The following is a 215,159-nucleotide window of genomic DNA, read 5'->3' as shown; positions in this document are numbered from 1 at the left end:
CCGGGTGTTCAGGCCGCTAGCGCGGCCTGAACATGCGAAAGAGGTTGTCGGGAGTGACGGCGAAATAATCGGCCGGCCCGCCGCCGCGAAGAATGGGCTGGGCGGCCGCCGTGTCGTAAATGCCGTCCTTGAGCAGATGCCTTGCAATGTACACCCCGACGACTTCGCCCAGGACCAGCCAGGTGGGCACAGGTACGCCGTCGGCACCCTGCAGCTGCAGGATCTGGGTCAGCTTGCACTCGAAGGACACCGGGCTTTCCAGCACGCGCGGCGCGGCAATGCGTTGTGAGGCTGTGGGCGTGAGGCCGGCCAACTCGAACTCATTGACTTCGGGCGGCACCATCGCGCAGGATTGGTTCATGGCCTCGGCCAGTGGCCGGGTCGCCAGGTTCCAGCCGAACTCGCCGGTTTCGCGGATGTTGCGCAGGCTGTCCTTGGCGCCAATGCTGGCAAAGCCGATGATGGGCGGCGTGTAGTTGAAGGCGTTGAAAAAACTGTAGGGCGCCAGGTTGAGCCGGCCCTTTGCGTCCCGCGAGGAAATCCAGCCTATGGGTCTAGGCCCCACCATGGCGTTAAAGGGATCGTGCGGCAGGCCGTGGCCTGTGGCCGGTTCATAGAAATGAAAATCTTCAGAGCGGCTCCGTGCGGCCATCATGCGACCATCCGCTGTCGTTCGGCATCCTGTAGCACGCTGCGCGCCACGGCCTCGGCGACCTTGATGCCGTCCACGCCGGCCGACAGGATGCCGCCGGCGTAGCTGGCGCCTTCACCGGCCGGGTAGAGGCCGCGTACATTGAGGCTTTGCAAGTCCTCGCCGCGGCTGATGCGGATCGGCGAGGAGGTGCGCGTTTCCACGCCCGTCAGCACCGCGTCATGGGTGTCAAAGCCCTTGATCTTTTTGCCGAACACTGGAAAAGCCTCGCGCATGGCGGCAATCGCATAGTCGGGCAGTGCCGACGACAGGTCGCCCAGGGTCACACCTGGCTTGTAAGACGGCGTGATGCTGCCCAGCGCGGTCGAGGGGCGGCCGGCCAGGAAGTCGCCGACCAACTGCCCCGGGGCGCGGTAGTCGCCGCCGCCCAGCACAAAGGCGTGGGATTCGAGCTGGCGCTGCAGCGCGATGCCGGCCAGCGCGTCGCCCGCCTCAAAGCCGGGGTAGTCGCGTGGGTCTATGCCGACCACGATGCCGGCGTTGGCGTTGCGCTCGTTGCGCGAGTACTGGCTCATGCCGTTGGTCACCACGCGGCCGGGCTCCGAGGTCGCGGCCACCACAGTGCCGCCCGGGCACATGCAAAAGCTGTAGACCGAGCGGCCGTTGCTCGCATGGTGCACCAGCTTGTATTCCGCCGCGCCCAGCGAGGGGTGGCCGGCATGGCGGCCCCAGCGCGCTCGGTCGATGATGCCCTGCGGGTGTTCCACCCGAAAGCCGATGGAAAACGGCTTGGCCTCGATGTACACGCCGCGCGCATACAGCATGGCGAAGGTGTCGCGCGAGCTGTGGCCCAGCGCCATCACCACCTGGTCGGCGCGCATCTCGTGGCTTTGGCCCGTGGCCTGGTCCAGCACCGTGAGGCCGCGCAGTTGCCGGCCCTGGGGGCCGTCCTCGATCAGCACGTCGGTCACGCGCTGCTCGAAACGGATCTCGCCGCCCAGCGCGACGATTTGCGCGCGCATGTTCTCGACCACCTTCACCAGCTTGAAGGTGCCTATGTGCGGATGCGCTTCGAACAGGATGTCGGCCGGCGCGCCGGCTTTCACGAACTCGTTCATCACCTTGCGGCCCAGGTGGCGCGGGTCCTTGATCTGGCTGTAAAGCTTGCCGTCGGAAAAAGTGCCGGCACCGCCTTCGCCGAACTGCACGTTGGACTCCGGGTTGAGCACGTTCTTGCGCCACAGGCCCCAGGTGTCGCGGGTGCGCTGGCGCACTGTCTTGCCGCGCTCCAGCACGATGGGCTTGAAACCCATTTGCGCCAGCAGCAGCGCCGCGAACATGCCGCAGGGGCCGAAGCCGACGACAATGGGACGCAGCGGCAGGCCGGCGGGCGCCTGGCCCACGGTGCGGTAGGCCATGTCGGGCGTGGGCAGGATGTGCGGGTTGCCGGCAAACTTCGCCAGCAGCGCGTTTTCCTGACCGGCGTCGGCCAGCGTGACGTCGACGATGTAGACCTTGAGCAGGTCTGCCTTGCGCGCGTCGAAGCTGCGCTTGTGGATGTGGACGTTCTGCAGGGCGGCCGCAGGGATGCCCAGGGTCTGGGCCACCAGGGCGGGCAGGGCATCTTCCGCGTGGTCCAGCGGAAGTTTGAGTTCGGTCAGGCGAATCATGGCAAGGGGCTCGTGTTGATCAAGCAGCCCGTATTTTAAGGTGCGGCTCGCAGCGGCGAGGCACTGGCGGATAATAGACCCCGTGAAGCACGCCAGACCGCCGCTGGTGCAATCTGGGAAACCAGGCACTGGAGGAACGTCCGGACTGCACAGGACAGCGTAGGAGGTAACACCTCTCCACCGTGAGGTGAGGATCAGAGCAACAGAGACGAGTCGGCCTTGGGGTAACCCCGGGCCGGGTGAAACGGGCAATCTCTACGCGCAGCAATACCAAGTAGGCCAGCGTTGATGTGGTTCCGCAGAGCTGGCGGGTAGGTAGCATTGAGCCGCGGGGGCGACCCTCGGCCCAGATTAATGGCGGTCACGCCGGGCTTTCTCCAAGGGGGCCCGGTGCACAGAATCCGGCTTATCGGCGGGCTTCACACTTTATTCGCGGGTTTGCCCCGGCGGGCCCATAGCTGGAATGCCAGGAAACCCACCACCCCCAGGTTGAGCAGCAACACGCCGGCATTGATGGCGCCGGGCCGGTGCGCCAGGTGGGCTACCTCGAGCGGGATGTAAAGCGCGCCCGACAGCGCGCCCAGCCATTCGGCCCAGGTCTTTTCCTTCCACAGTCCCCAGGCTTCCAGGAAGCGCACGGCGATGTAAGCCAGCGCCACCGGCGCGAGCGTGCGCAGGTCGATGGCGCCCAGCAGGTCGGCATAGTGCAGCAGGAGTGTGGGGTAAGGCAGGGCCGGGTCGAGATGAAAGCGCCACAGCAGCGCCACGGCCAGCCGGTGGATGTCGTGGTGCAGCAGCTGTAGCAGGCCTATGCCGGCCGCCAGCGCGGCCAGGCCCTTGGCGGCCTCAAAAACGGCAATGGCGCGCAGGGCGCGCCTGCGGCCGCCGGGTGTGGCGACGGCAGGCGGGATCGTCTCGTCGGGAGTCATGCAGGCGCCGCGCAGGGGTGAGACCGGCGGCGCCTGGGGCGAATGGCCTTATTTCGAGGCGGCGGACGCGGGTGCCTTGGCGGCTGCGGCGGCAGGTGCGCCGAAGTATTGGGTATAGATCTTGTCGTAGGTGCCGTCGGTCTTGATGTCGGCAAGGCCCTTGTTGAGTTTTTCCAGCAGTTCGGTATTGCCCTTCTTGACGGCCAGGCCGTACTGTTCGGCGGCGAAGCTGGCGTCGCTGATGGTCTTGAAGTTCGCGCCACTGTTGTTGTTGACGTAGTGCACCACCACGCCGTTGTCGGCCACCACGGCATCCACGCCGCCGGCTTCGAGTTCTTTCAGTGCCAGCGGTGTCGACTCAAAACGCTTGATGTTGGCGCTGTCCTTGCCTTGCAGCTTGGACACCACTTCGTCGCCCGTCGTACCGTTCTGCACGCCGACCTTGAGTTTTTTCAGGTCGTTGAACTTGGCGATCTTCGAATCCTTCTTCACGGCGATCAGCTGCTGCGCGTCGAAGTAGGGCGTCGAAAAATCCATGGTCTGCTTGCGCTCGGCCGTGATCGTGATGGACGACACCAGCAGGTCGCGGTCGCCCTGGGCGAGGGTGTTGAAGATGCCTTCCCACGGCGTGTTCACGAATTTCACTTCGATGCCGGCTTTTTGCGCCACGGCCTTCACGACCTCGATGTCGAAGCCGACGATCTCGCCTTTTTCATTCTGCGATTCAAAGGGCGCGTAGGCGGCGTCGGTGCCCACCAGGTAGACCTTGGCGGCCGGCGCGGGTGCGGAGGCTGCGGGCGCCGGTGCGCTGGCGGCGGGGGCCGGGGGCTCCTGCTTGCCGCAGGCTGCCAGGACCAGTCCGGCCAGCAGAATGCCGGCGCTTTGAAGGAAATGTCGGGTCGAGATGGAAGACATGAAAACCTCGCTGAATGTTGAAATATGTGAGTTCAGAATCCCGCGGAAAGGGGGGCTGGTGGCCCGGTTCCCGGCAGGTATGAGAAAAAAAGTATAAACCGTGACCGCCAAAAGCCAAGCAATTGGTGTGCCTGAGGCGACTGGCAGGCTTGCGGGAGCGGGGCGCGCAGCCCTACAGATTGGCAAAGCCCTTAGAACCTGTTCACGGCCTAAACGGGGCCGCGCAAGCGCCTTCTCGGGATGGGATGCAACGCGCGGTGCGACGCCCATAGTTCATCTATGGGCTAGCGCCGCAACGCCGCAGACCGCCCGAGAAGGCACTTGCCCTTCGGGTTGGGGTGACGCAAACGCGGTCGCGTTTGCATCCCCGTTGGGGCAGCCGCACGACGCCCAGCCGGCCGGCTGGGCGGTCGGGCGATTGAGCCACCCAGGCCCTTGCATGGGCATTAGCCCATGCGGCGTGCCCGGTTGGCCCACTCATCCCGATTGCACCCCAACGCGGCCCCGTTTAGGCCGTGAACAGGTTCTGAGACTCGATGCGCTCCACATGCGCAAGCAGCGAGCGTTTGGCCACCGGCCAGATGCGCGGGTCCACGTCGTCGTAGGCGGCCGCAACCCAGTCATCCATGGTGCCGTCCGGCCGGGCCCGCATCACGCCGATGATCTTGGCCTCGCGTTTGAGGCGGTGCGCCTTGAGTTGGGCAATCGCGGTTTTGGCCTCGCCGATCACATAGCCGTGCGCCGGGGCAATGAATTCGACCTGGTGTTCGTCGCAGGCCGCGCTGAGCGCATCCAGCGACTCGAGGTAGGCGCTCATGTCGCCGTCCGGCGGGTCTATGACGGTGGTGCTGCCGTTGAGGATATGGTCGCCGCTGAACAGCAGGCCGTCTTCCTCCAGCACCAGGCAGACATGGTTGGCCGCATGGCCGGGCGTATGCAGCGCCAGCAGAGTGTGGCTGGTGGTTTCACCGTCCGGCCCTTTTCCCGAGAGCGTGAGGCGTTCCCGGTTTCGCAGTGCCCGGTCCGGCGTGAAGGCGCTGGCGCTACGCGCCGTGGGCGCCGAAGGCAGGCCCAGGATGGGCGGGGCCGTGCGGCACAGGGCCTGCAGCGGTTTGGCCCCGGGGGAATGGTCGGGGTGCGAATGCGTGCAGACAATCATGCGGATATCGCCGCCGGCCGCCTGCCAGAGGCGCTGCAGGTGTTGGTGGTCGGCCGGGCCCGGGTCGATTGCGATGTAGCCGCTGCCCGGGTCGCCTACAAGGTAGCTGTTGGTGCCCGGCCCGGTCATCACGCCCGGGTTGGGGGCGGTCAGGCGGCTCACATTGCGCAGCAGCGCCACCGGCCGCGCGCTTTGCCAGTCCAGCGTGTGCACGATCTGCCCGTCGGGACAGGTCAGCGCAAGTTCGCCGTAGGGCGCTTCATGTTCCATGTAGCGCGCTTCCTTGCCGCCCAGCAGGCCGGCGCGCGGGCAGGAGGTCCAGAGCGGGATTTCAGACGCGCAGGCGGCCAGCACCGCGTCGACATCCGCATAGTGCTGCAGCTTTTCCAGCGTGCGTATGGTGGGGAAGATGATGAAAAAATCGCCCGCCGCGTGCCGCGCCAGCGCATCGGCCGGCCGCACCCAGACCGGCTCGAACTGCTCGGCTTCGTCGGCCACCGGGCTCTGGCCTTCGGGCATGCGCGCCACCAGGAAGGGCACGTCGAAGCGCCGCGGCAGGTCGCGGTCGGTGATCCAGTGCGCCAGCACAAACACCTCGTCGCCCGCCAGCGTGAGGCCGCGCTCGCGGCATTGCGCGGCAAAGGGCGCCTTGCGGTCCAGGGCTGCGATGTCCGCCGTGCTGGCATGGCTGCCATCCGCATGGCGTGCCAGCAGCACGCCCAGCTCCTCAAAACTTTCCCGTATCGCCGCGATGGCCTGCGTCAGGTGCAGGTCGCTTTGCGTGGCCCGCCGCGTGGACTGGGCGTGCGCCTGCGCGTCCGCCGCATCAATGCCGCCGCCGGGGAAGACATAGGCGCCGGGCGCGAAGCTGGCCGTCATCGAGCGGCGCGTCATCAGCACCTCGATGCCCTGGGGCGTGTCGCGCAGCAGCAGGACGGTGGCGGCAGGGCGCAGCGGGGCGGGCTCGCGGTGGGGGTGGAGTTGTTGTGAGAGGCGGGGCATTTTTGGATTATGGCTTTTGGGGTGGGTTCTTGCTGTGGCGGGGAGCCCCCGGCGGAGAACCACAGATAATCCGGAGATGCGAATCCGATTCACCAAAATGCAGGGCGCGGGCAATGACTTCGTCATGCTCGACGAAACCCGGGGCCCGCTGGGCCTGAGCACCGCGCAGTACCGCTTCCTGGCCGACCGCCACTTCGGCGTCGGCGCCGACCAGATCCTCACGGTGCGGCCGTCGCCGGGGGAGGGCATCGACTTCGAGTACGTGATCCACAACGCCGACGGCGGCGAGGTGGAGCAGTGCGGCAACGGCGCGCGCTGCTTTGTGCGTTTTGTGCGCGAGCAGGGGCTGACAGCCAAAGACGTGGTGAGGGTCAAGACCCTGAGCGGCATCATCGAGCCGCGCATGCAGGCCGATGGACGTGTCACGGTCGACATGGGGGCGCCGGTGTTTGAGCCGGTGCGCGTCCCGTTTGACGCTGCCGGCCTGGCGCCCGTGGCGCAAGGTTCATGGGAGAAATGGCCGCTGGCACTGCCAGGGCAGGCGCAGGCGGCGCCGCTTTTCATAGGCGCGCTGTCCATGGGCAATCCGCACGCGGTGCAGCTGGTGGATGAGGTCGATACCGCGCCGGTGCTGCAAACCGGCCCGCTGATTGAAAACCACGCGCGCTTTCCGCGCCGCGTGAACGCCGGCTTCATGCAGGTGGTTTCGCGCGGGCAGATTCGCCTTCGGGTGTTTGAGCGCGGCGTGGGTGAGACGCTGGCCTGCGGCACGGGCGCCTGTGCGGCCGTGGTGGCGGGTATACGCTGGGGTCTGCTGGACGCGAGAGTGGATGTCATGACGCGGGGCGGCCAGCTGACCATCGAATGGCCGGGCAAGCTCGATGCGCCTGTCATGATGACGGGGCCGGCGACTACGGTGTTTGAGTCCGAGATCGAAATTCCGGAGTTATAGACCACCCCCGTCCGGGCTCACTTCGTGTAGCCCGTTCCCCCCTCAAGGGGGCGGCGCCTGCGGTCTGGCAAAGCCAGTCCCGCGGCCCCAACTGGTTGCGCCCCTTTTCAAGTCGGCAGGAGCCGCGGAGCCGGCTTTGCCGGGCCGCAGGCGGGCGGCCCCCTCGGGAGGCAAGGAGTTACACGAAGTGAACGACTGTGGGGGCCTATTTACGGCTCATTTCCCTACAATGCGGACATGAATCCAACCGAACATCCCATCACCGAAGACGACATCGCCAATTTCCTGGCCAACACGCCCGACTTCTTCGAGCGCCACGCCGAGCTGCTGGCTTCGGTGCAGCTGTCCAGCGGCCACGGCAACCGGGCCGTCAGTCTGCAGGAGCGCCAGGCGCTCATGCTGCGCGAAAAGATCAAGGGCCTGGAAACACGCATGGTCGAGATGATTCGCCACGGCCAGGACAACGTCGGCATCGCCGACAAGATGCAGCGCTGGACGCGCAAGCTGCTGCAGGCCGCGCAGGCGCGTGACCTGCCGGGCGCGGTGGTTGAGGGCATCACCACCGAATTCCTGATCCCGCAGGCCGCGATCAAGGTCTGGGACGTGAACGGTATTTTTTCGGACGAAAGTTTCGCCACCGGCGTGAGCGAGGACGCCAAGGCCTTTGCCTCCTCGCTGGGCGCGCCCTATTGCGGCGTCAATTCGGGCTTTGAAGCCGCCGGCTGGCTACCCGAGCCCGCGGTGGCGCTGTCGATGGCGATGATCCCGCTGCGCGCCGCCCCGGGCGCTGACGCGTCCGGCCTGCTGGTGCTTGCCTCGCCCGACCCGGAACGCTTTCACAGCGGCATGGGCACCGACTTCCTCGAGCGCCTGGGCGAGCTCGCCAGCGCGGCGCTGACGCGCCTGCGGCCCCAGCCGGTGGCCGCCGAATAAATACTACGGCCATGGCGCAGGCGTCCTCTCCCGCGCCGGACATCGCGCCCGAAGCCGGCGGCCCGGTGCCGCCCTCGCATCCGCTGGTCGAGCGCTACCTTGAGCATGTGCGCGTGGAAAAGCGGCTGGCTTCACGCACCGTGGAGCTGTATGCGCTGGACCTGCAAAAACTCGAGGCCAACGCCGGCCAGGCCGGCGTGGCGCTGACCGAGGTGCAAAACATCCATATGCGGCGCTGGGTCGCGCAAATGCATGGCGCCGGGCGCAGCGGCCGCGGCATCGCGCTCATCCTCTCGGGCTGGCGCGGGTTTTACACCTGGCTGGGCCGCGAGGGCCTGATCAAGGGCAACCCGGTGCAGGATGTGCGCGCCCCCAAGGCCGCCAAGCCCCTGCCCAAGGCGCTGAGCGTAGACGAGGCCGTGCAGCTGGCGGCCTATAACGCCGACGCCGCCGAAGGCGATCCGATGCTGGCGCTGCGCGACCAGTGCATCACCGAGCTGCTGTACGGTTGCGGGCTGCGTATCGCCGAACTCGTGGGGCTGGACGTGCGGGCCAGTGCCCAGGCGCGCGGCTGGATAGACCTGGATGCGGCCGAGGCTCATGTGCTCGGCAAGGGTTCCAAGCGGCGCAGCGTGCCGGTGGGCAATGCGGCTTTGCAGGTGCTGCGGCAGTGGCTGGCGGCGCGTAACGGCTGGGCGCGTGAGGACCACGCCCTGTTCATCAACCAGCGCGGCACGCGCCTGACGCCGCAGCACATACGCGTGCGCCTGAAGCAGCGCTCGCTGAAGGCCGGGCTGGCCACGCCGGTGCATCCGCACATGCTGCGCCATTCCTTTGCCAGCCACGTTCTGCAGTCCAGCGGCGACCTGCGCGCGGTGCAGGAATTGCTGGGCCACGCCAACATCACGACCACACAGGTCTACACGCGGCTGGATTTCCAGCACCTGGCCAAGGTGTACGACGCGGCGCATCCGCGGGCGGTGTCCAAGGCCGGCACGGGCATGCCGGCGCCGGCGCTGCCCGTTGACACAGGTCAGGCCCCGAAAGCGGCCCAAAAAGCCGGGGGGCCGGCCAAAGGCAAAGCCTGAGCGGGCCGCTCAGGCCGGCTTGGGCCGGTCGCGCCGCACCGGCCGCAGGGGCTGCGGCTCCCCGAGCATGAACACCGCGCGCTTGCCCTCGGCGGGCGCGGCGGCCAGGCGTTCTTCGAGCTGAGTCAGCAGGCCTTGCGCATTGGTGCCCTGGTAGGGCACCAGCGCGTAGGCCACGTGCACCTGCGCCACGCAGTCCACATGCAGGCCTTTGTAGGGCATCAGGCAGCGCGCCACGATGCGCGGGCCCAGTGTGCCGGCGTCTTCGGCATTGAACGGGCCTTCCACCAGCATGCCGAAGCGCCGCTGCGACAGCCGCGCGGCGCTGTCGATTTCGCGCGCGGTGGACAGCAGGCGCTCGGCCACGCGCAGCGGCAGCTCCTCGGCCGCCTTGCGCCCGAAGTCGCGCTGGATTTGCTCGGTGTTGACCAGGTCGATGATCATCACCGCGCTCTGGTGGCGCAGCCGCTCGGAGCGCGCGATCATGCGGATCAGGCGTTCGGCGAACACATGGCCGTTGATCAGGCCGGTGGCCGGGTCCACCCGGTCCAGGCCCTGGATGCGGCGTATGTTTTCGCGGCGCTGCTGGCTGCGCAGCATCAGCACCAGCATGACGATGGGCAGGTGCAGCGCCACGCCCAGCTGCATGCCGTGCTGGGTCAAAAAGCCTATGGGTACCAGCTCGGCGTTGCGCGCCATGGTCCAGCCGGCGGCGACCAGCACGGGCACATAGGCCAGCATCAGCCAGGGCGCGAAGCGGTCGCCGCGCCGCCAGGCCCAGCCCATGACCAGCATGCCGCTGAATTGCAGGATCAGCATGATGGGGATGAACACGTCCATGCGGGAGGCGGCGGGCAGCAGCGCCAGCAGCACCGCCACCAGCGCGCCCAGCGCGGCCTGGCCGACCATCAGCCAGTGCAGGCGCGGCGAGCGTTCGGGCAGGGCCACGGCCGCGGAAATGAAGAGCAGCGTGGCAGAGACCGTCAGCATGGGCAGGACCGAAGTCGCGACGTCGCTCCAGCCGGGCCAGGCCGGCCACAGGTGCAGGCCGGCGATGCCGGTGACGGTGGCCTGGGTCAGCGCCAGCAAGGTCACGCACAAGGCATAAAAGCCGTAGGCGGTGTCGCGCAGCGACACGGCGCCCAGCGCCGAGATCAGCGCGGCCAGGCCGGCCAAGCCGAAGAAAATGCCCAGAATCAGCGAGACGCGCTGCTCGGAGTAGCTGAGCCGGCCTTCGCTGATGAACTGCAGCGGGGCGCTGAAGGCGTGGCCGTTTTCCAGGCGCAGCAGGTAATTGGAGGGGGTTTCGGCCGACAGCGCGATGGGCAGCAGCGGGTGGCGATGCGGCACCGGCCATTTGTTGACCGCCACGAGGTCGCCGGCACGCTGTTCGTTCCACTGGCCGGCACCGTCCAGTGTGTACAGCGACGCGCGGTCTATGGAGGGGTAGGGGACCTCGAGGTACCAGCGCTCGGTGTCGGGCGCGGGCGGCACGTTAAAGCGCACCCACATCGAGGAACCGCTGGTGACCGGGTAGATCGCGTCGGCGCGTGTCGGCTTCCAGGGGATGTCGGGCGTGGCGGCGACCTGCTCGGGCGTGAACTTGCCCGTGGTGTCTATCCAGTAGTCGCCCCAGTCCTGCAGGGCCACCGGCTGTATCTGGGCATCCAGGTCCAGCACCGTGCGCGAGCGGGCGTCCAGGCTGGTGAGCGCCAGCAGCGAACCCATCAGCATGCTCATCGCCAGGCTTAGCAACACGGTGCGTACAGCCGTGGGTTTGCGAACCACAAAGCCGGCAAATGGCTTGAGTTGCGTTAACTTGGCGAAAAAGTAATCAAAAATCATTAACTCATGATTGTCGCAAACTTTCAGGAAAATGGCAGCTCCGTGTTTAGGGAGCTGTTTCGGCAAGCGTTTTGCGGCGCGGGCCGGGCGGGGCTCTTGCAGCCTGCCGCGACAATAGCGCCATGAAAACAATTCGATTGCGTGATGGCAAGGAGCGCTCCCTGCTGCGGCGCCACCCCTGGATTTTTGACGGTGCCATCGCCAAGGGCGGCGGCGATGCCGGCGAAACGGTGCGGGTGGAAAGCCACGCCGGCCAGTTCCTGGGCTGGGCGGCCTTCAGCCCGGCCTCCAAGATCCGCGCGCGGGTCTGGAGTTTTGACGAGGCCCAGCGCATAGACGCGGCTTTTTTCGCGGCCCGCATCGCTCAGGCCATGAAGGCCAGGGAGCTGTTCGATATCCAGAGCGACGGCCGGCGCCTGGTCCACGGCGAATCCGACGGCCTGCCGGGCCTGGTGGTGGACCGCTACGGCGACACCCTGGTCGCCCAGTTTTCCAGCTGCGGCGCGGAAAAGTGGAAAAGCGTGATCGTCGACGCCTTGCTGGCGCAGACCGGGCTGACCCGCCTCTATGAGCGTTCCGACGCGAGTTCCCGCGCGCTGGAGGGCCTGCCGGAAGTCACGGGCTGGTTGAAGGGCTCGGGCGAGACCGGCATCACCATCAGCGAGCATGACTGGAAGCTCAGCCTGGACATCGCTGAGGGCCACAAAACCGGTTTTTACCTGGACCAGCGCGACAGCCGGCAGAAATTCGCCGCGTACGCGCGCCGGCTCCGGTTCGGCCAGGTGCTCAACTGCTATTGCTATACCGGCGGCTTCACCGTGGCCGCGCTGGCCGGCGGCGCCGGGCACGTCACCTCCATCGATTCGTCGGCCCCTGCGATTGAGCGGGCCCGGGCCAATGTGGCGCTCAACGGCTTTGATGCCAGCCGCACCACCATGCTTGACGCCGATGTGAACGCCTCGCTGCGCCAGTACCAGAAGGAGGGCCGGACCTTCGACGCCATCGTGCTGGACCCGCCCAAATTCGCGCCCACCGTGACGCACGCCGAACGCGCCGCCCGCGCCTACAAGGACATCAACCGCCTGGCGCTGTCCATCCTGTCGCCGGGCGGCGTGCTGTTCACCTATTCGTGCTCGGGCGGCATCAGCGCCGACCTGTTCCACAAAATCGTGGCCTCGGCCGGCACGGACGCCGGCGTGGACGCCTTTATTTCGGAGCGCATGGGCGGCGCGCCCGACCATCCCATGACGGTGGCCTTCCCGGAGGGCGAATACCTCAAGGGGCTGGTGCTGGTGAAGCGGGTCGGCGGCTGAGGCGGCGGGCCATAGGGGCTTGACACGGTCTGTAAAGTAACTGTTGGCCGAGGTGGTATTCGCCGTGCTCCTGTGAAGGGCTTGAAGCCACCGCTAAACTCCCCAGCTTGGGTTTTCGCGGCCCGCCCGCGTTCCCGCAACCTTCCGTTTTTAGGTAGACACCATGAGCTTGATCCCCGTCACCATCCTCACCGGCTTTCTGGGCTCCGGCAAGACCACGCTGCTCAAGCGCGTGCTGACCGAGGCACACGGCCAGAAGATCGCCGTCATCGAGAATGAATTCGGCGAGGAAAACATCGACAACGACATTCTGGTCAACGACACCACGGAAAACATCATCCAGATGAACAACGGCTGCATCTGCTGCTCGATCCGCGAAGACCTGCGGGAGACGCTGCAACTGCTGGCCGCCAAGAAGCGCAAGGGGCTGCTCGACTTCGACCGCGTGGTGATAGAAACCACCGGCCTGGCCGACCCCGGCCCGGTGGCGCAGACCTTTTTCATGGATGAGGAAGTCGCCGAGCAATACCTGCTGGATTCCATCCTGACCCTGGTGGACGCCAAGCACGCCGCCGGCCAGCTCAACGACCGCCAGGAGGCACGCCGCCAGGTCGGTTTCGCCGACCAGATATTCATCAGCAAATCGGACTTGGTCGCCAAGGAGGAAGTCGACGCGTTGATGCACCGGCTCAAGCACATGAACCCGCGCGCCCCGCAGACCGCCGTGCATTTCGGCGAAGTGGCGATCAAGGACGTGTTCGACCTGCGCGGCTTCAACCTCAACGCCAAGCTGGACATAGACCCCGATTTCCTCAAGGAGGACGAGCACGCCGGCCACGATCACGATCATGAACACGGCGAGCATTGTGACCACCCCTCCCATGCCCATGACGGGCATGAGGGCCACGGCCACCATCACCACCATGACGACGACGTCAAGAGTTTTGTCTTTCGCTCCGACAAGGCCTTCAGCCCGGCCAAGCTCGAGGACTTCCTGGGCGCGGTGGTCAATATCTACGGCCCGCGCATGCTGCGCTACAAGGGCGTGCTGAACATGGAAGGCACCGACCGCAAGGTGATTTTCCAGGGCGTGCACCAGCTCATGGGCAGCGACCTGGGCCCCGCCTGGGCCGACGGCGAGAAGAAAAACAGCAAGATGGTGTTCATCGGCATCGACCTGCCCAAAGATATTTTTGTGCAGGGCCTGGAGCAGTGCCTGGTTTGAGGTAGGCTGTCCGCCTGTAGCCTAATAAAAGGCGGAGGGCTTCATGTTTGTCTCGATTCTCCAACGATTTGTTTTTTGGGTGTCACAGGGCGCTGGCGAGCCGCTACAATCGCGCGCCGACCAAAATACCCGAAAAATCGAATCGGGAGGCCAGTCAGGTGCAAAACCGGTTAAAAAGCGGGTTGAGGGCCGCGTTTTAGCGGTTTTCGGGACTGGCAAACAACGGATAAGGCAGACATACCAGGAAATCTGGCTACAGCTAGGGTTGGACTGCCGCACAGCGGCAGTCTGGCCAGGAAGCCGCCCTAGAGGCCTCAGGGCCGTTCCAAGGCTGCTTTCCAGAGGAGACACATTGTGAAAGCCCCAGCGAAGAAGACCAAGACACCCGCCAAGGCTGCAGCCAAACCGGCCGCCAAGACAGCCGTGAAAGCCAAGCCAGCGCCCAAAGCAGCCGCCAAGGCCGTGAAAAAAATTGCCAAGCCGGCGCCCAAACCCGCCGCGAAAAAAGCCGTCAAGCCGGCACCCAAGACTGCACCCCAGAAAAAACCTGCCGCAGCCGTCAAGAAAACCGCTGCCAAGCCTGTGCCTTCCAAGGCCAAGGCCGTCGCCAAACCCGCAAAGCCAGTGCCCAAAACCATACCGAAACCCGCCGCAAAACCGGCTGCCAAACCCCCTGTGCTGAAAGCCGACGCAAAACCCGCGGCCAAGCCAGCCGTGGCGGCCGTCGCGCCGGCACCGGTTCCCGCTCCCGTGGTGATGTCCGGGCTCATGGCTCCGCCTCCCCTGAAACCCGGGCGGCGCAGCTCGGCCCGGGTTGCCACCCAATCACCCCCTCCCGCACCCATGGTGCCAACCCATGCGCCCGACGCAGCCAAAGCCAGTTACTCCACAATGACCGAACGCGTGATCGCGCCGCCACCCCAGGCGGCGGCCAAAAAAGACCCCAAGCTTGCCAACAACTGGAAGACCAAATCCGCCGAGCAGCTGACGGACGACGAAGTCAAGGCCATGCCCGACTCCGAGTACATGAACGAAAAGCAGCTGGCCTTCTTCCGCCACAAGCTGTCGGTGCTCAAGCAGGACATCCACAACAGCGCCGGCGAAACCACCGAACACCTGCGTGAAGACACCGTCGTGGTGCCCGATCCGGCAGACCGCGCCACCATCGAGGAAGAGCACGCCCTTGAACTGCGCACCCGCGACCGCGAGCGCAAGCTGCTCAAGAAAATCGAGCAATCGATTGCCCGCATCGATTCCGGCGACTACGGCTATTGCGACGAGACCGGCGAGCCCATCGGTGTGGGCCGGCTGATCGCCCGCCCCACGGCGAATCTGTCCCTGGAAGCCCAGCAGCGCCGGGAACTCAAGCAAAAGATGTTTGGCGATTGACGCCAGGCTACCGAAAGAAGTATTTTTAGTCCTCCGACCATGTCCAAAGAAGATACCGCTTCAGGCCTGTTGTCCAAGATGGTGAAGTTCGTCCGGAATCCGGCCACGAACTGGGCCGACCTGGACGCGGCGGCAACGGACCGGGACGAAGCCATGAGCAAGCAGTTGCTCAAGGAAATGATAGAGCGCAAGCGGCAGAACGACTTCGTGCGCAAACGCGAATTCGACATGCTGCGCAAGATGCGCAAGCGCGAGGCCATGGTGGGCGTGGGCCAGGATCCGACCGGGCGGCCTTCTTTCTTCCAGAGCAGCATGCCGTCCAAGCCGGACGACAGGGCCACCACGCTCAAGAAGATCGACGAGATCGAAGCGCAGATGTCCATGCAGTGGTGGAAAACCAAGAATGGCGCGATTCCCGACAGCACCCCTCCGCATGCCTCGCCCACGGGCGCCAGGAACCCCTCGGTGCAGGCGCCGCTGCTGGACAACGCCTTGCCGACCGCCTATCGCGCCACGGCCCCGGCGGGCCTGCAAACTCCGAGCTATAAAAAACCCGAACCGACGGAAGCCGCGCCGCTGGACGCTTCGCCCACCGCGCCCGATTCCTTGTCCATCGCCCTCGCGGAAGCGCGTGCCGGCGGCGCGCCGCCGGCCAGGCCGCCCGCCCCTGCTCCAGCCCCCGCTCCTGTTGGCTTGCCGGGTGGATTGGCGGGTATCAGCGCTCGCACCGACGACGGCAGCTCCGGTTTTTCGCATTCCAAATTCAGCGCCGTCGATGTGGATGAAGGGGTCGAGCATGACGCCGAGCTCGAAGAGGCGGCCATCCGCTTTGCCAACGGTGACGACGCCGGGGCCGAAGCCGGCCTGCTCGAAATCCTGGCCCCTAACGGTTCGCGCGCCGGCCATGCCGATACCTGGCTGACGCTGTTCGACCTGTACCGCGCCACGGCCCAGCAAGACAAATTCGAAACGGCCGCCATCCAGTTTGTCGAGCGTTTTGACCGGTCGGCACCGCAGTGGTTTTCCATGCCCGACATGGTGAAAAAACTCACCGAACCGGCAGGCGGCAAGGCCAGCAATGGACCTGCCGCCGATTGGGTATGCCCTTCCACATTGGGCATACAGACGGTGGCCACGCTCAAGGCCGCCATGGCCAAGGCGCCCATGCCATGGCGACTGGACTGGAAAAACCTCAAGACCATCGAGGCCGCCGCAGTGGAGCCGCTGTACAAGGTTTTCAGCAGCTGGGCGGCCCAGCCCGTCCAGTTGCGCTTCATGGGCGATGCGCAACTGCAGAAGGTGCTGCAGGACGCCACACCCTCGGGCAGCCGCGACACGGTCCAGACCTGGTGGCTTTTGCGCATGGAGGCACTGCGTGTCACGCACCGGCCCGACGACTTCGAACTCGCGGCGCTCGACTTCTGCGTCACCTATGAAGTCTCCCCGCCGGCCTGGGACAGCGCGCGCTGCGAATACAAGCCCATAGACGCCCAGGGCGGCGTTTTGAGCGGCCAGGCCATCATCGGTGACGTCTATCGCGACTCGGTGTCTTCCAGCCTCAGCGCTATCGAAGGCGACACCCAGATGGATGCGCCGAGTTCGCAGATGAGCAACCTGCTGTCGGTGGAGCTGTCCGGCCAGGTGCAGGGCGACGCGATCGCGGTGCTCGACAAGCTCGAGGCCAAGCTGATGGGCGCGGACATGATGCTGATCTCCTGTTCCAAGCTGATCCGGGTGGATTTTTCCGCGGCGGGGACGCTGCTGAACTGGGTGTCGGCCCGCGAAGCCGAGAACCGCGCCGTGCAGTTTTCCGACGTCAACCGTCTCGTAGCCGCTTTCTTCAATGTGATCGGCATCACCGAGCACGCCAGGGTTATGGTCCGCGTCGACTGACGCAGTTCACCCTGTCCGAGGCCTCTGCGCAGGGGCTGTTCAACCGGCTTTGACAGCCTCAGCCACCGACAGGGGGCGTGCCGTTGCCCGGGCCCCCCTTACCCCTTCATGACCGCCTTGCGCCGTGTTTGTTCGCGCTTGCTTATGGTCGTCATGCCTGATACGGCCGCGAAAAGGGAAATAGTCCAGGTTTGTGCACGATTGCTTCCGCCTGGAGACTCTTGCCTTAAAGCAATACTTTCATTGCATCAGCTAAGTACTTAATTTAGAACGATTTTTGATTTTCGCTTCTCATCCAGAGAAGCTTCTAAGTCCTTGATTTCATTGAAAAAATTTGTTTCAAATCCCTTGTTTGCAAATGGTTTCCTGCTAAAGTGGGAAGAAGTGCAATTTAGTGGTGAAAAGTGTTTTCCAAAGGTTTTTAACAGTGTTTCAAGGCGCCTCATCGTTAGCTCTCGATACCAAGGGTCGGCTCTCCGTGCCGACCCGGCATCGTGACGTGCTGAGCGCCACCGCTTCCGGCCAGCTCACCATTACCAAGCATCCGCACGGCTGCCTCATGATTTTCCCTCGCAACGAGTGGGAAAAATTTCGCGAGCGCATCGCCTCGCTGCCGATGCAGGCACAGTGGTGGAAGCGCATCTTTCTCGGCAACGCCATGGACGTGGACATGGACGCCACCGGCCGCGTGCTGGTGTCGCCCGAACTGCGCGCGGCAGCGGGCATCAGCAAGGACACGGTGCTGCTGGGCATGGGCAGCTATTTCGAGCTCTGGGATGCCGCCACCTACGCGGCCCAGGAAGCCGAGCAGATGAAGGGCGAGATGCCCGATGTCTTCAGAGACTTTTCGTTCTGAAAGAAGACGGTGAACGGCACATGGATACACCGTACCGTCCTGTTGAACGAAGCCATAGCGGCGCTTCTTGTCAACCCGGACGGCCATTACGTCGACGCGACCTTCGGGCGCGGCGGCCACTCACGGCTGTTGCTGTCAAAACTCTCGCCCCAAGGGCGGCTCACCGCCTTCGACAAGGACCTCGACGCCATCGCCGAGGCGCAGACCATCACCGACCCGCGCTTTTCCATCCGCCACGAGGGTTTTATGCAACTGGGCCAACTGCCCGCTGCCAGCGCGGCCGGTGTGCTGATGGACTTGGGCGTGAGCTCGCCGCAGATCGACAACCCGGTGCGCGGCTTTTCTTTTCGGCAAGAGGGACCGCTCGACATGCGCATGGACACCACGCGTGGCCAGAGCGTGGCCGAGTGGCTGGTGGATGCATCCATAGAAACCATGGCGGAGGTGATTCGTGAATATGGCGAAGAACGGTTTGCTCAACAGATTGCAAAGGCGATTGATCGTCGCCGACAGGAACGGGGCCCTCTTCGAACCACCGCTGAGCTGGCCGAAGTCGTGGCTGGCGCGGTCAAAACCCGCGAGCCGGGCAAGGACCCTGCAACGCGCACATTTCAGGCTCTTCGGATTTTCATCAACGCCGAGCTTGAAGAGCTGCAACAGGCGCTAGCCGCGTCGCTGAAAGTTCTCCGACCGGGAGGCCGTCTGGTGGTGATCAGTTTTCATTCGCTCGAAGACCGCATCGTCAAACAGTTCATCGCCACGCATTCGCGCGAGGTGTTCGACCGCCGCGCGCCTTTCGCCGAACCCAAGGCCATGCAGCTCAAGGCGCTTGGCCGCACCAAGCCCAGCGATGAAGAGGTGGAAGGCAACCCGCGCTCACGCAGCGCCGTGATGCGCGTCGCCGAACGCACCGAGGTGGCCGCATGAAAGCCGGAGCACAGTCATGGCCAGGCTAAACCTCGTGCTGCTATTGGCCGTGCTGGCCAGCGCGCTTTACCTCGTGCGCACCCAGTACGAGTCGCGCCGCCTGTATGTCGAGCTTGAGAAAGCAACGGCTGAGGCGCGGAAAATCGAAATGGATAACGAGCGCCTGCAGGTGGAAAAGCGCGCCCAGGCCACGCCCCTGAAGGTGGAGAAGCTGGCCAAGGAGCGCCTGCAGATGCGCACGGTGACGCCGGCCATCACCCAGTACGTGACCTACAAGGACGCCCCGGCCACTGCGGCCTCGGCACCGGAAGGCGCCAAGCCATGAGCCGCAGCGTGCTTTATTCATCCAGCCCCCTGCTGGCCAGCAAGACACCGGTCTGGCGCAGCAAGTTCATCGTGGCCGGCATCGCGCTGGCCTTTGCCGGGCTGGCTGGCCGGGCGGCCTACATCCAGATTTTCGGCAATGAGTTCTTCCAGAAGCAGGGCGAGGTGCGCTTTGCCCGCACGCTGGAGCTGCCCGCCAACCGCGGACGCATCCTGGACCGCAACGGCCTGATCCTCGCGTCCAGCGTGCCGGCCTCCAGCATCTGGGCCATACCCGAAGATATCCAGGCCAGCAAGGCGCAGCTTGCTGAGCTCGCCACGCTGCTGGAAATGCCGCTGGCCGACCTCAACAAGAAGCTGGGCGATGAGGACAAGACCTTTGTCTGGCTCAAGCGCCAGGTCGACGAACCGGTGGCGCAAAAAATCCATGCGATCGGCATCAAGGGCATTTACCAGCGCAAGGAATACAAGCGCCAGTATCCCGAAGGTGAAACCACGGCCCACGTGGTGGGCTTCACCAACGTCGAGGACCGCGGCCAGGAAGGCATCGAGTTGGCCTTCAACAAGGACCTGGCGGGCAAGGCCGGTTCGCGCCGCGTGATCAAGGACCGCCTGGGCCGTGTCGTCGAGGACGTCGGCGAGCAGATGCCGCCCGTTGAAGGCAAGGACATCCAGCTGAGCATAGACAGCAAGGTGCAGTTCTTTGCCTACCAGAAGCTGCGCGACGCGGTCATCGCGCGCAAGGCCAAGGCCGGCAGCGTCGTTGTGCTGGACTCCACCACCGGCGAAGTGCTGGCGCTGGTGAACTATCCGAGCTACGTGCCCGACAAACGGAAAAACCTGACCGGCGAGCAACTGCGCAACCGGGCCCTCACCGACACCTTCGAACCCGGCTCCACGATGAAGCCGATCACGGTGGCCATGGCGCTGGAGGCCGGTCGCATCAAGCCGCAAACCATCATCGAAACCGGTCCCGGCCGCTACAACCTGGGTGGCTTCACCATCAGCGACACCCACAACTACGGCACGCTGACGGTGGAAGGCGTCATCCAGAAATCCAGCAACGTCGGGGCACTGAAGATTGCCCAGAAGATGAGCCCGCAGGAAATGTGGGAAACCTATATGGCGCTGGGCTATGGGCAAAAACCGCAGATCCAGTTTCCCGGCGCGGTCACGGGGCGTGTGCGACCCTGGAAGACCTGGCGTCCTGTCGAGCAGGCGACCATGGCCTACGGCTACGGTCTGTCGGCCTCGCTGTTCCAGATGGCGCACTCCTACACCGCGTTCGCGCACGACGGCCAGATCATTCCCGTCACCATGCTCAAGAGCAGCGAGCCCGCGGTGGGCGTGCAGGTTTTTTCCGCGGCGAACGCGCACGCCGTTCGCCGCATGCTGCAGATGGCCGCAGCCCCCGGCGGCACCGGTCCGCTGGCGCAAACCGTGGGCTATTCGGTGGGCGGCAAGTCGGGAACGGCGCACAAGCAGGTCGGCAAAGGTTATGCCACCAACAAATACCGCGCCTGGTTCACCGGCATGGCGCCCATAGAGGCCCCGCGCATCATCGTCGGCGTGATGATCGACGAGCCCAGCGACGGCAACTACTTCGGCGGCGTGGCCGCCGCGCCCGTTTTCAGCGAGGTCGTGCAGCAGACCTTGCGCATGATGGGCGTGCAGCCCGACATGAGCGTCAAGCCGCAAATCACCACCCAGGCCGTGGAGGAGTCGTTTTGAGCACGCAGCTCCACACCCCCGAGCAGGCCGCCGACTGGCTGCGCGAACGCGTGAGCGGCAGCCTGCGCACGGACAGCCGCAAGCTCACCCGGGGCGACGGTTTCATCGCCTGGCCCGGCGCCGCCACCGATGGGCGCAAATTCGTGGGCGCCGCGCTGGACGCGGGCGCCAGTGCCTGCCTGGTCGAGCAGGAGGGCGCGGCGGTCTACGGCTTTCAGGACGCCAAGGTCGCGGAATATGCCGGCCTCAAGGCCGCCACCGGCCCCATCGCCGCGGCCTATTTCAACCAGCCTAGCCGGCAGCTGCGCATTTCCGCCGTTACCGGCACCAACGGCAAAACCTCCACCGCCTGGTGGCTGGCGCAGGCCCAGGGCCGCCTGGGGCGCAAATGCGGCCTCATCGGCACGCTGGGCACGGGCGAGCCCGGCGCCATGGTTTCCAATGGCCTCACCACGCCCGACCCGGTGCTGCTGCAGCAGGAATTGCGGCGTTTCGCCGACCAGGGTTTTGTCGCCTGCGCGCTGGAGGCTTCCTCCATAGGCGTGGTCGAGCACCGCCTGGATGCGACCGCCATCGAGGTCGCCATCTTCACCAATTTCACGCAGGACCACCTCGACTACCACGCCTCCATGGAAGCCTACTGGGAGGCCAAGGCCGCGTTGTTCTGCTGGCCCGGCTTGAAGGCTGCGGTCATCAACATCGACGATGCCAAGGGCGATGAACTCAAGGATTCCCTGGTCAGCAGCGGCCTGGATATCTGGACCGTCTCCTGCACGGGCCCAGCCCGCCTGCAGGCGCGCAAGATAACGCACGGCAGCGACGGCCTGAGCTTTGAAGTGGCCGAGGGCGCCGAAAGCCATAGGCTGGCCACGCGGCTGGTGGGTCAGTACAACGTGTCCAACCTGCTGGGCGTGCTGGGAGCCCTGCGTGCCATGGGGGTGCCGCTGGCCGATGCGGTGAAGGCCTGCACTGACCTGCTGCCCGTGCCCGGCCGCACCGAGACCCTGGCCGTGCCGGGCCGGCCGCTGGTGGTCATCGATTACGCCCATACACCCGATGCGCTCGAGAAAGTGCTGCTCGCGCTACGGCCCGCTGCGGCGCGCCGCGGCGGCCAGCTCTGGTGCGTGTTCGGCTGCGGCGGCGACCGCGATGCCACCAAGCGCCCCTTGATGGCGGCCGTGGCCGAAAAAAACGCCGACCAGGTGGTGGTCACCAGCGACAACCCGCGCAGCGAGAACCCGTTGGCCATCATTTGCCAGGTGCTGCTGGGCCTGAGCCACCGCGACGCCGTGCATGTGCAGGCCGACCGGGCGGCAGCCATTACGCACGCCTTGAGCCTGGCCGGTCCCGACGACGTGGTGCTGCTGGCGGGCAAGGGCCACGAAAGTTTTCAGGAGGTCGGTGGTGTCAAACTGCCTTTCTCCGACCGCGAACATGCGCAGGCGGCGCTCGATGCCCTGACCGCGGCGCCGCAAGGAGGCCGGCCATGATGCGCCTGCAGCAAGCCCTGGACTGGCTGCCCGGCGCCCGGCTGGTGGGCGATGGCGGCGTGCAGGCCTTGCGCGTCAACACCGACACGCGCAGCCTGCAGGCCGGCGACCTGTTTGTGGCGCTCAAGGGCGAGCGTTTCGACGCGCATGACTTCCTCGCCCAGGCCAAGGCGCAAGGCGCTGTCGCGGCGATTGCCCACCACGGCCTGGCAGAGGCTGGCTTGCCGGGGCTTGAAGTGGCCGACACGCGTCTGGCGCTGGGGAAACTGGCGGCCGGCTGGCGCTCGCAGTTCAACTTGCCGCTGATGGCCGTCACCGGCAGCAACGGCAAGACCACCGTCACGCAGATGATCGCCTCGATACTGCGCGCCTGGAAAGCCGACAAGGCCTTCGCCACCGAAGGCAATCTCAACAACGACATCGGCGTGCCGCTCACGTTGCTGCGCCTGTCGGCCGCGCACGAGGCCGGCGTGGTCGAGCTCGGCATGAACCACCCCGGTGAGATCGCCTACCTGGCCGAACTGAGCAAGCCCACCGTTGCGCTGGTCAACAACGCGCAGCGTGAACACCTGGAATTCATGGCCACGGTGGAGGCGGTGGCGCGCGAAAACGGCTCGGTGTTCCAGTCGCTGGATGCGGCCGGCACGGCGGTCTTTCCGGCGGACGACGATTACACCCCGCTGTGGCGCGAACTCGTGGGCAAACGCAAGGTGCTGACCTTCGCGCTCTCGGGTCCGGCCGACGTCACCGGCAGCGCGCAATGGGAGAACGGCTGCTGGAAGGTGGCCGCCGCCACGCCGGCCGGTGCAGCGGAATTTTCCCTGCACATCGCCGGCCGGCACAACGTCAAGAACGCGCTGGCCGCCACGGCCTGCGCGCTGGCCGCAGGTGTGCCGCTGGCCGCCATCCGCGCGGGCCTCTCGGTCTTTGTACCGGTCAAGGGCCGTTCACGCGCCATTGCCGTGGCCTTGCCTGGCCGGGTGCTCACGCTGGTCGACGACAGCTACAACGCCAATCCCGATTCCATGCACGCCGCGCTGGAGGTCCTGGCCGAACTGCCCGGCCCGCGCCTGATGGTGATGGGCGATATGGGCGAGGTCGGCGACCAGGGGCCGCAGTTCCACGACGAGGCCGGGCGCCACGCGCGCGCGCTGGGCATTGAAAAACTTTTCACCCTGGGCGAGCAGTCAAAACAGGCGGCGGCCGCTTTCGGCGATGCGCGGATTTTTCTTGGCATGGACGAACTCGCCGCCGCCGTGCTGGCAGCACTTCCGAACACCGGCAGCGTACTGGTCAAGGGCTCGCGCTTCATGAAGATGGAGCGTGTGGTCCAGGCCATCACGGCCCACGCAGATCAAACACATTATCAAAACAAGGGAGGGCCCCATGCTGCTTAGCCTGGCCCAGTGGCTCCAGTCGATTTCGCCCGAGTTCGGGTTCTTCCGGGTGTTCCAGTACCTGACTTTCCGCGCCGTCATGGCCGCGCTCACGGCGCTGCTGATCGGCTTGCTGGCCGGGCCTTTTGTGATCCGGCGGCTGATCTCGCTCAAGATCGGCCAGCCCATACGCCAGTACGCGATGCAGACGCATTTGAGTAAGAGCGGCACGCCCACCATGGGCGGTGTGCTGATCCTGCTGGCCATAGGCATCTCCACGCTGCTGTGGTTCGACCTGTCCAACCGTTTTGTCTGGATCGTTCTCATCGTCACCTTGGGCTTCGGCGCTATAGGCTGGGCGGACGACTGGCGCAAAGTCGTGCTCAAGGACCCGGAAGGCATGCGCTCGCGCGAGAAATACCTCTGGCAGTCCCTGATCGGACTGGTCGCGGCGCTGTACCTGGTATTCAGCATTTCCGAGAGCTCCAACCTGCGCGTGCTCGAGCTGTTCTTCAGCTGGGTGCAGTCGGGCTTTGACGTGAACCTGCCGCCCAAGGCCGGCCTGCTGGTGCCCTTCGTCAAGGAAATCAGCTACCCGCTGGGCGTTTTCGGCTTTGTGATCCTGACCTACCTGGTGATCGTGGGTTCCAGCAATGCCGTCAACCTGACCGACGGCCTGGACGGCCTGGCCATCATGCCTGTGGTCATGGTGGGCTCGGCGCTGGGCGTGTTCGCCTATGTCACCGGCAGCGCCGTCTATTCCAAATACCTGTTCTTCCCGCACATCCCCGGCTCGGGCGAACTGCTGATCTTCTGCTCGGCCATGGCGGGTGCCGGCCTGGCATTCCTGTGGTTCAACACGCACCCCGCCCAGGTCTTCATGGGCGACGTGGGCGCGCTGGCCCTGGGCGCCGCGCTGGGCACCATCGCCGTCATCGTGCGCCAGGAAATCGTGCTGGCCATCATGGGCGGCATCTTCGTCGTGGAGGCGCTCTCCGTGATGATGCAGGTGACCTGGTTCAAGTACACCAAGAAGCGCTACGGCGAAGGCCGGCGCATCCTCAAGATGGCGCCGCTGCACCATCACTTCGAGAAAAGCGGCTGGAAAGAAACCCAGGTGGTGGTTCGTTTCTGGATCATCACCATGCTGCTGTGCCTCATCGGCCTTTCCACCTTGAAGCTCAGGTAACAGGCATGCGGCATTTACAAGACCAAACCGTATTGATCCTGGGGCTGGGTGCGTCCGGCCTGGCCATGGCACGCTGGTGCGCACGCCATGGGGCGCATGTGACGGTCGCCGACACGCGCGAAGCGCCACCTCTGCTGGCCACGCTGCGTGAGGAACTGCCCGGCGTCGCGTTTATCGGCGGCGCTTTCACGCCGGAGCTTGTGCAGGGCACGGCCGTGCGCGCCGTTTACCGCTCCCCCGGCCTGACGCCCGCGACCATCGCCCCGGTGGCCGATGCCGCGCGCGCCATGGGCCTGCCAGTGGGCGGCGAGCTGGATTTGTTCGCGCGGGCTTTGGCGGATCTGCGTGAGCCGCCGGCCGCCGAAGTTGCCGAAGCGGCGGAGGCATCCGCCGAATCGCCTGCAGCCCCTGAGGTGCCAGCCGAGGCGCCCCCGCCTGATGCCGCCGATGTGCCCGCCATGCCCGAAGCGGCCGAAGCGTTTGATGAAAGCGCACCGCTTGTTGAGGCTGTCGAGGTAGCGGATGCGCATGAGGGCGAGGTCGCCCCGGTAGCCGAGGTTTCGGGCGACACGCATGAAGCCAGCGTGGCGCTTGGCGCGGACGCCGTGCCGGCCCCCGATGAAGCCGGCGAAGAATCGGCGCTGCCCGCCTTGCTGGCATTGGCTCAGGCCGAACCCGAGCCGGGTTACCGGCCGGCGGTGCTGGCCATCACCGGTACCAACGGCAAGACCACAGTGACCTCGCTGCTGGGCCAGTTGGTGCAGCGCGCCGGCAAGACCGTGGCCGTGGCGGGCAATATAGGCCCGACGCTGCTGGACACGCTGTCGGCTCACATGGATGCGCAAACCCTGCCGCAGGTCTGGGTGCTGGAGCTCTCCAGCTTCCAACTGGCCGACGTGCAGGGCTTCGAGCCCACGGCCGCCGTGGTGCTCAACATCACGCAGGACCACCTCGACTGGCATGGCGACATGGACGCCTACATCGCGGCCAAGGCCAAGGTGTTCGGCAACAGCACCTTCATGCTGCTCAACCGCGACGACGCGCGCGTGATGGCCATGCTGCCGCCGCCCGTCAAGGTGCGTCTGAAAGCGCCGCAGCTGCGCCCCCATGCCACTTTCGGCGCCGGCGAGCCGCAGCGCCCCGGCGACTACGGCATTGAAACCGTCAACGGCATGACCTGGCTGGTGCGCGCGGCCGAGGCCGACGAAACCATCAAGCGCCGCAAGGACGAAGAGGTGGAGCTGCACGTGCAGCGCCTGATGCCCATCGAGGCCCTGCGTATACGCGGGCGGCACAACGCCACCAACGCGCTGGCGGCGCTGGGCCTGGCGGTGGCCGCAGGCTGCACCCTGGCACCCATGCTGCACGGTCTGCGCGAATACCGCGGCGAGCCGCATCGCGTGGAATCGGTAGCCGTGGTCAAGGACGTCGAGTATTTCGACGACAGCAAGGGCACCAATGTGGGCGCCACCGTGGCGGCGCTCACGGGGCTGGGCCTGGAACGCAAGCTGGTGCTCATCCTGGGCGGCGAAGGCAAGGGGCAGGATTTCTCGCCGCTGGCCGACCCGGTGCAGCGCCATGTGCGTGCCGTGGTGCTGATAGGGCGCGACGCGCCCCTGATCAAGGAAGTCCTGCCGCGCAATATCCCGACGTTCGACGCGGCGTCGATGGAAGAGGCCGTCACCCTGGCGGCGCAGCAGGCCCAGACCGGCGACGCCGTGCTGATGTCGCCGGCCTGCGCCAGCTTCGACATGTTTGACAACTACGAGCACCGCGCGCGCGTCTTTTGCGATGCGGTGCAGGCACTGGCGCGCGACCAGGGGGAGGTGCTGTGACGGCTGCCGCGCGCCTTTCCGGCCGGTTTTCGGGCTGGTTCTCCGGCTTCGGCAAGGCCGCGGCCGACGTGCTGCCGGTGCGGCTGGGCGGGCAGAGCCTGTCGCGCACGCTGGCGGCGCCGCCCGTGCGCATGGCCGGCTTTGACCAGGCGCTGCTCTGGGTCACGGTGGCGCTGCTGATGTGGGGCCTGGTCATGGTGTATTCGGCCTCTGTGGCCATGCCTGACAACCCCAAGTTCGCGCGTTATGCCCACACCCATTTTGTGGTGCGCCACATGCTGTCGCTGGTCGTTGCCTTCATCGCCGCCGTGCTGGCTTTCCAGGTGCCGCTCGCGACCTGGGAGAAGCTCGCGCCCTGGCTGTTCGTGGTCTCCCTGCTGCTGCTGATCCTGGTGCTGGTGCCTTTCATCGGCAAGGGTGTCAACGGCGCCCGCCGCTGGATATCGCTGGGCATCATGAACTTCCAGCCCTCGGAACTCGCGAAGTTCGCGGTGCTGCTTTATGCGGCCGACTACATGGTACGCAAGATGGAAGTCAAGGAGCGCTTCTTCCGCGCCGTCATGCCCATGGCGATTGCCATCGCCATCGTCGGCCTGCTGCTGCTGGCCGAGCCCGACATGGGCGCCTTCATGGTGATCTCCGTCATCGCCATGGGCATCCTGTTCCTCGGCGGCGTCAATGCGCGCATGTTTTTTGTCATCGCGGCCGTGGTGGTGGTGGCCTTCAGCCTGATGGTGATGCTCAGCGAATGGCGGCGCGAGCGGATTTTTGCCTACCTCGATCCCTGGAGTGACAAATATTCCATGGGCAAGGGCTACCAGCTCTCCCACTCGCTGATCGCCTTCGGCCGCGGCGAGATCTTCGGCGTGGGCCTGGGCGGCAGCATTGAAAAGCTGCACTGGCTGCCCGAGGCGCACACCGACTTCCTGATGGCCGTGATCGGCGAGGAATTCGGCCTGCTGGGCGTGCTGACGGTGATAGGCCTTTTCATGTGGATGACGCGCCGCATCATGCACATAGGCCGCCAGTCGATCGCGCTGGACCGCCTGTTCGCCGGCCTGGTCGCACAGGGCGTGGGCATCTGGATGGGTTTCCAGACCTTCATCAACATCGGCGTGAACCTGGGCGCCTTGCCGACCAAGGGCTTGACGCTGCCCTTGATGAGTTACGGCGGCTCGGCCATTTTGATGAACCTGGTGGCGTTGGCGGTGGTGCTGAGGATTGATTTTGAAAACAGGCTATTGATGCGCGGAGGCCGCGCATGAATAGCCTGTTTCGTCAAAATTGGTTCAGCGCGAAGCGCTGCGGCGCGTCAGCGCCGTTGATGCGAGGAGGGCGCGCATGAACAAGCAGCACTGCGCCTTGGTCATGGCCGGCGGGACGGGCGGCCACATCTTCCCGGGCCTGGCTGTGGCCGAAGCCCTGCGCGAGCGCGGCTGGCGCGTGCACTGGCTGGGCGGGCTGGGAACCGCCAGTCGGCCCAGCATGGAAAGCCAGCTGGTGCCGCCGCGCGGCTTCGCGTTCGAGCACATCGATTTTTCCGGCGTGCGCGGCAAAGGGCCGGCAACGCTGGTGTTGCTGCCGCTGCGCCTGCTCAAGGCCTTCTGGCAAAGCATACAGGTGGTGCGACGCGTCAAGCCCGACGTGGTGGTCGGCCTGGGCGGCTACATCAGCTTCCCCGCCGGCATGATGAGCGTGCTGCTGGGCAAGCCGCTGGTGTTGCATGAGCAGAACTCGGTCGCCGGCATGGTCAACAAGGTGCTGGCCGGCGTGGCCGACCGCGTCTTCACGGCTTTCCCCAATGTGTTCCGCAAGGCCGAATGGATAGGCAACCCGCTGCGGCCGGCCTTTACGCGCCAGCCCGGCCCGGTCGAGCGTTTTGCCGACCGTGGCGGTCCGCTCAAGCTGCTGGTGGTGGGCGGCAGCCTGGGCGCGCGCGGCCTCAATGAACTCGTGCCCAAGGCGTTGGCCTTGATACCCGCCGGCGAGCGTCCGCAGGTCACGCACCAAAGCGGCGCCCAGCAGATCGACGAGTTGCGCGCCAATTACGCGGCCGTCGGCGTGCAGGCCGAACTCACGCCCTTTATCGAAGACACGGCACAGGCCTTTGCCGATGCCGACCTCATCATCTGCCGCGCCGGCGCCAGCACGGTGACCGAGATCGCCGCCGTGGGCGCTGCCGCGCTGTTTGTGCCCTTCCCGGCCGCAGTGGACGACCACCAGACCGCCAACGCGAAGTTCCTGGTGGACCAGGGCGGCGGCTGGCTGATCCAGCAGCGTGACCTCACGCCGGAGAAGCTGGCCAACATCCTCAAAACCACGGGACGCTACACCCTCCTGGAGCGCGCCCTACAGGCGAAAACCATGCAAAAAACTGATGCCACTGCTCGCGTGGTGGCCGCCTGCGAGGAACTGGCGAAATGAAACACGCAATCAAGAACATCCACTTCATCGGCCTGGGCGGCGCCGGCATGTCCGGCATCGCCGAGGTGCTGCACAACCTCGGTTACGCCATCTCCGGCTCCGACCTGTCGGACAGCGCCACCTTGCAGCGCCTGGCAAAACTCGGCATCAAGACTTTTGTCGGCCATGCGGCGGGCAACCTTGCCATGGTCGATGCGGTGGTGACTTCCACCGCGGTGCAGTCCGACAACCCCGAGGTGCTGGCGGCACGTGAAAAGCGCATTCCCGTGGTGCCGCGCGCGCTGATGCTGGCCGAGCTGATGCGCCTCAAGCAGGGCATCGCCATCGCCGGGACGCACGGCAAAACCACCACCACCAGCCTGGTGGCCAGCGTGCTGGCCGAAGGCGGCCTGGACCCGACCTTTGTGATTGGCGGGCGCCTGAACAGTGCGGGCGCCAACGCCAAGCTCGGCTCGGGCGATTACATCGTGGTCGAGGCCGATGAATCCGACGCTTCCTTCCTGAACCTGCTGCCCGTGATGGCCGTCGTCACCAACATCGACGCCGACCACATGGAGACCTACGGCCACGACTTCGGTAACCTCAAAAAGGCCTTTGTCGACTTCCTGCACCGCATGCCTTTTTACGGCACGGCCATCCTGTGCACCGACGACCCGGCTGTGCGCGACATCGTTCCCCAGGTTTCCTGCCCCATCACCAGCTACGGTTTCGGCGAGGACGCGCAGGTGCGCGCCGTCAACGTTCGGCCGGTGGGCGCGCAGATGCATTTCACGGCGCAGCGGCGCAATGGCGTCACCCTGCCCGACCTGGAAGTGGTGCTCAACCTCGCGGGCGAACACAATGTGCTCAATGCGCTGTCGGCGATCGCCGTCGCGGTCGAACTTAACGTGCCCGACGCGGCGGTGCAAAAAGCACTGGCCGAATTCCGCGGCGTGGGCCGGCGCTTCCAGAGCTACGGCGACATGCCGGCCAAGGGCGGTGGTCATTTCACCGTGATCGAAGACTACGGCCATCACCCGGTCGAGATGGCCGCGACGCTGGCCGCCGCGCGCGGCGCCTTTCCGGGCCGCCGCCTGGTGCTGGCCTTCCAGCCGCACCGCTACACGCGCACGCGCGACTGCTTTGAGGATTTCGTCAAGGTCATAGGCCAGGCCGACGCCGTGCTGTTGTCCGAAGTCTATGCCGCGGGCGAGGCGCCCATCGTCGCGGCCGACGGCCGCTCGCTGGCGCGCGCGCTGCGCGTGTCCGGCAAGGTCGAGCCTGTTTTTGTGGACGAAATCGACGCCATGCCGCAGGCGATTGTGGACAACGCCCTGGGTGGCGACGTGGTGATGTGCATGGGCGCCGGCTCCATAGGCCAGGTGCCCGCCAGGGTGGCCGAGATGCTGGAAGGACCGCGGGCATGAAACAGAACTCTCCCAATTTCGGCAAGGTCGCCGTTCTCATGGGCGGCCAGTCGGCCGAACGCGAAGTCTCGCTGATGTCGGGCGGCGGCGTGCTCAAGGCGCTGCGTTCGCGCGGCGTGGACGCCCATGCCTTCGACCCGGCGGAACGCGACCTCTCCGAGCTCAAAAAAGAAGGCTTTGAGCGCTGCTTCATTGCCCTGCACGGCCGCTTCGGCGAAGACGGCACGGTACAGGGCGCGCTGGAGCTGCTGGGCATTCCCTACACCGGCTCGGGCGTCATGGCCTCCAGCATGGCCATCGACAAGGTCATGACCAAGCGCGTGATGATTTCCGAAGGTCTGCCGACCCCCCAGTACCGTTTGCTGCGCCGCGGCGCCTACGGCGCGGCCGACATCGCCGCCGTGCCCGATGCGCTCGGGCTGCCGCTCATCGTGAAACCCGCGCGCGAGGGTTCTTCCATAGGCCTGACCAAGGTCACCAGCCGGGACGGCATGGCCGAAGCCGTGGCACAGGCCGAAAAGCTCGATGCAGACGTGCTGTGCGAACAGTTCATCAGCGGCGACGAAGTGACCTGCCCGGTGCTGGGCACGGGCGCCGGCGCGCATGCGCTGCCGGTGATACGCATTGTCGCGCCGGACGGCAACTACGACTACCAGAACAAGTATTTCACAGACACCACGCAATACCTGGTGCCCTGCGGGCTGCCCGAGGGCGAAGAGTCCGTCATCCAGCAGCTGGTGCTGGACGCTTTCCGCATCCTCAACTGTCGCGGCTGGGCCCGCGCCGACGTGATGATAGACAAGGCCACGCGCAAGCCCTACCTGCTGGAGATCAACACCTCGCCCGGCATGACCGGCCACTCGCTGGTGCCCATGTCCGCGCGCGCGGCCGGCATCTCGTACGAAGACCTTTGCGTCGAGGTGCTCAAGACCGCCACGCTGGACCACCAGAAACAGGGGGGAGGCGCCATTTGAAGCGCAGAACGCCTATGCCCATCGCCATGCCGCTGGACGTCAAGCTCATGAACACCTTCTCGGTGGTCCTGGGGCTGGCGTTTGCCGCCATGGTCGTGGCCCTGGGCGTCGCCTGGGTGTTGCGCCAGTCGCTGTTCAGCCTGAGCGCGATCCGCGTGCAGGGCGATTTGATACACAACAACGCGGTCACATTGCGCGCGAACGTGGCGCCTCGCCTGGCCGGCAATTTTTTCACGGTGGATCTGGCCGCCACGCGCGCGGTGTTCGAGTCCGTACCCTGGGTACGGCGGGCCTTGGTGCAGCGCGAATTCCCGAACCGCCTCAAGGTGGTGCTGCAGGAACACAAGCCGGTGGCCTTCTGGGGCGCCGAAGGCGACGCGCGGCTGGTCAACAATTTCGGCGAGGTATTCGAAGCCAACCAGGGCGATGTGGAGACGGAAGATCTGCCGCTGCTCAACGGCCCGCCGGGGCAGGCACCCTTGGTGCTGCAGGCCTATCAGACGCTGGGACCCCTGTTCGACGAGACGGACGCCACGCTGCAGCAGTTGCAGCTCAGCGGCCAGGGCGGCTGGCGCGCGCAGCTCGACAGCGGCGCCGTGATCGAACTCGGCCACGGTTCGCTGCCGGAAATCGAGGCGCGCACGCGCCGCTTTATCGCCACGGCGACGCAGGTGTCGTCGCGCTACGGGAGGGACCTGGAGTCCGCCGACCTGCGTTACGCCAACGGTTATGCGATCAGGCTCAGGGGGGTGACCACGGGCACCCCCGCCGACAAAGAAGACGGAAAGAAAAAAAGGTAAACATATGGCCAAGGAATACAAGGATCTGGTGGTTGGGCTGGACATCGGCACCAGCAAGGTCATGGCCGTGGTGGCCGAGGTCATGCCGGGCGGCGAGCTCAAGCTCGCGGGCCTGGGCATCGCGTCCAGCAATGGCTTGAAGCGCGGCGTGGTGGTCAACATCGACGCCACGGTGCAGAGCATCCAGCAAGCCTTGAAGGAGGCCGAGCTGATGGCCGACTGCAAGATCGCCCGTGTTTATACCGGCATCACCGGCAGCCACATACGCGGCATCAACTCCAGCGGCATGGTGGCGGTCAAGGACAAGGAAGTCACCCAGGCCGACGTGGCGCGCGTGATAGAGACGGCCAAGGCCATCAATATCTCGACCGACCAGCGCCTGCTGCTGGTCGAGCCGCAGGAGTTCGTCATCGACGGTCAGGACGTGCGCGAGCCCATAGGCATGAGCGGCATACGCCTGGAGGCCAAGGTGCACATCGTGACCGGTGCGCAGAGCGCGGCCGAGAACATCATCAAGTGCGTGCGGCGCTGCGGCCTGGAGGTGGACCAGCTGATGCTCAACCCGCTGGCCTCCAGCCTGGCGGTACTCACGCAGGACGAGCAGGAACTCGGCGTCGCGCTGGTCGACATAGGCGCGGGCACCACCGACGTCGCGATTTTCACCGGCGGCGCCATCCGGCACACCGCGGTGATCCCGATTGCCGGCGACCTGATCACCAGCGACATCGCGATGGCGCTGCGCACCCCCACCAAGGACGCCGAGGACATCAAGGTGGAAAGCGGCTACGCCAAGCAGCTGCTGGCCGACCCTGACACCCAGGTGGAAGTCCCGGGCCTGGGCGACCGCGGCCCGCGCATGCTGAGCAAGCAGGCGCTGGCTGGCGTGATCGAGCCGCGCATCGAGGAAATCTTCTCGCTGGTACAGCAGGTGATACGCGAGTCGGGCTACGAAGAGGTGCTGTCTTCCGGCATCGTCATCACCGGCGGCAGCGCCGTCATGCCCGGCATGGTGGAGCTCGGCGAGGACATTTTCCTCAAGCCGGTGCGTCGCGGCATACCGCGCTACTCCAGCGCGCTGTCGGACATGGTGGCGCAGGCGCGGGCCTCCACCGTCATGGGCCTGCTCGAAGAGGCCCGGCTGGCCCGCATGCGGGGCTACAAGGTGTCGCAGAAGGCGGGCAGCGTGCACAACGCCTTCGGCCGCGTCAAAGACTGGTTTGTGGGGAACTTCTGACCATGAAAACCTATTCCACTTTTATCGGCAGGCCCTCGCGTTGCATGCATTCTGGCGGGGCGGATCCCCCTGCGTGAGACAGCCGTGTCAACCATAAATACAAATTTCCAATTATTGGCAACTGCAGTTTATTGATTAGGAGGCTCCCAATGAGCATCGAAATGATTGAAATCGAAGAATTCAACCAAGGCACACAGATCAAGGTGATCGGTGTCGGCGGCGGCGGCGGCAATGCCGTCGGGCACATGATCGAATGCGGCGTGCAAGGCGTCGAATTCATCTGCGCCAACACGGACGCGCAGGCGCTCAGCCGCGGCAGCGCGCACAAGACCATCCAGCTGGGCAGCAGCGGCCTGGGCGCGGGCAGCAAGCCCGACAAGGGCCGCGACGCGGCCGAAGTGGCGGCGGACGACATCCGCAGCGCAATCGACGGCGCGCACATGCTGTTCATCACCGCCGGCATGGGTGGCGGCACGGGCACCGGCGCCGCGCCGGTGATCGCGCGCATCGCCAAGGAGATGGGCATCCTGACGGTCGGCGTGGTGACCAAGCCCTTCGAGTTCGAAGGCGGCCGCCGCATGACGAATGCCGACCTGGGCCTGGCCGAGCTCGAAGCGAACGTCGACTCGCTGATCGTGGTGCTCAACGAGAAGCTGCTCGAAGTGCTGGGCGACGACGTGACGCAGGACGAGGCTTTCGCGCATGCCAACGACGTGCTGAAAAACGCCGTGGGCGGCATTGCCGAAATCATCAATGTGCCCGGCCATGTGAACGTCGACTTCGAGGACGTGCGCACCGTGATGGGCGAGCCCGGCAAGGCCATGATGGGTACGGCCAAGGCCAACGGCCCGGACCGTGCGCGCATCGCCGCCGAGCAGGCCGTGGCCTGCCCGCTGCTTGAAGGCATCGACCTGTCGGGCGCCAAAGGCGTGCTGGTGCTGATCTCGGCGGCTAAGGGCTCGCTCAAACTGAGTGAATCCAAGCTCGCGATGAACACCATCCGCGCTTACGCCTCGCCCGACGCGCACGTGATCTACGGCACGGCTTATGACGACGAGCTAGGCGACGAGATCCGTGTGACCGTGGTCGCGACAGGTTTGTCGCGCCAGGGCGTGCGCCGCCACGCGCCGCCGCTGCAGGTGCTGCGCACCGGCACCGACAACGTGCCTTTCAATGTGCCTACGCTGAACACCACGGCCGGCACCGGCGGCACGACGCAGATGACGACGGGTGCTGCCCAGCCGGATTACGGGAATATGGCGGTGCCCAGCGTATGGCGTACCAATCGGACGCAGGCGGCGGCGAAGGTGGATGCGTTGGCTTCTGGCGGGATGGACGACTTCGAGATCCCGGCCTTCCTCCGCAAACAAGCCGATTAATGGGTGTAAAGCTACTGCGCAACCCGATCTTGAGGCTGTGGTGCTCACCGTACCTGAGTACGGTTCCGCTCCTCGCCTCAACCTCGGGCTGCTCGCTACGCTTTCCATCCCATTAATCGCCGTTGGGAGGGACGCTTCGCTCCCTCTGCTCCCGCTGTCCTCAAGCGCCGTGGTGGACGCAATGCACTGTGCCTATGCCCGGTATTGCTATCCCCTACGCCCGAAATGGCCTTGCGCAATTTAAAATAGAGCCCATGCTTGCCCAAAGAACCCTTAAATCACTGACCAAAGCCGTGGGCGTGGGCCTGCACAGCGGGCAGCGGGTGGAACTGACCTTGCGCCCCGCTGCACCGGATACGGGCATTGTGTTTCGCCGGGTCGATCTGCCGCAGCCGGTGGACATCGCGATCTCGGCGCAGGCGGTGACGGACACGCGGCTGGCGTCGACCATTTCCAGCGGCAGCGCCAAGGTGCACACGGTGGAGCATTTGATGTCGGCCTGCGCGGGCCTGGGCATTGACAACCTCTACGTCGACATCACGGCTGAGGAAGTGCCCATCCTGGACGGCTCGGCCTCTTCGTTTGTGTTTTTGCTGCAGTCGGCCGGCATCGAGTTGCAGGCCGCGCCCAAGCGCTTTATTCGTGTGATCAAGCCGGTGGAAGTGCGTGAAGGCGAGGGCGCCAGCACCAAGTGGGCGCGCCTGTCGCCTTATGAAGGCTACAAGCTCAGTTTTGAAATTGATTTCGACCACCCGGCGGTGGACTCCACCGGCCAGCGCGTGGAGTTCGACATGGGCTCGGGCGCCTACACGCGCGACATCGCGCGAGCCCGCACCTTCGGCTTCACCAAGGACGTGGAGATGATGCGCGCCAACGGCCTGGCCCTGGGCGGCGGGCTGGACAACGCCATTGTGATGGACGACTACAAGGTGCTCAACAGCGACGGCCTGCGCTACAACGACGAGTTCGTGAAGCACAAGATCCTCGACGCCATGGGCGACCTGTACCTGCTGGGCAAGCCGCTGCTGGCTGCCTACAGCGCGTTTCGCTCCGGCCATGCGATGAACAACAAGCTGCTGCGTGAGCTGCTGGCGCACAAGGACGCTTACGAAGTCGTCACCTTTGAAGACGAAAAAAAAGCACCCCGGGGTTTCGCCACATTGGCGCGGGCCTGGTAGGCACAGCACAGTCCGGGGCTGCCCATGCTGCTGTTCCGCTGGCTCATCCTGCTGTTCTTGCTGGCGGCCGTGGTGGCCTTCATGTTTTACGCGGGTACCGGGCAGGCGCGCTACAAGCGCTTCGGGCTCATCATCCTCAAGTGGACGCTGATTGCCGCTTTCGGTTTTTTCGCGGTGCTGGTGCTTGAGCGCATCGCGTAACTTGATCCGTTGGGGATATCGGGAAGCCTTCCCGCTATAGTTTGGGCGTGGTGGACCACCTCAGACCCGACCACCGGAGATTGACCCATGAGCTTTATCAAAGTCCTTATCGTGCTGGGCCTTGCCGGTTTTGGATACCAATACTGGGCCAAACACCGTGAAGGCCAGCCGATGCTGGCTTCCGCCGGTGCCAAGGCAGGTTCGAGCTCAAGTTCAAATGGCTTTGTTTTGTTGCCCGGAACAAGTGCTGCCGCCTCCAATGCGGTTCAGGTGATTGCCGCTGAGGATTGCCCGGAGGAGGCGGCCCAGCGCGCGAATAGCCTGGCCGAGCAACTGTCGGACAAGGGCATTCCGGTTGCTCGCATCCACAGCATCAGCTTCACCGTGGCCAGCGGCGATCCCGCCGACGCCCAGCGCATTTCATCCATCATGAGTGGCGAACTGCCGATTGTGCTGGTCCGCGGAAAAGCCAAGTCGAATCCCTCATTGGATGAGGTGGTGGCTGAGTACCGCGGCCCTTAGGACGGACGTCGCGACCTAACGGCTTCGTCCGTCCCTGTAATTTCCTGCAGGCTTCGCGCCTTTGCCTGCCGCCACAGCCAGCCTTTGCATGGCAGTACCGGCATGGGCGTGGGTGATCGCCAGCCCCAGCGCATCGGCCGCATCCTTGCCGGGCAGCGAAGGCAGCTTGAGCAGGCGCATGACCATTTCCTGCACCTCGGCCTTGCCGGCCTTGCCGTAGCCGGCCACGGCCTTCTTGAGCTGCAAGGCGGTGTATTCGGCCACCGACAACTCGCGCGAGACCAGCGCGGTGATGCAGGCGCCGCGCGCCTGGCCCAGCAGCAGGGTAGCCTGCGGGTTGACGTTGACAAAAATGATTTCGACCGAGGCCGCGTCGGGCTGGTAGCGCTCCACCACCTCGCACACACCCTCGAACAGCACCTTGAGCCGCCCGGGCAGGTCGGCGCGCTCCAGGTGCGTGGTCTTGATGGTGCCGCTGGCCACATAACGAAGGTGGGGGCCGTCCACGTCAACCACGCCGAAGCCGGAAGTCTGCAGGCCGGGGTCTATGCCTAGGATGCGCATGGCCGGGCCGCCTAGAGGCCGAAATACCAGCGAACCGAATGGAAGAAGATGGGCGCGCCGAAGCAGAGCGCATCGACCCGGTCCAGCAGGCCGCTGGCGCCGGTCACGCCCACACCTCGTTTGCCCCAGTTGGGAATGCCGCGATCGCGCTTGAGGGCCTTCATCACCAGGTGACCCAGCGAACCCGATACGCAGGCGATAAACGCCATGGCCACGGCCTGCGCGGGCTTGAAGGGCGTGAGGCCCGCGAGCAGGCCGCCCAGCAGGCTGGCCGCCACAACGGCGATCAGCCAACTGGTCCAGTTGAAGCTCTTGCTCACATTGGGCGCGCTGGGCGGGCGCTGCAGCCTGCGACCGACCAGGTACTCCACGATCATGCAGCTTTGCACCACGAACACCAGGAAGAACACCAGGAAGGCGTTCTTGCCTTCATAGTTGGGAAACTTCAGCAGCATCAGGGCCGGCACGTGGCTGATGCCGTAGACGCAGACCATGATGCCCCATTGCAGCTTGGCGTTGCGTTCCAGGAAGCGCTGCGGGTCGTCGGCCAGCGCGCTGACCACCGGAATCGCCAGGAAGACGTAGACGGGTATGAACACGGTGACCAGGTCGAAGCGCCGCGTGATCACGAGTGCAAACTGCATCGGCAACACCACGAAGAAGGCCAGCACCAGGCTGCGGTGGTCGCCCTGGCGCGTGGGCGAGAGCGTGATGAACTCGCGCAGCGCGAAAAAAGCGACCAGCCCGAACAGCACGGTGGCCACGGTTTCGCCCAGCGTCCAGCCTACCCAGAACACCGTGGACATCAGCCAGGAAGTGCGCAAGACGCCGTTGAATTCCTTGAGTTTCTGGGTGTGCAGGTCGTCTTCGTGCGTGTCCTTGAGCGACATCACGAAGGCGGCCACGCTGATGGCAGTCAGGATGCCGAAGACCAGCACGAACAGCAGGCCGACCTGCTGCGAGGGCGAGAGGTTGCGCAAAAAAGTGTTCATCAGGATTCCAGGCCTTGCGTCAGGTTTCCCTGAGGTCCATCACGGCCTGGCGCGCGCGGGCCAGGAATTCGCCGCGGTCTTCACCGGCGCCCAGGGCAATCGGCGCGCCGAAGGTGACCGAGCACAGGATGGGCACAGGCACGACCTCGCCCTTGGGCATGACGCGCTGCACGTTGTTGATCCAGGCCGGCACCAGCACCACGCCGGGGAACTTGAGCGCCAGGTTGTAGAGGCCGGCCTTGAATTTTTGCGGCTCCTCGTGGTTGCCGCGCGTGCCTTCCGGGAACAGGATGATGGAGTCGCCGTGGGCCAGCGCCTCGACCAGCGGCTCCAGCGGGTCCTGGTCGCCGGTCTTGGCGCGGTCCACATAAATCGCGTTGAACACCGCCGTGGTGATCCACTTCTTGAACGGGGTTTTGGTCCAGTAGTCCTTGGCCGCGATCGGCCGCGTGATGCTGCGCAACTCTTCGGGGAGGGCGGCCCACATCAGCACCAGGTCGGCGTGGCTTTGGTGATTGGCGAAGTAGATGCGTTGCTCGGCCTTGGGCGGGCAACCCTGCCAGCGCGCCTGCGCGCCGGTCAGCGTGCGGATCAGGCCCAGCAGGAAAAGGCTCATTATTTTGGCAAGCATGGTGCCGATGATACGTTCCCGCCATGACCGTTTAGACTATTCCGGCGGGCAGCAGCCTGCGGCCCCATCCCCAACCTTTCTGTCTGTAGCCGATGCCGAAACTTCCTGCACCCCGGTTCTTCGCCTCCCCTCCACGCGCTGCCCGCATGCCACGCTGGCTTGCCGGCGGTGCATGCCTGGCGCTTTCATGCGCCGCCTGGGGCCAGTTCCAGGTCCATGGGCGTTTCTCCGCGTCCACGCCCGACGTGGGCTGGAGCCTGGCCGGCACGGCCGCGCTGACGGCGCCCGCCGCCGACGCCGAAGGTGCCGGCTGGCTCCGGCTTACCGGGAACGCCACCGGTGCGCAAGGCAATGCGCGGCACACTGGCGCCAGCTTCAGCGCGCAGAACGGCGTGACGTTGGCTTTCAGCTATGCCTCATGGGGCGGCGGCGCGCCGGGTGCGGACGGCATCACGGTGTACCTGTACGACGCCGCGCAGAATATGGCGGGCGCCTTGCCCGGCGGCGGCCTGGGCTATTGCAAGGGCGCGGGCGGCTACCTTGCTTTGGCGCTGGACGAGTACGGCAATTTCTCCAGTCCGGCCGACAACTGCTCCGGCGGCGGTGGGCCCGGCGGCGCGCCGCAGGCGCTGGTGCTGCGCGGCCCCGTCGCGGCCGGGAATCCCTTCATCGCCCATGCGGCCATGCCCGGCAATGTGGACCAGCCAACGGCCGCGGCGCGCCCGGTGCCGCGCCAGGTGGTGATGACGCTTTCGCCCAAGGCGGCGGGCGTGGGTTACACCATCAATGTCGACGTGCGCGACGGGTCCGCCGGCTCCTTCCGGCGACTGCTGTCCAACACGGACTTCCCTTATGCGGCGCCCGCCGCGCTGAGCGTGGGTGTGGCCGGCAGCACAGGCGCGGCCAAGAACGTGCACGAGGTGCGCGACCTGATGGTGACCGGCAACGCGGCCAACCCGCCCGTGGTCAACCAGATCTTCACGCCGCCGGTCATTGCACCCGGTGCCACCAGCACACTGGAGCTGCATTTCAACAGCCCCGGCCCGCGCCGCGCCGTGCTCAGCGCACCCTTCACGCAGGCCTTGCCCGCGGGCCTGGTGGTGGCCACGCCGTCAGGCCTGGGCGGCGACTGCCTGGGCACGGTCAATGCCGCTCCGGGCGGCAGCACGGTGTCCATAGAGGCCGGCATGAACATCCGCAACGGCGGATGCGCTGTCTCGGTCAAGGTGCGCGCCGCGGCGGCCGGCACCTACACCAGCACTGCGGCCGTTGGCAGCCTGCAGACCGACCTGGGCCGCAATACGGAGGCCGGCTCGGCTTCTTTGGTGGTCAAGCGCTGATACGGCGCTTCAGGCTGAGTGGGGGCTCAGGGCAGCTCCACGCCGCCCATGCGGGCCGCGATGGTGCCGGCGCGTGAGGCCAGGTAGCCCGAGTTGGGCCGAGTCTCAAAGTACTTGGGCCGCGGCAGCATCACGGCCAGGCGCGCGGATTCGTAGGCGCTCAGCTTTGCCGCGGGCTTGCGGTAGTAGTGCTGGGCGGCCGCTTCGGCGCCGAAAACGCCTTCACCCCATTCCACGCTGTTGAGATAGATCTCCAGGATGCGCTCCTTACCCAGCAGGGCCTCCAGCAGCAAGGTCAGCACCAGTTCCTGGCCCTTGCGCAGCAGCGTGCGCTCGCCCGACAAAAACAGGTTTTTGGCCAGCTGCTGCGTGATGGTGGAGCCGCCCACGATCTTCACGGGTCTGGCTGGCGCGGCCGCTGCTTTGGCGGGCGCCAGCCGGCTGGCCGACTGCGCGGCGCGCTGTTCGGCCTTGGCATTTTTGTCCCAGGCTTTTTCGAGCGCCTCCATGTCGACACCATCGTGCTCGGCAAAGCTGGCGTCTTCGGAGGCGATGACCGCACGCTTGAGGTTGTCGGGCAGTTCGCTATAGGGCACCCATTGCTGCCGCCATTTCAGGGTACCGGTATTGCGCGCGACCAGGTAGGCTTCGGAGCGCTGGAAGGCGGTGGACTCCGGGTCCACCACGGCCATCACGGCGATGCGCGCCACAAAAAAAAGCTGCAAGGCCAGGCCGGCCAGCAGGCCCAGGCCGACCAGCCTGAGGAGTGCCTTCATGCCAGCAGTGCCCGCATTTCCCGCAGCACCTGGGCCGAGGGCGGGCGCACCTTGCGCCACAGCTCGAAGGCCTCGGCGGCCTGCTCGACCAGCATGCCCAGGCCGTCGCGCGGCACGGCGCCGTTGTCGCGGGCCCAGGCCATGAAGTCGGCGGCGGCAGGGCCGTACATCATGTCGCAGGCCAGCGCGCCGGGCTTGAGCACAGCGGCAGAGACCGGCACACCGGCACCCGCCAGGCTGCTGGCGCTGGCGTTGATGACCACGTCAAACGCGCCTTGGAGGCCGTCCAGGCCTTCAGCCAGCAGTTCGGTGGCTTGCAGCAGGGGCTGCAAAGACGCATGCGCCTTGTGGCGCTCGACCAGCGCATCGGCCTTGGCCCGTGTGCGGTTGACCAGCACCAGCCGGCGTGGCGCGGCCGCCAGCAGTGGCGCCAGCGCTCCGGCGCCTGCGCCGCCCGCGCCTATCAGCAGCACGTCGCGCCCGGCCAGCGAAACGCCGGCGTTGTTCTGGATATCGTTGACCAGGCCCACGCCGTCGGTGTTGTCGGCATGGACGGCGCCGCCTTGCAGCTGCAAGGTGTTGGCCGCCTGCGCGAGCTGCGCCCTGTCGCTGCGCGTGGTGGCGGCCTCGAAGGCGTTGAGCTTGAAGGGCACGGTGACGTTGCAGCCTTTGACGCCGTTCCGCTGCAGCTGCGCCAGCGTGGCTGCGAAGGATTCCAGCGGCACCAGCAGGCGCTCGTAGCGCAGGGACTGCCCGGTCAGCTCGGCAAAGCGGGCATGGATCAGCGGCGACTTGCTGTGAGCGATCGGGTTGCCCAGGACGTAGTACTGATCCATGGGACCCTAGCGGCTTGTAAGTTTGGTTTCCAGCGTGTCGTCGCGCGTGAACTTGAAGCGCGACACCACGACGATCTGGTCGGCTTTGCGGCGCATGGCGTCGTTGAAGCGGCCGAAAGGCCCGGTGCCGCGCACAATGCTTTGGGCGCGCCGGTCCAGCGTCAGGTTGCCCGAGGTCTGCACCACTTCCGTGTCCAGCACGGTGCCGTCGAAGTTTACGGTGACGATCATGGTGAGCTCGCCGTACAGTTTTTTGCCTGCCTGCTCGGGGAAGTTGACGGTGCCCTTGTCCTCAATCTTGCGGCGCAGCTCGTCGTAATAGACGGCGTAGACCTCTTCGCGCGTGGCCGGGCTGATGTAGCGCTTTTTGGGACGCGCGTTTTCTTCGTTGATGCGGCGTTCGATTTCAGCCAGGATCTTGACCAGCGCCTTGCGTTTTTCCTCGCGTTCGGCCTGGGCCGGGCTGTTGGCGGGCTGGGTCAGGTCGGGTGGAGGCATGGAGGCCAGCTGTTTTTTGATTTGCGCCAGCAGCTGGGTTTGCTGCTCCTGCAGCGACTCGACCTTGCGCTGCGCGTCTTCGGTGGCGTCGCCAAGCTCCATCAGGGCCGAAGGCGGCAAGGGCGAGGTGGCCCGGCCTTTGTCGGCCTCACCGCCGCCGGCCAGCGAGGCCTGCGCGATCGCCTTGGCGAAGTCGGGCTTCTCATTGGATTTCGCGTTGACCAGGACCACCTCCAGCGGGGTGTCCTGGAACACGCGGTTAAAGCGCTCGGGGTCGACAAACCGCACCGTCAGCAGCACCGCGTGCACGGCGATGGACGCGCCTAAAGCGATTTGCAGTGTGCTGGGTGATTTCACAGAAAGAGATTATCGGGGTTTATGCGCGAAATCCGGTGTCAACCGGCCACCGGAGCCGCCGCGGCGGCGTCGGTTTGTGGCTCATTGACATCGACCGCGATGGAGATCGGGCCGGCGGCCATCTCGGTCTCGCCGTCGTCCTCACCGAGCGGGTCCGGCGATTCGTCCAGTTCCACGTCCAGCCGCTCGATGACCGTGCCCGACACGTCCAGCGTGATCTCGTCGATCTCGCCCAATCGCACGCGTACTTTCGCGCCGCGCGGCAGGCCCTGCGCGCCCACGGCCGCAAGCACCAGCGGCAGCTCGTCGGCACGCACCAGGTTGTCCTTGAAGGCGGTGGCGGTCAGCTCGGTGACGCCGTTTTGCTGCAGGTACTTGAGTGTCCAGTAGCGTTCTATGCCGGCCTGGAAGCCGTTGTAGGCGCTGTAGGCGGCGTCAAAGCCCGAGATGATGGAAAACAACTCGGCATCCTTGGGCTTGAAGGGCGCGGCCAGCGCGGCCGTGCGGCCGTGACGCGCGCAGGCGATGATCTGCCACTGGTTGACCAGGTCGGTGTAGCGGCGCAGCGGCGAGGTGCTCCAGGCATAACTTTTGACGCCTATGCCCGCATGCGGCAAGGCCTTGGTGCCCATGCGCACCTTCACGCCGGGCGCCAGGCTGGCCTGGCTGCGGTAGATGCCGGGCACGCCGTGCTCGGCCAGCCACTGGCCCCAGGTGCTGTTGGCCAGGATCATGGCCTCGGCCACGATCAGGTCCAGCGGCGCGCCGCGCTGGCGCGTGCTGATGCTGACAGTTTCGTCGCCTTTGGGCTCGCCGCCCGTGGGGTTGTCCAGGCGGAAGTTGTAGTCGGGGCGGTTGAAGTTCTCGGGCTTGCCGCGCACGATTTCCCGCTGCGCCTTCAGGTGCTTGGCCAGCCGGTGCAGGAATGTGAGTTCCACGCCCCACTGCATGCCGGTGGGCGGGCTGGTTTGCGCGGCTTCAAAAAAGGCTTCGGTAAAAGTGCTGTCCAGCATGTCGTGGCGCAGGTTGCTCACGATGGGCACCTGTTCCAGCCTTGTGACACTTTCTTTGATCTCCAGTGTGGCTTCGTCAAGCGTGAGGTAGAGCGACAGCGCAGGGCAGTTGCGGCCCTCCTGCAGCGTGTAGCTTTGGACGATCTCGTCGGGCAGCATGGTCAGCTTGTAGCCCGGCATGTAGACGGTGGACAGACGCGTGCGGCCCACCGCGTCGATGGGGCTGCCGGGCAGCACGGCCAGGCCGGGCGCGGCGATGTGTATGCCCAGCGTGACGGTGCCGCTGCCAAGGCCCTGCACCGACAGCGCATCGTCGATCTCGGTGGTGGCCGAGTCGTCGATGGAAAAGGCCTTCACGTCCGCCAGGGGCAGCTCGTCCTTGACTTCGGGCGCCTGCAGGACCGGAAAGCCGGTGCCCTTGGGAAAGTTCTCGAACAGGAAACGCTTCCAGTGGAACTGGTAGGGCGAGGCGATGGCGCCGGCTTTTTGCAGCAGGTCCAGCGGCGCGGTGTGCGTGGCGCGCGAGGCCTCGACCACCGCCTTGTACTCGGCGCTGTTCTTGTCGGGCTTGAACAGGATTTTGTAGAGCTGCTCGCGCACCGGCGGCGGGCATTCGCCGCGGCCCAGTTCCTCGGCCCAGGCGGTGATTTGCGCCGCCACCTGTTTTTTCTTTTCGATGGCGGCCAGCGCCTGCTGCAGGATGTCGGCGGGCGCCTTCTTGAAGCGGCCCTTGCCGGCGCGGCGGAAGTAGTGCGGGGCGTCGTAGAGGCGGAACAGCGCGGCGGCCTGCTGCTCCAGCGTGGCGGGCTTGCCGTCGGCGCTGAAGTAGTCGCGGGCCAGGTCGGCAAAGCCGAACTCGCCTTCACCGGCGAACTCCCAGGCCAGGTCCAGCTCGATGTCGGTGCTCAGTTTCTGCCCGGCGGCCATCAGCTCGGCAGGCGAGGGTTTCTCGAATTTCAGCAGGGCATTGACGCCCTTGACCTTCACGCGCTTGCCCGAGTCGAGCTCCACCTGCAGCGAGGCATCGCTCTCGGACAAAATGCGGCCGGCCAGAAACTTGCCGGCTTCTTCAAACAATACAAACAAAACGGGATCCCTTTGGTGTCTTTGATGACTTGGGGCTAGTGTAATCAGCCACCGTTCGGGGCGACTTTCAGGCCAGCGCCAGGAAATCCAGGATCTCGGGCACATGCGTGTCGAAGTCGCTCAGCGCGTGGTCGCCGCCTTCGAGGATGCGCAGCCGACTGCCCGCATAGCGGGCCGCCATTTCGCGCCAATCCAGCACCTCGTCGCCCTTGGCGATGATGGCCAGGTAATCTTCAGGCGTTTTGAGCGGCCCGGCATGCTGGGCTTTCAGCTCATCGACAAAGCGCGGTTCAAAGAAAAAATGCTGGTCCGGGTCATGCCAGGCGGTTTGCTCGCCGATATAGCGGGCCAGGTCGCGGGCCGGCTCCACGGCCGGATTGAGCAGCACGGCCTTGCAGCCCATGCGTTCGGCCACGGCGGTGGCGTAAAAACCACCCAGCGATGAGCCGACCACGGCCAGGCTTTGGTAACCGGCTTGCCGTGGCCAGCCGGCGATTTCATCCATGACCCCGCGCAGCGCAGCCTCGGGCGAAGGCGGCAGCTGCGGGCACCACCAGTGCACGGCGGGATGGCGCTGCCGCACGATGGCCGCCATTTTTTGGGCCTTCATGGAGTGCGGCGAAGAGCGAAAGCCGTGCAGGTAGAGCAGGTGGGTGGTGCGCATGCTGCCATGGTAGACGGGAGACCACGGTCTTTGGCCTCCGGCCGCGGGCCGTGGCGGATAATCCCCGGCATGGCTGCCGTTTTCGACAAACCCTCTCTTTACCAGCGAACTTTGCCCCTGCTGCAGGGCTTTGACGGCCTGCTGGCATTTGCCGTCTTCCTGCTGGCCTGCGCGGGCCTGCTGATCATGTATTCCTCGGGTTATGACCACGGCACCCGTTTTGTCGACCACGGCCGCAATATGCTGATCGCCGGGGCCATCATGTTCGTGGTGGCGCAGGTGCCGCCGCAGCGCCTGATGGCCTTTGCCGTGCCGCTCTACGTTGTGGGCGTGACCCTGCTGGTGGCCGTCGCGGTGTTCGGCGTGACAAAAAAGGGCGCAAAACGCTGGCTCAATGTGGGAGTGGTGATACAGCCCAGCGAAATCCTCAAGATCGCCATGCCGCTGATGCTGGCCTGGTGGTTTCAGAAGCGCGAGGGCCAGCTGCGGCCCCTCGATTTTGTGGCCGCCGTGCTGCTGCTGGCCATGCCGGTGGGCCTGATCATGAAGCAACCCGACCTGGGCACCTCGCTGCTGGTGCTGGCGGCCGGCCTGGCGGTGATTTTTTTCGCGGGCCTGAGCTGGAAGCTGATCCTGCCGCCGGTGCTGCTGGGCCTGGTCGGCGTGTTCCTGGTGGTCTGGTTTGAGCCGCAGATCTGCGCCGACGGCGTGCGCTGGCCCATATTGCACGACTACCAGCAGCAGCGCATCTGCACTTTGCTGGACCCATCGCGCGACCCGCTGGGCAAGGGCTTTCACATCATCCAGGGCATGATCGCCATCGGCTCGGGCGGCATCACCGGCAAGGGCTTCATGGCCGGCACGCAGACCCACCTGGAGTTCATTCCCGAGCGCACCACCGACTTCATCTTTGCCGCCTATTCCGAGGAGTTCGGCCTGCTGGGCAATTTGCTGTTGATCGCCGGTTTCATCTTCCTGATCCTGCGCGGGCTGGCCATCGCGATGGAGGCCTCGACCCTGTTCGCGCGCCTGCTGGCGGGGGCGCTGACCATGATTTTTTTCACCTACGCCTTCGTCAACATGGGCATGGTCAGCGGCATCCTGCCGGTGGTGGGCGTGCCCTTGCCCTTTATCAGCTACGGCGGCACCGCCATGGTCACCTTGGGCCTGGCCATAGGCATGCTGATGTCCATCGCCAAGGCCAAGCGCCTGGTGCAGACCTGAGGCCGCCTGCGTGAACGCCCGCAGGGTGACCGTGATCGGGGTGGGCAATATGGGCGGCGGCTTGGCGGCCAACCTGCTGGCCAGGGGCTGGGAGGTCCAGGTTTGCGACATCGATGCGGTCAAGACCGCGGCCATGGTGCAAGGGGGCGCGACGGCCATTGCCGGTCCCGCAGATGCCTCGGCGAACTCCCAGGCTTTTATTGTCTGCGTGGTCGATGCGGCGCAAACCGAAGAGGTGCTGTTTGGCGGGAACGGCCTGGACCGCATGCTGCTGCCCGGCCATGCCGTGATGCTGTGCCCGACCATCGCGCCGCAGGATGTCGAATCCTTCGCTGCCCGGCTGGCCGAACGCGGCGTGCATACGCTGGACGCGCCCATGTCGGGCGGCCCGGCGCGGGCGCGCGACGGTTCCATGAGCCTGATGCTGGCCTGCTCGCAAGCGGTGTATGACCAGCAGGCTGGCTTGCTGCGGGATTTGTCCGCCAAGGTGTTCCGCATCAGCGAAAAGCCCGGTGACGGCGCCCGCACCAAGCTGGTCAACAACCTGCTGGCGGGGATCAACCTGGTGGGCGCGGCCGAGGCGCTGGCGCTGGCCGGGCGCCTGGGACTGGACCTGGCGAAAACCCTGGACGTGATCGAGCAGTCCAGCGGGCAGAGCTGGATAGGCTCGGACCGCATGCGCCGCGCGATTGCCGGCGACTACGCGCCGCGCGCGCATGTGACGCTGCTTGAAAAAGACACGCGGCTGGCCGTGGCGGCAGCCCGCGCTGCCGGCTTCGAGGGCCCGCTGGGTGAGCACGCCAGCCGGGTCTTTGCCGAGGCCCACCAGGCCGGGCTGGCGGCCGAGGACGATGCCGCGCTGTTCAAGCACCTGGGCAAGCACCTGGGCAAGCACCTGGACAGTGAGGGCGGCTGAGCGGGTTTTTGTCCCGCTTTCCCCTGCCTGCGGGCAAAACCCTGCCGCCCCCGGCCCACAGGCAGACTGCCTACAATGGCCGCATGACCTCACTTCGCTCCACCACCGCCTCCGCCCCCAACAAGTCCACGGTCTCCTCGGCCGCCCGGCCTACGGTGGAGTCGACCACGGGGCGGCTGGAGATCGCGCAGAAACTGCTGCTGGCGCCCTTCGGCCTCACGCAGGCGCACCTGGGTCGCGCCCTTGGTGAGATCACCTCCCATGGCGCGGACGACGCCGACCTGTATTTCCAGTACACCCGCAGCGAAGGCTGGAGCCTGGAAGAGGGCATCGTGAAAACCGGCTCCTTCAGCATCGATCAGGGCGTGGGCGTGCGCGCCGTCAGCGGCGAAAAAACCGCGTTCGCCTATTCCGACGACATTTCCGAAGCTTCGCTGCTCGACGCGGCGCGTACCGTGCGCAGCATTGCCGCCGGCGGCAAAAGCGCCCGCGTGAAGACGCCGGCCGGTCGCATCGCCGGCAGCCGCTCGCTTTACCAGGGGTTGGACCCCATCGCCACGCTGGACAGCACGGCCAAGGTCCAGTTGCTGGAAAAAGTGGAAAAACTCGCCAAGGCCAAGGACCCGCGCATCGTGCAGGTCATGGCCGGCCTGGCCAGCGAATACGACGTGGTGATGGTGGCGCGCGCCGACGGCACGCTGGCCGCCGACGTGCGCCCGCTGGTGCGCCTGAGCGTGACGGTGATCGCCGAGCAAAAAGGCCGGCGCGAAGTCGGCTCGGGCGGCGGCGGCGGCCGTTTCGGCCTGGCCTATTTTGACGACGCGCAGATCGCCGAGTACGTGAATGACGCGGTAAAAGCCGCCCTGACCAACCTCGATGCGCGCCCCGCGCCGGCCGGCGAGATGACGGTGGTGCTGGGTTCGGGCTGGCCCGGCATTCTGTTGCACGAAGCCATAGGCCACGGCCTGGAGGGCGACTTCAACCGCAAGGGTTCCAGTGCGTTTTCCGGGCGCATAGGCCAGCGCGTGGCGGCCAAAGGCGTCACGGTGCTGGACGACGGCACGATTGCCGACCGCCGCGGCTCGCTCAATGTCGACGACGAGGGCAACGCCAGCCAGCGCAATGTGCTGATCGAGGACGGCATTCTGAAGGGCTATATCCAGGATTCGCTGAATGCCCGCCTGATGAAGGTCAAACCCACCGGCAACGGCCGGCGCGAGAGCTACGCCCACGTGCCCATGCCGCGCATGACCAACACCTATATGCTGGGCGGCGACAAGCAGCCCGAGGAAATCGTGGCGAGCATCAAGAAGGGCCTGTACGCCACCAACTTCGGCGGCGGCCAGGTCGACATCACCTCGGGCAAGTTTGTGTTCTCGGCCAGCGAGGCCTTCTGGGTCGAAAACGGCAAGATTTTGTACCCCGTCAAGGGCGCGACGATTGTCGGCAACGGCCCCGACGCGCTGACCCGCGTCACCATGATGGGCAACGACATGGCTCTCGACAGCGGCGTCGGCACCTGCGGCAAAGAAGGCCAGAGCGTTCCGGTCGGCGTCGGCCAGCCGACCCTGCGCATCGACGGCCTGACGGTGGGCGGAACGGCCTGAGCGGGCCATTTTCGGGGCTTTCGCGGACCTGTGCTACATTCCAGCTTATGAATTTCGGCAAGTTTTATTTTGCTTACTTTTGGTTCTCCAGCGCTTTCGGCGGTAGAGAGATCAAGGCGTGACCCGATAAAACGCACCGAATCTCCAAAAACCGCCGGCTCCCGGCGGTTTTTTTTTGCCCCTTTGTTTGCTGAATGCTTGTACCGAAACCTGAATCACCCGACTGACACCTGACACCCTAGAAAAGGAAGATTGCGATGAATGCCAAAGCCACCTCCGCCAGCGACAACTGGTATGCGACCGTCGAAAAGACCAGCCAGACCGACGACGAACGCATCAAGGACATCACCGTGCTACCCCCTCCCGAGCATCTCATCCGCTTCTTCCCCATCCGCGGCACCGCCGTCGAGACACTGATCAGCAAGACCCGCAAGGGCATCCACAACATCATCCAGGGCAAGGATGACCGCCTGCTGGTGGTCATCGGCCCCTGTTCCATCCACGATCCCGCGGCGGCGCTGGAGTACGCCCGCAAGCTACTCGAGCAGCGCAAGAAGTACGAAGGCACGCTGGAAATCGTGATGCGCGTCTACTTCGAAAAGCCGCGCACCACCGTGGGCTGGAAAGGCCTGATCAACGACCCTTACCTCGATGAAACCTTCCGCATCGACGAAGGCCTGCGCATCGCTCGCCAGCTGCTGATCGACATCAACCGCCTGGGTCTGCCGGCCGGCAGTGAATTCCTGGACGTGATCTCGCCCCAGTACATCGGCGACCTGATCTCCTGGGGCGCCATCGGCGCGCGCACTACCGAAAGCCAGGTGCACCGCGAACTGGCCTCTGGCTTGTCGGCTCCCATAGGCTTCAAGAACGGCACCGACGGCAACATCCGCATCGCCACCGATGCTATCCAGGCGGCGGCGCGCGGCCACCATTTCCTGTCGGTCCACAAAAACGGCCAGGTCGCCATCGTGCAGACCAACGGCAACAAGGACTGCCATGTGATCCTGCGCGGCGGCAAGACGCCCAATTACGACGCGGCCAGCGTCGCGGCGGCCTGCAAGGAGCTGGAAGCCTCCAAACTGCCGGCTACGCTGATGGTGGACTGCAGCCACGCCAACAGCTCCAAGCAGCACGAAAAGCAGGTCGAGGTGGCGCGCGACATCGCGGGCCAGGTGGCCGGCGGTTCTCGCCATGTGTTCGGCCTGATGGTGGAAAGCCACCTCAACGCCGGGGCGCAGAAATTCACTCCCGGCAAGGACGATGCGAAAACGCTGGACTATGGCAAGAGCATCACCGACGCCTGCCTGGGCTGGAACGATTCGATGGACGTGCTGGAAATCCTGTCGGCCGCCGTGCTCAAGCGCCGCGCCAGTAAATAGGCTAGGCGAATAAGCGCTATCGGCCGCTTGCGGGTTTGTGCGAATAGCCGCGCTACCCGCAAGTCGCCGACCATGGGCGCCTGACCAGGAGCACATCATGCGCAGCGAAGTCACCGTGAGCTTCAAGGACGGCCCACCCGTGCGGCTGGACCTCAACGAAGTGCAGCCCATGCCGCACGACGTGGCGCGTTGGTGGCTGGACGACCAGTTCACGCAAATGGGCTGCGAGCCGCTGCGGCCCACAGGCAAGCTGCTGACCGCCGACAAGGTCGTGGTGGTGGCCCAGGCCGCCGGGCCGGCGAAATTCGCGGAGGCCAAATGGGCGCAGGAGTTTGCCCGGGCGGCCAGCGCGGCGCTGGCCAAGCCGGTGATTCACATCGACGTGGCGACGCTGAGCATCACCTATTAATTAGCAGAGCCCCAGGCGTTCTGAGCAAAGTCAGGCCTTGAGGGCCTCCAGCAATTTGGCGTGAATCCCGCCAAAGCCTCCATTGCTCATGCACAGCAGGTGGTCGCCAGGCCGGGCCGCCGCCTTGACCTGGTCCAGCAGCTGGTCAATGGTGCCGGCAACCTGGGCGCGTTCGCCCATGGGGGCCAGCGCGGCGCGCGCGTCCCAGTCCAGCCCGCCCGCATGGCAGAAGGCCAGGTCGGCCTGCTCCAGGCTCCAGGGCAACTGGGCCGTCATGGCGCCCAGTTTCATGGTGTTGCTGCGCGGCTCGAAGATGGCAAGTATGCGTTCGCCGCCCCGGCCGGCGCTTTGCAGCTGGCGGCGCAGGCCGTCCACCGTGGTGTGAATGGCCGTGGGGTGGTGGGCGAAATCGTCATACACCGTGATGTCGCCGCCCTTGCGCGGGATCACGCCGCGCACTTCCATGCGTCGCTTGACGTTCTGGAATTCCGCCAGCGCCCGCGCCGCGGCCTCGGGCGCCACGCCCACGTGCTCGGCCGCCGCGATGGCGGCCAGGGCATTGAGCTGGTTGTGCACGCCGCTGATACCCCACTTCACATGCGCCACGGCCTCGCCGGCCTTGAGTACGTGAAAGTCATGCGGCTCGCCATGGGCCATGAAGCCGGCTTTGTTCAGCAGGCCGTTGCCAAAGAGTAGCTGCTCACTCCAGCAGCCCTGGGCCAGCACGCGCTGCAGGCTGGCCTCGGCCGCGTTGACGACCACCCGGCCCTGCGAGGGCACGGTGCGCACCAGGTGGTGGAACTGCCGTTCTATGGCCGCCAGGTCGTCGAAGATGTCGGCGTGGTCGAATTCGAGGTTGTTCAGCACGGCCGTGCGTGGCCGGTAGTGCACAAACTTGCTGCGCTTGTCGAAAAACGCGGTGTCGTATTCGTCGGCCTCGATCACAAAGGTATTGCCCTCGCCCAGGCGGGCCGAGACGCCGAAATTAAGCGGCACGCCGCCGACCAGGAAACCCGGCTTCAGCCCGGCATGCTCCAGGATCCAGGCCAGCATGGCCGTGGTGGTGGTCTTGCCGTGCGTGCCGGCTACGGCCAGCACGTGGCGCGGGCCGGTCGCATGGTGGGTGGGATGGTGCAGCACATGGCCCGACAGCCACTGCGGGCCGCTGGTATAGGGCTTGCCGCTGTTCAGGATGGCTTCCATGAGCGGGTATTTGGGCGTCCCGTCGGCCAGCCGGGCGCGGGAGATCACGTTGCCGACCACGAACACATCGGGCTCGAAGGCCATCTGATCGGCGCCGTAGCCCTCGATCAGCTCTATGCCCAGTCCGCGCAGCTGGTCGCTCATGGGCGGGTAGACGCCCGTGTCGCAGCCCGTGACCTTGTGCCCCGCCTCCCGCGCCAGGGCGGCCAGGCCACCCATAAAAGTGCCGCAGATTCCCAGAATATGTATGTGCATGGGGCTGTATTCTAGGAGGCCGGGTTTCATGGGCCGGCCCCCAGCCGGGATGGCTGGCCGGGCAGGCGCTGAACTTTAAGGGCCGGCGCAAACCTAACCGGGGCACAATCGCCTTGCTCCCCATTCTTTCTGGCTCCCCGGGCCTGCCGACCTTGATCCCACACACCCTCAAATCTGAAATTGCCGCCACCGCCGCCGCCCTGGTGGTGGAAGAAGGGCTGGAATACGGCCCCGCCAAGCGCCGCGCCGTCAAGCAGCTGGCGTTGCCGGAGCGCACCGAGCTGCCCGGCAACGACGAACTGGAAGACGCGGTGCGCGAATACATCGCAGTGTTCTGCGCCGACACTCAGCCGGCGGAGCTGGCCGCCCTGCGTGAACTGGCCCTGGTCTGGATGGAGCGGCTGGCACAGTTCCGGCCCCATTTGGGCGGCGCCGTCTGGCACGGCACGGCCACGCGGCTGTCCGATATCTATATCCAGCTTTTCTGCGATGACCCCAAATCGGCCGAGATCGCATTGATTGAGCACAATGTCGACTACGAGCCGCGCACCGTGACCGGCTTTACCGGCGACAGCGTGGAAGCGCTCAGCCTGCGAAGTGTGTGCAAACCTTTGAATGAAACGGTGGGCGTGCACCTGATGGTTTACGACCATGACGACCTGCGCGGCGCCTTGAGGCCTGATACCAAGGGCCGCACGCCCCGGGGCGACCTCGCCGCCGTGCAAAAATTGTTGATACCCCAAGCCGGAGCTTCAGACACGTGAATCGCAGAAACATGCTTTATGGCGCGGCCGCCGCAGTGGCCGGGCTGGCCGGCGCCAGCGTCGCCTGGTGGCAATTCCAGCCGCACCAGGAGGCACCCGGCCCGGCTGAAACAGGGGTGGTCGGCGCGGCAGGCAATGCCTCCGACGCCTTCTGGCGCCTGAGTTTTGACACGCCGGACGGCAAGAACCTTTCCATGAGCAGCTTTCGCGGCAAGCTCCTGCTGGTCAATTTCTGGGCCACCTGGTGCCCGCCCTGCGTCGAGGAATTGCCTTTATTAGATTATTTCTACCAGGAAAATCGCGATAAAAACCTGCAAATAGTAGGTTTGGCCGTTGACCAGCCCAGTGCGGTACAGACCTGGCTGCAAACCAAACCCCTGCATTTCCCGGTGGGCATGGCCGGCCTGGGCGGGACCGAGCTCAGCAAATCGCTGGGCAATCTCGCCGGCAGCCTGCCCTTTACGGTGGTGTTCAGTGCCTCGGGAGAGCTGCTGCACCGCAAGATCGGCAAGGTCCTGCCTGAGGACCTCGCACAGTGGGCCAAGCTGGTCTAGAGGGTCAGCACGGGTTTTTGCGCGAAAACCCGGCCAACCTGCGGCAATACGCTTCTAACAGCATTGTCTGAAGGGGATTTAGGGAAATCGAGGCCAACCGCCAGACGGTTTGGAATGGCCTCCGGCTTGATGTACACTCTGCGCTTTCCCGGGGAAAGCCGTCTGGCTCCTCCCCGCAGTAGTTAACTGATAAGCGCTTTAAAGCGTAAAAGCAGAAAGTAAGTGAAAAAAGAAGGAAGATCGGTGGTGGCGCTCCCTGCGCCCTGTTTCCGGTCTTTCAGTCAAAAGCTGCGCCGAGATCCCGCGCCAGCATCTACCGTCGTTGGAGAGAACCCATGGATTTAAGAAAACTCAAAACCCTGATCGACCTCGTTTCGGAGTCCAACGTCTCCGAGCTGGAAATCACCGAAGCCGAGGGCAAGGTACGCATCGTCAAATCCAGCGGCGCTCCCGTCGTGATGCAGCAGCCGGTTGCCATGGTAGCAGCTCCCGCGGCGGCCCCAGCCGCCGGAGCCCCGGCCGCTGCGGCCCCCGAGGCGGCGCCCGCCGCCCCGGCCGGCCATGCCGTCAAGTCGCCCATGGTGGGCACTTTCTACCGCTCGGCCAGCCCCGGCGCCAAACCTTTTGTGGAAATCGGCAGCGTGGTCAAGGAAGGCGAGACCATCTGCATCATCGAGGCCATGAAGATCCTCAACGAGATCGAAGCCGACAAGTCGGGCACGGTTACCAAGATTCTTTCGGAAAACGGCCAGGCTGTCGAATACGGCCAACCCCTCTTCATCATTGAATAAGCGGGGCCCAGCGCCTCCTTTTCAAACCAGGCTTACCGACGCATGTTCAAAAAAATTCTGATCGCCAACCGCGGGGAGATCGCTTTGCGCATCCAGCGCGCCTGCCGCGAACTCGGCGTGAAGGCCGTGATGGTCTATTCCGAGGCCGACCGCGAAGCGAAATACATCAAGCTGGCGGACGAGTCGGTCTGCATAGGCCCTGCGCCCTCCAAGGACAGCTACCTCAACATGCCGGCCATCATCTCGGCGGCCGAGGTGACGGATGCCGAAGCCATACACCCCGGCTATGGCTTCCTGAGCGAAAACGCCGATTTTGCCGAGCGAGTCGAGAAAAGCGGCTTCAAGTTCATAGGCCCTTCGCCCGAATCCATCCGCATCATGGGCGACAAGGTTTCGGCCAAGCAGACCATGATCAAGGCCGGTGTGCCTTGCGTGCCCGGTTCGGAAGGCGCCCTGCCTGACGACCCGGTCCTCATCAAGCGCACCGCCAAGCAGATCGGCTATCCCGTCATCATCAAGGCGGCCGGCGGCGGCGGCGGGCGCGGCATGCGCGTGGTGCACACCGAAGCGGCCCTGCTGCATGCGGTGCAGACCACCAAAGCCGAGGCCGGCGCGGCTTTCGGCAATCCCGAGGTCTACATGGAGAAATTCCTGCAGAACCCTCGGCACATTGAAATCCAGATCCTGGCCGATCAGCACAAGAACGCGGTCTGGCTGGGCGAGCGCGACTGCTCCATGCAGCGCCGTCACCAGAAAGTCATGGAAGAGGCGCCGGCGCCCGGCATTCCTCGCAAGCTGATCGAGCGCATCGGCGAGCGCTGCGTCGCGGCCGTCAAGAAGATAGGCTACCGCGGCGCGGGCACTTTCGAGTTTCTCTACGAAAACGGCGAGTTCTATTTCATCGAAATGAACACCCGCGTGCAGGTGGAGCACCCCGTCACCGAATGGATCACCGGCGTGGACATCGTGCGCACCCAGATCATGGTGGCGGCCGGTGAAAAACTGCCTTTCGCCCAGCGCGACATCGAACTCAAGGGCCATTCCATCGAATGCCGCATCAACGCGGAAGACCCTTACAAGTTCATTCCCTCGCCGGGCCGCATCACGACCTGGCACACGCCGGGCGGGCCGGGCGTGCGGGTGGATTCCCACATTTATGCCAACTACTTCGTGCCGCCCAACTACGACTCCATGATCGGCAAGATCATCGTGCACGGCGACACGCGCGAGCAGGCCCTGGCCCGCATGAGCACGGCGCTGGCCGAGACCGTGGTCGAAGGCATTAACACCAACATCCCGCTGCACCGCGAACTCATGGTGGATGCCAAGTTCATGGATGGCGGCACCAACATCCACTACCTGGAAGAGTGGCTGTCGAAACGAGAACGCTAGCCCCCCACGGTCGCTCACTTCGTGTAGCTCTCTGTCCCCGAGGGGGTCGCTGCGCCTGCGGCCCGGCAAAGCCGGTTCCGCGGCCCCTGCTTGATTAATACCTGTGCGCCTCGGCGTACAGCTCGCGCGAGGCAATAACCGATGTTTGAACTGATCCTGCTGGCCCCTGTCGACGAGGTGGAAACGCTCAGCGAAGCGTTGGACGCGCTCGATGCGCTCAGCGTGTCGGTGGAAGACGCCGACGCGCAGACCCCGGCGGAGCAGGCCCTGTTCGGCGAGCCCGACATGCCGCCGCCCAAGGCGGGTTGGGAGCGCTCCCGCATCGTGTCGCTGTTTGCCACCGAGGCCCTGGCGCGCGATGCGGCCAAGGTGCTGGCGGTGCAGGACTTCTTTGCGGGTTGCCGCGTCGTCGCCATCCAGCCCGTGCCCGAGCAGGACTGGGTGCGCCTGACCCAGTCGCAGTTTTCGCCCGTGGACATCACGCCCGAATTCTGGATCGTGCCGACCTGGCACGAGCCGCCTGCTGAGGCCAAACAGGTGATTCGCCTGGACCCGGGCCTGGCTTTCGGAACGGGCACGCACCCGACCACCCGCATGTGCCTGCGCTGGATCGCAGGTCGCGCCGGGCAAGACCTGGGCCGTGTACTCGACTACGGCTGCGGCTCGGGCATCCTGGCCATTGGCGCGGCGAAGTTCGGGGCGGTCGATATTGACGCCGTCGACATCGATCCGGCTGCCGTCGAGTCGACGCTGGCCAATGCCGAGGCCAACCATGTGGCGCTCAAGGCGGGCTTGCCCGAGAAGGCGTCCGGCCAGTACCGCACCGTGCTGGCCAACATCCTGGCCACGCCGCTCAAGGTGCTGGCGCCCCTGCTGTGTTCCCACGTCGAGAAAGGCGGGCACCTGGTGCTCGCCGGCATCCTGGAGCGCCAGGCCGACGAGCTCAAGCAGGCCTACGCCCCCTATTGCCAGCTCAAGGTGCATGATGCGCAAGAGGGCTGGATCCTGATGACCGCCGGCTTCTAGGCCGTCTCGCGGGGCGTCAACGCGGGTCGCGGCCCCTACAATACAGCGCTAAATGAGCCTGATTACGCGCTGTCCCGCATGCGGCACGATGTTCAAAGTCGTGACCGACCAACTCAAAGTCTCACAAGGCTGGGTGCGATGCGGCCATTGCGCTGAAGTGTTCGATGCGTCGGCCCATCTGCTGCCGCGCGATATGTCCTCGCTCACCGCGCCCGCACCCCTGGCAACGGCCGCGCTGGCCGCCGCCCCCGAGCCCCCACCGGAATTCGACCGTCCCACCGAGCCCCAAAGCCTGCCCGTGGCGGATCCGCCGGTGGAGCCGCCCCGGCAGGAATGGGCGCCAGCCCGCTCGTTTGCCGACAGAATGCCGCTGCGACCGTCCAGCCCCGGCTGGGACGACGCCCAGGACAGCGCCGCCGACTTCGACCCCGTGCGCTGGAAGCAGGCGCAGCAGGAACGCCAGCACGATCCGCTGGAGCTGCCCGCCGAATCGCTGCCTGCCGAGGCGCCCTTGCCGCGTCAGCCGGCCATGGTTCGCCAGACCGTCGAGGACGATTCCAGCTTCGCTTATTCGGACGTGGATTCCGGCATGCCGGGGCGGCCGGTGGAACATGACGTGTCCTTTGTGCGGGATGCGCGGCGCAAGGCCTTCTGGCGAAAACCGCTGACGCGCCTGTCGCTGTCCCTGCTGTCCCTGCTGCTGCTGGCCACGCTGGTGGCCCAGTGGGCTGTCCAGCAGCGGGACATGCTGGCCGCGCTGGAGCCGCGGCTGCTTCCGGCGCTGCAGGCCTTATGCGGCCCGTTGCGCTGTGAAATCCGCCCGCCCCGCCATATCGAGGCGCTGGTGATCGACAGCTCCACCTTCAACCGCATCGCCCCCGACGCTTACCGCCTGAGCTTCACCCTCAAGAACACCGGCGTGGCGGCACTGGAAATGCCCTCGCTGGAGGTGACCCTGACCGACACCCAGGACCAGGCCGTGGTGCGCCGCGTCCTGGCGCCGGCCCAGTTCGGTGCCAAGGCTGTGACGCTGGGGGCCCAGTCCGAACTGGCGGGGTTGGTCATCATGAAAGTCTCGGGTGATGCGGCTGCCGCGTCGTCCCCTTCCTCTTCCTCTTCCTCTTCCTCCACTTTGGCGGCCGGACCCCTGCGGGTGGCGGGCTACCGTGTCCTGGCTTTTTATCCCTGATTGAAACGAGAAAAATCAATGTCTGCTGTTATCTGTGGTTCCCTGGCGTTTGACACCATCATGACTTTCGAGGGGCGCTTTTCCGAGCAGATCCTGCCCGACCAGCTGCACATCCTCAATGTGTCCTTCCTGGTGCCAGCGCTGCGCCGCGAATTCGGCGGCTGCGCCGGCAACATCGCCTACAGCCTGCGGCAGCTGGGCGGCACGGCCCTGCCCATGGCGACGGTCGGCAGCGACGGCGCCGAGTATGTGGAGCGCATGAAGAGGCTGGGCATCAGCACTGAGTTCGTGCGCCAGGTCGGCGACACCTACACCGCGCAGGCCATGATCATGACCGACCGCGACAACAACCAGATCACGGCTTTCCATCCCGGCGCGATGATGCAGGCCCATGTGACCCGCATCACGGCGCGCGGCGACATCAAGCTGGGCATCATTTCGCCCGACGGCCGCGACGCCATGCTGCAGCATGCCGAGCAGTTCAAGGCCGCCGGCATTCCCTTTGTGTTCGACCCGGGCCAGGGCCTGCCCATGTTCGACGGCAAGGAACTCGCGCATTTCGTCGAACTGGCGACCTGGGTGACAGTGAACGACTACGAAGCCAAGATGCTCTGCGACCGCACTGGTTTGTCCTGCGCTGAATTGTCGCGACGCGTGCAGGGCCTGGTGGTGACCTTGGGCGCCGAAGGCTGCGAAGTCTGGATAGACGGCGAAAAAACCCTGGTGCCGCCCGTAAAGGCCGAGGCCGTGGTGGATCCAACCGGCTGCGGCGACGCCTTTCGCGGGGCGCTGCTGTTCGGTCTGGAGCAGGGTTGGCCGCTGGCGCGCTGCGCCGCGTTGGGCAACCGGGTCGGTGCGCTCAAGATCGCGACGCGCGGTGGCCAGAACTACACGCTGTCGGCCGAACAAATCGCGGCTTAAGGGCCGTTGCTCAGGCGGGTGGGTGGTCTTCGCCCAACGCTTTCACCAGCTCATCCCAGGTGGCGCAGCCAGCCGCCGCGGCATTCACGCGCAGCTGCTTGCGCCTGGATGTTTCCCCGCGCGCCAGCGTGACCGCCTGCTGCGGAACACCGAGGCAGCCGGCCAGCCATTTCACGAGTGCCTGGTTGGCTTTGCCATCCACCGGCGGTGCCTGCAGCCGCAGGCGCAGCGCCTGGTGGCCGGCTTCGCCGTGCAGGCCCACAGCCTGGGTTTTGGCGGCATTCGGTACCACGTGCACGTCGACCAGCACGTCACCGTTCTTTTCTATCCGCAGAAAGGCAAGGTCAGGCAGTCGCATGGGCGGGATGATGGCGGGCGTGGAGGAGCGGGGCAGACATGAAAAAAGCCCGACATCTTTCGATATCGGGCTCTAAGCAGAATTACCTTACTGCTTACGGCTTGCTGGCAGTCGGAAACGGCCAGGCAGCTTGCGGGTTCAGAGTAGTCTGAGCCGCAGGGGCAGCCGCTGCAGCGGGTGCTTTCGCAGCTTTGGCAGCAGGTTTTTTCGCGGCTTTCTTCGCAGCGGGCTTTTTCGCTGCTTTCTTGGCGGCAGGCTTCTTCGCAGCAGCTTTCTTGGCCGCTGGTTTCTTCGCTACCTTTTTCGCGGCCTTCTTGGCTGCTGGCTTTTTCGCTGCGGCTTTCTTCGCCGCTGGCTTCTTGGCCGCTACCTTCTTGGCTGCTGGCTTTTTCGCTGGCGATTTTTTCGCAGCTGGCTTCTTGGCCGCTACTTTTTTCGCTGGAGCTTTTTTAGCCGGAGCTTTTTTCGCTGCTACTTTTTTAGCAGGAGCCTTCTTAGCTGCTGCCTTTTTAGCAGGAGCCTTCTTCGGAGCAGCTTTTTTAGCCGCAGTTTTTTTCGCAGTTGCCATAGTTTTCTCCTTGATCACGTTGCAAAGAGCACTTCACGGTTGGAGTACGTAAAGCGATTCACGGCGTTGGGCCCCGGATAAACCGGTCCCAGCGCCGCGAACACAGGAGCAAAGCCCAGCGCGCACTCTGCGGTGCTGTCGTTGGTCGTTGCAATTCTAGAAATCATTGTCGGCTTGTGTTGCGCGTCTTGTTCAATCAATCCCAGGAAAGGGCACCACCGGACTGGTACTCAATCACGCGGGTTTCAAAGAAGTTGCGTTCTTTTTTCAGGTCGATCATTTCGCTCATCCACGGGAATGGATTCTCCTCGTTGGGGAAGAGAGTTTCAAGTCCGATCTGCGTGGCGCGGCGATTGGCGATGTAGCGCAGGTAGCCCTTGAACATGGAGGCGTTCAGGCCGAGCACGCCGCGCGGCATGGTGTCTTCAGCGTAGCGGTATTCCAGTTCGACGGCCTTCATGAACAGGGCCTTGATCTCGGCCTTGAACTCCGCCGTCCAGAGGTGCGGGTTTTCCAGCTTCAGCTGGTTGATCAGGTCGATGCCGAAATTGCAGTGCATGGACTCGTCGCGCAGGATGTACTGGTACTGCTCGGCGGCGCCGGTCATCTTGTTCTGGCGGCCCAGGGCGAGAATCTGCGTGAAGCCGACGTAGAAGAACAAGCCCTCCATCAGGCAGGCGAAGACGATCAGCGACTTGAGCAGGGTCTGGTCGGCTTCGGGCGTGCCGGTCTTGAAGTGCGGGTTGGAGATGACTTCAATGAAAGGGATCAGGAACTGGTCCTTGTCCTTGATGGACTGGACTTCGTTGTAGGCGTTGAAGATCTCGCTTTCGTCCAGCCCCAGCGACTCGGTGATGTACTGGTAGGCATGGGTGTGGATGGCTTCCTCGAAAGCCTGGCGCAACAGGAACTGGCGGCACTCAGGCGCCGTGATGTGGCGGTAGGTGCCCAGCACGATGTTGTTGGCGGCCAGCGAGTCGGCGGTCACGAAGAAACCGAGGTTGCGCTTGACCAGGCGGCGTTCGTCCTCGGTCAGGCCGTTCGGGTCTTTCCAGAGTGCGATGTCGCGCGTCATGTTCACTTCCTGCGGCATCCAGTGGTTGGCGCAGGTGGCGAGGTATTTTTCCCAGGCCCATTTGTATTTGAAGGGCACCAGCTGGTTGACGTCGGTCTGGCCGTTGATGATGCGCTTGTCGGAGGCTTTGACGCGCTGCGCCTTGGCGGGTTCGGCAGAGACAGGAGCCGAAGGGGCCGCAGCTTGCGCAGGTGTGAAGGCGCCGTCGTTGAGCATGCGCACTTGCGCCTGGGGTTGCTCGGCGGCGTTAAAAGAAAGAGGCGGAAGTTCCATCGAGCGGCCTTCGGGCGAGCCGCTGTTCTGAGGTGTTTGCAACGATGGTTTGACTTCTTCGTCCCAGGTCAACATAGAGGTTTCCAATACTGTGGGATTATGAAAGCAGCGATACAAAATGAAAAGTGTTCATTCACATCGCTACAAAATTGTGTTGCTCATATACATCGAATCGTGCGACCGGGTGGCCGCGCGATCCGGTGTTTTTTTATTGGCAGGCCTCGCATCCCGGGTCATCGATCGCACAGAACTTGATGTCGGTGGCGGGCGTTGCATTCATCTGCGCCTGCGCCGCGGCGGCCGCCGCTTCGAGCGCGCTCATGCCGCTGCTCGCGGGCGCGGGGCCGGATGACACCGAGTTCATTTTGCCCGCGGTCACGGTCGATTTCTCGGCGTGCGTCGCGCTCTGGGTGCGCAGGTAGTAAGTGGTCTTGAGGCCGCGCAACCAGGCTAGCTTGTAGGTGTCGTCCAGCTTCTTGCCCGAGGCGCCCGCCATATAGATATTGAGCGACTGGGCCTGGTCTATCCATTTCTGGCGGCGCGCCGCCGCTTCGACGATCCAGGAGGTTTCGATTTCAAACGCCGTGGCGTACAGCGCCTTGACGTCCTGGGGTACGCGGTCGATGGGGCGCAGGGAGCCGTCAAAGTGCTTGAGGTCCACCACCATCACGTCGTCCCACAGGTTCAGGCGCTTGAGGTCGCGCACCAGGTAGTGGTTGATGACCGTGAATTCGCCGGACAGGTTGGACTTGACCGAGAGGTTGCCGAAGCAGGGCTCGATGCAGGCATCCACGCCGATGATGTTGGAGATGGTGGCGGTCGGGGCGATGGCGACGCAGTTGGAGTTGCGCATACCGTCCTTGGCGATCTTCTTGCGCAGGGCTTCCCAGTCCAGCGTGGCGGAACGGTCGATCTCGACATAGCCGCCGCGCTGCTCGGCCAGCATGTCCAGCGTGTCCAGCGGCAGGATGCCCTTGTCCCAGAGCGAGCCCTTGTAGCTGGCGTACTTGCCGCGCTCTTTGGCCAGCTCGGTGGAGGCCCAGTAGGCGTGGTAGCAGACGGCTTCCATGGACTTGTCGGCGAACTCGACGGCTTCCTGGGAGGCGTAAGGCACGCGCAGCTCATACAGGCAATCCTGGAAACCCATGATGCCCAGGCCCACGGGGCGGTGGCGCATGTTGGAGTCGCGGGCCTTCTTGACGGCGTAGTAATTGATGTCGATCACGTTGTCCAGCATGCGCATGGCCGTGGTGATGGTCTTCTTGAGCTTCTCGTGGTCGACCGCGCCGTCCTTCAGGTGCTGGACCAGGTTGACGGAGCCGAGGTTGCAGACGGCGGTTTCGGTGTCGCTGGTGTTGAGCGTGATCTCGGTGCACAGGTTGGAGGAGTGCACGACGCCGGCGTGCTGCTGCGGCGAGCGCACGTTGCAGGCGTCCTTGAAGGTGATCCAGGGATGGCCGGTTTCAAACAGCATGGACAGCATCTTGCGCCACATATCGGTGGCCTGCACCTTGCGGGACGGCTTGATCTCGCCGCGCTCGGCCTTGGCTTCGTAAGCGGTGTAGATTTTCTCGAAATCCTTGCCGAACTTGTCGTGCAGGTCGGGCGTGTCGGACGGCGAGAACAGGGTCCAGCTGCCTTTTTCCATCACGCGGCGCATGAAGAGGTCGGGAATCCAGTTGGCGGTGTTCATGTCGTGCGTGCGGCGGCGGTCGTCGCCGGTGTTCTTGCGCAGTTCCAGAAACTCTTCGATGTCCAGGTGCCAGGTTTCCAGGTAGGCGCAGACGGCGCCCTTGCGCTTGCCGCCCTGGTTGACGGCGACCGCCGTGTCGTTGACGACTTTCAGGAAAGGCACCACGCCTTGCGATTCGCCGTTGGTACCCTTGATGTGAGCGCCCAGGGCGCGCACGGGCGTCCAGTCGTTGCCAAGGCCGCCTGCGAATTTGGACAGCAGGGCGTTTTCCTTGATGGCGTCGTAGATGCCGCCCAGGTCGTCGGCGACCGTGGTCAGATAGCAGGACGACAGCTGCGAGCGCAGGGTGCCGGCGTTGAACAGAGTGGGCGTGCTCGACATGAAGTCGAAGGACGACAGAATCTCGTAGAACTCGATGGCGCGCTCTTCGCGGTCGATCTCGTTGAGCGACAGGCCCATGGCCACGCGCATGAAGAAAGCCTGGGGCAGCTCGATGCGCTGCTTGCGCACGTGCAGGAAATAGCGGTCAAACAGGGTCTGCAGGCCGAGGTAGTCGAACTTCAGGTCGCGCTCGGGCTTGAGCGCGGCGCCCAGGCGGGCCAGGTCGAACTGCTGCAGCTTTTCGTCGAGCAGCTCGTTTTGCACGCCCTTGGCGATGAACTGCGGGAAGTATTCGGCATAGCGCACGGCCATGTCCGCCTGGGTGACTTCCTCGCCCAGCACTTCGCGGCGGATGGTGTGCATCAGCAGGCGCGCGGTGGCATAGGTGTAGTCGGGGTCTTTTTCGATCAGGGTGCGTGCCGCCAGGATGGAGGCTTTGTAGACCTCGTCGATGGGAACGCCGTCGTAGAGGTTGCGCATGGTTTCCGCGACGATGGGGTCCGGCTTGACGTCGGCGCCCAGGTTGGCGCAGGACGCTTCGATCAGGGCCTGCAGGTTGCGGATGTCCAGGGCGACGCGATTGCCGCGGTCGGTCACGTGGATCAGGGGGGCCGCGGGCGCCTGGGTTTGGGGCTGGCGTGCACGCTCCTGCGTGCGCTTTTCGCGGTACAGCACGTAGGCGCGGGCGATCTCGTGGTGGCCACCGCGCATCAGGCCGAGCTCGACCTGGTCCTGCACGTCTTCTATATGAAAGGTGCCGCCGCCAGGACGCGAGCGCATCAGGGCGCGGATTACCGCCTGGGTCAGGCCGTCGACCGTCTCGCGCACGCTGGCCGATGCCGCGCCCTGCGTTCCGTGAACGGCCAGGAAGGCCTTCATCATGGCCACGGCGATCTTGTTGGGCTCAAACGGCACCACACCGCCGTTGCGCCGGATGATCTGGTAGTGGGCAAGCGGATTGGACTGGGTATTGGGTTCGCTGGTTGCCGGGTTGCCGGCGGCCAGACCGGGTGTTGCGGGCACTGCGTGCTGTGCTGTTTGCATGACTTCCTCTTTGCTTTGTTTTATGACTGGCTGATGTGCTGTTGCGGGCAATCCGTTTGGCGTGAGCGGTTCAAAAAACATGAACCAATTTCTCATCGCCGGGGCCCGAATTACATCAATCTTGAATTAGGGCTTAGGCACTATACCTAGGGTGTTGGGGGAATACAAGCCACTACAGGTAGTGTACCGCCGAGTTTATGGACCGTTACGTTTTGTGGCTTTTTCATTCCACTTCGGACCGCTCGCCTAAGGCCTTCGTATTCATGCTGCTGGTCTCGCGCAAAGCCTGATTTCATCAGGCCCGCGGGCGTTACGCGACGCTGCGGCGCGCCTTGTCGCGGGCTTTGGCCCGCCAACACAAGCCCATGTTAGCGCGGTAAAAATACCGGAAAATTTTCGGCGGTAAAGCGCACCACACTGGTGTGGTCTTGCGCTGCGCGCCGCTCAAACAGTTTCGGGAAAATACCTAGCCGGCAGGGCCAGCGAGTCTTGCAGCAAGGGCCAGTCGAAGCCCGGGCCGGGGTCCTGCTTGCGGCCCGGCGCAATGTGTTCGTGCCCCGCGATGTGGGCGATGGGATAGGCCTCAAGCAGCGCGGCGCACAGACCGGTCAGGGTCTCGTACTGTGGCGCTTCGAAAATGCCGCCTTCCAGGCCTTCGAGTTCAATGCCGATGGAGTCGTCGTTGCAGTTGCCGCGTCCCCGGTACTTCGATTCCCCGGCATGCCAGGCGCGGTCGCCGCAGCCGACGAACTGCCACAGGGCACCGGTGCGGGCAATGAAGAAGTGCGAAGACACCTGCAGGCCGCGTATGCCCTGGAAGTAACCATGGGCCTCCCAGTCGAGCTGGTTGGTGAAGAGCCGCTGCACATTGCCGTTGCCGAATTCACCGGGCGGCAGGCTGATGGAGTGAATCACCACGAGGTCGATCTGCGCGCCCTCGGGCCGCGGGCCGAAATTGGGCGATACCAGCGCGCGCGCATAGCGGTACCAGCCGTCTCGCCACAGAGGGAGCGGGGCACCGGCGCCCCGGCCTTCAGGCGGGGTCATCGGCGGCGTCGAGTCCATCGGCAGGGTCTTCGCTGCCCGGCGTCACGATATTGAGCCGGGCAATGCGGTAGCGGATCTGACGCAGACTCAGGCCCAGCCTGGCCGCCGCCGCGGTGCGGTTGAACCCGTTTTCCAGCAGCACCTTGGTGAGGATGCTGCGCTCCTGCCTGTCCAGGTAATCCTGCAGGTTTTCCGGAATGGCGACCTGCTCGTCGGCCGGTGCATCGAAATGCAGCTCGCTACCGTCGCCGAGCGCCACCGCCCGGTGCAGGGTGTTTTCAAGCTCGCGGACATTGCCGTTGAAGGGCAGGGCGCGCAGTTGGGCCAGCACGGTGTCGGTCAGCTCGGGCACGGGAAAGCCGGACTCCTGGCAGATCCGGGTGAGCAGGGCTTTGCACAGATCGGGCAGGTCTTCGCGGCGCTCGCGCAGGGCCGGGACGTGAATTTCGATCACATTGAGCCGGTAATAGAGGTCCTGGCGGAAAGTCCCCGCCTGGACCTCGGCCACCAGGTCCTTGTGGGTGGCGCTGACGATGCGCACGTCCACCGGGTCCTCCTGCGGGGAGCCTAGCGGGCGCACGGTGCGCTCCTGGATGGCCCGCAAGAGCTTGGACTGCATGGCCAGCGGCAGGTCGCCGATTTCGTCGAGGAACAGGGTCCCGCCTTTGGCCGCCTGGAAGTAGCCCTGCCGGTCTTGCGCCGAGCCGGTGTAGGCACCCTTGCGCGCGCCGAAGAACTCCGCCTCCAGGAGGTTTTCCGGGATGGCGCTGCAGTTGACGGCCACAAACGGGCCCGCCGCGCGGTGGCTGCAGCCGTGTACGGCGCGCGCGACGAGTTCCTTGCCGGTACCCGACTCGCCCTGGATCAGCACGGGCGCCATGCTGCCGGCCACCTTCACGATGCGCGACTTGACGGCGCGCATGACGGCCGATTCACCGACCAGCTTTTGCAGGATCAGCGGGGTCTCGGCGGCCATCGGCAGCGGCAGCGACAAAGGCGCTATGCCGGAGTCGGACGCGCCGCGCTGGATTTTTTCGGCGGCCGGCGCCGGATGTTTGGCGCCCTGCACAGCCGAAGCCACGACGCTGCGGAACTGTTTGAGGTCTACGGGCTTGGTGAGATAGTCAAAGGCGCCGGCCTTCAGGGCCTCGACCGCATTTTCGGCGGAACCGTGTGCGGTGATGACCACGCAGCGCTCGCTGCGCTGCTGGCTCACCATGTCGCGCAGCAGCTCCAGGCCCAGGCCGTCCGGCAGGCGCATGTCGGTGATGACCGCGTCAAACCGGGTTTCGCTGAGCTGCTGGCGAGCCTGCAGCAAATCGCCGGCGGCTTCCACCCGGTAACCCTCCCTGAGCAGGGTCAGCTCATAGAGGGTGCGCAGGTCCGGCTCGTCGTCGATGACGAGGATACGGGCTTGCTGGGGAACGGGTGCTTGCATGCTCATGGTGTCAAGTGGGCATTGTGGCAAAAGAAGGCGAAGGCGTGTTCGAGGATTGTGCCGAGGGCCTGAACATGACGAAAAATTCGTTGCCCTCGGTGCCTTCGCGCCGCACGCGCCGGTAGCCGATCATGGCGCCGTAGCGTTCGCACAGCTCGCGGCAAATATACAGGCCCAGCCCGCTGGAGCGGCTTTCCGATGAGAAAAAGGGCTCGAACAGATGGGTCTGCACGGTCTGCTCCAGCGGCTGGCCGTCGCTCCAGACGGACAGGCGCGCCTGCCCCGGCGCCACGTTCTGGGTCGCGACTTCGATCGCGCCGGCGGAATCGCTGGCGTAGCGCAAGGCGTTGTCCAGCAGGTTGATCATCAGGCGCCGCAAATGCTCGGGCTCAAAAACCACGACGGCGTTGTCCGAGCCCACCGTGATGCGCGTGCGCGCGGCGGCCGCAGTCTGCCCCGCCCAGTCGGAGGTAATTTTCTGGACGGTGTCGTCAAGCGGCAGAGTGATGGTTTGCGGTGAAGGCAGCTGGGCCTGGGCTCGGGAAATATTCAGCACCTCGTCGACAATCCGGGCCAGGCGCTGCGCGTTTTGCCTGACCATGGCGGTGAGCTGACGGTGCCCCGCGTCCTGCAGGTCTTCTTCGAGCAGCGCATTGGCTTGCGAAATGGCGGCCAGCGGGTTGCGGATCTCGTGGGCCACCGCGGCCGACATGCGGCCCATGGCCGCCATTTTTTCGGTCCGCACGCGCGCTTCCATTTCGCGCAGGTCTTCCAGGAACATCACGCACAGGCTCTCGTGCGTGCCGTTCGGCGATGCGGCCAGCCGCGTGCGCACATGCAGCCGCCGGGTGTTGCCGCCCGCATTGTCCAGGCTGACGTCCGCTTCCTGCGGCGATTGCGCCGCGAAGGTGCGGTGCGTCAGCTCGGCAAGAGGTTGCCAGGCGACTTCCATGGCCAGGATGAAGGGGGCGCTGCGTGCTGCATCGCCGGCCGCCAGCAGACGCCGGGAGGCCGGGTTGGCCGAGCGCACGATGCCGTTGACGTCGACCACCAGCACGCCATCGGCCAGGGCTTCAATGACCAGTTCATTCACCTGGGTTTGCATACGCGCGGCCGACTGGCTGCGTTTGGCCAGTTGCTCTTCCCTGGCCAGGCGCAGGGCCAGGTGATTGGCGAGCAGCGCGACGAGGAAGAAGCCGGAACTGCTCAAGCCCGCCTGCAGGAAGCGCGCGTTGGCGTCGCCCACCCCCAGTAGTGAGTTCCACCAGGCGTCGGCCAGCAGCAGCAGCGTCACGCTCGAGGCGGTTCCGAAGGCCAGCAGGATGGGGCCGAGGATGGAGGACAGCAGCACGGGCAGCGCGAACAGCGGGGTGTAATTGATGCCGCCTGACTGCAGGAAGTTCAGCGCCGAGAAGGCGACGACGTCAACGCCTATGGTCAGCACCCATTGCGCGTCAAAGGTGCTGCCGGGCGGCCGGGGCCGCGACCAGACCCGCACCGCCAGGGTGGCACACAGGTAGGCGATACAGGTCGCGATGGACCAGTGGTTGGTGATGTTGCCCAGTACGTAGATAAATGCCTGCAGGATGACCAGCACGGCGGCGATGGCGACGCGCGCTGTCATGAAAACATGCCAGAGGCGCCCGAAGGAGCCGGGCTCGGACGTGATTTCCCAGCTGCCTGAGCTCCTGTCGCCGCCGGTTTCAAACCAATGGGAGGGCGTGCTCATCTAGGGCCTGTAAACACTGTGTTTGCAAGATGCGTTGCGCTCAAAAAGGCCTTGAGCAAGGCGCAAAACGCAGGCGGGGTGAACCCCGTCAAGGCTTTGCAACGTCGCGCAAGGCCTTTTTGAGCGCAGCCCGGAGGGAATGGGGTAAAAACGGCGCCACTCCGCGTTGCGCTCCTCACCCAGACTCCCGGTCTGGGATTCGTCGCGCGCCTTGATTGGCGCCGTTTTTACCCCATCCGCATTTGTAAACATAGTGTTCACAGGCCCTGTTCGACCTGGCGCCGGTGCGCTTCGCTGCAGTAAACGCCCTTGTTGCCGATCAGCGCTTCAGTTTTCGGTAAATGCACGCCGCAAATCTCGCAGGCGACGATTTCAGTGATGGCGGTTCCCGGTTTTTGCGGGGCTGGCTGGCGGGCGGGCGCGGCATCACCTCGCTCCGTCTCACGGTTGTGCCGCCAGATCCAGAACACCACCAGCACAAGGCCCATGACCAGCAGGTACTTCATGCCCGCCTCAGGATGACTTCAAGCACAAAGCGCGAACCGGCATAGCCGAGCAGCAGCAGGCCGGAGCCGAGGTACAGCACATGCACCGCCTTGCGGCCGCGCCAGCCGAGGCGCGCCCGGCCGATCAGCAGGCCCGCAAAGGTCAGCCAGGCCAGCACCGAGAACACGGTCTTGTGGTTCCACTTCCAGGCCAGGCCAGGCCCGTAAAGCGTTTCGGCGAACAGCCAGCCCACGAACAGCGTGGCCGACAGCAACACAAAGCCGGCCTCCACGAAACGAAAGGTCAGGCGTTCCAGCGTCATCAGCGGCACGCCGGCGTCGGTTTGCGCGGCCAGCCGGATGGAGCGCTCGGAGCGTGTCATGAGCCAGCCGTGCACGACCGCCGCGGCAAACAGCCCATAGGACGCAATGCCCAGGGCCCAGTGCAGCGGCAGCCAGGGCGATGCGATGGCGTGGTAGGTGGTGCCGGGGAAAACGGCTGCCAGGATGACCGCCACGCTACCCAGGCCCGCCAGCGCCCAGTGCGCATGAAGCTGCGGAAACAGGCGGCTTTCAATGGCGTACACCGTCAGCACCAGCCAGACGGTCATGGACAGCGCGGGCGCAAAGCCGAAGCGGGGCGGCTCGCCCAGCAGGCCGTCGGCCAGCGCCAGCACGTGCAGCAGCCAGGCCGCCAGCAGCAGGCCGCGTACGGCGGCGGCACCCAGGCGCGGCGCGGCCAGCGCCAGGACGGCATAGGCGACAGCGGCGCCTGCCGCCGCCGCAAGACCCCACCAGTCGCTCAAAGCTAAAATCATGGCTAGAGTTTAGCCTTTACTGCTTTCCCGGCGGCTTTCCGCGCCGGCCTCATTGCAGCCTTTCCTTTCTCACTTAACTGCTCCACGCCCGTGGCGCCCTCCCATGGCTTCAGCCCTTACCGACAAGTTATCCCGCCTCGTCAAGGAAATGCGAGGCCAGGCCCGCATCACCGAATCCAATGTGCAGGACATGCTGCGCGAAGTGCGCATGGCGCTGCTGGAAGCCGACGTGGCCCTGCCGGTGGTGCGCGACTTCATCGCCCGGGTCAAGGAAAAGGCGCTGGGCCAGGAGGTGATGGGTTCGCTCTCGCCGGGCCAGGCGCTGGTCGGCATCGTCAACAAGGAACTCGCCGCCACCATGGGCGAGGGCGTGAGCGACATCAACCTGGCGGCGCAGCCGCCGGCGGTCATCCTGATGGCAGGACTGCAGGGCGCGGGTAAAACGACCACCACCGCCAAGCTGGCCAAGCACCTGATCGAAAAGCGCAAGAAAAAAGTGCTGACGGTCTCGGGTGACGTTTACCGCCCTGCCGCCATCGAGCAGCTCAAGACGGTCACCAAACAGGCCGGCGCCGAATGGTTTCCCAGCACGCCCGAGCAGAAGCCGGCCGACATCGCCCGCGCGGCCATCGACTACGCCCGCAAGCATTTCTTTGACGTGCTGCTGGTAGACACGGCCGGCCGGCTGGCCATTGACGAAGCCCTGATGGCTGAAATCAAGGAACTGCACGCCATCCTGAATCCGGTCGAGACCCTGTTCGTCGTCGACGCCATGCAGGGCCAGGACGCGGTCAACACCGCCAAGGCCTTCAAGGAGGCGCTGCCGCTGACCGGCATCATCCTGACCAAGACCGACGGCGATTCGCGCGGCGGCGCGGCGCTCAGCGTGCGGCAGATCACCGGCGCGCCCATCAAGTTTTCCGGCACCAGCGAGAAGATCGACGGCCTGGAGGTGTTCGACGCCGAGCGCCATGCGGGACGTATCCTGGGCATGGGCGACATCGTGGCGCTGGTCGAGCAGGTCGCCGCCGGCGTGGACGTGGCCGCGGCGCAAAAGCTGGCCGCCAAGATCAAGTCGGGCGACGGCTTTGATCTCAACGACTTCCTGGGCCAGCTGCAGCAGATGAAGAACATGGGCGGGTTATCCAGCCTGTTGGACAAGCTGCCGGCGCAGATGACCGCCAAGGCCGGGCAGGTCGACATGGACAAGGCCGAGAGAGATATCAAGCGCAAGGAAGGCATCATCCAGAGCATGACGCCGCTGGAACGCCGCAAGCCCGAGCTCATCAAGGCCACGCGCAAGCGCCGTATCGCGGCCGGCTCCGGCGTGCACGTTCAGGAAGTCAACCGGCTGCTCAACGAGTTTGAGCAGATGCAGGGCATGATGAAGAAGATGAAGGGCAGCGGCATGATGAAAATGATGAAGCGCATGGGCGGCATGAAGGGCATGCCCAAGTTCTGAAAAACCGGGACCATAAAAAAGCCGCTTGATCAAGCGGCTTTTTATTTGGGAAGTGAATTTCAGGCTGCCTTCAGCCGCGGTTGAGCCAGCCGGCTGGCATGCAGCCAGGCGCGGCGCAGCACCGCGGGGGAGCGGGTCTCTTCCGGGATCAGCAGGTAGTTTTGCGCGCGCAGGGCCGTGCCCACGCCGACCTTGCTGGTGAGCACCGTCATTGGGATGGACAGCAGCAGCGGCAAGCCCACCGGGATCAGCCAGATCAGCGCGCGCGCATCGATCACGGCAATGCCGACGGCCAGCAGCGCGATCACGCCCGACATAGGCGCCAGCTGCGCCAGCGCATGGCGCCAGGGCACGGCGGCCGCTTCGCGCGGGGGCGATTTCCATTCGAGTTTGAGGCCCGTCAGCGCCACCACCACGAACAGCGAGTGCGCCAGCATGCGGATGGGGGCCTGCAGCAACGCGATCAGGGTTTCCAGCAGCGCGCTGCGCAGCAGGCTGGCGGTGCCGCCGTAGGACTGTTGCTGGCGGTTGATCAGCACGGCGGCGATGCCCAGGATGCGCGGCAGGAACAGCATGCACAGCGTCCAGGCCCACAGCGACATCAGCTCGCCCGGCAGCAGGGTCCAGTCGGCGATCATGGGCGAGCCCGACAGCCACAGCGCGGTGCCCAGGGTCAGAAAGCACAGCCACAGCGGTGCCGACAGATACGCCATGGCGCCGGTGCCGAACATGGAGCGGTGTACCGGGTGTATGCCGGGCTCGGCGATCAGGCGCGAGTTCTGCAGGTTGCCCTGGCACCAGCGGCGGTCGCGTTGCAGTTCGGCCAGCAGGTCGGGCGGCTGCTGTTCATAGCTGCCGACCAGGTCGCCCACCAGCCAGACGTGGTAGCCGGCGCGGCGCATCAGCGCGGCTTCGACGAAATCGTGCGACATGATGCTGCCGGCCATGCCGCCCGTGCCCGGGATGTGGGCCAGCGCGCAGTGTTTCATGAAGGGCTCTATGCGGATGATGGCGTTGTGGCCCCAGTAGTGGGACTCGCCCATCTGCCAGAACTGCATGCCCAAGGTGAACAGGCGTCCCGTTACGCGCGAGGCGAACTGCTGCGCGCGCGCATGCAGGGTCACATGGCCTATGGCTTGGGTGGCGGTCTGGATGATGCCGGCCCTGGGGTTGGCTTCCATTAGCTTGACCATGGAGACCAGGCAGTCGCCGCTCATCACGCTGTCGGCGTCCAATACCACCATGTAGCGGTAGTCCTTGCCCCAGCGGCGGCAGAAGTCGGCCACGTTGCCGGCCTTGCGGTCGGTGCGGCGTTTGCGCAGGCGGTAATAGACCTCGATCTGCGGCTGGTCGGGGTGGCCGGCCAGCTGGGTGCGCAGGTCTTCCCAGGCGGCGCGCTCGGCCTTGATGATCGCCGGGTTGTTGCTGTCGGACAGCACGAACACGTCGAAGCTTTGCACATGGCCTGTCATGGCCACCGACTCGCAGGTGGCACGCAGGCCGGCGAACACGGTGCGCACGTCCTCATTGCAGATGGGCATGATGATGGCGGTGCGCGTGGAGGCGTCCAGCGGGTAGTGCTGGACTTTTTTCGCCGACAGCGCGTGCCTGTCGCCGAAGAGGGTGACGTAAAAGCCCATCATCGCGGTCATGAAGCCGGTCACCACCCAGGCCGAGAGCAGCGCGAACAGGCTGATCTGGCCGTATTGCAGCCAGGCGTTGTCATAGTCGGGCTGCATGTCGGCAAAGATGCTGGTCGCCAGCACCGTGCTGACCAGCGTGAGCAGCAGGAACACCGCGCGGCGGCGCCTGGCCGCGCGCTGCCAGGGCTCGGGCCGGGCGGCGGGCAAGGGGCGCAAAGCCGCCGGGTCGCCGGCCTTGAACATGGACACCAGGGGCAGCAAAAGCGCGGTCGCCATGCTGTTCCAGAAGCCGCGCCAGGGGCGCGGCACCATGGAGCCGCGGTTCAGCGGCGGTGCCGTGACCGAATTCGGATGACGTTCTTCGCGCAGCAGGCTGCGCGCGCTGGACGGTATCAGGGTGTGATCAGGTTGGTCCATGTTTCGCTTACGGTGTGGTTGTCGTGTTTGAGGAAGGCACGCAGCTCGACGGGCTGGGCCGCATTCAGCCGCTGCACGCGCAGCGTCATGCGCCAGGCGCCGGTGGCGGGGTTTTTGTAGGCCAGGCTTTCGAGCACGCGGCCGTTGGCATTGGCGCTGGAGATCGCTTCGACCTTGGCGTCTTCGGGCAAGGCGTCCAGCGCCGGGCCGCCAAAGTCGACCACGTACTGGATCTGGCCCGTGAGGTCCGTTCCTGGCTGGGAGAAGCCAAAGCCGCGGCGCGATTGCGTGACCCAGCCGTTGGGCGGCAACTGCTGGTTCTTGCCCTGCCAACTGATCTGCCAGGCGATGTCCAGCGACTGGCCGGGCGCCGGCATTTTTTCGGGCACCCAGTAAGCCGCGACGTTGTCGTGCGTCTCATCGGGCGTGTTGAATTGCAGCAGTTCGACGCGGCCGGGGCCCCAGTCGCCGACAGGCGTGACCCAGGCGCTGGGCCTCAATTCGTAGCGTGCTTCGGTGTCTTCATAGCTGGCAAAGGCGCGGTCGCGCTGCATCAGGCCAAAGCCCTTGAGCGACTTCATGCCGAAGGAGGTCGTCACCGTGGCCGAGGGGTTCTGCAGCGGCCGCCACAGCCATTCACCGTCACCGGTGGCCATCATCAGGCCATCGGAGTCATGCACTTCCGGGCGGAAGTCGCCGGGGCGGGGCTGGTTCTCACCGGAGAAAAACATGCTGGTCAGCGGCGCGATGCCCAGGGTGGCGACCGGTGCGCTGTTGCCGCTGGTGGCGGCCGGCCGCATGAAAATGCGTGCCTGCACCTGGGTGGTGGTCTGCTCGCCGGGCGTGATGTCGAAACGGTAGGCGCCCGTCACGCGCTCCGAATCCATCAGCGCGTAGACTGTCAGTTGCTTCGCATCGCCGGCGGGTTTTTCGAGCCAGAAATCGGTAAAGCGCGGAAACTCTTCCTTGCCGCCGCCCGCCGTGTCCACCGCCAGGCCGCGTGCCGAAAGCCCATAGCGCTGACCGGTGCCCAGGGCGCGGAAATACGTGGCGCCGGTGAAAACCACCAACTCGTCCTTATAGGTCGGCGAATTGAGGTTGCTGAAAAAGCGCACACCGCCGTAGCCCAGGTCGCCCCAGGTCTCGGGTGACAATTTGTTTTTTCCGAAATTGAAGGTCGCGGGGTCGTAGGGCAGGGGCTTTGCGCCCGTTGTCGTGATTTCGTGAATGCGCACCGAATCGCCATGCCGGCCGACGTGGAAAAAGTTCGCCTCGTAAGGCAGTTTGTCCGAGCGCCACAGCGTGCTGGCGGCGTTGAACCGGATGTCCCGGTAGTCGTCGTACGCCATCTTGGCGAGCTCAACGGGCACGGCGTGAGAGGCTTCTCGCCAAGGCGTTTGCGAGCGCTGGCGGGCCATCGCGGCCACATCGTCGAGGTTGAATGTCTGGGCCTGCGCCGTTGCGAACAGCAAAGCCGTGAGGCCGGCGCTGGCCGCAAAGCGGGCCGGGCGCACGGCCGGGAAACCGCTTCGGAGAGACTGAAAAAAGGCTGGCATGCCATTACTAGGGCAAACCCTGTGCCAGTTTGAAAAAACTGTTTTAAATCAACAGCTTGAATGTGATACCTCACTTAACAAGATGTAATCCGACTCAAAAGCGCCAGGAATCGCTGATTTTGTCGCCGGTGAGCGACAACTTTCGGAGGCGGTTCGGTTAACTTGTTTTAAATCAAAGGCTTACGGGTGTCGCTGCTCAGCGACGGGGTGCGGCGCGCGGCGACAAGCTCAGCTTGCCGGGCCGGAATTCTCGGCCTTGAAGTGGCCCGGCGTGAGGCCGTGTTTTTGCATCAGCCGGTAAAACTCGGTGCGGTTGCGGTCGGCCAGCCGGGCCGCGTCCGCCACGTTGCCGTCGGTCAGCTTGAGCAAGCCCACCAGATAGTCGCGCTCGAAACGCTGCCTGGCCTCGGCAAATGTGAGCACCTGCACACTCGGTGAACGCAGGGCCCGCTGCACCAGCGCCAGCGGCACCAGCGGCGTGGTCGACAGCGCGCAAACCTGTTCCACCACGTTGTAGAGCTGCCGCACGTTGCCCGGCCAGGCGGCCGTGCTCAGTGCCTTGAGGGCCTCGGGCGCAAAGCCGCTCAGGCGCTTGTCGTACTTGGCGGCCAGCTTCAGCAGGAAGTGGTTGGCCAGCAGGGGAATGTCTTCGCGGCGCTCCGACAGCGGCGGCAGGGTCAGCGTGACGACATTGAGCCGGTAGTAAAGGTCGGCGCGGAACTGGCCCTCGGCCATGGCGGCATCCAGGTCGCGGTGGGTGGCCGAAATGATGCGCACGTCCACCGGAATCGACTGGCTGGAGCCCAGCGGCCGCACCACGCGTTCCTGCAGCACACGCAGCAGCTTGATCTGCAGGGCAGGCGGCATGTCACCGATTTCGTCGAGCAGCAGCGTGCCGCCGTCCGCCGCCTGGAACAGGCCCTTGTGGTTGGCCACCGCGTCGGTGAAGGCGCCCTTGACGTGGCCGAAGAGTTCGGACTCGAGCAGTGCCTCGGGAATGGCACCGCAGTTCACCGCGACAAAGGGCTTGCTGGCGCGAGGGCCGGCCTGGTGGATGGCCTGGGCCAGCAGTTCCTTGCCGGTGCCGCTCTCGCCGCGCAGCAGCACGCTGGCATCGGACTGCGCCACCATGCGCGCTTCGGCCAGGGCCTCGGCCATGCGGCTGGAGCGGCTGATGATCTGGTTCTGCCAGGCTTCGGGGCTGCCGCGTTTGGCAGGGCCGGCGGGCGCGCTCAAGGTCAGCGCCTGGGCGATCTTGTCGAGCAGCCCCTTGCCGTCAAACGGTTTGGTGAGATAGGTAAACACGCCGCGCTCGGTGGCTTCCACCGCGTCGGGAATGGTGCCGTGCGCGGTCAGCAGGATCACCGGTAGCGAAGGATGCTGTCGGCGGATCTCGTCGAACAGCGCCAGGCCGTCCTTGCCGGGCAGACGCACGTCGCTGAGGACCAGCTGCGGCCGCTCGATGTGAAGCTGGGTCAGTGCCGCTTCGGCCGAGGTGGCGGTCGTGACGCGATAGCCTGCCGCGGTGAGCCGCATGGTGAGCAGGCGCAGCATGTCCGCATCGTCGTCCACGACGAGCAGGTGGGGCGAAATGGCGCTGCCGATGTCGTTCATGGTGCGGCGGGGCGAGGCCTGCCGGCGGCGGGCGCCGAGGCCGGCGCAGCGGGCGGGCGGCTGGTGAGGCTGCGTTCAATCGCCTTGAGCGCTTCCAGCCGTTCGTTGGTCTGGTCCAGCCGGCGCTGCACGTCGCGCAGTTGCTGGTTCTGCTTTTCCAGCTGTTCTTCAAGCCTGCGTTGCTCGCTGTAGCGCGACGCCAGCAAGCGGGCCAGCGGGTGCAGCGCCTGGGCGTCGGCATTGCCGAGCACGCGCGCAAGCAGTTCCTGGGCGCGTATCAGCTCGGGCAGCTGGCGCAACTGGCTCAGCACCAGCGACAGCTGCAACTGGGCCTCGGGGCTGGCGGCATCGCCGAGCCGGCCGGCTTCCTGGGTGAGTTCGGTCGGCGGCATGACGCGCACGCGTTCGGCATAGGCCAGCATGCGCAGCGTCATGCCGCTGGCAAATACCACCGCCTCGGGAAGCGGCGTGGGTTGGCTGGCGCCGGCGCGCGCGGTCTCGGCGGCGGAGGCCGCGGCCCGGGTGGCCTGAACGGCCGCGGTGTCGGCGCCGCGCTCAGGGGCGCGGCCGCCGCTGCCGCACGCGGCGAGCAAGGCGGATGCCACCAGGGCCGGCAGCCAGCCGGGCAGGCGGGCGGCAAGCACGGGAGAGGAAAAATTACTACTTGGAAACATGATGGGGAAGCTCTATTCTGAAGTGTGCACCAGGCTGGTCGGGCATCAGGGTGATGCTTCCGCCGTGTGCGGCAATGTATTCATGCACGATGGACAAGCCGATACCGCTGCCGCGGACCACGTCGGCGGGCTGGCGTTCACCGCGGTAAAAGGGCTCGAAAATCCGCTCCCGGTCGGCCATCGCCACGCCCACGCCCTGGTCGTGGACGTCGATGCGCACAAAGCCCCGCATGGCGCTCAGCTCCAGCCGGATGATGCCTTTGGCCGGGGAGTAGCGGATGGCGTTGGACAGCAGGTTAGCCAGCGCGGTGCCGATTTTCTCACCGTCTATTTCCATTACCAACGGCTCGCCCACAACGGTGACCGTCAGCTCACGCGCGCGCCACTGCAGGCGTTGCGCGTAGACCTGTTCTTCGATGAGCTGCAGCAGGTCCACGCTTTGCCGGTGCAACTGGCGCGCCTCGAAGGCCGCGGTGTTAAAGCGCAACAGGTCCTCGATCTGGCTTTGCAGCACGCCGGTGTTGTGCTTCAGGATCTGCGCGATTTCGCGCTGGTCGTTGCTCAACGCGCCGGCCACGCCGTCTTCCAGCAGCGATACGCCTTCGCGCAGCGAGGCCAACGGCGTCTTGAGTTCGTGGGAAATGTGCCGCAGAAAGCGCGACTTGTCGGCGTCCAGCTCGACCAGCCGCAGGCGCAGCCAGTTCAGCCGCTGCCCGACCAGCGCCAGGTCGGCCGGCCCCTGGATGGCGATCACCTGGCCGAGCCGGTTTTCGCCCAGGCCCACGATGGCGTTTTCCAGGCGGCGCAGCGGCAGCGTGAACCACACACCGAAGGCCAGGGCCATGACGACCGCCAGCACAATGGCCCAGGTCACCTGCTGCGTCAGGCGCTGCCGGCTGGCCTCCAGCTTGCCCTCCAGCGATTTGTTGCGCTGCTGTATGGCTTGCTGCACCTGCACCGCGATGGCGGCATTGATGCCTTCCAGTTCGCGGAACTCCTGCGCCAGCTGGCGCTCGCGGTCCAGCGCGGTGTCGGACGGGCCGGTCAGCAGGCCGGCAATTGCCTGCAGGTGGGCGCGCCATTGCCGGGCCCTGACGGCGGGAATGTCCTCACGAGCCAGCGTCGCCAGGATGTCGCCAGCCTCCTTCAGTTCTTCGGAAAAACGTTCCCTGAGCACCCGGTCGTCGAGCACCACCGACTGCCGCGACGTGCGCTCCATGGAGACGCTGCGCTCGCTGAGCGACTGCGCCGCGCGGCTGAGCTCCAGCGCCCGCGAGGCATTGTCGCGGCTTTGCAGCGAGAGTTCTTCCAGGGTGAACAGCGCCCGCAGCGAGGCGGCGCCCAGCAGCGCGGCAATCAGCAGGAAAGCGATTACCAGCAGTTGCCGAAACGAAAATCGCTGCAGCATGCGTGTCGGGTATTTGAGCAAGGCGGCTTCAGGCCGCGACGGGGACGTCCCGCGTCAGGACTTCGCCGCGCAGCGAACGCTGCGTGGCCTGGGTGATGGTGATGTCGACCATCTGGCCGATCAGCCGCGGCTGGCCCTTGAAGTTGACCACGCGGTTGCATTCCGTGCGGCCCATGAGTTCGGTCGGGTCCTTGCGCGAGGCGCCTTCGACCAGGATGCGCTGCACCGTGCCCTGGCGGCTGGCGCTGATGGCGCGCACGCTGTCGTCGATGGTGGCCTGCAGGTGCTGCAGCCGCCGCAGCTTGACTTCGTGCGGCGTGTCGTCGTGCAGCGCGGCGGCCGGCGTTCCGGGGCGCGGACTGTAGATGAAGCTGAAGGAGGTGTCGTAGCCGACCTCGTCGATCAACTTCATGAGCTTGTTGAAATCGTCCTCGGTTTCGCCGGGAAAGCCGACGATGAAGTCGCTGCTCATGGCCAGGTCGGGGCGGATGGCACGCAGCTTGCGCACGGTGCTTTTGTATTCCATGGCGGTGTAGCCGCGCTTCATCGCCATCAGGATGCGGTCGGAGCCGTGCTGCACCGGCAGGTGCAGATGGTTCACCAGCTTGGGTAGCCTGGCATAGGCGTCGATCAGGCTTTGCGTGAACTCGTTGGGGTGGCTGGTCACGTAGCGGATGCGCTCGATCCCCGGGATGTCGGACACGTATTCAAGCAGGGTCGCAAAGTCGGCTATCTCGGCGGTGCCGCCGATACGCGTGCTCATAGGGCCGCGATAGGCGTTGACGTTCTGCCCGAGCAGGGTGACTTCCTTGACGCCCTGGTCGGCCAGGCCGGCAACCTCGACCAGCACGTCCTCAAAAGGCCGCGAGACCTCTTCGCCGCGGGTATAGGGCACGACGCAGTAGCTGCAGTATTTGGAGCAGCCTTCCATGATGCTCACGAAGGCGCTGGCGCCTTCGACACGCGCTGGCGGCAGGTGGTCGAATTTTTCGATCTCGGGGAAGCTGATGTCGACCTGCGGCTTGCCCAGGCGGGCCCGGCTGGCCAGCATCTGCGGCAGGCGGTGCAGGGTTTGCGGGCCGAAGACCACATCGACATAGGGCGCGCGCTGGATGATGGCCGCACCTTCCTGGCTGGCCACGCAGCCGCCCACGCCGATCAGCACGCCTTTTTCCTTCAGGTGCTTGACGCGGCCCAGGTCGCTGAAGACCTTTTCCTGCGCCTTTTCGCGCACCGAACAGGTGTTGAACAAAATCAGGTCGGCCTGCTCCATGTCCTGCGTGGGCTCATAGCCCTCGGCGGCGCGCAGCACGTCGGACATCTTGTCCGAGTCGTACTCGTTCATCTGGCAGCCGAAGGTTTTGATAAAGACTTTTTTGCTCATGATCTGCTGGCGCTCGGCCGTTGGATTCGCTGTTAAGGGGGGGCCCGGGCCCCGTGAAGAAAGGGGAAATGCCGTGGAAACGGCAAAGCCCGGGCGGGGGAACTCAGCGCTTGTAGGTGGGCAACTGGTCGTACGGCGTCTTGCCGTTGTCCACCGGCGCCTTGGTAGCGCTGTCGGTGTTGAAGTTGAACAGCGTGGCGGTGCCGCCCGGCCGTTTTTCCTTGGCCTCTTCCGCGTTGAGGATCCAGACTTCATGCACCAGGCCGGTGTTGTCGCGCACGTAGTTCACCAGCAAGGGCTTGTTCAACAAGGGCGCCGACAGCGTGAAATGGTTGTTGGCGTCGCGTATGCGCGCGCCCACCGAGAGTCGTTCCTGCCTGCCGTCGATGGAAATCACGGGCGGCGCCAGCACCACCATTTCGCCGCGAACCGCCTTGGCGGGGAATTGCCTGACGTTGGGCTTGACGGCTTCCGTGGAAGACGTGGCCTGGACGGCCTGGGTGCTCTGGTCAGTCTGGGCCAGGGCGGCAGAGGCGGCCAGTGCCAGGAGGAAGGGAGTCAGACAGAAGTTGCAGCGGTTCATGGTATGTGTCCAGAGGCTGTTGAATATCAAAAGGATAGCAAAGAATGGCCAAGGCGCGTCATAAAAGACCCGCAAAGGCCAAGAACACAAAGAACAAAGCCCCAGGGGAGGGGACCCTCTGGGGCTTTGAAAGCATTCTTGGTGGTCGTAGGTGGACTTGAACCACCGACATCAGCATTATGAATGCTGCGCTCTAACCAACTGAGCTATACGACCGACAGCCTAATATTATAGCCAAAACCGAAGGTATAAATCCACCCCCGTCCAAGCTCACTTCGTATAGCTTGTTCCTCCCCTTGAGGGGGCGGCGCCCGCGGTCTGGCAAAGCCAGTCCCGCGGTCCCTGCTGCTTGTGGCTCACCTATGTTTAAAAACGGGTTTGCGTTTGTTCACAAAGGCGTCCATGCCTTCTTTCTGGTCCTCGGTGGAAAACAGCGCGTGGAACAGGCGGCGCTCGAACATGACGCCGTCGCTGAGGCCGCTTTCAAAGGCGCGGTTGACGGCTTCCTTGGCGGCCATGAGGCTGGTCTGGCCGAAGCCGCAGATGATGAGGGCGGCGCCCAGGGCCTCGTCCATCAGCTTGTCCAGCGGCACCACGCGGCTCACGAGGCCCGAACGCTCGGCTTCCTGGGCGTCCATCATGCGGCCAGTCAGGGCCAGGTCCATGGCCTTGGACTTGCCCACCGCGCGCGGCAGCCGCTGTGTGCCGCCGGCGCCCGGAATGATGCCCAGTTTGATCTCGGGCTGGCCGAAGCGCGCGTTATCGGCGGCGATGATGAAGTCGCACATCATGGCCAGTTCGCAGCCGCCACCCAGGGCGAATCCGCTGACGGCGGCGATCACCGGCTTGCGCACGCTGCGAATCTGCTCCCAGTTGCGACTGATGTAGTCATTGTTGTAGACGTCGGCAAAGGTGTAAGTGGCCATGGCGCCTATGTCGGCGCCGGCCGCAAAGGCCTTTTCGCTGCCGGTCAGGATGATGCAGCCTATGCCCTCGTCGGCGTCAAAGCCTTTGAGCGCCTGGCCCAGTTCGTCCATCAGCTGGTCGTTCAGGGCGTTGAGCTGTTTGGGCCGGTTCAGCGTGACGATGGCCACTTTGCGGCCGTCCGGGCCTTCGGTGCGGGTTTCAATGGTTTCGTAGGTCATGAAAGAAGTCCTTTGCCGGGAATACGGGAGTGCTGGGGCGGGAAGTGCTGGGGCAATGATGCCATGAGCCGGGACCGCGCCCCCGACCCGCCGCGAGTGCTAGATTCGAGGCAGGAGAGCCCCGCCATGACCGATTCCCCCGCTAGTGCCGACCCCGCCGTTTTGTACGCCACGCAAGGCGCCGTGGCCGTCATCACGCTGAACCGCCCGCAGGCGCTCAACAGTTTTACGCGGCAAATGCACCGCGAGCTCTGGGCCGCGCTGGACCGGGCCGAGGCCGACATGCAAGTGCGCGCCGTGGTGGTCACTGGCGCCGGCCGCGGCTTTTGCGCCGGTGCCGACCTGTCGGAATTTGATTTCGCGCCTGGCCCCGGCCTGGTCGAACGCGCAGACCCGGGCCCGCTGATCGACCAGGCTTTCAACCCCACGGCGCGCCGGCTGCTGGGGCTGCGCATGCCCACGGTGGCCGCCGTCAACGGTGTGGCCGCGGGGGCAGGCGCCTCGCTGGCCATGAGCTGCGATATGGCGGTGGCCGCGCCCGGCGCGAGTTTTATCCAGGCCTTCAGCAAGATAGGCCTGGTGCCCGATGCGGGCAGCAGCTGGTTGCTGGTGCAAAAACTGGGGCTGGCCCGTGCCATGGGCCTGGCGCTTACGGGCGACAAGCTGCCTGCGGAGCAGGCCAAAGAGTGGGGGCTGGTCTGGGATGTGGCGGACGACCCGCTGGCCGCCGCCGTGGCGCTGGCGCAGCGGCTCGCCGCACTGCCCACCCGGGCCCTGGTGGCCACACGGCAGCTGATGCGCGAAGGCATCACCCGGACCTTGCACCAACAGCTGGATGCGGAGCGCGACATGCAGTCGGCCCTGGGTCGCACGCACGATTATTTTGAGGGCGTGGCTGCTTTCCTGGAAAAGCGCCCCGCGGCCTTCAAGGGCGAATAGGCCTCAGGCTTTGGGCCCCAGCCATTGGTCCATCAGCGCGGCGTCCTGAACTGCCAGGCGCCAGGTGGTCAGCGCCGGCGGCATGGCCAGCTCCAGTCGCATCAAGCGCTTGTCGCGCGATACCAGGGCGATGACTTTTTTGGCCTCGCCGGCGTAGTGGGTAAGGTCGTCGAGGCGGCTCATGCGCCAGCCGCCGTCCATGCCACGCGCCGCGGCTTTGGTGGCAGGCTCCAGTCCCAGCCATTCATCGCCGGCCGCAAAGCCGGCTCGTTCGGCAGCGCCGCCGCGCAGCACCGTCTTGACCTGCACCACGCCCTGGCTTTCGCCCACGCGCAGGCCCAACCGGTGGGCCAGCTGCGCGGGCTCTTCCAACACCGCCACGCCGTGCTGCTGCAGCAGCGCCTTGAGCGGCAGCTCGTCCCGTCCGTGGACCCAGCGGGCGAGTTCCGCCGCGTACGGCCTGTGCCCGGCCGCCGCGAGTTCTTCCGCGAAATCGGCCTCGCGCATGGGACCGGCCTTGCAGCGCAGCCAGAGGGCGCGCATCACGTCGTCCAGCGTGCCGGCCTTGGCGCGCCGGTGCTCCCTGGCCTCGCCGCGCAGCGTGAGGTCAAAGCACAGCGCCACCAGCGAGCCCTTCGTGTAGTAGCTCACGGTGGCGTTTGGCGTGTTTTCATCCTGCCGGTAGTACTTGACCCAGGCATCGAAGCTGGCCTCGGCCACCGACTGGACGAGGCGGCCCGGGGTCTGCATGACCTGGTTGATGGTCTTGTTGAGCAGCTTGAGGTAGCCGGCGTTGTCCAGCAGGCCGGCGCGGCGCAGGAAGAGGTCGTCGTAGTAGCTGGTGAAGCCCTCGAAAAACCACAGCATGCGGGTGTAGTTTTCCCCGGTGTAGTCGTAACTTTCAAATTCCGCGGGGCGCAGGCGCTTGACGTTCCAGGTGTGGAAGTACTCGTGGCTGATCAGGCCGCGCAGCGTGGTGTAGCCCTCGGTGCTGCGTGCTTCGCCCACACGCGGCAGGTCCTGGCGCTTGCAGATCAGCGCGGTGGAGTTGCGGTGTTCCAGCCCGCCATAGCCGTCGTCGACGGCGTTGAGCATGAACAGGTAATCGCGAAAGGGCGCTTTTTTGGCGCCGTGCCAGAAGCGGATTTCGGTTTCGCAGATTTTCTGCGTGTCGGCCAGCAGCCTGGCGCCGTCGAAACTGGCCGTGGCGCCCGCCACCACCACGCGGTGCGGCACGCCGCGTGCCGTGAAACTGCCGCTCCAGAAGGCGCCCATTTCCACCGGGCAATCGACCAGTTCGTCGTAGTCGGCCGCCGCATAGCTGCCAAAGCCCTGCTTGTTGGTGTCGCGCGGCGCCAGGCCCGTGGCCAGCGACCAGCCTTTGAGCGACTTGGGCGCCGGGACCTCCAGCAGGTGTTCGGCCTTTTCCCGGCCCTGCACTTTCAGACACAGGCTGGTGCCGTTGAAGAAGCCGCGGTGCGCATCCAGCCACGCGGTGCGCACCGAGTTGTCGTTGGCATATACCTCGTAGCGCAGCACCAGCGGCCTGGCCGGCGAGCATTGAACCTGCCAGGTGCACTTGTCGAGCTGTTCCACGGGAAGCGGCGTAGTGCCGGCCTGCCGGGCCTCGAGTTTTTGCAGGTTTTTGGAGAATTCCCGCACCAGGTAGCTGCCGGGAATCCAGACGGGCAAGGAAACCCGCTGCAGCGCGTCAGGCTGGGCGATAGTGAGGGTGACGCGAAAGAGATGGGCGTGAAGGTCGCCGATTTCGACGCGATAGCGGACAGGGGGGAGGATATTTTTTGTGGGGCCTGGCATCTTGCGCACAGAATACCCCAGGTCCGCGTTAATAACAGGTTCTTAGGGGGTTTTGGCGACCAGCATTTTTTCGACTTCTTCCGCGCTGATGGCGCCGGGTGCGCGCGAGCCGTTGGCAAAAATCAGGGTGGGCGTTCCGGTTATGTTGTATTTCTGGCCGAACTCGCGGTTTCTCTTGAGGGCGGCGATGTCGCACTCGGCGTTGGCGGGCGCGGTGTTGCGCAACATCCAGTCGTTCCAGGCCTTGGGCTTGTCCTTGGCGCACCAGATGTTTCGCGACTTGGCGATGGAGTCCGGCCCGAGCACGGGGTATAGGAAGAGGTAGACGGTGACGTTGTTGACCGTGCTCAGATCGCGCTCGAAGTGCTTGCAGTAACCGCAGTTGGGGTCTTCGAACACCGCCAGCTTGCGTTTGCCGTCGCCGCGCACGATCCGGAAGGCGTCTGCCAGGGGCAGCTTGTCGAAATCCACCTCGCTGAGCTTTGAGATGCGCTCCTCGGTCAAATTGCGGCGCGCCCTCACGTCCATGAGGTTGCCCTGCAACAAATAGTTGCCTTGCTCGTCGGTGTAGAAAAGGTCAAAACCGACGCGCACTTCATAGAGGCCATTCATCGGTGTCTTGCTGACTTCGTCGATTTTTGCGAACGCCGGGAATTTTTCAGACAGATTTTTGCGGATGACGGCTTCCTGCGCGAAGGATGGAACCAGGCTGCATGCCAGCAAGCCGAACACGGCGATTGATCTCAAGAATTTCATGTCGGTTCCAGTGTCTTTCTCTGTCTCAAATCTCTATAAACCCGCGGCCTGCCGCGTCAGCCAGTTTTTCAGGAAACCGCTGCGTTCAAAGCCCTTCATGCCCCAGTTGCGCAAAGCCTGCCAGCGCCCACCGGTCTGCGCGAACAGCCCATGCAAACCATCGGTCACCGCGCCCATGGCCGCGACGTCGGCCTTGCGGGCCCTTTCGTAGCGGCGCAGCAATTTTTCGTCACCCAGCCCGCGCCAGTATTCGCGCTGCGCCAGCACACCGGCCAGGCAGGCCGCATCGGCCAGGCCCAGGTTCAGGCCCTGGCCCGCCAGCGGGTGCACTGTGTGCGCCGCATCGCCCGCCAGCGCCCAGCCCGGGCCTACCCAATGCCCGGCACTTGACAGCGAAAGCGGCCAACTGGCTCGCTCGCTGGTCAGCCGCAAGCTGCCGGCTTCCCGGCCGCACACGGCTTCCAGTGCTTTGCAGAATTCTTCAGGCGACAGTTTTTCCAACTCGCTGGCGCGTTCCACAGAGACTGACCACACCAGCGCCGCCAAGTTCCCCTGGCCGCCGGATAAGGGCAACAAAGCCAGGATATCGCCGCCGGTGAACCACTGGCGCGCCACGCCGCCGTGGGGTATGCCCAGCTCCAGCCGGGCGGCAATGGCTTTTTGAGGGTAGGGCTTGACCGTCCAGTTGACCGGGCGCAGCTGGCCGAATTCGTCGCGGCTGGCGCTTTTCTGGCCTTCGCAGATGACCTGCAGAGCGGCTTTGGCCGGCTCGGCCACGGTTTCAATCTGCGGCTGGTAGCGCACCGCCTGCACCAGTTGCTGCTCCAGCGCCGGGACATCCACAATCCAGGCCAGCGCGTCCTGACCTACGCTGCGTGCGGTGAAATCCAGCTTGCCGCCGTCGTCGCCCCAGACCTGCATTTCCAGCACCGGCGTGGCAAAGGCCGCTTCGGGCCAGGCGCGCAGGGCTTCCAGCACGCCGCGCGAGGCGCTGTTCAGGGCGTAGGCGCGCACATCGACGGGGTGTGCGCCCGCGGTTTTTTCAGGGCGGGCGACCAGCGCCACGCGCAAACGCTCGCGCGCCAGCAGCAAGGCCAACGTGCGGCCTACCACGCCGTCACCGCGAATACAGACATCAAAAGTCTTGGACATGCCCCATTTTAGAAGGCAGTGCAAAATCGGCGTTCCGGGCCAGCCCCCTAACCGCAATATTTCGAGCTTTCCCGCATTTACAAGGATTTGACGACGTGAGCCACGCATTGAACGACACACCGGCAAGCCCCGCGACGGCCGATGCCGCTTTTGACCTGAACGCGGTGATCTCGCGCCTCTATGTGTACCCGGTCAAATCCTGCGCCGGCGTACAGGTGCAGGAGGCCTTGCTGACCGAGACCGGGCTGGAGTTCGACCGCGCCTGGATGGTGGTGGACGACAAAGGGCATTTCCTCACGCAGCGCGAATTGCCGCGCATGGCGCTGATCAAGCCGCAGCTGAGGTACCACGACATGGTGCTGCGCGCGCCCGGCATGCTGGCCCTGCATATCGCCCTGGACCAGGTCGAGGAGCCGGTGCGCGTGAAGGTCTGGAAGGACGAGGTCCAGGCCTATGACATGGGCCCCATTGCCGCCCAGTGGTTCAGCGATTTCCTGGGCCGCACGGCGCGCCTGGTGCGCTTCGACCCGGAACACAAGCGGGTTTGCAACACCGAGTGGACAGGCGGCCTGGAGGCGCTCAACCAGTTCAGCGACGGCTATTCGCTGCTGGTGCTCAGCGAGGCTTCGCTGGCGCAATTCAATGAAAAACTGGTGGCTTCGGGCGCAGCCGCCGTGGGCATGGAGCGCTTTCGCCCCAACATCGTGCTGGGTGATGCAATCGGCGACCAGGGCCTGGCGCCGCACGACGAGGACCGCGTCGACCTGCTGCAGATCGCGACGCAGCAGGGCCCGGCGCAGCTCAAGCCCGTCAAGCCCTGCCCGCGTTGCCCGATTCCCAATATCGACCCGGCCACGGCGACCAGCAGCCCCGAGGTGGGCGACATGCTGCAGACCTACCGGCAGGATCCGCGCGTCAACGGCGCGCTGACCTTCGGCATGAATGCCATTGTGCTGGCCGGCATTGACCACCAGCTCAAGGTGGGCCAGGCGGTGGGCGCCAGCTACCGGTTTGAGTGACTTTTGACCGCCCGTAGCGGCGCCGGGGCATGGGCCGCATGGGCTGCGTGTGGCGCCTGGGGTCCTGAATCATCGGCGCCGTCAAAGCCTGACTCTGTCGCCAGCGGCATGGGATGGGTCAGCTCCGGCTCCAGGAAACGGATGGGGCGGCGGGTGCGGGCCGCCATGCTGTGCAGCAGGTCGGCCAGCGCGGCCGATATCTCTTCATGGCTTCCCATGCGCTCGCTAAAGAGTACGCCCGCGACATGGAATTGCAGCACCACCTCCGGTTTCAGCCCTTTGAGCGGCATGAGGCCGGCGGCGATCAGGCGTGCTGCCAGGTCGGTGACGGGCGCGCGCGATGAAACGCCTTCGAGGATCAGGCCGAAGCGGGCTTCGTCGATGCGGCCCACCGTGTTGACGTCACGCAGGATGCGGCGCAGCTTGATGACGCTGCGCAGCAGGCTCTGCTCGGCCACGGCCGTGCCCCAGGTCTTCTTGATGTAGCGGTAGTTGACCAGTTCGATGTAGACCACCGCGGCCGGCTCTTTGTAGCGCTGTGCCCGTCCCACCACCTGTTTGAAGCGGTCGTGGAAAAGGTGGGCGGCCAGCAGGCCGGTGAGCGCGTCCTGGCTGGACATCGCCTGCTCTCGCGCTTCCACCGCATGGCGTTCGCGCGAACGCATGTTCAGCGCCACCAGCAGCAGGGGCACCTCAATCGCCAGCGCCGCCATCAAGCCGTATTGGGACAGCCACGATACCGAAAACAGCCCGAGGATGCTGGTGACGGTCATGAGCGTCACCAGCCCCAGCGGGACGAAGGCCGCGAACACCCAGAAGCCGACGACATCCTGGCGCCGCCAGGTCATGTAAGCCCGGCTTATCCCCATGACAACCACCGCGACCAGGTAAGCGCTGATGAGGCGTACGCCCAGGCCGCGCTCCAAAATAAGATAGAGCAGGGCCAGCGGCACGCCGGCCGCGCCGGTCCAATAGGCAAGGCGCTCAAACCACCTGTGGCGTGAACCCGCGCCGCACAGATGGTGCACGACCAGCAGCGCCGAGCCGCCGCCCAGGATGGCCAGGCAGCCCTGTGCCATGTTGTTCCAGGCGCTGAAGTTGCTCCACAGCAGATGGCCGGCCACGCCGGTCCAGGCCGCCACCACCAGTGCCATGATGGACGCGTAAACGGCATACCAGCCATAGGCCTTGTCGCGGTAGACCCAGCTTTGCACCACGCAGGCGACGATCAGCAGTACCAGCGCGCCGAACACCACGCCGATGGCCAGGTACTCCAGCTGGAGCCGCTGCGCCAGGCTGCTGCGCGTGCTGACCTGGATCGGAATGCTGACTTCCGTCTGGTGCTGTATGCGCACGTAGACGTCGTGCACGCCGTCGTCCGGCAGCTTGAGCTCGAACTGCCCGTAGCGGCCGGGCTCGGGCCAGCTGGAGACCGCCAGGGTGTCCCCAGCGGTCTGGGAGGTCCAGCCCGCTGCGCCGGTGCGCTGGTACACGGTCGCCAGGTCCAGCAAGGGCAGGGGAAAGGACAGCAGCCAGTCCTGGCGCGAGCCGGAAGACCTGGCAAAGCGGTAATGCAGCCACAGCGCCGCCTGGGGGCCCAGCGAATGAATGGTGTCCGCGGCCGGCGGCACGAAGGCGGCGCCCGCCTTGCCGGCACCGGTAATTTGCTCAATGCTGGCCTGGCCGCTGGTGTCTATCCACATGAGGCCGCTGGTGCGCGCGTCCATGACCGGGTTCGCATCGCTCAGGGCCATGACCGGCTGGGCCTGCGCCGGCCCGGCCTGCAGCAGCAAAGACCCGCCCAGCAAAAGGGTGGCGAAGACCTGCCGCAAAGCACCCCAACCCTGGCCGAGCGCGCATCGAATACACTTCTCAGCCTGTTTTTGAAGGTTTCTCATGAGTTTGAAGTGCGGCATTGTAGGCTTGCCTAACGTCGGAAAATCCACCCTTTTCAATGCGTTGACCAAAGCGGGGATCGCGGCCGAGAACTACCCTTTTTGCACCATAGAGCCGAATGTCGGCATTGTGGAAGTGCCCGATCCGAGGTTGGCCCAATTGGCGGAGATCGTCAAGCCTGAACGCATTGTTCCGGCCATCGTCGAGTTTGTGGATATCGCCGGCCTGGTGGCGGGCGCCAGCACGGGTGAAGGCCTGGGCAACAAATTCCTGGCCCACATCAGGGAAACCGATGCCACCATCAATGTGGTGCGCTGCTTTGAGGACGACAACGTCGTGCATGTGGCGGGCAAGGTGGACCCGATCTCCGACATCGAGGTGATCCAGACGGAACTCTGCCTGGCCGACCTGGCCGCCGTCGAAAAAGCCCTGCAGCGCGTGACCAAAGTCGCGCGCTCGGGCGACAAGGAGTCCGCCAAGCTGGTCGTCATCCTCGAAAAATGCCAGGCTGCGCTCAATGAGGGCAAGCCGGTACGGACCCTGGACTTCAGCAAGGAAGAGCTGCCGCTGCTCAAGCAGTTCTTCCTGATCACCGCCAAGCCCGCCATGTTCGTGGCCAATGTGGCCGAAGACGGTTTTGACAACAACCCTCTGCTGGACCGCCTGAAGGCCTACGCCGAGGCGCAGAAGGCGCCGGTGGTGGCGATCTGCGCCAAGATGGAGGCCGAAATGGCCGACATGGAGGAGGAAGACAAAAAAATGTTCCTCGCCGAGATCGGCCAGGACGAGCCGGGCCTGAACCGCCTGATCCTGGCCGCCTACAAGCTGCTGGGCCTGCAGACCTACTTCACCGCGGGCGTTAAGGAAGTGCGCGCCTGGACCATCCATGTCGGCGACACCGGCCCGCAGGCGGCCGGCGTGATCCATACCGATTTTGAGAAGGGCTATATCCGCGCCCAGACCATCGCGTTTGCCGACTACATCGCCTACAAGGGCGAACAAGGCGCCAAGGATGCCGGCAAGATGCGCAGCGAAGGCAAGGAATACGTCGTCAAGGACGGCGACGTGATGAACTTCCTGTTCAGCAACTGAGCGGCAAAGCTGCCGGCGTGCACCGGCAGCGCACAGCTTGATAAAGCCCCACGGCCGGCGGCGTGATGCAAGTCGCGCCACAATGCGTGGGGCGGCCCGCGTCGCAACATGCCCGCGCCAGGGCTGTTTGAATCTGGCGCCCGGCGGTGCCGTCACCGGCTTGTTGAACAAGCCGTCCCGTTAAACACTCGCTTTGAAAGAGAACACCATGTCCATCCAGCGCATCGAAACCGGCCCACGCATGTCCCAGGCCGTCGTCCACAACAAGACCGTTTACCTTGCGGGCCAGGTGGCCGGCGACGACGCCGGCCCCGGCGTGTATGAGCAGACCCGCAGCATCCTGGCCAATATCGACCGCCTGCTGGCGGCCGCCGGCAGCGACAAGTCGCGCCTGTTGAGCGCCACCATCTGGCTGACCGACATGGACAGCTTCGGTGAAATGAACCGCGCCTGGGAAGCATGGGTGGTTCCGGGCGCCACGCCGGCGCGCGCCACGGTCATGAGTCCGCGCCTGGCAGCGGCCAAGTACCACGTTGAAATCGGCGTGGTGGCGGCGCAAGGCTGATTTCTCTTTCACGCCATGACGGTCCCGCCGCGATGACAGAACCCGTTCGCCTCGCCAAGCGCCTGGCCGAAATGCTGTCCTGCTCGCGCCGCGAGGCCGAGCAGTACATCGAGGGCGGCTGGGTCAGCGTCGATGGCGTCATCATTGAAGAGCCGCAGTTCCGCGTGCTCGACCAGCAGATCACGCTGGCCAAGGATGCCAGCCTGCTGGCGCTGGCACCCGTGACCTTGTTGCTGCACAAGCCCGTGGGCTATGAGGCCGGACAGGACGGCGGCGCGGCTTCCCTGGCCGCGTTGCTGTCGCCCGCCACGCAGTCGCCCGGCGACAGCTCCGGCATTCGCCCGCTCAAAAAACATTTTTCGTCGGTGGAGTTGGTGACGCCCCTGGCTACGCCGGCCAGCGGGCTGGTGGTGCTGACGCAGGACTGGCGCGTAACGCGCAAGCTGCGTGAAGACGCCCGCGTGATGGAGCATGAAGTCGTCGTTGATGTCAGCGGAGACATCAAGCCCGGCGGGTTGGAGCGGCTCAACCGTGTGGATCACGGCTTCACGTTCAAGGGCGCGCTGCTGCCGCCGGCCAAGGTAAGCTGGCAAAGCGAAACCCGCTTGCGTTTTGCCCTCAAGGGCGAAGTGCCGGGGCAGATCGCCTATATGTGCGAGAGCGTGGGCCTCACGGTGCAAGGCATGAAGCGGCTGCGCATAGGCCGTGTGGCCATGAGCCAGCTGCAGCCCGGCCAGTGGCGCTATTTGCTGCCGCACCAGCGCTTCTGAGTTTTCTGTTTTTTAACCGGTCACCACGCCGGGAAACGCCCAGATAAGGCTGCCTGTCATCAGGAAGTAGCGCGCAAACTTTCCAACCGCCATGTAAGCCAGGCATGGCCAGAACGGAAACTTGAGCCAGCCAGCGACTGCGCACAGCGGGTCGCCCACCACCGGCAGCCAGGCCAGCAGGCAGGCCTTGGGCCCCAGCTTTTCCAGCCAGCGTATCGCGCGGCCATGGTGCGAGGAATGCTGGTATTTGTCCACCACCTTGTGGGCGCCGTAGCCCATCCACCAGTCGAGCGCGCCGCCCAGCGTGTTGCCCGCGGTGGCGATCAACACCGCCGGCCAGAACATGGCTGGGTTGAGTTTGACAAGCCCGAAGACCACGGGCTCCGAACCCAGCGGCAGCAGGGTGGCCGAAATGAAAGACACCACGAAGACCGTGCTCAGGCCGTACTCGGGCAAGGCCAAAATTTCTATCAGGCGGTGAATCCAGGCTTCCATATATGCATTCGAGTATAGGCAGGGCGGAGCGTCCCGGCTTGTCGGGAAGACACTTACAAGTCCGTGTGCAAATTTCAATTGCTGAAATTTTGGGCAGGTACAATCGTGCCTCCTTTTTCAGCAAGCCCCCGTCCTCCATCCCATGAACATCGGCCCCTACGCTTTGGCAAACAACCTGTTTGTCGCGCCCATGGCCGGCGTGACGGACCGGCCGTTTCGCCAGCTCAGCAAGAAGCTGGGCGCGGGCTACGCCGTCAGCGAGATGGTGACTTCGCGCAAGGACCTGTGGGACAGCCTGAAGACCTCGCGCCGCGCCAACCATGAAGGCGAGGCTGCTCCCATCGCCGTGCAAATCGCCGGCACCGACGCGCAGATGATGGCCGAAGCCGCCGCCTACAACATAGACCGCGGCGCGCAGATCATCGACATCAACATGGGTTGCCCTGCCAAAAAGGTCTGCAACAAGTGGGCCGGCTCGGCCCTGATGCAGGACGAAACCCTGGCGCTGCAGATCGTTGAGGCCGTCGTCGCGGCCTGCGTGCCGCGGGGTGTTCCCGTCACCCTCAAGATGCGCACCGGCTGGTGCCAGGCCGAAAAAAACGCGCTGGTGATTGCCCGCGCCGCCGAGAACGCCGGCGTGCAAATGGTCACCGTGCACGGCCGCACGCGCGAGCAGGGGTACAAGGGCGCGGCCGAATACGACACCATCGCCGCCGTCAAGGCCGCCCTGCGCATTCCAGTGGTGGCCAACGGCGACATCGACAGCCCCGAGAAAGCCCGCGACGTGTTGGCCCGCACCGGCGCCGACGCCGTGATGATTGGCCGCGCGGCCCAGGGCCGGCCCTGGATTTTCCGCGAGGTGGCGCATTTCCTGGCCACAGGCACGCATCTTGCGCCGCCGTTGGTGGTTGAGGTGGAGCGCCTGCTGGTCGACCACTTGCGCGACCACTACGATCTGTACGGTGAATTCACCGGCGTGCGCACCGCGCGTAAGCACATCGGCTGGTACGTGAAGGCCTTGCCCGGCGGCGAAGCCTTTCGCGGGCGCATGAATTTGCTGGAGGACTGCGACGCTCAGTTGCGCGCGGTCAGTGATTTTTTTGAGGGCTTGGGCACGCAGATGGACCGGATTCCGGCCGCTGCTGCCGCCGTGGCCGGCGAGGATATTGAAGAGGGCGTGCCGGGGCAGGCACGGGCGAACAAAGATAAAAACCGGGAAGAAGCTGCTGCATGAGCAAGAAACACATCGAAGAGTGCGTACGCACCAGTCTGGAAGGCTATTTCAAGGACCTGCGCGGCACGGAGCCCGACGGCATGTACGACATGATGGTCAAGGTGGTGGAAAAGCCACTGCTGGAGGTCGTCATGCAGCATGCCGAGCAAAACCAGTCGCGCGCCGCCGAATGGCTGGGCCTGAACCGCAACACCCTGCGCAAGAAACTGGTTGAGCACAAGCTCATCAAATAAACCCCGCGTCCGGCCGCCCCGCCGGACTTCCGAACCGGCTCCCTTGTGGGCTTTTGAGAACACCACCATGAACGCACTGATTTCCGTTTCCGATAAAACCGGCATCCTCGAATTCGCGCAGGCGCTGCACGCCCTGGGCATCAAACTGCTGTCCACGGGCGGCACGGCCAAGCTGCTGGCCGACGCCGGCCTGCCGGTGACCGAGGTGGCCGACCACACCGGCTTTCCGGAAATGCTGGACGGCCGCGTCAAGACCCTGCACCCCAAGATCCATGGCGGCCTGCTGGCCCGGCGCGATGTGCCCGAGCACATGGCGGCGCTGGCCACCCACGGCATAGACACCATAGACCTGCTGGTGGTCAACCTCTACCCCTTTGAGTCCACCGTGGCCAAGCCCGGTTGCACGCTGGAAGACGCGATCGAGAACATCGACATCGGCGGCCCGGCCATGGTGCGCTCCGCCGCCAAGAACTGGAAGGACGTCGGCGTGCTGACCGACGCCTCGCAGTACGCGGGCGTACTCGCCGAACTGAAAGCCGGCGGCAAGCTCAGCGACAAGACCAAGTTCGCCCTGTCGGTGGCCGCCTTCAACCGCATCAGCCAGTATGACGGCGCCATCAGCGACTACCTCTCCGGCATCCAGGCCGACGGCGGCCACGGCATGTTCCCCGGTCAGGCCAACGGCCGCTTCATCAAGGTGCAGGATTTGCGCTACGGTGAAAACTCGCACCAGCAGGCGGCGCTGTACCGCGACCTGTATCCTGCGCCAGGCTCGCTGGTCACGGCCAAACAGCTGCAGGGCAAGGAACTCTCGTACAACAATATCGCCGATGCCGACGCCGCCTGGGAGTGCGTCAAGAGCTTCGACCTCATCAAGGACGGCGCCGCCTGCGTGATCGTCAAGCACGCCAACCCCTGCGGCGTGGCCGTGGGCAAGGATGGCCTGGAGGCCTACAGCAAGGCCTTCAAGACCGACCCGACTTCGGCCTTCGGCGGCATCATCGCCCTCAATTGCCCGCTCGACGAGCGCGCCGCGCAGCAAATCTCCAAACAGTTTGTCGAAGTGCTGATGGCGCCCGCCTTCACGCCCGAAGCGCTGGAAGTCTTTAAGAGCAAGGTCAATGTGCGCATCCTGCAGATCGACCTGCCGCCCGGCGGCGACACCGCCTGGAAACAGGGCCGCAACCTGATGGACGTCAAGCGCGTGGGCTCGGGCTTGCTGATGCAGACCGCCGACAACCACGAACTCGCCATAGGCGACCTCAAGGTCGTCAGCAAGCTGCAGCCCACGCAGGAGCAACTGCACGACATGCTGTTCGCCTGGAAGGTCGCGAAATACGTCAAGTCCAACGCCATCGTGTTCTGCGCCGACGGCATGACGCTGGGCGTGGGCGCCGGCCAGATGAGCCGCATCGACTCGGCCCGTATCGCCTCCATCAAGGCCGCCAACGGCGGCCTGACGCTACAGGGCTCGGCGGTCGCGAGCGACGCCTTTTTCCCTTTCCGCGACGGCCTCGACGTGGTGGTGGACGCCGGCGCGACCTGCGTGATCCAGCCCGGCGGGAGTATGCGGGATGATGAGGTTATCGCGGCAGCCGACGAGCGCGAGGTGGTAATGGTGTTGACCGGAGTGCGGCACTTCCGGCACTGAGTTGGAGGAGGCCCGGCTTTCAATCCGGGTCCCGGCCTCGCCGCCAGGAGCGGCGCAATCGGTTCAACCCGCGGCGAAAAACTTTGCCGCCGCATCCACCGTGGCGTCGATATCCGCCGCGGTGTGCGCTGAGCTGACGAAACCCGCTTCATACAGCGCGGGTGCGTAATACACCCCGCTGTCGAGCATCGCATGGAAGAAGCGGTTGAACGACGGCCCGTCGGTGGTCATGACAGTCGCGTAGTTCTGCGGCAATTGCCTCAACAGGAAAAAGCCGAACATGCCGCCTTCGCTGTCGCCGCAAAACGGCACGCCGGCCTTGGCGGCCGCCTGGGTGAGGCCGGCGACCAGGCTGCGGGTGCGCTCGCCCAGGGCCTCGTAAAAGCCGGGTTTGGCGATTTCGCGCAGCGTCGCCAGGCCGCAGGCGGTGGCGACGGGGTTTCCCGAGAGCGTGCCGGCCTGGTAGACCGGGCCCAGGGGGGCGAGCTGCTCCATCACGGCGCGGGTGCCGCCAAAGGCCGCCAGCGGCATGCCGCCGCCTATGACCTTGCCCATGACCGTCATGTCGGGCTTGAAGCCGGGAATGCCGCGGGCATAGACGCTTTGCGCGCCGCCCAGGGCCACACGAAAACCGGTCATGACTTCGTCGAACACCAGCAGCGCGCCGTGCTGCGTGCACAGTTCGCGGCAGCGTTTCATGAAAGGCAGGCTGGCGCGCACGAAGTTCATGTTGCCGGCAATGGGTTCAATCATCAGGCAGGCGATGTCCTTGCCGTGCAGGGCAAAGGCCTCTTCGAGCTGGGCCAGGTGGTTGTATTCGAGCACCAGGGTGTGCTGCACCACTTCGGGCGGCACGCCGGCACTGGTCGGGTTGCCGAAGGTGGCCAGGCCCGAGCCGGCCTTGACCAGCAGGGCATCGGCATGGCCGTGGTAGCAGCCCTCGAATTTGATGATCTTGCTGCGGCCGGTGGCGCCGCGCGCCAGGCGTATGGCGCTCATGGCGGCTTCCGTGCCTGAGCTGACCAGCCGCACCATTTCGAGCGAAGGCACCAACCGCACGATTTCTTCGGCCAGCTCGACCTCGCGTTCGGTGGGCGCGCCGTAGGAAAAACCCTCGAGTGCGGCTTTTTGCACGGCCTCGAGCACCGCCGGGTGGCCGTGGCCCAGGATCATGGGGCCCCAGGAGCCGATGTAGTCGATGTAGCGTTTGCCGTCGGCATCCCAGAAATAGGCGCCCTGCGCGCGCTGCACGAAACGCGGCGTGCCGCCCACGGCCTTGAAGGCCCGGACCGGGGAATTGACCCCGCCGGGGATCAGCTTTTTGGCGCGTTCAAAGAGGGCATCGTTGCGAGAGGCTGCCTGGGGTGTTGCGGGCTTAGTGTTTGGTGGTTCCATTGGGGGGCAGGTCAAGAGAGGGTTTGGACGTCAGCTCGACGTCGTCATTGGCATCGCCCGCTTCCTCCCCGGATTCGTCGTCTTCGGGGTCAACGTCGGCCTGCGCCCAGAACAGGCGGTCCGGCACGATATTGCCCATGCCGGGGTGAAAGCCGGCGTCCAGGCTGTGGTCCAGGAAGGTCAGGGCTTCGGCGGTGGCCGCCTGCAGGTCGTGGCCGTTGGCCAGCAGGGCCGAGAGCGCGGCGGACAGGGTGTCGCCGGCGCCGGCGAACACGGCCTCGAAGCGCTCGAATTTCTCACTGTAAAGCACCGCCTGCGGCGTAGCGAGCACGTTGTCGATGAACTGGTCGGGCATGGGAACGCCAGTGACCAGGGTGTAGGGCACGCCGAGGTCGGCGGCGGCTTTGGCGATGTCGCGGGCCGTGGGATTGCGCTCGCCAGGCCAGTCGGGCAGCAGCCAGCGCCACAGGCTGCTGTGGTTGCCGACCAACACCGTGGTTTGCGGCAGCATCAGCTCGCGAAAGGCGTCCAAATAGCTGTCGATTTCGCTTTCCTCCCACCAGGAGAGGTTTGGCATGTAGGCGATCAGCGGCACATCGGCATAATCCGAGGCGATTTCGGCGATGGTGGAGATGTTTTCGGGGCTGCCGACAAAGCCGACCTTGATGGCCGATACCGGCATGTCTTCCAGCGCCGAGCGGGCCTGGTCTGTTACAGCTTCTTCGTCGAAGGCGAAGTGGTCGAAGATTTCGGCCGTGTCGCGCACATAGGCGCCTGTTACAACCGCCAGTGCATGCGCGCCGGCCGAGGTGATAGAGGCGATATCCGCCGTCAGCCCGCCGGCTCCGCTGGGGTCGTTGGCATTGAATGTCATGACGCAGGCCGGTGATGCGTCGGTGTCCTCGATTTGGAGCTGTCGGCTGTCCAGTTGAGGTATTTTGGGGTTTGCCATAGGCTGCGATTTTGCCTTGTACGCGAATAAGCAACGCCGCCTCGATACAATTGTTGCATTCTATTCGAAGGCAACTTAAGCTGTGACTCAATCAACGACGTGGATGTGTTTAATTTGTGGCTGGATATACGACGAAGCTGCCGGCGCGCCCGAACATGGCATTGCTCCCGGGACGCCATGGGCCCAAGTGCCCATGAACTGGACCTGCCCCGAATGCGGTGCGCGCAAGGAAGACTTTGAAATGGTTCAGATCTAATGTCCGGATACCAGCCTGGACAATCGCGGACCGGCGCCAGCCGCCGGTACCTGCAACATGAGGAGCATAGGCAGTGAGCATTCCCAGTTCCGGACTGAAGGTTTTGGTCATCGATGACAGCAACACCATCCGGCGTAGCGCCGAGATATTCCTGAAGCAGGGCGGGCACGAAGTGCTGTTGGCCGAAGACGGGTTTGATGCCCTTTCCAAGGTCAACGACTACGAGCCTCACCTGATCTTCTGCGACATCTTGATGCCTCGCCTTGACGGCTATCAAACCTGTGCGATTATCAAGCGCAATGTGAAGTTTTCCAACGTTCCCATTGTGATGCTGTCCTCCAAGGACGGCGTTTTCGACAAGGCGCGCGGTCGCATGGTGGGCTCTCAAGACTACCTGACCAAGCCTTTTACCAAAGATCAGCTGCTGCAGACCGTTCAGGAACTCGGCAGCGCCAAACAAGGAGTAGTGTGATGGCAATCAAGAAAATACTGGTAGTTGACGACTCCAAAACCGAATTGATGTTTCTGACCGATCTGCTGGTCAAGAACGGTTTTACGGTCAAAACTGCTGAAAATGCGGAAGATGCGTTCAGGCGCCTCGCAGAAGACAAGCCCGAGCTGATCCTCATGGATGTGGTAATGCCGGGCCAGAACGGCTTCCAGCTCACGCGTGCCATCACGCGCGACCCGCTGTACTCCGATATCCCCATCATGATGTGCACCAGCAAGAACCAGGAAACCGACCGGGTCTGGGGCATGCGCCAGGGCGCCCGCGACTACATCACCAAACCGGTGGATGCGGATGAGCTGATGGCCAAGATCAAGGCCCTCGGCTGATTTACGGCGTAAAACCAAAGCATGGCGAACAGACAAGCCCTTAGAGAACTACAAACCCGGCTGGCCGACAGGTTGCAGATTGCGCGTACGCAAGGCGTCGCCGCGTCCTGGCTGGCCGTGGAAGCGGGCGGAAAAAAATACCTGTTTCCCCTGAGCCAGTCCGGCGAAATTTTCCCCTGGGTCAACACGCAGCCTGTTCCGTACACGCAAAACTGGTTCGCCGGCGTTGCCAACCTGCGGGGCGGCCTGTTCGGCGTGGTGGATCTCGCCAGCTACGTGAGCGGCCAGGCACCTCCTCCCAAAAATGAACTCGCGCGCACCGATTCCCGCCTTGTGGCGCTCAACAGCGCGCTGGAGGTCAACTGCGCGCTGCTGATCGACAAGCTCTCCGGACTGCGCAACCAGGACGCGTTCAGCGATTTCTCCGAAAAAGCGCCCGACGCGCCCGATTTCTTTGGCAACCAGTATGTCGACCTTAACGGCGCGACCTGGCAGGAAATCAACCTTCAGTTGCTTGCACAGCAAGCGCATTTTTTGACGATAGGCGCATAGCGCACACTGTTTCTCCCCGGAAGGCTCACCATGTCTGTTATTGAAAATATCCAGAAGCTGTTTAAAACAAAGTCCGTCCAGCCCGAGGACAGCATGGACATGGCTTCCGTCGGCACGCCGGACCCCCTGGCGACCGGCGCCATGGATGAGGCCTCGCTGCAGACCGCCACGGTGCGGCAGGCGGACGGCAATGATGATGCGTTTGGCTCCAGCCGCATCGCGAGCGCCGAGGAGTCGGCGTCCGTCGCCAGTCCCGAGCTCCTGAGCCTGCCTTTGCTGGGCCGCAAGACCATGGGCCAGCACCAGCGAATTCTGGTGTTTTTCCTGGCGGTGTCGGTGGCGGTGCTGGGTACGGTGACCTTCCTGGCGCTGAACCAGGCGGACAAAGTGGCTCAGCAGGTGGCGGCAACCGGCCAGTCCCTGATGCAGTCGCAGCGTCTGGCGAAATCAGTATCTCAGGCGCTGGTGGGTAGCGCCCAGGCCTTCCCCGACGTGCGCGAAAGCTCCGACGTGCTGGCCAAGACCGTGCGCGGCCTGAAGGCCGGTGAAGACAGCCTGCGCCTGGCGCCGGTGAGCGAAGACTTGCAGCCCGACGTGGAAAAGGTCACGCCCTTCATGGAGCGCGCCGAAAAGAACGCCAAGACCGTGATGGGCCAGCAAAACATTCTGACGCAGGTGGGCAACGCTCTGCGTACCATCAACCGCCAGTCGTCCGACTTGCTGGAAATCGCCGAAACCGTGTCCTCGCTCAAGCTCCAGCAGAATGCGGCGCCCGCGGAAATTTCCGCCTCCGGCCAGCTGGTGATGTTGACCCAGCGTATCGGTAAGTCCGCCAACGAATTCCTGACCATGGAGGGTGTGAGCCCCGAAGCCGTGTTCCTGCTGGGTAAGGACTTGAACTCCTTCAAGGAAATCGCCCAGGGCCTGCAGGAAGGCAGCCCCGAGCTGCGCCTGGCCGGCTCCAAGGATCCGCAAACCCGTGAACGCCTTGAGGCCCTGATGGCGCTCTACGAGCAGACGCGTGTACAGGCCGGCGCCATTCTGGGCAACTTGCAGGGCCTGGTGTCCGCCCGCGAAGCGCAATCCTCCATCATTGCCGACAGCGAGCCGCTGCGCCGGGGCCTGGAAGACCTGCAGAGCAAACTGTCCTCGCAGACCGGTTTGGGCGCCACCGCCCTGACGACCCTGGTAGTCGCCGCCGTCTTTGCGCTGCTGTGCGCCGCGGGACTGGCCAAATTGCAGGTGGAGGACAGCAAGCAACGCCAGGCCGTTGCCGAAATCCAGCGACAGGAAGCGAAGGGGCAAGAGCAGGACGCCAAGCGCGTCAACGACGCCAACCAGGCCGCCATTTTGCGTTTGATGAATGAGTTGCAGACAGTGGCTGAAGGCGATTTGACGCAGGAAGCAACCGTGACCGAGGACATCACCGGCGCTATCGCCGACTCGGTGAACTACACGGTGGAAGAGTTGCGGCAGCTGGTGGGTAACGTGCAGAACACGGCAACACGCGTGGCGCAAACGACGGCCCAGGTGGAAAGCACCTCTACCGAACTGCTGGCGGCCTCCACCGAGCAGCTGCGCGAAATTCGTGAAACCGGCCAGTCGGTGCTCGACATGGCGTCCCGAATCAATGAAGTGTCCACGCAGGCGCAGGAATCTTCCCAGGTGGCGCGCCAATCGCTGACCGCCGCCGAATCCGGGCTGCAGGCCGTGCAGAACGCCATCGGCGGTATGAACTCCATCCGCGACCAGATCCAGGAAACCTCCAAGCGGATCAAACGGCTGGGCGAATCGTCCCAGGAGATTGGTGAAATTACCGAGCTGATCTCGGACATTACCGAACAGACCAACGTGCTGGCGCTGAACGCGGCCATCCAGGCGGCGTCAGCCGGTGAAGCCGGACGAGGCTTCTCGGTGGTTGCGGAAGAAGTGCAGCGACTGGCCGAACGCTCCGCAGACGCCACGCGCCAGATTTCGGCCCTGGTGAAAGCCATTCAGACCGACACGCAGGATGCGGTGGCCGCTATGGAACGCTCCACGCAGGGTGTGGTGGAAGGGGCCAAACTGTCCGATAACGCGGGTACCGCGCTGACCGAGATTGACCAGGTGTCACGCCGCCTCGCCGACCTGATTGAGCAGATTTCCAACTCCGCCTCCCGCGAAGCCGCTTCGGCCAACGTGGTGGCCGGCAACATCCAGCACATTTTCGCGGTGACGGAGCAAACCGGAGAAGGTACCCGTTCCACGGCGCAGCAGGTGCGCGATCTTTCCCGCATGGCTGAAGAGCTGCGTCAGTCGGTGTCCCGATTCAAGATCGCCTGACGCTGATGCCCGTATGCCTGTCGTGCGCCGACCGCCGCCTTAGCCTCTGACACCGATTCCAGAACCGGCCCGCTATTTATGCAATCCAACGTCCCGAACTCAACCGCTGCCGAGCTCGATCTTGCCGTCAACGACCTAGGCCCTCTCGCATGGGTGCTTGACGAACTTCGCAAGTCGCTCGATGGCGCTGCCAAGGCGCTCAAGCGTTTCGTGCGGGATGCCGAAGCCGCTCGCGGCTCCGACCTCGCGGCCGTGGATGCCAGCCAGCTTCGGATTGCCCGCCAGCAGCTGCACCAGGCGGTGGGCGCGCTCGAGATGGTGGGCCTGGCCGGCCCCGCGTTGGTACTGCGTGCAATGGAAGCGGCCGTGCAGAAGTTCGTGCAGCAGCCCGAGCAATGCAGCCAGGAAGCCGCCGGCAAGATCGAACGGGCCAGCTTTGCCCTGACCGAATACCTCGAGGGTGTGCTGGCCGACAAGCCGATTTCGGCCGTGTCCCTATTCCCCCAATACCGCGACGTGCAGGAATTGCTGCGCGCCGATCGCATCCATCCCGCGGACCTGTGGCCTTTCGAATGGCGCTGGCTGGAACCTGAACTCACGGCCGCCAGCGAGCCGCGCAACTACGACGACAGCGCGCGCGCCGTGCTGGACCAGTCGGTGCTGCAGATCATGAAGGGCAAGGCACCGCAAGCCGCCAAAAGCCTCAAGGAACTCAGCCTCGGATTCGCAACCCGGCAGGCCGACCGCCAGCCCCGCATCTTCTGGAAGATAGCTGCGGCTTACTTTGAAGCGGTCGCCAACGAACTGCTGGGCTCGGACCTGTACGTCAAGCGCGCCGCTTCCCGCATCCTGATGCAGTACGCCTCGCTGGCCAAAGGCGACAATTCCGTTTCCGAGCGCCTGGCGCAGGACCTGCTGTTTTTCTGCTCGCAGGCGGTATCGGCGCGCGCCAGCGACACGCCTGTGCTGTCGGCCGTGCGCTCCGCCTACGGCCTGAACCGCTTCAAGCCTGTCGACTACGAACTCGTCCAGTTCGGGCGCTTCGATCCGGCCCTGCTGGCCCAGGCGCGCAAGCGTATCACCTCGGCCAAGGAAACCTGGTCGGCCCTGTCCGCCGGGGATGCCAACAAATTCAAGTTGGTCAGTGACCAGTTCAGCCTGGTGACCGATTCCCTGCTCAAGCTCCATCCGCCCAGCGAGCCGCTGGCGCAAGCCCTGAGCAAGGCCGTCGACACCGTGGTGCGCTCGGGCCAGGCTCCCGGCATCGAACTGGCCATGGAAGTGGCCACCTCGGTGCTGTACCTGGAGGCCGCGTTTGACGACCTGGATCCCAATGATCCACAACTGGCGGTGCGCACGGCCAACCTCGCGGAGCGCCTGGAGGGCGTGCGGGCCGGTGGCCAACCCCAGCCGCTGGAAGGCTGGATGGAAGAGCTTTACCGCCGTGTCAGCGACAAGCAGACCATGGGCAGCGTGGTCGGAGAATTGCGCGTCTCCCTGGGCGAGCTCGAAAAATCGCTGGATGTGTTCTTCCGCAATCCGCAGGACAAGGTGACGCTCCAGGCGGTTCCCGGGCAGCTGTCGCAGATGCGCGGCGTGCTGTCCGTGCTGGGCCTGGATCAAGCCTCGCACGCTGTGCTGCGCATGCGCGACAGCGTCGAGCAGATGCTGGTCACCGAAATCGACGAACAGCAGGCGCGCGCCGCAGGTACGTTTGAGCACCTGGGCAACAACCTGGGCGCCCTGAGCTTTCTGATCGACATGCTGAACTACCAGCCCGCGCTGGCGAAGAAGCTGTTTGTCTACGACGACCAGAAGGGCGAACTCAGACCGCTCATGGGACGTGCGCAGAATGCGGCAAGCGCCGCTTCGGCCGTCACCGTCAACAGCGACATGCTGTCCCAGGAAGTCATCGCCGTGGTGCAGGATGCCGGCCAGGGCGAAGCCGACGCAAGCCTCACCATCAAGCTCGACACGTTGGCGACCCATGCGGCACTGGCAGAACAACCCGCCCTGGCGCAAACCGCCCGCGAGGCCGCTGTGGCTGTGTCCACGAGTGATGCCGACGCCGCCGCCACGGCGCTCACGACGTTGGCCTTCACTGTGGCGCCGGCGCCGGCCGCGCCTGAACCCGCGGCTGAATCCGACGACTTTGAAGAAGACGACCTGCGCGACATCTTCCTGGAGGAAGCGCGCGAGGTGATAGGCAACGGCCGGGAAGCCCTGGCTGCCCTGGCCTCCGACCCGGCCGACGTTTCACAGCTCACTGTCCTGCGCCGCGCTTTCCACACCCTCAAGGGTAGTTCGCGCATGGTGGGGCTCAACGAGTTCGGCGAAGCCGCTTGGTCGCTGGAGCAGATGCTCAACACCTGGCTGGCCGACCAGAAGGCCACCACCGACGAGTTCAGGGCCCTGTCCAGCGAAGCCATGGGCGGTTTCGCCGACTGGATCGCCGACATCGCCGCCAACAAGGACGGCGCCTGGTCCGCATCGGTCTTCCGCGCCAGCGCCGATGCCATGCGCACCGAAGGCCGTTACAGCCCGCTGGTGCTGGGCGCCAAGGCGGCTGCGGCCGCGCCCGTGGCTGCCCCTGCTGCCGTCGCCGAGCCAGCTCCCGCCACGGAGCCGTCTGCCGCCGAGGCCTTCTCCCTGCCTGACGTCGAACTGGACGCCGGTGCGCCCGAAGCCGCAAGCGCGGCGCCCGCTGAGGCGCCGGCACCTCTCAATGACCTGGACTTTGATCTGGTGTTTGGCGACGCTGCCGCGCCGGCCAAGCCCGCCGAGCCGGTGGGCGAACCCGCGGCCGAGATTGCGGGCATCGATTTCGACAGCCTGTCGGCACTTTCCGGCGATGCCGCTGTTCCGGCGCAGCCCGTTGCGGCCGCCGATGCCGGGCCGGTGCTCGAGCTGGACAGCGCGGAAGCCATAGAGCTGTCCGACGCCGACTTTGACAAGCACTTCCATGCCGAAGCGGCCGAGCCCGTCAAAGCCGATCTGGCCGACGACCTGAACTTCGACTTTTCGGCCACGCCGCCGCAGGCCGCCGCCGTGAGCGAACCCGTTCCCAGCCTGCCGCAGGTCGAGGCGCTTGATGCCCTGGACCGTGTTGAGGCCACCGACAGCGCGATGTCGGCCGAGGGCGGCGATGAGCAGGTCAAGGTCATAGGCGCTTTGCGCATCAGCATCCCGCTTTACAACGTCTACCTCAACGAGGCCGACGAATGGTCGCGCCGGCTGGTCACGGAAGTGGCCGAATGGTCGCTGGAGCGCAACCAGCCGGTCAGCGATTCCACCGTGGCCCTGGCGCATTCCCTGGCCGGCAGCTCAGCCACGGTCGGGTTCGACGCCCTGTCCGAAATGGCCCGCGCGCTGGAACAGGCCTTGCAGCAATCCCGCGCGCATCACCGCAACGGCGCCGCCAAGTACGGCCAGGTGTTTGTGGATGCGGCGGAAGACATACGCCGGCTGCTGCACCAGTTTGCCGCCGGCTTCCTCAAGGAGCCGGACGCCGGTGTTCTTGATCGCCTCAAACAGCTCGATTTCTCCGACTCGGTCCTGCCGCCAGGCACTGACTTCTCTGAGTACGATTTCGATTCTGAGTCTGAGTTCGAGTCCGTCCTGCCCCGGGAACCGGCCGTGGAGCCCGAGCCGTTGCCGGAACCCGAGCCCGAGCCGGTGGTGATGCAGGCCGTCGAAGAAGCTCCGCTTATCGAGGTGCCAGCACCCGCACCGGCGCCAGCGCCTGTGCAGTCCGCCCCCGTGCCGCCGCCCGTTGCGTTTGTCGCTCCCCCCGTGGTCGCCGCGTCGCCGGTGCGGGCGGCCACACCGGCGCCCGCGGCCCAAAATTTCGAGGACGAAGAGGACGAGGAAATCGATGCCGTCGATGCCATCGACCCCGACCTGTTCCCGATTTTTGAGGAAGAAGGCGCTGAACTTATGCCCCAGCTGGGCGGTGCGTTGCGGCAGTGGTCCGCGCGGCCCGACAACCAGGGCGCGCGCATGGAAGTGCTGCGCGCGCTCCATACGCTCAAGGGCAGCGCCCGGCTTGCCGGTGCCCTGCGCCTCGGTGAAATGGCTCACCGGATTGAATCCGAAATCGAGTTCCTCGGCTCCGACGCCGCGGCCTCGGCGGAGTTCGACGCCCTGATCAACCGTTTTGACGCGATGGAAGCCGCGTTCGAAGCGCTGCGCAACGCCGATGCGGCGGCCGCCGCCGCGCCCGTGCAGCTGGCCCCCCTCGCCGCTGCGCAGCCCGAGCCCGTCTCCGCGCCGGTGCAGGCCGCCGCAAAGCCCGACGCTGCCGAGGCCGCCGCGGAAAGCCCCGCGCCGGCCGCTGCTGCCGCAGGCGGTTCCCGCAAGCTCTCCGTGCCGGCGCCTCAGGCCATGGCCATGCAGCCCTTGCGGCAAGCGGCCAACGCCTCTATACGCGTGCGGTCCCAGCTGCTGGACCGCATGGTCAACCAGGCTGGTGAGGTCATGATCACGCGCTCGCGCCTGGAGGCCGAACTCAGCCAACTGCGCGGCTCGCTCAACGACATGAGCGGTAACTTGAACCGCTTGCGCCAGCAGTTGCGCGACATCGAGCTGCAGGCCGAAACCCAGATGCAGTCGCGCCTGGCGCAGGCCAAAGAGGCCCAGGCCGGGTTCGACCCGCTCGAGTTCGACCGTTTCACGCGCGTGCAGGAACTGACGCGCATGATGGCCGAATCCGTGAACGACGTGGCGACCGTGCAGCGCACCTTGCAGCGCACGGTGGAAGCCACCGAGGACGACCTGATCGCCCAGGCCCGCCAGACCCGCGAGCTGCAGCGCGACCTGCTGCGCACGCGCATGGTGGAATTTGAAGGCATCTCCGAGCGCCTGTACCGCGTGGTGCGCCAGGCCTCCAAGGAAACCGGCAAACAGGTGAAACTGGACCTGCTGGGCGGCACCATCGAGATGGACCGCGGCATGCTGGACCGCATGACCCCCGCCTTCGAACACCTGCTGCGCAACTGCGTGGCCCACGGCATTGAAAGCACCGAGGTTCGTACCAACGCCGGCAAGGACCCGGTCGGCGTGATCACCGTCCACTTGCGCCAGGAAGGCAATGACGTGTCGGTCGATTTCAGCGATGACGGCGCCGGCCTGAACCTGCACCGCATCCGCGAAAAAGCCGTCAGCCTCGGCATGATCGCGCCGGACCAGGTCATTGAAGACAGCGACGCCGCCAACCTGATTTTTATGCCCGGTTTCTCCACCGCGGCCCAGGTGACCGAACTGGCCGGCCGCGGTATCGGCATGGACGTGGTTCGCTCCGAAGTCAACTCGCTGGGCGGCCGGATTGAAACCTCCACCGTGGCCGGTAAAGGCACCCACTTCAAGCTGGTGCTGCCGCTGACCACGGCCGTGACGCAGGTGGTGATGATTCGCGCCGGCAATCTCTCGGTGGGCGTGCCCGCCAACGTGGTGGAAACCGTGCGCCGCGCCTCCGCCAAGGAGCTGCAGCAGGCCTACAACACCGGCACGCTGGAGATCGCCGGCGAAACCATGCCTTTCTTCTGGTCGGGTGCCTTGCTGCAGGCTTCGCAGCACAGCAGCGAAGTCCAGGGCAAGACCACGCCTGTCGTGGTTTTCCGAAGCGCCGCGCAGCGTATCGCCCTGCACGTCGATGAAGTTCTGGGCAACCAGGAAGTTGTGGTGAAGAACCTCGGGCCGCAGCTGTCTCGCCTGCCCGGCCTGGCCGGCATGTCCGTGCTGGCTTCCGGCGCGGTGGTGCTGATCTACAACCCGGTGGCGCTGGCTTCGGTGTACGGCCAGCAGGCCCGCGCCTGGAGTACCGACCGCGCCGAGCCGCACATGCTCGAAGGATCCGGTGCCACGGCGGCAGGCGCCGCCCCGAGCGCCGGTACCGGCAGCGTCGCGAAAGCGCCGACCCTGACGCCCGCAGCCCCGCAGATTCCGCTGATTCTGGTGGTCGATGACTCCATCACGGTTCGACGCGTCACGCAGCGCCTGCTGCAGCGTGAAGGCTACCGCGTTACCCTGGCGGCTGACGGCCTGCAGGCGCTTGAGCGCCTGCAGGAAGAGCGGCCGGCGGTGGTGCTGTCGGACATCGAAATGCCGCGCATGGACGGCTTCGATCTGGCGCGCAACATCCGCGGCGACGTGCGACTGAACAACCTGCCCATCATCATGATCACCTCGCGCATCGCTGAAAAGCATCGTGAACACGCCAAGGAACTCGGCGTCGATCATTACCTGGGCAAACCGTTCTCGGAAGAAGAGCTGATGAGCCTGGTGCGGCACTACTGCGCCGCCGAGACCGCGATCTCCGCCTGACCTTGCAGGATTCCGCCTGGGACTTCCAGGCGGAACCCGCGCAAGCCGCTCTCAGGCTTTTTTCACCACCGCATAGCGCTGCAGCGTCAACGCCCGGGCTTCGTCGTGCTGCACGATGGGCCAGGGGTAGTCCTTGCCCATCACCACGCCAGCGGCCGCCAGCTCCAGCGGTGCGGCCAGCCAGGGGCTGTGGATGGTCGCGGCGGGCAGCTTTGCCAGCGCCGGCACATAGCGGCGGATGAAGCTGCCGTCGGCATCGAATTTCTCGCTCTGGCTGACCGGGTTGAAGATACGGAAATAGGGCTGTGCGTCGCAGCCTGTGCTTGCCGCCCACTGCCAGCCGCCGTTGTTGGCCGAGAGGTCGAAATCATTGAGCTTTTCGGCGAAGTAGCGCTCACCCCGGCGCCAGTCGATTCCCAGGTCCTTCACGAGGAAACTCGCCGTCACCATGCGCAGGCGGTTGTGCATATACCCGGTCTGGTTGATCTGCGCCATCGCGGCGTCGACCAGCGGATAGCCGGTGCGGCCCTCGCACCAGGCCAGGAACAGCGCGTCGGCCCCGGCACCGCTTTCCCACTTGATCGCGTCGTATTCGGGCTTGAACGCGCTGTGCACCGCATGCGGGAAGTTGCTCAGGATTTGCGCATAAAAATCCCGCCAAATCAATTCGCTGAGCCAGGTGGCCGCGCCTTCGCTGCCGAGTTGTTCGGCACTCAGGGCCGTGGCGGCCATGTGCCGTATGGACATCGTGCCAAAACGCAGGTGCACGCCCAGGTAGCTGGGGCCTTTGACGGCCGGAAAATCGCGCGCCACCTTGTAGTTCGCCATGCGGCCCTTGAACTCCTCAAAAAGCCGTTCTCCGCCTTCGCTACCGGTCGGTATCTTGAGTGCCGACAGGTTGGTTTTTTCAAAGCCGAGTTCGGCCAGCGAGGGGATGGCGCGCTGTTCATCGGGCACAGCCGTGAGCGCCGCGCCGTAACGCTCCACCGGGTAGGGCTTGAGGTAAAAACCGTCCACTTTCCTGAGCCAGGCATTTTTATAGGGCGTGAACACGGTGTAGGGCTTGCCCGCCAGCGTCAAGATTTCCTGGCGCTCAAAGATGACATGGTCCTTGAAGCTGTGAAAGGCCACGCCCCGGCTTTCCAGCGCAGCCTGCACCGCGGCGTCGCGCGCAAGGGACTGGGGCTCATCATCATGGTTGGCAAAAACCGCATCGACCGCCAGCTCGTCGGCCAGCCGCGGCACGGCATCGCCGGCGTGCCCATGCACCACGATGAGGCCTGCTTGCGGCTTGCCGTTTGCCGCACCCAGCCGCTGCAGTTGAGCGTCCAGGCTCAGCACGGATCCGTGTATGAACTCCACGCGGCGGTCGAAACGGGGCAGGGCGTCCAGGATGTCCCGGTCAAACACGAAAACGCAAAACACCTGCTTACAAGCTTTCAGCGCGTGGTGCAGCGCGGCGTTGTCCCGGGCCCGCAGGTCGCGCCTGAACCACATCAGGCCGGCGCGGTATTTCTTTTGCATGATGAGATGGTAGCGAAAGCGCCCCCAGGCACCCGCCGCGGCCTTCCATGCGCGTAAAATCCGCGTATGGCCACGGATTCCGCATCGATCAACCTCACGCATCACTTCCTCATCGCCATGCCGGGGATGGACGATGAAGCGTTTGCCAAGAGCGTGGTTTACATGTGCGAACACAGCGACCGAGGCGCGCTGGGGCTGGTCATCAACAAGCCCAGCGACATCAACCTCAAAAACCTGTTCGACAAGGTCGAGCTGCCGCTGCGCCGTGACGACCTCACGCAGGCCCCGGTATTCCAGGGCGGCCCGGTCCAGACCGAGCGCGGTTTTGTGCTCCACGAATCCATGATGCCCGGCAATGAATCGGTCTATGCCTCGACCATGACGATTCCCGGCGGTCTTGAAATGACCACCTCCAAAGACGTGCTGGAAGCGCTTTCCACAGGCGCCGGCCCGCGCCGGGTGTTTGTCTCGCTCGGTTATTCGGCCTGGGGCGAAGGCCAGCTCGAATCGGAAATTTCCGACAACAGCTGGCTCACCGTCGCCGCCGACGTCGGCGTGATCTTCGATACGCCGGTTGAGCAGCGCTACGACAAGGCGCTGATGTTGCTGGGCCTCCAAAGCTGGATGCTCTCTCCCGAGGCCGGCCACGCATGAGCCTGACGGCCATGCCTTCCTCTCAGGCGAATCGCCTCCAAACCTTTCTGGCTTTCGACTTCGGTCTCAAGCGCACCGGCGTGGCCACCGGCAATGTGCTCACGCGCACCGCGTCGCCGCAGGCCACCATCGCGGCCGAAGGCGGCGACGCCCGCCTCAAGGCCGTCGAGGCGCGCATCAAGGAATGGCAGCCAGACGCGCTGGTGGTCGGCATTCCCTTTCACCCCGATGGCGCCAGCCATGAAAATACCGTGCGCGCGCAGAAGTTCGCCCGCCAGCTTCGCGGCCGCTTCGGCCTGCAGGTCTTCGAAGTCGATGAACGCTACAGCACCACCGAGGCCCTGGCCGGCGGCGCGCTTGACGCCGACGCGGCCTCGGCCTGCATCATCCTCGAGCAATTTTTAAGGAGTCTTCCATGAGCAGCCTGACATTGGACGCCGAGGCGCTGTACAGCGACCTGTTGCGCGGCATGCGCCAGCAGCTGGCGTCCTATCCCCAGCCGCCCATGCTGGTCGGCGTGGCCTCGGGCGGCGCCTGGCTGGCGCAGCGCCTGCAAAAAGACCTGGGCCTGGCCGGCGAGGCCGGCGTCCTGTCGTCCTCCATGCACCGCGACGATTTTTCGCAGCGCGGCCTGGCTTCCAGCGGGCAGACCCTGCTGCCCTTTGACGTCAACGGCGCCCACCTGGTCGTGGTCGACGACGTGCTCTACACCGGCCGCACCATACGCGCGGTGCTCAATGAGCTGTTCGACTACGGCCGGCCGGCCAGCGTCAAGCTGGTGGTGCTGGTGGACCGCGGCGGGCGCGAGCTGCCGGTGCAAGCCGACCTCGCGGTGGCGCGGGTGGCGCTGCCGGCCTCGCAGTCGCTGGAACTGGCGCGTGCCGAAGACGGCAAGTTCAGCTTCCAGGTGCAGGACCACCAGGCCTAGCCCCAAGACCGAAGACCGAAGATCGAAGACCCAAGAACAAATCGAGACCCATAAGAAAACAAGAGGAGTCCACACCGTGCTGTACCGACGAAATCCGCAACTCAACAAAAACGGCGAGCTGATCCACCTGCTGTCCATCGAAGGCCTGCCCAAGGCCACGCTGACGCAAATCCTCGACACCGCCGCCAACTTCGTCAGCGTCAACAACCGCGAAGTCAAAAAGGTTCCGCTGCTGCGCGGCAAGAGCGTCTTCAACCTGTTCTTTGAAAACTCCACGCGCACCCGCACCACCTTCGAGATCGCCGCGACCCGGCTGTCGGCCGACGTCATCAACCTGGACATCGCGCGCTCCTCGGCCTCCAAGGGCGAGTCCCTGCTGGACACCATCGCCAACCTGAGCGCCATGGCGGCCGACCTCTTCGTGGTGCGCCACAGCGAATCGGGCGCGCCCTACCTGATCGCCCAGCACGTGGCCCCGCATGTGCACGTGATCAACGCCGGCGACGGCCGCCACGCGCATCCCACGCAGGGCCTGCTGGACATGTACACCATACGGCACTACAAAAAAGACTTCAGCAAGCTGACGGTCGCCATCGTCGGTGACGTGCTGCACTCGCGCGTGGCGCGCTCCGACATCCACGCGCTGACCACGCTGGGTTGCCCCGAGGTGCGCGTGGTCGGCCCCAAGACCCTGGTGCCGGCGGACATGGCGCAAATGGGCGTGCGCGTCTGCAACACCCTCGAAGAGGGTATCAAGGGCGCCGACGTGATCATCATGCTGCGCCTGCAGAACGAACGCATGTCGGGCGCGCTGCTGCCCAGCAGCCAGGAGTTTTTCAAGAGCTTCGGCCTGACCCCCGAGAAGCTGCAATTGGCCAAGCCCGATGCCATCGTGATGCATCCCGGACCCATCAACCGCGGCGTGGAGATCGACTCGGCCGTGGTCGACGGCACGCAGAGCGTGATCCTGCCGCAAGTCACTTTCGGCATCGCGGTCCGCATGGCGGTCATGAGCATAGTCGCCGGAAACGAAGCCTGAGCGGAGAAAAAAAGAATGAAGATACTCATCAAGAACGGCCGCGTCATCGACCCAGGCTCGAACTTCGACGAAACCTGCGACGTGGCGATTGCCGCGGGCCGCATCGTCTCGCTCAAAAGCACGCCCGCCGATTTCGCGCCCAACAAGACCATAGATGCCACAGGCTGCATCGTCGCGCCGGGCCTCGTCGATTTGTCGGCCCGGCTTCGCGAGCCCGGCCATGAGCATGAAGGCATGCTTGAAAGCGAACTGGCCGCGGCCGTGGCTGGCGGCGTGACCAGCCTGGTCTGCCCGCCCGACACCGACCCGGTGCTCGACGAGCCCGGCCTGGTGGAGATGCTCAAGTTCCGCGCCGAAAAACTGCACCAGTCGCGTGTGTTCCCGCTGGGCGCTTTGACCCGCGCGCTCAAGGGCGAGACGCTGACCGAGATGGTCGAGCTGACCGAGGCCGGCTGCGTGGGCTTCAGCCAGGCCGAGGTGCCGCTGGCCAACACCCAGGTCATGATGCGCGCGCTGCAATACGCCGCCACCTTTGGCTACACCGTGTGGCTGCGGCCTCAGGAGCTCTACCTCGGGCAGGGCGTGGCCGCCAGCGGCGCGCTGGCCACGCGCCTGGGCCTGAGCGGCGTGTCGGTCGCGGCCGAGACGATCGCGCTGCACACGATTTTTGAACTGATGCGCGCCACCGGCGCGCGCGTGCACCTGTGCCGCGTCAGCAGCGCCGCGGGCGTGGCGCTGGTCGCCAAGGCCAAGGCCGAAGGCCTGGCCGTGACTTGCGACGTCAGCATCAACAGCCTGCACCTGACCGACGTGGACATCGGCTACTTCGACAGCCGCATGCGGCTGGACCCGCCGCTGCGCCAGCAGCGCGACCGCGACGCCATACGCCAGGGCCTGGCCGATGGCACCATAGACGCACTGGTGTCCGATCACACCCCGGTCGATGAAGACGCCAAGACCCTGCCTTTCGCAGAGGCCGAGCCTGGCGCTACCGGGCTGGAGCTGCTGCTGGGCCTGGCCTGCAAGTGGGGCGCCGACAGCGAGGCCGGCCTGGTCCGCGCACTGGCCGTGCTGACCAGCGAGCCTGCGCGCGTGCTCGGCGACGCGCTGGGCACATTGCAGGGCAGCTCGGGCCGCCTCGTCAAGGGCGGCGTTGCCGATATCTGCGTATTCGACCCCAAGGGTGAATGGACGGTGGAGCCGGCCGCGCTGCGCAGCCAGGGCAAGCACACGCCCTTCAGCGGCCACCAGATGCCCGTGCGCGTGCGCTGGACAGTGGTGGGCGGGCAACTCGCCTATGAAGCCTCGCACTGAGGCACCCGCAAGCCCATGAGATGGCTCCGTTTCTGCTGGACGCTGTTGCGCGCCACTGTGCACGCGGTGCAAGGCTTCTGGACGATCAAGACCGTGTTCCCCAAGCTGGAGCAGGCCGACCGGGAAGCGCGCGTGCAGGTATGGGCCGGGGCCATGCTGCGCATCGTCGGCATCGAACTGGTGGTCAAGGGCAAGCCGCCCGCCGGCGGCCCGGTGCTGCTGGTGGCCAACCATATTTCATGGCTGGACATCCTGGTGATGCATGCCTCGCGCCACTGCCGGTTTGTCTCCAAGGCGGACGTGCGCGGCTGGCCCTTTGTGCGCACCCTGTCCGACGGCGCAGGTTCACTGTACATCGAGCGCGAGTCGCGCCGGGACGCGCACCGGGTGGTCACGCAGATGACCGAACGCCTGCAGGCCGGTGACATCCTCGCGGTGTTTCCCGAAGGCACGACGGGTGACGGCATCACGCTCAAGCACTTTCACGCCAACCTGATCCAGGCGGCCATTGAAGCCTCGGTGCCGGTGCAGCCGCTCGCGCTGAAATTCATCGACGCGGCCAGCGGCGCGGTCAGTTTTGCGCCCAGTTATGTGGACGATGAAACCCTGGCCGGGTCTATCTGGCGCACGCTCACGGCGCCACCGATCAAGGCGGTGGTGGTGTTCGGCGAACCGCAGCCGCCGCAAGGGCAGACCCGGCGCGCCTGGGCGCAGAGCTTGCGCGAAGACATAGAACTTCTGCGGCAGCAGGCTTAGACGTTTTCTTCCCGCGGAAAGGTCACCACATGGTCGACCTCGGCGCGTATGCCTATCCATTCGCCGATCGCGTGGTTGTGGTGTGAGGGCACATGCGCCATCACGGTCTCGCCCGTCTGCAGCTTGAGGGTGTACAAAAATTCAGAGCCGCGAAAGGCCTTGCGCAGGATCTGCGCTTTGACCGGCGCATTGTCGTCGTGCACGATGTCGTCGGCTCGCAGCAGCACGTCGCACAGGCCGTCGGCATAGGCGCCCGGCAAGGGGCATTCCAGCATGTCGGTCAGGTCGCCGAGCGCGGTGTGCACCACCACGTCCTCGCCGCGCTGCTCGATATGGGCTTGCGCGAACACGCCGTGGCCTATGAAGTCGGCCACAAAGCGGGTGGCGGGGCGGTGGTACAGCGCATAAGCGTCATCCCACTGGTGTAGGCTGCCCTGGTGCATCACGCCTATGCGGTCGCCGATGGCGAAGGCCTCGAGCTGGTCGTGCGTGACAAACAGCGCCGTCGCCCCGGCGGCTTTCAGGATACCGCGCACCTCGTGCGCCAGGCGCTCGCGCAGGTCCACGTCCAGGTTGGAAAAGGGTTCATCCAGCAGCAGCAGGCGCGGTTGCGGCGCCAGTGCCCGCGCCAGCGCCACACGCTGCTGCTGGCCACCCGAGAGTTCATGCGGGAAACGCTTGTGCACATTGCCCAGGCCGACGAGCTCCAGCACTTCGCCGGCGCGCTGCTGCCGCTGGGCGGCGGGCAGGTGGGTGAGGCCGAAAGCCACGTTGTGGGCCGCGTCGAGATGCGGAAACAGGGCGTAGTCCTGGAACACCATGCCGATGCGGCGCGATTCGGCCGGCACATGGACGCCGGCGCTGCTGACCAGCTGCCGGGCCAGCGTGATGCTGCCGGCATTGGCGCGCTCCAGGCCCGCGACGGCACGCAGCAAGGTGGTCTTACCGCAGCCCGAGGGGCCGATCAGGACACCGATTTCCCCCGCCTGGAGGCTGAAGGACACGCCATCGACCGCGGGTTTTGAACGGCCGGCATAGTGCACGCCCAGCTGGGAGATATCCAGAAACATGTAGGCAATTGTAGATGCTTACAATTCTCATTTGCAGTGACCGCTGCAACACCATGGCGCGCGCAGCGAGGGGAGGGCCTCTTTCTGCAGAGGCCTTTTTCCGGGTCCACATGCTGCGTCGCCTTTTTTCTTCTTTTCCGTCGGCCGTGCTCTTTCTGCTGGTGGCATTGCTCACGCTGCCGGTCGTGGCCGTGGGGCTGTCCTGGCTGCAGTTCGACGCCCAGGCGCAATCCATCCTGGTCCAGATGCTGCAGACGGTGCTGCCCGACTACACCGCCACCTCCCTGCTGCTGTGCCTCAGCGTGGCTTTCGGCGTGGCGCTGGTGGGCATGGCGACGGCCAGCGCGGTGACGCTGTTCGAGTTTCCGGGACGCCGGGTGTTTGAATGGGCGTTGCTGCTGCCGCTGGCCATGCCGGCCTATGTGCTGGCCTATGCCTACACCGACTTCCTGCAATACGCCGGCCCGCTGCAATCCTGGCTGCGCGCGACCTTCGGGCTGCAGGGCCGGCTGTTGCCCGAAGTGCGCAGCCTGGGCGGCGCGGTGCTGGTGTTCACCGTGGCGCTGTACCCTTACGTCTACCTGCTGGCGCGCACCGCCTTGTCGGAGCGCGCCGTTCACTTGATGGAAGCGGCCCGGCTGCTGGGTGCGCCGCTGTCGCGCCGTATCCGCGGCGTGGCCTTGCCGCTGGCGCGCCCGGCCGTGGCCGCGGGCGTCGCGCTGGCGCTGATGGAAACCCTGGCCGACTTCGGTGTCTCCAGTTATTTCGGCATACAGACCTTTACCGCCGGCATCTACAAGGCTTGGCTGTCCATGGACAACCGCATCGCCGCCGCGCAGCTGGCCACCGTGCTGCTGTTTTTTGTCGCGCTGCTGCTGTGGGTGGAGCACGGCGCGCAAAAACGCATGCGCTTTGCCACCGGGCGCGGTGCGCGCGCCGGCGCGCAGGACGCGGCGCCGGTGCAGCTGCGGGGAGGGCGCGCGCTGTCGGCCTGGCTGGTGTGCGCTGTGCCGATCGCGCTGGGTTTTGTGCTGCCCGTGCTTTTCATGCTGCGTCCGCTGGTGCTGGGCTGGGACAACCTGCTGTGGGACAAATTCTTCGGCTGGGCCCTCAACAGCGTCTGGCTCGCGGGCCTGAGCGCGCTGCTGGCCACAGGCCTGGCATTCGGCCTGGCCTTTGCGGTGCGCCGCAAGCCGCATCTGCTGACGCGCGCTGCGCTGCAACTGGCCAGCCTCGGTTATGCGGTGCCTGGCGCGGTCATTGTGGTGGGTCTGCTGCTGCCCGTGGGCTGGCTACAGGCGGCCGCGCCGCAAACCGGCGTGGGCTACTGGGTCACGGCCACCGTGCTGGGCATTGTCTGGGCCTACCTGGTGCGCTTCAGCGCCGTGGCGCTGCAAAGCCTGCAAAGCGGCTATTCGCGCATTCCCGCGAGCTTTGACGACAGCGCACGCATGCTGGGCACGCCCGGCCTGGGCATACTCGCGCGCGTGCACTGGCCGCTGCTCAAGCGCTCGGTCGCGGCGGCCGGCCTGCTGGTGTTTGTCGACGTCATGAAGGAATTGCCCGCCACGCTGGTGCTGCGGCCTTTCAACAGCGACACTTTAGCCGTCGTCACCTACCAGCTCGCGCGCGACGAACGCCTGGGCGAAGCCGCCTTGCCCGCACTGGCCCTGGTGCTGGTGGGCCTGCTGCCTGTCGCGCTGCTGAGCCGCACCTTGCGCTCCAAGTAAACAGGCTCTTAGGCCTTGGCCTTGATGTAGCGGTATTCCTGCGTGAGGCCGCCAAAGCCGTAGGCCTCCGCGCGCACGTCGTGCACGTAGATGTAGCTTTCCTCGTGCACATTGCCCAGCAGCTTGCTGAACGCGGCAAAGGCCTCGGCCACGTACTGCGCCTTCTCGTCCTTGGTGTTGGTGCCGTCCACCACCTTGATGTCGAAATAAAAACTGTTCTTGCCCTGGCTGGCCAGCGTGCTGCCGCCCACGATCCAGTGCTCGGGTGGCACGAAGTCGATGGCGATGGCGGTGAGCTCGCGTTTTTTGCGCAGGATGCGCGTGGTCAGCTCCAGCAGGGTTTCGGCGATGGCGTTCGTCAGTTGGGGGCTGGCGGGCTGGCTGACTTTGACGTTGAGGATGGGCATGTGATTTCTCCGGTGGGTTAAAAATAAATAGTTAGCTATGCAACTATATGGGTAAAAAAAAGGAAACATGAAGGACGGTTTATTTGAGCGCGGAAGACACGCTCCTGACGCGGGCTACGGTTTCATCGAAGTTCTCCTTTCCGATCTGTTGCTGGATGCGGCGCGTCACCTCGCCGCTGGCCTTGTTGATGCCGGCATGCATGGCTTCGGCCTGCGCCGTGGGAAACACCGCCCAGTGGCGGCCGTCGGATTCCAGGCTCCTGCGCTCCACCAGGCCCAGCGCCTGCAGGCCGTCGAGCAGGCGTGTGGCCGTGGGGCGCGAGATCGTCAGTTCGTCGGCGATCTCGTGCTGCGGCATGCCGGGCTGCTTGAGCACCAGGCGCAGCATGAAACCCTGCGAGGGCGTGACGCCGAAAGGCTTGAAAGCCAGCGTCCACTCCTTGTCGACCAGGCGGGCCAGCGCGGTGGTATTGAAATAAAGGCAGTGGTCAAACATGGAAGCCATCGTAGCGGAAATTGATTGGCTATGCAACTACATGGCTGAATCCATGGCCGCAGGGAATGTCGGAAGCCTTCACGCGGGTGCCACAAACGGGGCTGTAAGCATGAACCTACGCCCATCGAATACGCGGGCCTACGGCGGCCGCGCGGAATCGCTCCTAAGGTGAATCCATGCCGCCCGTTGCCTGCAAGCGTGCTTGCGGATTCCGGGCGAATTCATCAACCCTTTCGAGGAGAAAGCCATGAACCAGGAACGCATCCAAGGCAATTGGCGCCAGTTCAAGGGCAAGGTCAAGGAACAGTGGGGCAAGCTGACCGATGACGACCTTGAGGTGATCGCCGGCAAGCGCGAACAGCTGCTCGGCAAGATCCAGGAGCGCCACGGCATCAGCAAGGAAGAGGCCGAAAAACAGGTTGCCGTCTGGAAAGACCGCAATCCGACGGATTTCTTCGAGCGCTACTGAGCCGCCTTCCCCGTACCCGAAACCACCATAACGATTCATACCATCCCAAGGAGCTATCCATGAAGACCAGACTGTTGATGCTGACCGCCGTGATGTCCTGCGCTTTTGCCGGCAACGCCATGGCGCTGACCAAGCAGGAGTACAAGGCCCAGGAAGACCGCATCTCGGCCGATTACAAAGCAGCCCGCGACAAATGCGGCACGCTGAAGGACAACGCCAAGGACATTTGCGTCTCGGAAGCCAAGGGCGTTGAGAAGGTCGCCAAGGCTGAACTCGAAGCCCAGTACAAGCCCAGCCCGCGCAACACCGAAAAAGTCGCCTTCGCCAAGGCCGATGCCGCTTACGACACGGCCAAGGAAAAATGCGACGACCAGAAGGGCAACGCCAAGGACGTCTGCATCAAGGACGCCAAAGCCGCCCATGTGAAAGCCAAGGAAGACGCCAAGGTGGTGAAGACCTCGGCGGATACCAGCAAGGACAAGAGCGAAAAAATGGCCGACACCCGCAAGGAGGCCAACTCCGAAAAACGCGAGGCCGAATACAAGGCGGCCAGGGAGCGTTGCGACGCACTGACCGGTGCGGCCAAAGACGGCTGCCAGAATGACGCCAAGGCCAAGTACGGCATGAAGTAATCCGGGGCCGCGTCAGCTGCACTCGCGGGGCATGCCCCGCAGGCAAATCCCGGCCCTGCCCCGCAGGCCGGGATTTGTCGCATCTGGCGTGCCTTGATACCCGGGCCCGCGGCTTTCCCAAGCAAGGCGCTGGGACAAGGGCGCTGCCCCCGTCCCGCTTTCGGCCGCGCTCCTAGAATAGGCGCTTCGCGGCGGCCGGGGGTTCCCTTTGCCGCCCGCCCTCTACCAAAGGCCTCAATGCTTGTTCAGGATGGTTTGCCCGCGGGCCAGCGATTGCCTGCGCTGCTGGTCATCATTCTCGGCATCGTCATGGCGGTGCTTGACGGCACCATCGTCAACCTGGCGCTCCCCGACATCACGCGCGAGCTCCACGCCACACCCGCGCAATCCATCTGGGTCATCAACGCCTACCAGGTCGCCACGCTGGCATTGCTCCTGCCCCTGGCCTCGCTGGGCGACATCGTCGGTTACCGCCGCGTCTATCTGGTGGGCCTGTCGGTATTCACGCTGGCCTCGGCCGCCTGCGCCATGGCCGATTCGCTGACCACGCTGGCGCTGGCTCGCGTGCTGCAGGGCCTGGGCGCGGCAGGCCTCATGAGCGTGAACACGGCACTGGTGCGCCTCATTTATCCCAAGCACCTGCTGGGCCGCGGCATCGCGATCAACTCGCTGGTGGTGGCCACGGCCTCGGTGGCCGGGCCTTCGATCGCGGCGGGCATTCTTTCGGTGGCTTCCTGGCCCTGGCTGTTCGCGCTCAACGTGCCTTTCGGCCTGCTGTCGGTGTGGCTGGGCCGCAAAGCCCTGCCCGACAACCCGTCCAGGGCCGAGGGCTTGCGCCTCGCCCCGCTCGACGTGCTGCTCAACGCGCTGATGTTCGGCCTGGTGTTCCTCGGCGTAGACGGCCTGGGCGTGCGCGTCGAGGCCGTGCCGGGCGGCGCGCCCGCCGCTTCGCTGTGGCTGCCGCTGGCCGAGCTGGCCGCCGGCATTGCGGTCGGCGTGATCTATGTGCGGCGCCAGCTGGCCCAACCCCTGCCGCTGTTCCCGCTGGATTTGCTGCGCATTCCCGTCTTCGCGCTGTCCATGGGCACCTCGATTGGCGCTTTCTGCGCGCAGACCTTGGCCTATGTGAGCCTGCCTTTCCTGCTGCTGGGCAACTACGGTTTCAGCCATTTGCAGGCCGGCCTGCTGCTCACGGCCTGGCCGCTGGCCATTGTGGCGACGTCGCCGGTGGTGGGGCGGCTGATAGGCCGCTATTCGGGCGGCCTGCTGGGCAGCCTGGGAATGGCTTTGCTGGCGCTGGGGCTGGCCCTGCTGGCGGTGCTGCCGCCGCATCCGTCGCAGCTCGACATCGTCTGGCGCATGGCGCTGTGCGGCGTGGGCTACGCCCTGTTCCAGTCACCCAACAACCACACCATCATCACCTCGGCGCCACCGCACCGCAGCGGCGGCGCCAGCGGCATGCTGGGCACGGCGCGCCTGACCGGCCAGACCCTGGGCGCGGTCCTGCTGGCAATGATTTTTGCAATGTTTGACCCGCAGGGCGGCCATGGCTCCTTTGTGGCGCTGTGGCTGGCGGCCGGCTTCGCGGCGCTGGCCGGCGTTTGCAGCGGCCTCAGAATGCGTCAGGTTTAAGTGCGCGCGACCGCGGCTGCCTGCTGAATGGTTTGCAGCGTGACGCGCCCCAGGGGCTGGCCCTGGTCGCCCACAATCGCGGCCTCATTCGCGCCGGCATCCAGCATGGCCGACAGGGCATCGCGCAGCGGCGTTGCGGCCGGCAGGCGCGGTGCATTGGCGGCGGGCGTTCCGCTTTCCACATAGGGGTCGGCCGTCAGCAGGGCCAGGCGCTTGAGCGAGCGGTCGCCGCCCACAAAGGCTCCGACAAAAGCATCGGCCGGGTGCGAGAGGATGCGCTCCGGCGTGTCGTACTGCACCACCTTGCCGCTGCGCAGGATGGCGATGCGCGAGCCCATGCGTATGGCCTCGTCGATGTCGTGCGTGACAAACACAATGGTCTTGCCAAGCTCGCGCAGTATGCGCAAAAACTCGTCCTGCAGGCGCGCGCGCGTGATCGGGTCTATGGCACCGAAGGGTTCGTCCATGAGCATCACCGGTGGGTCCGCCGCCAGCGCCCGCGCCACGCCCACGCGCTGCTTCTGCCCGCCCGAGAGCTCGCGCGGAAAACGGTTGCGGTAAATCGCCGGGTCCATGTGGACCAGCGCCAGCAACTCGTCCACACGCTTTGCGATGCGGGCGGAGTCCCAGCCCAGCATCCGGGGCACCGTGGCCACGTTCTCGGCCAAAGTCATGTGCGGGAACAGGCCCACCTGCTGGATCACGTAGCCTATGGAGCGGCGCAGTTCCACCGCGTCTATCTTGGTGACGTCGCGCCCACCGACCTCGATGCGGCCCGAGTCGGGCTCGACCATGCGGTTGATCATGCGCATGGTCGTGGTCTTGCCGCAGCCTGAAGGGCCAATCAGCACGCAGATTTCGCCGGTGTTGACGGTCAGCGACAGCCCGTCGACGGCCGACTGGGCGCTGCCGCCGAAGGACTTGGTGAGGCGGTCCAGTGTGATCATGCGCGAAGCCCTTGCGGAGTCATGCGGCGCTGCAGCGCGCCAAAAAGAAAATCGGTGCCCAGCGCCAGCAGCGCCACCGGGATGGCGCCCACCAGCAGCTGGGGAACGGCCATCATGGCGATGCCGGCGGTGATGAAGTCGCCCAGCCCGCCGCCGCCGATAAAAGCCGCCAGCACGGCGCCGGAAATGATTTGCACCGCCGCCGTGCGCAGGCCGGCAAAGATCACCGGCATGGCCATGGGCAGCTCCACGCGCCACAGCAGGGCGGTGCGCGTCATGCCCATGCCGATGGCGGCGTCGACCGCGTCCGCATCCACGCCACGCATGCCGACGATGGTGTGCGTCACGATGGGCGGCAAGGCGATCAGCGTCAGCGCGAACAGCGCCGGCGCGAAGCCGGTGCCCAGTATCGGCATCACCAGCGCCAGCACGGCCAGCGAGGGCAAGGTGCGGCCCACATTCGCGGCATTCACCACGGCCAGCGACAGGCCGTGTTTGCGCGCGACGGCGATGCCGGCCGGAATGCAGATCAGCGCGGCGATCAGCAGCGCCGAGGCCGACAGCGCGACGTGCACCCCCAGTGCGCGGTAAAACTGCGCGGGATGGGACAGGACATAGTTCCAGGCGTCGGCAAGCATCGGGGCCTCTTGGTGTTCAGGCTGCGCGCCGGTTTTTGAGCCGCCGCTCAAGCATGGCCAGGCTCAGGTCAACGATGACGGAGAGCAGGCAGACCGTCAACGCGCCGGTCCAGATCTTGGCCGGGTGGTCGCTCGCGATGCCGTTGAAGATCAGCGTACCCAGCCCGCCCGCGTTCACGTACGCGGCCACCACCGTCACGCTGATCACGGTCACGGCCGAGACGCGCAGGCCGGCCACGATCAGCGGCAGGGCCAGCGGCAGCTCTATGCGCCGCATGATCTGCGCCTTGTTCATGCCCATGCCGCGCGCCGCGTCGATGATGTCGACCGGCACCTCGCGTATGCCGGTGGCCACGCTGCGGATCAGGATCATCAGCGAGAAGGCCACCATGGTGATGATGGCGTTGGCGCGGCCGAGGCCCACCACGGGAATCAGGAAGGCCAGGAAAGCCAGCGTCGGAATCGTGTACAGAAAACCTGAGACCGTCATCACCGTGCCGTAGAGCTTTTCACGCCGAGCGGCCACGATGCCGATCACCAGCGAAATGGCAAAAGCGATGGCCAGGGCCGTCAGCGAGATCGCGACGTGCTCCCATAGCGAGTGCAGCACGTCGGGCCAGTTGCGCAGAAACCAGTTCATGCGCCCGCTGCCTTGGCGCTTTCGGGGCCGAACACGCCTGCGGCGACGGCGCTCCGAATGCGGTCTATGTCCGGGCCCAGCGGGCGGTCTTCGTCCAGCATGGGAACCAGCTTGCGGACCTGCTCAAAGGTGCGCCGTGTGCCTTCGCCCATCTGGGCGGGCTTGAGTTCGCGCAGGTCCACCGCCTGGGCCGCGACCAGCAGTTCGATGGCGATCAGGTAGTGCAGGCGCTCCACCAGCTCACCGAGTTTTTCCGCCACGCCCAGCGCCATGCAGGCATGGTCTTCCAGCGCTTCGGACACCGGCAGGTAATCAAGCGAGCCCGGGTTGGCGCGCAGCCGCACCTCGGCCCAGAGCGCGGTCAGGGTTTTTTGCACTGTCGCAAAGCCCGAATGGGACGGGCCGTGGCGCGTGAGCTGCAGCGGCAGGCCGGTCAGCGCCGGTGACATGAAACGCTGGCTGCGCGAGACCGACATGCTGGCCGCCTGCGCCAGAGCGATCGCCGAGGCGTCCAACGCCAGTGCCAGCGCCGGCACGTGGAAGTTGCCGTTGGACAGCATCACACCCTGTTCGGTGAGCACCAGGGGGCTGTCAGCCGCGCTGTTGAGTTCGATCTCCACCTGCGCGCAGGCCGCGTCCACCATGTCGCGCGCGGCACCATGCACCTGCGGTACCACGCGCATGGACACCGGGTCCTGCACGCGGCGCGCGGCATCCGGCTCCAGCAGCGCACTGCCCTTTAGCAGCTCGCGCAACTGGCGCGCCACCTCGACCTGGCCGGCGGCGGGGCGAGCCGCCACGGCTCCGGGGTGCAGCGGCGACAGGTTGGCCCTGAAACCTTCATACCCGAGCGCCACGGTAGCCAGCCAGGCGTCCAGCGCCACCTGGGCGTCATGCAGTACGAGCGCGGCGCGTGCCGTGGTCGCCGCGTTGGAGCTGATCAGCGCCAGGCCGTCCTTGGCGCCGAGGGTCACGGGCTGCAGGCCCGCGCGTTCCAGCGCGGCGGCGCCGTCCAGGATTTCACCGCGAACCTCGGCCTGGCCTTCGCCGAACAGCGGCAAGGCCAGGTGCGAAAGCTGGGGCAGGTCGGCCACGCCTATGGAGCCGAAGCGCGGCACCACCGGATGCACCTGGAAATTCAGCAAGTTGATGCATGCATCCAGCACCGCCGGCGAGATACCCGAGCCGCCGCGCGAGAGGCCGGCGATGCGCGCGAACTGCATCGCGCGCACGGAAGTCTTGTCATAGGCCGGTCCCACGGCCACGGCCCGGGCGCGCACGGCGCGGCGCTGGTAGTCCTCGAGGTCGCCTTCGGCCAGCACGGCACCGGTATTGGCGCCCAGCGCGGAATTGAGGCCGTAAATCGCCTGGCCCGAGCTAGCCAGGCGCATCACCAGTTCGCGCGCCGCGACGACACGTTCGCGCGCCTGGGGCGCCAGCGACACGGGCTCGCCGCTGCGCGCCACGCGCACCAGGTCGGCAATACCCAGCCATTGTTCCCCGACCGTTACTGTCATGGCGTGCAAGCTTTCACGGTGATGCGGGGAAATGGTGCGGGCGTGTGGGAGCCGGCAGGCTTACTTGACCAGTCCCTTGGATTTCAGGAAGTCGCGCGCCACGTCCTTGGGTTCGAGTTTCTCGCCGTCGACCTGGTAATTCATCTGGGCCATGGAGGATTCGTCGAGCAGGGCGCTCACGCGGTTCAACACTTCGCCTATCTTGGGGTTGGCGTCCAGCACTTCCTTGCGGATCACCGGCACGACGAAGTAGGGCGGCCACAGGCTCTTGTCGTCGCGCAGGCGCTTGAGTTTCATCGCGCTGATCATGCCGTCCGTGGAGTAGCCGTTGACGACCTGGATCTGGTCGTTCTTGAGCGCCTGGTAGCGCAGGCCGATGGCCATCTGAAGGTCTTCACCGAAGACCATGTCGTATTTGGCCTTCAGGCCCGGCAGGCCGTCCTTGCGGTCGCGGAACTCGGGGCCGGCGCCGACCTTCAGGTCCTTGGCGGCCTTGGCCAGGTCGGACAGGGTTTCAAGCTTGAGTTTTTGCGCGGTGTCGGCGCGCACCACCATCACATAGCCGTTGTTCAGGTTGGACTGGTTCAGCACCACGAAGCCCATCTTGGCATAGGCGTCCTTGACCTTGTCGTACACGGCCTTGGCGTCCGTCATGGGCTCCTGCTTGAGCACGGCCAGCAGCATGGTGCCGGTGTATTCAGGGTAGAAGTCGATCTGCTTTTCTTCCATCGCCTTCTGGGCGATCAGCGTGCCGCCCAGGTTGAGTTTTTTCTCGGTCTTGATGCCCGCGGCGTCCAGCGCCTGTGCATAGATTTCGGCCAGCACGAACTGCTCGGTAAAGTTCTTTGAGCCGACGCGCACCGCCTGCTGGGCGTGGGAGGCGAGCGGCGCGAAGGCGGCCATCGCGAACGCGGACAAGGCCAAAAGTTTGCTGATCTTCATGGAGGTCTCCGGATAGGTTGCGGCGAACTGAAACAAGGAATCTTCTGGCCTGTTGCATGCACATCCCGTGCCTGAAAAGCACGCCATTCTGGTGCCATTAGCACCTCAACTTGTATATACAACCTAATAATAGTAGCATATGGAAATAGTGCGTGCAAGACGGAAAATCACCCGGTGATAGCCGTTTCCCGCATAAGCCAGACAACAGCCGGAAGCCCTGCCACCGGCATTTTTTTGCCCCATTCCCGGTCTCAGCCCCGGCTCCATCCCCAGTGTCCTTTCTTCCTTCCGTCTCCCTTCTGAAAGCCAGCGTGCCTGGCGCCATGGTGTGTGTGGTCATCGCGCTGGCGGCGACCTTTCTGTCCGAGCATTACGGTGGGCCCCAGCTGCTGTATGCCTTGCTGATAGGCCTGGCCTTCCACTTTCTCAACAGCAACCCCAAGGTCAAGACCGGTGTGGATTTTTGCGGCCGCACCCTGCTGCGCGTCGGCGTGGCCCTGCTGGGCGCGCGCATCACGCTGACGCAGGTGGCCAAGCTGGGCGTGGAAACGGCGTTGGTGATCGTGGCGGCGGTGGCGCTGACCATCGCCTTCGGCCTGCTGCTGGCGAAATGGCTGAAGCGCCCGCGTGAGCAGGGCGTGCTCTCGGGCGGCGCCGTCGCCATCTGCGGCGCCTCCGCCGCGCTGGCGATTTCTTCAGTGCTGCCGCAGACCAAGGAGAACGAGCGCTTCACCCTGCTGGCCGTGGTCGGCGTCACGGTGCTCTCCACCCTGAGCATGATTCTGTACCCCTTTGCCTTGAAGCTCATAGGCCTGGCGCCCGCGCAGGGCGGCATCTTCCTGGGGGGCACCATCCACGACGTGGCGCAGGTGGTGGCGGCCGGCATGATGCTGGGCCCCGAGGTCGGCGACACGGCCACCGTGGTCAAGCTGTTTCGCGTGATGCTGCTGATGCCCATCGTGCTGCTGATCGCCATCAGCTACCGCAAGCACCCCGACGCCAAGGCGGTGGACGAGGAAGTGCCGCTGGTTCCCGGCTTCCTGCTGGCTTTTATCGTGCTGGTGCTGCTGGCCACCATAGGCGCTTTCACGCCGGCCATGACGCGGGCCGCCAGCGACACCTCGCGCTGGCTGCTGGTCACTGCCATCGCGGCGGCCGGCATCAAGACCAGTTTTGAAGACCTCATGAAGCTGGGCTGGCAGCCCGTGGCCATGCTGGTTGGCGAGACGATTTTTATCGCCGCGCTGGTACTGGGCGCGGTAATGGCGTTGCGGCTCGGGCTCTAAAAACTCGCCTCAGGCGGCCGGCGCCTGCAGGCCCGCCGCACGGTGCACTTCGACGCGGATTTCTTCGGTGAGCCGTGCCTTGAGTTCGGTGAACACCGGCGTGGTCTTGACCGAGTAGTGGCGCGGATGCGCCAGCGGCACGGCGACGTCGCACTTGATGCGGCCGGGCCGCGCGCTCATCACCACCACGCGGCTGCCCATGAAGATGGCTTCGTCGATGTCATGCGTCACAAACAGCACGGTTTTCTGTTCGGCCTCCCAGATGCCCTGCAGCAGCTCCTGCATCAGCTCGCGTGTCTGGTGGTCCAGCGCGCCAAAGGGCTCATCCATCAGCAGGATGCGCGGGTTGTTGGCCAGGGCCCGCGCCAGCGCGGTCCGCTGCTGCATGCCGCCCGAGAGCTGCTTGGGGAAATGGTTCTCAAAACCCTGTAGGCCCACCTTCTTGATGAACTGGTGCGCGATGTCGAGTTGCGCGTCCAGCGCCATGCCTTTTTCACGCAGGCCGAAGCAGACGTTTTGCAAAATGCTGAGCCAGGGAAACAGCGTATAGCTCTGGAACACCATGCCACGGTCTGCGCCCGGTCCGGTGATGGGTTTGCCGTCCAGCACAATGCTGCCGCTGGTCGGCGTGTCCAGCCCCGCCACCATGCGCAGCAGGGTGGACTTGCCGCAGCCCGAGGGGCCGAGGATGGTGATGAAGTCGTTCTCGGCGACGCTCAGGTCCGTTGCTTGCAACGCCACGGTACCCGGGCCCTTGCTGGCCGCGAAGGTTTTCGACAGCTGGGTGACGGTCAGTATCGGTGTGGAAGAAGTCATCGGCCTAGCTGTGCCCACGGAAAGAGTTTGCGATTGAGCGCTTTAAATGCCAGGTCGGTCACCAGGCCGAAGACACCGATCACGATGATGCCGAAGATGATCTGGTCGGTCGCCAGCAGTGCCTGGCTGTCGGTGATCATGTGGCCTATGCCGCTGGACGCGCCAATCAGCTCCGCGACGATCACATAGGTCCAGGCCCAGCCCAGCACCATGCGCAGGGTCTCGGCGATCTCGGGCGCGGCGCTGGGCAGCAGCACGCGCACCACGATGCCGCGGTCGGCCGCACCCAGGGTATAGGCCGCCTCCACCAGGTCGCGCCGCGTATTGCCCACGCTGACGGCAATCATCAGCACCAACTGGAAAAAGGAGCCGATAAAAATCACCGACAGCTTTTGCGCCTCGCCAATGCCGGCCCAGAGGATCAGCAAGGGAATGAAGGCCGATGCCGGCAGGTAGCGCGCAAAACTCACAAAGGGCTCAAAAAAAGCCTCGACCGGTTTGTAGGCGCCCATCATCACGCCCAGCGGCACGGCCAGCAAGGCGGCAATCGCAAAGCCGCCCAGCACCCGCCAGACCGTCATGCCGATGTCCTTGATGAAACCCTGGTTCACCAGCAGCTCGTAGCCCGATCTCACCATGGTGATGGGGTCGGCCAGGAAGGTCTTGGAGACATAGCCGCCCAGTGTGAAGACGGCCCACACGGCAAAAAACAGAACGAAAAAACTCACACCCAGCGCGATGCGCGCGCCGGGGGATACGGGTTGCAGGGGCCGCATGCGTTCGCGTGCTTATTTCAGGAATCGCGTATCGGCCAGCTTGCCCATGTCAGGCAGCGACTTGATGATGCCCGCTTCCATCAGCAGCTCGGCGGCTTCCTTGCTGAAGGCGGCGTGCTCGGCGGCAAAGAACTTCTGGTTGGCCGCACGGTCCTGCCAGCGCAGGTATTTGGACGAGGCCTCGAAGGCTTCGCCGCTTTGCTTCACGTCGGCGCCCATGATCTCGAAGCTTTTCTTGGGCTCTTTCTGGATCATCTCGACGGCGTCGAAGTAGCTGTCGGCCAGGGCCTTGGCGGCCTTGGGGTTTTCGCTCAGGAACTTGGGTGTGCAGCCGAAGGTGTCCATCACCATGGGGTAGTCCAGCGTGGTGGCGAGTATCTTGCCGGCTTCGGGCTTGGCGCGCACCGCGCCCAGGTAGGGCTCATAGGTCATTGCGGCGTCTATGCCGTCGGTGCCCGCGATCATGGCGTTGGCCGCGGCCTGCGGTTCGAGGTTGACGACCTTCACGTCCTTGGTGCTCATGCCGTTTTTCTTGAGCATCCAGGCCAGGGCGAAGTAGGGCGAGGTGCCGGGCGCGCTGGCGGCCACGGTCTTTCCCTTGAGGTCGCTGATCTTGGCGATGGCGGGTTTCACCACCATGCCGTCGGCGCCGTAGCTTTTGTCGAGCTGGAAGATCTGCGTGGTGGCCACACCGTTGGCATTCCACACCACCCAGGTTTCCACCGTGGTCGCGGCGCACTGCACGTCACCCGAGGCAATCGCGAGGTGGCGGTCCTTTTGCGGAATCTTCTTGATGGACACATCCAGCCCGTTCTTCTTGAAGATGCCGGCTTCCTTGGCCAGGGTCAGCGGGGCAAAACCCGTCCAGCCCGAGATGCCGATGGCGACCTTGGTCTCTTGTGCGTGTGCGCTGCCCATGGCCAGGGCCGCGGCGGCAAGCAGGGAAAGTGCGAGTTGTTGCTTCATGAAAGGGCTCCTCTGTTGGATGGCGAGTTAGGTATGGCTAATGTATGCAGGCTTCATGCCAGCCGCAAGGCGGTTAACTCGGTGATTTGCGCCTCTCCGGCCAGGCCTATGCGCCCGCCCGCCACCAATTGGTGCACGCTTTCGATGTCGGGTGCCAGGCTGCGGTCATGCATCATGGCCGGCGAGACCTGGCGCACCAGTTGCAGCACGCCTTCAAGAACGGCGGAGCTTTTCAGCGGTCGCAAAAACTCAATGCCCTGCGCCGCGGCCAGCAGTTCGATGGCCACGATGTATTCGGTGTTGCGCAGCATGGGCTGCAGCCGGCGCGCCGCGAAGGTGGCCATGCTCACATGGTCCTCCTGGTTGGCCGAGGTGGGCAGGCTGTCCACGCTGGCCGGGTGCGCCAGCGATTTGTTTTCAGACGCCAGCGCGGCGGCCGTTACATGCACGATCATGAAGCCCGAATTCAGGCCGGGCTCGGGCGTCAGGAACGCTGGCAGGCGCGAGGCCACGGTGTCCACCAGCATGGCGATGCGACGCTCGGTGATGGCGCCTATCTCGGCGATGGCCACGGCCAGCGCATCGCAGGCGAGCGCCACAGGTTCCGCGTGGAAATTGCCGCCCGAGAGCAGTGTCTCGTCATCGGCAAACACCAGCGGGTTGTCGGTCACCGCATTGGCTTCACGCATCAGCACCTCGGTGGCGTAACGCATCTGGTCCAGGCAGGCGCCCATCACTTGCGGCTGGCAGCGCAGGCAATACGGGTCCTGCACGCGGTCGTCGCCTTCGAGGTGTGAGCGGCGGATTTCGCTGCCCACCATGATGGCGCGGTAAGCGGCGGCGCAGGCGATCTGGCCCGGCTGGCCGCGCACCGCGTGGATGCGCGGATCGAAAGGGCCGTCGCTGCCGCGCGCGGCGTCCAGGGTGACGGCGCCTGAAATCACGGCGGCCTCAAACAAACGGTCGGTGGCGAGCAGCGCGTCCAGCGCGAGCGCGGTCGAGACCTGCGTGCCGTTGATCAGTGCCAGGCCTTCCTTGGCCGAGAGCTTGACCGGTGTGATGGCGGCTTGCTTGAGCGCATCGGCGGCAGCCATGCGCTTGCCCTTGTAGAAGACCTCGCCTTCGCCAATCAGCGGCAGGCACAGATGGGCCAGCGGCGCTAGGTCGCCGGAGGCGCCCACCGAACCCTGGCAAGGAATCACCGGCGTCAGGCCTTTGTTGTAGAGCGCCATCAGCGTGTCGATAACCACTTCGCGCACGCCCGAGAATCCGCGCGCCAGGCTGGCGGCCTTGAGCAACAGCACCAGGCGCACCACGCGCTCGGGCATGGGCTCACCCACGCCCACGGCATGGGAGCGCAGCAAGTTCAGTTGAAGCGTTTCAAGGTCGGCCTGCTCAATGCGTTTGTTGGCCAGCTTGCCGAAGCCGGTATTCACGCCGTAGACGGCATCGCCGCCGTGGGCAGCCTTTTGCACCAGCGCGGCGCTGGCACGTATGCCGGCCGCGGCGGCGGGGTCGATCGCCAGAGCCTGTGGTTGGGTGTGGATGTCGCGCAGCTGGGCCAGGGTCAGGCGGCCGGGTTGGATGGTGAGGGTCATGGTCTTGCGTAGGAAACAAAGAAATGGGAGCCTGGCTTTACTCGGGCTTGATGTTTTTCTGCCGTATCACCTCGGTCCAGCGCTGGGTGTCGGCCTGGATGGCGGCGGAAAGATCACTGGGCCTGCCGGTGGCGGGGTCCATACCCAGGGCGGCGAGCTTTTCCCTGAGCGCGGGCGTTGCGAAGAGCTTGCCGGTTTCCGCGTTGAGTTTGTCGATGACGCTGCGCGGCGTTCCGGCAGGCACCATGAGGGCATACCAGGACACGGCCTCAAAGCGAGGCAGGCCCTGTTCGGCAATCGTCGGTGTCTCTGGCATCAGAGGCGAGCGCTTGAGGCTGGCCACGCCCAAGGCGCGCAGCTTGCCGCTCTTGACGTGGGGCAAGACTGAAGACATCTGCGCGAACATCATCGTGACCTGGCCGCCCAGCAAATCATTGAGCGCCGGGCCCACGCCTTTGTAAGGCACATGCAGCAGCTGCACGCCGCTGTCCAACCCCAGCAACTCCCCGGCCAGGTGCGACTGGCTGCCCGCGCCCGGTGAGGCAAAGCTGATGCCGCCGGGCTTCTGCGCGGCCAGCGCGAGCAGTTCCTTGAGCGAGCGGGCCGGCACGGCGCTGTTCACCACCAGCACGTTCTCCACTGTGGCCAGCATGGTGACGGGCGCAAGGTCCGCGGCCTTGTAGGGCAGGTTGGGGTACAGCGCCGGGTTGGCCGCGATATTGCCCAGGGGCACGATGGCCAGGGTGTAGCCGTCGGGCGCGGTCTTGGCGGCCTGCTCCATGCCGATATTGCCGGCCGCGCCCACCTTGTTCTCGACCACAACCGGTTGGCCCATGGCGTCCGAGAGGCCTTGCGCCAGCACGCGGCCCAGCACGTCGACGGGGCCACCGGGCGGAAACGGCGCGATGACGTGCAGAGGTCTGGATGGGTAGGTCTGCGCCGTGGCGGCCAGGGAAGCAGCCGCGAGCAAAAACGCGAGCAGGGCCGATCGAACAGAAAAGCGTGTCATCAGATGTCATCCAGTGCGGGCGCGGGCCCGCCGTCCATGGCCGCGAGCGGCATATACCCCTCGGGATCGGGAAACGCAAAGCCCGCAAGCAGCAGGCGCTGCATCAAGGGTGCTACTTCGGCCGTCGTGGAGGTGTCCTGCAACGCAGCGCGCAGGCACTGCAGCGTTTCAGCCGGCAAGCCGGCCGTGGCCACCAGCGGCGGAATCGGCAGCGCCGCCGTGCTGGCAAGCGTGCGCACTTGCCCCGCAAAAGCCGGGTCGTGTGCCTTGAGCAGGTCGTGGTAATAGCTGTCCAGCGGGCCGGCATCGATGCGGCCCTCGGCCAGCGCCGTGATCACGCCGCGTGCATTGATGAGTTCGCCCACGGCTTTACGGTAAAGGCGGGAGCCTTTCGCCTGGCGGTAGGGCGCCAGGTGGTGGCGCAGCGCCACGCCGCCCGACATGGAGTCGGCCAGGGTGTAGCCGATCACGCCGCCGAAGGTGTCTTCGAGCTTGCGGTAGGGCGCGTCGGCCCGCACCACGATGTCCGTGAAGTACACCGGCTTGCTGCCATAGCGCGTCGGCGAGGGAAGCGGCGCGGCCACCAGCGTGGGCCGCTCGCCGCGCTGCGCAAACGGCAGGCCGCACATCATGGCCAGGCCCAGGTCATCGCGCGCCCACAGCACCGAGAGCGGCGCCGGAGCGTCGTAGTCAATCAGCTCCCAGGGCAGGCCCGCGCGCGCCAGCACCCAGGCCAGCAAGGCCTTCCAGTCGGCCTTGACCGCGGGTGTGGCCGAATACATGCGGGCATTGGCGACCAGCGCCCGCCCGGCATGCGAAGAATTGGCGGCGTGCACCATGCGACCCGTCTCAGCGGAAACGCAACTTCTGGCCCAGGCCCATGCGCTTGGCCTTTTCGAGCATGAAGGCACCCAGTGCGATGTCCGACAGCGAGAGACCCCGGTGCCAGAACAGATTGGTCTCGTCATCGCTTTCGCGCCCGGGCTTGAGGCCTGCGACGATCTGGCCGAGTTCGGCATGCAGCGTGGCCTCCGACAGCTTGCCGGCGTCCACATGGGCGCGCAGCGCACCCAGCGGACCGGCCTTGGCCTGGCCCCAGTCGTCCATCACCATCTTGTCCATGATGTCGGTCAGCGAAAGTTCGACGGCGCTCATGGTCCCGTAGGGAATCACGCAAGCGCCCTTCTTGATCCACTCGGTCTTGAGCATGGGCGTGGGTTTTTCCAGGCGCGAGGCCTCGACCACGATGTCGGCGCCGCGCACGCAGGACTCCCAGTCCTCGGTCACGGTGATTTTTTTGCCCAGGTCTTTTTCCAGTTTGGCGGCAAAGGCGTTGCGGCTTTCCGGCCGGCGCGAATGCACGCGGATCTCGTCGAAGTTGTAGATCGAGTTGAGCAAACGCACGTTCCAGTAGGAAGTGCCGCGTGCGCCTATGTGGCCCAGGATTTTCGAGTTCTTGCGCGCCAGGTGCTTGGCGCCCAGCGCGGTGATGGCGCCGGTGCGCATGTCGGTGATGTCCGAGGCGTCGATGATGGCGATCGGCGAGCCGTTCTTGGGGTCGAACAGGTTGAGCACGGCCAGTTCCGAAGGCAGGCCGATTTCATAATTCTTGTAGAAGTCGCCCACCACCTTCACGCCGGCCAGGCCCAGCGGGCGTATATAGCCGCGCAACACGTTGAAGTGGCCGGGGTAGTCTTTCTCCGGCACCAGGTGCATGCGCGGCTCTATGGTCGTCTGCTTGTTGCCTTGCGCATGCAGGGCCTGCTCGACGGCGGCGATGATCTCGGCATCGGTCAGGGCCAGGGCCTGGACGTCGGGATGATTCAAATAGGTGAGATGGATCTCGGCGGTGCTGTCGGACATATCGGTTCAACTTCCCATCATGGGCAGGTTCAGCCCGTTGTCTTTGGCGCTTTGTTTGGCGATGTCGTAGCCGGCATCGGCATGGCGCATCACGCCGGTCGCCGGGTCGTTGAACAGCACGCGGCCCAGTTTTTCCGAGGCTTCGGCCGTGCCGTCGCAGACGATGACGACGCCCGAGTGTTGCGAGTAGCCCATGCCGACGCCGCCGCCATGGTGCAGGCTGACCCAGGTCGCGCCGCTGGCGGTGTTGAGCAAGGCATTGAGCAGCGGCCAGTCGCTCACCGCATCGCTGCCGTCCTTCATGGCTTCGGTCTCGCGGTTCGGCGAAGCGACGGAGCCGCTGTCCAGGTGGTCGCGGCCGATGACGATGGGGCCCTTGAGTTCGCCGTTCTTGACCATCTCGTTGAAGGCCAGGCCCGCGATGTGGCGCTCACCCAGGCCTATCCAGCAGATGCGCGCCGGCAGGCCCTGGAAGGCGATGCGCTCCTCGGCCATGTCCAGCCAGCGGTGCAGGTGCTTGTTGTTCGGGAAGAGCTCTTTCATCTTCGCGTCGGTCTTCTTGATGTCTTCCGGGTCGCCCGAAAGCGCCACCCAGCGGAAGGGGCCGACGCCGCGGCAGAACAGCGGGCGGATATAGGCCGGTACAAAACCGGGGTAGTCGAAGGCGTTGTCCACGCCGAAGTCTTTCGCGACCTGGCGCAGGTTGTTGCCGTAGTCCACCGTGGGAATGCCCATCTCGTGGAAGACCAGCATGGCCTTGACGTGGACCACGCAGGACTCACCGGCCGCCTTCGTCAGCGCCGCATGCTGCGCCGGGTCTTTTTGCGCGGCCTTCCATTGCGCGACCGTCCAGCCAGCCGGCAGGTAGCCGTTGATGATGTCGTGGGCCGAGGTCTGGTCGGTCACGATGTCGGGGCGTATGCCGCCGGCCTTGGCGCGCTTGGCCAGTTCGGGAACGATCTCGGCCGCATTGCCGCACAGCGCGATGGAGACCGCCTCCTTGCGCGCGGTGTGGTGCTTGATCATCTCCAGCGCTTCGTCAAGATCCTTGGCCTGCTTGTCGACGTAGCGCGTGCGCAGGCGGAAGTCGATACTGGACTGCTGGCATTCGATGTTGAGCGAACAGGCGCCGGCAAAGGTGGCGGCCAGCGGCTGCGCGCCGCCCATGCCGCCCAGGCCGGCGGTCAGCACCCAGCGGCCCGCGAGGTCGCCGTTGTAGTGCTGGCGGCCAGCTTCCACAAAGGTTTCATAGGTGCCCTGCACGATGCCCTGGGTGCCTATGTAGATCCAGCTGCCGGCCGTCATCTGGCCGTACATCATGAGGCCGGCACGGTCCAGCTCGTTGAAGTGTTCCCAGGTCGCCCACTTGGGCACCAGGTTGGAGTTGGCGATGAGCACGCGCGGCGCGCCCGGGTGGGTGCGGAACACGCCCACCGGCTTGCCCGACTGCACCAGCAGGGTTTCGTCGGCCTTGAGCTTGCGCAGCGAGTCGAGGATGGCGTCAAAGGCCGGCCAGTTGCGCGCGGCCTTGCCGATGCCGCCGTAGACCACGAGTTCGTCGGGGTTTTCGGCGACTTCCGGATCCAGGTTGTTCTGGATCATGCGGTAGGCCGCCTCGATCTGCCAGTTGGCGCAGCTCAGCGTGCTGCCGCGGGGCGCCCGAACGGGGCGGGCCTTGCTGTCGAGAAACGGGGTTTGGGAAAGGTCGGACATGGGGCTGCTCCGGAAATAAAAACAAAAAATTCGGACGTGTTCAAAAAATAGCGGGACGGGCGACTGGTATAAATCGTAGTTGTCTATACAACTTGTGTCAACTGGCGTAAGCTACGGTTTGTGCGCGCAAGGCCTGCCCGGCGGCTTTTTGCGTGACAATGTTTTTTTCTTACATCCGCGAACAACTGCGCTGAACCATGGCCACCACACCCCTGCCCGCCTACGGCCAAGTCAAGGCATTCATCAAAAAACGCATCAGCGCCGGCACCTGGAAGCCCGGCGACCCGGTGCCCAGCGAAGCCGTGCTGATGGAGCAGTTCGGCGTGAGCCGGATGACGGTGAACCGCGCGCTGCGCGAGCTCATGGGCGAAGGCCTGGTCACGCGCATCCAGGGATCCGGCACTTTTGTTGCTGAGCTGCACCGTATTTCCTCCACGCTTACCATTCGTGACATCCACGAGGAAGTGGCGGAGCGCGGCCATGTGCACACCTCGCGCGTGCTGCTGGCCGAGTCCGAAAAAGCCAGCGCCGACCTGGCGCGCACCCTGGGCCTCAGGCCGGGCGCGCGGGTGTTCCACACCATCCTGATCCACCTTGAAAACGGCGTGCCCATCCAGTACGAAGACCGCTACGTCAATCCGGCCGCGGCGCCGCGCTACCTGGAAACCGATTTCAGCGAAACCTCGCCCACGCACCACCTGCTGGCCGAGGCCCCGCTGACCGAGGCCAGCTATTCGATAGAAGCCTGCCTGCCCTCCGCGCTGGAAGCCAAGCACCTCGAAATCAAGCAGGGCGAGGCCTGCCTGGCCATGATGCGCCGCACCGTGAGCGGCGCCAACATCGCCAGTGTGGCGCGCCTGGTCTACCCGGGCTCGCGCTACAGCTTTGCCGGGAAATTTCAAGCATGACCTGGAATATCGTCCGCCTGGCCGACATCCCTGCGACGCCCTGGCGCAACGGCGGCGGCGTGACGCGCGAACTCGCCATGTGGCCAGCTGCGGGCGACTGGGCCTGGCGCATGTCGGTGGCCGACGTCGACAAAAGCGGCCCCTTCTCGAGATTTGAAGGCATAGAGCGCTGGTTCGCGGTGCTCGAAGGCGCGGGCGTGCTGCTCGACGTGGCGGGTGTGCCGCACCGTGTGACGTCCTCCGATGCGCCCCTGTTCTTCGACGGCGGCGCGGCGACGGATTGCGAATTGATAGACGGCAAGACGCGCGATTTCAACCTCATGGTGCGGCGCGGCCCCAGGCCTTCGCGCATGCTGCGTGTTGAAGGGCGGTTTGCTGAAAGCCTGCATGCCGGCACCACCATCGCGGTCTATGCCCACAGCTCGACCGCCACCGTGCTGTTCGATGAAGAAACGCTGCAACTGCCCCCCGCCAGCCTGGCTTGGCGCACGGTGGCGGGCAGCGCCGCGGTGCGCGTCGCCGCAGAGCAAGCCCTCTGGATGGAGATTCCCGCATGAGCCTGCAACTCTGGACACATTGCAATGCCGCCACGCTGCAAGCCGGCGCAGCCCAGCCCTATGGCCTGGTGGAAGATGCCGCGTTGGTGGTGGACGGCGAAAACATTGCCTGGGTCGGCCCGCGCACCGACCTGCCGGCCGATTTGCTGGCGCGCTGCACCAAGCAGCATGACGCGGGCGGGGCGCTCATCACGCCGGGTCTTATCGATTGCCACACGCACCTGGTCTACGGCGGCGACCGCGCTTATGAATTCGAGCTGCGCCTGAACGGGGTAAGTTACGAAGAAATCGCCCGCGCCGGCGGCGGCATCGCCTCCACGGTCAAGGCCACGCGCGCCGCGAGCGCGCAGCAACTGCAGGCGCAAAGCGAAACCCGACTCAAGCAGCTGCTCGCCGAAGGCGTGACCACGCTGGAGATCAAGTCCGGCTACGGCCTGGCGCTTGAGCATGAGCGCAAGACGCTCACGGTCGCACGCGCGCTGGGGCGGGCCCATGCGGTGGACATACGCACTACCTTTCTGGGCGCGCATGCCGTTCCCGCCGAATTCGCCGGCCGCACCGACGCCTATGTAGCCACCGTGCTCGAGATGCTGCCGCTGCTGCATGCCGAGGGCCTGGTCGATGCGGTCGATGCCTTTTGCGAGCGCATCGCCTTCAGCACCGCGCAGACCGAGCGCGTCTTCGCCGCCGCCAAGGCCCTGAACATTCCGGTCAAGCTGCATGCCGAGCAGCTCAGCGACAGCGGCGGCGCGCAACTCGCGGCGCGTTACGGCGCGCTCAGCTGCGACCACCTTGAATGGCTGTCGCCCCAAGGCGCGCAGGCCATGGCGGCGGCCGGCACGGTGGCGGTGCTGCTGCCCGGCGCGTTCTATTTTTTGCGCGAAACCAAATTGCCGCCCGTGGCCCTGCTGCGCGAGCAGCGCGTACCCATGGCGATTTCCACCGACTGCAACCCGGGCAGCTCGCCCTGCACCTCCTTGCTGCTGATGCTCAACATGGCTTGTACGCTGTTTCGCCTCACGCCCGAAGAGGCGCTGGCCGGCGTCACGCGCCATGCGGCGGCGGCGCTGGGCCTGCACGACCGGGGCCAGCTGGCGGCCGGCAAGCGGGCCGACTTTGTGCTGTGGGGCGTGCAGCGGCCGGCCGAACTCAGTTATGCCCTGGGCGCCAACCCGCGCCTGCAGACTGTCTTCAAAGGCCGTTTGGTATGAGTGTTGCCGCACGCCGGTGCACCGCGCCGGCGTGTGAACAACCACGCGCCGGCGCCTGAGCTGTCGCGTCTGGGCGAGTGGCCACGGCGCCGAGCTCGCCTGCCGGACGCCAAAAAAGAAACAAGCATTCCCAGCCAATGAGAAATAGTGCTTTGCGCGTACAGGCAAGAACCGGATACTGACGCGATGTTGCCCGATGCCCCCGCCGTTTCCGCCGTCGACCGCGCGCTGGTGGTGCTGGCCACACTGGCGCAGCAGGGCCGGCCCTTGACGGCGGTGGAGCTGCTGGGCAGGACGGGCTTGAGCCAAAGCACGCTTTACCGCCAGCTCAATTCGCTCAAGCGCTGGGGCTTTGTGCTTGAAACGGACGGCCGTTATGCGCCCGGCCCCCTGAGCCTGCAACTGGCCCTGGGTTATGACATGGCCTCCCATCTGGTGCAGCAGGCGCGTCAGGAGATGCTGATGCTGGCACAGCAATCACAGGAAAGCGTCGGCCTGGTTGTCGCGGTCAACGGCCAGGCCGTTTGCATCGACATGGTTGAGAGCCGGCAGGCCTTGCGCTGCTCCTTCGAAAAAGGCCGCAGCGTGCCCCTGGAAAAAGGCGCTTCGGCGAAATGCCTGATGGCCCACATGCCGGCCGCGGCACTGAGCGCCGTGCTCGGCCCCGACCGCCAAAGCCCTGAATTGCTGGCTGAACTGGCCGGGATCCGCAAGGCCGGGTTTGCCGTCAGCGACAGCGAGGTGGATGCCGGCGTCTGGGGGGTGAGCGTGCCGCTGTTCGCCATGGGGCAGCAAGCCGTCGGCGCCCTGACCCTGATGGCGCCCAGCGTACGCATTGAAGGCAAACACCCGCCCCTGATCCAGATGGCGGTGGTGACCGCCGCCCGCATTTCCCGAAGCTTGAGCCGCTGACAGCCCGGCAGCCGAGTCCTTGAACCCTTGAATTGATTTAACCCCCTGGAGAAAACCCCATGAACTTTCGCCGCCAATTCCTTGCTTCCTGCTTTGCCGTCCTCGGACTGGCTACTCTCAGCGCGCACGCGCAGGACGTGCTTCGCGTCGGGACCGACGCCACCTTTCCGCCCATGGAGTTCGTCGAAGGCGGCAAGCGCACCGGCTTTGACATCGAACTGGTGGAAGCCGTCGCCAAGACCTTGAACAAGCGCGTCGAATGGATTGACATCGACTTCAAGGGCCTGATTCCCGGGCTGGTCTCCAAGCGCTTTGACATGGCGGTGTCGGCCATCTACATCACCGACGAGCGCAAAAAGGTCGTGGACTTCACCGACTCCTACTATGCGGGCGGCCTGGTGGCCATGGTGAAAGAGGGCAATACCGCCATCAAGACGCTGGCCGACCTGAACGGCAAGAAGGTGACCGTGCAGGTGGGCACCAAATCCGTCGGCTACCTGGCCTCCAATTACCCGCAGGTCCAGCTGGTGGAAGTCGAGAAAAACCAGGAGATGTTCAACCTGGTCGACATAGGCCGCGCCGACGCGGCCGTGACCGGCAAGCCGGCCGCCTTCCAGTATGTGCGCACCCGCGGCGGCCAGCGCGTGCTGGAGCAGCAGCTCACCACCGAAGAGTACGGCATGGCGCTGCGCAAGGACACGCCCGAGCTGACCAAGGCCGTCAACGGCGCCCTGGCCAAGCTCAAGGCCGACGGCACCTATGCCCAGATCGTGAAGAAGTGGTTCAGCAACACGACCACTGCCGCCGCTAAATAAGACCGGGAGCGCATCGGATGGAACTCGATTTCTCCCCGGCTTTCGCGGGTTGGCGCAGCCTTCTTTCGGGCGCGCTGGTGACCGTGGAAATCACCGCGGTGGCCCTGGTGCTCGGCTGCATCATGGGTTTGCTGGTGGGGATAGGGCGCCTCAATCCGGCCCGGCGCGTGGTCTACGCGCTGTGCACCGGCTATGTGGCGGCCATACGCGGCACGCCGCTGCTGGTGCAGCTCTTCATCCTGTTTTTCGGCTTGCCGCAGTTCGGCATCATGCTGCCGGCCTTTGTCTGCGGCGTGATCGGCCTGGGCATTTATTCCGGCGCCTATGTGTCGGAGATCGTGCGCGGCGCCATCCAGTCCATCGACAAGGGCCAGATGGAGGCCGCGCGGTCCATCGGCATGTCCTACGGCACGGCCATGCGCAACATCATCCTGCCGCAGGCGCTGGTGCGCATGATCCCGCCGCTGGGCAATGAATTCATCGCGCTGATCAAGAACTCCGCGCTGGTGTCGCTGCTGACCATCCATGAGCTGATGCATGAGGGGCAGAAAATCATCAGCGTTTCCTACCGTTCACTGGAGGTCTATCTCGTGATCGCCGTCATGTATTTTGTGTTGACCGGCTTGACGACGCTGGCGCTGCGCCGCATCGAACAGCGGCTGCGCGCCGGAGGCATGGTGCAATGAACACGCCGCAACCCGTCATCGGTACGACCGCCGCCGGCAAACCCATCGTCAACATCCGGGGGCTGCGCAAGTCCTTCGGCGAGCACGTGGTGCTGCACGGCATTGATTTTGACGTCCAGCCTTCGCAGGTGGTGGTGGTCATAGGCCCCAGCGGTTCCGGCAAGAGCACGTTTTTGCGCTGCTGCAACGGGCTGGAGAAACCCGACAGCGGCCGGGTCGAGATCTGCGGGCGCCTGCTGGCCGATGCCGGCCGCATGCTGGACGACCAGGCGCTGAACCATTTGCGCGAAGACGTCGGCATGGTGTTCCAGTCCTTCAACCTGTTTCCGCACCTGTCGGTCATCGACAACATCACCGTCGGCCCGCGCAAGGTGCGCGGCCTGTCCAGGCAGCAAACGGAGGCCGAAGCCCTGGCCCTGCTCGACAAGGTGGGGTTGGTGCAAAAGGCCCACGCCATGCCGGCCAGCCTCTCGGGCGGCCAGAAGCAGCGGGTGGCCATTGCCCGCGCGCTGGCCATGCAGCCCCAGCTGATGCTGTTTGACGAGCCCACTTCCGCGCTGGACCCCGAGCTGGTCGGCGAGGTGCTGCAGGTCATGAAGCTGCTGGCCGGCGAGGGCATGACCATGATGGTCGTGACCCATGAAATGGATTTCGCGCGCGAGGTCGCCGACGTCGTGGTGGTGATGGACGGCGGCGCCTTGATAGAAGCCGGGCCGCCCGATATCATTTTTACCAGGCCCACGCAGGCCCGCACGCGTGATTTCCTTCAGGCCGTGTTGTCCCGCAACTGATCGCGCCGACATCTTCCGGGCCCTCGCGCCCCACTTTTTTCAGGAAATCCCATGAGTGACTTCAGCGACGACAGCGAAGTTTTCAGCCTCCAGCGCGGCACGGTGCCGCTGCTGGTTAGCATGCCGCACATAGGCACCGAGATACCGGCCGCGCTGCAGGGTGGCTACACGCCCGAAGCACTCCAGGTCGAGGACACCGACTGGCACCTGCACCGCCTCTACAACTTCTTGCCCTTGCTGGGCGCCAGCGTCTTGCGGCCGCGCTACTCGCGCTACGTGATAGACCTGAACCGCCCGCCCGACGATGCGCCCATGTACCCGGGCGCTTCCAACACCGAGCTGTGCCCCACGCGCTTTTTCAGCGGCGCGCCGCTTTACCGGCCCGGCCGTGAGCCCGGCCCCGAAGAGCGCGCGCGGCGGCGCGAAGCCTACTGGCAGCCCTACCATTCGGCCCTGGCGGCCGAACTCGCGCGCCTGAAGGCGCAGCACGGCTTTGCCTTGCTGTGGGACGCACACAGCATACGTTCGCACATCCCCTGGCTGTTCGAAGGCAAGCTGCCCGACCTCAACATAGGAACGGCCGGCGGCGCGAGCGCGCATGAGGCCATCACCGCCGCGGTGGTGCAGGCCTGCGATGCCGCGCCTCACATCAGCACCGCCGTCAACGGCCGCTTCAAGGGCGGCTACATCACGCGCCACTACGGCCGGCCCGCCGAGGACGTGCATGCCGTGCAGCTGGAGATGTGCCAGAGCCTGTACATGCAGGAAGTGCCGCCCTACGCCTATGACGAGGCCCTGGCCTGGCATGTGCAGCCCCTGCTGAAAAACATGGTGCTTGGCGCGCTGCAGGCCGCCAACCATCTTTACGCCTGAGGGACCATGAACAGCGGCATCAAGACTTTTTTCGCGCCCCAGGCCTGGGTGCAAGGGGCATGGGCCAAGGACGTGCTGCTCACGGTGGCCGCCAATGGCAGCTGGCACAGCGTGCAGCCCGGCGCCACCGCCCAGCAACAAGCAGGCGCCGTGCAATTGCCCGGCCCGGTACTGCCCGGCCTGGTCAATGCGCACAGCCATGCTTTCCAGCGCGCCATGGCGGGCCTGACCGAGCGTCGCAGCGCGGGTGCCCATGCGTCCGACGATTTCTGGAGCTGGCGCGACCGCATGTACAGCGCGGCCAACCGCATCACGCCCGAGCAGCTCGAGGCGATTGCCGGCCAGCTCTATGCCGAGCTGCTGGCCGGCGGCTACACCGAGGTTTGCGACTTTCACTACCTGCACAACGACGTGGGCGGCGCGGCCTATGCCGACCCGGCCGAGATGTCGCTGGCCCTGGTGCGCGCGGCGCAGCGCACCGGCATAGGCCTGACCCTGCTGCCCACGCTGTACATGCGCTCTGGTTTCAAGGCCACGGGCCTGCGCGAGGACCAGCGCCGTTTCTCATCGACGCCTGAAAGCGTCATGCGCATCGTGGAAGGCATCCAGCGCCAGGCCCAAGGCGATGCACGCATCAACGTTGGCGTGGCCGTGCACTCGCTGCGCGCCGCGGCGCCCGCCGCCATCCAGGAACTCACGGCGGCGGCAAAGCAAGCCGGCTTGCCGGTGCACATCCACATTGCCGAGCAGACCCAGGAGGTCGAGGACTGCATTGCCCACACCGGCCAGCGCCCGATTGAATGGCTGCTGAACAATGCCGAGGTCGATGCCCGCTGGAACCTGGTGCACGCCACCCATGCCACGCCGGCCGAACTGCAGGGCGTGCAGGATAAGGGCGCGGCCATCGTGATCTGCCCGGCCACCGAGGCCAACCTCGGCGACGGCGTGTTCGACCTGCCGGCCTACGCGGCGGCGGGTGGCAAGTGGTCCATAGGCTCCGACAGCCACGTCACGCGCAGCTGGCCCGAAGAGCTGCGCCTGCTGGAATATTCCCAGCGCCTCACGCTGCGCCAGCGCAATATCGCCGCGCGTGTGCTGGATACCGAAAGCAGTGCCGCCGGCTTGTTCGAAGCTGCGCTTGCAGGGGGCTTGCCGGCCACCGGCCAGATGCAGGGCGGCCTCGCGCCCGGCCACCGCGCCGACTTCGTCACGCTGGACTTCGAATCCCCCGCGTTGCTGGGTGTGCCGGCCGGCCATCTGCTGGATGCGCTGGTCTTCTCCAGCCCGGGCGCGGCGTTTGGCGAGGTGTTTGTGGCGGGCGAGCGCATCGCCGCGCCCTCGCCTGAGCGCGCGCAAGCCTTTGCGCGTGCCATGCGAGAGTTGTGGGCGAGCTGAGCCAGCCGCCTGGCCTTCCGGATTGGCCGCATAAAACACGAAATCCATCAAGCTACGGCCAATCCCAGCGGCGGCGTCCTCCGCAGGCGATACCATCGCCCCATCTCCCCAACAAGGTGCTGCCATGGACCACAAATGGCTGGAAGACTTCATTGCCCTGGCACGCGAGCGCAGCTTTTCGCGCGCGGCCGAGTTGCGCCATGTGACGCAGCCGCAGTTCTCGCGCCGCGTGCGCGCGCTGGAACTCTGGGCCGGCGCCGACCTGGTCAATCGCGCCGTGGTGCCGCTGGCGCTCACGGCCGCCGGGGAAGAGCTGCTGCCCGTGGCGCGCCGCGCCGTGATGGGCCTCAATGATGTGCGCGCCCGCATACAGCATGCGCAGGGCGGCCTGGACTGGGTCACGCTGGCCACCGGCCGCACCTTGTCGCGCACCGCCGTGCCCGGCTGGCTGGCGCGCGTCAAGCGCGGCGCCGGCGAGTTCCGCCTGCGCATACTCACGGGCTCCATCCACGAAGGCGCGACCGCGCTGGAGCAGGGCGCGGCCGATTTCCTGCTGTCCTTCACACACCCGCGCCTGCCCATGCTGCTGGACGGCCAGGCCTTCGAGGGGCAGACCCTGGGCACCGATGAACTCGTGGCCGTGAGCGCGCCGCGCCCCGACGGCCGGGCGCTTCACGCCCTGCCCGGCAGCGCGCGCGAGCCGGCACGCTTGCTCGGCTATGCGCCCACGCTGGCGCTGAGCCAGATCCTGCAGGACGGGCTGGGCCGAGATGCGCGCGAACTCTTCCTGCACACGGTGACCGAGTCCGACTTCGCCGAATCCCTGCATGAGCAGGCCCTGCAGGGCGTGGGCCTGGCCTGGCTGCCGCGCGGCCTGGTGGGCGAGGACCTGCGCAGCGGCCGGCTGGTGGCCGCCGACCCGCAGGGGATTGCCGTGCGCTTCGAGATACGCCTGTACCGCAACCGCAGCCCGCGCAATGAGCTGGTGCAAAAAATCTGGACGGCCTCCAGCGCCTGAACAAACATACGCATGCGCCCATGCGTGATGCGCATGCGCCTGCCGGGCGTCGGTTCCTAGACTGCCTCCACCCACAAGGAGACAGCCATGACCACACATTCCCCCGTCCTTCAATTTCCCCTGGCCCGCGCTTTGCGCGGGACCGCGTCGGCTTTGCTGGCGTTGTTCGCCCTTTCGGCACTGCCCGCCGCGCAGGCCCAGACCTGGCCCTCGGCCAAACCGATCTCGCTGGTGGTGGGCTACCCCGCCGGCGGCAGCGTGGACCTGGTCGCACGCATCATCGCCGAGCCGCTGGGCAAACGCCTGGGCACGCCGGTTGTCGTCGAGAACGTGGGCGGCGCAGGCGGCACCATAGGCGCGCAGAAGGTCGTGAGCGCCAACCCCGACGGCTACACGCTGCTGCTGGGCTCGGGCAGCGAGGTGTCCATCGCCAGGCTCTACAACGCCGCCATCAAGTACAACGGCGAAACCGACCTGGCGCCGGTGGGGCTGATAGGCGTCACGCCCATGGTGTTTGTGACCAACACCCAGACCGGCGTCAAGACCATGGAAGAAGCCATCGCCAAGTCCAAACGCGAACGCAACCAGCTGAGTTTTGCCTCCTCGGGCATAGGCACGCCGCTGCACGTGTCGGGCGAGCTCATCAACCTGATGGCCGGCACCACCTTCCGCCACGTGCCCTACCGCGGCGCGGGCCAGCAGCTGCAGGACTTGCTGGGCGGCAACATCGAGTTCAGTGTGTCGGTGCTGTCTTCGGCGCTACCCCATATCGAATCCGGCAAGATGATTCCGCTGGGGGTCACCACGCCCACACGTTCGCGCGCCGCGCCGCAAATTCCCGCGCTGGCCGAGAACCCCAAACTCAAGGGCTATGACATGAACGTCTGGTTCGGCCTCTTCGGCCCCGCCAAGCTGCCCGCGCCCATGGTCGCGCGGTTGAACCGCGAACTCAACGAGATCCTGCGCGACGAAGCCGTCTGGCAAAAACTGCAGAAGGCCGGCATCTCCAACGAAGGCGGCACGCCCCAGGCACTCGCGGCCTTTGTGCGCGCCGAAACCCAGCGCGTGCGCGCGGTGGTCAACAAGGCTGTCAGCACTGGAGCGGCGAGCTGATGCCCGGTCACCACCCAGTCCATACCCTGGCGCCCAACCTGTCGCGCTGGTCGGCTTCGAATACCGGTGTCGACCATGTGCATGAGCGAAGCGGCGCGGCGCCCGGTCCCGAGATCCTGGTGACGGCCCTGGTGCACGGCAATGAATACTCGGGCGCCATCGCGCTGGCCGAACTGCTCGCCGCCGGTTGGGCGCCCGCGCGTGGGCGGGTCACGCTGGCGTTTTGCAATGTCGCCGCGTTTGAACGCTTCGATGCCGCACGGCCCGATGACTCGCGTTTTATCGACGAAGACTTCAACCGCGTCTGGGCCGCCGACGTGCTGGACGGCCCGCGCCGCAGCGCCGAGCTGGACCGCGCGCGCCAGCTCAGGCCCTTTGTGGACCGCGCCACGCACTTGCTGGACCTGCACTCCATGCACGAGCCCTGCGCGCCCTTGCTGGTTACCGGCACCCTGGCACGCAACATCGCCTTTGCCCAGGGCTTGCGCACTTCGGGGCAGGTGGTTGTCGACAGCGGCCATGCCGACGGCGTGCGCATGCGCGATTACGGTGAATTTTCTGACGCGCACGGCGGGCGCATCGCGCTGCTGCTCGAAGCCGGCCAGCACTGGGACCCGCGCGCAGTCAGCGCCGCGCGCGACACCTTGATGCGTTTCCTGGTGCAGGCCGGCGCATTGGCGCGCAGCGAGGCGCCCATGGGCTGGCTGCTGCCGGACCGGGAGCCACCCGCGCCCGTGGTCGTGACAGACCGCGTGGTCGCCGCGTCCATGGATTTCCGTTTCAGCGATAGCTACACCGGTGGCGAAGTCATCGCCAAGGCCGGCACGGTGATCGCGATCGACGCGGGCCGCGAAGTGACGACGCCTTATGACGGCTGTGTGCTGGTCATGCCCTCGCTGCGGCAATTGCGGCCGGGCGTCACCACGGTGCGGCTGGGGCGGCGGGCCTGAACCCGAAACGCCGGGGAGGGCTAAGGGCTACGCCAGTGGAAGGCGTATCCACAAGCGCGCCCCGGCAGGCACCAGTGCCTCATAACCCGCCTGGCCTCCGTGGCGCTCCGCCACGTTGTGCACAAAGTACAGGCCCAGGCCGGTGCCGTGGGCGGGTCGCTGCGTGGCCTTCTGCGTGCTGAAGCGTTCAAACAGATGGGGCAGCATTTCCGCGCTGACGCCGGGCCCCTGGTCGGCCACCGAGAGCTCGGCTTTTCCGCCTTGCAGGGTCAGCGTCAAGGTGATGGTGCCGCCGGCCGGCGAGAAGCGCAAGGCGTTGTGCAGCAGGTTGTCGAGTGCGCGCTCCAGCAGGTGGAAGTCGCCGCGTATCCATACCGGCTCGTCGGGGATGTGGCGCAGCAGGCGCACTGATTTCCCCTGGGCCGATTCATAGACCGCGTCGATGGCCTGGTGCGCGACGCTGCCCAGGTCGATCTCGCGCAGGTCTTTCTGTTCCAGGCTTTGCACGCGGGCCAGCGACAAAAACGACTGCGCGAGTTTGTGCGCGCGGCGCAGTTGCTGGAACAGCCGGTGCTGGTGGGTTTCGTCCAGCGTCCCGCCGCCCAGTTGCTGCACGGCAGCGGCCAGGGGCACGCGGATGTCGTGCGACAGGAAGGCCAAAGTCTCCTCGCGCTCTTTGTGCAGGTCGTGAAAGCGCTGCTGCGCCTGTTTCACGTAGTCAATGCGCTGCTCGAACCTGAGCCGGTAAAAAGGGCTGTCCGCAGGCGCGCCCGTCAGCTGCTGGAGCTGCCAGTCGAGGTAGCGCCTGGCGACTTCGAGGCGGCGCCAGCTCCACAAAGGGTAGGCCGCGATCGCGGCGACCAGGGCACCCGAGGGCGCGAACCAGATCCCGGACACCAGGGGCAGGGCCAGGGCCAGCCCGGCGAGCGCGGCCAACCATGCCGCGTTGGCCAGCAGGCCCGGCAGCGGCATGAAGCGCGTCCCCCACAGCAGCGGCACCAGCGCCAGCAAGGCGCTCAGCGCCAGCGTCCAGGCCCTTCCCAGCGGCACGATAAAACGCTCGTCACGCAGGTTCAGCAGCACGTTGGCCAGCACTTCCACGCCCGGCATGGCGGCGCCGTGGCTGGTGACCGGCGTGGACAGGATGTCGCCCATGCCGGCCGCCGTGGCGCCCACAAACACAATCTTGCCGCGCAGCGCCTGGGCCGGTTCGCCGGGGCGCATGAGCTCGGCCGCCGAGACGCTGGGGATGGTGCCGGGCGGCCCGGCAAAGCGCAGCAGCCGGGGTTCGTGCCGCACCAGCGTGGGCGCCTCGTCGGTGACAAGCCGCGCCGTATCCCCGGGCTGCGGCGGGGCCGTGCCGTCCGGTGGCTGCCAGCCGCTGATCTGCAGCGCGGTCTGCGCCAGCAGGGGCCAGCTGGCGCTGCCCACGCCTTCCCACAGGTCGACGCCGCGCGCCACGCCGTCCTCGTCCAGGCGCACGCTCACGCGCCCCAGGCCGGCTGCCGAGCGCGCCAGCAGCGGGATGGGCGGCGACTCCAGCAACTGGCCGCCCTGGCGGGCGCTTTCCATCACCACGGGCAGCGACACATTGCCGCAGGCGCGCAGAGCTTTGGCCAGGGCCTGGTTGCCGGCGGGGTCGTCGCCGACCTCGTTGAAGGCGATGTCCATCGCCACGGCTTTCGGCGAGGCCCGGCATATCTGCTGCAGCAGCTCGGCGTGGACGCGGCGCGGCCAGGGCCAGCGGCCCAGCTCCTGCAGGCTGGCCTGGTCGATGGCCACCATCACCACGCCGGTGGGCGCGGGCTGTGTGCCCAGGCGCTGCGACAGGTCGAACAGGAAATAGTCCATGCGCGCGAGCCAGCCGCTGGCGCTCACACCCACGGCCAGCGCGGCCAGCACCAGGCCCATGCCCAGGAATTCACGCAAACCGTGCGCGCTGCGGGGCGGGCGCTTGTCTTGCATGGCGCCTAGAGCAGCAGCAAGGGCAGGCCCAGCATCCACATATAAGGATGGCGCGAGGGCACGTCTATCTTCTGCAGCATGGGCGGGCCGGCAGTGCCGTCCTGGTTGTCGACCAGGCGCACACCCAGGTAATTCGCGCCGCCCGAGGGGCGGGGCAGGCGGACCTTGCCGTCGGCGGAGTCCTGTTGCTGGTCCTCGGGCGCCATGCCGGCCGAGGCCGACACCGACACCCGGTAATGATGGTCCTGCGGCGGCGCGGGCAGCTCCAGCAGCAGTGCGTCGGCCTCGTAGCGCAGCGCGGCCTGGCCCAGGTCGGGCTGGCCCGGCGCGGGCTTGTAGGTAAAAGGCGCCGCGGCGGACCACGGCCCTTGCTCACCCTGGGCCGTGATGCTGGCCACGCGCCAATGCAGCCTGCCCTCGGGCAGGTCGTCCGCGGGCAGCCACTCGGTCTGCGTCACCGGCTGGTCCAGCAGCAGTTGCGCGAAGTTCTCCGACGTGGAAGCCTGCACCCGGTAACGCGCCGCATCGACCGCGCGGGTCCAGCGCAGGGTGGGGCGCGGCGAGCGCACCGTGGCCGATCGGCCCGGCGCCTGCAGCGCGGGCGCGAAGGGGCGTGCCGCCACAGTAAAGTTGTGGCGCGCTTCCAGGCCCTGCAGGCCCAGCGCATCCAGGGACCGCACGCGCAGAATGTAGCGGCCGTTGGGCAGGTCGGCAAAACTCAGCACGCCGGACTGCGAGGTCCTTTCCGCGAGGATGGCGTCAAAGCTGCTGTCCTGCGACACCTGGCCCCAGAGCACGCCGCCTTGTTCAGCGCGCGCGGGCGGCAGTGAAAAGCGCAGCGGCAATTGTTCGAGGCGCGTCGGCAGGGCAGACACATTGGGTGCGGCGGGCAGGGCGCGCGGCGGCATGGGCGCTTCGCCGGCGCGCGCCAGCGTGCCGAAGCCCGGCCCCACGACCACGGTTTTTCCGGTGGCGTCCACGCCGACCGAGCCTTCCAGGGTCTCCTCGCGCGTCTGGCCGCCATCCACCCCGACGCGGAACACCGTGCCGCGCACCACCGCCTGGGCGCTGGGGGTGAGCACGCGCAAATTCTGCTGCGTGCGCCGCCCCGGGTTGTCGGTGATTTCCGTCTGGCCCTGCAGCAGGCGCACCCGCGTGTCGGCCATCAGGCCGTTGGCATACAGGCTCAGGGTGTCCAGCACCAGTGTCGAGCCCGGGTGCACGCGCAGCTGCGTGCCGTTGGCCAGCTCCAGCGTGGCGCTGGCCAGGGCCTCGGTCTGCAGCTCCGCGCCCACGGGCAGGGCCTGGCCTGCGGCGGCGGTTTTCCAGCTTCCCTCGGGCTCGCGCCAGCGCACGCTGCCGTGCACGGTTTTCAGTGTGGCCTGGCCGGGGCTGCTGCGCAGCATGGAGGCCGGAATGCGCAGCACCGTGCCGGGCGGAATGCGGTGCGGGTCGGCAATCCGGTTGAGCTTTTGCACCACGTCCCAGCGCTGCGGGTCTATCAGGTGGCGCTGGCCCAGGCTGATCAGCGTGTCCCCGGGGCGCACGCTGTAAAGCCAGGCCGGCACACCGGAGGCCTTGTCGGGCAGGCCGGCGGCGGACGGGGTCTGGGCCGGCGCAAGCGCGGCCATGCCCAGTGAAAGCAGCCCTGCGGCGATGTGTTTGTGCATGAGGAATTTTCCGGAAGAGCCCGGCCTGGCGGGCTGCCGGCCCAGGCCGGATTTGCGGGAAAGATGTGAGTGCTCAGTCATGCAGCCACTCAAGCCGGTAGCCCTGGCCGTAGACCGAGACCAGGCGCCAGCCCGACTCGGGAGACAGCTTGAGCTTTCTGCGCAGGGCGCTGGCCTGCACGTCCACCTTGCGCGACTCCACGTCGGTGTTGTGGCCCCAGACCGTGGACAGCAAATGGGCGCGCGTCAGCAGCCGCCCCACGTTTTGCAGCAGGTAGAGCGCGAAATCGGTTTCCAGCTCGGTCAGCTCCACGCGCCGGCCTTCCACAAAAAACTGCCGGTTGGCGAAATCCACTTCCAGCCCTCCCCAGGCGTTGCGCCGGGTTTCCTGTTTCAGGCCTGAGCGGTGCAGCACCACATTGAGCCGTGCCAGAAGAATGGGCCGGGACACCGGCTTGACCAGGTAGTCGACCGCGCCGGCCGACAGCATCTGCACCACGTCGTCCTCGCTGTCGCGCGCCGTCAGAAAAATCACCGGCGGGCAGGCCTCCTTGAGCTGCAGCCGCAGCCGCGCCAGCACCTCGGGCCCCGACATGTCCGGCACCAGCCAGTCCAGCAGGCAGGCCGCGTACTGCCCCCGCTCCACGGCCCGTGCGCAGTCGGCGCCGCGGTTGAAAAGGTCTACCTCCAGGCCGGCTTCCTTGATCCATGCACACACGGCTTCAGCGGTTTCGGGCTCGTCCTCCAGGTAGGCAATTCGGGGGGCGGAAGTGTGGGGCATACGGGTTCAGGGGACCGGGTCGGACAGGCTTGTTACCTGTAGTTACATATTGTGCCGTCTTCGGCGAACCGAGTTTAGTGGTCTGACAACTGCCTGACCACCCCCTGCACCCCTCGACTGTTGGTAATTAGTAAGTGTAAACAAGGATTTACCCTTTGTTTCCGGGAGGCCCCATATGATCCGCCGCGCTAGTACCTTTTACTTCCCGTCACAACTATGCTCGAACATTTCCGACGCTGCGCGAAACTTGTATGCAAGCTGCCGAAGCCGGCCTCCCTGGTCCGTCAGGCGTCCGTTCTCGGTTTCAGTTTGTTACCTGTAGCCGCTTTTGCCCTGACAGCCTCGGTGACGGCCATCATTCCGGCTCAAGGTATTTACCCGGGTGAAATAGCGACTTTGCGCATCGCGCTGTCCAACAGCGACCCGGTTCCCGCCACCAACGTGGCCTTCAGCAACAGCCTGCCGGGCCTGTTGCCCAACGGCCTCAAGGTGGCCGGCGCGGCCACCAATGGTTGCGGCGGCGCATTCACCGCGGCGCTCGGAGCGCAGGCGCTGGACCTCACGGGCGGCAGCATTCCGGCCGCCGTCGGCGGCATCGACGGCCAGTGCGTGATCGACATCCCGGTCACCGCCGGCAGCTCGACCGGCAACGCGACCTCCTACGCCTACCAGATCCTCAACGGCGCGGTGACCAGCAGCGCCGGCAGCAACAGCGGCGACGTCTCGCAGACCTTCAACATTCGCGCGCTGCAGCAGCCGCAAATCTCCAAGGCCTTCGGCAGCGCCACGCTGGTGCTGGGCGGTGCGACCACCTCGCTCACGATCACGCTGACCAACCCGAATCCGGTGGCCATCGCAGGCTTCAGCATCACCGACAACTTTCCGCAGCTCGGCGGCAGCGCCATCATCAGCGTCGCGGCCGTGCCCGGCGCCAGCGCCAGCTGCACCAGCGGGCCCGCGCCCGCGTTCAACCCCGCGCCCGTGGCCGGTGCCACCAGCGTGACCGGTACGGGCGACATTCCCGCCAACGGCAGCTGCAGTTTTGTGGTCGCGGTGGAAGCGTCGCAGACCAACGGCCAGTACACCACCAACGCGCAGAGCAACCTGATCAACCGCAGCAGCGACTTCAGCAATTCGCTGGGCATTCCGGCGCAGGCCAATGCGCAGGCCAACATTACCGTCAGGTCGCCGCTCAGCGTGGCAAAAGCCTTTTCCGGCAGCTCGCTGTCCAGCGGTTCCTCCGGCAGCCTGACCATCACCTTGACCAACAGCGGCAACACACCGCTCACCGTCACGACCTTTGACGACAGCCCCATCGACGGCCTGGGCGGCGTCAACCCGGCGACAGGCCTGAACGTGACTTCCGCGTCCACCAGCTGCGCGGGCGGCACGGCCGCCGCCATCAACAGCAACAAGGGCGTGCAGCTGACCGGCGGCACCATTCCCGCCAACGGCAGCTGCACGGTCACGGTCAACTACACCGGCTTTGTGCAGGCGTCCGGCGTTCCGGTGACCTACACCAACAACATCCCGCAAGGCGCGGTCGACGTCGGCAACGCGGCCATCAAAAGCCAGAGTGCCTCGGCCACCATCCTGGTGGCCCACGACCTGCGCGTGCTCAAGTCGGCGCTCCCCGCCAGCCCGGTCGCGCCCGGCAACCCCATCCAGTACCAGGTCACGGTGCAGAACTACGGTGCTGGTGCGATCACCAACTTCACGGTCACCGACAACTTCACCAACGGCCAGACTTTCCTGACCGGCACCATCGGCGGCATCAACTACACGCCGACCGTCACCGCGGCCTGCGGCAACGTCAATTCCGCGAGCGCCGTCGGCAGCAGCACGGCGGTGTTCACGGTCGACACCCTGCCGGCCCGCACCAGCCCCAGCGTGCCCGGCGCCTGCGTGATCACGATGTGGGCGATGACGTCCACCGCGGCGGTTGCGTCCTCGGCCAACACCATCGCGGCGGGCGGCGTCTGCTACAACGCCGGCGCCACCTGCAACGGCGGCGCTTCCAACTCCACCAGCGTGACGACCAACGCCCCCGTGATGGCGGCCACCAAGGCTTTCGCGCAATCGTCCCCCGGCGTCAGCACCTTTGCCGAAGGCACTATCGTCCGCATGACCATCACGCTGACGAACAAGTCGGCGAACCCGCTGACCAACGTGTCGATCTCCGACACGCTGCAGCTGGCCAACAGCGGCGGCGGGCAGCTGCGCATCGCCAACCCGGCGAATGCGGCCAGCACCTGCGGCAGCCCGACCATCACCGCGGTCGCCGGCGCCACCTCGGTGGGTCTGAACGGCGGCACCGTGCCCGCGCGCGCCGGCAACGGCCTGGGCGCCGACGGCAGCTGCGTGCTGCAGGTCGACGTGGTCGGCCCGGCCGGTGTCTATCCCAACACCGCCACCGTGGGCGGCACGCAGACCTTCGGCAACGGCACGACCCAAACGCTCACCCCCGTGACCACCAACACGGCGACGCTGACCTACACCTCGGCGCTCAGCGCCACCAAGAGCTTCAACCCGGCCAGCGTGTCCACGGGCGGCCGTTCCACCGTCACGGTGCAGCTGCTCAACACCAGCGCACTGGCCCTGACCAATGTCAGCGTGACCGACCCGCTGCCCGCCGGCATGGTGCTGGCCAGCCCGCCGAACGGGCAGACCACCTGCGCGGGCGCGACCTCCATCACCGGCGCCGCCGGCGCCAGCAGCATTTCCATGACGGGCGCCAACATCGCGGGCAGCGGCAACTGCGCCTTGCTTTTCGACGTGGTCGCCACCGGCGCGGCCAACTGGGTCAACAGCATCCCGCCCGATTCCATCCTGGCCGACGGCGGCGTGCGCAACGTCGCCCCGGTCAGCGCCACCTTGCTGTTCACCCCGCCCAACGGCATCGCGATCAGCAAGGCCACCTCCATCAGCTCGCTGACCTTTCCGGGCCAGGTCAGCCGCCTGACCATCAACATCGCCAATGGCACGCAGGCTGTCACCAACCTGAGTTTTACCGACTACTTCACCGTGGGCGGCACGGCAGGCGGCACCAACAACGGCTGGGTGCTTACGCCCAACCCGGCACCCAGCACGACCTGCCCCGGCGGCGTGGTGACCGCGGTGGCGAACGCGCGCCAGGTCAGCCTGGCCGGCGGCACCCTCGCGGCCAACGCCAGCTGCCAGCTCAGCGTCAACGTGACCTCCACCGTGACCGGCGGCAACACCAACACCATTCCGGCCGGCGCCATCACGACCGACCAGAACCTCAGCAACAACAACCCGGCGACCACCAGCCTGGCCATCAGCACCAACATCGGCCTGGTCAAGCAGTTCACGCCCAACGTGGTCAAGCCCGGTGATCGTTCGCGCCTGCGCATCACGTTCTACAACCCGCTGTCGCAGCCCGTCAGCGCGCTGGCCGTCACCGACACCCTGCCGGCCGGCGTGACCGTGCCCAGCGGCGCCAACCCGACGACGACCTGCCAGGGCGCGACGGTGTCCTCGACCGTCAACAGCGTGCAGGTGTCCGGCGGCACCATCCCCGCCGCATCCGGCAACGTGCCGGCAAGCTGCCAGGCTGAAATCGACGTGCTGGTTGCGGCCCAGGGCGACTACGTCAACACCATTCCCACCAATGCGCTGACCGCCAGCGCCGGCGGCAACTCGCTGTCCAACACCCAACCCACCAGCGACACGCTGCGCGCCAAATCGCCGGTCGTTGTGCACAAGGCCTTCAGCGCCCGCACGCTGGACGCCGGCAACCCGGTCGGCTTCACCACCGGCTCCGACAGCAAGGCGCCCGGCGCGCCGGCCGTGCTGACTCTGCGCTTTGACAATCCGAACAACACGCCGCTCACGGGCATGACCCTGACCGACGCCTTGCCCTCGGGGCTGGTGGTCGCGCCCACGCCGGCCGCAGCCACCACCTGCACAAGCGGCACCGTCGTCGCGGCCGCCTCGGCGACCAGCGTGCGCCTGACAGGCGCGACGCTCGCCGCCGTGGGCTCCTGCACCGTCACGGTGAATGTGCTCAGCAACATCTCGGGCGTCTATACCAACACGGTTCCCACCGCCAGCATCACCACCAATGAAGGTGTGAGCAACGAGGAAGCCACCAGCGCGCAGCTGATCGTCTCCACCCCGCCCACCGTCGGCAAACAGTTCACGCCGGCCGTGATCCCGCCGGGCGGCGTCTCGCGCCTGAGCATCGTCCTGGGCAACAGCAACAGCAACAGCAGCGCGATGACGCTGAGCGCGAACTTTGACGACGTGCTGCCCACCGCGCCCGGCCAGATCCAGCTGACCGCCACACCCGCCATGGCGACCACCTGCGGCGGCACCGTGGTGGCCGCGGCCAATGCCACCAGCGTGCGGCTGAACAGCGGCGGCACCATTCCCGCCGGCGGTTGCACGATTGACGTGAACGTGACCGGCCTCACCGCCGGCGTGCACACCAACAACATCCCGGCCGGCGCGCTGCAGACCAACCTGGGCAACAACCAATCGCCCGCCAATGCGCCGCTGACCATCAGCACCCTGGGCTATATCTCGGGCAAGGTTTTCAAGGACAACAACCCCACGCCCAACGGCACTTTCCAGAACGGCACCGACACGCCCATCGCCGGCGTGAACATTGAACTGCGCAGCGGCGCGAACTGCAGCGGCGCCCTGGTGACGACCGGCACGACCGATGCGCTGGGCAACTACCTGTTCTCGTCCCTGGCGGCCGGCAGCTACTCGGTGTGCCAGCCCGCGCAGCCCTCGGGCACGACCAACGGCATCACCACGGCCGGCCCCATCAGCGGTATCAACGGCAGCACCGGCACGGCCGGCACCGCCGCCAACCCGACCGCGACCAGCAGCCAGGTCACCAACATCACGCTCAACGGCAACGGCGCGGGCGGCGAGATCTCGGGCTCGGCCGGCAACAACTTCGCGGAAGTCGTGCCCTCGTCCATCAGCGGCAAGGTCTTCAAGGACGTCAACAACAACGGCGTGCAGGACGGCGCGGACGACCCGCTGGCCGGCGTGACCGTTGAACTGCGCGATGCCGGCACCAACGCCTTGCTGGCAACCACGGTGACCGATGCCGCCGGCGGCTACAGCTTCGGCAACCTGCTGCCCGGTTCCTACACCGTGGTCGAGCCCACGCAGCCCGCCGGCACCTCCAACGGCATCACCACCGCGGGTGCGGTGCCCAACGGCGGCACGCCAGGCACGGCCACCACGCCGGCCGTCACGCCCAGCCGCATCAGCAGCATCGTGCTGCCGCCCAACACGACCTCCAGCGGCAACAACTTTGCCGAAGTGCCGAACGGCGGAACAATCTCCGGCCGGGTCTTTCTTGACTATGACAACAGCGGCACGGTCAACGGCAGCGACCACGGCATAGGCGGGCAGACCATCAACCTGACCGGCACCGACATCAACGGCCTGGCCGTCTCCAAAACCACCACCACGGCGGCCGACGGCAGCTACAGCTTCACCGGCCTGGCCCAGGGCACCTACACCGTCACGCAGCCGCTGCCGCAGGCAACGGGCACGACCAACGGCAAGACCATCGCCGGCAGCACCGGCGGTGTGGCAACGCTGCCGGCCAATCCGGTCTCGTCGATCTCAGCGATTCCGCTGGCGACTGCGAATGCCGTGTCGGCCGACAACAACTTCGCCGAAGTCCCCGGCGCCGCGCCCGACCTGGCCATTGCCAAGACCCACTCGCCGGTCAGCTTCGCGCAGGGCTCGAGCACCGGCTTCTACACCATCACCGTTTCCAACGTCGGCACGGTCGCGAGCTCCGGCACCATCACGGTGGTCGACACCCTGCCCGCGGGCATGACGGTGGCCGCCGTCGCCGGCGGCGCCACCTGGTCCTGCAGCAGCGCCGTCACCACGGTCACCTGCACCACCAACAGCGTGATCGCCGCGGGCGGCACCGCCCCTGTCTTCACGGTGCGCGTGGCGGTGGCGGGCGGCCTGGCCGGCCAGGTGCTGGTGAACACGGCCGTGGTCTCCGGCGGCAATGAACCCGCCGGCTTCAATGGCAACAACACCGCCACCGACCCCACGGTGATTTCCGACGTGGCCGCGGTGCGCGGCACGGTGTGGCGCGACCTCAACCACGACCGCATCAAGGACCCCGGCGAGCCGCTGGTGCCCGGCTGGATCGTCGAGCTCACGCTGGGCGGCGTGGTCGTGGGCACCACCACCTCCGACGCCAACGGCGCCTATGCCTTCAACAGCGTGGCGCCCGGCTCGGGCTACCAGATCCGTTTCCGCGAACCGACCAGCGGGCGCATCTACGGCCGCCCGGTCCCGAATGAAATCGGCCTGCCCTACACCAACGGCACGGTCAATGTGAACTCGAACCCCGCCGGCGCCAACAACACCGACGGCACGCTGCAGGGCCTGACCCTGACCGCCGGCACCACCACGCTGGCGCAAAGCCTGCCGCTGGACCCCACCGGTGTGGTCTACGACGCGGTGACGCGGCAACCCGTTCCGGGCGCCGTGGTGACGCTCTCCGCGCCCGGCCTCACGGCGGCCGACGTGATAGGTGGCAGCCTCACGCAGACCACCGGCGCGGACGGCTCCTACCAGTTCCTGCTGCTGGGCGGCGCGCCCGTGGGCGGCACGCTGTACACGCTCACCGTGACCTCGCCGGCCGGTTACCTGCCGGGCCCCTCGGCCATGATCCCGGCCTGCACGTCCACCCTGGGTGTCGGCCTGGCCCCGCCCAGCCCGGACCCTGCGCTGGTGCAGAACAGCAACTTCGCGCCCGGCACCGGCGTGCCGCTGCACAACCCCGCGGCCTGCCCCAACAACACGCTGGCCCTGGCGGGCGGCGCGGCCACCACGCAGTACTTCTTCACGTTTACCTTTGCCGCGATTCCCGGCTCGGCCAACGTGCTGAACAACCACATCCCGCTCGACCCCATCCTGGGCGGCGCCATCGTGATGACCAAAAGCACACCGCTGGTCAACGTGGTGCGCGGCGACCTGGTGCCTTACACCATCACCGCCACCAACACGCTGAACGCCGTGCTCGGCAACGTCAGCGTGGTGGACCTGATCCCCGCGGGCTTCCGCTACCGCACCGGATCGGCCTCGCTCAACGGTGTGGCGCTGGAGCCCACCGTGAGCGGCCGCAACCTGACCTGGGCCAACCAGGTGTTCGCCGCCGGTGAGCGCAAGACCTGGCGCATGCTGCTGGTGGTCGGCACCGGTGTGTCTGAAGGCACGTACATCAACCAGGTCGCGGCCCGCAACGCCCTGGTCAATGCGCAAATCTCCAACACCGCCACGGCCGCCGTGCGTGTGGTGCCCGACCCGACCTTTGACTGCTCCGACATCATCGGCAAGGTCTTCGACGACAAGAACGCCAACGGCTACCAGGACCAGGACGAGCCCGGCATCCCCAATGTGCGCATTGCCACGGCGCGCGGCCTGCTGGTCACCAGCGACCACGACGGGCGCTTCCACGTGGCTTGCGCGGCGATACCGAACGCGGACCGCGGATCCAATTTCGTGATGAAGGTCGACGAGCGCACCTTGCCTTCCGGCTACCGCCTGACCACCGAGAACCCACGCGACGTGCGCGTCACGCGCGGCAAGATGGTCAAGCTCAACTTCGGCGCCACCGTGCACCGCGTGGTCCGGCTTGAACTCTCGGGCGAGGCCTTCACCGCCAAGGGCGACGGCACCGAGCTGCAGCCCGCCTACCTCGCCACCCTGGAAAAACTTCCCGAGCAGCTCGCCGCGCGGCCATCGGTGCTGCGCATCGCCTACCGCCGCAGCGGCGAGGCGGCCGGCCTCGCCGAAAAACGCGTGGCCGCCATCAGCGAGCGAATACAGGACTTGTGGAAGGCCAGGCGCAAGAAGAAAGAGAACGACGGGAATGAGGCCGCCGACAGCGAACCCTTGCATCCCCTGATGATTGAAACCGAGCTGGAGACGGCGAAATGAATTTCCGTATACATGCGATAGCCGTCGCCGCCGGCCTGCTTTGCGCCGGGTCATCGGCCTGGACCGCGACCGAAGTCAGCGGCAAACGAATCGACAACGGCCGCATCGACCTGTTCAGCGTGCCGCCGCCGGCGGAAGTGCAGCCCGAGATCGCTTACCCCATGCCTTCCGGCGTGACACGCGAAGAAGCGGCCGGCATGAAGGCCCGCGCGGCCCAGACGCCCAAAGCGATTGCCTCCGTCGACAAGGCACTCGAAGAAGCCGGGGGCCTCAGCCTGTTTGTCTCGGGCAAGGCCGAGCTCACGCCTTCGGCCAAGGCCGCGATTGAATCGCTGGCCGCCGAAATCCGCAGCAAGGGTGCGGCCGCTGCCGGTATGCGTATTGCCGTGGTCGGCCATACCGACAACCAGCGCCTGGCGCCCGACACCAAACGCCTCTTCAAGGACAACCAGGGTCTGTCTGAAGCGCGCGCGCTGGCCGTGGCCGCTTACCTCAAGCAGCTGCTGAACAACCCTTCGATCACGTATTCGATCCAGGGCGAGGGCGAAAACAAGCCGCTGGCCTCCAACGCGACGCCCGAGGGCATGGCCCGCAACCGCCGTGTTGAACTGCGCGTGTGGTTCCAACCCGCGGTGCCGGCAGCGGCGCCTGTGGCCGTGCCCGCCCCGCTGGCACCCTGCACGCCGCAATCGGTCGGTCAGTCGACTGTGCCTTTCCGCATCACCATAGACGGCGAGCCCATCAACACCACCGAGATCCCCAACGAAGCCGACGGCCAGCGCTGCGCCGACGTCGCGCTCGAGCGGGCGGACATCCAGGTCCGCTACGACAGCCTGGCTGCCGTGCCGCTGATGAATGCCTGGGCCACGCCCTCCACTGCCGTCAAAGGCGAAGCCGTGGAGTTCCGCGCCTGGTCCAACTACATCCCCTGGATCAAAAAGGCCGAACTGCGCCTCTTCCGCCCGGGGCAAAAAACCCAGGAGCAGCCGTTTGAGATCGTGCCCGTCAGCTGGACGGGCGCGACCCGCTGGACGGTGCCCGCCAACACCGCGGGCGGCCAGGTGTTCTACCTGCTGCGCGTGTACGACGCGCAGGGCCGCTTTGACGAAACCAGCCTCAAGCAGCTGAACCTGCTCGCGCGCGCCATGCCGGCCAATGAAGACCAGGACAAGCTCGAACGCGAACGCCTCACCGGCTATGGCGAGAACAGCCTGGCCCTGCGCAACATCCCGGTGACGGGCGGCACCATCACCGTCAACGGCAGCAACCTGAAACCCGGCCAGCGCATAGAAGCCCTGGGCCTGGAGCTGCCCATAGACGCGCAAGGCAAGTTCGCGATGAAGCAGATCATGCCGGCCGGCCCGCAGTCGGTGGAAGTCACGCTCAAGGAAGCCGATGGTCGCGCCAGCACCTTCCGTCGCAACCTCAACATCGCATCCGACGACTGGTTTTACCTGGCGCTCGGTGATTTGACGGTCGGCAAGAACAATGTCTCCGGCCCCGCCAAGCTGGTGACCGGCGACCTGAGCCACTATGAAGACAAGGTCTACGTTGACGGCCGCGCCGCGTTTTACCTCAAGGGCAAGATCAAGGGCGAGTGGCTGCTCACGGCTTCGGCCGACACGCGCGAAGGCCCCATCGAAGATTTGTTTTCCAACTTCTCGAGCAAGGACCCCAAGTACTTGCTGCGCAGCATAGACCCCAACCTGTACTACCCGGTCTACGGCGACGACAGCACCACGGTGGACGACGCGCCCACGCAGGGCAAGTTTTTTGTCAAGCTGCAAAAAGGCGACTCGCACATCATGTGGGGTAACTTCCAGACCTCCTGGAGCGGCACCGAGCTCATGCAGTATTCGCGCGGCCTTTACGGTGCGCAGCTGCGCTACCGCTCGGAAGAGGCCACGGCCTACGGCGAGAAGCAGACGCAGATCGACGCCTTCGCGGCCGACCCGGGCACCCTGGCTTCGCGCGAAGAGTTTCGCGGCACCGGCGGCTCCATTTACTACCTGCGCCACCTGGACATCACCCAGGGCTCGGAGCGTGTGTGGATAGAAGTGCGCGACAAGGACTCCGGCATGGTGATAGAGCGCCGCGAGCTCGCGCCCACGCAGGACTACGAGATCAACTACCTGCAGGGCCGCATCCTGCTGCAGTCGCCGCTGTCCGCCACCGGCGGCGGCGCGGGCCTGATCATGACCTCGGCGGTCGGCGGCCAGCCCACCTACCTCGTCACGACGTATGAGTTTGCACCCGGCGTCACCGCCATCAGCAACCTCTCGACCGGCCTGCGCGCAAGCCAATGGCTGAACGACCACTTCCAGCTGGGCGCCAGCACTTACCACCAGGGCGAAACCGGCTCCAGCCAGACGCTCAAAGGCGTGGACGGCACGCTGCGCTACAAGCCCGGCACCTGGCTCAAGTTTGAAGCGGCCCGCTCCAAAGGACCGGGCAACGGCGCGCAGACCTCGATTGACGGCGGCTTCGGCTTTAACACCCTGAGCAGCGGTGCCATCCAGTCGGCCGGCGCCGAGCGCCTCGAAGCCGCAGTGGACCTGGCCGAGGTGACCGACAGCATGAAGGGCAAGGTCACCGCTTACGCGCAGAACCGCGACCGCGGTTACTCGGCTCCCGGGCAGATCGGCATCAGCGGCGAGGCCGTCAAGCAGGCCGGGGCCTCGGCCGACGTGGAAATCGTTGCTGGCACACGCGTGCTGCTCAAGGCCGACAGGCGCGAAGGCGATTTGCAGGACAGCCAGAACGTCGAGCTCGCCGTGCGCCAGACGCTCAGCAGCGAATGGGAAGTTGCGGCCGGTGTGCGCGCCGACGACCGTTCCAAGGTCACACCCAACGCCAGCACCTTGCTCTCACAAACCGGCTCGCGCACCGATGCGCAGCTGCGCGCCGACTACCGGCCCGACCGCGAAGGCGGTAAACCCGGCGAAAAAGAAAACTGGGAAGCCTACGGTTACGTGCAGGGCACGCTGGAGCGCGACGACACCCGCGACCCCAACAACCGCGCGGGCCTGGGCGGCGCATGGCAGGTCAGCGAGCGCGTCAAGCTCAGCGGCGAGGCCTCCGGCGGCAGCATGGGCCCGGGCGGCAAGCTCGGCGCCGACTACCGCATCTCCGACCGCAGCAATGCCTACCTGGCCTACACCGTAGAGACCGAAAGCCCCGACGTCGCCTGGCGCGGCCGCCAGGGCACGCTGGTCTCGGGTGCCAGCACTCGCGTCTCCGACCAGTTGCGTGTCTTCGGCGAAGGCCGCTCCGTCAACGGCGCGGGCCCGCAAAGCCTGACCCAGGCCTTCGGCACCGACTGGTCGCCCAACGACCGCTGGAACTTTGGCGCCAAGGTCGAGTTCGGCACCGTGTCCGACCCGCTGGCCGGCGACCTCAAGCGCCGCGCGCTCGGCGGCTCTGTCGGCTACAAAAAAGACGGCCTCAAATACGGCGGCAATATCGAGTGGCGCCACGACAAGGGCAATATCTCGGGCGAACGCACCACCTGGCTGATGCGCAACACCGTCGGCCTGCAGGTGGACCCGGCGTGGCGTTTGCTGGGCAAGCTCAACGTCTCGCGCTCCAGCAACAGCCAGGGCGCCTTCGTCGACGGCAACTACCACGAGTTCGTGCTCGGCAGCGCGTACCGCCCCGTCGACAACGACCGCTGGAACACCTTGTTCAAGTACACCAATTTGAACAACGTGCCCACCGCCGGCCAGCTCACGCCTTCGGGCCAGGCCGCCGACTACGCGCAGCGCAGCCAGGTGTTCTCGGTGGACACAATTTACGACGTGAAGCCCTGGCTGTCGGTAGGCGCCAAATACGCCTTCCGCATCGGCGAGCTCAAATCACCGGTGGCCGGCGGCGAATGGTTCTCCAGCCGCGCCGACCTCTTGATCCTGCGCGCCGACCTGCACCTGGTCAAGGAATGGGACGCAATGGTGGAGCTGCGCAACCTGCGCGCCACCGAAGCGCAGGACGCGAAGGCCGGTGCGCTGCTGGCTGTGTACCGCCACCTCGGCAAGGGCGTCAAAGTGGGCGTGGGCTACAACTTCACCAAGTACTCGGATGACTTGACCGATTTGTCATACCGCAGCCGCGGGTGGTTTTTGAACGTGCTGGCGGCGTATTGAGGGTGGGGCGGCAAACCCGATGGGCTTGCCGCCATGCTGCGTGGGCCATTGAACCCGCACCACCAGCTGCGAAAGAGTGATTGGGTTTGCGACGTGATGAACCGATCTCAGCAGATTGAACGCGAGAGCAATTGAGAACTATCCGTTGCGGTGAAAAGCCGCGATGCAAGCATTCCAATCTTTTTACTTACTCAGGTAAATAATTGCAGTTGTAAATCGTTCACGGTCATCTGATCCACGTTGACAGGCGACGGCCTTGCATCAACACTCCCTCTCGAAACAAACAGGGGGTGGGATTTCATGATCAAGCAATGTATTCGGCTTATCAGCCGCGGGTTCAGTGCGGTCTGCGTATCGGTATTGTTGTGGCGTCGAAGCGCATTGCTTTCCGGAATCGCACGACCTGGATACTTTGTTTGGTCATTTCGCTCCGTGTGGCCTTGGCTTATGGGCGTTGCGCTTCTGGGTGCATCTTCAATAGGCCATTCCGAGACAATTCCTGCGACTTCCACTCCAATCGCTTCCCGCACCGTGTATGGGCAAGCGTTCCAGGAGGGCCCCAATAAGGGTAAAACCATACTCTTTGAGACGCATAGCAGCGCTTGTATTGCCGGCCTTATCAATTACAACGCCACCTTATCTTCTTTCATCAGCTCATCGGTTACGAGCGCCACGGAATACACCTGCATTTACGGACCTCCGTCTTTGCCGTTTTCATCGAACTGGGGCGGCGGAGTGATTTTTCAATCCTGTTCTCCCTTTGGTACACAGCATGGCACTGCCTGCGTCAGCAGCTCTTGCCCATCTGGCCAGAATTGGACGCTCTCTGGATCCGTGTGCACCCGCCCCGACTGCGACCTGCTGACGCAGGTCAGATCCGGTAACGGGCAGTGCGTTGCCGCCACTCTGGTACCGCCTGAGGCGGAGAACCCTGGGAACTGTCGGTCTTGCCCTTGCCAACCTGACGGGCTTCAAACTGCCAGACCCATCATCCCGGCCACAGGAGAGAAGGTTTTTGAACACACCGACCATGCAGGGGATGGCCCCGACGCGTTGAGCCTGGTCAGAAGCTTCAGGAGCAGCCGGGTGATGGGTGTCGGCATAGCCGCTGCGGGGCTTGGCCAGACCTGGTCACATAACCATGCGACCAGCCTCAGGCAAACCGGTATGGCAGGAACAGCCGGCAGCACGGCCAGGATTCTCTTCGGGAACGGCAGCGTACGTGCTTTCGACTGGAATGCCACGAACAGCACCTGGCTGTCGATGAACTCCGCCGATACATTGGTCGCCAATACGCAGGGCCTGCTTTACAAGCGGGCGGACGACGACACGGCATGGCAATTTGACAGCGCGGGCAGGCTGCTGACTGTCACCCAACGCAATGGCTGGGTTACCACATATATCTACAGCACGATAAACACACCTGCCGGCATAGCTCCCGCGGCAGGGCTGCTGATAAGCGTCAGCAATCAGTTCGGCCGGTCCTTGAGCTTCGCCTACAACGGCGCCAGTCAGTTGATCAGTGTGACGCAACCCGACGGGCGGGTCATCAGCTATGGCTATGACGGCACCGCCATTACCTCGCGCTTGACCACGGTCGCGTACCCGGCCAATACAGGCACTGTCACCAAAACCTATTTGTACGAAAGCACCAGCTTTCCTCAGTTGGTGACCGGTATCGTCGACGAAAACGCCAGCCGGCTCGCCACAATTGCATACGACAACCAGGGCCGCGCCATCAGCAGCGGCTACGCCCTCAATGCCGGTCTGTACGACGTAAGCTATCCGGTGTCGCCGGGTGCGGGGACCACGGTCACCGACTCCCTGGGTACCACGCGCACCTATAGCTACGGCACGGCTGCCGGCAAACTTGCCGTCACCGCCGCAGACAAGCTCAGTGGCAGCGGCAACAGCTCCGCCGCCAGCCGGGTGCAGGATGCCAACGGATTTGTCACTCAGGAGATCGATTTCCTGGGGGTCACCACTATGTACACCTGGGACATCAACCGGCGGCTGCCTTTGACGACGACCGAGGCCGTCGCCCTGCCCGAAGCAAGGACCACCAGCACCCAATGGCACCCCACGTTGAGGTTGCCAGTGCTAGTCACCGAACCGGGACGGACTATCGCCTATAGCTACGACGGCGCAGGCAATATGCTGTCCAGGGTGGTGACAGATACGGCCACCGCCTTGGCCCGCACCACCAGCTGGACCTACAACCCCCAGGGTCTGGTCGCTACGGAAATTTCCCCCAACGGTGTTGTGGCTCGCACCTACGCCTACTATCCGACAAGCAGTTTTGGCGGCGCGGTGCCCAATGAGACAGGCCACACGGCCGGCGACCTGCAGACCATCACCAACGCCGCTGGCCATGTCACGCAGTTCACGCTGTATGACAGGGCAGGGCGGGTGCGCCAGATGGTGGACCCCAAAGGTGTGGTCACTGACACCACATACACCCCTCGCGGCTGGACCAGCAGCGTGACTGTCACCCCGCCAGGCGGCACCGCACGAACGACCAACTACACCTACGACAACGCAGGCCAGATGACAGGCGCAAGCTTGCCCGATGGCACCACGCTGGGTTACAGCTACGACGCGGCCCACCGGCTGACCGGCGTCACCGACGCCAAAGGCAACTCCGTCACCTACACCCTGGACAACGCGGGCAACAAGACAGGCGAGCAGGTCAAGGACCCCTCGGGCAATCTGCAAAGAAATATCACGCGCGTCTACGACGCCCTGAATCGCGTGCAACAAGTCACGGGAGCGAGCAATTGAACACCGCCACAACAACAAGCACTGTCCACCGAGGAGTCCGCATGAGCAGCCCTAGCCCCACCAGAGCTCCTAGCCGGGCCTTCACCGCATGGCTAAGCCGCCTGGTGCTGCTCATCGCCATGGCGCCGGCCCTGGTGGTTGCCGCCACCCCGACGACCACGGCGCTTTCAAGCAGCGTCGGTGCGGCCCCAGTCGGGCAAAACATCACACTAACCGCCACCGTCACAGGAACCAGCCCCACGGGTACCGTCACCTTCAAGGACGGCGGCACCACCGTGGGCAGCAGTGCCTTGAGCGGTGGTGTGGCAACGCTGGCCACCAGCTCCCTGGCTCTGGGCAGCCACATCCTGATCGCTGACTATGCCGGCGACACGAATAACAACCCTTCAACGTCCGCTGCAATCATTGTTGCCATCAATAACGGCACCCTGACCTGGCAGTACGGCTACGACGCCATGGGCAGGCCCACCACCGTGCTGGACCCCAACGGCCTGGCCAGCTACACCTACTACGACAGTCTGGGCCGTCCCATCCAGACCCAGCAGCCGGCGAATATCGGCAGCGCGACACCGACCACCACCGGCTTTGCCTACAACAGCGCCGACGGCCTGACCCAGGTCACCGACCCGCGCAACCTGGCGACTACCTACAACCCCAACGGCCTGGGCGATGTCACGGCACAGACCAGCCCGGACACGGGAGCCAGCCAGTACACCTATGACGCGCTAGGCAACCTGCTCACCAAGACCGACGCCCGCGGCAAGCTCACCCAGTACACCTATGACAACGGGGGCAGGATCAAAACCATCAGCTATCCCACGGGCACAGGAAGCGTTTTTGAATACGACGGCGGCAGCACTCCGATCCCAGGCGCCATCGGCGAACTGACCAAGATCACAGACGCCAGCGGCCAGGTGACCTACACCTACGACAGCATGGGCCGCAAGACCGGCAAAATCCAGACAACGGGAGCGAGGACTTTCACCGTTGGCTATATCTGGGGTGACAGCGGCAGTGCGCTGGACAAGCTCACAGCGATTACCTATCCAAGCGGAACCCGGGTCAACTACAGCTATGACGCGCAGGGTGTGGTTTCGGGTATCACGGTCAATCCGCCGAACAGCAACGGTGTGGGCATCAACACAGGATCCACCTTGCCGCTTATTTCGGCCATCACCACCAATGCCGAAAGCAAGTTGACCGGCTGGACCTGGGCCAGCACTAAGACTCAAGCGATCAGCTATGACGCCAACGGGCAGATCAGCGCTTACAACCTGGGTGACCCAACAAGCACCGGCATTCGCCGCACCATCGTTCGCGATAGTGCTGGGCGCATCACGGGCTACACGCACGTCGGCAATGGAACACCTGTTCCGGCACTGGATCAGAGCTTTGGCTATGACAACCTGAACCGCCTGATCAGCGCTACGCTGGGCGGCACGTCAATCCAGTACAGCTATGACGCCACGGGCAACCGCACGGCCAAGGTGATTAGCGGCACCAGCTACCCCAACACCATCTCGGCCACCAGCAATAAGCTGACCCAGACCCAGGATGTGGGCGGTACTGCCACCGTGGTGCATGACACGGCTGGCAATATCACGAGCGACGGAACCAATACCTATACCTATAGCGACCGGGGGCGGCTGGCGACCATGACGAATGCGGGTGGCACAGTCAGCTACAGCTACAACGCGCTGGAACTGCGGGTTGGCAAGACAGGGCCGACGGCGCTACTGCCGACGGGTGCGACCTACTATGTCTATGACGAGGAAGGAAAACTGCTTGGTGAGTACGATGCCAACGGTACCCCTCTCTATGAAACGATCTATCTGGGAAGTCCCGTTGGCGTAGTTAAGCAGGAGGGAACTGCTGCGGCCAGCAATATCGCAATTACCCTGTACAACGTCTCAACTGACCAGCTCGGTGCGCCGCGGATCATTACTCGACAGAGCGATGAAGCGATTGCCTGGCGCTGGGATTCGGCTGAAGCCTTTGGAGCGACGGCACCGGATCAGAATCCGAGTAGCTTGGGAACCTTCAGCTTTAACCAGCGCCTGCCCGGTCAAATCTTTGATGCCGAAAGTGGGCTGTTCCAGAACTGGAATCGGGAGTACAACCCACGCATTGGGCGGTACATGCAAAGCGATCCTATCGGGCTGGCTGGCGGGATTAATACGTTTGGTTACGTTGAGGGAAACCCGCTAACTACTAGTGATATGCAAGGATTGCAGTCGGAGGGAACCGCCGTCGCTGCAAGCGTCGCAGCCTTAGCTCAAATTGTGCAAGCAGCGCCAGCTGCACTTCCGAGCTTGACAAACGCATGTCTGACTAACCCCTTTACATGCGGTGCTGCAGCAGGAGCTGGAGGATTGGCTGTCGGTACGTTTATTTATCCCCACATTGAGCCGGCTCTTTCGCCAGTGATTGATTGGTGCATGAACCAGCAAGATCCTTTAGCTCCTGCTGGAGGTAAAGAACACACTTCTGGTGCGCGTCCGTCAACCGAGGGGAAGCATCAAGCTGGCCAAGATAGGAAAAAGACGGATCGTGGTGGGGAAAAGGGTGATAGCACAAGAGATTATCCACGCCGAAAGCCGGATGGTTGGAAGGGTTCCTGGCCTCCAAAAAACTGATATTAAAGAGTAATTTATGAAACCCTGCCTCAACATTCAGATTCAAAGAATACAAGCCTCCAAAGCTATTGGGCACATTGAGACGCTATTGCACGTCGTTAGTGGGCAGACTGAAGTAAAAATAACGCGAATTGCCGTTGATTACTGCTTCATTGGTGACTACTGCAACATATTTGTTGAGTCAAATAATGGGGAAAAATTGTGGAGTTGTCTCGCCATTGTTATTGCAGAAAACCCAGAAAAGTTTGTATGGTTGCGCAAACGCTGGATCGTTATTCTTCAAGGGAAATCTGGCTGGGACGACTATCTCCTTCTGGCTCACTTCAAACCGTCGGTGCACTTGGATCCGATCAATCGTCCCACGAAGGGCAGCAGCCTGCTCTCTTAATCTAAAGCAAAAAGCTACCTCAACTCTTGTCAGCCGTTCAGGCATAGGAGTGAGGCCACCACGATCCAGTACAGCTACGACGCCACGGGCAACCGCACGGCCAAGGTAATCGGCGGTACCAGCTACCCCAACACCATCCCGGCACCGCCGTGTCGCCGTCCTGATGGGCCATGTAACCCGCCTTGCGCACCGGACGGCCGTCCATGGCCATCAGCAGGGCGCTGGCCTCCAGGCCCCGTGGGCCGATGGGGCGCTTGAAGAAGTCGGCAAAGCGCAGGTCGCTGTAGGCCGTGCTGCCGGCCGCGCCGGCCGCCGCTTGCGTGAAAGGCACCGTGTCGGCGCCGAAAACCAGGTGCGGCATGGCCGCACCTACCAGCAACCCCGCGGTTGCCATCACTGCATATGTCCAGCGCATGGGATGCTCCCTTTGTTGGCGTAGGGGACCGCGTCGGCGATCCGGATTTTTGTCGACCCCCGACGCTAGGCGATCAATGCTTCAGGGGTATGACATGCGCCTTGCTGCAAGCCCGCTGCCGTGGCGTTCCGGCTGCTAGAGCCGGCGCCGGCCAACAATTCAACCGTCAGAGGTTTGCGAGGGTTCTGCTTTGCGAAGATCAGCGCATTCCGAATGCGGTCGGATTGTTGGGTGGGCAGGTGTCAGTCTGACCGCGGTTCTTCGCCGGAAATCTCCTGCGGCGGCCGCACAGGGCTTGCGGTGGGGTGGGCTTTGGAGTCGGCCGCGCGGTCTTCCGGAACGCCAACTGGATCAGTCATCCGCTAGAGGTCAACACGGCTGCTGCCGGCCCTCACCTGCGCGAGCAACCACGCGCGAAACACCGTGAGGGCTTCAAGCCTGGCTGATTCCTCGGGGTACACCAGGTAGTAGCCCCGGGGAGAGACCCATTGTTTCTTCGAAAGCCGGCGTAAACGACCGGTCGCGACCGCATCGCCGGCCATGAAATCGGGCAGCAGCACCGCCCCCAGGCCTGCCACCGCGGCATTCAGGGCCATCGACATCAACTCGTAGCGCGGCCCCTCCTGCCCGGTGCCGATCTGGATGCCGGCATGGGCGAACCATTTTTGCCATGCGTCAAGCACGGTCGTGTGGTGCACCAGTGCCGACATCGGCGTGCGGGACGTCAGCGACTTCCCGTGTTTTGCGATCCATGCGGGAGAGGCATACGGTGCCATCGTCAGCGGCAACACAAAATCGTTGTGCAGGCCGGCGCGCTTGCCGTCGCCGAATTCGAGGGAGGCGTCCACCGCCATGCTCTTGAAATCCACCGAGCCCACGCGGGTGGCGAAATTCAAGGTGATCTCGCTGTGCGCGCGCGTGAAATCGGGCAGGCGCGGAATCAGCCAATAGCTGCCCAGCGACGCACCTACCGACAGCGCCAGCGTACCTCCGCGCCCCTTGAGTGCCATCACGTTGGCCGTCGCGCGTTCGAGGCGCTGCAGAATCGGGCCGACTTCATCCAGGTAATAACGGCCGGCCTCCGTGAGGACTACCGCATCCCGGCGCCGCACGAACAGCTTGACGTCAAGGCGGCTTTCAAGCGCCATGATCTGGCGGCTGACCGCGCCTTGTGTCAGGTGCAGCTCTTGCGCGGCAGCGGTGAAAGAGCGCAGGCGCGCGCTGGCTTCAAGGCATACCAGGGACATGGTGGAGGGGGTGCGCAGCATCATGGTGCATGAGAAAAAATCATGGAAAACGCAGAAATTGTCGTTTGTAGCCGAAGCTTTGTCCACGCATCATTCAGTTTCCTCATTCCTGATCCCTGATCCCTGATTTCCAAGGTGACCTCCATGACCGATTACCAGACCCAGCGGCGAACGCTCCTCAAACTGGGGGCCGCGGCGATGGCCTCATCGCCCCTGCTGGCACGCGCGGCCTGGCCCGACCGGCCCATCCGCCTGATCGTTCCTTCCGCCGCGGGCGGCTCGCCCGACAACATCTGCCGCATCCTGACCAACGAGTTGATGAAGGCCCTGGGGCAGCCGTTTGTGATCGACAACAAGCCCGGCGCAAGCGGCAATATCGGCATGCAGGAGATCGTGCGCGCGGCGCCGGACGGCTACACGCTGGGATACGGCAATGTGGGCACGCTGGCCATCAACAAATCGCTGTTCTCCAAGCTGCCCTACGACCCGGAAAAGCAGCTGGTCCCCGTGGCGCTGCTCGGCTATGTCCAGAACGCGCTCGTCGTCAGGAACGACCTGGGCGTGAAGACCGTGGCCGGGTTGATCGCACTGGCCAAATCCGGGCCCGGCAAGCTCACCATGGCGTCTCCCGGCAACGGCACCACCGGCCACCTGGGCGGTGAACTGTTCAAGAGCATGACCGGCACCTTCATGACCCACGTGCCTTACCGCGGCAGCCCGCAGGCCATCCAGGATCTGATGGGCGGCTAGGTCGATTTGATGTTCGACAACCTGTCGTCCATCGCGCCGCACATCAAGAACGGGCGCATCAAGGCGCTGGGTGTTTCCGGCCGGGCGCGCAGCCCGCTGTTTCCCGAGGTGCCGACCATTGGGGAGTTCGTCAAGGGTTATGAGACGACGGCCTGGGGCGGCATTGTCGCGCCGGCCGGCACGCCGCGCGACGTCGTGATGCGGCTCAACGGCGAAATCAACAAGGTGCTGGGCAGCGCCGCGGTCAATGAGCGCTATGCCGCCATTGCCTTCGAGACAACCATAGGCTCACCCGAGCGCCTGTTTGATCGTGCCTTGCGCGAGACGCGGATGTGGGCGGAAGTCGTCAAGCGCGCCGGCGTCCAGGTGGATTGAACGCACATGTTCGATTGCATCATTGAAGGCGGCGAACTCATTGACGGCACGGGTGCCGCCCGGGTGCGTGCCGACCTCGGCATGTCCCGGGGGAAAATTCTTTCCATCGGCGACCTGTCGGCCGAGCCCGCACGCGAGAGGGTCAGCGCGCACGGGCGGATCGTCGCGCCGGGTTTTATCGACGTGCACACCCACGATGACCGTTTGCTGCTCACGCCCACCGCGGGTGCCCATCCCAAGTTGTCGCAGGGCGTGACGACGGTGGTGTCGGGTAACTGCGGCGTCAGCCTTGCTCCCCTGCAGACCCGCCATCCACCGCCACCGCTGGATATCCTGGGAACGGACGGCTGGATCTACCCGAGTTTTGCGGCCTACCTGGATGCGCTGGAGCAGTCCGCGCTGGCCGTCAACGTCGCCTGCCTCGTGGGCCACTCCACGCTGCGGGTCAAGCACATGGCGGACCTTGGAAGGCCCGCCACCCCGGATGAGTCGGCGGCCATGGCGGCGGAGCTGGCCTCGGCGCTGGCCGCGGGCGCCATCGGCCTGTCGACCGGGCTGTACTATCCGCCCGCGAAAGCGGCCACGGCTGAAGAGGTGGTCGCCGTGGGCGCGCAGCTCAAGGCGGCCGGCGGCATCGTGACCATGCACATCCGCGACGAAGGCGACGCCATCGACGAGGCGCTGCGCGAGGCCCTGCACATAGGCCGCGAACTGGGCGTGGATACCGTTATTTCCCACCACAAGCTGGTGGGCACGGCCAACCACGGCCGCTCCGTGCAGACCCTGGCGATGCTGGAGCAGGCGGCGCGGGGGCAAGCGGTCTGCTTTGACTGCTATCCCTACAACGCGTCGTCCACCATGCTGCTGCCCTCCCGTGTGAAGCAGTCAAGCGACGTGCTGGTGACCTGGTCCCAGCCCGAGCCCGGTGTCGCGGGCCGCTCCCTGAAAGACCTTGCGCGCGAAAGAAACCAGACCGAGGAAGAAGTGGCGCGGGCATTGCAGCCGGCCGGGGCCATCTACTTCGCGATGAGCGAGGACGACGTCGGCCGCATCCTCAGCCATCCGATGGCCATGGTCGGCTCGGACGGCTTGGCGCATGACGTGCGCCCGCATCCGCGCTTGTGGGGGACTTTTCCACGCGTGCTGGGGCACTACGTGCGCGAGCGAAAGCTGTTTTCGCTCGAGGCCGCCATCTACAAGATGACGGGCCTCAGCGCAAGGCGCTTCGGCCTCGCCGGCCGAGGCATCCTGTCTCCCGGAAACCACGCGGACATCGTCATCTTTGATGAATACCGCGTCACCGCCAACGCCAGCTATGAGCACCCCACCGAAGTCAGCTCGGGAATCGACGCCGTCTTCGTCAACGGCCGGCTCGCCTGCCGCGATGGCCTCAGCGTCAACGTGGATGCCGGCCGCGTGCTGCGCGGCAAAGGGGGTGTCCGCAAGAACGGTTAGGGCCTGTTAACGCTATTGACGCGTCAATAGCGTTAACAGGCCCTAATGCGAATGCCGGTGGTGGGCATCGGGGAAATGCGCATGGCTGTGCGAGATAGGCAGGTGCTTGTGCGCATGTGTGTGGCGCGTGCCGGGCGCTACCGGCTCTTCGTGCGTTTCGTGCGCATGGTCGTGGTGCTCGTCACCGAGGCCGTGCGCATGTTCATGGCTGTGCTCAAGCGGCTCGTGGGTGTGTGAATGCTGGTGGCTCTCGGTCAGGTGCAGCCAGACACCCCAGGCCATCAGCAAGGCCGCGATGATCAGGGACAGCGTGACGGGCTCGCCAAGGACGGCAATCGCCAACGCCGCACCCACAAACGGCGCGATCGAAAAATAGGCACCCGTGCGCGCCGTCCCAAGGTGGCGCAAGCCGAGCACAAACAGCGCCAGGCTCGCGCCATAGCTCGCAAAACCCAGCATCGCGGCCGCCAGTACAACAGGTAGCGCGGGCCACGCGGCGCCGAGCGACAGCGCAAGCACCAGGTTGGTGGCGCCGGCCACCAGGCCCTTGACCATGGCGATAAACGAAGCGTCGGACAAAGACACCTTGCGGGTCAGGTTGTTGTCCACACCCCAGGCCAGGCAGGCGCCCACCACGGCCAGGGCTGGCCAAAGTTCGCCAAAGTGCGCCTCACCGGGCCAGGAAAGAATCACACCGCCCGCCACAATCGCCAGCATGCCCAGCGCGATGCGGCGGTCAAAGTTCTCCTTGAAAACAAACCAGGCAATCAGGGCCGTCAACACGCCCTCCGCATTCAGCAACAGCGAGGCGCCCGACGCCGGCATGCCCGAGAGCCCCAGCATCAGCAAGACCGGGCCCACCATGCCACCCGCGAGCACAGCACCGGCCAGCCACTTCCATTCCCCGCGAGGCATGCGCACAGGGGCTGATCGGCGCAGCCGCCGCAGCAAAAACAAGCCCACCCCCGAACCCAGGTAAAGCAAAGCCGCCAGCAGCCAGGGGCTGGCCTGTGCCAGCAAGAGCTTGGCCAGCGGCGTGCCCGCGCCGAACAGGGTTGCGGCGAGGAGGGTGGCCAGCACGCCGGGTTGGGAAAGGGGGGGCATGGAATGGCTTTTGGGGTGCGGGATTTTGCCTTTCCATATTACGCGAGTGCTGGCTCGCCTGGCGATGAACCTGGAGGACGGAGGCGTGATCAACGCTGGTGGGTTGCGTGGTTTGCCGCCACATAGACCGGCGCCACCTGCGCGGGCAACGGTGACCTGCCCCGGATCAGGTCCGCGATTTTTTCCGCGATCATGATGGTCGGTGCATTCAGATTGCCGCTGACGACATTGGGCATGATGGAGGCATCCACCACGCGCAGGTTCTGGATGCCGTGCACGCGGCCGGCGCCGTCCACCACCGCCATGGGGTCGGTCCCCATGCGGCAACTGCAGGACGGGTGAAAAGCGCTTTCGGCCTTGTCGCGGATGAAAGCGTCGATTTCGGCATCGGTCTGGACCTTGGCACCGGGCGAGATTTCGCCGTTGCGGAAAGGCTCGAAGGCCGCTTGGGAAAATATCTCGCGCGTCAGGCGCACACCCGCGCGCATTTCCTTGCGGTCCTGCTCGGTCTGCATATAGTTGAACAGGATGCGTGGATGCGCTTTGGGGTCGGCCGAGCGCAGCGTGATTTGGCCGCGGCTGGTCGCGCGCATCGGCCCGACGTGTGCCTGAAAGCCGTGCTGTGTGGCCGGCGCGCTGCCGTCGTAGCTGACCGCCATCGGCAGAAAATGGTATTGCAGGTCCGGATGCACCACGCCCGTCGCGCTGCGGATAAAGCCGCCGGATTCGAAATGATTGGTCGCGCCCAGGCCTTTTCCGGCGAACAGCCATTGCACGCCGATTTTCAGTTTGGCCAGGGGGTTCATCGCGCTGTACAGGGTGATCGGCTGCTTGCTGGCGTACTGCACATAGACCTCGAGATGGTCTTGCAGGTTTTGGCCGACACCCGGAAGGTCGACCCGCGGCTGGATGCCCAAGGCGCGCAGTTCCTCCGCCTTGCCTATCCCGGACAGCATCAGGAGCTGCGGCGAATTGATCGCGCCGCCGGACAGAATCACCTCACGCGCCGCACCTGCCTGATGCAGGCGCGACCCTTGCGCGTATTCGACACCGCTCGCGCGTGTGCCCTCGAACAGGACCCGCGTGACCCGCGCGCGCGTCACCACGCGCAGGTTGCCGCGCCTGGCCGCCGGACGCAGGTAGGCCTGCGCCGTGCTCCAGCGGCGGCCCTTGTAGACCGTCATGTCCATGGGCCCGAGGCCTTCCTGCTGGTAGCCGTTCATGTCGTCGGTGTAGGGGTAGCCGGCTTGTTGCCCCGCCTCGATGAAGGCGCGGTAGAGCGGGTTCTTGCAGGCCGCGGTGGAGACATACAAGGGGCCGTCCTTGCCGCGGTAGGCATCACCGCCTTTCAGGCGGGTTTCGGATTTCTTGAAGTAGGGCAGGCAGTGCGCGTAAGACCACTGCTCCAGCCCGGGCATGCCGGCCCAGGCGTCATAGTCGAATGCATGTCCGCGGATATAGACCATGCCGTTGATCGACGACGAGCCGCCGAGCACGCGGCCGCGCGGGCAGTGCATGCGGCGCTGGTTCATGAAAGGTTCCGGTTCGGTGTCATAGAACCAGTTGTACTTGTCGTTGGCCAGTGGGTAAGCGAAGGCCGACGGCATGTGGATGAAGATGCTGTGGTCCGCCGGGCCGGCTTCCAGCAGCAGGACGCGCGCGCCTTCGTCCTCGCTCAGGCGGTTGGCGAGGACGCAACCGGCTGAACCGGCGCCGACGATGATGTAGTCGTATTGTTCTTGTCTCATGTGAATTCCGGAGTTCCTGATCGGGAGCCAGCTTGCCGCCGGGCATTCCTATTCGTAAGGGCAAGCCACTTCACCCAGTTCGACGTACACGCTCTTCAACTGCGTGTAGTAGTCAATCGTCACCATGCTGTTTTCATGGCCTATGCCCGACTCACGGATGCCGCCAAACGGCATCTCGATGGGGGTGATGTTGTAGTTGTTGATCCAGCACACGCCCGCCTGCAATTGCGCCGCCACCCGGTGTCCGCGCGCCAGGTCGCCGGTGAACACACCGGCCGCCAGGCCGAAGCGCGTATCGTTGGCGCGCGCCACCGCTTCCGCCTCATCACTGAATCGCAGCACCGACATCACAGGCCCGAAGATCTCTTCACGCACGATGCTCATGTCGTCCCGGCACTCGGCAAAAATGGTCGGCTCGACAAAATTTCCCTCCGCCAGAGCGCCGGTCTTGAGCTGCTTGCCCCCGGCGACCAGCCGCGCGCCTTCAGCCACGCCTTTGTCGATGTAGCCAAGCACGCGCTGCATATGCGGGCGCGAAATCAGCGCGCCGACCTGCGTCGCCGGGTCCATGGGGTCGCCGATGCGCAGTTTCCGGGTACGCGCCTCAAGCTGCTGCAGAAACGCATCGTGGATGTCCTCATGCACAAAGACGCGCGTGCAGTTGGTGCAGACCTCGCCCTGCGTATAAAAATTGCCGAGCATCGCGGCGGAGACCGCCTGCTTCAGGTCGGCATCGGGGAACACCAGCAGCGCCGATTTGCCACCCAGCTCCATGGTCGCGCGCTTCAGGGTTTTGGCGGCTTCGGCCATGACGGCTTTTCCGGTGCCCACCGAACCCGTGAGCGACACCTTGGCCACTGCCGGGTGCGCCGCCAGCAGCCGGCCGGTGCGGCCGTCGCCCTGCAGCACATTGAACACGCCGTCCGGCACACCGGCCTCGGTGTAAATCTCCGCGAGCCTGGCGGCGCTGCGCGGTGTCAGTTCGGAAGGCTTGAAAATCATGGCATTGCCGCAGGCCAGGGCCGGCGCTGATTTCCAGCAGGCGATCTGCAAGGGATAGTTCCAGGCGCCTATGCCGACGCAAATGCCCAGGGGCTCGCGCCGCGTGTACGCAAACGCGTTCTTGAGCCCGTAATGGTGGCCGTGAATCGTCGGCGCCAGGCCGGCAAAGTATTCAATGCAATCGGCGCCGCTGGCGACATCGACCACTTCGGCTTCCTGGATCGGCTTGCCGCAGTCCGCCACCTCCAGTTCGGCCAGTTCGCGGTTGCGCGCGCGCAGCAGTTGCGCCGCCCGGTACAGGATGCGGCCGCGCTCCGCGCCGGTCATCGCCGACCATGTGGCCAGCCCGGCTTGCGCCGCCTCGATCGCACGCTCGAGTTCCGGCGCAAGCGCCAGTTCGACGCGGCACAGGACCTGGCCCGTGGCCGGATTCAGGTTTTCCAGTGTTTCCGACGCGGTGCTGGCATGGTAAGCGCCGCCTATGTAGTTGCGTAGTGTGGGGGTCGTCACGAGCTCACCTTGTTCCGATGTTTCGCCGTGCAATCGTCGATTAGTCGATTAGTCGATGGGTCGATTGCCTTGACGGCTCACTATAGGTTCAGGGCACCCTGCGATCTTGATGTATTACGACCACGCGATGGCGCAAATTTCCGGGCTCCGTCAAACCCGTCAAGCGGTGTGCGGCGGTGGGAAGTTTATTTGCGCGCCGGTGAAACGGCGCGCCGCATCACCGGCGCCTGCACGGACTGCAGCCGGTCCGCCCTGGGCGGGCAGCCGAACTTGTCCCGGTAGACGCGGGAGAAATGCTCCAGCGAGGAATAGCCGGCACCGACCGCCACTTGCGCCACGCTCATGTCGGTTTGCTGCAGCAGCTTGTGTGCGCGCGCCAGCCGCAGGTTGATGTAGTACTTCAGGGGAGGCATCGACGTGTAGTGCTGGAACAGGCGTTCCAGCTGGCGCCGCGACAGCCCGACCCGGGTTGCGATCTCGTCGCAGGGCACGGGCTCTCCCACGGTTTCCTGCATCAGGTTGATCGCGGCTTGCACATGCCTGCTGCCTTCGCCGGGGCGCTTGTTGGCGCTGCTGAGCAAGGAGTCCGTCGGGTAGCGAACCTGTGTGTACTGCATGTGCTGCGAAACCTCGTGCGCCAGGTCAGCGCCTTCGCGCTCGCCTATCCATTGCAGCATCATGTCCAGCGTCGACGTGGCGCCCGCACAGGTCAGGCGGCGTCTTTCTATGGTGTAAAACTGGTCCTTCGCATTGACGCTCGGGTACAGCTCCTGGAAGCCCTCCAGGTTGTCCCAATGAATCGCCGCGCTATAGCCGTCGAGCAAACCAGCGGCCGCCATGATTTCGGCGCCGGTCTCTATGCCCGCGAGTTCCGCGCCGAATGCCGCCTGCCGCCTCAGCCAGTTTTTGATCTTGCGGTTCTTCGCATACTTCTTGGCCTCGAAGCTGGCAATCACAAAAACCGCGGAGAACTCCATGTCATCGGACAACTCCGCATCCACCGGTACCTGCATGCCGTGCGTCCCGATCACCGGGGCGCCGTCGACCGAAAGCGTGGTCCATTCGAACAGCTTGCGCTGCATCAGCCAATTGGCCAGCACCAGCGGTTCCATCACCAGGGCCAGGCCCAGATTGGAAAACTGCGGGATCAGCAGCAAGCCAATCCTGCGCGCCGCGGGGGTGGCTTTGGGCGACGTGCGCTCCCGGTTTTCTTCCCTCATAGAGACCCGCCATGCGTTGATGAACAGCCTATAAGGTATTTGGGGCGGCTGTTAGCCGGTTGACGTAATACGACATATGTTAGTCGTATTACGTCAATATCGGCCGTTTTCCTAAACCTATAGTTCGTCAACGGAAGAGCACTGCTTACCGGCATGCACCACTCGCCTTGCGGCGGGAACGGCAAGAAAAGCATGCAGTGGGCAGGCCCGTTTCAGTTCCCAGGTAAATGCGCTATCCAACAAGGAAAACGTGACATGAGGTTTCTGTCCACACTCGGCCCGCTTGCGGTTCTTGCCCTCACCCTTTGCGCCGGCCCCGCAAGCGCACAAAGCAAATCGCCGGCCGGCGCCAAAGAGGCGGAAAGCTGCCGCACGGTGCGTTTTGGCGATGTGGGCTGGAGCGACATCGCCGCCACCACCGGGCTGGCATCGGTGGTCCTGGAAGGCCTGGGTTACCAGCCGAAGACGACGCTGGCTTCGGTGCCGATCACCTTCGCGGGCATCAAGAGCAAGCAGCTCGACGTTTTCCTGGGCTACTGGAATCCGAGCATGACGCCCATGATCGAGCCCTTCGTCAAGGCGGGCCAGATCAAGGTGCTGGACCAGCCCAACCTGGTCGGCGCCAAATACACGCTGGCTGTCAACAGCACCGCTTTCGAAGGCGGCTTGAAGACCTTTGCCGACATCGCGAAATTTCGCAAAGAGCTCGACGGAAAAATCTACGGCATCGAAGCCGGCAATGACGGCAACCTTCTGATCCAGCGCATGATCGACAAGAACGAATTCGGCCTGAAAGATTTCAAGATGGTCGAGTCGAGCGAAGCCGGCATGCTGGCCGAAATGCAGCGCTCGTCGCGCCTGAAGAAATGGGCCGTGTTCCTGGGCTGGGAGCCGCACCCGATGAACGTTCAGCTGAAGATGAAATACCTGGAGGGCGGCGACACCGTGTTCGGCCCGAACTTCGGCGAGGCCAAGGTGTACACCGCGACCGCCACCGACTACCAGACGCGCTGCCCGAACGCGGCCAGGCTGATCGGCAACCTGCAATTCACGACCGACCTGGAAAACCAGGTGATGGTGCCCATCACCAACAAGGTCAAGCCCAATGACGCGGCCCGTGACTGGTTGAAGAAGAACCCGGATGTGCTCAAGAAGTGGCTGGCCGATGTCAGCACCTTTGACGGCAAGGATGGGCTGGCGGCGGTCAAAAAACACCTGGGGCTTTGATCGCCTCGCCGCTGAAAAAGAAAGTTATCGGGGAGTTATCGGAACGTTATCGCGAAGCTGTTGAAAAGTTTCCGGAAGTCTCATCAAAAAAACTCTGGAGGTTGGTATGAATATGGTTAAAAAGCTTTTGTCCGGCTTGTTGCTTGCCGGTGTCGCCCTCGGCTGTTCAGCCGTCGAATTGACACACTGGCCCGCCGATGCCGCGGCCAAACTCAATGCGCTGGTCAAGACCCATGCGAACAAAGGGGAGTACGCCGTGTTCGATATGGACAACACGAGCTACAACTTCGACCTGGAAGAGTCCCTGTTGCCCTACATGGAAATGAAGGGCCTGCTGACGCGCGAGAACATGGACCCTTCGCTCAAGCTGATCCCGTTCAAGGATGTCAACGGCAACAAGGAAAGCCTCAACAGCTATTACTACCGGCTCTGCGAAATCGACGACATGGTTTGCTATCCCTGGGTGGCGCAAATTTTCTCGGGCTACACGCTCAAGGAGCTGAAAGCGCTCGTCGATGAATTGATGGCTTACGGCAAACCGATTCCGGCGACCTACTATGAAGGCGACACGGTCAAGACCATCGACATCCAGCCGCCGCGCATCTACCAGGGCCAGCGCGAGCTGATGAACCATTTGATGGAAAACGGCATCGAGGTCTACATCATGACCGCCGCGCATGAAGAGCTGGTGCGCATGGTGGCATCCGACCCGCGGTACGGCTACAACGTCAAGCCGCAAAACGTGATCGGCGTCGCGACCATGCTGAAAGACCGCAAGACCCAGGAACTCACCTCGTCCCGCCTGCAAATCCAGAAAGGCAAATACGATCCCGCCAAAAACATGGACCTGCAAATACATCCTTACCTGTGGACGCCCAACACCTGGATGGCGGGCAAGTATGCGGCGATCCTGACCTACATCGACCAGTGGAAAAAACCCATCCTGGTCGCGGGCGATACGCCGACCAGCGACGGCTACATGCTGTTCCACGGGACGGACATCGATCGTGGCGGCGTGCGCATCTGGGTCAATCGCAAAGCCAAATACATGACACAGATCACCGACATGTGGACCAAGAACGCGGCACGCCAGAAGGAGCTGGGCTTGCCCGTCACGGCCGACAAGAACTGGATCGTCGTCAAGCCGGAAGACATTCATCCGCTCCCTGCCGGCAACAAGTAAGTCTCCTCATCCATCCCATCCGCCAGGAGGTGTTGAATGAAGCCTGATCGTCTCTGCCACGGGATGCCCTCCCGGGCCCGGCGCGCCCTGTGCGCGGCCTTGTGCATGACCTTCGTGGTCGGGGTGGGGCTGCTCCCCGTTCACGCGGCCAACAGCCCGGCGCCTTTGACGCTGGGGCTCATCGTCACGGGCGATACCGTGGAGAAGATGGTGGAGAACTGGAAACCTTTCACCGACGCGCTGGCCAAAGAGATGCAGCGGCCGGTGCAGGTTCTGGCTTCGAAAGACTTCGCTGAAATTTCCGGTGCCCTGAAGAACGGGCAGGTGCAGGTGGCCTGGGTCAACAACAAGCTGGCGATCGAACTGGTGGAAGCCGACCAGGCCCTGGTGTTTGCGCAGATGGTCGGGCTGGATGGCACGCGCGGCTACAGCTCGGTCTTGCTTGCCCGCAAGGACAGCGCGCCCCAGACCCTGGCGGAGGTGATCAGCCGCCCGGGCAGCTACACGCTGGGCGCCGGCAACAAGGAGTCCATCTCGGGCTTTCTGGCGCCCAACTACTATGTGTTCGCCAAGAACAAGATCGACCCTGAGAAACACTTCAAGAAGATCAACCGTACCAGCCACCGCGACAACTTCCTCGCGGTAGCCGACGGCCAGGTGGACCTGGCGACCAACAACACCGCGGACATGCTGCGCTACAAGGTGGAGTTCCCGGACAGGATGGCGCGCGTGAAAGTGATCTGGGAGTCCCCGCTGATTCCCAACGACCCCATCCTGTACCGCAAGGACCTGCCGGCGGCAACGCAGCAACGCATCAGAAAATTCTTCCTGGCCTACGGCCGCGATGACGCCGAAAAGGCCACGCTGAAGAATATGTATGACCTGTCGGCGTTCAAGGCTTCGTCAAACTACCAGCTGCGGCCCGTGGCCGACCTGTCATTGTTCCAGGCACTGACCAAGGCAATGGGCAGCCCCCAGGACGGCGGCGATTTCAGTGCAACGCTACAGCAGCTGACCCAGCGGGCCGCTCGGCTGGACACGTTGCTCAATTCCACGCGGATTGAGAGCCAGTAGCCGGGGCTAGGAATCTGAGTTTCAGCGACAGGCCGGCTGCTTGGACTGCCGCGGTGTTGCGCACGTCCTTGTTGCAGCACCTGACCGGCGCAGCCGCCGCAACAAAAAAAAGCCGACGCCCGAACCCAGGTAAAGCAAAGCCGCCAGCAGCTAGGGACCGGCCTCCGTCAGCAACAGCTTGGCCGGCGGGGGCGCCCGCGCCGAACAGCGTTGCTGCGAGCAGCGTGGCCTGTACGCCGGGTTGGCGGCGTATTGAGGGGAGGGCGACGGGCTCGATGGGCTTGTGACCGATGACTGGTACTTGTACAAAACCTGTGGTGATTGCATGAAGCTAGGTGTTTCCACCGCCGTCGCCGAACACTTTACCTAGGAAGAAAACCTGGCGATCTTCTTCTGGCAATCCCTGAGTGAGAGACTGCAGTCGGGCGTGGAATAAGCGTACAAACTCGGATCGCACCCAATGACCAGCAGTCGTGTGGTAGTGCATATCATGGTCAGTCACTTCTACATCGTAAACAGTTCGCGGATGCGTGAGGCGATTCCGAGCAGACTTTGCCGCAAGGAAATTTACGAACTCCGGCCCATCCGTCGATAGCCGAAAGTCAAGCAGCCAAATCTTCGCGGCAAGTTTGAAGGTTCGTTTTAGGTTCTCGTCCAGAGTGAGGAATTTACCTGGGCGTCCTCCAATGATTGTTAGTGGCCCAAGTGTTTCTCTCTCTTTTGGAGTGAGTAGTTCTTCGGAGTAGTGGCCGAGACGCACACTAGACCGCAGCTCTACCTTGACGCATTCAACTGCAGCCTCAATAAATGAGAAGACGGCCCTTACAACACATCGACGAAGGTATTGAGACTGACGATCTGCCTCGAGTACTTCGTAGGCTGAATTTATGTCCGTCAAAAGAACTTCCATCAGATCGTGGCTACGAATGAAACCTTCGCCTTTATCAATGCGGGGAGATCCTGGCATGTCTTATATCCGAGAGGCGACGAGTTCGATAATTTCCGCTAGTTCGGTAGTCATAGGTTCCGCTGCGGGCGTCGTGATCCCGTGAACTAGCGTTGAATACCGACCACGGTACGGTGCGTTGTGCAGGCCGCTGAGCGTGAGAAGTCATTGAGGCGGCTGAGCTGGAATCGGGAGACCTTCTGACTGCGCAAGTAGCCAAAGCGCTTCGAGGTTGTGCTGAAGCGTAGGCTCCCTGAGCCGTTTATTGTTTCCGTTTCGGGAGAGGTATCCTTTCAGCGCACACTCGGCAACCTGCCCTGCGACTAACGTGAGCGCAAGTGAAGCGCTGGGCCCTGCGAAGGCTAATGGCCGGACACCGCACATTAATGAGCGTGCCATTCCGACATAAGTAGAAGGTGGCTCCGCCGGCATCACGGTCATTGCCTCCATGGTGAGGTGTGCGGTCCCAAAAATTGGTGGAGGGGAATTCATTTGAGAAGGCTAGTAGTCGAGGCTCGATGGCTGAATGTTTGCCTATTGGTTTGTGTGGATCTGCCTTAAAGTGCGCCGCAGTTTCCGCGATATTGCTTCATACCCCTTCCGTCCTACCCAGTATGGCGCTCTCGATTGAGAGTCGCCTCATCCATTTAGGGGGTGTTTTCCCATAAAGAAGGAAGAAAGCGTGCCAATAGACCGGCTGCCGATTATTCCCAAGCTACATAGCGGAGCGCGACTTCGTTGTTGGGCGCACAAACTTCGAAAGCGTTTGGTCGTTCGATCGAAATACCGAACTTGAGACCCAGTTGAAGCAAGGAACCGGGAGGTGGCAGGGGATAAGGTGGCCCCGGCCAGACAGGGCAGACATGCGCTCGAATCAAAGCCGGCCATATGTGTGACACGAAGGTTGTTGTATCTCCTTCGTACGACGACGACACTACACCCACGAGGTATCCCCTGCTATCGAATACGGGGCCTCCGCTCATACCTCCTCGTGCCTCGCATTCGACGGCCAAGCAAGGACCAGGAAGCATGGAACGGTCTCGCCCATCGGGGTAGCGATCAATGACAGGCCCCAGCACACAGCCAGGAACCATCTCAATGCGTGTCGAATTCGATCGCTCTTCGGTGCGTCTCGCCGCAGAGAGCCCCGTGACAGTGAGCACATCGCCGATCGCCGGCATCCGCGTTGTAATCGACGCTACAGAAAAGTGGCGATCGGCTGGAAAGCTCGAACTCAGTGTCAAAGATAGAACCGCGAGATCTGTTTGGGGCACAGTTGCGACGCGCAGGACAGTCCACAACAACATGCCTCCTGGCAAAGGAGCTTGCGCGACAAGTGTTGCATCTCCCCGTGCGAGCTTCTCTAGGTAACCCTGGTCTTCCAGCACGTGGGCCGCGCATATGGCGAGGCCCGGCCCGACCATCGCCGCCGATCCGGTGGTATGGTGTCCTAGGTCGTCGCGGAAGCTGAGAGCCAATAAAATCCCCAATTGGGAACCTACTGGCATGTAGTCCCCATTCGAGCCTTGGAAGAGCAGGCGCCGTGGATCGAAGTTGAGCGTTTCGCCAATTCGCAGATCGATTTCCGGATTAGTTTGCGCGACGGTTGAAACCTCGTCCTTGTCCAATTTGTTCTCCGTCCTAATTTCTGCTTCTGGTTGGAAGCAACCGGTGGCTGGGTAACGGCAATATGTCGTTATGGATTGTTTGTGATTTTTGGCGTTTCTGTCTACTATCGACCGAAAAGCAGACATTCGAAAAATCATGCCACCCGAAAACATTGACCCTGAAGTTGCGGCCGCAGTTGAACGCCTGTCGGCTGTTGCTGCCGATGAGGTAACACTTGAGCGGCTGCAAAATCTGCGCTACCGAGTTGGTACACGGCTACTCTTCAGCAAAGGGAATGAGGCTCTTTTCGGAATGCAAGCATTCATACGTGAGGATCACCCAGAGTACCGATTCTTTGTTATGGGAAGACTGCTCGAAGTACGGCGCTTAGGTGGTTTCTCCGACAAATATTCGTTGGTGGACTTTCCGGCTGAGATGGAGGCGCAGCGTCAGTTGGTGCAAGAAAAGTTTTCGACACTCTTCGTGGCTACCGATGAAGGCCTTGGCTGGTTTGCTCCCACTCCATGGGAGCAGTTAGGAGAAGCCCAGAAAGCCATGTGCAGGCCGAAATTTGTTGAAGACAATCTTCGTTCTCATTTGATGTGAATTGTGGATATCTACCGCTTACGAGGCACTCGTTCTATCCACTGAACCATAGCGGAACTTTGCCGGATGAAGCCGCTTGGTTGCACAGTCTCCCGAATGTCAGCACCACCTACCGTATCAACGGAAAAGTCCGAAAGTACTCCGCTTCCAGCTGGGCCGGGTCGAGTTTTTTGAGGGCCGCGTCAAATGCATCGCGCATCTCCAGTCCCGCGGGGCTGCGCTTGAAGCAGACATGCAGTGTCAGCTGCGCGATGGGCCTGGGGTTGAACACTACCTGTTCGGCGCCGCCCAGGCGTGACAGGGTGTAGTTCAGCACGTTTTTGTCGATGACGATGCCGCGTATCTTGCCTTCCCTGAGCTTCTTCACGTTTTGCGCGTCGCTGGCGCCGGCCTCGACGGCCTGGCGTTTTTCCTTGATGGCGTTGTCGAAAGCTTCGCCGTTCACATAGCCTTCCACCACACCGAGCTTGTAGGGTTCCAGGTCAGAGATGGTGTTCCAGGTGATGGGCGCGCCTTTTAATGTCGCCACGCCCAGCAGGCTGGTGCCTATGGATTGGGACAGGTGGCAAGCTTGCTCCCGCTTGGTGTTGAAGTAGACGGGAAAGTAGCCCTCGTAGTTGGGATCTTTCTCGCCCCTTTCTACGGTGGTAGCCCAATCCGAGGAGGCGCTCATCAAGCGGTAGCCGGCGCTCTTTGCCACCACGGTGGCGACCCGGGTCGAGAGCCCGTCCTGCGGCAGCAACTGGCCGTTGTAGGGCGGCCATTCCAGTGTGGCCAGGCGCATCACCTTGGCGGTGGCAGAACTCGTCTGGGCTTGGCAGCTCAGCGCGGCCATGGCGGCCAGCGCCAAAACATACGAAATAACTTTCATACGACCTCCTCGGCTTCTTTGTGAAAACAAAAGGCCACAAATAATCAGCCTGCGCCCATTGTTGGGCGGCCTTGCTGCGTGCAGTGGTGCTGAGTGGACGCGCATTTGTCCAAACTCGACAGCGGCGCGGCATGGGAAGTGGCCGGCCGTGCCGGTGCTTGATCGCGAATCAGGCCTGCAGAGCTAAGCCCGGGCCGACAGGGCCAGCAGGCGCCGCTGTTCCTCGAATTGAAGCCGCGTGACTTCACGCTCCAGGCCCACCAGCCTGGCCTGGGGAATGGCTTGTGTCTTGTACAAGCCTATCCAGACATCGCTGATCCGGCTGTCGGCAAACACGTGGACCAGCAGCTCGTTCAAACGTGTTTCGAGCAGGGGCGTGTGCGCGCTGAGCGGCCACTCGTCGAGCATCCAGCGGCAGATCGGCTCGTAGTCAAAGCATTGCGCCAAAGTGGAAGGGGTTGCTTCGGCCAGCCCGCTGATGCGCAGGCTCACCAGGATGGGCTGGGGTTCGTGTTCATGCGCGTACACGCCGACGCGCAGCCGGGTCTCCAGCGACTCGACACGGGCCGTCCATCGGGAGCGCGGTGCCATGGACGGTTCACCCATGCTTTTCTCAAACACTAGCATTCAACAATATTGACCGCCAGCCCGCCGCGCGCGGTCTCCTTGTACTTGGTCATCATGTCGGCGCCGGTTTCGCGCATGGTCTTGATGACCTTGTCCAGGCTCACATGGTGGGTGCCGTCGCCGTGCAAGGCCATGCGGGCCGCGTTGATGGCCTTGACCGAGGCAATGGCGTTGCGCTCAATGCACGGAATCTGGACCAGGCCGCCGACCGGGTCGCAGGTCAGCCCCAGGTGGTGCTCCATGCCGATTTCGGCCGCGTTTTCGACCTGCTCAGGTGTGCCGCCCATGACGGCGCACAAGGCGGCCGCCGCCATGGAGCAGGCCACGCCGACCTCGCCCTGGCAACCCACTTCGGCGCCCGAGATGGAGGCGTTTTCCTTGTACAGCATGCCGATGGCGGCGGCGGTCAGCAGGAAGTCGATCACGCCGCCGGGCGTGGCCGTGGCGACAAAGCGCGTGTAGTAGTGCAGCACGGCCGGCACAATGCCCGCCGCGCCGTTGGTGGGCGCGGTGACGACGCGGCCGCCCGCAGCGTTCTCTTCGTTCACCGCCAGGGCATAGAGGTTGACCCAGTCCAGCACCTGCAGTGGGTCGCGCAGGGACGCCTCCGGGTTGGAGCGCAGCCGCTGGTGCAGCTCGGCGGCGCGGCGCTTGATCTTGAAGCCGCCGGGCAAGACGCCCTGGGTGCGGCAGCCGCGCTCCACGCAGGCCTGCATCACGTCCCAGATCCTGTGCAGGCCGGCGTCGATCTCGGCGTCGCTGCGCCAATGGCGTTCATTGCGGCGCATGAGCTCGGCAATCGAGATGCCGGCGCTTTTGCATTGCTGCATCAGCTCGTCGCCGCTGTGGAAAGGGTAGGGCAGCACGGTGACGTCGGGCGCCAGCACCTTCTGCTTGCTGCCGTCGGCCGCGACTTCATCGCTGACCACAAAGCCGCCGCCTACCGAGTAATAGCAGCGATTGAGCAGTTCCTCCCCTGCGGCGTCGTACGCGATGCAGCGCATGCCATTGGGGTGAAAGGGCAGGGTCTCGCGGCGGTAAAACGCCAGGTGCTCTTTCTCGCGGAAGGCCACCGGGTGGCGGCCCCCCAGCTGCAGCTGGCCGGTGCTGCGAATCGCCTCCAGCATCGCCGGAATGGCTTCCACATCAACGCTTTCGGGGTCATGCCCCTGCAGCCCCAGCAGCACGGCCTTGTCGGTGCCGTGGCCTTTGCCGGTGGAGCCCAGCGAGCCATAGAGCTTGACCTCCACGCGCGCGCAGGAGGCCAGCAGGCCCTGATGCGCCAGGCGCTCGGTGAACAGATGGGCAGCCCGCATGGGGCCCACGGTGTGCGAGCTGCTCGGGCCTATGCCAATCTTGAAAATATCAAAAACACTGACAGCCATGGTGGGGGATCTTCTGGCGCGGTGCGCCTGGATAAAAAATGGAAGAAATGAGGGAGTGGATGAATCAGCCCGTCCGTTCGGGGCCAGTGTGCCCTAACGCAGCACCACGGTTTTCATGCCGTTGATGAACACCCGCCGCTCCAGCACAAAACGCAGGGCCCGCGACAGCACCAGGCTTTCCACCAGGCGGCCGGCCTGCGACAGGTGCTGCGGTGTATCGGCGTGGTCCACACGCTCGACCGACTGCTCGATGATGGGGCCCTCGTCCAGGTCGGTGGTGGCGAAGTGGGCGGTCGCGCCTATCAGCTTGACGCCGCGGTCGTGGGCCTGCTGGTAGGGCTTGCCGCCCTTGAAGCCGGGCAGGAAGGAATGGTGGATGTTGATGACGCGGCCGTGCAGCTCCCGGCACAAGTCCTCCGACAGGACCTGCATGTAGCGGGCCAACACGACGAATTCGGCGCCGGTGTCCATGATCAGCCGGCGCAGTTTTTCTTCCTGCGCGGGTTTGGTTTCGGCGCTGATCGGCAGGTGGTGAAAGGGCAGGCCCTCGGCCTCGGCCAGGGGCGCCAGGTCGGCATGGTTGGAGGCAATGGCCACAATGTCCATCTTCAGTTCACCGCGCCGCCACTGCGCGATCAGCTCGCGCAGGCAGTGGTCGAACTTGGACACCATGACCAGCACGCGGGTGGGCTGCGCCAGGTCATGCAGCTGCCACTGCGCTTGCGGGAAACCTTTTGCCAGTTCGGCGAAGGCGCCGCGCAGCACTTCCACCGGGCTGCGCAAGCTGAAAACGCTGCGCACAAAAAAGCGTTCGGTCGTGTGGTCGTCAAACACCGAAAACTGCTCGATATAAGCCCCATGCTCGTTTAACAAGGCGGAGATGGCCGCGACCTGGCCCTGGGCGCTGCCGCAGGCCAGGTTCAGGCAGTAGTGGGTGTTGGTATCCGGGGTCATGAACAAGGAAAGTTTTGGAGTTTGGGTTCTTGCAGGGATACGAGGCGCCGCCTCGTATCCCTGCCAGTCAGGCCGCCATCTTCAGCTGCCTGTGCGGGTCAATGACGAATTTCTTGGGCGCGCCGGCATCGAACTCGGCATAGCCCGAGGGCGCTTCGTCCAGCGATATCACCTGGACGCCCACCACGTCGGCGATCTTGATGCGGTCCCACAAGATGGCCTGCATCAGCGCGCGGTTGTATTTCATGACGGGCGTCTGGCCGGTGAAGAAGCTGTGCGATTTGGCCCAGCCCAGGCCCAGGCGAAGGCTGAGCGAGCCGGTCTTGGCGGCCTTGTCGACACCGCCGGGATCTTCCGTGACGTAGAGGCCCGGAATGCCGATCTTGCCCGCCGCGCGCGTGACTTCCATCAGCGAATTGAGCACCGCGGCCGGGGCTTCCGTCTGCGAGCCCGCGTGGCCGTGACCGCGCGCCTCGAAGCCCACCGCATCCACGGCGCAGTCGACTTCCGGTGTGCCCAGGATGTGCGCGATCTGCTCGCCCAGGGGGGCATCCTTGGACAGGTCGACGGTCTCGAAACCGACCTTGCGCGCATGCTCCAGGCGCGCCGGGTTGATGTCGCCGACGATGACGACGGCGGCCCCGAGCAATCGCGCCGATGCGGCGGCAGCCAGGCCGACCGGGCCGGCGCCGGCCACATACACCGTGCTGCCGGGGCCGACCCCGGCCGTCACCGCGCCGTGGAAGCCGGTGGGCAGGATGTCGGAGAGGCAGGTGAGGTCGCGGATTTTTTCTATCGCCTGTTCGCGGTCTGGGAACTTCAGCAAATTGAAGTCGGCATAGGGCACCATGACGTACTCGGCTTGCCCGCCTATCCAGCCGCCCATGTCGACGTAGCCGTAGGCGCCGCCCGCGCGCGAGGGATTCACGCTGAGGCACACGCCGGTGTGCTGCTCCTTGCAGGTCCGGCAGCGCCCGCAGGCGACGTTGAAGGGAACGGACACGATGTCGCCGCGCTGCAGCGTTTCGACGTCGCGGCCGACTTCGAGCACCTCGCCCGTGATCTCATGGCCCAGCACCAGGCCGGCCGGCGCCGTGGTGCGGCCGCGCACCATATGCTGGTCGGAGCCGCAGATGTTGGTGGTGAGCACCTTCAGGATCACGCCGTGTTCGGCCTTGCCGCCCAGCGGATTGAGCAGTTTGGGAAACGGGATGGACTGGACTTCAACCTGGCCCTGGCGCAGGTAGACGACACCGCGATTAGCTGACATTCTGAGTCTCCTTGTGTTGGTATGGAATGGCTTGCCCGGCTGTCGCATCCGGCGCGTCGCATCTCAAAGGCAGGAGGGCGTTCTTGCTTGCAGCTTCATGCCCCGTTCCTTGTCAACGTGAAATCGCGCGGTGCTACGGCACCACTGCACTTTTACAGGTTGAGGCTGCGCAACTTTGCTGGGAGCGACGCGGAGTTGTCCCGCAGCGGCAGGTATGCGGCCGCGGCCGCGCGCTTCAGGCGGCGCGTTTGAGGGGCACCACGCGCTTGCGCGAGGCCCTGGTGCGCGCTTCGCTCTCGCCCACCTTGCCGCGGCGTTCCTCGCTGGGCGCGTGCCCGAACAGGCTGCGGTAGGCCTTGCAGAAATGCGAGGACGACTGGAAGCCGCAGGCCACGGTGACTTGCATGATGGGGTGGCTGCTGTGCGTCAGCAGCTCCTGCGCCCGGCGCAGCCGCAGGTTCATGTAGTACTGCGCCGGGTTGATGCTGAAGTAGCGGTGGAACAGGCGCTCGAGCTGGCGCAGCGAAAGCCCGACGGCGCCCGCCAGCTCGGCCAGGGGCAGGGGGTCTTCAATGTTGGCCGCCATGATTTCGGCGGCCTCCGTCAGATGCTGGTAACCCGGGCCTATGCATTCGGGCTGCGGGATGCGCTGGCGGTCGTTGCTGGCGCGCAGCCGCTCCACGATGAATTGTTCGGAGATGTCCATCACCAGCTTGGCGCCGTGGGCGCCGCGGATCAGGTGCAGCATCAGGTGCAGGGGGGCCGTGCCGCCGGAGCAGGTCATGCGGTCGCGGTCGAGGATGAAGACCTCGGGCGCGAAGCGCACCTTGGGAAACTCCTCGCTGATGGCGGCCAGGTTTTCCCAATGGATGGCGCAGCGGTAGCCGTCCAGCAGCCCGGCGCTGGCCAGGGCAAAGGAGCCCGTGCACAGCGCGCCCATGACCGCGCCGCCGGCGGCGCAGCGGCGCAGCAGTTGACGCACGCCGTCGTTGGTGACGCTGCGGATGTTGACGCCGCCGCAGACAAAAACCATGTCGCAGCCGGCCAGCTCGGCCAGCTCCCCGGTGGTCGCCAGCGCCAGGCCGTTGCTGGCCACCGCGCTGGCCTGCTCGGGGTTCACCACGGTCCACCGGTACAGGGGCCGGCGGCTGATGTAGTTGGCCATGCGCAGCGTTTCCACGGCGTTGGCAAACGCGATCATCGAATAGTCGTGCAGCAGGATGAAGCCGACGTGGGTGCCGTCTTTTTTGGACTTGACCTCGTCGGCGCCAACTGTTTTTGGCGCAGGAGGCTCAACCGGAACGCGTGGCATGGATGCTCCTAGTCACTGCTCTCGCGGGCCACGCCAAAACTCTCGGTGAGGCGGTCGAGGATGATGGCCAGCAAGACCACCGCCAGCCCACTCTCGAACCCCAGGCCGATGTCCAGTCGCTGGATGCTGGCGAGTACGTCGTTGCCCAGGCCGCCCGCCCCCACCATGGAGGCGATGATGACCATGGACAGCGCCATCATGATAGTCTGGTTGACGCCGGCCATGATGGTCGGCAGGGCAATCGGGAGCTGCACCTTGAACAGCAGCTGGGTGGAGGTGCAGCCGAAGGCATTGCCCGCTTCCACCTGTTCAGAGCTCACCTGGCGTATGCCCAGGCTGGTCAGGCGCACCACGGGCGGCATGGCGAAGATCACGGTGGCGATGATGCCGGGCACCCGGCCCAGGCCGAACAGCATGGCCGCGGGGATCAGGTAGACAAAAGCGGGCATGGTCTGCATGAAGTCCAGCATGGGCCGTATGGTGGCGTTCACCCGCGGCGCGCGGGCGCACCAGATGCCCAGCGGTATGCCGAAGAACAGGCTGATCAAGGTGGCTGAGAGTGTGAGCGCCAGGGTGACCATGGTCTGCAGCCAGAAGCCGGTGACCACAATCAGCGTCAGGGCCAGCGCCACAAACACGCCGAATTTCCAGCCCAGCCGGCGCACGCCCACGACGGTGGCCACCAGGATGACCGCCCAGAAGGGAACGGCCAGGGTGCCGATCTCGACCCACGTGGCGAATTTTTCGACCACCACACCGATGGAATCGAAGACGGCGGCGCCGTTGTCCAGCAGGTGTTTCACCCCGGCGTTGACCCACTTGCCCAGGGGCAGGACGTCGTGGGAGGCTTCGGTGATTTGCGAGAGAAGATTAGACATGGCGGGCCTCTTGAGCCATTCGGACGAGCAGGCTGCGCGCGGAGATGCAGCCCAGTAATTGGTCGGTGGCGTCGAACACGCCCACCGGTTGGTCCATGCCCAGCACAATCTTCATGGCTTCGGGCAAGGTGGTGTGGGACGGCAGGCGCGGCCCGCCGTTGTAGGAGTGGCCGTTCAGGCCCGGGTCCAGCAGGTCGGCCGCGGTCAGGTAGCGCGAGGTGTCCACGCCTTCGAAAAAGCGTCGCACATAGTCATTGGCCGGCTGGGTGATGATCTGGTGGGGTGTGCCTTCCTGCACCAGGTTGCCGCCTTCCATGATGGCGATGCGGGTGCCTATGCGCAGGGCTTCTTCGAGGTCGTGCGAAACGAACAGCACCGTGCGCTGCTGTTCGCGCTGCAAGTCCAGCATCAGGCCTTGCATTTCCACGCGCTTGAGCGGGTCCAGCGCCGAGAAGGCTTCATCCATCAGCAGGATGTCGGGGTCCACCGCCAGGGCGCGCGCCAGCCCCACGCGCTGCTGCATGCCGCCCGACAGTTGAGAAGGGTATTTCGCCGCATAGGTCTGCAAGCCCACCTGGGCCAGCACTTGCATGGCCCGGTCCTCGCGCGCCTTGCGCGGCGTGCCCGCCATCTCTAGGCCGAAGGCGGCGTTGTCCAGCACATTGCGGTGCGGCATGAGCGCGAAAGACTGGAACACCATGGCCACCCGCTTGCGCCGCCACTTGACCAGGTCGCATTGCGGCAGGGCGGTGATGTCTTCACCGTCGATGTTGATGGAGCCTGAGGACGGCTCGACCAGGCGGTTGATGAGCCGGATCAGTGTGGACTTTCCCGAGCCCGACAAACCCATGAGCACGTAGATCTCGCCCGGCATGACGTCGAAGCTGACTTTGTTGACGCCGACGACGTGCCCGGTCTTGGCAAACACTTCGTCCTTGCTCAGGCCTTCCCCCAGCAACTTCACGGCTTCTGAAATATTGCTTCCGAAAATCTTGTAAAGATTTCGGACACTGATCTTGGGTTTTGTCATCGTATGTCTCCGGGGAAATTTCGCTGCATGTTTCGGTTCTTTTTATGAGCAAGCAGCGTGCCACGATTTTGTCGGGCGCAGGGGTTTCAAGCTATAGGGTTTGTCCATGGAGGGCCTCGATTTCTGCCGTTAAACGCCAAAAAAATTTGCATAACTTCCAATGAGGGTTCAAAGCGATTCTTGATTCGGTGCATGCACGTTTTTGAGCTCACCGATCCAGTGCGACATCACTCACGGGTTTGCTGCAGCAAGGCAGGATCCAGCCCTGGTCGATCTCGCGCGGGCGAATGCCGCCGGCGTGTTTCATCTCCACCTGGCCGGAGATCTTTTTGGTTTTGCAGGTGCCGCAGATGCCGCTGCTGCAGGAGGACGGCAGGCGCAGGCCCGCGGCCGTGGCCGCCTGCAAAATGGTCTGGTCGGCGCGGCACGGGAAGGACTGGCCCATCTTCTGCAGCTGGATGCTGTGCGTGGCTGTGGCGTCGCCATCGCCGTCGGCCTGCGCTTGCGCCTCGGGCTGCGCCTGGTCGGCAAACGAAAAACTCTCTTCGCGGTAGCGCCGCATGTCGTAGCCCGCCGCCGCCAGCAACTGACGCACCGCCGCCATGAAAGGCGCCGGGCCGCAGGTGTAGACGTCGCGCTGCAGGAAGTCGGGCGCGATATGCGCCAGCCGCGCCGCGTCCATGCGACCGATATGCCCGGCATAGGCGCTGCCCGGCGTGTGCTGCTCGCACACGGTGGCCAGCCGCAGCTGCGCCATGTTGCGCGCCATCAAGGTCAGCTCTTCGGGGAACAGCACGTCCGCGGGGCTGCGCGCGCAATGCGCGAACACGATGTCGGCATCGCTGCCCAGGTCGTGCAGCGCGCGGGTCATGGACATCAAGGGTGTGATGCCGCTGCCGCCCGAGAGGAACAGGTAGCGCTGTGCCGGCGCCTTGAAGCAGCTGAATTCCCCGGCGGGCCCGATCACGCCCAGCGCCATGCCAGGGCGCAAGTTGTCATGCAGCCAGTTGGAAACAGTCCCGCCCGGCACGCGCTTGACGGTGATGCTGACCAGGTCGGGGCGGGTGGGCGTGCTGGACAGCGTGTAGCAACGGTTGATCTTGCTGCCCGCGATGTCCAGCTCCAGCGTGATGAACTGGCCCGGCAGGTAGCGAAAACTGCGCGGCCCTTGCGCCGCGAGCACAAAGGTTTTGACGTCGTGCGTTTCCTGGCGCACCTGGACGCAGCGCAGGGTTTCGTCCCGGTCGGAAGACCAGGGCGGGGAGGCGGGCGCCGCGAAGTCAGGAGCGTGAAGAGAGGTGGACATGGGGATGGGCCAGAACGCTGGAAATATCGGTGGATGTTTACCGGGTCAGTGCACTGAGGCGGTTCACATACCAGTTGCAGAATTTTTCGACCAGGCCTTCGGTGTACGGTGAATACGGCCCGGGCTGGTAGGCGCCGGTGGCGATGCCGATCTGCGACTCCTCCACCAGGCGGCGGTCCTGCGCATTGGTGGCATTCCACACGGCGGTCAGGTTTTCCACGGTGTAGTCCACACCCTCCACCGCATCCTTGTGCACGCACCAGGTGGTGCGCACCAGGGTTTTGGTGGCCGAGATCGGCAGCACGGAGAAGCTGACGATGTGGTCGCTCATGAAGTGGTGCCAGGAGTTGGGCTGCGTCCAGAACGACAGGCCGCCCAGCGCCGGATCGACAAAATCGGCCAGCAGTTTTTTGGAGGCGACCTCGGCGTTCATGGTTTGCGACTGGCCGGAGCGGTCAATCGGCAGGCGCTGGGTGCGAAAGCCCGTCACGCGGTCGTCCAGGGTGTCGATCTCCGCCGAGGGCAGGCCCATGGCTTCCCAGCGTTTGTGGCTGGCGTCCATGATGTCCTGGAACTGTTGCTGCCCGGCGGCGTTGTGTTCGTCCGGCTTGTAGCCAAAGCCGTATTCGTACAGGGAGATGGTCAGCTCGGGGTGGTTGCTCATGCAGTGGTAGCACTCCCGGTTGTTTTCCATGGTGAGCTTCCAGTTGCAGTCTTCCACGATGTCGACCTGGGCCGCCACCTTGCACTGGCTCAGCTGGTGGGGTGCCAGGTAAGGCGTCATCTCGGCCACCATCTGCTCGAAGTCTTCGGGCGGGTTTTCCGCCAGGCAGATGAAGATCAAACCCGCCAGGCTGCGCACATGCACCGGCTTGAGGCCCAGGCCCGAGGCGTCGAAGTCGTCGCCCATGTGCTTGGCGTGGATCAGCTTGCCGGTCAGGTCGTAAGTCCATTGGTGGTAAGGGCAGACGATGTTGCCGACCACGCCTTGCCGGCTGGCGCACAGGCGCGAGCCGCGGTGGCGGCAGACATTGTGGAAGGCCCGCACCTGCATGTCGTCGTCGCGCACGATCAGGATGGAGTTCTTGTCGAAGTCCACGGTGATGTAGTCGCCGGCTTCGGCGATCTGCGGCTCGACGGCGACGAAGATCCAGTGCTTGCCGAAGATGTGTTCCATGTCGGCCTGCAGCACCGTGTCGCTGAGGTAGAACGGCGCCTCCAGGCTGTAGCCTGGGCGGCGGCGGGCCAGCAACTCACGGGTCAGCAGGGTTTGCGCGGAAAGGGTCTTTGTCATAGTGGGCGTTTCGTCAAAAATGAACAAGAGAATGGGTACGCAGGTAGTCCAGTACCGCCTGCGCCTTGGTGAGCGGGTCGCCTGCCTGCAGCACGGCGCCGCCCGTCGAGGGCGATTCGATCGCGCCCAGCATGCGGGCGTGGCCGCTTTGCTGGGTGCGGGCCTCCAGCAGCTTGCGGCGCTTGCTGCCGGCAACCCGCTGGCCTGCGGGTGCTGATGGGGATGCAGATGCGGATGAAGGCTTGGTCGCCTGCAGCGGCTTGCGCACGATGCGGCCCGCCATGGCGTCGGCCAGCGAATGGCGCAATGTGGGTGATGCGGCGGCGCTGACCACCAGCACGGCCGGTGCCTGCACGCGCAGGCGGCGCCGCGCTCCCTTGGGCAGGGCCTGGGTCACGATCCAGGCGGAACCTTCGGCCTGTATGCCCAGGACATCGGCGACCACGGGGCGCTGCAGCGCGGCCGCCAGGGCATAGGGCAATATTCCTGTGCTGCCGGTACCGTGTTCGGCTTCGGAGCGGATTCCCGCCAACACCCAGGGCACATCGCGCAAGGCCGGCAGCAGGCGTGCCGCGATGTCGGCGTCTTCGCCGCATTCCAGGACCTCCAGCAGCGGCGCGCCCAGGGCCAGGTAATCGCGGGCGACCGCATCGGGCAGCGGGCCTGCCGTCAGCAGCCGCACGGCGCCCGACACACCCAAAGCCAGGGCGGCAGCGGCCGCATCGGCGCGGCTGCGCACGGGCCGGCCGCTGACCGCGTGCTTGCGGGCCGCCACGAGTACGGTGATGTCGCTCATGCGGCCTCCTTCTGTTGGCGCACCAGTTCCAGCAGCGCCCGCATCAGGGCCGCGCTGTCTTCCACCACGGTCAGGTCGGCGCGGCGCGCGATGGGCGCTGAGGCATCGAGGTTCACCGCGATGACGTGGCGGCAATCCTTGATGCCTTGCAGGTGCTGCACCGCGCCCGAGATGCCCAGCGCCAGGTAAGCCGAAGCGGAAACGGTTTTCCCCGTGGCGCCGATTTGCTGGGCCCGCGCAAAACGGCCGTCGTCCACCGCGACGCGCGAGGCGCCGACGGCGGCGCCCACTTCCAGCGCCAGCGCGTGGAACAGCGGCAGGTCGGTGACGCCGTTGCCCGCGGCCAGGATGAAGTCGGCTTCCTCGAGTGCCAGCGTTTTGGGGTCCCCGGCCTGCACACCGAGGTCCTCGATGCCGCGCTCGGAAACAGTCGGCACAGGCAGCGCGGGTTCGCGCACGCCGAGCCCGACAAAGGGCAGCTTGGTGCTGGCCACGCCCTTGGCCAGCAGCATGACCTGGGCATGCGGGCGCAACCAGTCCTGGCCGGCGCCGGCGGGCACGCGCAGGCTGTCCGCCCCCAGCTCGACCACGCCGCAGGCCAGGCCCAGCCCGGCCTGGACGGCAAAGCGGCGGCCCAGCTGGCCGTCAAAGCCGGTGTCGGCAAACAGCCAGTGTTGGGGCGCCCAGGCGGCTTGCAGGCCTTGCAGCCATTGCACGCAGGCTGCGGGCTGGTAGCGGTTCGCATCAAAATCCTCGGCCACCAGCAAGCGGTCCGCGCCCAGCGCGGCCACATCGTCGTGGCAAGGCCCCAGCACCGCGAGGATGACTTCGGTATCGGCCGAGGCCAGGATCGCCGCCGCCGCAACCGCCTGGCGTGCCGCGTCGCTCAGTGCGCCGCGCTCCGCGCGCGCTACCACCATGGTGGCGCGGCTAAAGGGGCCCTTGCTGCGCACAGCCTTGGCAACCGGCGCATCGAGGCGATTTGCGCTGATGCGTTCGCCTTCGCTGCTGCCCAGCACGATGCGGCGCAGGCCCGCGGGCGTGATGATGGCGGGTCGGCGCGGGTCCACGCGTCGCAGCGGGCCTGGGGGGACGTGTGCGGTGCTCATGCGACCTCCAATGCATGGGCCAGCAGTTCGGCCACATCGAGCACTTCGGGCCGCGGCCCGACCACGCCTTCGAGCATGGCGGTGCAGTTGGGGCAGGCCACGGCCACCACACCTGCGCCGGCAAGCTTCGCGTCGGCGATACGGATGTCCGGGATGCGCGTGGCGCCGGGAATGTCGGTGAACGGTGCGCCGCCCCCGCCGCCGCAGCAGCGGCCGCGCTCGCGGTTGCGTTCCATCTCCACGACCTTGATGCCTATGCCCTTGAGCACGGCGCGCGGCGCGTCCACTTCGCGGCCGTAGCGGCCCAGGTAGCAGGGATCGTGGTAGGTCACGGCCTCCACGCTGCCGGCACGCGTGGGCTGGAGCTTGCCCTCGGCCAGCAGCTGGGCCAGCAGCTGGGTGTGGTGCCAGACGTCGAAGTCGCCACCCATGGCGGGGTACTCGTTTTTCAGCGAATGGAAGATATGCGGGTCGGGTGTCACGATGTGCTGGAAGCCGCGCGCCTTCAGCGTGGCGATGAGCTGGCGCGACAGGCGCTGGAAGCCATGCTCGTCGCCCAGGCGGCGTGCCAGGTCGCCGCAGTCGGTTTCCGCCGCGCCCAGCAGGGCGATCTGCAGGCCGGCTTTTTGCAGCGTCTTGATGAAGGCGCGCAGGGTGCGCTGGTAGCGCATGTCAAAGCCGCCTTCGCCCACCAGCACCAGCCAGTCGGTCCGGCCGCCGGCATCGAGCACCGGCACATTCAGGTCGGCCGCCCAGTGGTGCCGGGCCGTGAGCGGGAAACCGCCGGCGGTGTCGGTGTCGCGCAGCTGCTCCAGCACTTCCATGCCCTTGTTCGGCACCACGCCATCGACCAGGGTCATGTGGCGCCGCATGTCGACGATGGCGTCCACATGTTCTATCAGCATGGGGCATTCCTGCACGCAGGCCCGGCAGGTGGTGCAGGACCAGAGCGTCTCGCTGTTGATCAGGCCGTTCACGATGGGCAGGCCGGGCGCTCCACCGTGCTGGCCGATGGGCTGGCCTGGATAAGGGCTGCCCGCGTAGCCGGCGTCGGTCCTGGCGCTCATGCCGACCACCAGGTCCTGGATCAGTTTTTTCGGGTTCAGCGGCTGGCCCGCCGCGAAGGCCGGGCAGGCGGCTTCGCATTTGCCGCACTGCACGCAGGCATCGAAGGACAGCAGCTTGTTCCAGGCGAAGTCGGCGGGCTTGCCCACACCCATGTCGTCCGCGCTCAGGCGCAGCGGCTTGAGGGCGGTGGCGAAGCGTTTTTCGGCGGGGCTGCCAAAACGCTCGGGCCGCGGATGCAGGCCCAGGTGCAGCAGACCGGCCACGGCATGTTTCATGGGGCCGCCCAGGCCTATGCCCAGCGCCAGCTCCGCCGCGCCGGCGGCGAAGGCCAGGCTGATCAGGCCGGCCAGCCAGGGCGCCAGGGCAGTGCCGGTGAAGGCCACTGCACCGACCAGGGCCACGGCGGCCGCGAACAGCATCAGCGAATAGGGCAGGCGGCTCCACGGGCCTTTGGACAGGCGCGCCGGTGCGTTGCGGCGGCGCGAAGCCATGGCGATGGCGCCGGCCAGCATCATCAACCCGGCCAGCAGCAGCGCCGCATCCAGTACCCGCAAGTACAGGCCCAGGCCGTAATTCAGCGCGACCAGCGCCAGGGCCAGGATGGCGCCGCCAGCCACGCCGACATGGGCGCGGGCCACAAAGGGCTCACGCGCCACCACGTCATGCAAGTCCACAAAGTAGCGCTTCGGTATTTGCAACAGCCCGCGCAGGTCCACGCCGGCCTGCCGGCCTGTTTTCCAGATGAGCGCGCGCCGGCCCATGCCCCAGGCCAGGGCCAGGACGGCCAGCCAGAACACGGCGCTTACAAGCTGGGGCAGCATGTCAAAAATCCTTGCACAGGCGCAGCGAGTCGTAGATCGCCGCATGGATGTTGTGCATGGAGACGCAGTCGCCGACGCGGTAGAGCAGGAAGTCTCCCTTGCCGGTGGCCTGGCTCAAGCCGGGCTGCGGCAGCGCGTCGTAGAGGGCCTCGATGTCGGTCTGGCCCTTGTTGAGCGACAGCGGCTTGAGCTGCCAGTACAGGCCGTCATTGGGCAGGATGCCGTTTTCAATGACCACCTGGTCCACCGCGCGCTCTTCCAGCGCTTCGGTGTATTCGTTCTTCAGCACGGCGATCAGTTTGTCGCCTTCGCGGTAAACGCGCTCCAGCCAGAAATTGGGCGTCTGGATCACGCCGCTGGCGTACAGCTGGCGGTAGAAGATCGGGAAGGTGGTGCCGCCCACATCGTCGGCGACCTTGACGTCGGGCGTCACGATCTCCACCAGCTTGCCGCGCGCGGCGATGTAGTCGGCCGCGCCGGTGCCCGCATGGGTGCTGATGCTGTCGTACACCAGGACGTTTTCGCCGGGCGCGACCGCGCCCGACAGGATGTCCCAGCTGCTCACGCACAGGCCCTGGTCCGCGCCCCAGGCGGGCGTCTGCCCCATGTGGGGTGTGCCGCCGGTGGCCAGCACCACGATGTCGGGCTGCTCGGCCAGGATCATTTCCTGCGTGGCCGCCACGCCCAGGCGGCGCTGCACGCCCAGGCGCTGGGTCTCCATGTCGAACCAGCGGATGATGCCGGCCATCTGCTCGCGCTTGGGCGGCTTGGCCGCCAGGTTCACCTGGCCGCCGACGACGGTGTTTTTCTCGAACAGCACCACGTCGTGGCCGCGCTCGCGGGCCACGCGCGCGGCTTCCAGGCCGGCCGGGCCGGCGCCGACCACCACCACCTTGCGGCGGACGCCCGTGGTTTTTTCAATGGTGTGCGGCATGGTTTCTTCGCGGCTGGTGGCGGCGTTCTGGATGCACAGCACGTCCAGGCCGTTGTACTGGCGGTCTATGCAGTAGTTGGCGCCCACGCATTGTTTGATCTGGTCTTCCCGGCCGTCGCGGATCTTGATGACCATGTGCGGATCGGCGATCTGTGCGCGGGTCATGCCCACCATGTCGACCATGCCGGTGGCCAGGATGCGTTCGGCCTGCGAGGCGTCGCGAATGCTTTGCGCGTGCATGACGGGCACTTTGGACACCGACTTGATGCCGGCGGCCAGGTGCACAAAGGGCTCGGGCGGCAGCGCCATGGGCGGCATGCAGTTGACCAGGGTGTTGTGGGTGTCCGCGCCGGAGCCGACCACGCTCAGGAAGTCGATCAGGCCGCTTTCCGACATGGCCTGGGCAATCTCCTTGGCCATCTCGTGGCTGATGCCGTCTTCATGGAATTCATCGCCGCACATGCGCATGCCGACGCAGAAATCGCTGCCGACATGCTCGCGCACGGCCTGCAGCACTTCCATGCCGAAGCGCAGGCGGTTTTCCAGGCTGCCGCCGTACTCGTCGGTGCGGTGGTTCACGCGCGGGCTCCAGAACTGGTCGACCAGCTGCTGGTGCGCGGCGGAGATTTCGATGCCGTCGAGCCCTGCATCTTTCACGCGTTTGGCGGCGCGGCCGTAGTCGGCCACGATGCGGCGTATCTCTTCGATCTCTATGGTCTTGGCGTTGCCGCGGTGCACCGGCTCGCGTATGCCCGAGGGGCTGACCAGGTGCGGCCAGTCGAAGCCGTGCCAGGCATTGCGCCTGCCCATGTGGGTGGCCTGGATCATCAGCTTGGCGCCGTGCTTGTGCATGGTCTCGGCCAGCTTGGCCAGAGGCTCGATCACCGAGTTCTTCGCCAGGTTGACGGAACTCCACCAGGACCAGGGGCTGTCGCGCGACACCGGGCTGGAGCCACCGCAAATTGCCAGGCCCACACCGCCCTTGGCTTTTTCCTCGTAATACCGGATGTAGCGCTCGGTCGGGTTGCCGCCTTCGGCATACACCTCGGCATGCGCGGTGCTGACGATGCGGTTGCGCAGCAGGACCTGGTTCAGGCGGATGGGCTCAAACAAATGCGGGTAGCGCATGGCGAATCTCTAGAGGGGGCTGACGGTGAACACGCAGTGGCTGTGGCCCTCGGCCGCGCACTGGGTTTCGGCGCTGGTGGTGCGCACGGCCGAGCCACTGGTCTCCAGCACCCAGTCCATGGCGCCCGAGAACCAGCCGGCGAACAGGTAGCAGACCTTGCTGTGGTTGACCGGCACGCCGGCAATGCCTTGCGCGAGCACGAACACCGAGTGCTCGAGCTTGATCTTTGCGCGGCCGGTGGCGGCGTCCGATTCGATGAAGGAAAACAGGCCCCAGCCGCGTTGTGACAGGCGCTTGAGGTAGTGCTCGTAAACCGCCATGCCGGACAGCCCGTGCGTGGCCGCCTCTTTCTGGCACCAGAAATACGCCGAGCGATGCCCCGCCTTGTAGAGCGCGGGGGCATACACCTCCCGGCCCACCACGGCCTCGGTTTCGACATGGTTGTTGACGAAGAAGTGCCGCGGCACATAAATCATCGGCAGGCCGTCGGTGGTCCAGATCCCGGTCTGGGCATCAACTTCAATGGGGAGTTGCGGGTTCATCTTGGGAGTCTCGTTATGGATGTCGGAACACGGCCTGGAACACGGCCTGTTTGTGTCTGGCGGAAAGCAAAGGTCAAACCACGGGGCAGGGGAAGGCTTCACCCCCGATCCGATGGCGGCCGGTGGTCCCAGGCCGGCTGGGACCACCGGGCCGCTATCTGCACCCGGTGTTTGCGGCGCTTTAGCCGAGCCAGCTCGAAACACGCGCGGCGTTGTCGTTCATCCACTTCTCGGCGGCCGCGTCCGCCTTGGAGCCGCCTTCGACGGCCAGCATCACGGCGCCGATTTCTTCCGGCTTCCACGAGAACTTCTTCAGGAAAGACACGACAGCCGGCGCCTTGGTGTTCAGCGCCGGGTTGATGACGCTGTCCACGTGCTCTTCGGCGCCGTAGATGTTCTTGGGATCGGCCAGGAAGCGCAGCTTGTACTTGGCGAACATCCAGTGCGGAATCCAGCCTGTGACGGCGATGGATTTGTTGGCGCGGTAGGAGCGGTCGAGTTCGGCGGCCATGGCCGGGCCGGAGCTGGGCAGCAGGCGCATGTCCAGGCCGTAAGCCTTGATGGCTTCTTCGGTTTTGCGCATCACACCCGCGCCGGCGTCAATGCCCACAATGCGGTTGTCAAAATCGGCGCGGAAGTTGTTGAGGTCGGTCAGGCTGGTGGCCTTGACGTAGTCGGGCACGATCAGGCCGATCTTGGCGCCGGGGTAGTTGGCGCCCAGGATCTGGACCTTGTCCTTGAAGCTGGTCAGGTAGGCTTCGTGCGTCACCGGCAGCCAGGCCGACAGCGTCATGTCCAGGTCGCCGCGCGCCACGCCTTGCCACATGATGCCCGCGGCCAGCGGCACCAGCTCAACCGGGTAGCCCAGCTTGCTGCGGATGATGGCCGCGGCGAGGTTGGTGGTGGCCACGCTGTCGGACCAGCCGTCGACAAAACCGATCTTGATCGTGGGTTTGGCCTGGGCAAAGGCGCCCATGCCCGTGGCGGCCAGGGCCGAGGCACCCAGTGTCTGCGCCAGGAATTTGCGGCGCTGGCCGAGGGAAATATTTTTTTGCGGTTTCATCATGGTACGAACACTCCTGATTGATTAGTAGAAGGCAACGAAAGCTAAGAAGGCAAACAAAAGAACAACCTAACCTGTCGGGAGTGTCAACTACACGCCCCACACCTCACCAAAAACACGGAGCCAGTTGCGCCCCATGACCTTTGTGATCTTGGCCACCGGCCAGCCCGCACGCTCCATGGCGGCTGTCAGGTTGGGCATTTCGCCGATGGTGCGTATGCCCAGCGGGTTTTGCACGGTGCCGAAATTGGTGAGGCGGCGGAACTGCCCCTTGTCGTGGGTCAGCATGTCGAAAAATTCCTTGCCATAACCCTGGGTGTGGTCGGTTCCCACGCCTACGCAGTCTTCGCCCACGATGTTGATCACATAGTCCAAGGCTTCGACGTAGTCCTCCACCGTGGCTTCTGGGCCGCGCTTGAGGAAGGGAGGAAACATGGTCACGCCGATAAAGCCGCCGCGGTCGGCGATGAACTTGAGCTGCTCGTCGCTCTTGTTGCGCGGGTGTTCCTTCAGGCCGGCAGGCAGGCAGTGGCTGTAGGTCACGGGCTTCTTGGATTCGAGGATGGCTTCTTCCGAAGTCTTGGCGCCTACGTGTGACAAGTCCACCATGATGCCGACGCGGTTCATCTCGCCGATGACTTCGCGGCCGTAACCGGAGAGGCCCCCGTCGCGCTCGTAGCAGCCGGTGCCAATCAGGTTCTGCGTGTTGTAGCAAAGCTGGACCACGCGCACGCCCATGTCGGCGAAGGCTTCGATGTAGCCGAGTTGGTCTTCAAAGGCGTGGGCGTTCTGGAAGCCCAGGATGATGCCGGTCTTGCCGTCTTTTTTTGCTTGCTCGATGTCGGCCGTGGTGCGCACCAGCGACAGCAGGTCGCTGTTTTCGCGGATGGATTTCTTCATCTCGGCGATGTTGTGCACCGTGCTCTTGAAGTCGTCCCACACCGAGACGGTGCAATTGGCGGCGCTGAGGCCGCCTTTTTTCATGTCCTCGAACACCTCACGGCTCCACTTGGAGATGATCAGGCCATCGATGATGAGGGAGTCTTGGTGCAGCGTGCTCATGGCGTTTGTCCTTTAGGCGTACAGAGGGAAACGGGTGGTCAATGCTTTGACGCGGGCATAGACCGAAGCTTCTACGGAGGCGTCGCCGGCGGGATTGGTCTTCAGGCTGTTGAAGACTTCCAGCATCAGCCGGCCGACTTCTTCAAACTCGGCCACGCCGAAGCCGCGCGTGGTGCCCGCGGCCGTGCCGACGCGTATGCCGGAGGTGATGGTCGGTTTCTCGTCGTCGAAGGGAATGCCGTTCTTGTTGCAGGTGATGCCGGCGCGTTCCAGCGCGACCTCGGTGGTATTGCCTTTGAGGCCCAGGGGGCGCAGGTCGACCAGCAGCAGGTGGTTGTCGGTGCCGCCGGTCACCAGGTCCAGGCCGCCGGCCTTGAGCACCGCGCCCAGGGCCTTGGCGTTGGCCACGACCTGTTGTGTGTAGGCCTTGAAGCCGGGTTGCAGCGCCTCGCCAAAGGCCACGGCCTTGGCGGCGATGACGTGCATCAGCGGGCCGCCTTGCGAGCCGGGGAACACCGAAGAGTTGATCTTCTTGGCGATCTCCGCGTCGTTGGTCAGCACCACGCCGCCGCGCGGGCCGCGCAAGGTTTTGTGGGTGGTGGAGGTCGTCACGTGGGCGTGCGGCACCGGGCTGGGGTAGACGCCGGTGGCGACCAGGCCGGCGACGTGGGCCATGTCCACCATCAGGAAGGCGCCAACCTTGTCGGCAATCGCGCGAAAGCGTGCCCAGTCAATGGTGCGCGGATAGGCTGAAAAGCCCGCGATGATGAGCTTGGGTTTGTGCTCCAGGGCCAGGGCTTCGACCTCGTCATAGTCGATCAGCGAGTCGGCGCGGCGCACGCCGTACTGCACGGCCTTGAACCATTTGCCCGAGAGCGCCGGCTTGGCGCCGTGCGTGAGGTGGCCGCCGGCCGACAGCGACATGCCCAGCACCGTGTCGCCGGGCTGCACCAGCGCCAGCATCACCGCGGTGTTGGCCTGCGCGCCGGAGTGGGGCTGCACATTGGCGAATTCGCAGCCGAACAGCTTGCACAGGCGTTCAATCGCCAGGGCTTCGACCACGTCCACGTGTTCGCAGCCGCCGTAATAGCGCTTGCCGGGGTAGCCTTCGGCGTATTTGTTGGTCAGCACCGAGCCCTGGGCCTGCAGCACGGCTTGGGAGACGATGTTTTCCGAGGCGATCAGCTCGATCTGCTCGCGCTGGCGCTGCAGCTCGTGGTCCATGGCCAGGCTGACGGCCGGGTCGGCCTGCGCCACGCCTGTGGAAAAGAAAGCTTCAGTTTGCATGGGGACGCTCTTTCAAACGATTTCTAACAAGGGGGTGAATAGCGGGTCTGCGCAGTGGGCCGGGCTGGTGATGCACAGGCGGTAAGGCCGGGCGGTGCGCTCCAGCAGGCGCCAGGTGTAGTCGGCGAAGCTGCGGCGGAACACCAGCACCACACCCTCGGTGTCGGTGCGCACCACGGTGAAACCGGTCTTGGACGCCACGGTGCTGGCGCAGCGGCCCACGGCCAGGCTTTCGTAGTCGTAAGGGCCGAGCTGGCGCAGCAGCAGCAGGTGGTCGGGGCCGCTGATGCGCAGCGCCGTCAGGCCGCCGCTGTTGTCCACAATCTGGGCGAACACGTCCTGCAGTGCAGTAGTCAGCGCGGCCAGCAGGGCGTCGCGGGCCGAGCGCTTGCAGGCCAGCAGCCATTCGTCGGGTGAGACCCACAGCACCACACCGGCGCTGGTGGATACCACCGACATCGGCTGGGTCGGCAGGGCCTGGCCCAGCACGCCGGCCACGCCTTGCATGAAGGCCGTGTCGTCGGCCTTGCCGCGCAGCACGATGTAGCCCAGGTGGGGCAGCTCGCTCATGGCCACGCGGTTTTCTTGGGCGGGCGTTGCCGCGCGAGCGGGCAGGCCGAAGGCGTGCAGGGGGGATTCCAGCATGACGTTGGGGGGGTTAAACATTTTGGCGGTCGCCTTTCACGTCCACGAATACGCTGGAGCCGACCTTGGCGGGCGTGACCTTGCCGTGGGCGTGCACATACAGGGTTTGCTCCTTGCGCTGCAGGCCGCCGGCGACCACGGCCATGGCGATGGAGCGGCCCAGGAAGGCGCTGTGGTAGCTGGAGGTCACATGGCCCAGCATCTGGTTTTGCGCACCCACGGTGGCGCTTTCCATGATCTGCGCGCCCTCGACCAGCACGCTGGCCGGGTCTTCGGGCAACAGCCCCACCAGCTGCTTGCGGCCTTCGCGGGCCGTGTCGCTGCGCGACAGCGAGCGCTTGCCCAGGAAGCTGAAGGGCTTTTTCAGGCCGACGGCCCAGGCCATGTCCAGGTCCATGGGGCTCATGGAGCCGTCGGTATCCTGGCCGACGATGATGAAACCCTTTTCGGCGCGCAGCACGTGCATGGTCTCGGTGCCGTAAGGCGTGATGTCGAACTCGGCGCCGGCGGCCATCACCGCCTCCCACAGCGCGCGGCCGTAGCCGGACTCGACGTTGAGCTCATAGGACAGTTCACCCGAGAAGCTGATGCGGAACACACGCACAGGCAGGCCGTGCACCGTGCCCGCGCGCCAGTCCATGAACTTGAAGCTGTCGGGCGAGAGGTCGATGTCGGCGCACAGCTTGGCCAGCACCGCGCGTGATTTGGGCCCGACCAGGGCGATGGTGGACCAGTGGTCGGTCACCGAGGTCATCCAGACCTTGAGTTCGGGCCATTCGGTCTGGTGCCAGCGCTCCAGCCAGTTCAGCACCCGGGCCGCGCCGCCGGTGGTGGTGGTCATGTAAAACTGGTTTTGCTCGATGCAGGCGGTCACGCCGTCGTCCATCACCATGCCGTTTTCGTCCAGCATCAGGCCGTAGCGGCATTTGCCGACGGCCAGCTGGGTCCAGGCATTGGCGTAGATGCGGTTCAGGAATTCGCGCGCATCCGGGCCGTCGATCTGGATCTTGCCCAGGGTGGAGGCGTCCATCACCGCCACGCCGTTGCGGGCGGCCAGGCATTCGCGGGCGACCGCGGCATGCAGGTCTTCACCGGGCTTGGCAAAGTACCAGGGACGCTGCCACTGGCCGACCGGCTCCAGCGCCGCGCCGCGTGCCACGTGCGAGGCATGGATGGCGCCGTAGCGATTCGGGTCGAACAGCTCGCCGGACATGGTGCCGGCCAAAGCGCCCAGGCTGACCGGCGTGTAGGCCGGGCGGTAGGTTGTGGTGCCGACTTCGCTCACCGGGCGCTTCAGCGCGCGGGCCGTGATGACGAAGCCGTTGACGTTGGACAGCTTGCCCTGGTCGGTACCGAAGCCCAGCGCGGTGTAACGCTTGACGTGCTCGATGGAGTGGTAGTTTTCGCGCACCGCCAGTTCGATGTCGGCGGCGCTGACGTCGTTCTGGTAGTCGACAAACGCCTTGGCGCCCGCGCCTTCAACCTTGCCGTCGGGCAGGCGGAACATGGGGCGCGGCTGCAGGCGGCGGGGCTGGGGGCAGGACGGAACCGGCAAGGTGTCGGTCTTGCCGCAGGCGGCCAGCACCTGCTGCATCGCCTGGGTGGTTTGCGCCAGTGCGTCGGCCAGCTCGAAAGCGCCGGTGACCGAACCGGCGCAGGCAACACCTTTGCGCCCCGTGTGCGGCGCCACAAAGGCCGCGAGGGATTCGTCCCACTGCGGGCGGCTGCCGTCGTGGCAAAACAGGTGCACCGTGGGCGACAGGCCGCCGGAGCTCAGCACCACGTCGCAGGCCAGGAAGCTGCCGGCGCCGGTCGCTTCGTCACGCGTGGGATGCAGAGGCACAAGCCTGACGCCCTTGACTTCGCCGCCGCCGGTGGCTTCGGCAATGCAGTGGCCCGCCATCACGGTGTAGCTGCTGCTGCGCGCCACCGCGCTGTGGCGCACATCGGCCACGGTGACCTGGGCGCCGGCCTTGGCCAGGCTTTCGGCGCAGTCGTGGATCAGGTCGCTGGTGCCGCAGATCACCACGCGCTGGCCGACGCGCACGCCGTAGCGGTGCAGAAAGGTCTGGCCGGCGGAAACCGTCATCACGCCCGGCAGGTCGTTGTTGCCGAACACCAGAGGGCGCTCGATGGCGCCTGTGGCCAGGACCACCTGGTGCGCGCGTATCTTGTGCATGCGGTGGCGCGGCAGGTGGGCCTGGCGCTGCCCGGGCGCGATGTGGTCCTGCAGCAGCTCCACGGCCTGCACCAGGTTCTGCTCATACATGCCGAAGGCGGTGGTGCGCACCAGGACCGTCACATGCGGCATCTCGGCCAGGGCGGCCTGCACCGAGCGGATGTAGGCGTCGCTGCTGCGGCCGTCGATCTGCGCGTTGGGGTCGGACAGCAGCCAGCCGCCGAGTTCGTTCTGCTCGTCCAGCAGCAGGGTCTTGAGCCCGGCGCGGCCGGCCTGCAGCGCGGCCAGCAGGCCGCAGGCGCCGCCGCCGACAACCAGCACGTCCACATGGTGGTGCAGGTGGTCGTAGTCCTCGGGATCGGGTTCGGCCGGCGCGTCGCCGAAACCGGCGAACTTGCGGATCACGGTCTCATACAACGGCCAGAGCTTTTGCGGCCACTTGAAGGTCTTGCTGTAAAAGCCGGCCGGCATGAAGCGCGAGCCCTGGCCCAGCACCGACTTCAGATCGAAGTCCAGCGAAGGCCAGCCCGAGGTGGAGCGGGCGCTCAAGCCCTCGTAAAGCTCGGCCTGGGTGGCCTTGACGTTGGGCGTGGTCAGCGCGCCCGTGCCCAGCTGCACCAGTGCGTTCGGCTCTTCCGCGCCCGCGCCTATGATGCCGCGGGGACGGCCGTACTTGAAGCTGCGTGCCATGCGGCGCACGCCGTGGGCCAGCAGGGCGGAGGCCAGCGTGTCGCCGGGGTGGCCGGTGTAGCTGCGGCCGTCAAAGCTGAAGTTGACCGTGCGCGTGGCGTCGATGCGCGTGCCGGCCTGGATAACTCGGGTGCCGCTCATTGGGTTTGCTCCTTGGCCATGTCGGCCAGAAACAGCGCCTTGCCTTCGGCCAGGGTCCAGGTGCCGGCGATTTCATAGGTGGCGGTGTTGCGCTTCACGGCAAACACCTTGCGGCAGGCCGCGGTGTGCTGCCATTGCTCCCAGAACCAGCCCTTGGTGTTCCTGCGCATGAACACATAGTCGCCCCAGGTGGCGTCGTCCACAGCCTCAGGCTGGAGCGGTCGGGGGATGTAGGCTTCACCGGCATTGCTGAACTCTTCTTCGTCCCGCGTTTCGCCGCAGTGGGGGCAGTGCAATAAAAACATATCAGTGGGCGACGCCTGCGGCGCCGTGTTCGTCGATGAGGTGGCCGGTGTGGAAGCGGTCCACGGAGAAGGATCTGGCGAGCGCATTGGGCTCGCCCTGGGCCAGCATGTCGGCAAAGACATGGCCTGAACCCGGCGTGGCCTTGAAGCCGCCTGTGCCCCAGCCGCAGTTGAAGAACAGGCCCTGGACTGCCGTCTTGGAAATGATCGGGCAGGCGTCGGGCGTCACGTCCACAATGCCGCCCCATTGGCGGTTCATGCGCACGCGGGAGAACTGGGGGAACAGCTCGATGATGGCGGCAGCCGTGTGCTCGATCACGTGCGGGCTGCCGCGCTGGCCGTAGCCCAGGTAGCTGTCGATGCCGGCGCCTATTACCAGCTCGCCCTTGTCCGACTGGCTCAGGTAGCCGTGGACCGCGTTGGACATGATCACGGTGTCGATCACGCGCTGCATCGATTCGGACACAAAGGCCTGCAGCGGGTGGCTTTCGAGTGGCATGCGCAGGCCGGCCATTTTGGCCAGCACCGACGAATGGCCGGCGGCCACGCAGCCCACGCGCTCGGTTTTCACCATGCCCAGGTTGGTTTGCAGGCCGCGGATCTTGCCGCCGGAGATGTCCATGCCGGTGACTTCGCAGCCCTCGATCAGGTCCACGCCCAGGCGGCTGGCGGCGCGGGCAAAACCGCGCGCCACGGCGTCGTGGTGGGCGATGCCCGCGCGCGGCTGCCAGCTGGCGCCCAGCACCGGGTAGCGGCGGCTGCGGCTGCAATCGAGCTGGGGAATCTTTTCCTTCACTTCGCGCGCGTTCAGCACATGGGCGTCTATGCCTTGCAGCGCATTGGCGTTGACCCGGCGCTCGATATCGCGCATGTCCTGCAGGGTGTGGCCCAGGTTGAACACGCCGCGCTGGCTGAACATCACGTTGAAGTTCAGGTCCTTGGTCAGGCCTTCCCAGAGCTTGAGCGAATGCTCATAAATCGCCGCCGACTCGTCCCACAGGTAGTTGGAGCGCACGATGGTGGTATTGCGCGCGGTGTTGCCCCCGCCCAGGTAGCCCTTTTCCAGCACCGCGATGCGCCCGACCTGGGGATGGTTTTTGGCCAGGTAGTAGGCCGTGGCCAGGCCATGCCCGCCGCCGCCGACGATCACCACGTCGTAGGACGGCTTCAAGGCCACCCGTTCCCAGGCGGGTTCCCAGGTCTGGTGGTTTTTGAAGCCATGCTTGAGCAGGCTCCATAGAGAGTAGTTTTGGCCGCGCATAGTCGCTTGTAGGGAGGTCCAATGAATCTGCGCTCATTGTTGGATTTCCCAGATGCGCGAACTTGCGCCCGGCAGACGCACACTTGTTCAAATCCGACATGATGTCGGGTCTGGTTATCTTCTGGTTATCCCTGAGAGGGAGCGGGCATGGCGGGCGAATTGCCGGGCCGGGAGGGCTGAATCACGCTGGGGGGCGGACAAAAACTTGGATTACCAGGAGGCAGTTCATGTATTCGTACGAAAACAGGATTCGATGGAATTCAACAGCCTCTGCTCGTTCATAGTGAGGAGGCGGCAACCACGGTGTCCGCCTAGAATTTGTTTGCGGGGTTGGGTCCCTTTTTTATCGACCTGAGCGAAACTCGAAATGGACAATAGGTCTTTTAATAACAAGCACTTGGCCGGGTTTTCAGCGGCCAGGTTATACCGCAGACCTTGCGGCATACATTACGTTAGCCTGCATCATGAGCGCCATGTCTAGCCAGAAGCAATTGCGGTTCGCCGCGGGTTCCCGAGTGCGCGTTCTCACCGCTGGAGGGTGGAAACGCTCTTGCACCGGAACAGTGGTCGATGAACCAGAAGCCACTGAAACGCTGCTGGGGCCGACCTTCATTCATTGGATCGAATTCGACGAGCCGCAGGAAGACATCAACGGCTCTGATCAGTATTGGAAGGCGCAAATCCTGGGGGAGTACCTTGAGAGTGCAGGCTAACAAGTCAATCGACACGGACGTCCTGTCGGCCGGTCATTTCCGGCACTATCCTGCCTTGAGTTCCGTCAGTTCCAAACTTTGGGTGAAACACATGCGCTACTTGATTGCGTTGGTTCCTTGCGTCCTGCTAGCCCTCTCCCAGGCGCACGCGTGTCAGGGCCCTAGCATGGAGGAGACGCTATTTTTTAAGGCCGCTCCCAATCCACCACCTGATGCTGATGTAATTGCAGAGGTGGCCTTGTTGGATGTGTCCGTTTCGGACCTCTCCAAAGGGGAGGCGAAAGCAACGGTCTTGCGCGTTATTGGGCCCGCTACCGGCAGAGTCCATAAAGGCGACATTCTCTCTCTGAAGTTCCTGGTCTCCAGTTGCGGTCCTCATCATCAAAGTGGCGATAAAGGCACCATCTTTGCTAAGGTGGGAACTGACCCCGAAGGTCGCCTTGTGTGGTATCCGTACGGATACCGCGACTATGACGGTATGTTCTGGCCGCCATCTATTAACAAGTAGCGGTGAGTGACATGCGCCTCTGTGTTTCTTCCATGTGCAGTAGGCTAACCCTGCGGTCAACCGGACCTTGCGCATAAAGCCGCGCAAGGCCGATTATCTTGAACGTTAGGGGGTAACGTGCGCCAATTCCTAGCCATTCTGATTCTGTCCTTCTGCTCTCAGGCGAACAGCGCCGTGACGTACAGCGACCCTGATTTCTCGTTGGTCCTTAGCGGGGATTGGGTGCAGGTTCGCCTGTTGTTCGCGGAACACGTTGTCTTTCGCTCGGAGGCGCTGGGCTTGCACGTGAAGATCATGGGCATTACACAGCCGGTCCGACCTGAACGCACCCGGCTAGTGGCGACGAAGCTCCTCGAAGAATCGATTCGGCGCGAGCACGCGGCTGCCAAGGCAGGTGTGACCGTCACAATCACGAAGCAGGAGATCTATGCCTTGAGTGACGGCACCGCCGGGACTTACCGGGGGTTTGACAGCTCGGGGCGGTCATTTGTGACGGTGGAGCACACTCGCCCCATCAGGTCGGTATTGATGTTCTTTGAGGCGCCGACGTCGAACGCCGCCAACCTCGACCAAGCGGTGGAAGCGATTGTTCAAGGACTATCGCAATGAATTGCGATTGCTCAGAGTCGCGAATGGCTCGCCATCTACGAGGCACAAACTGATGCCTAACCCTTCGCCAGAGCGGACCTTCACCGGCGAGGCGCTTCCGTCCGCTCAGATCAAACCTTAGACCGCACGTGACGCCGACCTTCTCGACCATCCGGAGCAAGCTTGTGCGCAGCAAAGCGTCTGTAGTCGCTGTCATTCTTCTGGCGCTGCTTGCCTTTGTGCCATCGATGGCCTGCGCCTGTCTGGAGACGTATAGGTTTTCGCCCCTTCGGATGGTCATCTCGGCTCAGCTGTTTGGGGTACTTTTGATCGCTCTTCTCGCAATGGCGCGCAATCGCGCGGCCTGGGTTACTTTAGGCTGCCTGGTTCTCGCCGGCTCTTGGTTCGCGGCTATGCTCGTAGCGGGACTCAGCCAAAGCCTCATAGCTGCGGGCCTGGCGGTGCTTGCTCCTGTCTACTTGCTCGCCGTCCTCGTTTGGTCGCGCAGCAAGGGCGCTAGTGAGGGAGCCAATAAAAAGGATGTTGGGAATGCGGTCTAGCAAGTCGATCGACTCGGACATTCTCGCGAAGGGCTTTGCCGGTCTATGGCCCGCCGGTGATCTTCAACGTTATGCGGCAAGAGGCTTGGTACCACCAACAGGAATCGAACCTGTATCTAGCGCTTAGGAGGCACTCGTTCTATCCATTGAACTATGGCGGCACTTCTCGGGGAGAAGCCGTGATTGTATTCGGTGGCGGATGCCTTCCCGGCGCCTGGGTTTTGTCTCAGTCGTAAGGCACGGTGAAGATCAAATCCACCGCGCTTTGCTGGCCGGCCTGGGCGCGCACGGTGAAGCGTTGCGACAGGTCGTAGAACACGTACAGCGTGCCCAGTGCGCCCGAGATGGTGCGTTCGTAGGCCGCGTAGAAATTGCGTGAAAAGCGTTTGCCCAGGGTCAGGGCGCTTTCGGTGGTGCTGCCGTCGGTGTTGCTGGATGCGCCGCGGTAAGACAGCTCATCGAGGCCCAGCGAGGCGGCCAGGCCGCCCGACATGCCGCCTGTGCCTTTGCTGCCCAGCAGGGCCAGGGCCGCCTGCTGCAGCATGGCGGCCTCGGCGCCGCCCGAAGCGGAGGAGCGCCCCACCACCAGCCAGGAGAGTTTTTCGGCGTCGGGCAGTTCGGGTTGGGCATACAGGCGCACGCGCGGCAGCAGGGCGGTGCCGGTGATCTGCACGCCAACGCGCTGGGTGAGGTTGGGGCGTATCGCCAGGATGTCGAGCGTGGGGTTGTCGATGGCGCCGGTGAAGCGCAGCATGCCTTGCTCCACGTCCAGGCGCTGGCCGTAGGCGCGGTACTGGCCGCCTGCGGTGTTGATGGTGCCGTTGAGTTTCGGCTCGCGCAGGTTCTCGCCGCTCAGTGCCAGGGTGCCGCGCACCCGTGTGTCTATGCCCTTGCCCTGGATGCGGAAGTCGCGGCCCAGGTCCAGCTCCACGGCCAGCTTGACGGGGCGCGCGTCGCGGTCTGTGGTGTCGGCGCTGGTTTGCGCGGGCGCCTTCTGGCCGGCCGCCGCGCCGCGTGTGCTGCGCACCACCACGTCGTCGCCGAGCTGGGGCGTGCCTTCGTCGGGCAGGATGATGCGGGCCTGGTCGACCAGCAGCTTGCCGGTGAGTTCGCTTTGGATTCCCTTGAGGCCGGCCTGTATGTCGCCGGAGACGGTGATCTGCCGGTCTGTGCGTATGCTGGCGCGCAGCCGTTCGATCT

Annotated in this window: 180 protein-coding genes, 2 tRNA genes, 1 other RNA gene and 2 pseudogenes (1 of these 185 running past the window's edge); 92 read left to right on the top strand and 93 right to left on the bottom strand. The window is 65.0% G+C overall.

The window, feature by feature from the left end; genetic code table 11:
• Nucleotides 1-16: 16 nt before the first annotated feature.
• Nucleotides 17-655 (bottom strand): flavin reductase family protein, encoded by a 639-nt coding sequence (locus ACEN8I_RS01835; RefSeq protein ID WP_413325664.1) that lies wholly within the window; start codon nucleotides 653-655, stop codon nucleotides 17-19.
• On the bottom strand, nucleotides 652-2,322 hold the full coding sequence (locus ACEN8I_RS01830) for an NAD(P)/FAD-dependent oxidoreductase (protein ID WP_413325662.1): 1,671 nt from the start codon (nucleotides 2,320-2,322) through the stop codon (nucleotides 652-654). The genes ACEN8I_RS01835 and ACEN8I_RS01830 overlap by 4 nt, the downstream gene beginning before the upstream one ends.
• A gap of 84 nt (nucleotides 2,323-2,406) precedes the next feature.
• Between ACEN8I_RS01830 and rnpB the strand changes: the two genes are divergently transcribed.
• An RNA gene (gene rnpB / locus ACEN8I_RS01825) (RNase P RNA component class A) lies at nucleotides 2,407-2,747 on the top strand.
• On the opposite strand, the gene ACEN8I_RS01820 is transcribed toward rnpB, so the two are convergent.
• The 3 genes from ACEN8I_RS01820 to ACEN8I_RS01810 all read right to left on the bottom strand — a co-directional run bounded on the left by ACEN8I_RS01820 (nucleotide 2,742) and on the right by ACEN8I_RS01810 (nucleotide 6,327).
• A complete protein-coding gene (locus ACEN8I_RS01820) occupies nucleotides 2,742-3,251 on the bottom strand; it encodes a DUF2127 domain-containing protein (RefSeq protein WP_413325659.1) in 510 nt (169 codons plus the stop codon). The genes rnpB and ACEN8I_RS01820 overlap by 6 nt on opposite strands.
• A 48-nt stretch (nucleotides 3,252-3,299) precedes the next feature.
• Nucleotides 3,300-4,166, bottom strand: a complete 867-nt coding sequence (locus ACEN8I_RS01815) for a basic amino acid ABC transporter substrate-binding protein (RefSeq protein ID WP_413325658.1) — start codon at nucleotides 4,164-4,166, stop codon at nucleotides 3,300-3,302.
• A 508-nt stretch (nucleotides 4,167-4,674) separates the two neighbouring features.
• A complete protein-coding gene (locus ACEN8I_RS01810) occupies nucleotides 4,675-6,327 on the bottom strand; it encodes an MBL fold metallo-hydrolase (RefSeq protein ID WP_413325656.1) in 1,653 nt (550 codons plus the stop codon).
• 76 nt (nucleotides 6,328-6,403) lie between these two features.
• Between ACEN8I_RS01810 and dapF the strand changes: the two genes are divergently transcribed.
• The 3 genes from dapF (at nucleotide 6,404) to ACEN8I_RS01795 (ending at nucleotide 9,300) form a co-directional block, all read left to right on the top strand.
• The gene (dapF, locus tag ACEN8I_RS01805; protein ID WP_413325654.1) at nucleotides 6,404-7,279 is read left to right on the top strand and encodes a diaminopimelate epimerase; all 876 of its coding nucleotides are present in this window, start codon (nucleotides 6,404-6,406) and stop codon (nucleotides 7,277-7,279) included.
• A 237-nt stretch (nucleotides 7,280-7,516) separates the two neighbouring features.
• A complete protein-coding gene (locus ACEN8I_RS01800; protein ID WP_007864754.1) occupies nucleotides 7,517-8,212 on the top strand; it encodes a DUF484 family protein in 696 nt (231 codons plus the stop codon).
• An 11-nt stretch (nucleotides 8,213-8,223) separates the two neighbouring features.
• Nucleotides 8,224-9,300: a tyrosine recombinase XerC gene (locus ACEN8I_RS01795; protein WP_413325651.1), complete on the top strand. Its 1,077-nt coding sequence runs from the start codon at nucleotides 8,224-8,226 to the stop codon at nucleotides 9,298-9,300.
• A 9-nt stretch (nucleotides 9,301-9,309) separates the two neighbouring features.
• Here ACEN8I_RS01795 and ACEN8I_RS01790 read toward each other — a convergent pair whose 3' ends face one another.
• On the bottom strand, nucleotides 9,310-11,145 hold the full coding sequence (locus ACEN8I_RS01790) for a 7TM diverse intracellular signaling domain-containing protein (protein ID WP_413325649.1): 1,836 nt from the start codon (nucleotides 11,143-11,145) through the stop codon (nucleotides 9,310-9,312).
• A 122-nt stretch (nucleotides 11,146-11,267) separates the two neighbouring features.
• On the opposite strand from ACEN8I_RS01790, the gene ACEN8I_RS01785 reads away from it, so the two are divergent.
• From ACEN8I_RS01785 to ACEN8I_RS01680, 22 genes are all read left to right on the top strand, one after another.
• Nucleotides 11,268-12,458 (top strand): class I SAM-dependent rRNA methyltransferase, encoded by a 1,191-nt coding sequence (locus ACEN8I_RS01785; RefSeq protein WP_413325646.1) that lies wholly within the window; start codon nucleotides 11,268-11,270, stop codon nucleotides 12,456-12,458.
• 163 nt (nucleotides 12,459-12,621) lie between these two features.
• Complete coding sequence (locus tag ACEN8I_RS01780) at nucleotides 12,622-13,683, top strand: CobW family GTP-binding protein (RefSeq protein ID WP_413325644.1); 1,062 nt, start codon at nucleotides 12,622-12,624, stop codon at nucleotides 13,681-13,683.
• Nucleotides 13,684-14,037: 354 nt separating this feature from the next.
• Entirely contained in the window at nucleotides 14,038-15,072 is a 1,035-nt protein-coding gene (gene dksA / locus ACEN8I_RS01775) for an RNA polymerase-binding protein DksA (RefSeq protein WP_413325641.1), read from the top strand.
• A 39-nt stretch (nucleotides 15,073-15,111) separates the two neighbouring features.
• A complete protein-coding gene (locus ACEN8I_RS01770) occupies nucleotides 15,112-16,965 on the top strand; it encodes an STAS domain-containing protein (RefSeq protein ID WP_413325639.1) in 1,854 nt (617 codons plus the stop codon).
• 427 nt (nucleotides 16,966-17,392) lie between these two features.
• On the top strand, nucleotides 17,393-17,821 hold the full coding sequence (gene mraZ / locus ACEN8I_RS01765) for a division/cell wall cluster transcriptional repressor MraZ (protein WP_074576178.1): 429 nt from the start codon (nucleotides 17,393-17,395) through the stop codon (nucleotides 17,819-17,821).
• A gap of 9 nt (nucleotides 17,822-17,830) precedes the next feature.
• The gene (rsmH, locus tag ACEN8I_RS01760) at nucleotides 17,831-18,748 is read left to right on the top strand and encodes a 16S rRNA (cytosine(1402)-N(4))-methyltransferase RsmH (RefSeq protein ID WP_413325637.1); all 918 of its coding nucleotides are present in this window, start codon (nucleotides 17,831-17,833) and stop codon (nucleotides 18,746-18,748) included.
• Between the two features lie 16 nt (nucleotides 18,749-18,764).
• Entirely contained in the window at nucleotides 18,765-19,073 is a 309-nt protein-coding gene (gene ftsL, locus ACEN8I_RS01755) for a cell division protein FtsL (RefSeq protein WP_413325635.1), read from the top strand.
• Nucleotides 19,070-20,803: a peptidoglycan D,D-transpeptidase FtsI family protein gene (locus tag ACEN8I_RS01750; RefSeq protein ID WP_413325633.1), complete on the top strand. Its 1,734-nt coding sequence runs from the start codon at nucleotides 19,070-19,072 to the stop codon at nucleotides 20,801-20,803. Before ftsL ends, ACEN8I_RS01750 begins: the two co-directional genes overlap by 4 nt.
• Nucleotides 20,800-22,293: a UDP-N-acetylmuramoyl-L-alanyl-D-glutamate--2,6-diaminopimelate ligase gene (locus tag ACEN8I_RS01745; RefSeq protein WP_413325631.1), complete on the top strand. Its 1,494-nt coding sequence runs from the start codon at nucleotides 20,800-20,802 to the stop codon at nucleotides 22,291-22,293. The genes ACEN8I_RS01750 and ACEN8I_RS01745 overlap by 4 nt, the downstream gene beginning before the upstream one ends.
• Entirely contained in the window at nucleotides 22,290-23,690 is a 1,401-nt protein-coding gene (locus ACEN8I_RS01740) for a UDP-N-acetylmuramoyl-tripeptide--D-alanyl-D-alanine ligase (protein WP_413325630.1), read from the top strand. The genes ACEN8I_RS01745 and ACEN8I_RS01740 overlap by 4 nt, the downstream gene beginning before the upstream one ends.
• The gene (mraY, locus tag ACEN8I_RS01735) at nucleotides 23,680-24,858 is read left to right on the top strand and encodes a phospho-N-acetylmuramoyl-pentapeptide-transferase (RefSeq protein WP_413325629.1); all 1,179 of its coding nucleotides are present in this window, start codon (nucleotides 23,680-23,682) and stop codon (nucleotides 24,856-24,858) included. Before ACEN8I_RS01740 ends, mraY begins: the two co-directional genes overlap by 11 nt.
• Nucleotides 24,859-24,863: 5 nt before the next feature.
• A complete protein-coding gene (gene murD, locus ACEN8I_RS01730; RefSeq protein WP_413325627.1) occupies nucleotides 24,864-26,693 on the top strand; it encodes a UDP-N-acetylmuramoyl-L-alanine--D-glutamate ligase in 1,830 nt (609 codons plus the stop codon).
• Complete coding sequence (gene ftsW, locus ACEN8I_RS01725) at nucleotides 26,690-27,958, top strand: putative lipid II flippase FtsW (protein WP_413325624.1); 1,269 nt, start codon at nucleotides 26,690-26,692, stop codon at nucleotides 27,956-27,958. Before murD ends, ftsW begins: the two co-directional genes overlap by 4 nt.
• A 76-nt stretch (nucleotides 27,959-28,034) precedes the next feature.
• Entirely contained in the window at nucleotides 28,035-29,117 is a 1,083-nt protein-coding gene (gene murG / locus ACEN8I_RS01720; RefSeq protein WP_413325622.1) for an undecaprenyldiphospho-muramoylpentapeptide beta-N-acetylglucosaminyltransferase, read from the top strand.
• Nucleotides 29,114-30,523, top strand: a complete 1,410-nt coding sequence (murC, locus tag ACEN8I_RS01715; RefSeq protein ID WP_413325620.1) for a UDP-N-acetylmuramate--L-alanine ligase — start codon at nucleotides 29,114-29,116, stop codon at nucleotides 30,521-30,523. Before murG ends, murC begins: the two co-directional genes overlap by 4 nt.
• On the top strand, nucleotides 30,520-31,497 hold the full coding sequence (locus ACEN8I_RS01710) for a D-alanine--D-alanine ligase (protein WP_413325617.1): 978 nt from the start codon (nucleotides 30,520-30,522) through the stop codon (nucleotides 31,495-31,497). Before murC ends, ACEN8I_RS01710 begins: the two co-directional genes overlap by 4 nt.
• Nucleotides 31,498-31,511: 14 nt before the next feature.
• Nucleotides 31,512-32,297: a cell division protein FtsQ/DivIB gene (locus ACEN8I_RS01705; RefSeq protein ID WP_413325615.1), complete on the top strand. Its 786-nt coding sequence runs from the start codon at nucleotides 31,512-31,514 to the stop codon at nucleotides 32,295-32,297.
• A gap of 4 nt (nucleotides 32,298-32,301) precedes the next feature.
• Nucleotides 32,302-33,531, top strand: a complete 1,230-nt coding sequence (ftsA, locus tag ACEN8I_RS01700) for a cell division protein FtsA (RefSeq protein ID WP_007864797.1) — start codon at nucleotides 32,302-32,304, stop codon at nucleotides 33,529-33,531.
• A gap of 149 nt (nucleotides 33,532-33,680) precedes the next feature.
• The gene (gene ftsZ, locus ACEN8I_RS01695; RefSeq protein ID WP_413325613.1) at nucleotides 33,681-34,910 is read left to right on the top strand and encodes a cell division protein FtsZ; all 1,230 of its coding nucleotides are present in this window, start codon (nucleotides 33,681-33,683) and stop codon (nucleotides 34,908-34,910) included.
• A gap of 254 nt (nucleotides 34,911-35,164) precedes the next feature.
• The gene (lpxC, locus tag ACEN8I_RS01690; protein ID WP_413325611.1) at nucleotides 35,165-36,088 is read left to right on the top strand and encodes a UDP-3-O-acyl-N-acetylglucosamine deacetylase; all 924 of its coding nucleotides are present in this window, start codon (nucleotides 35,165-35,167) and stop codon (nucleotides 36,086-36,088) included.
• A 24-nt stretch (nucleotides 36,089-36,112) separates the two neighbouring features.
• Nucleotides 36,113-36,289 (top strand): hypothetical protein, encoded by a 177-nt coding sequence (locus ACEN8I_RS01685; RefSeq protein ID WP_007864810.1) that lies wholly within the window; start codon nucleotides 36,113-36,115, stop codon nucleotides 36,287-36,289.
• Between the two features lie 87 nt (nucleotides 36,290-36,376).
• Nucleotides 36,377-36,811, top strand: coding sequence for a hypothetical protein (locus ACEN8I_RS01680; RefSeq protein ID WP_413325609.1), 435 nt, complete (start codon nucleotides 36,377-36,379; stop codon nucleotides 36,809-36,811).
• A 15-nt stretch (nucleotides 36,812-36,826) separates the two neighbouring features.
• Here the strand turns inward: ACEN8I_RS01680 and ruvC are convergent, their stop codons facing one another.
• Genes ruvC through ACEN8I_RS01665 form a run of 3 tightly spaced genes read right to left on the bottom strand, consistent with a single transcriptional unit; the run spans nucleotide 36,827 to nucleotide 38,998 of the window.
• Nucleotides 36,827-37,375, bottom strand: a complete 549-nt coding sequence (gene ruvC / locus ACEN8I_RS01675) for a crossover junction endodeoxyribonuclease RuvC (RefSeq protein WP_413325607.1) — start codon at nucleotides 37,373-37,375, stop codon at nucleotides 36,827-36,829.
• A gap of 11 nt (nucleotides 37,376-37,386) precedes the next feature.
• Nucleotides 37,387-38,367 (bottom strand): phosphatidate cytidylyltransferase, encoded by a 981-nt coding sequence (locus ACEN8I_RS01670; RefSeq protein WP_413325605.1) that lies wholly within the window; start codon nucleotides 38,365-38,367, stop codon nucleotides 37,387-37,389.
• A 19-nt stretch (nucleotides 38,368-38,386) separates the two neighbouring features.
• Entirely contained in the window at nucleotides 38,387-38,998 is a 612-nt protein-coding gene (locus ACEN8I_RS01665) for a lysophospholipid acyltransferase family protein (RefSeq protein ID WP_413325603.1), read from the bottom strand.
• 146 nt (nucleotides 38,999-39,144) lie between these two features.
• On the opposite strand from ACEN8I_RS01665, the gene ACEN8I_RS01660 reads away from it, so the two are divergent.
• Nucleotides 39,145-40,338 (top strand): lectin-like domain-containing protein, encoded by a 1,194-nt coding sequence (locus tag ACEN8I_RS01660; RefSeq protein WP_413325601.1) that lies wholly within the window; start codon nucleotides 39,145-39,147, stop codon nucleotides 40,336-40,338.
• Nucleotides 40,339-40,364: 26 nt separating this feature from the next.
• Here ACEN8I_RS01660 and ACEN8I_RS01655 read toward each other — a convergent pair whose 3' ends face one another.
• The 5 genes from ACEN8I_RS01655 to ACEN8I_RS01635 all read right to left on the bottom strand — a co-directional run bounded on the left by ACEN8I_RS01655 (nucleotide 40,365) and on the right by ACEN8I_RS01635 (nucleotide 45,568).
• Nucleotides 40,365-41,114 (bottom strand): transglycosylase domain-containing protein, encoded by a 750-nt coding sequence (locus ACEN8I_RS01655; RefSeq protein ID WP_413325598.1) that lies wholly within the window; start codon nucleotides 41,112-41,114, stop codon nucleotides 40,365-40,367.
• Complete coding sequence (aroE, locus tag ACEN8I_RS01650) at nucleotides 41,111-41,950, bottom strand: shikimate dehydrogenase (protein ID WP_413325596.1); 840 nt, start codon at nucleotides 41,948-41,950, stop codon at nucleotides 41,111-41,113. The genes ACEN8I_RS01655 and aroE overlap by 4 nt, the downstream gene beginning before the upstream one ends.
• 6 nt (nucleotides 41,951-41,956) lie before the next feature.
• On the bottom strand, nucleotides 41,957-42,805 hold the full coding sequence (locus tag ACEN8I_RS01645) for a TonB family protein (RefSeq protein WP_413325594.1): 849 nt from the start codon (nucleotides 42,803-42,805) through the stop codon (nucleotides 41,957-41,959).
• A gap of 38 nt (nucleotides 42,806-42,843) precedes the next feature.
• Complete coding sequence (locus ACEN8I_RS01640; RefSeq protein WP_413325592.1) at nucleotides 42,844-44,904, bottom strand: ribonuclease catalytic domain-containing protein; 2,061 nt, start codon at nucleotides 44,902-44,904, stop codon at nucleotides 42,844-42,846.
• Between the two features lie 67 nt (nucleotides 44,905-44,971).
• Nucleotides 44,972-45,568 (bottom strand): YqiA/YcfP family alpha/beta fold hydrolase, encoded by a 597-nt coding sequence (locus ACEN8I_RS01635; RefSeq protein ID WP_413325588.1) that lies wholly within the window; start codon nucleotides 45,566-45,568, stop codon nucleotides 44,972-44,974.
• A gap of 69 nt (nucleotides 45,569-45,637) precedes the next feature.
• On the opposite strand from ACEN8I_RS01635, the gene rodA reads away from it, so the two are divergent.
• From rodA to ACEN8I_RS01610, 5 genes are all read left to right on the top strand, one after another.
• On the top strand, nucleotides 45,638-46,792 hold the full coding sequence (gene rodA, locus ACEN8I_RS01630) for a rod shape-determining protein RodA (RefSeq protein WP_413325586.1): 1,155 nt from the start codon (nucleotides 45,638-45,640) through the stop codon (nucleotides 46,790-46,792).
• 10 nt (nucleotides 46,793-46,802) lie between these two features.
• Nucleotides 46,803-47,708 (top strand): NAD(P)-dependent oxidoreductase, encoded by a 906-nt coding sequence (locus tag ACEN8I_RS01625; protein WP_413325583.1) that lies wholly within the window; start codon nucleotides 46,803-46,805, stop codon nucleotides 47,706-47,708.
• An 83-nt stretch (nucleotides 47,709-47,791) separates the two neighbouring features.
• Complete coding sequence (gene tldD, locus ACEN8I_RS01620; protein ID WP_413325581.1) at nucleotides 47,792-49,315, top strand: metalloprotease TldD; 1,524 nt, start codon at nucleotides 47,792-47,794, stop codon at nucleotides 49,313-49,315.
• 257 nt (nucleotides 49,316-49,572) lie between these two features.
• Nucleotides 49,573-50,697, top strand: coding sequence for a 3-deoxy-7-phosphoheptulonate synthase (locus ACEN8I_RS01615; RefSeq protein ID WP_413325579.1), 1,125 nt, complete (start codon nucleotides 49,573-49,575; stop codon nucleotides 50,695-50,697).
• Between the two features lie 97 nt (nucleotides 50,698-50,794).
• Nucleotides 50,795-51,106, top strand: coding sequence for a hypothetical protein (locus tag ACEN8I_RS01610; RefSeq protein WP_413325577.1), 312 nt, complete (start codon nucleotides 50,795-50,797; stop codon nucleotides 51,104-51,106).
• A 30-nt stretch (nucleotides 51,107-51,136) separates the two neighbouring features.
• On the opposite strand, the gene mpl is transcribed toward ACEN8I_RS01610, so the two are convergent.
• On the bottom strand, nucleotides 51,137-52,564 hold the full coding sequence (mpl, locus tag ACEN8I_RS01605) for a UDP-N-acetylmuramate:L-alanyl-gamma-D-glutamyl-meso-diaminopimelate ligase (RefSeq protein ID WP_413325575.1): 1,428 nt from the start codon (nucleotides 52,562-52,564) through the stop codon (nucleotides 51,137-51,139).
• 152 nt (nucleotides 52,565-52,716) lie between these two features.
• On the opposite strand from mpl, the gene ACEN8I_RS01600 reads away from it, so the two are divergent.
• The 7 genes from ACEN8I_RS01600 to ACEN8I_RS01570 all read left to right on the top strand — a co-directional run bounded on the left by ACEN8I_RS01600 (nucleotide 52,717) and on the right by ACEN8I_RS01570 (nucleotide 59,201).
• Nucleotides 52,717-53,328, top strand: coding sequence for a hypothetical protein (locus ACEN8I_RS01600; RefSeq protein ID WP_413325573.1), 612 nt, complete (start codon nucleotides 52,717-52,719; stop codon nucleotides 53,326-53,328).
• Nucleotides 53,325-53,882: a TlpA disulfide reductase family protein gene (locus ACEN8I_RS01595; protein WP_413325571.1), complete on the top strand. Its 558-nt coding sequence runs from the start codon at nucleotides 53,325-53,327 to the stop codon at nucleotides 53,880-53,882. Before ACEN8I_RS01600 ends, ACEN8I_RS01595 begins: the two co-directional genes overlap by 4 nt.
• 335 nt (nucleotides 53,883-54,217) lie before the next feature.
• Nucleotides 54,218-54,673: an acetyl-CoA carboxylase biotin carboxyl carrier protein gene (gene accB / locus ACEN8I_RS01590; protein WP_413325569.1), complete on the top strand. Its 456-nt coding sequence runs from the start codon at nucleotides 54,218-54,220 to the stop codon at nucleotides 54,671-54,673.
• Between the two features lie 42 nt (nucleotides 54,674-54,715).
• Entirely contained in the window at nucleotides 54,716-56,065 is a 1,350-nt protein-coding gene (accC, locus tag ACEN8I_RS01585) for an acetyl-CoA carboxylase biotin carboxylase subunit (RefSeq protein ID WP_074576243.1), read from the top strand.
• 141 nt (nucleotides 56,066-56,206) lie between these two features.
• On the top strand, nucleotides 56,207-57,091 hold the full coding sequence (prmA, locus tag ACEN8I_RS01580; protein ID WP_413325566.1) for a 50S ribosomal protein L11 methyltransferase: 885 nt from the start codon (nucleotides 56,207-56,209) through the stop codon (nucleotides 57,089-57,091).
• A gap of 52 nt (nucleotides 57,092-57,143) precedes the next feature.
• On the top strand, nucleotides 57,144-58,280 hold the full coding sequence (locus tag ACEN8I_RS01575) for a DUF3426 domain-containing protein (RefSeq protein ID WP_413325564.1): 1,137 nt from the start codon (nucleotides 57,144-57,146) through the stop codon (nucleotides 58,278-58,280).
• A gap of 18 nt (nucleotides 58,281-58,298) precedes the next feature.
• Nucleotides 58,299-59,201, top strand: a complete 903-nt coding sequence (locus ACEN8I_RS01570; RefSeq protein WP_413325562.1) for a carbohydrate kinase family protein — start codon at nucleotides 58,299-58,301, stop codon at nucleotides 59,199-59,201.
• 10 nt (nucleotides 59,202-59,211) lie between these two features.
• Here ACEN8I_RS01570 and ACEN8I_RS01565 read toward each other — a convergent pair whose 3' ends face one another.
• From ACEN8I_RS01565 to ACEN8I_RS01520, 10 genes are all read right to left on the bottom strand, one after another.
• Nucleotides 59,212-59,559 carry a DUF167 domain-containing protein gene (locus ACEN8I_RS01565; protein ID WP_413325560.1) on the bottom strand — a complete coding sequence of 116 codons (348 nt, stop codon included), beginning with the start codon at nucleotides 59,557-59,559 and terminating at the stop codon, nucleotides 59,212-59,214.
• Between the two features lie 94 nt (nucleotides 59,560-59,653).
• A complete protein-coding gene (locus ACEN8I_RS01560) occupies nucleotides 59,654-60,127 on the bottom strand; it encodes a histone H1-like DNA-binding protein (RefSeq protein ID WP_036837576.1) in 474 nt (157 codons plus the stop codon).
• A 14-nt stretch (nucleotides 60,128-60,141) separates the two neighbouring features.
• Nucleotides 60,142-60,294: a hypothetical protein gene (locus tag ACEN8I_RS01555; RefSeq protein ID WP_007864871.1), complete on the bottom strand. Its 153-nt coding sequence runs from the start codon at nucleotides 60,292-60,294 to the stop codon at nucleotides 60,142-60,144.
• Between the two features lie 29 nt (nucleotides 60,295-60,323).
• Entirely contained in the window at nucleotides 60,324-61,550 is a 1,227-nt protein-coding gene (locus tag ACEN8I_RS01550) for a ribonucleotide-diphosphate reductase subunit beta (protein ID WP_007864874.1), read from the bottom strand.
• A 133-nt stretch (nucleotides 61,551-61,683) separates the two neighbouring features.
• Entirely contained in the window at nucleotides 61,684-64,593 is a 2,910-nt protein-coding gene (locus ACEN8I_RS01545; protein ID WP_413325557.1) for a ribonucleoside-diphosphate reductase subunit alpha, read from the bottom strand.
• A gap of 444 nt (nucleotides 64,594-65,037) precedes the next feature.
• Entirely contained in the window at nucleotides 65,038-65,640 is a 603-nt protein-coding gene (gene ampD / locus ACEN8I_RS01540) for a 1,6-anhydro-N-acetylmuramyl-L-alanine amidase AmpD (RefSeq protein ID WP_413325555.1), read from the bottom strand.
• Entirely contained in the window at nucleotides 65,627-67,084 is a 1,458-nt protein-coding gene (locus tag ACEN8I_RS01535) for a sigma-54-dependent transcriptional regulator (RefSeq protein WP_413325553.1), read from the bottom strand. The genes ampD and ACEN8I_RS01535 overlap by 14 nt, the downstream gene beginning before the upstream one ends.
• Nucleotides 67,085-67,088: 4 nt before the next feature.
• Complete coding sequence (locus tag ACEN8I_RS01530; protein WP_413325551.1) at nucleotides 67,089-68,807, bottom strand: sensor histidine kinase; 1,719 nt, start codon at nucleotides 68,805-68,807, stop codon at nucleotides 67,089-67,091.
• Between the two features lie 257 nt (nucleotides 68,808-69,064).
• Nucleotides 69,065-69,313: a PP0621 family protein gene (locus ACEN8I_RS01525; protein WP_413325549.1), complete on the bottom strand. Its 249-nt coding sequence runs from the start codon at nucleotides 69,311-69,313 to the stop codon at nucleotides 69,065-69,067.
• Entirely contained in the window at nucleotides 69,310-70,110 is an 801-nt protein-coding gene (locus ACEN8I_RS01520) for an inner membrane protein YpjD (protein ID WP_413325547.1), read from the bottom strand. Before ACEN8I_RS01520 ends, ACEN8I_RS01525 begins: the two co-directional genes overlap by 4 nt.
• A gap of 103 nt (nucleotides 70,111-70,213) precedes the next feature.
• On the opposite strand from ACEN8I_RS01520, the gene ffh reads away from it, so the two are divergent.
• The gene (gene ffh, locus ACEN8I_RS01515; RefSeq protein WP_413325546.1) at nucleotides 70,214-71,572 is read left to right on the top strand and encodes a signal recognition particle protein; all 1,359 of its coding nucleotides are present in this window, start codon (nucleotides 70,214-70,216) and stop codon (nucleotides 71,570-71,572) included.
• A gap of 59 nt (nucleotides 71,573-71,631) precedes the next feature.
• Here ffh and mdoH read toward each other — a convergent pair whose 3' ends face one another.
• From mdoH to ACEN8I_RS01470, 9 genes are all read right to left on the bottom strand, one after another.
• A complete protein-coding gene (mdoH, locus tag ACEN8I_RS01510) occupies nucleotides 71,632-73,632 on the bottom strand; it encodes a glucans biosynthesis glucosyltransferase MdoH (protein WP_413325544.1) in 2,001 nt (666 codons plus the stop codon).
• Nucleotides 73,608-75,188 (bottom strand): glucan biosynthesis protein G, encoded by a 1,581-nt coding sequence (locus ACEN8I_RS01505; protein ID WP_413325542.1) that lies wholly within the window; start codon nucleotides 75,186-75,188, stop codon nucleotides 73,608-73,610. The genes mdoH and ACEN8I_RS01505 overlap by 25 nt, the downstream gene beginning before the upstream one ends.
• A gap of 228 nt (nucleotides 75,189-75,416) precedes the next feature.
• Complete coding sequence (locus tag ACEN8I_RS01500) at nucleotides 75,417-76,802, bottom strand: sigma 54-interacting transcriptional regulator (protein ID WP_413325539.1); 1,386 nt, start codon at nucleotides 76,800-76,802, stop codon at nucleotides 75,417-75,419.
• Nucleotides 76,799-77,476 (bottom strand): hypothetical protein, encoded by a 678-nt coding sequence (locus tag ACEN8I_RS01495; RefSeq protein WP_413325536.1) that lies wholly within the window; start codon nucleotides 77,474-77,476, stop codon nucleotides 76,799-76,801. The genes ACEN8I_RS01500 and ACEN8I_RS01495 overlap by 4 nt, the downstream gene beginning before the upstream one ends.
• The gene (locus tag ACEN8I_RS01490) at nucleotides 77,463-78,884 is read right to left on the bottom strand and encodes a sensor histidine kinase (RefSeq protein WP_413325534.1); all 1,422 of its coding nucleotides are present in this window, start codon (nucleotides 78,882-78,884) and stop codon (nucleotides 77,463-77,465) included. Before ACEN8I_RS01490 ends, ACEN8I_RS01495 begins: the two co-directional genes overlap by 14 nt.
• Nucleotides 78,885-78,912: 28 nt before the next feature.
• Complete coding sequence (gene miaB, locus ACEN8I_RS01485; RefSeq protein ID WP_413325531.1) at nucleotides 78,913-80,268, bottom strand: tRNA (N6-isopentenyl adenosine(37)-C2)-methylthiotransferase MiaB; 1,356 nt, start codon at nucleotides 80,266-80,268, stop codon at nucleotides 78,913-78,915.
• A gap of 103 nt (nucleotides 80,269-80,371) precedes the next feature.
• Nucleotides 80,372-80,851, bottom strand: a complete 480-nt coding sequence (locus tag ACEN8I_RS01480) for a hypothetical protein (protein WP_413325527.1) — start codon at nucleotides 80,849-80,851, stop codon at nucleotides 80,372-80,374.
• A gap of 139 nt (nucleotides 80,852-80,990) precedes the next feature.
• Nucleotides 80,991-81,067: transfer RNA gene (locus ACEN8I_RS01475), tRNA-Met, on the bottom strand.
• 140 nt (nucleotides 81,068-81,207) lie between these two features.
• Nucleotides 81,208-81,996 (bottom strand): enoyl-CoA hydratase, encoded by a 789-nt coding sequence (locus ACEN8I_RS01470; protein WP_413325525.1) that lies wholly within the window; start codon nucleotides 81,994-81,996, stop codon nucleotides 81,208-81,210.
• Nucleotides 81,997-82,122: 126 nt separating this feature from the next.
• Here ACEN8I_RS01470 and ACEN8I_RS01465 point away from each other — a divergent pair, with 126 nt between their 5' ends.
• Entirely contained in the window at nucleotides 82,123-82,935 is an 813-nt protein-coding gene (locus ACEN8I_RS01465) for an enoyl-CoA hydratase-related protein (protein ID WP_413325523.1), read from the top strand.
• Nucleotides 82,936-82,938: 3 nt separating this feature from the next.
• Here ACEN8I_RS01465 and ACEN8I_RS01460 read toward each other — a convergent pair whose 3' ends face one another.
• From ACEN8I_RS01460 to ACEN8I_RS01450, 3 genes are read right to left on the bottom strand one after another with little or no spacing between them, the layout of a single operon-like run.
• Entirely contained in the window at nucleotides 82,939-84,753 is a 1,815-nt protein-coding gene (locus tag ACEN8I_RS01460; RefSeq protein WP_413325521.1) for a M61 family metallopeptidase, read from the bottom strand.
• 42 nt (nucleotides 84,754-84,795) lie between these two features.
• Entirely contained in the window at nucleotides 84,796-85,509 is a 714-nt protein-coding gene (locus ACEN8I_RS01455; protein ID WP_413325519.1) for a DsbC family protein, read from the bottom strand.
• Nucleotides 85,510-85,542: 33 nt separating this feature from the next.
• Complete coding sequence (locus tag ACEN8I_RS01450) at nucleotides 85,543-86,661, bottom strand: FAD-dependent monooxygenase (protein ID WP_413325517.1); 1,119 nt, start codon at nucleotides 86,659-86,661, stop codon at nucleotides 85,543-85,545.
• Between the two features lie 95 nt (nucleotides 86,662-86,756).
• Between ACEN8I_RS01450 and ACEN8I_RS01445 the strand changes: the two genes are divergently transcribed.
• Nucleotides 86,757-87,680, top strand: a complete 924-nt coding sequence (locus tag ACEN8I_RS01445; RefSeq protein WP_413325514.1) for an MOSC domain-containing protein — start codon at nucleotides 86,757-86,759, stop codon at nucleotides 87,678-87,680.
• On the opposite strand, the gene ACEN8I_RS01440 is transcribed toward ACEN8I_RS01445, so the two are convergent.
• The gene (locus ACEN8I_RS01440; protein WP_413325512.1) at nucleotides 87,665-89,578 is read right to left on the bottom strand and encodes a 7TM-DISM domain-containing protein; all 1,914 of its coding nucleotides are present in this window, start codon (nucleotides 89,576-89,578) and stop codon (nucleotides 87,665-87,667) included. The two genes, ACEN8I_RS01445 and ACEN8I_RS01440, sit on opposite strands and share 16 nt — an antisense overlap.
• Here ACEN8I_RS01440 and ychF point away from each other — a divergent pair.
• The 3 genes from ychF to ACEN8I_RS01425 all read left to right on the top strand — a co-directional run bounded on the left by ychF (nucleotide 89,577) and on the right by ACEN8I_RS01425 (nucleotide 92,003).
• Entirely contained in the window at nucleotides 89,577-90,668 is a 1,092-nt protein-coding gene (gene ychF, locus ACEN8I_RS01435; RefSeq protein ID WP_413325510.1) for a redox-regulated ATPase YchF, read from the top strand. The genes ACEN8I_RS01440 and ychF overlap by 2 nt on opposite strands.
• Before the next feature lie 208 nt (nucleotides 90,669-90,876).
• Nucleotides 90,877-91,233 (top strand): RidA family protein, encoded by a 357-nt coding sequence (locus tag ACEN8I_RS01430; RefSeq protein ID WP_413325508.1) that lies wholly within the window; start codon nucleotides 90,877-90,879, stop codon nucleotides 91,231-91,233.
• A gap of 32 nt (nucleotides 91,234-91,265) precedes the next feature.
• Nucleotides 91,266-92,003, top strand: a complete 738-nt coding sequence (locus ACEN8I_RS01425) for an rRNA pseudouridine synthase (protein WP_413325506.1) — start codon at nucleotides 91,266-91,268, stop codon at nucleotides 92,001-92,003.
• A 12-nt stretch (nucleotides 92,004-92,015) separates the two neighbouring features.
• Here the strand turns inward: ACEN8I_RS01425 and ACEN8I_RS01420 are convergent, their stop codons facing one another.
• Nucleotides 92,016-92,498 carry a YqaA family protein gene (locus tag ACEN8I_RS01420; protein ID WP_413325504.1) on the bottom strand — a complete coding sequence of 161 codons (483 nt, stop codon included), beginning with the start codon at nucleotides 92,496-92,498 and terminating at the stop codon, nucleotides 92,016-92,018.
• A gap of 142 nt (nucleotides 92,499-92,640) precedes the next feature.
• Here ACEN8I_RS01420 and dusB point away from each other — a divergent pair, with 142 nt between their 5' ends.
• From dusB to purH, 3 genes are all read left to right on the top strand, one after another.
• Nucleotides 92,641-93,732 (top strand): tRNA dihydrouridine synthase DusB, encoded by a 1,092-nt coding sequence (dusB, locus tag ACEN8I_RS01415; protein WP_413325502.1) that lies wholly within the window; start codon nucleotides 92,641-92,643, stop codon nucleotides 93,730-93,732.
• A complete protein-coding gene (locus ACEN8I_RS01410; RefSeq protein ID WP_007864972.1) occupies nucleotides 93,729-93,965 on the top strand; it encodes a Fis family transcriptional regulator in 237 nt (78 codons plus the stop codon). The genes dusB and ACEN8I_RS01410 overlap by 4 nt, the downstream gene beginning before the upstream one ends.
• Before the next feature lie 67 nt (nucleotides 93,966-94,032).
• On the top strand, nucleotides 94,033-95,616 hold the full coding sequence (gene purH / locus ACEN8I_RS01405) for a bifunctional phosphoribosylaminoimidazolecarboxamide formyltransferase/IMP cyclohydrolase (protein WP_413325499.1): 1,584 nt from the start codon (nucleotides 94,033-94,035) through the stop codon (nucleotides 95,614-95,616).
• A 63-nt stretch (nucleotides 95,617-95,679) separates the two neighbouring features.
• On the opposite strand, the gene hemL is transcribed toward purH, so the two are convergent.
• Nucleotides 95,680-97,011, bottom strand: a complete 1,332-nt coding sequence (gene hemL / locus ACEN8I_RS01400; protein ID WP_413325497.1) for a glutamate-1-semialdehyde 2,1-aminomutase — start codon at nucleotides 97,009-97,011, stop codon at nucleotides 95,680-95,682.
• The gene (gene thiD, locus ACEN8I_RS01395; RefSeq protein ID WP_413325495.1) at nucleotides 96,992-97,963 is read right to left on the bottom strand and encodes a bifunctional hydroxymethylpyrimidine kinase/phosphomethylpyrimidine kinase; all 972 of its coding nucleotides are present in this window, start codon (nucleotides 97,961-97,963) and stop codon (nucleotides 96,992-96,994) included. Before thiD ends, hemL begins: the two co-directional genes overlap by 20 nt.
• Nucleotides 97,964-98,045: 82 nt before the next feature.
• Here thiD and ACEN8I_RS01390 point away from each other — a divergent pair, with 82 nt between their 5' ends.
• From ACEN8I_RS01390 to ACEN8I_RS01365, 6 genes are all read left to right on the top strand, one after another.
• Nucleotides 98,046-98,219, top strand: coding sequence for a rubredoxin (locus tag ACEN8I_RS01390; RefSeq protein ID WP_074576308.1), 174 nt, complete (start codon nucleotides 98,046-98,048; stop codon nucleotides 98,217-98,219).
• Between the two features lie 73 nt (nucleotides 98,220-98,292).
• Complete coding sequence (locus tag ACEN8I_RS01385) at nucleotides 98,293-98,691, top strand: response regulator (protein ID WP_007864980.1); 399 nt, start codon at nucleotides 98,293-98,295, stop codon at nucleotides 98,689-98,691.
• Nucleotides 98,691-99,056 carry a response regulator transcription factor gene (locus tag ACEN8I_RS01380; protein WP_007864987.1) on the top strand — a complete coding sequence of 122 codons (366 nt, stop codon included), beginning with the start codon at nucleotides 98,691-98,693 and terminating at the stop codon, nucleotides 99,054-99,056. The genes ACEN8I_RS01385 and ACEN8I_RS01380 overlap by 1 nt, the downstream gene beginning before the upstream one ends.
• Nucleotides 99,057-99,077: 21 nt before the next feature.
• Nucleotides 99,078-99,608 carry a chemotaxis protein CheW gene (locus ACEN8I_RS01375; RefSeq protein ID WP_007864988.1) on the top strand — a complete coding sequence of 177 codons (531 nt, stop codon included), beginning with the start codon at nucleotides 99,078-99,080 and terminating at the stop codon, nucleotides 99,606-99,608.
• 30 nt (nucleotides 99,609-99,638) lie between these two features.
• Nucleotides 99,639-101,930 (top strand): methyl-accepting chemotaxis protein, encoded by a 2,292-nt coding sequence (locus ACEN8I_RS01370; protein WP_413325492.1) that lies wholly within the window; start codon nucleotides 99,639-99,641, stop codon nucleotides 101,928-101,930.
• 78 nt (nucleotides 101,931-102,008) lie between these two features.
• Complete coding sequence (locus ACEN8I_RS01365) at nucleotides 102,009-108,251, top strand: Hpt domain-containing protein (RefSeq protein ID WP_413325490.1); 6,243 nt, start codon at nucleotides 102,009-102,011, stop codon at nucleotides 108,249-108,251.
• Nucleotides 108,252-108,302: 51 nt separating this feature from the next.
• Here ACEN8I_RS01365 and ACEN8I_RS01360 read toward each other — a convergent pair whose 3' ends face one another.
• Nucleotides 108,303-109,775: a cryptochrome/photolyase family protein gene (locus tag ACEN8I_RS01360; RefSeq protein ID WP_413325488.1), complete on the bottom strand. Its 1,473-nt coding sequence runs from the start codon at nucleotides 109,773-109,775 to the stop codon at nucleotides 108,303-108,305.
• Between the two features lie 66 nt (nucleotides 109,776-109,841).
• Here ACEN8I_RS01360 and ACEN8I_RS01355 point away from each other — a divergent pair, with 66 nt between their 5' ends.
• The 6 genes from ACEN8I_RS01355 (at nucleotide 109,842) to ACEN8I_RS01330 (ending at nucleotide 114,466) form a co-directional block, all read left to right on the top strand.
• Complete coding sequence (locus ACEN8I_RS01355; RefSeq protein ID WP_007864998.1) at nucleotides 109,842-110,429, top strand: YqgE/AlgH family protein; 588 nt, start codon at nucleotides 109,842-109,844, stop codon at nucleotides 110,427-110,429.
• A complete protein-coding gene (gene ruvX / locus ACEN8I_RS01350; protein ID WP_413325486.1) occupies nucleotides 110,426-110,848 on the top strand; it encodes a Holliday junction resolvase RuvX in 423 nt (140 codons plus the stop codon). The genes ACEN8I_RS01355 and ruvX overlap by 4 nt, the downstream gene beginning before the upstream one ends.
• A complete protein-coding gene (gene pyrR / locus ACEN8I_RS01345; RefSeq protein ID WP_413325484.1) occupies nucleotides 110,845-111,357 on the top strand; it encodes a bifunctional pyr operon transcriptional regulator/uracil phosphoribosyltransferase PyrR in 513 nt (170 codons plus the stop codon). The genes ruvX and pyrR overlap by 4 nt, the downstream gene beginning before the upstream one ends.
• A gap of 76 nt (nucleotides 111,358-111,433) precedes the next feature.
• Complete coding sequence (locus ACEN8I_RS01340) at nucleotides 111,434-112,396, top strand: aspartate carbamoyltransferase catalytic subunit (protein ID WP_413325482.1); 963 nt, start codon at nucleotides 111,434-111,436, stop codon at nucleotides 112,394-112,396.
• 15 nt (nucleotides 112,397-112,411) lie between these two features.
• Entirely contained in the window at nucleotides 112,412-113,710 is a 1,299-nt protein-coding gene (locus ACEN8I_RS01335) for a dihydroorotase (RefSeq protein ID WP_413325480.1), read from the top strand.
• Nucleotides 113,711-113,725: 15 nt separating this feature from the next.
• Nucleotides 113,726-114,466, top strand: a complete 741-nt coding sequence (locus ACEN8I_RS01330; protein ID WP_413325477.1) for a lysophospholipid acyltransferase family protein — start codon at nucleotides 113,726-113,728, stop codon at nucleotides 114,464-114,466.
• Here the strand turns inward: ACEN8I_RS01330 and ACEN8I_RS01325 are convergent.
• The gene (locus ACEN8I_RS01325) at nucleotides 114,463-115,536 is read right to left on the bottom strand and encodes an ABC transporter ATP-binding protein (RefSeq protein WP_413325475.1); all 1,074 of its coding nucleotides are present in this window, start codon (nucleotides 115,534-115,536) and stop codon (nucleotides 114,463-114,465) included. The genes ACEN8I_RS01330 and ACEN8I_RS01325 overlap by 4 nt on opposite strands.
• Before the next feature lie 110 nt (nucleotides 115,537-115,646).
• Between ACEN8I_RS01325 and ACEN8I_RS01320 the strand changes: the two genes are divergently transcribed.
• The gene (locus ACEN8I_RS01320) at nucleotides 115,647-117,266 is read left to right on the top strand and encodes an ABC transporter permease (protein WP_413325473.1); all 1,620 of its coding nucleotides are present in this window, start codon (nucleotides 115,647-115,649) and stop codon (nucleotides 117,264-117,266) included.
• An 8-nt stretch (nucleotides 117,267-117,274) separates the two neighbouring features.
• On the opposite strand, the gene ACEN8I_RS01315 is transcribed toward ACEN8I_RS01320, so the two are convergent.
• Nucleotides 117,275-117,673 (bottom strand): tautomerase family protein, encoded by a 399-nt coding sequence (locus ACEN8I_RS01315; protein WP_413325471.1) that lies wholly within the window; start codon nucleotides 117,671-117,673, stop codon nucleotides 117,275-117,277.
• A 79-nt stretch (nucleotides 117,674-117,752) separates the two neighbouring features.
• On the bottom strand, nucleotides 117,753-118,169 hold the full coding sequence (locus ACEN8I_RS01310; RefSeq protein WP_074576328.1) for a MarR family winged helix-turn-helix transcriptional regulator: 417 nt from the start codon (nucleotides 118,167-118,169) through the stop codon (nucleotides 117,753-117,755).
• 247 nt (nucleotides 118,170-118,416) lie between these two features.
• Here ACEN8I_RS01310 and ACEN8I_RS01305 point away from each other — a divergent pair, with 247 nt between their 5' ends.
• The 3 genes from ACEN8I_RS01305 (at nucleotide 118,417) to ACEN8I_RS01295 (ending at nucleotide 120,902) form a co-directional block, all read left to right on the top strand.
• On the top strand, nucleotides 118,417-118,638 hold the full coding sequence (locus ACEN8I_RS01305; RefSeq protein ID WP_413325469.1) for a CsbD family protein: 222 nt from the start codon (nucleotides 118,417-118,419) through the stop codon (nucleotides 118,636-118,638).
• Nucleotides 118,639-118,697: 59 nt separating this feature from the next.
• Complete coding sequence (locus ACEN8I_RS01300; RefSeq protein ID WP_413325467.1) at nucleotides 118,698-119,270, top strand: hypothetical protein; 573 nt, start codon at nucleotides 118,698-118,700, stop codon at nucleotides 119,268-119,270.
• Nucleotides 119,271-119,507: 237 nt separating this feature from the next.
• Nucleotides 119,508-120,902, top strand: a complete 1,395-nt coding sequence (locus tag ACEN8I_RS01295; RefSeq protein ID WP_413325465.1) for an MFS transporter — start codon at nucleotides 119,508-119,510, stop codon at nucleotides 120,900-120,902.
• Here the strand turns inward: ACEN8I_RS01295 and ACEN8I_RS01290 are convergent.
• The 5 genes from ACEN8I_RS01290 to ACEN8I_RS01270 are packed head-to-tail and all read right to left on the bottom strand — an operon-like array spanning nucleotide 120,899 to nucleotide 125,586.
• A complete protein-coding gene (locus tag ACEN8I_RS01290; protein ID WP_413325463.1) occupies nucleotides 120,899-121,849 on the bottom strand; it encodes an ABC transporter ATP-binding protein in 951 nt (316 codons plus the stop codon). The genes ACEN8I_RS01295 and ACEN8I_RS01290 overlap by 4 nt on opposite strands.
• Nucleotides 121,846-122,487: an ABC transporter permease gene (locus ACEN8I_RS01285; RefSeq protein ID WP_413325461.1), complete on the bottom strand. Its 642-nt coding sequence runs from the start codon at nucleotides 122,485-122,487 to the stop codon at nucleotides 121,846-121,848. The genes ACEN8I_RS01290 and ACEN8I_RS01285 overlap by 4 nt, the downstream gene beginning before the upstream one ends.
• Before the next feature lie 16 nt (nucleotides 122,488-122,503).
• A complete protein-coding gene (locus tag ACEN8I_RS01280; RefSeq protein WP_413325459.1) occupies nucleotides 122,504-123,127 on the bottom strand; it encodes an ABC transporter permease in 624 nt (207 codons plus the stop codon).
• Nucleotides 123,124-124,644 (bottom strand): HAL/PAL/TAL family ammonia-lyase, encoded by a 1,521-nt coding sequence (locus ACEN8I_RS01275; protein WP_413325457.1) that lies wholly within the window; start codon nucleotides 124,642-124,644, stop codon nucleotides 123,124-123,126. The genes ACEN8I_RS01280 and ACEN8I_RS01275 overlap by 4 nt, the downstream gene beginning before the upstream one ends.
• Before the next feature lie 60 nt (nucleotides 124,645-124,704).
• Nucleotides 124,705-125,586: a glycine betaine ABC transporter substrate-binding protein gene (locus tag ACEN8I_RS01270; protein ID WP_413325455.1), complete on the bottom strand. Its 882-nt coding sequence runs from the start codon at nucleotides 125,584-125,586 to the stop codon at nucleotides 124,705-124,707.
• A gap of 323 nt (nucleotides 125,587-125,909) precedes the next feature.
• Here ACEN8I_RS01270 and ACEN8I_RS01265 point away from each other — a divergent pair, with 323 nt between their 5' ends.
• Nucleotides 125,910-126,872, top strand: a complete 963-nt coding sequence (locus ACEN8I_RS01265; protein ID WP_413325675.1) for a YeiH family protein — start codon at nucleotides 125,910-125,912, stop codon at nucleotides 126,870-126,872.
• Nucleotides 126,873-126,881: 9 nt separating this feature from the next.
• On the opposite strand, the gene ACEN8I_RS01260 is transcribed toward ACEN8I_RS01265, so the two are convergent.
• From ACEN8I_RS01260 to hutU, 8 genes are read right to left on the bottom strand one after another with little or no spacing between them, the layout of a single operon-like run.
• Nucleotides 126,882-127,688: an ABC transporter ATP-binding protein gene (locus tag ACEN8I_RS01260; RefSeq protein WP_413325453.1), complete on the bottom strand. Its 807-nt coding sequence runs from the start codon at nucleotides 127,686-127,688 to the stop codon at nucleotides 126,882-126,884.
• Nucleotides 127,685-128,464: an ABC transporter permease gene (locus ACEN8I_RS01255; protein WP_413325451.1), complete on the bottom strand. Its 780-nt coding sequence runs from the start codon at nucleotides 128,462-128,464 to the stop codon at nucleotides 127,685-127,687. Before ACEN8I_RS01255 ends, ACEN8I_RS01260 begins: the two co-directional genes overlap by 4 nt.
• Nucleotides 128,465-128,476: 12 nt before the next feature.
• Entirely contained in the window at nucleotides 128,477-129,430 is a 954-nt protein-coding gene (locus tag ACEN8I_RS01250) for an ABC transporter substrate-binding protein (protein ID WP_413325449.1), read from the bottom strand.
• A 53-nt stretch (nucleotides 129,431-129,483) separates the two neighbouring features.
• The gene (hutH, locus tag ACEN8I_RS01245; protein ID WP_413325447.1) at nucleotides 129,484-131,028 is read right to left on the bottom strand and encodes a histidine ammonia-lyase; all 1,545 of its coding nucleotides are present in this window, start codon (nucleotides 131,026-131,028) and stop codon (nucleotides 129,484-129,486) included.
• A gap of 37 nt (nucleotides 131,029-131,065) precedes the next feature.
• Nucleotides 131,066-132,037 (bottom strand): Bug family tripartite tricarboxylate transporter substrate binding protein, encoded by a 972-nt coding sequence (locus ACEN8I_RS01240; protein ID WP_413325445.1) that lies wholly within the window; start codon nucleotides 132,035-132,037, stop codon nucleotides 131,066-131,068.
• On the bottom strand, nucleotides 132,037-132,876 hold the full coding sequence (locus ACEN8I_RS01235; RefSeq protein ID WP_413325443.1) for a phosphate/phosphite/phosphonate ABC transporter substrate-binding protein: 840 nt from the start codon (nucleotides 132,874-132,876) through the stop codon (nucleotides 132,037-132,039). The genes ACEN8I_RS01240 and ACEN8I_RS01235 overlap by 1 nt, the downstream gene beginning before the upstream one ends.
• 10 nt (nucleotides 132,877-132,886) lie before the next feature.
• Nucleotides 132,887-133,900 carry an ornithine cyclodeaminase family protein gene (locus tag ACEN8I_RS01230; RefSeq protein ID WP_413325441.1) on the bottom strand — a complete coding sequence of 338 codons (1,014 nt, stop codon included), beginning with the start codon at nucleotides 133,898-133,900 and terminating at the stop codon, nucleotides 132,887-132,889.
• A gap of 6 nt (nucleotides 133,901-133,906) precedes the next feature.
• Nucleotides 133,907-135,613: a urocanate hydratase gene (hutU, locus tag ACEN8I_RS01225; RefSeq protein ID WP_413325439.1), complete on the bottom strand. Its 1,707-nt coding sequence runs from the start codon at nucleotides 135,611-135,613 to the stop codon at nucleotides 133,907-133,909.
• Between the two features lie 197 nt (nucleotides 135,614-135,810).
• Here hutU and hutC point away from each other — a divergent pair, with 197 nt between their 5' ends.
• From hutC to ACEN8I_RS01165, 12 genes are all read left to right on the top strand, one after another.
• Complete coding sequence (gene hutC, locus ACEN8I_RS01220; protein ID WP_413325437.1) at nucleotides 135,811-136,521, top strand: histidine utilization repressor; 711 nt, start codon at nucleotides 135,811-135,813, stop codon at nucleotides 136,519-136,521.
• Nucleotides 136,518-137,078 (top strand): HutD family protein, encoded by a 561-nt coding sequence (locus ACEN8I_RS01215; RefSeq protein WP_413325435.1) that lies wholly within the window; start codon nucleotides 136,518-136,520, stop codon nucleotides 137,076-137,078. The genes hutC and ACEN8I_RS01215 overlap by 4 nt, the downstream gene beginning before the upstream one ends.
• Nucleotides 137,075-138,289: an imidazolonepropionase gene (gene hutI, locus ACEN8I_RS01210; protein WP_413325432.1), complete on the top strand. Its 1,215-nt coding sequence runs from the start codon at nucleotides 137,075-137,077 to the stop codon at nucleotides 138,287-138,289. Before ACEN8I_RS01215 ends, hutI begins: the two co-directional genes overlap by 4 nt.
• A gap of 186 nt (nucleotides 138,290-138,475) precedes the next feature.
• Nucleotides 138,476-139,201 carry an IclR family transcriptional regulator gene (locus ACEN8I_RS01205; protein ID WP_413325429.1) on the top strand — a complete coding sequence of 242 codons (726 nt, stop codon included), beginning with the start codon at nucleotides 138,476-138,478 and terminating at the stop codon, nucleotides 139,199-139,201.
• A gap of 59 nt (nucleotides 139,202-139,260) precedes the next feature.
• Nucleotides 139,261-140,016, top strand: coding sequence for a transporter substrate-binding domain-containing protein (locus tag ACEN8I_RS01200; protein WP_413325426.1), 756 nt, complete (start codon nucleotides 139,261-139,263; stop codon nucleotides 140,014-140,016).
• A gap of 17 nt (nucleotides 140,017-140,033) precedes the next feature.
• The gene (locus tag ACEN8I_RS01195; protein ID WP_074576377.1) at nucleotides 140,034-140,702 is read left to right on the top strand and encodes an amino acid ABC transporter permease; all 669 of its coding nucleotides are present in this window, start codon (nucleotides 140,034-140,036) and stop codon (nucleotides 140,700-140,702) included.
• Nucleotides 140,699-141,493, top strand: coding sequence for an amino acid ABC transporter ATP-binding protein (locus tag ACEN8I_RS01190; RefSeq protein ID WP_413325424.1), 795 nt, complete (start codon nucleotides 140,699-140,701; stop codon nucleotides 141,491-141,493). Before ACEN8I_RS01195 ends, ACEN8I_RS01190 begins: the two co-directional genes overlap by 4 nt.
• Nucleotides 141,494-141,544: 51 nt before the next feature.
• Nucleotides 141,545-142,366 carry an N-formylglutamate deformylase gene (hutG, locus tag ACEN8I_RS01185; protein WP_413325422.1) on the top strand — a complete coding sequence of 274 codons (822 nt, stop codon included), beginning with the start codon at nucleotides 141,545-141,547 and terminating at the stop codon, nucleotides 142,364-142,366.
• 6 nt (nucleotides 142,367-142,372) lie between these two features.
• Complete coding sequence (locus ACEN8I_RS01180) at nucleotides 142,373-143,761, top strand: formimidoylglutamate deiminase (RefSeq protein WP_413325420.1); 1,389 nt, start codon at nucleotides 142,373-142,375, stop codon at nucleotides 143,759-143,761.
• Between the two features lie 124 nt (nucleotides 143,762-143,885).
• Entirely contained in the window at nucleotides 143,886-144,779 is an 894-nt protein-coding gene (locus ACEN8I_RS01175; RefSeq protein ID WP_413325418.1) for a LysR substrate-binding domain-containing protein, read from the top strand.
• An 87-nt stretch (nucleotides 144,780-144,866) separates the two neighbouring features.
• Nucleotides 144,867-145,892, top strand: a complete 1,026-nt coding sequence (locus ACEN8I_RS01170; RefSeq protein WP_413325416.1) for a Bug family tripartite tricarboxylate transporter substrate binding protein — start codon at nucleotides 144,867-144,869, stop codon at nucleotides 145,890-145,892.
• Nucleotides 145,892-146,842, top strand: coding sequence for a succinylglutamate desuccinylase/aspartoacylase family protein (locus tag ACEN8I_RS01165; protein WP_413325413.1), 951 nt, complete (start codon nucleotides 145,892-145,894; stop codon nucleotides 146,840-146,842). The genes ACEN8I_RS01170 and ACEN8I_RS01165 overlap by 1 nt, the downstream gene beginning before the upstream one ends.
• A gap of 27 nt (nucleotides 146,843-146,869) precedes the next feature.
• On the opposite strand, the gene ACEN8I_RS01160 is transcribed toward ACEN8I_RS01165, so the two are convergent.
• Genes ACEN8I_RS01160 through ACEN8I_RS01150 form a run of 3 tightly spaced genes read right to left on the bottom strand, consistent with a single transcriptional unit; the run spans nucleotide 146,870 to nucleotide 151,258 of the window.
• Nucleotides 146,870-148,807 (bottom strand): CHASE2 domain-containing protein, encoded by a 1,938-nt coding sequence (locus ACEN8I_RS01160; RefSeq protein ID WP_413325411.1) that lies wholly within the window; start codon nucleotides 148,805-148,807, stop codon nucleotides 146,870-146,872.
• 5 nt (nucleotides 148,808-148,812) lie between these two features.
• Complete coding sequence (locus ACEN8I_RS01155) at nucleotides 148,813-150,558, bottom strand: FecR domain-containing protein (RefSeq protein ID WP_413325409.1); 1,746 nt, start codon at nucleotides 150,556-150,558, stop codon at nucleotides 148,813-148,815.
• Nucleotides 150,551-151,258, bottom strand: coding sequence for a response regulator transcription factor (locus tag ACEN8I_RS01150; protein WP_413325407.1), 708 nt, complete (start codon nucleotides 151,256-151,258; stop codon nucleotides 150,551-150,553). Before ACEN8I_RS01150 ends, ACEN8I_RS01155 begins: the two co-directional genes overlap by 8 nt.
• A 345-nt stretch (nucleotides 151,259-151,603) precedes the next feature.
• On the opposite strand from ACEN8I_RS01150, the gene ACEN8I_RS01145 reads away from it, so the two are divergent.
• The 6 genes and pseudogenes from ACEN8I_RS01145 to ACEN8I_RS01120 all read left to right on the top strand — a co-directional run bounded on the left by ACEN8I_RS01145 (nucleotide 151,604) and on the right by ACEN8I_RS01120 (nucleotide 169,161).
• The gene (locus ACEN8I_RS01145; RefSeq protein ID WP_413325405.1) at nucleotides 151,604-159,217 is read left to right on the top strand and encodes an SdrD B-like domain-containing protein; all 7,614 of its coding nucleotides are present in this window, start codon (nucleotides 151,604-151,606) and stop codon (nucleotides 159,215-159,217) included.
• On the top strand, nucleotides 159,214-163,356 hold the full coding sequence (locus ACEN8I_RS01140) for an OmpA family protein (RefSeq protein ID WP_413325403.1): 4,143 nt from the start codon (nucleotides 159,214-159,216) through the stop codon (nucleotides 163,354-163,356). The genes ACEN8I_RS01145 and ACEN8I_RS01140 overlap by 4 nt, the downstream gene beginning before the upstream one ends.
• Nucleotides 163,357-163,656: 300 nt before the next feature.
• Nucleotides 163,657-164,460, top strand: a pseudogene (locus tag ACEN8I_RS01135) (hypothetical protein); the annotation flags it as partial.
• A gap of 381 nt (nucleotides 164,461-164,841) precedes the next feature.
• Nucleotides 164,842-166,137 (top strand): RHS repeat protein, encoded by a 1,296-nt coding sequence (locus tag ACEN8I_RS01130; RefSeq protein WP_413325678.1) that lies wholly within the window; start codon nucleotides 164,842-164,844, stop codon nucleotides 166,135-166,137.
• Between the two features lie 41 nt (nucleotides 166,138-166,178).
• On the top strand, nucleotides 166,179-168,773 hold the full coding sequence (locus ACEN8I_RS01125) for an Ig-like domain repeat protein (RefSeq protein WP_413325401.1): 2,595 nt from the start codon (nucleotides 166,179-166,181) through the stop codon (nucleotides 168,771-168,773).
• Between the two features lie 16 nt (nucleotides 168,774-168,789).
• Complete coding sequence (locus ACEN8I_RS01120; RefSeq protein ID WP_413325399.1) at nucleotides 168,790-169,161, top strand: hypothetical protein; 372 nt, start codon at nucleotides 168,790-168,792, stop codon at nucleotides 169,159-169,161.
• 37 nt (nucleotides 169,162-169,198) lie between these two features.
• On the opposite strand, the gene ACEN8I_RS01115 is transcribed toward ACEN8I_RS01120, so the two are convergent.
• Nucleotides 169,199-169,576: a hypothetical protein gene (locus ACEN8I_RS01115; RefSeq protein ID WP_413325397.1), complete on the bottom strand. Its 378-nt coding sequence runs from the start codon at nucleotides 169,574-169,576 to the stop codon at nucleotides 169,199-169,201.
• 362 nt (nucleotides 169,577-169,938) lie between these two features.
• Entirely contained in the window at nucleotides 169,939-170,847 is a 909-nt protein-coding gene (locus ACEN8I_RS01110; protein WP_413325394.1) for a LysR substrate-binding domain-containing protein, read from the bottom strand.
• A 120-nt stretch (nucleotides 170,848-170,967) separates the two neighbouring features.
• On the opposite strand from ACEN8I_RS01110, the pseudogene ACEN8I_RS01105 reads away from it, so the two are divergent.
• Nucleotides 170,968-171,948: pseudogene (locus tag ACEN8I_RS01105) on the top strand (Bug family tripartite tricarboxylate transporter substrate binding protein).
• 6 nt (nucleotides 171,949-171,954) lie between these two features.
• A complete protein-coding gene (locus ACEN8I_RS01100; RefSeq protein ID WP_413325392.1) occupies nucleotides 171,955-173,403 on the top strand; it encodes an N-acyl-D-amino-acid deacylase family protein in 1,449 nt (482 codons plus the stop codon).
• Nucleotides 173,404-173,445: 42 nt separating this feature from the next.
• Here the strand turns inward: ACEN8I_RS01100 and ACEN8I_RS01095 are convergent, their stop codons facing one another.
• The 4 genes from ACEN8I_RS01095 to ACEN8I_RS01080 form a co-directional block, all read right to left on the bottom strand.
• The gene (locus tag ACEN8I_RS01095; protein ID WP_413325390.1) at nucleotides 173,446-174,507 is read right to left on the bottom strand and encodes an EamA family transporter; all 1,062 of its coding nucleotides are present in this window, start codon (nucleotides 174,505-174,507) and stop codon (nucleotides 173,446-173,448) included.
• Nucleotides 174,508-174,596: 89 nt separating this feature from the next.
• Nucleotides 174,597-176,255, bottom strand: coding sequence for a choline dehydrogenase (gene betA / locus ACEN8I_RS01090; protein WP_413325388.1), 1,659 nt, complete (start codon nucleotides 176,253-176,255; stop codon nucleotides 174,597-174,599).
• A 48-nt stretch (nucleotides 176,256-176,303) separates the two neighbouring features.
• The gene (gene betB, locus ACEN8I_RS01085) at nucleotides 176,304-177,767 is read right to left on the bottom strand and encodes a betaine-aldehyde dehydrogenase (RefSeq protein ID WP_413325386.1); all 1,464 of its coding nucleotides are present in this window, start codon (nucleotides 177,765-177,767) and stop codon (nucleotides 176,304-176,306) included.
• A 185-nt stretch (nucleotides 177,768-177,952) separates the two neighbouring features.
• Nucleotides 177,953-178,987 carry a GlxA family transcriptional regulator gene (locus ACEN8I_RS01080; RefSeq protein ID WP_413325384.1) on the bottom strand — a complete coding sequence of 345 codons (1,035 nt, stop codon included), beginning with the start codon at nucleotides 178,985-178,987 and terminating at the stop codon, nucleotides 177,953-177,955.
• Between the two features lie 255 nt (nucleotides 178,988-179,242).
• Between ACEN8I_RS01080 and ACEN8I_RS01075 the strand changes: the two genes are divergently transcribed.
• The 3 genes from ACEN8I_RS01075 (at nucleotide 179,243) to phnD (ending at nucleotide 182,471) form a co-directional block, all read left to right on the top strand.
• The gene (locus tag ACEN8I_RS01075; protein ID WP_413325382.1) at nucleotides 179,243-180,214 is read left to right on the top strand and encodes a choline ABC transporter substrate-binding protein; all 972 of its coding nucleotides are present in this window, start codon (nucleotides 179,243-179,245) and stop codon (nucleotides 180,212-180,214) included.
• A 106-nt stretch (nucleotides 180,215-180,320) separates the two neighbouring features.
• Entirely contained in the window at nucleotides 180,321-181,397 is a 1,077-nt protein-coding gene (locus tag ACEN8I_RS01070; protein WP_413325380.1) for a haloacid dehalogenase-like hydrolase, read from the top strand.
• A 36-nt stretch (nucleotides 181,398-181,433) separates the two neighbouring features.
• On the top strand, nucleotides 181,434-182,471 hold the full coding sequence (phnD, locus tag ACEN8I_RS01065) for a phosphate/phosphite/phosphonate ABC transporter substrate-binding protein (protein ID WP_413325378.1): 1,038 nt from the start codon (nucleotides 181,434-181,436) through the stop codon (nucleotides 182,469-182,471).
• Between the two features lie 331 nt (nucleotides 182,472-182,802).
• On the opposite strand, the gene ACEN8I_RS01060 is transcribed toward phnD, so the two are convergent.
• Together ACEN8I_RS01060 and ACEN8I_RS01055 are read right to left on the bottom strand one after the other, a co-directional pair.
• The gene (locus ACEN8I_RS01060; RefSeq protein WP_413325376.1) at nucleotides 182,803-183,438 is read right to left on the bottom strand and encodes a hypothetical protein; all 636 of its coding nucleotides are present in this window, start codon (nucleotides 183,436-183,438) and stop codon (nucleotides 182,803-182,805) included.
• Nucleotides 183,439-184,121: 683 nt separating this feature from the next.
• Nucleotides 184,122-185,045, bottom strand: a complete 924-nt coding sequence (locus ACEN8I_RS01055; RefSeq protein ID WP_413325374.1) for a trypsin-like peptidase domain-containing protein — start codon at nucleotides 185,043-185,045, stop codon at nucleotides 184,122-184,124.
• 136 nt (nucleotides 185,046-185,181) lie between these two features.
• On the opposite strand from ACEN8I_RS01055, the gene ACEN8I_RS01050 reads away from it, so the two are divergent.
• On the top strand, nucleotides 185,182-185,631 hold the full coding sequence (locus ACEN8I_RS01050) for a hypothetical protein (protein WP_413325372.1): 450 nt from the start codon (nucleotides 185,182-185,184) through the stop codon (nucleotides 185,629-185,631).
• Between the two features lie 109 nt (nucleotides 185,632-185,740).
• Here the strand turns inward: ACEN8I_RS01050 and ACEN8I_RS01045 are convergent, their stop codons facing one another.
• From ACEN8I_RS01045 to ACEN8I_RS00940, 22 genes are all read right to left on the bottom strand, one after another.
• Complete coding sequence (locus ACEN8I_RS01045) at nucleotides 185,741-186,502, bottom strand: substrate-binding periplasmic protein (protein WP_413325370.1); 762 nt, start codon at nucleotides 186,500-186,502, stop codon at nucleotides 185,741-185,743.
• Nucleotides 186,503-186,685: 183 nt separating this feature from the next.
• Entirely contained in the window at nucleotides 186,686-187,108 is a 423-nt protein-coding gene (locus ACEN8I_RS01040) for a dihydroneopterin aldolase (protein ID WP_413325368.1), read from the bottom strand.
• Between the two features lie 14 nt (nucleotides 187,109-187,122).
• The gene (locus tag ACEN8I_RS01035; RefSeq protein WP_413325366.1) at nucleotides 187,123-188,514 is read right to left on the bottom strand and encodes an L-serine ammonia-lyase; all 1,392 of its coding nucleotides are present in this window, start codon (nucleotides 188,512-188,514) and stop codon (nucleotides 187,123-187,125) included.
• Between the two features lie 93 nt (nucleotides 188,515-188,607).
• Nucleotides 188,608-189,468 carry a formyltetrahydrofolate deformylase gene (gene purU / locus ACEN8I_RS01030; RefSeq protein WP_413325363.1) on the bottom strand — a complete coding sequence of 287 codons (861 nt, stop codon included), beginning with the start codon at nucleotides 189,466-189,468 and terminating at the stop codon, nucleotides 188,608-188,610.
• Between the two features lie 67 nt (nucleotides 189,469-189,535).
• Nucleotides 189,536-190,738: a formaldehyde dehydrogenase, glutathione-independent gene (gene fdhA / locus ACEN8I_RS01025; protein WP_413325361.1), complete on the bottom strand. Its 1,203-nt coding sequence runs from the start codon at nucleotides 190,736-190,738 to the stop codon at nucleotides 189,536-189,538.
• Nucleotides 190,739-190,973: 235 nt separating this feature from the next.
• On the bottom strand, nucleotides 190,974-192,050 hold the full coding sequence (locus ACEN8I_RS01020; protein ID WP_413325359.1) for a GlxA family transcriptional regulator: 1,077 nt from the start codon (nucleotides 192,048-192,050) through the stop codon (nucleotides 190,974-190,976).
• Between the two features lie 8 nt (nucleotides 192,051-192,058).
• On the bottom strand, nucleotides 192,059-192,928 hold the full coding sequence (locus tag ACEN8I_RS01015; RefSeq protein ID WP_413325357.1) for an ABC transporter permease: 870 nt from the start codon (nucleotides 192,926-192,928) through the stop codon (nucleotides 192,059-192,061).
• A complete protein-coding gene (locus tag ACEN8I_RS01010) occupies nucleotides 192,921-193,958 on the bottom strand; it encodes a quaternary amine ABC transporter ATP-binding protein (protein ID WP_413325355.1) in 1,038 nt (345 codons plus the stop codon). Before ACEN8I_RS01010 ends, ACEN8I_RS01015 begins: the two co-directional genes overlap by 8 nt.
• Nucleotides 193,959-194,166: 208 nt before the next feature.
• Entirely contained in the window at nucleotides 194,167-195,264 is a 1,098-nt protein-coding gene (locus tag ACEN8I_RS01005; RefSeq protein WP_413325352.1) for a 2Fe-2S iron-sulfur cluster-binding protein, read from the bottom strand.
• 37 nt (nucleotides 195,265-195,301) lie between these two features.
• A complete protein-coding gene (locus tag ACEN8I_RS01000) occupies nucleotides 195,302-196,558 on the bottom strand; it encodes an aromatic ring-hydroxylating oxygenase subunit alpha (RefSeq protein WP_413325350.1) in 1,257 nt (418 codons plus the stop codon).
• Between the two features lie 13 nt (nucleotides 196,559-196,571).
• Nucleotides 196,572-197,354: an electron transfer flavoprotein subunit beta/FixA family protein gene (locus tag ACEN8I_RS00995; protein ID WP_413325348.1), complete on the bottom strand. Its 783-nt coding sequence runs from the start codon at nucleotides 197,352-197,354 to the stop codon at nucleotides 196,572-196,574.
• A complete protein-coding gene (locus ACEN8I_RS00990) occupies nucleotides 197,351-198,463 on the bottom strand; it encodes an electron transfer flavoprotein subunit alpha/FixB family protein (RefSeq protein WP_413325346.1) in 1,113 nt (370 codons plus the stop codon). The genes ACEN8I_RS00995 and ACEN8I_RS00990 overlap by 4 nt, the downstream gene beginning before the upstream one ends.
• Nucleotides 198,460-200,352, bottom strand: a complete 1,893-nt coding sequence (locus tag ACEN8I_RS00985) for a (Fe-S)-binding protein (RefSeq protein ID WP_413325344.1) — start codon at nucleotides 200,350-200,352, stop codon at nucleotides 198,460-198,462. The genes ACEN8I_RS00990 and ACEN8I_RS00985 overlap by 4 nt, the downstream gene beginning before the upstream one ends.
• Before the next feature lies 1 nt (nucleotide 200,353).
• Nucleotides 200,354-202,414: an FAD-dependent oxidoreductase gene (locus tag ACEN8I_RS00980; RefSeq protein ID WP_413325342.1), complete on the bottom strand. Its 2,061-nt coding sequence runs from the start codon at nucleotides 202,412-202,414 to the stop codon at nucleotides 200,354-200,356.
• Between the two features lie 9 nt (nucleotides 202,415-202,423).
• Nucleotides 202,424-202,957: a DUF5943 domain-containing protein gene (locus ACEN8I_RS00975; protein WP_413325340.1), complete on the bottom strand. Its 534-nt coding sequence runs from the start codon at nucleotides 202,955-202,957 to the stop codon at nucleotides 202,424-202,426.
• Between the two features lie 181 nt (nucleotides 202,958-203,138).
• On the bottom strand, nucleotides 203,139-204,020 hold the full coding sequence (locus tag ACEN8I_RS00970; protein ID WP_413325673.1) for a glycine betaine ABC transporter substrate-binding protein: 882 nt from the start codon (nucleotides 204,018-204,020) through the stop codon (nucleotides 203,139-203,141).
• Between the two features lie 90 nt (nucleotides 204,021-204,110).
• The gene (locus ACEN8I_RS00965; protein WP_413325338.1) at nucleotides 204,111-205,082 is read right to left on the bottom strand and encodes a dipeptidase; all 972 of its coding nucleotides are present in this window, start codon (nucleotides 205,080-205,082) and stop codon (nucleotides 204,111-204,113) included.
• 12 nt (nucleotides 205,083-205,094) lie between these two features.
• Complete coding sequence (glyA, locus tag ACEN8I_RS00960; RefSeq protein WP_413325336.1) at nucleotides 205,095-206,369, bottom strand: serine hydroxymethyltransferase; 1,275 nt, start codon at nucleotides 206,367-206,369, stop codon at nucleotides 205,095-205,097.
• Nucleotides 206,370-206,381: 12 nt separating this feature from the next.
• Nucleotides 206,382-207,035 (bottom strand): sarcosine oxidase subunit gamma, encoded by a 654-nt coding sequence (locus tag ACEN8I_RS00955; protein ID WP_413325333.1) that lies wholly within the window; start codon nucleotides 207,033-207,035, stop codon nucleotides 206,382-206,384.
• On the bottom strand, nucleotides 207,028-210,024 hold the full coding sequence (locus tag ACEN8I_RS00950) for a sarcosine oxidase subunit alpha family protein (RefSeq protein WP_413325331.1): 2,997 nt from the start codon (nucleotides 210,022-210,024) through the stop codon (nucleotides 207,028-207,030). Before ACEN8I_RS00950 ends, ACEN8I_RS00955 begins: the two co-directional genes overlap by 8 nt.
• Entirely contained in the window at nucleotides 210,021-210,329 is a 309-nt protein-coding gene (locus tag ACEN8I_RS00945) for a sarcosine oxidase subunit delta (RefSeq protein ID WP_413325329.1), read from the bottom strand. Before ACEN8I_RS00945 ends, ACEN8I_RS00950 begins: the two co-directional genes overlap by 4 nt.
• 1 nt (nucleotide 210,330) lies before the next feature.
• The gene (locus ACEN8I_RS00940) at nucleotides 210,331-211,590 is read right to left on the bottom strand and encodes a sarcosine oxidase subunit beta family protein (protein WP_413325327.1); all 1,260 of its coding nucleotides are present in this window, start codon (nucleotides 211,588-211,590) and stop codon (nucleotides 210,331-210,333) included.
• A 464-nt stretch (nucleotides 211,591-212,054) separates the two neighbouring features.
• On the opposite strand from ACEN8I_RS00940, the gene ACEN8I_RS00935 reads away from it, so the two are divergent.
• From ACEN8I_RS00935 to ACEN8I_RS00925, 3 genes are all read left to right on the top strand, one after another.
• Nucleotides 212,055-212,303, top strand: coding sequence for a hypothetical protein (locus ACEN8I_RS00935; RefSeq protein WP_413325325.1), 249 nt, complete (start codon nucleotides 212,055-212,057; stop codon nucleotides 212,301-212,303).
• A 166-nt stretch (nucleotides 212,304-212,469) separates the two neighbouring features.
• Nucleotides 212,470-212,811 (top strand): hypothetical protein, encoded by a 342-nt coding sequence (locus ACEN8I_RS00930; RefSeq protein ID WP_413325323.1) that lies wholly within the window; start codon nucleotides 212,470-212,472, stop codon nucleotides 212,809-212,811.
• A gap of 174 nt (nucleotides 212,812-212,985) precedes the next feature.
• Nucleotides 212,986-213,420 (top strand): hypothetical protein, encoded by a 435-nt coding sequence (locus tag ACEN8I_RS00925; RefSeq protein WP_413325320.1) that lies wholly within the window; start codon nucleotides 212,986-212,988, stop codon nucleotides 213,418-213,420.
• Nucleotides 213,421-214,045: 625 nt separating this feature from the next.
• On the opposite strand, the gene ACEN8I_RS00920 is transcribed toward ACEN8I_RS00925, so the two are convergent.
• Nucleotides 214,046-214,120: transfer RNA gene (locus tag ACEN8I_RS00920), tRNA-Arg, on the bottom strand.
• A gap of 65 nt (nucleotides 214,121-214,185) precedes the next feature.
• Nucleotides 214,186-215,159, bottom strand: partial view of a translocation/assembly module TamB domain-containing protein gene (locus tag ACEN8I_RS00915; protein ID WP_413325318.1) — the 3' portion only. Its footprint extends 2,995 nt past the window's final position; 974 of the gene's 3,969 nt are visible here — the last part of the coding sequence; the start codon falls outside the window, past its right edge; it ends in the stop codon at nucleotides 214,186-214,188.

This window comes from Polaromonas sp. CT11-55 (assembly GCF_047303325.1).
Taxonomy (GTDB): domain Bacteria; phylum Pseudomonadota; class Gammaproteobacteria; order Burkholderiales; family Burkholderiaceae_C; genus Polaromonas.
Note: the sequence above shows the minus strand (reverse complement) of the source record. Positions and strands in the feature narration are given on the sequence as shown.

Excerpts from the sequence above, each read along its gene's own strand:
- ACEN8I_RS01835 (WP_413325664.1), bottom strand. The coding sequence starts at position 655 with ATGATGGCCGCACGGAGCCGCTCTGAAGATTTTCATTTCTATGAACCG.
- ACEN8I_RS01830 (WP_413325662.1), bottom strand. The coding sequence starts at position 2,322 with ATGATTCGCCTGACCGAACTCAAACTTCCGCTGGACCACGCGGAAGAT.
- ACEN8I_RS01820 (WP_413325659.1), bottom strand. The coding sequence starts at position 3,251 with ATGACTCCCGACGAGACGATCCCGCCTGCCGTCGCCACACCCGGCGGC.
- ACEN8I_RS01815 (WP_413325658.1), bottom strand. The coding sequence starts at position 4,166 with ATGTCTTCCATCTCGACCCGACATTTCCTTCAAAGCGCCGGCATTCTG.
- ACEN8I_RS01810 (WP_413325656.1), bottom strand. The coding sequence starts at position 6,327 with ATGCCCCGCCTCTCACAACAACTCCACCCCCACCGCGAGCCCGCCCCG.
- dapF (WP_413325654.1), top strand. The coding sequence starts at position 6,404 with ATGCGAATCCGATTCACCAAAATGCAGGGCGCGGGCAATGACTTCGTC.
- ACEN8I_RS01800 (WP_007864754.1), top strand. The coding sequence starts at position 7,517 with ATGAATCCAACCGAACATCCCATCACCGAAGACGACATCGCCAATTTC.
- ACEN8I_RS01795 (WP_413325651.1), top strand. The coding sequence starts at position 8,224 with ATGGCGCAGGCGTCCTCTCCCGCGCCGGACATCGCGCCCGAAGCCGGC.
- ACEN8I_RS01790 (WP_413325649.1), bottom strand. The coding sequence starts at position 11,145 with ATGATTTTTGATTACTTTTTCGCCAAGTTAACGCAACTCAAGCCATTT.
- ACEN8I_RS01785 (WP_413325646.1), top strand. The coding sequence starts at position 11,268 with ATGAAAACAATTCGATTGCGTGATGGCAAGGAGCGCTCCCTGCTGCGG.
- ACEN8I_RS01780 (WP_413325644.1), top strand. The coding sequence starts at position 12,622 with ATGAGCTTGATCCCCGTCACCATCCTCACCGGCTTTCTGGGCTCCGGC.
- ACEN8I_RS01770 (WP_413325639.1), top strand. The coding sequence starts at position 15,112 with ATGTCCAAAGAAGATACCGCTTCAGGCCTGTTGTCCAAGATGGTGAAG.
- ftsL (WP_413325635.1), top strand. The coding sequence starts at position 18,765 with ATGGCCAGGCTAAACCTCGTGCTGCTATTGGCCGTGCTGGCCAGCGCG.
- ACEN8I_RS01750 (WP_413325633.1), top strand. The coding sequence starts at position 19,070 with ATGAGCCGCAGCGTGCTTTATTCATCCAGCCCCCTGCTGGCCAGCAAG.
- ACEN8I_RS01740 (WP_413325630.1), top strand. The coding sequence starts at position 22,290 with ATGATGCGCCTGCAGCAAGCCCTGGACTGGCTGCCCGGCGCCCGGCTG.
- mraY (WP_413325629.1), top strand. The coding sequence starts at position 23,680 with ATGCTGCTTAGCCTGGCCCAGTGGCTCCAGTCGATTTCGCCCGAGTTC.
- murD (WP_413325627.1), top strand. The coding sequence starts at position 24,864 with ATGCGGCATTTACAAGACCAAACCGTATTGATCCTGGGGCTGGGTGCG.
- murG (WP_413325622.1), top strand. The coding sequence starts at position 28,035 with ATGAACAAGCAGCACTGCGCCTTGGTCATGGCCGGCGGGACGGGCGGC.
- murC (WP_413325620.1), top strand. The coding sequence starts at position 29,114 with ATGAAACACGCAATCAAGAACATCCACTTCATCGGCCTGGGCGGCGCC.
- ACEN8I_RS01710 (WP_413325617.1), top strand. The coding sequence starts at position 30,520 with ATGAAACAGAACTCTCCCAATTTCGGCAAGGTCGCCGTTCTCATGGGC.
- ACEN8I_RS01705 (WP_413325615.1), top strand. The coding sequence starts at position 31,512 with ATGCCCATCGCCATGCCGCTGGACGTCAAGCTCATGAACACCTTCTCG.
- ftsA (WP_007864797.1), top strand. The coding sequence starts at position 32,302 with ATGGCCAAGGAATACAAGGATCTGGTGGTTGGGCTGGACATCGGCACC.
- ftsZ (WP_413325613.1), top strand. The coding sequence starts at position 33,681 with ATGAGCATCGAAATGATTGAAATCGAAGAATTCAACCAAGGCACACAG.
- lpxC (WP_413325611.1), top strand. The coding sequence starts at position 35,165 with ATGCTTGCCCAAAGAACCCTTAAATCACTGACCAAAGCCGTGGGCGTG.
- ACEN8I_RS01685 (WP_007864810.1), top strand. The coding sequence starts at position 36,113 with ATGCTGCTGTTCCGCTGGCTCATCCTGCTGTTCTTGCTGGCGGCCGTG.
- ACEN8I_RS01680 (WP_413325609.1), top strand. The coding sequence starts at position 36,377 with ATGAGCTTTATCAAAGTCCTTATCGTGCTGGGCCTTGCCGGTTTTGGA.
- ruvC (WP_413325607.1), bottom strand. The coding sequence starts at position 37,375 with ATGCGCATCCTAGGCATAGACCCCGGCCTGCAGACTTCCGGCTTCGGC.
- ACEN8I_RS01670 (WP_413325605.1), bottom strand. The coding sequence starts at position 38,367 with ATGAACACTTTTTTGCGCAACCTCTCGCCCTCGCAGCAGGTCGGCCTG.
- ACEN8I_RS01665 (WP_413325603.1), bottom strand. The coding sequence starts at position 38,998 with ATGCTTGCCAAAATAATGAGCCTTTTCCTGCTGGGCCTGATCCGCACG.
- ACEN8I_RS01660 (WP_413325601.1), top strand. The coding sequence starts at position 39,145 with ATGCCACGCTGGCTTGCCGGCGGTGCATGCCTGGCGCTTTCATGCGCC.
- ACEN8I_RS01655 (WP_413325598.1), bottom strand. The coding sequence starts at position 41,114 with ATGAAGGCACTCCTCAGGCTGGTCGGCCTGGGCCTGCTGGCCGGCCTG.
- aroE (WP_413325596.1), bottom strand. The coding sequence starts at position 41,950 with ATGGATCAGTACTACGTCCTGGGCAACCCGATCGCTCACAGCAAGTCG.
- ACEN8I_RS01635 (WP_413325588.1), bottom strand. The coding sequence starts at position 45,568 with ATGCGCACCACCCACCTGCTCTACCTGCACGGCTTTCGCTCTTCGCCG.
- rodA (WP_413325586.1), top strand. The coding sequence starts at position 45,638 with ATGGCTGCCGTTTTCGACAAACCCTCTCTTTACCAGCGAACTTTGCCC.
- tldD (WP_413325581.1), top strand. The coding sequence starts at position 47,792 with ATGACCTCACTTCGCTCCACCACCGCCTCCGCCCCCAACAAGTCCACG.
- ACEN8I_RS01615 (WP_413325579.1), top strand. The coding sequence starts at position 49,573 with ATGAATGCCAAAGCCACCTCCGCCAGCGACAACTGGTATGCGACCGTC.
- ACEN8I_RS01610 (WP_413325577.1), top strand. The coding sequence starts at position 50,795 with ATGCGCAGCGAAGTCACCGTGAGCTTCAAGGACGGCCCACCCGTGCGG.
- mpl (WP_413325575.1), bottom strand. The coding sequence starts at position 52,564 with ATGCACATACATATTCTGGGAATCTGCGGCACTTTTATGGGTGGCCTG.
- accB (WP_413325569.1), top strand. The coding sequence starts at position 54,218 with ATGGATTTAAGAAAACTCAAAACCCTGATCGACCTCGTTTCGGAGTCC.
- accC (WP_074576243.1), top strand. The coding sequence starts at position 54,716 with ATGTTCAAAAAAATTCTGATCGCCAACCGCGGGGAGATCGCTTTGCGC.
- prmA (WP_413325566.1), top strand. The coding sequence starts at position 56,207 with ATGTTTGAACTGATCCTGCTGGCCCCTGTCGACGAGGTGGAAACGCTC.
- ACEN8I_RS01575 (WP_413325564.1), top strand. The coding sequence starts at position 57,144 with ATGAGCCTGATTACGCGCTGTCCCGCATGCGGCACGATGTTCAAAGTC.
- ACEN8I_RS01570 (WP_413325562.1), top strand. The coding sequence starts at position 58,299 with ATGTCTGCTGTTATCTGTGGTTCCCTGGCGTTTGACACCATCATGACT.
- ACEN8I_RS01565 (WP_413325560.1), bottom strand. The coding sequence starts at position 59,559 with ATGCGACTGCCTGACCTTGCCTTTCTGCGGATAGAAAAGAACGGTGAC.
- ACEN8I_RS01560 (WP_036837576.1), bottom strand. The coding sequence starts at position 60,127 with ATGGCAACTGCGAAAAAAACTGCGGCTAAAAAAGCTGCTCCGAAGAAG.
- ACEN8I_RS01555 (WP_007864871.1), bottom strand. The coding sequence starts at position 60,294 with ATGATTTCTAGAATTGCAACGACCAACGACAGCACCGCAGAGTGCGCG.
- ACEN8I_RS01550 (WP_007864874.1), bottom strand. The coding sequence starts at position 61,550 with ATGTTGACCTGGGACGAAGAAGTCAAACCATCGTTGCAAACACCTCAG.
- ACEN8I_RS01545 (WP_413325557.1), bottom strand. The coding sequence starts at position 64,593 with ATGCAAACAGCACAGCACGCAGTGCCCGCAACACCCGGTCTGGCCGCC.
- ampD (WP_413325555.1), bottom strand. The coding sequence starts at position 65,640 with ATGACCCCGCCTGAAGGCCGGGGCGCCGGTGCCCCGCTCCCTCTGTGG.
- ACEN8I_RS01535 (WP_413325553.1), bottom strand. The coding sequence starts at position 67,084 with ATGAGCATGCAAGCACCCGTTCCCCAGCAAGCCCGTATCCTCGTCATC.
- ACEN8I_RS01530 (WP_413325551.1), bottom strand. The coding sequence starts at position 68,807 with ATGAGCACGCCCTCCCATTGGTTTGAAACCGGCGGCGACAGGAGCTCA.
- ACEN8I_RS01525 (WP_413325549.1), bottom strand. The coding sequence starts at position 69,313 with ATGAAGTACCTGCTGGTCATGGGCCTTGTGCTGGTGGTGTTCTGGATC.
- ACEN8I_RS01520 (WP_413325547.1), bottom strand. The coding sequence starts at position 70,110 with ATGATTTTAGCTTTGAGCGACTGGTGGGGTCTTGCGGCGGCGGCAGGC.
- ffh (WP_413325546.1), top strand. The coding sequence starts at position 70,214 with ATGGCTTCAGCCCTTACCGACAAGTTATCCCGCCTCGTCAAGGAAATG.
- mdoH (WP_413325544.1), bottom strand. The coding sequence starts at position 73,632 with ATGGACCAACCTGATCACACCCTGATACCGTCCAGCGCGCGCAGCCTG.
- ACEN8I_RS01505 (WP_413325542.1), bottom strand. The coding sequence starts at position 75,188 with ATGCCAGCCTTTTTTCAGTCTCTCCGAAGCGGTTTCCCGGCCGTGCGC.
- ACEN8I_RS01500 (WP_413325539.1), bottom strand. The coding sequence starts at position 76,802 with ATGAACGACATCGGCAGCGCCATTTCGCCCCACCTGCTCGTCGTGGAC.
- ACEN8I_RS01495 (WP_413325536.1), bottom strand. The coding sequence starts at position 77,476 with ATGTTTCCAAGTAGTAATTTTTCCTCTCCCGTGCTTGCCGCCCGCCTG.
- ACEN8I_RS01490 (WP_413325534.1), bottom strand. The coding sequence starts at position 78,884 with ATGCTGCAGCGATTTTCGTTTCGGCAACTGCTGGTAATCGCTTTCCTG.
- miaB (WP_413325531.1), bottom strand. The coding sequence starts at position 80,268 with ATGAGCAAAAAAGTCTTTATCAAAACCTTCGGCTGCCAGATGAACGAG.
- ACEN8I_RS01480 (WP_413325527.1), bottom strand. The coding sequence starts at position 80,851 with ATGAACCGCTGCAACTTCTGTCTGACTCCCTTCCTCCTGGCACTGGCC.
- ACEN8I_RS01470 (WP_413325525.1), bottom strand. The coding sequence starts at position 81,996 with ATGACCTACGAAACCATTGAAACCCGCACCGAAGGCCCGGACGGCCGC.
- ACEN8I_RS01465 (WP_413325523.1), top strand. The coding sequence starts at position 82,123 with ATGACCGATTCCCCCGCTAGTGCCGACCCCGCCGTTTTGTACGCCACG.
- ACEN8I_RS01460 (WP_413325521.1), bottom strand. The coding sequence starts at position 84,753 with ATGCCAGGCCCCACAAAAAATATCCTCCCCCCTGTCCGCTATCGCGTC.
- ACEN8I_RS01455 (WP_413325519.1), bottom strand. The coding sequence starts at position 85,509 with ATGAAATTCTTGAGATCAATCGCCGTGTTCGGCTTGCTGGCATGCAGC.
- ACEN8I_RS01450 (WP_413325517.1), bottom strand. The coding sequence starts at position 86,661 with ATGTCCAAGACTTTTGATGTCTGTATTCGCGGTGACGGCGTGGTAGGC.
- ychF (WP_413325510.1), top strand. The coding sequence starts at position 89,577 with ATGAGTTTGAAGTGCGGCATTGTAGGCTTGCCTAACGTCGGAAAATCC.
- ACEN8I_RS01440 (WP_413325512.1), bottom strand. The coding sequence starts at position 89,578 with ATGAGAAACCTTCAAAAACAGGCTGAGAAGTGTATTCGATGCGCGCTC.
- ACEN8I_RS01430 (WP_413325508.1), top strand. The coding sequence starts at position 90,877 with ATGTCCATCCAGCGCATCGAAACCGGCCCACGCATGTCCCAGGCCGTC.
- ACEN8I_RS01425 (WP_413325506.1), top strand. The coding sequence starts at position 91,266 with ATGACAGAACCCGTTCGCCTCGCCAAGCGCCTGGCCGAAATGCTGTCC.
- ACEN8I_RS01420 (WP_413325504.1), bottom strand. The coding sequence starts at position 92,498 with ATGGAAGCCTGGATTCACCGCCTGATAGAAATTTTGGCCTTGCCCGAG.
- dusB (WP_413325502.1), top strand. The coding sequence starts at position 92,641 with ATGAACATCGGCCCCTACGCTTTGGCAAACAACCTGTTTGTCGCGCCC.
- ACEN8I_RS01410 (WP_007864972.1), top strand. The coding sequence starts at position 93,729 with ATGAGCAAGAAACACATCGAAGAGTGCGTACGCACCAGTCTGGAAGGC.
- purH (WP_413325499.1), top strand. The coding sequence starts at position 94,033 with ATGAACGCACTGATTTCCGTTTCCGATAAAACCGGCATCCTCGAATTC.
- hemL (WP_413325497.1), bottom strand. The coding sequence starts at position 97,011 with ATGGAACCACCAAACACTAAGCCCGCAACACCCCAGGCAGCCTCTCGC.
- thiD (WP_413325495.1), bottom strand. The coding sequence starts at position 97,963 with ATGGCAAACCCCAAAATACCTCAACTGGACAGCCGACAGCTCCAAATC.
- ACEN8I_RS01380 (WP_007864987.1), top strand. The coding sequence starts at position 98,691 with ATGGCAATCAAGAAAATACTGGTAGTTGACGACTCCAAAACCGAATTG.
- ACEN8I_RS01375 (WP_007864988.1), top strand. The coding sequence starts at position 99,078 with ATGGCGAACAGACAAGCCCTTAGAGAACTACAAACCCGGCTGGCCGAC.
- ACEN8I_RS01370 (WP_413325492.1), top strand. The coding sequence starts at position 99,639 with ATGTCTGTTATTGAAAATATCCAGAAGCTGTTTAAAACAAAGTCCGTC.
- ACEN8I_RS01365 (WP_413325490.1), top strand. The coding sequence starts at position 102,009 with ATGCAATCCAACGTCCCGAACTCAACCGCTGCCGAGCTCGATCTTGCC.
- ACEN8I_RS01360 (WP_413325488.1), bottom strand. The coding sequence starts at position 109,775 with ATGCAAAAGAAATACCGCGCCGGCCTGATGTGGTTCAGGCGCGACCTG.
- ACEN8I_RS01355 (WP_007864998.1), top strand. The coding sequence starts at position 109,842 with ATGGCCACGGATTCCGCATCGATCAACCTCACGCATCACTTCCTCATC.
- ruvX (WP_413325486.1), top strand. The coding sequence starts at position 110,426 with ATGAGCCTGACGGCCATGCCTTCCTCTCAGGCGAATCGCCTCCAAACC.
- pyrR (WP_413325484.1), top strand. The coding sequence starts at position 110,845 with ATGAGCAGCCTGACATTGGACGCCGAGGCGCTGTACAGCGACCTGTTG.
- ACEN8I_RS01335 (WP_413325480.1), top strand. The coding sequence starts at position 112,412 with ATGAAGATACTCATCAAGAACGGCCGCGTCATCGACCCAGGCTCGAAC.
- ACEN8I_RS01330 (WP_413325477.1), top strand. The coding sequence starts at position 113,726 with ATGAGATGGCTCCGTTTCTGCTGGACGCTGTTGCGCGCCACTGTGCAC.
- ACEN8I_RS01325 (WP_413325475.1), bottom strand. The coding sequence starts at position 115,536 with ATGTTTCTGGATATCTCCCAGCTGGGCGTGCACTATGCCGGCCGTTCA.
- ACEN8I_RS01320 (WP_413325473.1), top strand. The coding sequence starts at position 115,647 with ATGCTGCGTCGCCTTTTTTCTTCTTTTCCGTCGGCCGTGCTCTTTCTG.
- ACEN8I_RS01315 (WP_413325471.1), bottom strand. The coding sequence starts at position 117,673 with ATGCCCATCCTCAACGTCAAAGTCAGCCAGCCCGCCAGCCCCCAACTG.
- ACEN8I_RS01310 (WP_074576328.1), bottom strand. The coding sequence starts at position 118,169 with ATGTTTGACCACTGCCTTTATTTCAATACCACCGCGCTGGCCCGCCTG.
- ACEN8I_RS01305 (WP_413325469.1), top strand. The coding sequence starts at position 118,417 with ATGAACCAGGAACGCATCCAAGGCAATTGGCGCCAGTTCAAGGGCAAG.
- ACEN8I_RS01300 (WP_413325467.1), top strand. The coding sequence starts at position 118,698 with ATGAAGACCAGACTGTTGATGCTGACCGCCGTGATGTCCTGCGCTTTT.
- ACEN8I_RS01295 (WP_413325465.1), top strand. The coding sequence starts at position 119,508 with ATGCTTGTTCAGGATGGTTTGCCCGCGGGCCAGCGATTGCCTGCGCTG.
- ACEN8I_RS01290 (WP_413325463.1), bottom strand. The coding sequence starts at position 121,849 with ATGATCACACTGGACCGCCTCACCAAGTCCTTCGGCGGCAGCGCCCAG.
- ACEN8I_RS01285 (WP_413325461.1), bottom strand. The coding sequence starts at position 122,487 with ATGCTTGCCGACGCCTGGAACTATGTCCTGTCCCATCCCGCGCAGTTT.
- ACEN8I_RS01280 (WP_413325459.1), bottom strand. The coding sequence starts at position 123,127 with ATGAACTGGTTTCTGCGCAACTGGCCCGACGTGCTGCACTCGCTATGG.
- ACEN8I_RS01275 (WP_413325457.1), bottom strand. The coding sequence starts at position 124,644 with ATGACAGTAACGGTCGGGGAACAATGGCTGGGTATTGCCGACCTGGTG.
- ACEN8I_RS01270 (WP_413325455.1), bottom strand. The coding sequence starts at position 125,586 with ATGAAGATCAGCAAACTTTTGGCCTTGTCCGCGTTCGCGATGGCCGCC.
- ACEN8I_RS01265 (WP_413325675.1), top strand. The coding sequence starts at position 125,910 with ATGGTGTGTGTGGTCATCGCGCTGGCGGCGACCTTTCTGTCCGAGCAT.
- ACEN8I_RS01260 (WP_413325453.1), bottom strand. The coding sequence starts at position 127,688 with ATGACTTCTTCCACACCGATACTGACCGTCACCCAGCTGTCGAAAACC.
- ACEN8I_RS01255 (WP_413325451.1), bottom strand. The coding sequence starts at position 128,464 with ATGCGGCCCCTGCAACCCGTATCCCCCGGCGCGCGCATCGCGCTGGGT.
- ACEN8I_RS01250 (WP_413325449.1), bottom strand. The coding sequence starts at position 129,430 with ATGAAGCAACAACTCGCACTTTCCCTGCTTGCCGCCGCGGCCCTGGCC.
- hutH (WP_413325447.1), bottom strand. The coding sequence starts at position 131,028 with ATGACCCTCACCATCCAACCCGGCCGCCTGACCCTGGCCCAGCTGCGC.
- ACEN8I_RS01240 (WP_413325445.1), bottom strand. The coding sequence starts at position 132,037 with ATGACACGCTTTTCTGTTCGATCGGCCCTGCTCGCGTTTTTGCTCGCG.
- ACEN8I_RS01235 (WP_413325443.1), bottom strand. The coding sequence starts at position 132,876 with ATGGTGCACGCCGCCAATTCTTCGCATGCCGGGCGGGCGCTGGTCGCC.
- ACEN8I_RS01230 (WP_413325441.1), bottom strand. The coding sequence starts at position 133,900 with ATGTCCGACAGCACCGCCGAGATCCATCTCACCTATTTGAATCATCCC.
- hutU (WP_413325439.1), bottom strand. The coding sequence starts at position 135,613 with ATGTCCGACCTTTCCCAAACCCCGTTTCTCGACAGCAAGGCCCGCCCC.
- hutC (WP_413325437.1), top strand. The coding sequence starts at position 135,811 with ATGGCCACCACACCCCTGCCCGCCTACGGCCAAGTCAAGGCATTCATC.
- ACEN8I_RS01215 (WP_413325435.1), top strand. The coding sequence starts at position 136,518 with ATGACCTGGAATATCGTCCGCCTGGCCGACATCCCTGCGACGCCCTGG.
- hutI (WP_413325432.1), top strand. The coding sequence starts at position 137,075 with ATGAGCCTGCAACTCTGGACACATTGCAATGCCGCCACGCTGCAAGCC.
- ACEN8I_RS01205 (WP_413325429.1), top strand. The coding sequence starts at position 138,476 with ATGTTGCCCGATGCCCCCGCCGTTTCCGCCGTCGACCGCGCGCTGGTG.
- ACEN8I_RS01200 (WP_413325426.1), top strand. The coding sequence starts at position 139,261 with ATGAACTTTCGCCGCCAATTCCTTGCTTCCTGCTTTGCCGTCCTCGGA.
- ACEN8I_RS01195 (WP_074576377.1), top strand. The coding sequence starts at position 140,034 with ATGGAACTCGATTTCTCCCCGGCTTTCGCGGGTTGGCGCAGCCTTCTT.
- ACEN8I_RS01190 (WP_413325424.1), top strand. The coding sequence starts at position 140,699 with ATGAACACGCCGCAACCCGTCATCGGTACGACCGCCGCCGGCAAACCC.
- hutG (WP_413325422.1), top strand. The coding sequence starts at position 141,545 with ATGAGTGACTTCAGCGACGACAGCGAAGTTTTCAGCCTCCAGCGCGGC.
- ACEN8I_RS01180 (WP_413325420.1), top strand. The coding sequence starts at position 142,373 with ATGAACAGCGGCATCAAGACTTTTTTCGCGCCCCAGGCCTGGGTGCAA.
- ACEN8I_RS01175 (WP_413325418.1), top strand. The coding sequence starts at position 143,886 with ATGGACCACAAATGGCTGGAAGACTTCATTGCCCTGGCACGCGAGCGC.
- ACEN8I_RS01170 (WP_413325416.1), top strand. The coding sequence starts at position 144,867 with ATGACCACACATTCCCCCGTCCTTCAATTTCCCCTGGCCCGCGCTTTG.
- ACEN8I_RS01165 (WP_413325413.1), top strand. The coding sequence starts at position 145,892 with ATGCCCGGTCACCACCCAGTCCATACCCTGGCGCCCAACCTGTCGCGC.
- ACEN8I_RS01160 (WP_413325411.1), bottom strand. The coding sequence starts at position 148,807 with ATGCAAGACAAGCGCCCGCCCCGCAGCGCGCACGGTTTGCGTGAATTC.
- ACEN8I_RS01155 (WP_413325409.1), bottom strand. The coding sequence starts at position 150,558 with ATGACTGAGCACTCACATCTTTCCCGCAAATCCGGCCTGGGCCGGCAG.
- ACEN8I_RS01150 (WP_413325407.1), bottom strand. The coding sequence starts at position 151,258 with ATGCCCCACACTTCCGCCCCCCGAATTGCCTACCTGGAGGACGAGCCC.
- ACEN8I_RS01140 (WP_413325403.1), top strand. The coding sequence starts at position 159,214 with ATGAATTTCCGTATACATGCGATAGCCGTCGCCGCCGGCCTGCTTTGC.
- ACEN8I_RS01125 (WP_413325401.1), top strand. The coding sequence starts at position 166,179 with ATGAGCAGCCCTAGCCCCACCAGAGCTCCTAGCCGGGCCTTCACCGCA.
- ACEN8I_RS01120 (WP_413325399.1), top strand. The coding sequence starts at position 168,790 with ATGAAACCCTGCCTCAACATTCAGATTCAAAGAATACAAGCCTCCAAA.
- ACEN8I_RS01115 (WP_413325397.1), bottom strand. The coding sequence starts at position 169,576 with ATGCGCTGGACATATGCAGTGATGGCAACCGCGGGGTTGCTGGTAGGT.
- ACEN8I_RS01110 (WP_413325394.1), bottom strand. The coding sequence starts at position 170,847 with ATGATGCTGCGCACCCCCTCCACCATGTCCCTGGTATGCCTTGAAGCC.
- ACEN8I_RS01100 (WP_413325392.1), top strand. The coding sequence starts at position 171,955 with ATGTTCGATTGCATCATTGAAGGCGGCGAACTCATTGACGGCACGGGT.
- ACEN8I_RS01095 (WP_413325390.1), bottom strand. The coding sequence starts at position 174,507 with ATGCCCCCCCTTTCCCAACCCGGCGTGCTGGCCACCCTCCTCGCCGCA.
- betA (WP_413325388.1), bottom strand. The coding sequence starts at position 176,255 with ATGAGACAAGAACAATACGACTACATCATCGTCGGCGCCGGTTCAGCC.
- ACEN8I_RS01080 (WP_413325384.1), bottom strand. The coding sequence starts at position 178,987 with ATGAGGGAAGAAAACCGGGAGCGCACGTCGCCCAAAGCCACCCCCGCG.
- ACEN8I_RS01075 (WP_413325382.1), top strand. The coding sequence starts at position 179,243 with ATGAGGTTTCTGTCCACACTCGGCCCGCTTGCGGTTCTTGCCCTCACC.
- ACEN8I_RS01070 (WP_413325380.1), top strand. The coding sequence starts at position 180,321 with ATGAATATGGTTAAAAAGCTTTTGTCCGGCTTGTTGCTTGCCGGTGTC.
- phnD (WP_413325378.1), top strand. The coding sequence starts at position 181,434 with ATGAAGCCTGATCGTCTCTGCCACGGGATGCCCTCCCGGGCCCGGCGC.
- ACEN8I_RS01060 (WP_413325376.1), bottom strand. The coding sequence starts at position 183,438 with ATGCCAGGATCTCCCCGCATTGATAAAGGCGAAGGTTTCATTCGTAGC.
- ACEN8I_RS01050 (WP_413325372.1), top strand. The coding sequence starts at position 185,182 with ATGCCACCCGAAAACATTGACCCTGAAGTTGCGGCCGCAGTTGAACGC.
- ACEN8I_RS01045 (WP_413325370.1), bottom strand. The coding sequence starts at position 186,502 with ATGAAAGTTATTTCGTATGTTTTGGCGCTGGCCGCCATGGCCGCGCTG.
- ACEN8I_RS01040 (WP_413325368.1), bottom strand. The coding sequence starts at position 187,108 with ATGGGTGAACCGTCCATGGCACCGCGCTCCCGATGGACGGCCCGTGTC.
- ACEN8I_RS01035 (WP_413325366.1), bottom strand. The coding sequence starts at position 188,514 with ATGGCTGTCAGTGTTTTTGATATTTTCAAGATTGGCATAGGCCCGAGC.
- purU (WP_413325363.1), bottom strand. The coding sequence starts at position 189,468 with ATGACCCCGGATACCAACACCCACTACTGCCTGAACCTGGCCTGCGGC.
- fdhA (WP_413325361.1), bottom strand. The coding sequence starts at position 190,738 with ATGTCAGCTAATCGCGGTGTCGTCTACCTGCGCCAGGGCCAGGTTGAA.
- ACEN8I_RS01020 (WP_413325359.1), bottom strand. The coding sequence starts at position 192,050 with ATGCCACGCGTTCCGGTTGAGCCTCCTGCGCCAAAAACAGTTGGCGCC.
- ACEN8I_RS01015 (WP_413325357.1), bottom strand. The coding sequence starts at position 192,928 with ATGTCTAATCTTCTCTCGCAAATCACCGAAGCCTCCCACGACGTCCTG.
- ACEN8I_RS01010 (WP_413325355.1), bottom strand. The coding sequence starts at position 193,958 with ATGACAAAACCCAAGATCAGTGTCCGAAATCTTTACAAGATTTTCGGA.
- ACEN8I_RS01005 (WP_413325352.1), bottom strand. The coding sequence starts at position 195,264 with ATGTCCACCTCTCTTCACGCTCCTGACTTCGCGGCGCCCGCCTCCCCG.
- ACEN8I_RS01000 (WP_413325350.1), bottom strand. The coding sequence starts at position 196,558 with ATGACAAAGACCCTTTCCGCGCAAACCCTGCTGACCCGTGAGTTGCTG.
- ACEN8I_RS00995 (WP_413325348.1), bottom strand. The coding sequence starts at position 197,354 with ATGAGCGACATCACCGTACTCGTGGCGGCCCGCAAGCACGCGGTCAGC.
- ACEN8I_RS00990 (WP_413325346.1), bottom strand. The coding sequence starts at position 198,463 with ATGAGCACCGCACACGTCCCCCCAGGCCCGCTGCGACGCGTGGACCCG.
- ACEN8I_RS00985 (WP_413325344.1), bottom strand. The coding sequence starts at position 200,352 with ATGCTGCCCCAGCTTGTAAGCGCCGTGTTCTGGCTGGCCGTCCTGGCC.
- ACEN8I_RS00980 (WP_413325342.1), bottom strand. The coding sequence starts at position 202,414 with ATGCGCTACCCGCATTTGTTTGAGCCCATCCGCCTGAACCAGGTCCTG.
- ACEN8I_RS00975 (WP_413325340.1), bottom strand. The coding sequence starts at position 202,957 with ATGAACCCGCAACTCCCCATTGAAGTTGATGCCCAGACCGGGATCTGG.
- ACEN8I_RS00970 (WP_413325673.1), bottom strand. The coding sequence starts at position 204,020 with ATGAAACCGCAAAAAAATATTTCCCTCGGCCAGCGCCGCAAATTCCTG.
- ACEN8I_RS00965 (WP_413325338.1), bottom strand. The coding sequence starts at position 205,082 with ATGAGCACGCTGCACCAAGACTCCCTCATCATCGATGGCCTGATCATC.
- glyA (WP_413325336.1), bottom strand. The coding sequence starts at position 206,369 with ATGCAAACTGAAGCTTTCTTTTCCACAGGCGTGGCGCAGGCCGACCCG.
- ACEN8I_RS00955 (WP_413325333.1), bottom strand. The coding sequence starts at position 207,035 with ATGTTTAACCCCCCCAACGTCATGCTGGAATCCCCCCTGCACGCCTTC.
- ACEN8I_RS00950 (WP_413325331.1), bottom strand. The coding sequence starts at position 210,024 with ATGAGCGGCACCCGAGTTATCCAGGCCGGCACGCGCATCGACGCCACG.
- ACEN8I_RS00945 (WP_413325329.1), bottom strand. The coding sequence starts at position 210,329 with ATGTTTTTATTGCACTGCCCCCACTGCGGCGAAACGCGGGACGAAGAA.
- ACEN8I_RS00940 (WP_413325327.1), bottom strand. The coding sequence starts at position 211,590 with ATGCGCGGCCAAAACTACTCTCTATGGAGCCTGCTCAAGCATGGCTTC.
- ACEN8I_RS00935 (WP_413325325.1), top strand. The coding sequence starts at position 212,055 with ATGAGCGCCATGTCTAGCCAGAAGCAATTGCGGTTCGCCGCGGGTTCC.
- ACEN8I_RS00930 (WP_413325323.1), top strand. The coding sequence starts at position 212,470 with ATGGAGGAGACGCTATTTTTTAAGGCCGCTCCCAATCCACCACCTGAT.